The organism is Nostoc sp., assembly GCF_036918245.1.
GTDB lineage: Bacteria > Cyanobacteriota > Cyanobacteriia > Cyanobacteriales > Nostocaceae > Nostoc.
In genome coordinates this window covers 115344-284221 of record NZ_JBALEF010000080.1, presented here as the reverse complement: position 1 = coordinate 284221, position 168878 = coordinate 115344, and the positions used below count along the sequence as shown (strand labels likewise).

Genomic DNA, 168878 nt, shown 5'->3' with positions numbered 1-168878 from the left:
GTACTTCAACACGACTTTCAAGTACTTCAACACGACTTTCAAGTACTTCAACACGACTTTCAAGTACTTCAACACGACTTTCAAGTACTTCAACACGACTTTCAAGTACTTCAACATGACTTCGAGGTATCTGTTGCTTATATAGCAGTCCTAAATCATTCGTGAGAATTTGAGATCGTTTTAACCCCCCTGTAATTCCACGCCAGATGCTTCAAGTCGGCAAAGCCGCCCAACGCACTGGCTCCCCTTGGTAAGCTACGGTGTATACACAAGTCTGAAATAGCTTACTCAACTGGTTTTTCGCGTCAGTTTTACCCCACCCTAACCCTCCCCGTATGTATTGGGGAGGGAACAAGGCCCTTTGTGGAGAGGCGCGTATTTACCTAGTATGAGTCCGCATTTACTAGTCATAATTTTGACTTCCCATAGATATCTATTGTTGCCCCATGACTGCCGCTTTACAATTAGCGAAAAGGATAAAGCCTGTCGCAGGCATTGCCTCTCTCTTTTTGGCAGAGGTATTGTTTTTCACCGTAGACAAGTTTTTTAATATCCCGAATGGCTCAAGTAGGAGTAAACTACGACATAGTTTACTTGGTAATACTGAGCAATGTATAGAAAGACTAAAAGATTTACTGCTATTTTTCTATTGGTGTTTTCTCTGGTTGTTTCTATCAACTTTTCTGCGATCGCTCAAGATAGTTCAGGTATCCCATCTGTGAATTTTGCATCGTCTCGTGCTTGTTATGTTCCTGCGACTCTCAGAACTGAACGAGTCATTGCTGATAACGATCGCAGCCAAGTTAAGATGGGCGATCGCATCAGGGTAAAAGTTAAAGGATTGTCAGCAGCAACCACAAGTGCAACGCCTAAAGGCAATTTATTCGATCCTCGCCAATTAGTGTTGTACCTAAATGGCTATCAGCTAGAGAATGTCCACGGAGAACCAGTCAGCGTCATGGAGGAGGGTGAAGATCAAAAGAAAACTCTTAATAATGATTGGTTAGCTTTTGGGCTTGAACGTACTGATGTATCTGAAACTGCATGGAATTCACTGCTTGGTGGCAGGCCTAAACCCAATATTAATGCGATCGTTGGGGTAGGCTGTCCCGGCAAAGTTGCGATTCTAGTGAGCGATCCTCTGTCACCTCCTCAATTAAAAATAGTTCTGTTTTCGTGGCGATTTTGGCTGTGTCTGCTTCTAGTTCTAGCTATTGTCTTGATATTTATCAGATATGGTCGAGACAGTCTACGTAGCTCTGGAATAGAAGGAATTTACTCTAAAAAAGAAGTAATCAATGGTCAGGAAATGTCGATTACAAAAGAGTTTCTACCTGAAAAGGAAGCTCGTTCGGGAATTGCTAAGTTTTTTCTTGGTTCAAATGAAGAATATAGAAATCCCTTCAGCTTATCGATATCTCAACTTGCTTTCTGGACATTTCTGATTTTTTTTGCTTACCTGATTATCTACGGCATAACAGGAGATTACACTAATATTTTAACTGGACAATCACTAGTTTTATTAGGAATTAACTCTGTAACTGCATTTGCTACTTCGTTAATTGATGGGCAGGGTAATGAGAAAAATAGAAAAGGTAGTCAAGGCGTTTCGGAAGGGTTTTTCACCGATATATTATCAGATATTAATGGAGTCAATTTTCATCGCTTCCAAACATTTATTTGGACAGTTGCCATCGGACTATTTTTTATTTGGGAGGTGATTAAAAATCTAGCCATGCCAGAATTTGATGATACACTTCTGGCGCTACAAGGAATCAGTGCTGCAACATATCTTGGACTGAGAGGGCAAGAGCAGCATGGTATGACAAAAGATCCAGAATCTCCATCCACCTTACCAGACAATTCGCTGGAAAACGATGCTTCGATTCCTCCTAGCTAAATCTTAGAGAGTCATCTGGGCATTAGATGTTGAATCTTTGGCTAGTTTTGAAGGTTTGTAGTAAGCACTTTAGTGCTTAGAAGATAAGGACTTCAGTCCTTACTACAAACTTGTTAATATGGGGAATAATTTAAAATATTATGATCAGCTAGATTTGCAATCATACCTTGTATGGTACTTCTGCACGTACTTTCAGATTTCATCGACTGCGATTTTGCGATCAGCGACTCATCTTGTAGCTATTGGTACGAAGGGCGTTGTCCGCAAAGTAGCGTAGGCGTAGCCCGTCGTAGACATCGCCTAAAATTACCCCGCACCTCAATGTCCGAAGCGATCGCCCAGGGACTAATGCAACATCTTGCTAACAATGACTGTTATTCTCGTGAAGGCAAGATGTATGGAATACTATTGGTTGAACTGCCTAATGGCGAACAACGGGTACTAAAAGCTTTTTCTGGTCTTTTGAATGGTTGCAGTGTGGTTGAGGGCTGGGTGCCGCCAATTCCAGGAAGAGACGAAGTTGCTTTCGAGGAAGCCCGTACTTTGGCTGAGTTGGACGCGATTAAGCAAGAAATTATTACTTTGAAGCAACTGACCGAACGCCAGCAGTATGAAATCCTGTTTAATGACTTTGAGCAGCAGTTACAAGCAATGAGCGATCGCCATCGCTATTGCAAACATCAACGACAGGAAAAACGTCAGCAAATCTGCAATACACTCTCTCCTGAAGCACTTACGATTGCCCTTGAACAACTCGACGAAGAGAGTCGTCAGCAGGGAATTGAGCGACGACAACTTAAACGTCAGCAAAATGCCGTATTACAGCCCCTCCAACAGGTAATTGCAGCGACGGATGCGCGAATTAGCGAACTGAAACAACGGCGTAAAGCACTGTCTTGTCAATTGCAAGCTCAGATGCACGCTAGCTACAGCCTGACTAATTTTTCCGGGCGATCGCAATCATTGCAACAATTAATGCCAGGAGGTTCGCCCACTGGTACAGGAGACTGTTGTGCCCCAAAGCTGCTTCATTATGCGGCAACACATAATCTAAAACCCCTAGCAATGGCAGAATTTTGGTGGGGTACGTCTTCCGTAAATCAGGATAAAATTCCGGGAAAATTTTATGGAGCGTGTGCCGAGCGATGTCAGCCATTGATGGGGTTTTTGCTCTCAGGCTTGAAACCTCCCTTGCCAGTTAGGGAAAAGGCAGTAAGAAGCCCCTCCTACCCTGATAAGGGAAGGGTTTGGGGAGAGGTCACTTTACCCATTATTTATGAAGACGAATGGCTGATTGCTGTAAACAAACCTGCTGGATTACTTTCAGTACCCGGTCGTTATCGTGATCGCCAAGATAGTGTCTTGAGTCGCTTACGTCATTTGTTACCGGATGGCATGGCGCTTATATCTGTGCATCGCTTAGATCAAGAAACTTCCGGGATTTTGTTGTTGGCACGCGATCGCCAAACCCATCGGCAACTCAGCCAGCAGTTTCAGCAACGCCAGATTCACAAGGTTTATGAAGCCATACTTTCCGGTGCTGTGACAGTTGAGCAAGGTAAAATTGACTTGCCACTGTGGGGAGATCCTGAAAATCGCCCCTATCAAAAAGTTGATTGGCAGCATGGTAAACCTAGCTTGACACATTTCCAGGTAATAGCCAGAGAAGGAGACTACACCCGCGTAGAATTTACGCCGCTAACAGGACGCACTCATCAGTTAAGGGTTCATGCAGCCGATGTGCAAGGACTTGGGATAACTATTTTAGGCGATCGCCTTTATGGATGCCGTGCAGTTACTAGTTGGTTACATCTGCACGCCAGAGAACTTCGCTTCAAGCATCCACAGTTAGAAAAAACCCTGCATTTACAAGCAATTACGCCCTTTTGACGCATCATATTACAGCAGATTTCAAGTTGGTGAGGTACACAACGATTCGTTTGTTACCCGTTTTACTCCTGTTAGCGCAGCACATTCTCAATTCTGAATTCTGCTGTATGTCAGCTTGATTCATTGAAATCCCAACAACCCCAAAGAGCTAAAACTACGCTTTATCTCCCCTAACAGCTAGCCTATTGCTTTTTAAATTTGTATGTGATAATTTCTGCTTGTAGTTAATTCACCGGTTATCCGACCAACTTGTAGTATTTATAAAAATTAATATAACAGCAAAGAGGCTTCCCAATAAAAATATCCAACTACAAATAATTGTGAGACACCCCAGAAAATTGGATGATTTATTCCTTGGAAATACCCAAATGAGCGTAAAAAACAAGAGTGCAGGAGTTGACCTCTAGACTCTGATTCTTGTCTTTTATTTAATAAAAGGAGCAGAAAGGCAGGGGAAGCAGGGGAGAATAATTTTCTCGTTCCATAGCTCAGTAAGAGAATTCTCCCAGTCCCCAATCTGGCGATCGCAAATCTAAAATTCAAAATTACATGACTAAAGTATTCATTCTCGATGCCAACAAACAACCGTTATATCCAGTACGCATCAGCCATGCTAGGCTACTATTGTCACAAGGTAAAGCTACCGTATTTCAGCGATATCCTTTTACTATCATTCTGAAGGAGTCCCTTTCTCATCTAAAACTTGAGCAACTTGGCTTTAAAATTCATCCTGGTATTAAAATAAATCGTAATTGAATTCTTAACTACGAACTTGTACTGAGCGTAGCCGAAGTATTACGACTTAGTAATTAGTTAATCTTAGTCGCCTCCTAAACAGAGGAATATAGATGACGAACCACACTATTTTAGAACCGTTACCAGAAGACCAATGGTTTCTTGAGAGCCAGGAACTACGATCCTTTGTAGCAACAGTACGGGAAATTAGCGCTAGCACTGTTGACGATCGCACACAAACTCTCGCTAGACTAGAACCCTATTTTCAAGAACTCCTTGCCCAACAGCAATGGCTACCGGAAAAGTTTGCCCAAGTCAATCCCGAAAGCCGGATGGGTGGCGGTATTGGCCAGTGGCTACTTTATCGCGCTAAAGACCGTTCCCTGTCAGTATTCAGTTTGGTAATTCCCCCAGGTTCAACGACTCCTGTCCACGATCATTTAGCCTGGGGATTGATTGGTTTATACAACGGTAATCAAGAAGAAACAGTCTATCGCCGTGTAGATAGCGGTGATGCTGAAGGACACGCGCAATTACAAGTAACTGAAGTGCGATTGCTTCAACCAGGAGATATCTACCGCCTCTTACCCCCAGATGGTGATATCCACGCCGTCAAAACCACATCCCAGAGCGCATCTGTATCGATCCATGTCTTAGGTAATGATACTGGTTGTATTTTGCGTCACCAGTTCATCCCAGAATCTCACAGCGTCAAATCTTTTCGCTCTGGATATTCCAACGCTCCCTGTAAAGAAGAAGAAAAAGAATATGTCCAGTTACATTAGACCACAGCCCCCTGTATTCGAGCGAGTTGAAGACGAACGCCTCCACCGCAAGCAACGTCTCGCCGCTGCCTTTCGCCTGTTTGGTAAGTTTGGGTTCAGCGAGGGAATCGCAGGCCATATTACGGCTCGCGATCCGGAGTTTACAGACCATTTTTGGGTCAATCCATTCGGGGGATACTTCGGTCATATCCGAGTTTCTGACCTGATCTTGGTTAACAGAGAAGGTGAGGTGGTTAAAGGCGATGCTGAGGTAAATCAAGCTGCTTTCGCCATCCATTCTCAGATTCATGAAGTTAGACCTGATGTAATCGCAGCAGCTCACGCCCATTCACTTTATGGTAAAGCCTGGTCTAGTTTGGGGCGTCTTCTTGACCCCTTGACCCAAGATTCTTGTGCTTTTTACGAAGATCATGCCCTGTTTGACGATTTCACAGGTGTTGTTTTAGAAACTTCTGAAGGTCAGCGACTGGCGCAAGCCTTGGGACCAAAGAAAGCCATAATCCTACGTAATCACAGCATTTTAACTGTGGGACATACAGTCGATGAAGCTGCCTTCTGGTACATTAGCTTAGAGCGATCGTGTCAAGCCCAACTGCTAGCAGAAGCTGCGGGTAGACCCACTACTATCAAACATGAAACAGCCCGTTTAACACAAACTCAAGTGGGGTCACATGTAAGTGGGTGGTTCAGTTTCCAGCCCCTTTACGACCGGATTGTGCGCGAAGAACCTGATTTGCTAAATTAGTGCTGTGTTTTTTGGCACTGGGATATTAACAATTCAAAATTCAAAATTCAAAATTATTCGCGCCGCATCTCGTAGAGAAGAGAGTTAGATAAGGGGATTTAAACCCCGACTGTAGCTTGCTTGTCTAGTAGGGTAACTGAACTGAGCGGAGTAGCTCCGACTCCGCCTCCCAGCTATTTATTGTCAATTGAACCTAAATTTATTTATATACTCCGGTAAACCTATAAGTTTATAGTATTATTGTAGCTCAGAGAAATCATTTTGATGATTAACCAAATCTTTCGCCGTTTTATTGCCAAGTGGATATCGTTGATAAAATTCAGGAATATCCCCTTTAACAACCAACATAAATTATTCTTTTCTCCTTTGCCAACAGTGGGGGCTTTTGTTACGGGTCTTTGTCTGAGCCTGCTATTTGCTGCTTGTTCATCGACACCGACTGTTAATGCCCCTAATCCCAGTGCCACATCTGTTAGCAATTCTGCTTCTAGTAAAGCAACAGTAGTCAGATTTGGCTATCAAAAATCGACCATTTTGCTGAGAACTAAGGGTGTTTTAGAAAAGCGTTTAGCACCAGAAGGTATTACTGTACAGTGGACTGAATTTCAAGCGGGGCCACAACTACTAGAAGCGATGAATGTGGGTAGTATTGACATCGGCCCTGTGGGAGAATCACCGCCAATATTTGCTCAAGCAGCGGGGACATCACTAACTTATGTTGTTGGGACTGCGGCTACTCCAGCTAGTTCAGCAATTCTTGTTCCTCAAAATTCACGAATTCAAAAACTTACTGACCTTAAAGGTAAAAAAGTTGCCTTTCAGAAAGGATCTAGTGCCCATTTATTGTTAGTCCAAGCTTTAGAAAAAGCCGGATTAAAATATACAGACATTGAACCTAAATATTTGGCTCCAGCTGATGCCCGTGCTGCATTTGTGAAAGGGAGTGTAGATGCCTGGGTGATTTGGGACCCATTTTATGCAGCGGCTCAAGAGGCAACTAAAGCCAAAGTCCTGATTGATGGCACAGGAATTAATAAACAGGGAGGATATTATTTGATGACCCGCAAATTTGTCACTGAAAATCCCCAAACTGTCAAGGCAATACTGGAAGAAATTAAAAATCTAGAAGAATGGTCTAAACAGAATCGAGAAGAAGTAGCAAAAACTCTTGCACCTGTGTTAGGAATTGATTTAGAAACGATGAAAAAAGCAACTAACAGGCGGACTTTTGGGATTGTACCAATTGACGATAATCTAATAAATCTACAACAAGGTGTTGCGGATACATATTATAAATTGAAGTTAATTCCCAAAGAGGTAAATGTGAAGGATGCAGTGTTGACAAAAGAAGAATATGCTGCATTATCACCAAAAACTTAAATTGGTGCAATGAATCAGGTGTAGGGAGATACATCTGTACATCCCTACAAATGGGATTGATGTTAGGAATAAAACAACTGACAATTTTTGAATTTTGAATCCTGGAATTGATTATGACTAATCCTACAGAATTACTGCGATCGCGCTACGGTGAAATTCCCTTCAACCCCGAAATTGAATGGAATGATTCGCTAACAGCACTATTATCTCACCGTTCAATTCGGTCTTATCTATCCGATCCTTTACCACCGGGAACTCTGGAATTGCTAATTGCAGCCGCCCAATCTGCATCTACTTCCTCAAATTTGCAAACCTGGAGTGTGGTAGCAGTCGAAGATCAACAGCGCAAAGAGGAGTTATCCAAGCTAGCGGGAAACCAAGCACATATTAAGCAAGTGCCTTTATTCTTGGTTTGGTTAGCAGATTTGGCGCGTCTAAGTCACGTTGCTGACAGTCGCGGCATATCTCATGATGCACTGGAATATTTGGAAATGTTTGTGATGGCAACAATCGATGCAACATTGGCGGCACAAAACGCCGCAGTTGCAGCCGAGTCACTCGGTTTGGGAACAGTATATATTGGCGGAATCAGGAACCGCCCGCAAGAGGTAGCACAGATATTGAATTTGCCCTCCTCTGTGTATGCTGTATTTGGGCTGTGTGTGGGTTATCCGAATCCAGAAGTAGAAGCGGCGATTAAGCCAAGGTTGCCCCAGTCAGCGATACTGCACCGTGAAACCTATAAATTGGCAGAACAAGAAGAAGCGATCGCTCACTACAACGACATCATCAAAGAATTCTATACTGAACAAAAGATGAATGTTGATGGCGATTGGTCAGAACACTCAGCCCAGCGCATCGCAACTGTTGAGGCTTTGAGAGGACGCGATCGCTTGCGTGAAGCTCTCAATAATCTCGGCTTCAAGTTACTGTAAATTAAGAAGAATCAAGATTATGGATTTGCAACTCCGTGGCAAAGTCGCCTTAGTGACAGCTGCTAGTAAAGGTTTGGGCAAAGCTACAGCGAGGCAATTTGCCCGTGAGGGTGCAAAAGTTGCCATCTGCGCCCGCAGTGAATTAATTGACAAAACTGCTGCAGAGATTGCAAGCGAAACAGGTACAGAAGTGCTATCTCTGCGTGCGGATGTTACTAGTCAAGAAGATATTGAACGGGTAATTAACGCCACAGTCGAAAAATTCGGCGGGTTGGATATCCTCGTTACTAACGCCGGAGGCCCACCTGCTGGCACTTTTGACGATATTGATTTGGCAACTTGGGAAACTTCGATCGACTTGACTTTGCTGAGTGCGGTACGTCTAATAAAGTACGCCTTACCTCACTTACGCCAATCTACCGCACCAGCAATTCTGACCATTACCTCAACCTCAACTAAACAACCAGCCGAAAATCTGGTTTTATCTAATTCCATTCGATTAGCAGTGATTGGTTTAACGAAAACTCTCAGCCAAGAACTGGGTAGCGATAAAATTCGCGTCAACAGCATTCTACCAGGCTGGACATATACAGAACGGGTAGAAGAATTGCTCAATGCCCGCATTAGTAAAAGTGGTGAAACCAAAGAAGCAGAAATTGCTAGAATCAATGGGACTGTTCCTTTGGGTCGTATCGGGACACCAGAAGAGTTTGCCAATGTTGCGGTATTTCTGAGTTCACCAGCAGCCTCATTTGTGAATGGAGTCATGTTGCAAGTAGATGGCGGAATTATTCAAAGCACATTTTGAGCGGCTTGATTAATAAAAAACAATGAGCGGCGATACTGAGTTTAAACCACAGACTTTTCGCCTTTTCAAGCGTGCCATTCACCTGGGACACCTTGCTACGGCACCGATACTTCGCTGCCGTCTGGGTTGCTCTGGAATGTCCAGGTACCACCCGATCGGAAGGTCGAACCTGTGCCAAAGGTGTCCTCCATATACTGCATGTAGGTGACTAAGCCATTCTTCACCTTCGCCAAGACAGAGAAGGGAGAGATGAACGTTTTATCGAGTTTCACCGAATGGACGGTGAAGCTGCCAAAGACAGCGACGTTCTCACCTTCGCCAAATATCTGCTGAATATCGAACTCCTCGATCTTCCAAAAGGTATTGAGTTCCTGGAAAACTTTGAGGACGCTGGCCGGACCATCTTTATGCGTGCCTGCCCAAGGCATAAGCTTTTTTAGGTCGGGATTATCATAGGTGAGTGATACGTAGATGGCGTCAGGGGAGACGAGTCGGTTGACGACCTCAGGGTTGGTGGGGTCTTTGAGAAGGGCTTGAACGATTTCTACGTTGGTGTTTGACATGGGTGTGTTCGTTTTCAGTTACAGTTGGTTTCTAGTAGTGATTCTGCGGCAAGTCAGTGCCTCGGAAGAACTCTTCGGGCCCCGCGATTCGCGGGGAAGACGCATTCAATCTTTGATGAATTCAGCTAGAAGAGCAACCACCTCAGGGCCGGATTCTTCCATCAGCCAATGACCAGATTCCGGCAAGATAACGGCCCTGAATTTCTTTTTATCTTCCACGAAACGTGCCGCCATTTGCTTGGGCAATACGTCTCCTACGCCCTTGCCACCGCTAATCGACATGGATGGAATTCTAATCAGCTTATTAGCGGATAGCAGTGCTTCGTTCTGTTTGATGGATTCAGAGTGAAATCTGTAGTAGCCGCTAAAAGCAGCGTGCAAATTTTCGATCCTCGAGTAAGGCTCAATTAGTTCGTCGAGTAACGCATCAGTGAAAATATCCTTTTTCCCGGCATAGCTTTGTATAAAGTAAGCCATAAACAGTTTAGGGTCGTTCGATATCAATTTTTCGGCGATATCCCCGTAGCTAAAAAAGCCGAAATGCCAACCAAGGCCAGGACCTTTCGGGGTGTAGCCCGGATAGGTCCACATCGCCTTGTCCGGAATTGGCGAATCCATGAATACGACTTTTTTGATGTAATCCTGGTTGTTGGCGACCATTGGATAAGAGGCTGTATTGCTCAGATCATGGGAAACATATATGATGGGCTCTCTCGTCAATTTCTTGATGGCTGTCAACAGATAGCTGGAGAGAGCCTGTGCGCTATACCCAGTCTGGGAGGCTTCCGATTGCCCAAGTCCGGGCAAATCGATGGCAATGACCTGGTGCGTGCCAGCAAATGCTTTCAGGGCGGGTTCCCACATTTTCCAGGTCGAACCAAAACCGTGGACAAACACGATGGGACTGCCCGATCCGGCGCTGACGTAGTGCAGCTTGATGCCGTTACTCTCCACGTAGTCACTCTTAAACCCGGCTGGATAGGCATATTGCCCGCGACGCTGCTCTTTTACCCTGGCGAGGGCCAGCTTGGACATGGCAGCTGGTGTATCTATCGATGGTGGACTGACTTCTTGAGCTACTGCACTGAGTGGAGCAAGAGCAAGTAACACGGCAGACAAAGTCAAACTCAGGCGTTTATTAATTCCGTTCATAATTAGTCTTCACTTGGTTCCTATGGGTGTCTGCCCAAGGTATGAGCTTTTTCAAGTCGGGATCATCGTAGCTGAACGATACGTAGACAGCGTCAGGGGAGACGAGCCGGTTGACGACCTCAGGGTTGGTGGGGTCTTTGAGAAGGGCTTGAACGATTTCTACAGGTGTACTAGACATACGTGTTCCTATAAGGCTGCTTATGCGAACTTGATAGTCGGGTTTGATGGTTGTGAGGCTTATTTAAGAAGGACTCAAGATTTAGATCCAAGCTCAATTATTGGGCAGAAACGCCAACACCAGGGATCACTCCTGAGTTGAAAGCGATATGTTTGTACTCCAGGAATTCATCCATCGCCGTCAGACCATTCAGCCTGCCGTTGCCGCTGCGCTTGAATCCGCCTTCCTCAAACTCGTCCCAAACGATCGCCCAATCGTTGATCCAGATCGTGCCTGCATCTATCTCGCGGGCGACGCGCAATGGGCGGTCAACATCGCGAGTCCAAATGCTCGCAGCCAAGCCATACTCGCTATCGTTTGCCAGCTGCACCGCTTCTGCCTCAGTATCGAAGATTTGCATCGTCAGGACTGGATCGAAGACCTCTTCCTGAACGATCGTCATTTTCGGATCGGTCACTTCCAGCAGGGTCGGACAGTAAAATGCACCGCTGGCGAGTGAACCTTCAACAATTGGACCGCCGCGTACAAGCACCTTAGCGCCCGCGGCGATCGCGTCCTCCACCATCTTGTCAACACGAGCGACGTTCGGTTTATCAATCAGAGGTCCCATATCACTGGACGGATCAGACGCAGGTCCTGTTTTAACGTTCTCCAGTCGCTGGGTGATCAGCGTGCGAAACCGATCGGCAACAGCACGCTGCACCAACAGCCGGGAACCTGTCATGCAGAACTGACCTGCGAAGGTTGTGAGTGCCTTCTCAACTTTTGGTGCAGCCGCCTCCAGATCGGCATCCTCGAAGATAATCATTGGTGTTTTGCCACCAAGTTCGGTCTGAAACAGCTTGAGCGTCGCCGCCCCGGTTGCGGAAATTGCCTTCCCTGTCTTCGTGCTTCCAGTAAAGCTAATCACTCGAACATCCTTTGACTCCATCAGAAAAGATGATCCGCCTCTGCCTCTGCTTTCACTAAAGACATTAATCACGCCCTTCGGTAAATCGGCAGCTTCAGCGAGGGTTTTACTAAACAGATAGTTGATCTGTGCTGTATTACCCGGCAATTTAATAACAGTTGTAACACCAGCAGCAAGAGCAGGTGCGAGAGAACGCACAGTCAGGACAAGCGGCGAGTTAAACGGTGCGACGATTCCAGCAACTCCGATTGGAGATCGAGTCACAACCGAAAGGTGTCCGGGTTGGACTTCCATCGCCCGTCCGTAATCCGTCAGCACAACCGATGCCCAGTATCGAAATTTGCTGGGAATCATATCGACTTCAAACGCTGCTTCATCATGGACTTTGCCGTTTTCAAGCGAGAGAATCGCGATCAGTTCATCTCTGTGGGCTTCAAAGCGATCGGCAATTTGATTCAGCACTCGCGATCGCAATGCGCGATTGTCCTTCCAGTCTAATTCTCGAAAAGCCCGCACTGCGGCATTAGTCGCTTGAACCGCCTCTTCACGTCCGCCATCCGCGTAAGTACCAATAACCTCACCTGTAGCTGGGTTTATGCTATCGGTATGCTGCGCTGAATCAACCCACTCACCATTGATCCAGTTCAGCGCTGGCATTCGCAGATCAATGCTCATTGTTGAGCCTTTCTTGTCCATCGTTGCTGACATTGTTGTTACTCCTGACTTTTTTCTCAATGACCGAATCCCTTTTGGTGCTAAAGCCCAACGTTTCGCTTCAGGCACGGCTGTAAACCGTCACCTGCAAGCTTTTGTTAGACCCGATTGTTTCGTTTCGGTTAATACTTTACTTGAAGAAGTTGATCAGCAACCGCGATATGACATCAGGTTGCTCGATTAAGATGAAGTGGCCGCTATTTTCTATCTTGACCAGTCGAAAATTAGTCGCCTTGGGTTCGACTACTCGCAAGAACTGATAGCCTTGGAACTCGGCACCGAGCCCCAAGACTGGCATCTCGAGCTTCTTATACGTCTTAGCGTCGCTAATGTCGCGCGGAAAGGCTTTGTACCACGCATGACCAGCGCGGATTGCTTCTGGATTTGAATAGGCATTCCCGTAAACGGCTAAATCTCGTGAATCTATCTTTGTCGGGTCGTTTAGCAGATAGTTGAAGAGCCAGTTTATATAGAGTCTCATGCCATCTCCTGCGAGGAGTTTTTCAGGCAACCCTTCTACTTGATGAAAAGCAAACCACCATAGATAAACCGGATGCGCAGCATCGACCGTTTTTCCAAACTTCCCCTCCTCAGGCAGCATTTTGATGTCATAGAAGGAATCGTCAGGATGCGCGACGTCCAGCAAGGCAAGTTTCGCGGTCGCTTCCGGATGATTAGCTGCAAAACTGAACGCGACCATCGCGCCGATATCGTGTCCAGCAATATTGACTTTCTCGTATCCAAGTTGACGGATCAGCTCGTAGATATCTCGAGCCATTGTCTTCTTGTCGTAACCACCAGCTGACTTTTCGGAGCTGCCCATGCCGCGGATGTCCACGACGATCACACGAAAGCTTTTTGCCAAAGCCAGCATCACCTTGTGATACCCCCACCAGGTTTCCGGGTGACCTGGCAGCAGCACAAGCGGTGCGCCCTCACCGCCGCTGACGTAATGCAGTCTTACTCCATTAACCGTTGCATAACCGTTCTCAAATCCGGATAGGGACTTCACCAGTGTCGAGTCGGACGTATTGGCGGTAGGGTTTCTTACTTGCTCCTGCGCTTGTGCGATGTAGGGGAGCGAAACCGTGAACGCTATAGCAAGAAGGATCGTGACGCACAGACGCTGCCAGCGAGGTCTGTTGATCGTGTAAGTCTCTTGATCGCTTTTCATGATTCTCCAAAATTATTCCTACTCTGTTGACGATCCATCGACATACTGCTGACCACTGATCATAATGAATTCAACTGTGCTGGCTGGAGCAGCGAAATCCAATGAGGTAATTTCCTCTCTTTGAGCCTCGACTCGACCCAGTACAATGATCTCTTTTCCACTTGTGCCCGGTTTGAGACTCAGGGCGTGCGCGTCAAGCTGTACGACTACGCCACGCACCAAACTGTTACCCCTACCACCTTTTGTGATCACGTCCCCAAGCACGAGGATATTGCCAAATGGTTTACTGGTCTGTATCCCGATCGAGCCATTGCCATGAGTGGTAATGCTTTTGAATTCTGCATAAGCCAAGGTTCCGTCGTATAGATTGAACCCCCGCGCCCCTTCGCCATAGGTCGCCAGGTCGCCTTGCACAATCAGAGTCTGCAAATCTCCGAAATTCACGAATCCGATTCCACTGGTTCCATGAGATATGATGGACTGCCGAGCAAGCCAAAGACGGACATTGCCCCAGTTATCCAACACCATGTCATTTGTCCCGTAAGTTGTTACAGGACTGTTATTGATCACTTGTTGAGCCTTCACGCCTGAGCCAACGAACACCCCGCCTGAGATCAGATTGCCAGTACCAGCCGGGATATTGCCATTAGTATGGATTTCGCCTGTGGTCAATAATTTAAGGTCAATCATGCCACCAGGAGAACTGGGCGCTGATCCACCTTGAGGATCGGCGTTTGCGGGAACAGTCATGCCGCCAAAAATAAAGATGCCGCTACCCCTCAACGGCACATCTCGCGTTCCCCCTGAGAGGTTTTCGGCACGCAGTGTCCAGCGACTTTGGGGATCGGTACAGCGGTTGTAGATCGTTAGGGAACCCGGAACGACCTCTACGCCGTAACCGACTGGACGATGCAGCGCTGAGGTACTGTCGCCGTCATACACTTGAACGTCAGTGAGCACAAGGTCAGCGGTCATCACAATACTGGATTCCAAGTGCAGTCGACCGTAGACGACGAGATGCTGCAACTTGAGTTGTCCAAGGGTAGTCGTTGCCGATTCCAGACTGAGCGTTAATCGGCTCGGATCTGATCGGAGGGTTAGGTTCTGGAGGGTGTTATTTGCCGTGAGCGCTACCCCGTCTGAATCTGGCTTGAAGACCAATTCTGCGTCAGAAGTTGTACCCACCAAACTTGAGCCTTCAAGAAGTGTAAATTTCTCTAAGTCATGAAAGCGACCAGCCACCTCGATTACAACATGTGTACGTTGAACCGCTTCAGCCAGAGAAGCTGCGTCCTCAACGACTACATGAGTGCCAACTGTGCTATCTGCCATAAACGACTCCCATCAGTGGTTGGATTTACCTCACTCACAACACAACGGTTTACTTGGTGTTGAACCTTGAGTGGGTTGAGTTTTATGGTTCAACCCAACGCTTCCAAGGACGTTGGGTTTCGCGAAGCTCCACCTAACCTACAAAAGTCTGACTATCAGGACGCCTTGAAGGTGATGTCTGCGCGATCCAGGAAGGGCTGGAACAAGTCTACCGGCCAGTTAGGATCGCTCTTGGAGGTGCGCTCCAGACACTTCCAGACGCCATCGCGACGTTCAAAGATGTCGTCGTAGGTGCCAGTCGAAACGGTTCCGACGTGTTCAGCCTTCCAGGACACGAACCATCGCCAGTGCGCTTCGGCTCTGTCACCCGATCCGGAAATTTCAAACGCGCCCATAGAGTGGAACCACTTGTCCATCGGGAAGACGCTGTGCGCGTAGTCGAACATCTGCTTCATGCCCTCAAGACCCTCGAAGGTTGAAGTACGTAGATCGTTGACGTTGAATTTGGCCTTTGGCCAGTAAAGGCGGTTGTAGAGGTCGACCTGCTCGCGCCCCCAACCCTTGTCGATACATCGCTGATGCATGTTCAACTGCTCGAAGATGGTAAAGCGGTCGATCACCGTGAGTTCATTGTTCTGAGACATTGAAATTCTCCTCTACGTTGAAATTCTTGCGGGCAGTCGACGAGTTGATAGTGTTCTAGATTTGTTGTTAAGACTCCTGAAACGTCCAATGCATATAATTCTTCAGTCATCGCTATTTACTTGCCTAGCTAGTTGATGCTGCCGTCTTCATCAAATTACATTCATTTCTCATCGTTGTACAAGTATCATTTTGTTGATGCGATGTTTCTTCTTAGTAAACTTTAGAACTACGATGGACACCTTAACGAGCATGAAAGTATTGCTTCAGGTGGTGGAATCGGGAAGTTTTGTGGCAGCCGCCGAGCGGCTCAACTTATCCACAGCCATGACCAGCAAGCATGTGATGCACTTGGAACGAAACCTTGGCGCACGTTTGTTGAATCGAACCAGCCGACACTTAAGCCTAACCGAGGCAGGAAGGGTCTATTATGAGCAATGCCGGGAAATGCTTGATAAATTGGAAATGGTAGAGGCAGCGGTGAGGCAATCAGCCGTCGTCGCGCGTGGCATACTCAAGATCAGCGCCCCAGTTTGGTTTGCTAACCCGTTATTCACTAAAGCCTTGGCGAAGTACCGCTCTCGCTATCCAGACGTTTTGCTAGATATGAATTTGAATGATCGGTTGGTGGACTTGGTGAAAGAAGGATTTGACTTGGCGTTACGTGTCACGCCTGAGGAACCCGGTTCTTCACTGCTCACGCGACGCATTTGCCCAATTCAACTCATGTTGGTTGGCTCAACTGACTATTTGCAAAGAAATGGATACCCAAAAACTCCCACCGAACTGTCGAAGCATGTAAGCATCAGTTATTACTACTCGCAGTTTGCCGATGAGATACTCTTTGAGGATTCTAACGGGCGGGAGACAGTCAAACTGCCAGTCTCCATCCGCTCCAACAACACTACCATGCTGTATCAGGCAACCCTAGCCGGTATGGGGTTGGCGGTTTTGCCAAAGTGGTTGATTGAAGATGATCTTACCAGCCAACGATTGGAGGTGCTGAAGCTGGACTACACGTTGGCAACCTCATCTCTTTATGCTGTCTATACGAATCAGCGATACCTATCACCCAAAATAAGTACTTTCGTAGATTTTCTAGCTGAACATTTTTCTGGCATCACCGAGCTGGAAAACAACGTTTGAGAGCAGAGCATCCCGAATGTGAAAGAGGGTTTAGCGGCGAATGGCACGCTTGTTTTCGCTAAATACATAAGGTATATGGATGAGAAAGTGTAAGGAAAAGAATTAAGAACTAAATAATAATACTCATAAATCAACTACTTCCCTTACACCCCATCACCATGCAACCCCTACACAAGCGCCCTGACAGGGGTTTCACGTTTTGCTCCTGCCTCCTGCCTTCCTCGATAAAAACTAACTTTGATTACTTTCATCATTTTTTCAATTGTTCTAAAGAAACAGCAACCAATATCATAATGCTGTTACATCTTTGTTAAGAATAGTTACAAGTTCTTAACACAAGGAAATATTGATTATGGTAGTCTCATTTGAAAAGAATGCACCACATCGGGTTGTTGTCGTTGGTGGCGGCTTTGGTGGACTGTATACAGCAAAAGCTTTGAAGAAAGCAAATGTAAATGTTACTCTCATTGATAAACGTAACTTTCACCTATTTCAGCCGCTTTTATATCAAGTTGCCACAGGTGCGCTATCACCTGCTGATATTTCTGCACCATTGCGATCTGTATTCAGCAAAAGCAAGAATACAAAAGTGTTGTTGGGAGAAGTCAATGATATCGATCCAAAAGCACAAGAAGTTATTCTGGGTGATGAAGTAATACCTTATGACACATTAATTGTCGCCACAGGTGCTAACCATTCCTATTTTGGTAAGGATAACTGGAAAGAATTTGCTCCTGGTTTGAAAACTGTTGAAGATGCCATAGAAATGCGTCGTCAGATATTTTCGGCATTTGAAGCGGCAGAAAAAGAAACCGATCCCGAAAAACGCCGTGCTTTGTTGACTTTTGTGATTGTGGGGGGTGGGCCCACTGGTGTAGAATTATCCGGGGCGATCGCGGAATTGGCATACCAAACTCTCACAGAAGACTTCCGCAGCATCAACACCTCAGAAGCGAGAATTTTACTATTGCAAGGGGGCGATCGCATCCTCCCACACATTGCGCCAGAGTTATCGAAAGTAGGAGCAGAATCTTTGCAAAAGTTGGGTGTGGCTGTCTACACTAACACCAGAGTGACAAATATTGAAGGTAACATCGTTACTTTCAAGCAAGGCGATGAATTGACAGAAATTACCTCAAAAACTATCTTGTGGGCAGCCGGTGTTCAAGGTTCGCCTATGGGGAAAGCCCTAGCAAAAAGTACAGGTGTAGAGTGCGATCGCGACGGACGGGTGATTGTAGAACCGGACTTGTCTATTAAGGATTATAAAAACATTTTTGTAGTGGGAGATTTAGGTAACTTCTCCCATCAAAATGGTAAACCCTTACCTGGTGTTGCACCTGTAGCCAAACAACAAGGAGAGTATGTAGCTAAACTGATTAAACGCAGGCTTCAAGGTGAGACTTTGCCACAATTTCGTTACAATGACGTGGGTACTTTGGCGATGATTGGGCAAAATTTAGCTGTTGTAGATTTAGGCTTAATCAAACTCAAAGGTTTCATTGCTTGGCTCTTTTGGCTAGTAATTCACATCTACTTCTTAATCGAGTTTGACACTAAAGTAGTAGTAGCAATTCAATGGGGGTGGAATTATATCACTCGTAATCGTCGCTCTAGATTGATTACAGGTCGAGAAGCTTTTGTAGAAACAAAAACTGTTAACAATAGGGTGCAACAGCCTTCTGGGACACCTCTTTAGCTTCAGGGATCGCACCCGATAGAACTCACAAGCTATTACCGCAAGGCGGAAGTCAAAAGTCACGCATAATTATTGTATTCCAAGCTCTTGCGCCATTTGAAATAGTATGTTTATTTACGTAGTGCTGTACTAGGTAATTTCTATACTTGCAAATTGCTGTAATTTAGTGCGATCGCGATCACACTATACAAGAAGGGACTTGGTTGAAAATCCCTATTTTGTTGGTGTTTGGAGTTTAGACTAATTTTGCTTTTCAAACCGCCAAACCCATATCCAGAAGGGCTTTCCTAATTTATAAGCTTGTTTAGATTCCCAAGTCTAAAGTGCTTGCTACACAAGGGCTATAGCTTGAAAAATAGAATTTAGTCTAAACTCCAGTTACCATTGATCATAGGACTTACGCACTGTACAAATTAACCATAATATGAATGACGGTATTGGGTCGTTTCAGGCACTTCGTATAACCTTGATTTACTCGCACATTTGGGATCGCTCAGTGCTTAACATGGCTGAAACAACCAAATTTCGTGTAGTACTTCTGTACGATGCGTAAGTCCTAGATCATTGGTATCGTTTTTGCTAAAAGGCGGTTGCATTAGACTTTGGAGCGAAAACCTCCAAAATGTCGTTGTTGTCGAGAGGTCCTTCCTGCACAGACCAGCCATCTTCAAACAAATTATTAGATCCTATTTTGTTAGTTTTAAGCCAATTTTTCACAAAATGGAAATGGTAGTCAACTGCAATTTGGAAAAGATACAGATCGCTAGTAAGCTTAACGTAGTAAGTACCGTAGCGAGTTTTTCCAAGGGGATCGAGTGTCTGCTTAATATAGTCAATCTGACCGTCCAACACTGTAGCTGAATCAGGTTCTTGTTTGGTGTCAATTGTAACGGTGGGATCTTTAACGCCTATTTTCCTCATTTCCTCTAGCCATTTGTTAGCAGAGTGCTGACGCGGACATGTAGTTTTATCGGCAATGTCAACTGTTGAAGAAATTGCGTTACCTGCAGCAGTTATTTTCTTCGCATTCTCTGCTTTTTCGGGCTGAAACTTCTGTTTCTCGTCCTTTGCTTGAGAAAATAAGCTACACAGTTCAAGAAACGCATACTTGTATTCAGTGGGATTATCACGCACTAACGGTTCTGCGCTTGCTGGTTGCCAGCAGGGTCTATAGCGATATTTGATAAAGCTATAATCAGGAAGATGTCCCATCCATCCATGTCCTACATAAGCGGTTATATTTGGAGCTGCTTCCAAGTTTTGGTTCCCGTCAAAGTATTTAGACGATGTACTAGAAAGATGGACTTTTTTCCAGTCCTTGCCATTATTTTGATACTCAATCTGTTGATAAGCCTTATTGTTGAAAAAAGAATTATCAATATCCCAGTAGGTATTTATCACATTATCATCACCACACCAATCTTGATGTGCCCAAGTATCTGCAATCACATGCGCCCTAGCTCCTAATAGAACTAATCCAAAACGCTTCAGAACATCTTGCTTCTTCTGAGGATCTTTGTCATCCTCGTGTGTTAAGATCGCTCCGCCTTGAGCTTTTATAAGAATTGATTCCAAACGTTTTGGATCATTGAGACAGTCGATTGTATCTTTGATCAATGCTCGTGACAACGCGCTTAGTGGTCGATTGAGTAACTGCCCAATCTCTGGCGTAATTTTCGTCCAACTAGTCATTGAATCAGGTTTTATGTCCCGTACCTTATGTTCGGGTAATTTCTCTGCGACATCTTTTCCATGTATATCGGTAATTGATGGTGTACCGGAGGGAAGCTTCTAATTTCCAGGGAGAAAATGGAATGATGCCCATAAGCCACCAGAGCCAGTATTAAAACCAACGCTTATATTGCCTTGGAATGAGTAACGAGGGTAGTCTACCTCAGCAGCAACTTGATAATTCTGGTCTGAACGTTTTTCCGTATCCCTTACCATTTTCCAGTACCCAGCATAGTTTTCATTGTTCAAGAAATCAATGAAATTAGAGGCTTTAGCAATGAGGGTTGCATCCTCTTTGCTATAACCGCCGGTCATCGCCGCATAGTAAGTGCCGTAATAGTGAAAATCTTGATCCATGATCTTTACCTCCCTCTAACAATCTTTTTTCTACTGCAACATTTTGTTGTCTAATCTCTGCGCTGCTGCTATTCTGTCAGTAATGGCTGTGTTACAGCCAAAATTCATCTGGATTCACTAACACACTGAATTTTCTGATAATGGTGAATAGTAACTAGATTATTTAATTATCGTCTCAATAACAATACCTTAGCCAAAATAAGAGGATGAAAAGAGAGGGACGATGTAATAGAGTTATTGTCTTGGCATAAATTTCCAAGCTTGGGTGCGATCGCAAACTTTGAAGAGATAGGGCTGCCGTAGTAGAGTTATTGTCTCTCACAACGACAACTCAAAACCCACCCCCTTATTTGATTATCATTATCTCTGGGCTGAGACTAGATGGAGAATGATCAAGAAAAAAGGGGTGTCTGATTGAATACAGTCCCCATGAAGGTAGAAGGTGAGAAAAGAACTACCATTACTCACCTGCCAACATGAATAAGAATGATAATCGTGAGCGTGGAGAGAGGCAAGCTAAACTTGCCTCTCTCCCCACCCCTATTTATGATTATCATTATCAATAACTTTCTAGCCTACTGGAGTTTAGATTAAGCAGCAAAAAACGACCCAGGAACGCTGAGTTGAAAACAAGCAGGCTTCAGGCTTGATGTATAACTGCATCAATTTCTGTCGCTGTGGTCTGCTATCTTGTAACGCTGTGCGCTAAGAGCGCCCCGCTTCGCTAACGTAGACGCTTGGCCACTTACGTCTAAATACTGCTGATCGCGATAAATCTGCCAAACTGTAGACGTTACGAGTCAGTAATATTGCATCCGTCAGTTCAAAAGTTGCATCATGCGCTCTACCTAAATGTTTGTACGCGGCTTGACGAAATTCTTCTAGTAAGGCACTTTTCATATTGGCAGATGAGAGTTGGTCGTTCAACTCTGGTGCTTCTGCTAACAGGGGGGCTGTGTTCTAATCACACCTCCCATTTTTTTGCTTTCAATTGGCTATCTAGTCTAAACTCCAGTGGTGTAGCGAACGCCATAAACCCTTTAAATTATTTACTGTCGTAGCTGGCGATCGCCACAATCGTAGATAAAGGAACTTCCGCAAAATACTGTTGCTGAAATTGTTCTTCGCGGACAGCAGCTAAAAATCGTGCAACTGCTTCATCAGCAAGGTTTTCGGCACTATCGCTTGGATGCCAGGTAATTTGTAATGAACGGTCTTGTCGTTTAACTGTAAACCCTAAGTATTTTAAAGCTTTGATTCCGACAAGTAAGGTTTGGTCGCTGATGCCGATTTTCTCTAAAAGTTGTCCACGGGTAACTAGTTGATTTGTGCGACTGAGATATTTGGCAATTCCGACAAGAGTCAGCCAAATTTGATTGGGTGGTTGGTGGTTGGGTTTAGACCAAGCGATCGCTAATTGTTGCTGATTCTCAAGCCCAGATGTAGAGCGGCTTGTTGCCAAACATCGCCGCAACCATATACGTAAATCATCCCAGTTTGTGGGACAATCTTCAATAATCAGTGTTGAGTCCTGAGTGGTGGGTGCTGAGTGTTCCTGATTCCGTAAGTCTAGGATGAAGGGTGAATGCTGAGTGTTGAGTGCTGAGTTAACAGAAGAACGCACGGCAATTAATCTGATTTCATAACGTTTTTTGAAGGTGTTGTAGTCTAACTCTGCTATACAATCACACCTTCCTATGGGCAATTCATCTTTGTAGTGTCCCCACCATAAGCCAGGAAAAGCACTTCTGCTAGAATCATCCCGAATATCAAACTCAGCTTTAATGTACTGTACCTTTTTCCCTTGCCAATCCTGCTGATTACGATGCCAAGAATTTTCAAACCAGCAGTTTTGAATTAGCAATTTCGGAACAGGATTACCCATTCCACAAGGTTCTAATAGTTTCAGTTCCAAAAATAACTCTTTCCCCAAGTCTGCTACCGTTACCGTTAAGTCTGCTTGTACAGTTGGCGTTAGAGTTGTACTAGCTAAAGATTGCCGCAGCTGCTGATTAATCGCCGCTGTAAATAAAGGAATGTTCTCCACTAACAAACTCAAACCCGCTGCAAAGGGATGTCCCCCAAAGCGATGTAACAAATGTGCTTGGTCTTTCACCAGTTGATATAAATCGACAGAATTCACCGAACGGGCAGAACCACGGGCTAATGCGAGTGCTGAGTTTTGAGTACTGAGTTCTGAGTTAGAAGATAAAGAAGTAATTTCTCCCCCTGCGCCTCTGTGCCCCCGGTTACTGAGCGTAGTCGTTGGCGCAGCCTCTCGTAGAGAAGTATGCTCCCCTGCTCCTTCCGTACTCAACAAAATCGTCGGGCGACCAGTTTCTTGTGCTACCTGTCCGGCGACTAAGCCCAATACACCCGCAGGCCATTGGGCATCTTCTAGGACAATAACGCTGGTGGTTGATAAGTCTAATTGAGTAAGTTTTTGCGCCACTTGTGCTTGCACATCTTTTTGTAAAGATTTGCGGCGGGCGTTGGCGAGTTCTGTAACTTCGGCTAGTTCGTTACAACGTTTGACATCCCGACTAGTTAATAATTCCACGCAGAAACTGGCATCACCTTGGATGCGACTAACGGCGTTAATTCTTGGCCCCAAACCAAAAGAAATATCTGTGGGGCGATCGCCACTTTTCTGGCACAATTCTAATAATCTTCCTACCCCTGGCCGTCGGCGCGCTGCTGCTGGCTGTTTAAAATCTTCTTGCAATCGTTGAATTCCCATCTGTGCCAAGTAGCGGCAATCTCCACTTAACTGTACTAAGTCGGCAATTAATCCAACTGCAACTAAATCTAATAAATCCTCTAAAGGATATTTGGCAACATTGGGCAGGCTTTGATATAGTGCTTCCACCAACTTATAAGCTACCGCCACCCCAGAAAGATTAAATAACTGATGTTCTTTTGGAAAATAGCGGGGATTGATAATTGCTGCGACGGGTGGGCGTTCGGCTGGTAAGGTGTGATGGTCTGTAACTATTACATCTATACCTAGCTGTTTGGCATAAATAATTTCCTCAACATTTGTGCTACCTGTATCGCAAGTAACAATTAATTTGCAACCTTGTTTTGCTAAGTTATCAATTCCTTGATTATTAAGTCCGTGAGATTCTTTCAGGCGATTGGGAATGTAGTAAACTAACTGAATATTTTGAGCGAAAAACTGCCCCAATCCATCCCAAAGTACAGATGTGGCGGTAATCCCATCAGCATCGAAGTCTCCCCAAATGGCGATTTTTTCTTTAGTATTATATGCTTGTTGCAAGCGTGCGATCGCCAGATGCATTTCTTGCCCAAACTCAAAGGGACTTGCTGGTTGATAAGCTTTATGGTTGATAAAAGCTGTTAATTGTTGACGATCTTTAATACCTCGTTGCCACAACAACTGTGCTGCATACAGTCCACTTGATGCAGGTGTATACTGTTTCACTGCTTGGATAAACCACTCTGGTGGTTGTTCAGTTGCTGTTATAGTCCACTGCTGTTGTTCTGGCATACAAACAAAGTTAGGATTTAGAAGTTAAAACTCTTAAAATACAAGGATAATTTGTAACCCTGTGGAGTTGACCTTTAGAAGAGTGAAGAAAGTTCCAGGAATTGCTAAGATAATCTGGTCATCAAGCTGAAATTATAATTCTACCTCTTGAATAGAGAAAGCTTCATCTTTGTGACTATGAATCTGGGAAGGTGTAAAGGTAGTTATTAAATGAAGTTTTGATTGATATAAACGCCAGGTTTTTGCAATGATAATATTTATTACTTTTATTTTTACTTGCAACTTGTGAGCTAAATCACACTAGTAACCTAAGCACCTAAATAAAAGTCTATTTATGCATAAAATATTACATATAAAATGATGGAATTACTTCAACTAATGTTGGTGCTAGGTACAGTAGTTGGTGTTACAGACGGGAACACAATTTTGGTTAAAGATAATGCAGGACAAACAACTATAGTCAAGTTAGCGTGTATTAATGCACCAGAGGCAACTGACAAGCGCTATGGTTTAGCAGCAACACAAAGGCTAAAACAGCTATTACCACTTCAAACTCCTGTCGTAATTAGAAGCACAGAACAACTTAAAAGTGGTCGCCCAGCGGGTGAAGTGTTTGTAGATAATCGGTCAGTAAATCTCCTTTTGGTAGAGTCAGGTAATGCCGTTGTTGACCAAGAATCTTTACAAAATTGCTATGAGAGCAAAACCCAATTTTTAATTGCAGAAGCTAATGCTAAAAATAAGCATTTGGGTTTGTGGCAACAATCAAAATTGTAAATGAACAGCGTATTTTAAAAGCAGGGTTTCAACTTTTTATTACCAAGCCAATTGATCCAATGGAACTTGTGGATAAGGTGGTTGAAACGTTAAAAACCTAATTACTCCACGTTCTTCGGCTAGGATTTTTCCAGAGATGAGAAAGCATCGTCACTTTGAAACGCCTATTGAAAAACACAAGCCTAAAGAAATTGTCAAGCACAGGCAGGGTAAAAGACATTTCCGCACTAGATGATTGACATAGATATTAATCAATGCCCTCAGAGATTTTATGAGGGCTTTATTGATGGAAATCAGCACAAGTAATCAAAAAGTCAGAATGGAATTTTTATTCCTTAGCAGAAAATCAATATAGACAAGGGTGAGCAAGAAATGAGCAAGTTTTGGTCTGGAAAGTGAGTAGTAAGAGCAAATAAGCTGTGAAGCGCTTCGGTAATATCCGCAGTCTTTTTTGAAATCCAAATCAACTTGCTATTTCCACACCAACAGTAGAGGCTAAACACCTCAAGAAGGGCAACTATGAGAATAAATGCTCGGAGTATCACGTCTTTTATAGCAACTGAAAGCAGGTTACTCATAGATAAAGCAGTCCAAAATATGGTATTTCTTTCCATCAAGCGATCGCTATATTGGACTAAAGCTACTCGTTTTTTTCGTCCCATAGTGGCATTTGCCGCTATTTTGCTGGTAGTCCTAACCTATGCAACCCCTAAAGCTTTGGCTTCAGATCACCAGGACACAACTTTTCTTGCCACTAAGCTGACTGCTGCGGATCTCACAGATTTGTTTGTCTTTGAGAGTCCGACAAACCCCAAAAATGTTGTCTTAGTGATGGATTTCGACCCTCTGATCGTTTCTGGTGAAAAAAGACCATTCGATCCAAACGTTCTTTATCAATTCAAGATTGATAACACTGGCGACAGTATTGAAGATGTCGTACTCCAATTAAATGTAAATGGTAAAGGCTCACAGCAAACTGTTACAGTCCGCGGCCCATGTCGTCCAACCACAGTAGGAACAGAGTCAGCTTTGCTTCCAGTAAGTTGGACAGGGCAACTCAACCAAACATTCGCCGCATATAACGGTATGAAGTTCTTTGTTGGGACACGCAAAGACCCGTTCTTTTTCGATTTGGAACAGTTCTTCAAAATCATCCCGGATCGGAACTATAGCCTTCAGCCTAATCCCAGTCCTCCCTTCACAGTTCTTACCTTTAGACCACCGGGACAAGCAAAAGACACTTTAGCCCCATTCAATGTCCACTCAATTATTGTCGAGCTACCCAGGAAACTGCTTGGTAAAGGCAAGATTGGTGTTTGGATGACAACTAGTGTTAAAACTCCTAGACTCAGAAACGGTCATTTTGCTCAGATTGAGCGGTTAGCAGTTCCAGCCCTGAATGAACTTTTTATGGACTTTAAAGCTCATAATAATAGTAATCTTCAGACACCAACCAAAGACGCTAGCAATCAATCCCAATTCATTCAAGCCTTTGTGAAAGCGATCGGTAGACCTAAAGGCATAGCCGATGCAGTGATCTCAGTGGCGATTCCTGATGTTATCCAAGCTGACCTTTCTAAACCTAGCGGTAGTTATTTTGGTACTCAGTTAGGCAAAAATTTTGGTGGTAGAAGACCAAAAGATGACGTAATCGATGTAACAGCATCTGTTGTCTTTGGTGATGCAGTTACAGGCATTTCTACAGGTAAAATTCCGGGGCTGACTAGCGATAATGTTGGGCCTAATAATGCCAACTTTCTTCCTACCTTCCCTTATTTAGGCAATCCTTTGTAAGGTTTATGTATCTACGAATACTATGGGTGTTAGTGCTGACTAGCCTACTGGTTTTACTAAGACCCTGTGATACACAAGCGCTAAGTTTAGGCTACACCAATGGTAAGTTAGGTACATATTCCTCTCTTGTACAACTGCTGACTGTTAACTCTAAGCAGATATTACCAGTTCAGCAGTCAGATTTAGTCTTCCCCGATTATTTACAGCGATCGCATATTATCAGCGTCTATGAGGAGAAAGTTGCCCAATCTCCCGATTCCTCAATATTTTTACGTCTGTTAGCCGATCAATATTTGAGGCGCTTTCGAGAAATTGGAGATATAGACGATGTGTTACGAGCAGAACAAGCGGCACGTAGATCCCTGGCAATACAGCCGCGCCATAATGAGATTTCTTCCATGCTCCTAGCATCAGCTTTACTATCTCAACACCAGTTTCGATCAGCTTTAAATGTGTTAAATAATTCATCTGTTGATAATCCCAATATTGTCTCGCTGAGGGCATCGATTCAGATGGAGTTGGGCGACTATGAAGCAACTCATCAACTATTGCAGAATCTTGCTGAGGAAAAATCGAACTCTGGTCATAACGCGGTTTTAGCTCGTTACTTAGAATTAACTGGCAATTTAGCCTCAGCGCGACAACTGCTAGATGAGGCTATGCAAGAGATGGACTCTTTCTACACGACGAGCGCAGAAACTCGCGCTTGGTTTCATGTGCGGACAGGGGATCTTGCTTTTGCAGCCGGTGATTTTGCCCTGTCTGAGCAGCGATATCGGGAAGCTTTTGACCTTTTCCCACGGCATATAGCTGCGTTTACAGGACTGGCCCGCCTCTATGCGGCACAGCATCGATGGCAGGATGTTCTAAATATCGCAAACCAGGGTATAGAACTGATGCCGTTGGTAGAAACGCTGGGGTATAAAGCAGATGCTCAACTGGCTCTGGGAGACGAAAAAAGCGCAACTGAAACTGAAGATTTAATCGGGGTAGTTGCTTACCTGAGCAAGGTTAAAGGAATCTACGATCGCGCTTTGGCAGTCTACTACACCGAACACGGAATCCACTTACCAGAGGCGCTACAGATTGCCCGTAGTGAAGTAGCAGTACGAGACGATGTATATGCAGAGGATACCTTGGCTTGGGCAGCTGCGGCTAATGGGCAATGGCAAGAAGCACAAGGGGCAGCACAACGGGCAACTCGCTTCGGAACAGAAGATGCTTTGCTGCAATTTCATGCTGGCATGATTGCGTTTCACTTAGGTAAGCGTGAGGAAGCAATAAACCGATTAACTCAAGCTGTTAGCCTCAATCCTCAATTTCATCACAAGTATGCTGATGAAGCTCGTCAAGTTTTGGCTAACTTAGTACCCTCTGTCTCTTTTCCCACTCCTAACACTATAGGGAGTTCTTTATGAAAAAGCTGCTACATTACTTGGCTTGGAGTACTGCAATCATCGCAATATGTTTATTTTGGATGCCAAGGGCAGATGCCCATCCTTTAGGTAATTTTACCATCAATCACTACGCAGGAGTGCAGGTAGCGCCGGATGGTGTGGGGATTGATTATGTTCTAGACATGGCAGAGATACCTGCTTTTCAGGAAATTAATCACTTAGATACTAATCGCGATCGCAAAGCTGAACCTGTAGAAACGGTTCAATACCCTGACCAAAAATGCCAGGAAGTCAATTCACATCTGGAACTGTTGATCGATAAACAGCCTTTAGCACTGTCTTTGATCAAATCAACAGTCGAATTTCCTCCAGGTGTCGGAGGATTATCTACACTGCGGCTGAGTTGTAATTTTCAGGGAACAACGGAGTTAGTAAGCGCAAATCAGTTAATCGAGTTTGAAGATCAGTTTTATCCACAGCGCTTGGGCTGGCGTGAGATTACTGTGGCTGCAAATGGCATTCCCATTCAAGGTGATTTCAGCTCTTTGAGTATCACCAACCGCTTGAGAGATTACCCCACTGAGTTACTCAGCAGTCCTCTCGACCAACGTCGGATTGACTTTAAACTTAATTCGTCTCTGACATCGAGTCAACAAGCGCCTCCAGCGTCTGTTAAATTATCCAGCCGTTTAGATAATGCTTTGACAGGAAGAAGCAACGATGTTTTTACTAGCCTGATTACCCAGGAAAATCATAATTTCCTGACTATCCTAATAGCTCTAGCGATCGCCTTTTTATGGGGTGGTTTACACGCCCTGTCCCCTGGTCATGGAAAAACGATAGTCGGTGCTTATTTGGTGGGTTCCCGCAGTAATGCCCAACACGCCCTATTCCTGGGGCTGATTATAACGATTACCCATACTGCTGGCATATTTGCTCTCGGGCTGGTCACTCTTGGCACATCCAAGTTTATCTTGACAGAGCAATTGTACCCTTGGTTAAGCGTACTCTCTGGTGTGCTGGTAACTGTAATTGGTCTGAATTTGTTTATTAGTCGATTGCAAAGGACTCAAGTCTCTCATTCACACGACCATGTACATAGTCATCAACACAGCCACGACTTGCATCATCACCATCACCATGACCATGTACATCATGAGCATTCACATCTACCACCTGACGGTGCTTCCATGAAGTGGTCTAGCGTACTTGCGCTGGGAATATCGGGCGGCTTGTTACCTTGTCCTTCAGCCTTAGTAGTATTGCTGAGTGCGATCGCAATGGGACGAGTTGGCTTTGGACTAGCACTGGTGTCTGCCTTTAGCTTAGGTCTAGCAGCAGTACTAACTGGAATCGGCTTAATGCTAGTCTACGCCAAAAATCAGTTTGAGCATTTGCCACTCCAGATACCCAGGATCAAAATGTTACCCGTAGCAAGTGCCTTATGTATCACCTTAATTGGCTTAGGTATTACTTCACAGGCTTTGCTTGCTCATCCCTGGAACTAGATGAAAGTACAAAAGACAAAAGCACTTAGTTTTGTAAAACAACCTAGAACAACTATATGTCACAAGCAATTAAAGAATCCATCGTCTCAGAAAACAATCTATTTCATCACTGTACCAAGTTTTCACAAATAGCCAAGCTTAAGAGTTTGAGTGAGTGTTCATTTAATTTTTGGCAAAAATCGCTAAGACGTTCAATCCCTATTGCCTCTGCTGCGATGCCTGCGGCGGGCGTAGCCATCGCTCTATCTCTAAGTATTACCCTACCCTCTGAGGCATTCACTATTTCATATTCGGGTGACACAACAAACGCACCAACTTTTAACCGTCCTCAAACGGAAGGGTTTGAAGGTGGTACTAACCCACCCACATCACTTTCTAGTAATGGTACCGCCGTTCCTTATTACAGCCAGCCTTTCTTAGTTGATACTACTGGCTTTTATGATATTGCAGGTTCTCAAGCTTTCTTGGGCATCCAGTTCTTGTACGAGAACAGCTTCAATCCAACTACACCATTAGTTAATTTACTCAGTGGGAATGATCCTTTCCCAGATGAAGGCACATCTGGTTTTAGCGGCTTGAGCTTAACTGCCAATAATCAATACTTTTTAGTCACTACTGGATTTGATAATAGCAATAACAGTTTTGGTACTTTTACCAATACCATCACAGGCCCTGGCAATATTACAGTAGTACCCGAACCTTCTTCAATTGCCAGCATAGTCATCTTTGGTATTTTTGGTAGCAGCTTAATACTAAAACGCAACCTGAAAAAGCTAAAATCTGTAAACTAACCTCCTGATGAGTTTGTTAAAAAATATTATTTTGAGGAAAATATGAAACGATTTGCCTTTATCTTTTTAATAACTGCTTTGTGCATAATCGGCTACTTTGAAATTAGCTTGTCTCAAGCTGAAAAACTTTTTTGGCTCAATCTTAGTCTTTAAAATCCTCCCTCGCAAAATCATTTCCCACTCAGCACTCGTAATTTTCGCTGATTAGCTAATTTCTCTTTGCCATAAAATATCTGCTACTCTCGTCATTCCAGCTTTTAGATGGCGGCGATAGGTACTGAAAGGCAAATCTAGCAACTCAGCTGCTTGTTCTTGGGTGGGGGCAGGATTCAAATAAGTTCGATAAACAGCGCGGTAGAGTTTTTCATCACGCGGTGATGATTGTAAGGATTCAACTGCTTGTTTTACCAGATTTTGTAAAACGTTAACGCGTTCGCGTAGATACCCAGAGGACAGCTTATCGGAGAGTTGCGTGTCCTTTGGACTCGCGCTCATACTTGCTTTTGTGGTAACTTGTTCTTCCACGCTGCGCGAGAGTACTTTGTACACGCTGCGCGATCGCACTAATGGATTATTCTGTAATGCATCGGGACAACTAAAGTTACGTAACGCATTCTGCACCGCCTCCACAAATTCTGGCTGACTAAGAACTAACACAGGTTCACCGACTGGAGTATTATCTACAGATTCTCCGGCAGTTGTAACCTCTTTTCGTGCCAAAATTTCCTTCCACGCGGCAGGTGACACAATTCGCCAGTCATGCCCATAAACACCATAGTGTCTTCCCTCAACTGTAAAATCGGTTTCAGAAAGTCGTGTTAAGTCGAAGTAGTTCAACATTGCTGTCCAACTATCTGCTTGGGCACAAGGTAGGAAGGTGTATGCTAACCCCGGTGTTTTCTGAAAATACTGCACAAAATTAATGAAAATTAAACTTTGGGTGGGGGAAACAGCTTGATAGGTGTCCCGCGCCATCCAAAAGCGGAAAATAGTTGCGCCTTCGCTAGGGCGTAATGGTGCATGGGTTTGGAGATATTGCCAAGATGCAAGAGCGCCCGGATCTGCACTCAAATCTTCAACAGTTGCTGTCTGCAATGCTACCATCATTGCAAATCCCGCAGGTTCGGAGTGCAAGTCACGAAATACTACTACATTCTGCGGTTGGCGCTTCAACCAGTGATCTGCTATTTTTGCTGATTCTTCGCCTTCGTATTCTGCCACCATCCCCAGCAGTGCGGTTTTGTCAGTTTCCCGTAGTGAGTCCGTCAATAAACTACTTTGCTCACCCCAGGTGAAACAGGATCGAATCGCCGAGTTATCCCGATGCAAGAAAATATAATCAAGTAGCACTCGATGCTTTTCTTGCCCTTGGGTTTGTCCTAGTCGTTTAGTATAATATTGACGCGCTCGGTGGTGTAATTCCGTGTAGAATTCCGAATTACGCCAACGCAAGTCAGCAATTAAAACTTCGCGTGCTAAATCGTGGGGAAATAAACCCAATTGCCCTGATTCGATAAACGACAGTCCGCGCAACCACTCAAATAAATCGTGAACATCAAGTATTTCCCCTAAAGAGTGAGCCTCACCAGCCAAAGTATTTTGAGGCACAGCCAATATTTGATTTAGTGCGGCTTCGGTAGTCAGCCGGATCGTCGCACAAGCTTCTAAAGCTATCCGGTGTAAGGGCGTTGGTACTTCTTTTATGAATCTTGACAACAGTGTTTTAACAACATTGGGAGCAGATTCTGCTTGAAAAGAGATTTCTTTTCCCTGAGCAAACACCTCAGCAACCAAAGATAATGCTAGAGGATGTCCGTGGGTAAAATCTAGAATCGCCTGGTGTTGTGTGGTGGGAATATCTCGTGTGGTGAGATAAGTTTGACTTTCTTCTGGGGTAAGGTTGCGTAGGGGCAAGGTGTGCATCAAAGCTTGCCAACCTGGATCGCTACACCAACCAGATGAGGGGGGATTGCGTCCAGCAATCACAATTAAGGTATTAACAGACAAATGGGGTAAGAATACTTCTCGCAACCATTCATCTAGCTGGGTAATAGCTTCATAGGTATCAATTAAAATTACATTACGTTCTTGTCTTTGGGCTAGCAGATGCAAAGGGGAATCTGATTCATTCAATCCCATCAACGAATACAACGTGCTAATAAAAGATTCTGGCGCAGCTTCTATATTACGTCCTTCTACGTAGATAGTTGATATTTTTGACCGTTCACAAAACCGTAAAAACTGCTGCATAAGGGTTGTCTTGCCCACACCGCCGGGGCCAAAGACGTGTAAAATGTGAAAAGGTAATTCTGTTGATGCGATCGCATCAAGAAATAGCTCCACTTCCCGCCCACGTCCTACAAATCTGCGATTTCGTTCTGCACTTAGCCGCTGTAATAGAGATGTCATTAGCATCCCTTCCTTAAATTTTACGTAGGATTACTGTTTTAAAGTATGAAGGATATTTTTGATTTATAAAATTTACTTTGACAAAATTTATAAATTTTACATCCAAGCTTAAAGGCGTAATAAGTAGGTGGACGCTAAAAAAAATACGAATATATTAATAAATTTAAATCGCTTAAGAGCTTATATTCAAAGCGTTTCTGGTGCTTTATATAAGTTTATACAGTTCGGTTTAATTGTGCTTACCTACTTACTAGCGAACCAGTATTAGATAAGCTTCTTTGTAGCATTGGTTTGGCTCCCCCAATTGCGACTGGTAAAACCCCGCAAAAGTGTTGCAAGGTCGCACCTAAAAGAAACCCTTGTGCAACAATACTTTACACTTTATGCATTTCTTACCTTTTTCTTTCTCCTAGACCTGACTTTTCCCGTTAAGTCTCAAAAAGCTTGCTCATAAAGGATTCTGGACAAAGCACAGTATATACGTAAAGAAATTTAAATTAGGTGCTAAAAGTGACAAAAGATGTTGGACTGGTGGGAGAAAAATTTGTGCTTGTCCTGCGATTCGCAAACGCGGTTACGAATTGTTCTCTAATCCCAAAACAACATTAAATCTGACTTTTCCACATCCCGTGAAAAGTCAGGTTTAAGGGTGGGGTGCAATGACTAGGGGAATTATAACTAACTTATGCAGAAATGATATAAGTAGGCTAAGTTGCTTACTTTTTCGCGTTTTTAATATCACTAACTAATTGATCAATCCTTAATTGAGTAGTGTTCCAAGAACACATAAAACGTACTCCTCCCACACCAATAAATGTATAAAACTGCCAGTTCTTGGCTTTTAAGCTGTGAACGACTTCTTCAGGTAATTTTACAAATACGGCGTTGGCTTCTCTAGGAAACATCAAGTCAACACCTTCTATGTTTAATAGTTGATTTTCTAAGTATTCAGCACATTGATTAGCATGTCTGGCATTTTTTAGCCAAGCACCAGTTTCTAATAAACCCAACCAAGGAGCCGAAATAAACCGCATTTTTGAAGCTAGCTGACCTGCTTGCTTGCATCGATAATCAAAATCTTCTGCTAGCGCTTTATTGAAGAAAAGAATGGCTTCACCTAATGCCATTCCATTCTTGGTACCGCAAAAACATAATACATCGATTCCAGTTTTCCAAGTAATTTCAGCAGGGCTTTTATTCATAGCGGCAACTGCATTTGCAAAACGAGCGCCATCCATGTGAATCTTTAAGTTATATTTGTTTGCAACTTCTTTAATACTTAAAAGTTCTTCAATAGAATATAAAGTTCCTAATTCAGTTGATTGTGTAATGCTAATAACTTTAGGTTTGGGATAATGAATATCAGTGCGTTTGGTGACAATTGACTCTATAGACTCTGATATTAATTTGCCATTTTTACCGTGAGCAAGTAGCAGTTTAGAGCCATTAGATGCAAATTCCGGTGCGCCACATTCATCTGTTTCTATGTGAGATGTCTCATGGCAAATGACGCTGTGATATGACTGACAAAGAGCAGCTAAAGATAAAGAATTTGCAGCTGTCCCGTTAAAGGTAAAAAATACTTCACAATCAATTTCAAAGAGTTCCCGAAAATAATCTGTTGCTTTTTGAGTCCATTCATCATTTCCATAAGCTGGAACACTACCTTGGTTTGCCCTAATCATATATTCCAGTGCTTCAGGACAAATACCAGAGGAATTATCACTTGCAAACTGTTCTAATTGGCTACTCATCATTTCTACTTTGATTTTTAACAGTAATTGTTACAATACTAGTAAATAATTTTTTACTTTGCCAATTCTAAGATTGACGGATAATACTATTAACATCTCCAGTTATCTAATAATTATGCTAATTCCAATAACTTTGGATGTGATAAAAATTTTTTATAGCCATAGTTAATCGTTTATGAAAAACAGGTTTTTGAGTTATATAAAAAGCCGGAAGTTTGAACCTTTTGGTTTTCACAAATTAAATCTGATTTTTATATTTTGTATCAACTTATTAATTAGCTTTTTTGCTGTAGCTTTTCTCTGAAATAGTTAGAACCTTAAGTAGTATAGTAATACTATTAAATCACTTTGCTAATGTCTATAGAAAACTGGAATCTTATTTTAACATCACTGAGATGTTTAATTACTACGGTGTCTTCGTCAGCCTTGCATTGAGGGTATTTTGAGCCGATAAACATCGCCAATAACTAAAATTATACTAAAAAAATAAAGTTTGCTAATCAGAATGCTAATTATGTACTTATAATACACTATACAATATCCTACCAATAACTATGAAATCACTATTTGGCATATTTGTCCTTTGTTAGTTCTCAGTAGTCATTTGTTTATTTTCTACTGACTAATGACCAATGATCAATGACCAATACTTCGGCTGCGCTCAGTACAAGTGACTAATAACTAATGACTGAACCATTGATTGAACTGAAAGGTGTTTCTAAGTCCTTTGGTAGCCATAAAGTTCTAGATAATGTAGACTTGACCATTTACCGGGGAGAAGCACTGGGGATTATTGGCCCATCAGGGACTGGGAAATCAACTATCTTACGAGTAGTAGCGGGGTTACTTAGTCCTGATGAAGGAGAAATTTATGTGCAAGGAGTGCGGCGAGACGGTTTGATTGAGGATGGTGGCCAGCAGGTTGGCATTGGTATGGTGTTTCAGCAGGCGGCCCTATTTGATTCGCTGACAGTAGAGGAAAATGTCGGATTTTTACTTTATCAAAATTCAAAGCTGCCGCGATCGCGCATCCGAGATTTGGTAAAAGAAAAATTGGAGATGGTAGGTTTGCCAGAAGTAGGCGACCTCTACCCAGCCGAACTTTCCGGGGGAATGCGAAAACGGGTGAGTTTTGCCCGTGCGATTATGTCTAATCCCGACACTCCCAGTGAAGGCCCAGAAGTTCTACTATACGACGAACCAACAGCCGGACTCGATCCCATTGCCTCAACAGTAATCGAAGATTTAATCCGCCACTTGCAATGTTTAGATGGAGCTTGTAGTACTTATGCCGTTGTTACCCACCAGGACAGCACTATCCGCCGTACATCTGATAGACTTATATTTCTCTATGAAGGTAAAGTGCAGTGGCAAGGTACAGTTACTGAAATATACAACACAGAACATCCCTTGATCAGACAATTTATCAGTGGAAGTGTTCAAGGCCCGATTAAAGTCGCCGGCTAGAAACTTAAAAGTGAGGAGTAAAGAGTTACTAACTCCTAACTTTTAACTCCTAATTGGTTATTGGTTGTTGGTGGAGGCAAAACAATGCGAGGTCTTATGACAAGCCGCTTCGCCTCTGGGCGAACATTTAGAGAAGGTTCTGTGGGATTATTACTCCTGCTAGGACTAGGGGTATTTGGATTACTCTTTCTGTGGTTAAATAGATTCACTGCTGCTGGCCGTTCATACAAAATGATTGTAGAATTTGCTAATGCTGGCGGAATGCAAAAGGGAGCAGCAGTTCGCTATCGTGGCGTTAAGGTAGGAACTATTTCCCAGCTTCGACCAGGGGCAAATGCCATTGATGTAGAGATTGAAATTCCCCAAACTGACCTAATTATCCCTCGCGATGTAGTGGTGGAAGCTAATCAAAGCGGGTTAATTAGCGAAAGTATTATCGACATCACACCAAGAACAACCTTACCTGCTGGGGTTGTGCTTGCTAAACCCCTAGAAAAAAGTTGTGATACCAGTCTCATCGTTTGTAATGGCTCTCGGTTAAAAGGTCAGGTTGGCATCAGTGTTGATGCACTAATTCGCAGTTCAACTGAGCTAGCAGGTGCATACAATAATCCAAAATTTTATCGAAATGTCAATAGGGTTCTAGAAACTACCACAGGCGCAGCATCCAGTTTTACTGAGCTAAGTCAGGATTTACAAGGTTTGACCAAAAGCTTACGACTACAACTTAGTACCTTTTCTGCCACGGCTAATTCAGTGCAACGGGCGACAAACCAACTTAATGCATCCGCAAATCAAACAGTAAATAAATTTGGTGCAACTGCAACTCAAGCAAATCGATTGCTGAACAACCTGGATAATTTGTTGACAACAAATCGTTCGACGCTGGTTGGTGCGTTGAACAATATCACCGAAACCAGCAACCAATTGCGTGTTACAGTCAGTAGCTTATCACCATCTGTGAATCGATTGACTCAAGGAGAATTACTCAACAATTTAGAAACGCTTTCAGCAAATGCAGCCCAAGCCTCAGCTAATTTACGTGATGCTTCTAAAACCTTAAACGATCCCAAGAATGCGGTCTTGCTGCAACAAACTTTAGATTCAGCACGAGTAACCTTTGAAAATACCCAAAAAATTACATCTGATTTAGATGAATTGACAGGCGATCCTAATTTCCGTAAAAATTTGCGGCAATTGGTGAATGGTTTAAGTGGTTTAGTATCTTCTACACAACAGATGCAGCAACAAGTGCAGGTTGCTACTACTCTAGATTCGGTAAAAGCTGTTGTGAGCAAACCAAAGAATCTAATTCCTACCCCAGCACCAACCCAACAGGCGATGTTTAATGACAAGTCGCTACCAGTCTACGAAATTAATCCCTCAGCGGCTAATTTTGCAAGTACCGACACCGACCTTCAACCAAGTCCCAGTCTGTCTATCCCGAACTCATCCCAAGAAAACCTTTTGAAGCAGCTGCGGGAGTATAGTAAGCAACGGGAGCAACTGGAGACGGAGAAAAAGGCAATACAGGTTGACCCTTCGGCTTCGTTCACTGCTGACCCTGAGCGAAGCCGAACTGTTGAGAATTTTAAGTAAAATATTTTACTGTCAGGTAAATGTCTTGAAGCCCATCGACACCACTCCCCATAACCTTGAAAACCGCATAATTTTGTTGACTGGTGTCGATTCTTTGTACAGTAAGGTTTTCAGGCTGCAAAACCTATTGCTTATTGATACAGCAGATTTTAAGTTGGTGAGCTACACAAGCTAAGTCTGTTACCCAGATATAAAGCGTGTTTTACTCTTGAATTCTGAATTGTGAATTCTGAATTCTGCTGTATCTTTTAAAACTCAAATAAGTTTGCTCCCATTAATGACGGCACCCGCTTTTAAGAACGAATTAACATTGGGTCATAAATTTGACACTCTTGAACCCCATAATTACACAGAATAGAGCTAGCTATATCTTGCTCATTATCTGTGCCACTAACGATAAGTATGTAATTGCCTTGCTCTATTTGCTCATTGTAAAAGCGTGCCCACTCATCTGCTATTCCTAACCTCATAGCGTCAAAGCGTTCACTTAAATTAATGCCTGTTGACCCAACCAATTGAGAAAAGTCTTTGGAAATTAAGGAAATCTGGTTTAATGAAAAACCTGCGACACACATATCCTTAATTGCCGCTTCAGCATTATCTATGCTATTAAAGCAACTAACACCATACTTAGACATCATCCCACTTTTATTAGGAATGGCAATAGCAGAAGTCGTTGTGGTCAGATAATTTGTAGTTTCATATTCACTGTTGAGATGCTCGTAAATGCCAAACTCTTCAATACCCCAACGCTGTAGTATTTCTTCTACTTTAGCGATTTCAAAAGATGTGCAATCCACGATTATTAAATAGTGTCCGTCCTCTACTCGCTCGTTATATGCTCTAGCTTGCTCTGACGAGATTCCCCAACCAACTAATGCACCAGCAAAAGTCCCAGTAGCAGCACCAATACTTGCCCCAACAAGGGTTGTAACCAAAGCAGTTGCTGCTGCCCCAGCCAGCATTATTGGGCCAACGCCAGGGATTGCTAAAGTCCCAAGACCCACTAACAAACCAGTTAACCCACCAACAGCGCCCCCTGAAAGCCCTCCTACTGTTGCACCTTCATCAGCTTTATCACCAGTGCCCTCTTTAACTTCATTATCGGCAATCTCATGATTACGATCTGAATTTTGTACAACTACAGATACTTTCTCCATCGCCAAGCCAGAATCTCTCAACTCATGTATTGCCTGCTCTGCATCTATCCGATGAGTAAATACGCCTACAGCACGTTGATATTGAATTAAAGCCATTATTACTCCTTGGTCGCAGGGGAAAGATTAATCACTGACAAAGTTGATTCTTCAGTACATGTTATATTAAATACGAGTTGGTTCAACTCAAAACTATCCTTAGTAATAAAATACATTCTCTCCCTCATTAGGTAGGCAATAACACGCCCTCAACGGTACAAGTCATTTTGCTAAACAATAGCCATTCTTATACAGATATTAAATGTGGCGGGTGGCAGTATTCGTAACATTTCTTTGAATACCGCATTTCTTGTCGCCCAAGCAGAGCAAGCGGTACAGGTGTAATAATTATTATAAATAATTATAAGTAGCAAAAAGCGAATACACCAAGACGAAAAAACCTCTAATATCATGTCCGCTTGATTACTTATCAAACCCGAAGAACCCCACCCCGCCAAAGCTACGCTTTGTCTCCCCTCCCGAAGAGCGGGGAGGGGATTAAGGGGAGCCAGTGCGTTGGGCGGGCAATGCCCGACTTGTTCGCGTAGCGTCTCCCCTTGGGAGAAGCACCTGGCGTGTGGGGTGCAATGACTGTGGGAATCATAACTAATTTATGCGGACATGATATAACTGATGCAGAATTATTATTAGTGAGTGACACGGGACAGCCTCAACTACATGTGTATGTCCACCGCAGACATAATGACATTCCTCTGTGTTGATATGCTAAATTCTCACGGCTTGGTCATGGAATGTAAATTACGTCTTTGAAATTTCGCTTCTGTTCTTACTGTGGTTTTCCCTATAAGGAGTCCGGGAATTCTGTGTGATTTGATGGACAACCTGTTTAACAAAACCTTCCTAAAGGCTGACTGTCCTTTACTTATGCTTTGTCCGTAGGCAGACGAGATCGATATATAAAATAAGTAATATTTATTTGTATAGCTAAAAGGCTTGTGTAGATTTCATCCTATCCTAATTCAAGCCGTATTTTTTTATGAGTTTGGTAAGCAGTAATTATGCGTTGGCAAATAGGTCGTCGGAGTACAAATGTTGAAGATCGGCGTGGGATGAAGATTTCCGCTCCTGTCGTGGGTGGAGGTGTAGGAGCAGCACTCATATCGCTACTGGTTTTACTATTGGGTGGTGATCCCAGTGCCCTTTGGCAACAAGATTCCCCACCATAGTGATAGCCCGATAGCTGAGTCACCTCAAACAACAGGATCTCAAACTCAAGATCAAATGGCGGATTTTGTATCTGTTGTACTGGCTGATACAGAAGATACATGGAGTAAGTTGTTTCGGCAAGACGGAGAAACTTACGTAGAACCAAAGTTAGTTCTTTATTCAGGAGCGGTGGAGTCTGCTTGTGGATTTGCACGTTCAGCAGTCGGGCCGTTTTATTGTCCGCGCGATCAAAAGGTGTATATTGACTTGAGTTTTTACCGCGATTTGAAGACTCGATATCAGGCACCTGGAGATTTTGCTCAGGCATACGTGATTGCTCATGAAATTGGGCATCATGTCCAAAATTTACTCGGGATTTCGCAGCAAGTTAGAGGTTTGCAGAACCAAGTGAATCAGACGCAAGCAAATCAGCTTTCTGTGCGATTAGAATTACAAGCAGATTGTTTTGCAGGCGTTTGGGCAAATCATGCTCAACGCTCACGGCAAATTCTGGAAACAGGTGATATTGAAGAAGCATTGAACGCAGCTAGCAGTATTGGAGATGACCGCTTGCAAAAACAAGCTAGAGGCTATACTGTGCCAGAATCTTTTACACATGGTAGTTCAGCCCAAAGGGTTCGTTGGTTTAAACAAGGTATCCAAACGGGCGATCCTCAGAAATGTAATACTTTTGCTAAGACAAATTCCTAATATACAGCAGAATTCAGAATGGGTTACGCCCCGCTGTGCTAACAGGAGTAAAATACGCTTTATACTTGGGTAACAGACTTCGCTTGTATACCTCACAAACTTGAAATCTGCTGTATTTCAATTTTTATGATTCTCTGGCAGCCATCTAGTTTTATTGGCAAACCTTTCTTGAGCAGGGAGCAGAAATTGAGGAAGCGATCGCCACAATCGATTTAGACTATTTCCAAGAAGACTTGTCTAAACTCATCTCGTTCTGGAAACGAGATAGCGATCGCAAGGTTTATTTTAGTATTCCAAAAACTATTTGGTTATTTATTTATTACTAAATCAGTAAGTAAAGGTACTGTTTTAGGATTAGCCACTTCCCAGTAAATTATAGAAGAAAAACATGGTGGACAACTCACAGTGACATTTGGATTAGGCAAAAGCGCAGAATTAGCGATCGTCATTCCAGGGCTGAGTCAGAAGTTAGGAATGGAAAATAATAATTAATTCCAATCCTGTTCATCTTTCTTGCCACGGCTTTTGTAAATTCCCCCCAAATCGTGAATTTGACGAGTTTTCTCAAAAAGCTCGGCTTCGGTCAAACCCCACTGTTGCAAGGCTTTATCTAGGTCTTTTTGGATGTCTCTCGCCCCTGGAAACCCTTGATAGCGCATTCGCAGTCTAGCCAATTCTGCTAAGTTATAGTCTGTCGCCTCTTGAGCGAGTAAAATATCAATAAGGGGGCGATCGCGGTTATAAAGTGGATGTTGTTGATCTTTACCGGCCGTTGCTTCAGTCATTGTCAGTCCTGAGTTTAGAGTGCTAAGTCCTGAATTTTAAGTTTAGCTGACAGTGGAAAACAAAACAGACAAAAGAAAATTGTCAAATACCGAAAGCTTAACTGTCAACTTTGCAACTCTTGACTTTTCCGTACTCCACTCAGCACTCCTACTAGACGGCAAGTACACCTGATGTCTTACGGCTCTCACCACTGCCAGCTAACTTTAAATAAAGTTACATTAGTCCTTAAGAAAATACAAAAAACTTTAGATGAGGGTGAATTTTATCTCACCCAAAGTCGAAGCAGCGAGGGAGCAAGAACCCATTATGTTTGAACACTTCACTTCCGAAGCCATTAGAGTAATTATGTTAGCTCAGGAGGAAGCCCGTCGCCTGGGACACAACTTTGTAGGAACAGAACAAATTCTCCTGGGTTTGATGGGAGAAGGAACTGGGGTTGCTGCTAAAGTGCTGGCCGAATTAGGCGTTACCCTCAAAGACGCACGTCGCGAGGTAGAAAAAATTATTGGTAGGGGTTCTGGCTTTGTACCACCAGAAATTCCTTTTACTCCTAAGGTAAAAAGCCTCTTTGAGCAATCGTTTAAAGAAGCTCACAGTCTAGGACAAAATTACATAAACACTGAACACTTACTCTTAGGATTAACCGAGGCTGGTGAAGGTGTCGCCGCCAAAGTACTGCAAAATCTAGGGGTTGACTTCAAGAGTGTCCGCAGTGCCATAGTTCGCCGTTTGGGTGAAAATGCACCAGCTTTTGCTGGTAGTGGTAATCAAAAGCGCACCCAACCGCTAACAATGGAAGAGTATGGCAGAAATTTGACCAAATTAGCCCAAGAAGGCAGACTCGACCCCGTAGTTGGTCGTGAGAAGGAAATTGAGCGGGCGATCCAAATTCTCGGTCGCCGTACAAAGAATAACCCAGTGTTGATTGGAGAACCAGGAGTTGGCAAAACTGCGATCGCAGAAGGTCTAGCTCAACGTATTATCAACCAAGATGTTCCCGAAACCTTACAGGACAAGCAAGTTATCAGCCTCGATATGGGGTCATTGGTAGCTGGAACTCGCTTCCGTGGCGATTTTGAAGAACGCATCAAAAAAGTCGTGGAAGAAGTCCGCACTGTGGGCAATATCATCCTGGTAATTGACGAAATTCACACCTTGGTTGGCGCTGGTGGTACAGAAGGCGGCTTGGATGCAGCCAACATCCTCAAACCTGCCTTAGCACGGGGTGAACTCCAGTGCATCGGCGCAACTACCCTCGATGAGTATCGTAAGCATATTGAGCGTGATGCCGCCCTAGAGCGTCGTTTCCAACCAATTAAGGTCGGGGAACCATCGGTAGAGGAAACCGTACAAATTCTCTACGGCTTGCGCGGTGCTTATGAACAACACCACAAAGTGACAATTTTGGATGCAGCACTTGTCGCAGCAGCAGAATTATCAGACCGCTATATTAGCGATCGCTTCTTGCCAGATAAGGCAATAGACTTGATTGATGAAGCTGGTTCTCGCGTTCGTCTACGGAACTCCCAAAGTTCTCCCAATAAAGAACTGAAGCGTGAACTCGCTGGCGTTACCAAAGAAAAAGAAGCAGCAGTCAGAGTCCAAGATTTTGACAAAGCTACACAACTACGCGACCAAGAGTTAAAACTTGCAGAACAACTGCAAGCAACGTTTTCACAAAACGATCAACCTGTCAACTCTACCGTAGTTGACGAAGAAGACATCGCCCAAATCGTTGCCTCTTGGACTGGCGTACCAGTTAACAAGCTAACTGAATCTGAGTCAGAGTTGCTCCTACACCTAGAAGACACTCTGCATCAGCGGCTCATCGGACAAGAGCAAGCAGTCTCGGCTGTATCTCGCGGTATCCGTCGCGCCCGCGTTGGCTTGAAAAATCCCAATCGTCCCATTGCGAGCTTTATCTTCTCCGGCCCCACTGGAGTTGGTAAAACAGAATTGGCGAAGGCACTAGCTGCCTACTTCTTCGGCGCAGAAGACTCGATGATTCGGCTAGATATGTCCGAATACATGGAAAGTCATACCGTCGCCAAACTGATTGGTTCGCCTCCTGGTTATGTAGGATACGACGAAGGCGGACAACTTACAGAAGCCGTGCGCCGGAAACCATACTCAGTGCTGCTATTCGACGAAATCGAAAAAGCACACCCCGATGTATTCAATATGCTGCTGCAACTCTTGGATGACGGTCATCTTACCGATGCCAAAGGTCGGAAAGTGGACTTCAAGAACACGCTGATCATTTTGACTTCTAACATCGGTTCCAAGGTGATTGAAAAAGGTGGTAGTGGTTTAGGCTTTGACTTCGACACTCAAGCCGACGCTAGTTATAACCGCATCCGCACCTTGGTAAATGAGGAATTGAAAGCTTACTTCCGTCCTGAGTTCCTTAACCGTCTTGATGAGATTATCGTCTTCACCCAGCTTTCCAAGGATGAAGTTAAGCAAATCGCCGAAATTATGCTTCGCGATGTTGCTAGCCGCTTGACAGAAAAGGGAATTATCCTAGAAGTTAGCGATCGCTTCAAAGAGCTTGTGGTACAAGAAGGTTATAACCCCAGCTACGGCGCTAGGCCATTACGTCGGGCAATTATGCGCCTCCTAGAAGATTCTCTCGCCGAAGCAATGCTGTCTGGTGAAATTACAGATGGAGACACAGCCCTTATCGATGTTGATGATGACTCTCAAGTGAGAGTACAAAAATCAGAAAAACGAGAATTGCTCTTGGCAAATGTTGGCTAATTTATACCCGATCGCTTTTTACTGTAATATTTGAGAAACACTCCCGCCTCTTGCGTAGAGCAGAGGCATAAACAGGGTCATCTCAGACAAACATCAAGTGAAATGGTATTATTTCCCACTCCTAGTAGAAATGCTAGGGGTTTTTTTATGCGATTCCTATTTGAGTGGGCAATAGCCACCTATCCCCTGTTTATAATCAATTTAGGATATAGCAATAAGAGACTATTTATCCCAGATTCCGCAGGTGCAACTTATATTATCGGTAATTTTGAAAGTCAAACCCATGACAAACTCATAATTATACCCCTCCCCAACCCTCCCCGATGCTTTGGGGCTACAGTGTATACAGAAGTCGAATTACCCCCCTTAATCCCCCCGTTTATTGGAGGGAAACCGGAAAATCTAGTTCCCTCACGCCACGTGCTTCAAGTCGGGCATTGCCCGCCCAACGCAGTGGCTCCCCTTTCTAAGGCTACGGTGTATACACAAATAGAATTACCCCCCTTAATCCCCCCTTGTCAAGGCAGGGCTGTTTCATTCCCCAAAGAGCTTGAAAAATCAAGGGTTATAGCAATTAAAAATTGGTTATTTTGTTACCAGCGTGCCGAGAAAATAAACTATTTTACTGATATTTAAGTGCTTAAATGTTCATCTCATGGTCACGCTTACTTACAATTTTCTCGCTAACCATCTTGACAAATCCTGTTTGAAATGGAATGAAACAGCCCTGCCCTTGTCAAGGGGGGAAACTAGAAATACAGTTCCCTCCCCTTTCCAAGGGGAGGGTTAGGGTGGGGTAAAACTTACGCTTAAACTCAGATGAGTGAACTGTTTCAGACTTGTGTGTACACTCTAGCCTTTCTAAGGGGAGGGTACGCGTCAGCGCGGGCGGGGTTATCTGTCGTAAACATTTTTTGAATTGGTATTAGTTAACAAAAATTAGAATGCACAAATGCTCAAATTTGAAAAACTTTGCCAGAGTAGAAATAAGGGTTTTGACATTTACCTATGTGTAATTAAATGACTCAAATATTTGAAGATGCAACGAAAACAGACGACTATATCCGTGTTGCTCAACTTGCAGAAGTTCAGGCAGCAGGTAGTTTGTTAGTCCACAAGGAAAAGCATACGATTGCTTTGTTTTACTCAAATAATACAGTTTACGCAATTGATAACCGTTGTCCTCACATGGGCTTTCCCTTACAAGGAAGCACTTGCAAAGATGGTATTGTTACTTGTCCTTGGCATTATGCCCGCTTTGATCTTGCTAGTGGCGGAACGTTTGACTCGTGGGCAGATGATGTTCCTTGTTTCCCAGTAGAAATCCGTGATGGTGAAGTTTGGATAAATTTAGCACCACCACTTAACCCTTATGCTTACCACCGCCAACGTCTGCAAGACGGTTTAGAGCAGAATATTTCTTTAGTGATTGCAAAATCAACGCTGGCACTTTTAGATATAGGGGTAAACCCGACAGAACCATTTCTCATAGGGCTAGAATTTGGCACTCGTTATAACAAAGCGGGTTGGAGTTCAGGTTTGACTATCCACACCTGTATGATGAATCTACTACCTTATCTCGATGTAGAAGACAAACCTCGTGCTTTATTTCACGGACTGTCGGCAGTAGCTAATGATAGTGCGGGTGCGCCACCAGAGTTTGTCGTTCACCCATTACCCAACGCTAAAGTAGATTTTGCGACTCTCAAAAACTGGTTTCGCCAATTTATTCAGGTACGGGATGCTGAAGCAGCACAAAGATGTTTAGTATCTGCTGTTCGTTCGGGAGCTAATTCAAAGCAAATAGCAGATATGCTGTTCTGTGCTGCCACAGATCGTCGCTATCTTGATGTTGGGCATACGCTTGATTTTATCAATAAAGCATTAGAAGCACTTGATACTATAGCTTGGCAATCAGCAGAATCAATTCTGGCTAGCCTAGTTTCGGGTTTAGCCAATGCTTCCCGGATGGAAGAATCCAATTCCTGGCGTTACCCTGTAGATTTGGTGGCAATATTAGAGTCAGCTTTTGAGCAATTACCGACTGTATTAAGTGTAGGAAAATCTCGACAAGGAAATTGGTCACAAGCAGATGAACTAGTACCAATTTTATTGGGTGAAGACCCACAAGCGATCGCAGACTCGCTATTGAATGCACTGAAAACAGGTTGTACTGAAGAACAATTAGCTGGTGTAGTTACTTATACAGCAGCATTACGAGTAGCTCGTTTTCACACTAATAATGAGTTTGGAGATTGGAATTCAGCCCACCATCCATTTACGTTTGCAAATGCCGTACATCAAGCTTTACGAAGAGTACCAACGGTTGAACTACTCAGAGGTGTGTTTGATGCGGCGATGAGTGTGTATTTAAATCGTTTTTTGAATGTCCCACCAGCACGGCTGCCAGAACCCAAAGACATCGGGGAAAATCCCGAACAATTACTCCAGCAGCTACCAGATTTATTAAACCGTCAGCAGCAAGTAAACCAGACAGGGCAATTAGTTGCTAATTATTTATACAGTGGTGGTAGTGCTGAAAGACTGATGGCAAAACTGGGAAAATTGATGCTGCGAGAAAACCGTGATTTTCATGTCATTCAAGAAATAGAAGCCGCTTTTCGTCAGTATTCTTTCCTCGGTCAAACTTCGGCTGGAATTCATATACTAGTGGCTGCGTCTCGGTATTTAGCTGCTCATTCTCCGACAATGCGATCTCAAGGACAAACTTATCAAATTGCAGAACGTTTACATCAAGGCGATCGCTTATTTGAGGAATGATGACCGGAAAGTGGAGAATTTGAACTGTATTCTATTACATCCCAAGGTGTAATACCAATTCGTAATTCGTAAATTTAATTGGTACGAGCGCTCAAGATTCTGGTTGTAGTTTAACAGCAACTTTTGACAGAAAGCTGAGAAACGAAAAGGGATTTGATTTATTTGAGTAATGCTCATTTCTAAACTAAGCGATCGCCTGTCGATTTACACTTGAAAGTAGAGCGTAGACGCTTCATCGGCGAAACACTATCATTTAACATAAGATTAAACTGGTAGTACAACGCGAGATTTCATGGCGATAAGGTTTATTTTGAGCGACTATGTTGATCGAGCGATGTCTCAGGCAATTTATGACAAGTTAGAAGATGGTACATTTGCAGGTAGAATTCCTGTTTGCAAAGGAGTGATAGCTTTTGCATCAACTTTGTGCGAGTGTGAGGATGAATTACGCTCAACACTGGAAGACTGGATTTTGCTTGGGCTAAAGCTGGGACATTTTCTACCAGTAATTGATGTAGTTTAGTGAGGTTTAGGTGTACGATCGCTTGTCGATTTACACTTCTTTTCTAGAGCGATGTCTCCGATGGTCACTGAGCTTTGTCGAAGTGCGGGCTACGCCTACGCAAGCTTTCGGCTCAATGATATACCAAAATAAATGCGTGAATTACCCAAATGAGAAAGCAAACTGCGGTTTGAGAAAGTAAAAGCTCCTTTTGCTTGGGGAAAACACCAAAATGAGGAAGTAAAAGCTGCTTTTGTTTGTGGAAAACACTAAAATGCGAAATTAAAAGCTGCTTTTGAGGAAGTAAAAGCTGCTTTTGTTTGTGGAAAACACTAAAATGCGAAATTAAAAGCTGCTTTTGAGAAAGTAAAAGCTGCTTTTGCTTGTGGAAAACACTAAAATGCAAAATTAAAAGCTGCTTTTGAGAAAGTAAAAGCTCATATTGAATAAGTAATCAGGCATTTTTGCTTATTCAATATGAATTTTAGTGTAGGCGATCGCGCTTTTCAGTTTTATCACGGTACGCTTTGCCGAAAAGTCAAATTTTACTGTGCAGGAGGGAGGCGATCGCGAAGAATTGCCAAATTTTCACAACACTTGACAGTCCAGAAATGACTTACCCCTAATTGTTGCTCCAAAATCTCCAAAGCTTGCAAATACAACGGTTCAGCTTTAGTGTAATGTCCTTGTAAGTAGTAGAGTTTTGCCAGATTGTTGAGAGTAATGGCAAAATCTGGATGTTCCTCTCCCAGTAGTTTGCGCCTGAGTGCCAAAGCCTGGATGCAAAGGGGTTCGGCTTCGTTGTATCTACCTTGGGAGTAGTAGAATACCGCTAGGTTGTTGAGGCTAAGTGCGACAGATGGATGTTCTTCTGGCAGCAGCTTGCGCCAGAGTGCTAAAGCTAGGATGTAAAGTGGTTCGGCTTCGCTGTATCTGCCTTGGGAGTCGTAGAAACATGCTAGGTTATTGAGATTAAGTGCAACATTAGGATGTTCTTCACCCAGCAGTTGACGCCTAAGTGCCAAAGCTTGGATGTAAAGGGGTTCGGCTTCGCTGTATCTGCCTTGGAAGTCGTAGAGATACGCTAGGTTGTTGAGGCTTTGGGCGATATCTGGATGTTCTTCACCTAGCAGTTGACGCCTGAGTGCCAAAGCTTGGATGTAAAGGGGTTCGGCTTCGCTGTATTTGCCTTGGGAGTTGTAGACATACCCTAGGTTGTTGAGGCTAGTGGCAACATCTGGATGTTCTTCACCCAGCAGTTGACGCCTGAGTGCTAAAGCTTGGATGTAAAGGGGTTCGGCTTCGCTGTATCTGCCTTGGGAGTTGTAGAGCTTTGCTAGGTTGTTGAGGCTAGAGGCGACATGTGGATGTTCTTCACCCAGCAGTTGACGCAAGAGTGCCAATGCTTGGATGTAAAGGGGTTCGGCTTCGCTGTATCTGCCTTGGGATTCGTAGAGACACGCTAGGTTGTTGAGGCTAGCGGCGATATCTGGATGTTCTTCACCCAGCAGTTGACGCCTGAGTGCTAAAGCTTGGATGTTAAGGGGTTCGGCTTCGCTGTATTTGCCTTGGGAGTTGTAGAGCTCCGCTAGGTTGTTGAGGCTAGTGGCAACATCTGGATGTTCTTCACCCAGCAGTTGACGCCTGAGTGCTAAAGCTTGGATGTAAAGGGGTTCGGCTTCGCTGTATCTGCCTTGAAAGACGTAGAGCTCTGCTAGGTTGTTGAGGCTAACAGCGATATCTGGATGTTCTTCTGCAAAGCGTTTTTTGGTGACTTCTAGACATTGTTTCAACCAGGGTAAAGCTTGGTTATATAAACCTTGAGCATTATAAAATGTAGCATTGCCCTCAAAAGGCCAAAGTAAATCATCATCGCTGAGGTATTGAATGAGATGATTCGCTACTTTAGCTATATGAGGAATGGCAGGGGAAACAGCAGTAATTTGCTTAAGGGTAGCGTTTTCAGGAATATCTTTGGCAACTGCTACCATTACCCGACAAAGCGATCGCTTTAATTCTTCTGCCTGTTCTAAACCTGTAAGCTTATATTGGAAAAACTCCCTTAATAGTGGATGCAGTTGGTAAATTCCCTCACCTTTACGCTGTAGCAAATGTAGTTTCAGCAAGGTATCATCTCTAATTTCCTCTAACTCTTCCTCGTCTGACTCTGATAAACACTGTTCCACCAACTTCCAAGATATAGGTGCGGCGGCAAATAAACTCAGCAAACAACCAAGTTGCTTATCGCTGTCTTCTAATTCCTGCCAACTTAACTCAAAGGCTGCTAATACACCTCCTTGTGCTGTCATATCGGCTTCTGGTTTAATAAGGGCAGGTTGTTCTAGTCGCTTTTTCTCCAACCGCCGCAACATTTCTGTGAAAGAAAGGTCTTGTTTTCGCGCCAAATATCGCCCGACTAATTCCAAACCCAAAGGCAAATATCCCAACCACTCACACAACTGATTTGCAACAGCCAATTCTTGCTCAATTCGCTGTGGTGTTTCTTTAAAAAATGACTTTAATAACTCCAGCGCTGCTTCTGGTTGCAATACATCTAAAGATAATTCCTTTATAGATGCTCCTAAGTGTTGGCGCGTGGTAATCAACACTTTAAACCGGGAAGATGGCGAAGGTAGATAAGGCTTAACTTGTTGATATTCTCCAACATCGTCTAACACTAGCAGCACATCGCCCTCGCGCCAAAGCCGAAAGCAGTATTGCACTTGCGCGGGTAAATCCAAATCTTCTGGTGGGTTTAAGTCAAGCTGCGTTCTGGCAAACTGCACAATTTGAATGCCCACATCTCCAGCCTTTGCCAGTAACCAGCAAATTCCACCTTTGTAAATTTCACGGTGAGCCATTGCATATTGTAAGGCCAGTTCTGTTTTACCCAGTCCACCCATGCCAGCGATCGCCGCAATTACCACCTGATTATTTTCCTGCAACATCTGGTGAAGGTTTTGCAATTCATCTTCACGTCCAACAAACTTCACCACCCCACTCATGGGTAAATTTTGCGGTGTTTCAGTAGAGGGATTTAACTTTACCTGTTCCCGTTCGGGCGACTGTAGTCAAAAGTTACCACCAATGATGGTATTTCCCTGAAAGACGTTTTTAATAGAGTCAGCTAACTTTGTAGAATTGATAACGCCTGCTGTTTGCGAGTTTAGGTCATTTGCTAGCGCCTGGACTTTCGGCGCTACTTGGGGATCAGCATTTGCGGCTGCTTCCACTTCCCGCACAGATTGAGCAATTTCACTATCTGCGTCTGCTGCTGCTTTCAAGTCCAGCACTGCTTTGCCATAATCTAATGGCTGCTGTGTTGCATTCGCTAGCAAGGGCAACTTATTTTTATTATGTAGCTGTTCGATTAACTGACGACTTTTGTCTAATGCAGCTTCACCAAGCTTTTCGCCAGTTTTTTCTAAAGCTTTAGTTAAAACTATAGTAGCGATCGCTGTTGCAACTGCTGTTAATGTTACAGGTTCCATAATTTAGTAATAAAATACGACATCATACTGGGAAATACAAATGCAGTTCTGTCTATTTCGGAAATATATCACACACATTAAAGTCAACACACCAACTGATGCAATTTGATACCCAACTGCTACCACGCATTAATGCCACATCCAAGAGAGAAAATGGTAAACAATATTATGTAGATGCTAAGGGAAATCGCTTTCCCAGCGTGACTACAATACTTAATGCCACCAAATCACAAGCAGACCGAGACAGATTATTAAACTGGAAAGCGCGTGTTGGTACAGAAGAAGCTACCCGCATTACTACATCTGCTAGTCGTCGGGGAACGCAAACACACAAGCAAATTGAGCGCTACCTCCTTGGTCAAAACCCTGTTTGTCCCGAAGCGAGTCGCCCTTATTGGGAGAGTATCAAGCCAGTTTTAGAACAAATCGACACAGTTAGACTCGTGGAAGGCTCAGTTTTTCATCATGATTTGGGTTATTCTGGCAAAGTTGATTGTATTGCCAGCTATCAAGGTATTCCCTGTATTTGTGAGTGGAAAACAGCAGATAAACCCAAAGGCTCAATTGAGCATTTATATGAACATCCACTGCAACTTACGGCATACATAGGAGCAGCTAACGAGTATTATCGAGATTATGGTATTCAGCTAAAGCACGCTCTGTTGGTAGTAGCGATTCCAGAAATGCCAGCTGAGGTATTTTGGTTTGAATCAGCAGTCATCAAAGATTACTGGGAGGAGTGGCAAAAAAGAGTCGCCCAGTTTTGGGAACGTAGAAGTGTTTGGGGTTAATCAGCCTCTTCCGGGAAGTCAAAAGTCAAACATTTACAGCAGAATTCAAGTATTTGAACCACACCTGTCGTAGGGGCGCAAGGCCTTGCGCCCCTACCGCGTGGTCTATTTACCTGAAAATAGCTGTAATATCATGTCCGTATAATTAGTTATGATTTCCACAGTTATTGCACCCCACCCCCAGCCCCTCCCCGCAGGTGGGGAGGGGAGACAAAGCATAGCTTTGGCGGGGTGGGGTTCTTCAGGTTTAATAAGTAATCTAGCGGACATGATATAAAATACTCGTATCGATGAAGACAGAGTTATTAGTCGTTTGCATAAAGGTCTTCTCTGCGGAAAGTTAAACTTTCCGAGATTAATCCTACAGGATAGGCGGAAAATTTGAGAGGCGCTTTCTTTTCTTTCTTCTCGTGTTTTTGCGCCAAAGGTTTCTCATCAATTACTATTACCACCTGATGCTCACCGTCTGGAATATCCAATGGTAACTGCGCCGTAATCTTACCATCTTTGCTAACTGTGGCAATTGTTTCTATACTTTTCATCTTATTTCTCCTTAATCAATCCATTACAGCTAATACAGCTTTTGGCAATAACTTATCTTTAAACCAAACAATTCTGGCGGGGACATCATTTAATTTTACTCCTGCCTTTTCTAAATTAAGTCGTTCGGAAATTGCCAAAATCAAATCATCACGTCCAGCCCGTCGCACTTGAGAAAACTTCTTTTGTAAATATTCTGGTCGCCAGTAACCAACAATTTCTAATAAGAAGGTGCGGCCATCAGGATGAACTAAGCGAAAATCGGGAATCATCACACTACCAGGAATTGGGATCAAATCAACTTCTCGCTCTAACGCCCAACCACTTTTTAACGCATCCCACTTATCAGCAAAGGATGCTTCTAACATACTATCGTAGGGCTTTCCTGGTGGATAATGGGATACTAAACCACATTCAGAATTGAGAGTGAAACGTCCAGTTTTCCAAGCATTTGTATAAGCGTCGCGGGTTTGGAGAATGGAAGAAAGACTCCATTTGGTAACGTGAAGTAAAGCCGGAATAAGTTTAGCGATCGCTAACCCATATCGCGTACTAGGATTAAACAAACTCGTCGGCCCATCAATAGTAATTGTAAACCCGTGGTCAGCATCGCCCTCAATATAAGCCATCAATTGAAACAACTTTAAATAGCGAAATAACAGTTTATATTCACCTGGAACATTTCGGTGAGCATTTAACACCAGTTGACTGGCCTTATAAAACACACCCTGCACCTGAGATAAGTTATATCTATTTAATAAATCTGGCGCTGTTGGTGCATCAAACACTGTCAAAATCTTATTCTCTGATAAATCAGCATATAATCCATTACGAACCTGTTCTAATAAAACTTCCCGTTCAAGTTCTTGAGTTAACTCATCAGCAATTTTACTCAGAGTAACTTGGGTTGATTCTCGACTAGAAACAGACTTTGCAGCCAACGAAAACACCCGTTCTCTTAACATTTGTGGTTCCAGAGGACTTACCACCTCAAAAGTGCAAAAACTGCTTTTGAGAATATAAGCTAACCCTCGCTTCACCCGATAATCTGTAGAATCTCCTTCAAAATCAGTCAGTTGTCGCTCAAGCACACCTTGAGTTTTCCCTACTGCTGATTGAAAATAATTAATTAACTCAATCGCCAACTCCGAAGTTTTCTGATCAATCTTCAGTCTCTTCGGGATGATCTCCTCCCCGTTTTGGCGATGCATCAGTAAGTCTGTCGGTAACATCTGAATTTTGGATTTTAGATTTTGGACTTTCCTGCGGAACGCTACGCGAACGACTTCTCTCTGAGACGCTATGCGTAGCTTGCTTCTCGGTAGGGGTACGCTCAGTCGAACGATTTTGGACTGAATAATTAATTTCTAACTGTTCCGCAGCCTTCAAACTCCTTTCCTTCCCACTCCCATAGACAACCTGTAAATTCCCTTTCCTCTCTTTTTCTCCCCCTGCTCCCTCTACCTTCCTCTCCCCTCTTCGCCTAGCCGAAGTCCCCTCCTCACTCGTATCCTCCGCCACTACCTCATACAAAATCGCCTGTTTATTCTCAATATTCCCCTTCCGTAAAACCCTACCCAAGCGCTGAGTATACTCCCTAGCCGAACCAGTCCCCGATAAAATAATTGCCACAGAAGCCGCAGGTACATCGACACCTTCATTCAACACATGAGAAGCAACCAAAGTATTATATTTACCCTCTCGAAACTTTGTTAATATTTCATGCCGTTCTTTTACAGGAGTTTGATGAGTAATTGCCGGAATTAGCAACTCTTGAGAAATGCGGTAAACCGTCGCATTATCCGCAGTGAAAATCAAAATTCGTGCTGGATAATGTTCTGCCAATAAATTAATCAGAATTCGCAATTTACCATCAGTACCCAAAGCGATATCTTTTGCTTCCCGATGCGCTAACATCGCCCTACGTCCAGATTGCGATCTAGCACTCATTTGCACGAACATTTGCCAACCTTGCAAACTCCCCAAAGAAATCTTGGATTGCTTCAAAAAGTCATTGCGGGTTTGAATTAACTGGTTGTATCTTTCCCGCTCAAGTTGCGATAACTTAACCTTAATTTGGACAATTTCATGTTCTGCTAACGCCTTCCCCGCCAAATCTTCAGCGCGTTTGCGATATACTTCTTGACCAATAAGGATATTTAAGTCAGCGTGCTTACCATCGGTGCGTTCCGGTGTCGCGGAGAGTCCGAGGCGATAAGGTGCGATCGCATATTCAGCAATTACCCGATTAAAATCTGTCGGTAAATGATGACATTCATCAAAAACAATCAAACCATATTGATTTCCCAACGTCTCAGCGTGAATTGCCGCACTATCATAAGTTGCAACTAGAATAGCTGTTCTATCCCGCGAACCACCCCCCAACAATCCCACCTCAGCATCGGGGAAAGCCGCTACTAAATGTGCATACCACTGATGCATTAAATCCAAAGTTGGCACTACAATCAGCGTCGTGCGTGGCGTTGATTGCATCGCCATTTGCGCTAAATAAGTCTTTCCCGCCGCCGTGGGAAGTACAACCACCCCTTGTCTACCCGCCAGTTTCCAAGCCGCTAACGCCTCAGTCTGGTGGGGATAGGGTTCCATTTCCAGAGTAGGAACCAAATCTACAGGATAAAATTGCTTTGCCTCATCGATAAAATTCACATCTTCCGCTTGTAGTGCTTCCACTAGCGATCGGTATCTAATTGCTGGAATGCGGAATTTTTCAACTCTATCATCCCACGTAGCATAATCCATCCAACCTTTACCGCGTGGTGGTGGATGCAAAATTAATGTGCCACGATCAAAATTTAGTGTAGGGGTACGAGCCATGATTATTGGGTATTGGGCATTGGGCATTGGGGATTGGGCACTTGTACTGAGCGACTTGTGCCGAGCGACTTGTACTGAGCGTAGTCGAAGTAAGCCGAGGTAAGCCGAAGTATTGGGCATTGGGCATTGGTAATTATTTCCATTAGCCATGCCCCATTCCCTAGTCTATTGATTACTAATAACGCAAAAAGTGCATGATTCATCCAAGTAACTCCGACAAAACCCAACTAGATGGCAATTGCAGGCGCAGATTATATTGATAGCTGGCTTGACTTTAATTGCTTTTTTTCTTTGGGTAAATTCACAATTAGAAGGCAAGATATACGCTTTTAAAATTGGTATTGTAGTAGAAACTTTTTGACAGAGACTTAAAAATAAAACATATATAATTAGAGCGATAATTATCAGTTTATTGAAGATTGGCTAAATCTAAGCTTTACTATTTTAGATAAATTCGCAGCAAGTAACAGCTTACAGCAGTTTTCATGTATTTGAACCACATCTGTTGTAGGGGCGCAAGGCCTTGCGCCCCTACCGCGTGGTCTATTTACCTGAAAATAGCTGCAAGTGTGTATTTTTCCGATGCATAATAAATGTTGATGAGCCATGTCTACGATGGTCACTGAGCTTTGTCGTTCGCGCAGCGTCTCGTAGAGAAGTGCGGGCTACACCTACGCATTTTCTAGCTGATTTTGGGAATAATCCTTTAGCTAGCTGCATAAAAGGAGAAGCCACATTGAAAGGAATACGTTCCGTTCTAGCGCCCTATGCTGTGGCACTATTGGCTGTTGGTAGCGTATTGCTATTAACACTATTGCTACAGCCACTACTGAACCAAACTATTTTCCTGCTATTTTTTGCTGCCGTGGCGGTTAGTGCCTGGTATGGCGGCATGGAAGCAGGGTTACTGGCTACTACTTTGTCTACTTTAGCCGTCAGCTACTTTTTCTTAGAACCAGTGTTTTCGCTCTTGGTTACGAGTCTAGACAATATACTGCGCTTAGGCTTGTTTGTGCTGGTGACAACAATTATTAACTTGCTGAACTCAGAATTACGCACTGCCAAACAACATCTTCAAAAGAGTTTGCAGAAACTACAGGTGAGCGAAGCCAGGTTTATAAGGTTGGTAGAGTCCAACATCATTGGGGTAATTGTAGCCAATATGGACGGGGCGATCGCAGAAGCTAATGATGCTTTTTTAGAAATGGTAGGTTATTCCCAGGAGGATTTGCTAGCAGGGCGAGTCAGATGGCGCGACATGATCCCACCAGAATATATTGAAACTAACAACAGTGCGATTGCAGAACTCACAACTAAAGGTGTGTGTCAGCCTTTTGAGAACGAATACATCCGCAAAGATCATAGCCGCGTTCCTATCCTGTTAGGTTCTGCTTTGTTAGAAAACAATCCAGATGATATTATCTCTTTTGTAATTGATTTAAGCAAACCCAAACAAGCAGAGCTTGCCCTTTCCAAAAACGAAGAACGTTACCGCGCTTTTTTAGAACAGAGTTCAGAAGGTATTTGGTGCATCGAACTGGAAGTACCAATTTCGCTAGATTGTCCAGAAGACGAACAAATTCAACATTTTTACCAATATGTTTACTTAGCAGAATGCAACAATGTTATGGCGCAGATGTATGGTTGTTCTCGTGCCGAAGATATTATCGGTGTCAGACTAGGAGACTTTCTTGTTGCCTCCGATCCACATAATATTGCATACCTGCGTAACTTTATCCGTTCTAACTACCGACTAATCGATGCCGAGTCTCATGAAATAGATAAGCAAGGTAATTTCAAATATTTTTTAAATAATCTGGTGGGAATTGTTGAAAATGGGTTTCTAGTTAGAGCGTGGGGAACTCAACGCGACACTACAGAACGCAAACGAACGGAAGCAGCACTCCGTCAAAGAGAAGATGAACTGCGCCTAATTACCAATGCTGTGCCCGTCAAGATTTCTTATGTTGATAGTGAGCAGCGTTATCGCTTTAATAACAAAGAATATGAAGACTGGTTTGGGCTTCCTGCTTCCGAAATTTCTGGTAAACACATTAGAGAAATTTTGGGAGAGTCGGTTTATCAGTCAATTCTTCCTTATCTAGAAACGGTACTCTCAGGAGAGCAAGTAACTTACGAAACCCAATTACCCGATAAAGATGGCACAAACCATTACGTGAATGTCACTTATATTCCCCAGTTCAGCCAGGAGGGGAAAGTTGCAGGATTTGTTGCCCTAATCACAGATATTACCGATCGCAAGCAAGCAGAGCAAGAACGCGAAGAATTGCTTAAACGTGAACAAGCAGCACGCGCCGATGCCGAAACTGCCAACTGCATGAAGGATGAGTTTCTTGCCACACTCTCCCACGAACTCCGTACACCCCTCAACGCTATACTGGGCTGGACGCAGCTACTTAGAACTCGCAAGTTTGATCAGGCTACTACTGGCCGGGCACTAGAGACAATTGAACGTAATACTAAATCCCTGACACAACTGATTGAAGATGTTCTCGATGTATCACGGATTATTAGAGGCACACTCCATTTAAGTATGGAGCGGGTAGAACTTGTATCACTTGTAGAGGCGGCAATCGATACTGTGTACCCAGCAGCCCAGGCTAAAGAGATTAGCATCAAATGTAGATTCGACCCGAAAGTAGAGGTAGTTGTGGGCGATGCCAACCGCTTGCAACAGGTTGTGTGGAATTTGCTCTCCAACGCTGTCAAGTTTACACCCAAGGGTGGCAGAGTTGATCTGCAATTAGAGTGCATTGAATCATACGTGCAAATTCGGGTGAGTGATACGGGAGGGGGAATTGCTGCCGAATTTCTGCCCCATGTATTTGAACGCTTTCGTCAAGCTGACAGTTCCAACACGCGATCGCATGGTGGACTAGGATTAGGGTTAGCGATCGTCCGTCACTTGGTAGAATTACACGGTGGCACAGTCTTGGCTGAAAGTCCAGGAATTGGACAGGGAGCGACATTCGTTGTCAGTCTGCCAATGAAAGCTATTTAGGATGGAGGTAGGGGGTAGGATGATTTTGAGCTACTTAACTTCCGTACTCTGCGGGAAGCTGACACAACAGTAAGGGTCTTATATCATCTTCGGATTATTCGTCGGCGGTAACGATCGCGATCGCAAAGCCGTCGTATCCTTTACTACCCACGGTCTGGATTGCCGTAGCATTGACGCGCGGCTCAGAAGCAAGCAGTTCGTTGAAGCGGCGCACCCCCTGAACGCTAGGATCGTTGCTGGCAGAATCAATCACTGCTCCGTTACGCACAACATTATCAGCGATGATCAGGCTACCGCGACGGGAAAGTTTGAGTGCCCACGCGAAATATTCGGGATTGCTTGGCTTGTCAGCATCAATGAAGATCAGGTCAAATGGGCCATGACCCTCGGCGGCAATCTGTGGCAGCGTAGAGAGTGCCTGTCCAAGCCGGAGGTCAACAATATCGGACAGACCAGCGTGGGCGATATTGGCACGAGCAACTTCGGCGTGCTTTGGGTTAGCCTCCAGCGTGATTAGACGGCCGTCGCTGGGTAACGCCCGCGCTAGCCAGATTGTACTGTAGCCGCCCAGTGTACCAATCTCCAGGATGCTTCGCACTCCTTGGATTTGCGCCAACAGCAGCAGCAGCTTGCCCTGGTTTGGTGAAACATTGTGCGGCGGCAGTCCGGCAGCGGCGCTAGTCTGGAGCGCTTTATCCAGCGCGGGGTCTGGCGGCACAAGCAGATCGGTAAAGTAACGATCGACCGCAGTCCATTGCTCTTGAGTCATAGATTCTCGCTTTTTACCCCATCTATAAAAAATACTCAAGATTAGGTGTCGGAGCTTGCTTCATTGGAGAGGATTGTAATGATTTCATCCAAGGGGCGATCGCGATTAGACTCTTCTGGTGTTTCCTTACCCAAGGAGGTGTCTTTTACCAAACGGTAAACGTCAGCGGCTCCGTCAAAAATGCGCTCAGTTAAACCCAATTCTTTAAAGGTTTCTGCAATCTCTTCCATTTCTCCTACCCAACGATGCGCTTTCGGTGTCATCGATGGAATGGAACGGGTTAAGATGCTAGCAAGTTCTTTTTGGCTACTAGACACTTCATCCCATAGTTCTTTATCCAAGCCTAAACGATGGGCTGCAATTAGTAATTCTGTGCCGATTGCTGTAAGTCCTTTTGTCAAAGCTGCGTAAGACATTTTCAAACCGGAAGCCTGACCAATTTCATCACCAATCACCCGCACATCTAAGCCATGATCTCGCAGTTGTAAGAGTTGATTTGCTTGTTTTCCTGAAGTGTAAATGCGGGTGCGATTGGGAACTCGCGGCGGTGGGCCAATAATTGATGCATCTACGAATATTCCCCCAACTGATTCAATCAGTTGGGCGATATTTATAACTTTCTGGGGTGCGATCGCATTACAGTCAACGTAGAGAATGGATTTTCCAACATTGCCGATCACCTCAGCTACTTGCTTCGCTGCTTGGATAGCCGCTGCGGGGACTAGAACTGACAGCACTACATCAGATTCAATTACCAATTGTCTAAGGGAACCCACATCTTGGATGTTGGCTGCGGCTGCTAATTGCCGAGTTCGTTCGCTGCGATCATCTAGGGCGGCAAGAGTTTTCAATCCATTTTGATTGAGAACAGCTGCGATCGCTTGTCCCATATCACCCGGACTTAAAATACCAATAGTTTGGATAGGCATGGAAAGTTTTATATTTATTTCGTGGCTGACAAGTTAATTCAGGTATTGAGTCGTCAACAGACTACGATAAGTTAATAGAGATGCCGTATTTTAATCAAACCACGGATGAGCTTAACAAGCAAGTTATGAGGACTTAGGCACACTTTACAAATTCTTCTCTACGAGATAATTACTTTTAGTGGGAGTTTGACCAATTTGCAGTACACAAACTGCGGCAATCAAACAGAGAACACCTGATAAAATAAACGCTTGTAAATAACTACCCGTCCAAGTTCTCAATACTCCGGCTCCGAATGCTGCTGTCGCTGCACCAAGCTGGTGTCCTGCGACAATCCAACCGAACATCACGCCGACATTTTCTTTACCGAAGACATTGGCAACAAGACGTACTGTCGGTGGTACGGTAGCAATCCAATCAAGTCCATAGAAGACGGCGAAAATGGAAAGTCCATAGAAGGAAAAGTTAAAACTGAAGGGCAAGAAAATCAAAGATAAACCACGCAGTCCGTAGTACCAGCACAATAAGTAGCGATTGTTCCAACGGTCAGAAAGCCAGCCGGACATAGTAGTTCCAAAAAAATCGAATAGTCCCATGATTGCCAAAAGCCCAGCAGCCTTGACTTCAGGTATATTGTGATCAATACAAGCAGGAATTAGATGAGTTCCAATTAACCCATTTGTGCTTGCACCACAGATAAAAAAGCTACCAAATAACAGCCAGAAGTCTCGATTACGCATTCCCAGCCAGAGGGCGTTAAGAGTGGAGGCGATGGAATTGACTTTGGGCTGTAACACTTCCACAGTTTCGCTGTTGTCGCCAAAGGCTCGCAAACCGACATCCGCCGGACGATCGCGCATAAAGACTGCGATCGCTGGAATAATTAGAAGTGCTGCACCAGTCAGAGCTAGAGCCGCAGTTCGCCACCCAAAGCGATCGGCTATTGAGGCCAGCATGGGCAGAAACACTAGTTGCCCCGTGGCTGTACTGGCGGTTAAGATGCCCAGAACTAAACCCCGCTTTTCCAAAAACCAGCGATTGACGACAATAGCACCTAAAACCAGAGCGATAACGTTAAACTAAGCGATTTCCTCACGAGAACCGCTCGTCTTCAAAACCGGACGTGACGCTTTCGCGTCATCCGGCTCCTCAATGAGTTGGCGCTTGTCGTGCGTACCTCCAACCAAACCATCTTTGGTTGTTTTTAAGTCGTGGCAGTGTTTGTGTAAAATCTGGAGATTTTTGTATTCGTCTTTTCCCTTTTTGTATTTAGGGATTATGTGGTCTATCTCCATTACATCTAACTCTCGAAAGTACAATCCGCAGTGGGTACATTTCCCTTTTTGCTTTTTAAGGAGTATAGACATCCTTTTATTTGCTTCTGGGTGTGTACCCATTCTTGAACTCCAGTAAATTAGGTTGCCATCATAAGGACTGGCATCGCCTTTAACTTTCACATGACGGACAATCTTAATTTCCGTGTGTGATTGTAATCGCATTGGGTTTTTACCTTCTTGCTTGGTTGCGAATGCCCAATTATCCCCGCCAATGGTTTGCCAGTATTTCTTTGACACCCATTCCCCTGATTTATTAGGGTGGCGACGTTTTGCCCAAGCTTTTAGCTTTGGATACATTAAGTTATCTATTGTGGAAAAAGCTTTCTTACTTACCACGGTTGAGTAGTAGTTTGACCATCCTCTTATTACCGGATTTAATCGGCTGATTAACGCCAATTGTGGCGTTGCATTATGGTCGTTGATGATACCTGCTACTCTTTCGTAATGCATCTTTTGCTTTTCTCTACTTGGGGTGATGATTGTTTTGAAACCTTGTTTTGAGTGGTTTTTTCCCACTTGAAACTGCCTGACATTAAAACCAAGAAATTCAAATCCCGGTTTTTCATTTCCATACTTGTTTAAGGTGTGGGTTAGGCGAGTCTTACTTGGTTTCAGTTCAAGTCCCATGCTTTTTAACCATTCAGAGATAATACTCTGGCATCTTTGGACAACGTTTATGTCTTCGTGGAGAATTACGAAGTCATCGGCATAACGAATAAAACTTAGGGCTTTTCTGTTTTCCTTTTTACCTAACCCGCTTCTACGTGGAAGTGTGTCGGCGAATTGCTTTATTCGTTCTTCCATTCCGTGGAGGGCAATGTTTGCCAGCAATGAGGAGATGACCCCACCCTGTGGCGTTCCCCTAGATGTCTCTTGGTACTGCAAGTTATCCATCACCCCCGATTGCAACCAGGCTCGTATTTGACGGCGAATGGTAGGGGATGTATTTAATTTTTCTAGCAGTGCCTTATGGTTGATGCGGTCAAAGCATTTTTCTATGTCAGCGTCTAGTACGTATTTTGGCTTCTGACTAATTGCATTGAATATTGCTTCAATCGCGTCTTGGCATGAGCGTCCTGGTCTAAACCCATAACTATTAGGTTCAAATCGCGCTTCCCATTCTGGCTCTAGTGCCATTTTGACAAGTGCTTGCAAGGCTCGGTCGTACATTGTAGGGATACCCAGTGGTCGTTTCTCTTCCGTTCCAGGCTTGGGAATCCATACCCGCCTAGTTGGTCGACATTTTGATACTAATTTTAATTTGGCAACTAAGGCGAAACGTTGCTTTGGAGTCAGCATTTTAATGCCGTCTACACCCGCAGTTTTCTTACCTTGGTTGTCTTGTGTTACCCTTCTGACCGCTAAAACCTTTGCTGACCAAGACTTCATCAGTGTCTTCTGGAGTTTGCGTATTGCTTTAACATCACCACGAGTTGAGGCTTTGTAAATTCTTTTTTGCAACTTGTAAACACTTTTTTCCAGCTTTCGCCAGTTAATGTGTTTCCATTCCACCGTCGATTTATCATTCTCTGTCGTTAGAATTGGTTTGTCCGGTTGAACTACTACTTCCATTGACAAGAGTTTGATTTGTCGCGTTTTAGACATATTAATTGCTACTTGTGACTTTACATTCCAAATCATCGTGAGTCCGTCTGCATATCCTCACCATTACAGTGAGGCATTCGCTTCTGACTCAATCCTTCCTATTACCTCATGCGGTTAGCACCTACTCAGTTATCGACCTGACTGAGAGAAGGCAATAGGTTACTTCGTTCCAAATGACCATTGATTGAATCTTTAGAGTTGATACTGTCCACCGGGTTTTTTGGGAGTGCTACTGGTCAAAACGGAAGTTGCCAGTCCCTTTATCCTTTGCCTTTTGGCTCCAGCGCATATAGCCTTATTCCGCTGGTTTTGTGTGACGATGGTTCAGACGTATCTTCGCTTGCGCTACTCATGGATTCTTGCTTGGAGGGAACCAGCTTAGGCTGCTAGTTAGGACTCCTTTTCTTCCCGCTTTACGGATTGATGGCTAGTCGCTACCGTAGGGAAGATGCTGTCACCGCTGCACCTGCGGGGTAGGATTTACACCTACATGGTCATTCAGTTGTCATGGTTCTGTGAACCAAGCTAACCGTCTCTAAGTATTTATACTTATTTAGATTAAACGAATCGCACTCCACTACCACAACCGACAACTACACCCCATAGCAAGACTAGTTGCCAGGAAGCTGACATCAAAGTGGTTAAACCAACACCGAGCGCAATGACCGCAAGTGAGAATACCATCATCCGACGAATGCCGATTCGCTCCATAACTGTGGCAGCAAAAGGGCCAATTAATCCGTAGAGTACTAAGTTAATGGAGATTGCTAAAGATATAGTCGCTCTACTCCAGCCAAACTCGTGTTCGAGAGGCACAATAAAAACTCCGGGAGCAGAGCGGATTCCGGCTGCCACCAGCAAGGCTAGGAATGTTAAACCCGCGACGATCCAGCCATAGTGGAACGAACGACGCGCTAGGAAGGAGGGTAAGGACATGGTTTGGAAGGGGAGAGTGGGGGAGCAGGGGAGTGGAGTAAAGACTCATTAACGGAGTTCAAAGACTCGTCGGCGAGTATCAAAGACTCATTAACGGAGTTCAAAGACTTGTCGGCGAGTATCAAAGACTCGTCGGCGAGTATCAAAGACTCATTAACGGAGTTCAAAGACTTGTCGGCGAGTATCAAAGACTCATGCCCAATGCCCAATACTTCGGCTTACCTCGGCTTACTTCGACTACGCTCAGTACAAGTCGCTCGGCACAAGTCGCAGTTCGACCGCGCTCACCGTAAACTCAGTACAAGTGTCCAATGCCCCATTCCCAATTTAGAGAGAACTACCCTGCATAAGGATTACCAATTCTGTCTACAGAGACGTTGGAGGAGAATGGCAAACGACCTGGATTTAAGCGTGGTTCGGCTGCATAACCCACAGGAACTAAAACAGCGATCGCTAAATCTGGATTATCCCCTGCACCAATCACTTGTTTTACCTGATCCTCAATCCAACCGTTCATAAAACAAGTGGATAATCCTAAACTTTCTGCTGCTAACACCAAATGAGTAGCGGCAATGATGGCATCTTTGATCGCATATTCGCGTCGCTTCTCGCCCAGCGCTGCTTGAAATTGGGGGACGGCGGTTTTAAAGTAGTTTACCGTACCTTCATTCCATGCCCCAGTTTCCAGTCCCCGCTCTAGAATTGGGGCTAAGTTTTGTTCGCCTGCGTTAGAATCGGCGGCAAAGACAAAGGTTACAGGTGCTTGAACAATTTGCTGTTGATTAAAAGATGCTGCTGACAATGCTGCCTTTTGCGCTTCATCTTGCACAAGAATAATTTGCCAGTCCTGGATATTATAGCTGCTGGGTGCAGCCACGGTTAACTCTACTAGTTGCTTGAGCAGTTCTGGGGTGATGGGGTCTGTTTTAAAAGTTTTAATGGAACGACGTTGAGCGATCGCACTGGGTACATCTAAAGGTTGGGTTTGAGTGATGGAATTCATCAGATTCTCCTGATAGTTGAGTTATACGAGGGTTTCAGATTTTATACCTGAAGTGATTAAGAGCGTTAAACAGCAGGGCAATGTAATATGTTCCTCTTTAATTGCCAATGTTAACCGGGTTAGAGATATGCTCGTGGATAATGCGCCATTGTCCCTCTCGCTTTTGCCATACAAGCGTCGCATGAGCCGTAATTCCAACCGCCTCATTCCCTGTGGTGGTTACTGTACTATGAAAAATCAAAGCAGAGACGGTAATGTTATCACTTGTAAAAATCTGAATATCCCCAACTGATTTAACTTGCCACTGGGTTATTCCTGTCATGAAGGGCTTCCATATTTCCTCATAGGATTGCCATCCTTGAATTCGAGTGGTCTGCGGCGAGAGGGTATCGAAGGCGAGCAATTGTTCATCTTGCCAGTAAAGATTGTCTAGGACAGAAAAATCAAAGGGTTTGTCGCCTGCACTAAACGCAGCTAGCCAATCGTTAACGCGTTCTTTGATTTCCGCTTCTTCTAAAGTATCTTTCATAGTTCACAACCAATTTACACAACCATTTTGTTGTATCTTGGAAAAATCTCAAACTTCTCAGTTTAATTTGATACTTTAAAGTGCGGAAAGTGGGTTTTAATTATTCAGAGGAGAAGAATTACGCCTTAGCTACTGGCTCATTAGCAGCTGACCAAAATGGATAGTCTGTATATCCCTTTTCATCGCCACCATAAAAGCTTGCTTGATCTGCTTGATTTAGTGGTGCATTTAAAGCCAAGCGTCGCGGTAAATCCGGGTTTGATATAAATAATGTGCCAAAGGCAACTAAATCTGCTGCTTTGTTTGCCAGTACAGCATCGCCTTTTTCACGAGTATAACCACCATTGACGATCAGTGTACCTGTAAAGCGATCGCGTAGATGACTAGTGGGTACAATTATCCCGCCATGTCTAATGTCTGCCTCTATTGCCTCAAAAATATGCAGATATGCCAAATTAAACTGGTTCAACGCTTGAGCCGCATAACCGAATGTCTCCAGGGGATTGGAGTCACGCATATCGTTATAAGTCCCACTGGGAGAAAAACGTACCCCAACTCGGTTAGAATCCCACACACTAGTTACCGCCTCTGTCACCTCCAACAGGAATCGAGTCCGATTTTCAATGGCACCTCCATATTTATCTGTACGTTGATTCGCCCCATCCCGGAGAAACTGATCTATTAAATAACCATTAGCTGCGTGAATTTCCACCCCATCAAACCCAGCCGCTAGGGCATTTGCTGCTCCCTGACGGTACTGTTCGACTATCTGCGGTATTTCCGAAGTTTCTAAAGCACGGGGAGTAACAAAGGGTTTTGGCCCCTTATAAGTTGCAGCATCACCTTTAGGAGCAATGGCAGAAGGTGCCACAGGTAAAACTCCATTCGGTTGTAAATCAGGGTGAGAAATCCTGCCTACGTGCCATAGTTGCAGAAAAATTCTGCCTCCGTGCTGATGTACGGCATCGGTTACTAACTTCCAGCCCTCCACCTGTTCTGGTGAATGAATTCCTGGTGTTGCGGGATAGCCCTGTCCTTCAGGAGTTACCTGTGTTGCTTCAGAAATAATCAGTCCAGCGGAAGCACGTTGGACGTAGTAAGTAGCATTCAGTTGGTGTGGTACGTTTCCCTCACCTGCCCTGTTTCGGGTTAAGGGTGCCATCACTATCCGGTTAGGTAGTTCCAGATTTCCTAGTTGATAAGGAGAGAATAAGTTGATATCAGTAGTCATGTCGCTTTGCTCCAATTCAAAATTCAAAATTCAAAATAGCTATTTTCAGGTAAATAGATTATGCAGTTGTGGTTCAAATACTAAACAATCGACCGAATAACGCCACCATCTACCCGCAAAGCTGCACCATTAGTTGCCGATGCTACGGGACTAGAAAGATAAACTACGATCGCTGCTACTTCTTCATTAGTTGCAAAGCGTTTAATTAGGGAACTTGGACGCACATTTTGAAAAAATTCAGCCTCAACTTCAGCGCGAGTAATACCGCGTTCCTGCGCCAGGTTGGTGATAAAATCTTCAACTCCTTCTGAGCGGGTTGGCCCTGGTAGGACTGAGTTTACCGTGACTCCAGTCCCGACAGTCATTTCTGCTAGACCTCTGGCAATGGCAAGTTGTGCCGTCTTAGTTGTGCCGTAGTGAATCATTTCCACTGGGATCTGAATAGCAGATTCGCTGGAGATAAAAATTATCCGCCCCCAGTTTTGCTCTAGCTGCTTTTGCAGATATTGCCGACTCAAACGGACTCCACTGAGGACGTTAACCTCAAATATCTTTAACCAGTCTTCATCAGTAATATCAAAGAAGGTTTTTGGCTCATAAATACCCACATTGTTTATGAGTATATCAACGTCAGGAACCTCTTGAATGAGTTTCTCTACCCCTGATGCAGTGCCAGCGTCAGCAACAACACCAGAAATTTTCGCGTCGGGTGTAGAATACTTAATTTTGGCGATCGCTTGAGCTACTCGTTCTTCAGACCGACCGTTGACAATTACTGATGCACCCTCTTGAGCTAGCCCAAGAGCGATCGCCAAACCAATACCTGCGGTTGAGCCACTCACCAGGGCGGATTTACCATGCAATTTCAAGTCCATTTCGCTCTTTCCCCGTTAGTTGAAACATAATTCAGGAGTCAGGAGTCTTATATATTTTGACTCCTGCCTCCCTTGACTAGAGAAGGCTGCAAACTAAATGCATCTCACAATCGTACCTAGATTAAAGATGCTGTGCTAAGGTCTTATTCAAGGTAGTTTTTGGAACCGCCCCAACGACAGTATCGACCTGGCGACCTCCTTTAAAAACCATCAATGTCGGAATGCTGCGAATTCCATAGTGGCTAGCGACAGTAGGATTTTGATCTGTGTTCAACTTCACAAATTTCACCTGTCCTTCGTATTCAGCTGCAACTTCATCGACGACTGGGCCCACCATCCGGCAAGGGCCGCACCACGGTGCCCAAAAGTCCACTAATACCGGAATTTCACTTTCCAAGACTTCTTGCTTGAATGTGGCTTCTGTGACATTTGTAATGGATGACATAAAATTGCCCTCCTAATTAATTCTATAATTCGATAATATCGAATAATAAAAATATATGCCACCTGATGAGATAATGCAACTATGAGATTCCTTTATCATCCAGATCGAAAAAATATTTCTTTACCAGGCGTGTTGTATGCATTGGGCGATCCGGTGCGGCTAGAGATTGTGCGGCTGTTGGCGACTGAGGGGGAACAATGCTGTGCCAAATTTGATTTTGCGATCGCAAAGTCTACTATGTCCAACCACTTCAAGATTTTGCGGGAGTCGGGGATAGTCTTTACACGCAAAGAAGGCACACAGCATATTAACCTACTGCGGCGTGAAGATTTAGAGGTGCTGTTTCCAGGGTTGCTGGATGCGGTGTTGAAAGCCGCTCAACCATTGCCTGTTGAACCCGCCAGTACTAAACAAACAGCTTCAAGGATTTAGGGGTATTGGGCATGACCTGTTTAAGAATCTTCTCGTTTTTTAATTTGTGTTTCTAAATCAGCAAAGACATCATGTTGTTCTCGAAAAGTCCTTGGAGTGTAAGATAAACCTAAATCTGTAGAGAGTAAATCAATACCGTCGATAATTTTGGGTATCTGAGCTTGATCAACTTGCAGACCCAGAAAGCATTTCTCCCTGTAATCTGGTCTTTCCTGAAAGCGTGCGATCGCTCTTTTCAAAGGGCGCATAACCTGATATGCTTTTTCAGCTTTCTCAATTGATGCTTGAGGGATTGGAGATTGCAGCCGAAGAACTGCTAAATCGATTAAATCTCTTGCTTCAACGCTGTCATCTGCATAACGGTCAGAATTTGACAGCAGCTTAGAGGTAAAACAGTCATTGAAGCTTAAGCAGGGAACGAGTGACCACTTTGGATATCTTGGTGGCTCTAGTTGAAAACGAGTTTCGGCAATAATTTCTGTTTTAATCGGCACATTATCTACAAAAACGATCATCCGAATTCCATATTGGTCAGTTGTGCTACGTCCAACTTGGATTTTACTTAAATCCCGAAATAATGCTTCATGCCCACCCTCAAATACCACTGTCCGCAGGTATTTGTAGCCTTCTGTACCAACAGAGGCGATAAAATCAACGTCCTTACTCCAGCGATATTCATCAAAATCAAATGCCAGAAGGGTTCCGCCACCGAAGTACTTGTACTGAGCGAAGCCGAAGTAAGCAAAACCCTTCCTAAGTATGTCAGAATCTAAGCATTCAAGAACTGTGAGAATTTGATTATGGTGTTCTAACCTGAAGGTCATAAAGAAACTTGCAACCAGGATTTATAGCGTCTGGCGAGTTCCTGAAGGAAATTGAGTTCTTCACCCTCAAGATTATTAAATAGGTTGTGATATTGCCAACCACGCTCGTAGCGACTCAGCATTTCTTCTGAAGTGAACCGATAGACATCGGCAGTCTGCCAACAAATTGACTCCAGAAAAGGCAGTTTTTTGGGGACAGTAACAGGGTTAATTGTTGGTGTTGCGGTTGTCATAACTCTTTTAATCAACCACTTTAGGCTTATCTTTAATTTTAGATTAGCACTAGCGATTTTGAAATTCAATTTTATTCTAACTATAATTTATCCGGGCTGGAGTAAACTCTTCCTTTCCAAGCGCCGCCGCGCCCTTGCCAGTGACGGAGTGCTGAATCTAGAGTCATCAGGGTATAAAGAAAAGCGATCGCAGGTAAGCTCAATGCTAACCAGGGAGAACATTTATAAAAACGGATTGTTGGGTAGTAAGCGAAAGTCATTAACAGCCATCCTAATAAACCTGTAAATGCGATCGCCCAATTGCTCCAAACTGCACCCATAATCACACATACAGGTGGAGCTAAATAAATTAGAGGCATTCCCACCAAAGTTCCCAATAGTATTAATGGTGAATAATTCAGTTGGGTATAGGCAGTACGAGCAACCATATCCCAAATCGTCGCCAGCGAGTCATAGGGACGCAAGCTGTGAGTCAAGCTACTCAATCCCAGCCAGATACGCCCTTGACTGGGCATTGGGTATGGGGCATGGTTATTTTCCTTGTATCCCTTACTCCCCTGCTCCCCTGCTTCCCTGCTCCTCTGCTCCCCTGCTCCCCTGCTCCCCTGCTCCCCTGCTCCCCTGCTCTTCTTAACAGCCTTAGCAAGGGCACAATCATCAATTAAAGCTTGGCGAATCACTTGAATACCCCCGATTCGCTCTAAAGCTTCACGGGCGATCAGAATAGATCCCCCAGCGGCTCCTGCTGTGGGATTGTTGGGATTATTCACCCAACGGAAGGGATAGAGTTTTTGGAAGAAAAAGATGAAAGCTGGAATCAAAAATTTTTCCCAAAAGCTTTCACACCTGAGTCGCACCATTACCGAAACCAAGTCTAAATCTTCCTGCACAGCTTTAGCAACGAGTCGGCGGAGATTACCAGAATCGTGTTCGATATCTGCATCAGTCAGCAAAAAATAGTCAGGTGCGAATAAACTCGCGCTCTTTATACCTTGCTCAATTGCCCAAAGTTTTCCCGACCAACCAGCAGGCAGTGATTCACCTGAGATAATATGCAATTGCTGGGCTTTACCGACAGCATGGGCAACCCCTTCGGCAAAATTTGCTGTCCGGTCTGTACTGCGATCGTCTACCAAAAACACGTTGAAAGAACCAGGATAATCTTGAAGTAGGAGCGATCGCAGTGTAGTTGGTAGCAATTGGGCTTCGTTACGGGCTGGAACTACAGCACAAACCACAGGTAACGATTCTAGCTGAGTTTCTGTAAACTCTAATTGCTGGTCTGTCCGCCAAAACTGTCCCCAAAAACCCAGTAATCCCAACCAAATTGTCAAGGATAAGAGCATCAATCCTAATACAATTACATCCATGACCTATTGCAAATTATCAGTGACTCAGACAGAATACTATGTCTATTGATAGAGGAAAAAAATTTTTTTCGCTGTAGTACCGTGTTCATATCTAGTGTTGGGTGTTGAGGTTAAATAGTTTTTGATGCAAACACAAGACAGGGTAAAAGTCAATCAAGTCGTAGAAGCGATCGCAGCTAGTCAAGAATATCTGCTTTCGATTCAAAATCTGGCAGGTTATTGGTGGGCAGAGTTAGAATCTAATGTCACCATCACTGCTGAAGTTGTTCTCCTGCATAAAATTTGGGGAACAGACCAAACCAGACCTTTACACAAAATTGAAACCTACCTGCGTCAAGAGCAACGGCAGCATGGCGGCTGGGAACTTTACTACGGTGATGGTGGAGAACTTAGCACCTCGGTTGAAGCCTACATGGCGCTAAGACTGCTAGGTGTACCAGCAACCGATCCGGCGATGATTCGGGCGCAAGCTTTTATTCTCCAACAAGGTGGTATCAGCAAAACTCGGATTTTTACCAAGTTACACCTAGCCTTGATTGGCTGCTACAACTGGCGCGGTATTCCCTCACTACCAGCTTGGGTGATGCTGTTGCCAAATGCTTTCCCTGTCAATATCTACGAGATGTCTAGCTGGGCACGTTCCAGCACAGTACCATTACTGATTGTATGCGATCGCAAACCTGTTTTTATCACCGACTCAACTATCAACCTAGATGAACTATACGTTGAAGGTGTCGATCAAGTCCAGTGGGAATTACCCCAAAGTGGCGATTGGACAGATTTATTTCTTACCCTTGATCGGGGGTTCAAATTGGCAGAAAGCCTGAATTTAGTACCCTTTCGTCAAGAAGGTATCAAAGCTGCCGAAAAATGGATTTTAGAGCGCCAAGAAGCTACAGGCGACTGGGGCGGCATTATTCCGGCGATGCTGAATTCAATGCTGGCTTTGCGGTGTCTGGATTATGACCCAAATGACCCTATTGTAGAACGTGGTTTGCAAGCAATTGATAACTTTGCCATTGAAACAGAGAATAGTTATCGGGTACAGCCCTGTGTTTCACCCGTCTGGGATACAGCTTGGGCGATGCGTGCTTTAGTAGAATCTGGCTTTGCACCAGATCATCCAGCTGTAGTAAAGGCTGGAGAATGGTTGTTGCAAAAACAAATTTTAGATTACGGAGATTGGGCTGTCAAAAATCGCCAAGGAAAACCAGGGGCTTGGGCTTTTGAGTTTGAGAATCGCTTTTATCCCGATGTAGACGACTCGGCGGTGGTGGTGATGGCTCTACATTTGGCAAAACTTCCGAATGAAAAAATCAAGAAGGCTGCGATCGCTCGGGCCTTAAACTGGATTGCATCTATGCAATGTAAACCAGGCGGTTGGGCTGCTTTTGATTTGGATAATGACCAAGATTGGCTCAACTCGATTCCTTATGGCGATTTAAAAGCGATGATCGATCCAAATACCGCAGATGTTACGGCTAGAGTCGTAGAAATGCTGGGTGCTTGTGATTTGTCAATTGATAGTGATAATTTGGAGCGATCGCTCACTTATCTTTTGCACGAACAAGAAACCGAAGGCTGTTGGTTTGGTCGTTGGGGTGTAAATTATATCTACGGCACCAGTGGCGTTTTGTCAGCCTTAGCGTTAATCGATCCTCAAAGGTATAAACTCAATATAGAACGGGGAGCAGCTTGGTTAGTTGGATGTCAAAATCCAGATAGTGGTTGGGGTGAGACTTGCCGCAGCTACGACGATCCCAGTCTCAAAGGAAAAGGAAATAGTACTGCATCTCAAACTGCTTGGGCTTTAATTGGGTTAATAGCAGCAAGTGAAGCAACAGGTAAATTAGCTCTTGATGTGATTGAGCGAGGAATTGGCTACCTTGTAGCAACTCAACAGCCCGATGGTACTTGGTTTGAGGCGGACTTTACAGCTACTGGCTTCCCTTGCCATTTTTATCTCAAGTATCATCTGTATCAACAATACTTTCCTTTAATTGCGCTAGGTCGCTATCAAGCAGCGATTAAAGAAGGTTAATATTGGTTTTTAGTAAGGTAGCACACCTATGCTACCTTATCGTGTATTCCATTTATACGAAAACAGCTATTACATAAGCGATCACATCAACTATATACTCAAGTGAAGAAAGTTTATTCTCTTAATATCTTACGCCCAAAATCCACGTATTTCTATTCTCTAGCAATGACAATATCGTTAGATTTAATAACTGCATAAGCTTCTTTTCCCTCAGATAATTCCAACTCTTCTGCGGAAGCTCTGGTGATAATCGAAGTTAATTCTACTTTGTGAATAATCTCCAAAGTAACCTCACTATTAACTGCTCCATAAACAACTCGTTTAACCACACCTTTAAGAATATTGCGAGAGCTAACTTTTAGTGATTTCTTTTGAATACTACTTTCTATATTAGGCTTTTGAGTGTAGTCAATATCTTCCTGCTGTTCCTGCTGAGTTGCTGGTGATATTGATGTTGAGGAGTGCTGAGTGAGACTACGCACAAGTTCCCGCAGAATCTCAGTCTTGGTGCGTTGAGACTGTTCGCAAAACTCCTCTAAAATCTTCCGCTCGTCCTCTGAGGTTTGAAATGTAACCCATCCTTGTTCTTTTCTTGGCATAATAATATTATCAATTTTAGTTATCTTGGTAAAATTCTACCAATTATCAATTTGTTACGTCGTTTTAGTAATAACATTTTTTTCTCAGGATTTTCGGCATTTTTATCGCAAATTAATCAATTAATCTCATATAGTAAACTACATATATATTTATTTTTTTCTAGATGCGAAATATTTTGTTACTTGAAATTGTCTAAATTATCACTAAATTATTACCAACTAAGATGGTATAAAGTAAAGTCTATGGTATTTGTTGGGATAGTGATGCCTATGCAAAGGTAATCTAACAGAAAATTTTACTGGCGATCGCGTGAGTGCCGTAGGATTATTTAACGTGAGTTCACAGCCGGGGGATGAAACACCTAAAATCACGTTCTCAAGACCTGCGGAGTTTATTTGAGAACAATATCACCATTGAATACGTGGCAGAACCCCTGAAAGCTATGCCAGCTGATGCGGAGGCGAAAGAAGTGCTGCATTGGATGCAAGCACAAAATTTTGATGTTATCGGCGTTGAGACGGAAGATATTATTAGTGGTTATGTAGAACGCTCTAGTTTGAGCCCAGGCAAAAAAGGTAAATGTAGCGACTATCAACGGGTGTTTCATCCCAAAGAACTAATTGCCATTTCTACTCCACTGATAAAGTTGCTACCCATTTTGCAACAAACTCCGCGATTGTTTGTCTTAGATTGCAATCAGGTAAGTGGTATTGTTACCTGTGGTGATTTGCAAAAAGCACCCGTGCGAATGCTACTGTTTGGCTTAGTAACGCTGCTAGAAATGAATTTGCTGCGGCTGGTGCGGATTTACTATCCCCAAGATTCTTGGCAAAAAGTCCTTAAACCTGAGCGCTTAGAAGTTGCTCAACGACTATGGCGAGAGAGTCAGGAAAGAAACGAAGCCACCGATTTGTTAGATTATCTGCAATTCTGTGATAAGCGAGAGTTGATTTTAAATCAACCAGAACTTCTCCAGCAACTAGGACTAAAATCAAAACGGTTTGGCGAACGTTTCCTCAAGTCTGCTGAACAGTTGCGAAACCGATTAGCTCACGCCCAAAATTTAGTTAGTGGTTCCTCTTGGATAGAATTGATTTCTCTAGCAGAAGCGATGGAGAAACTGTTAATTCATTGTGAGGAAGTTGAGTAAAGTGGTCAGCTTTCTTTAACACTATTGAACCAGCCGATCAAATCCGCTGCTGTCGATAAATCTAATAGCGACTCACTTAGCTTGACTTTATCCATTTTTTTCGCAACCCGATACTCCTGTGGAGTCGTTGCACGAACGCTAATGCTAAAACCTATATGGGGTCTTAGTTTTATTTTTTCGATTTCACCGTGAATCAGTGACATAGAAAAAGTTTTTGCTAAAAAGCTCTTAGAGGATGTTTGAAAAGTTCTCTTGTAGATATCAAAAGTTTTAGCTCCCTCTAAATCCCCTTTAAAAAGGGGGACTTTGATTCCGGTTCGTCCCTTTTTAAGGTGGGTTAGTGGGGATCTAAAAGTGCCTAAAGTCACAGCGAAAAACTTTTCAAACAACCTCTTAAATCCTCTAATTGAGTCAGAGACAATACTTGAATCTGCGATGTCTACGACGGGCAACTCTTGGAGACGCACTCGCGTTCGCTTACACAATTCAATTTTGGAGCAACTGTTGCAAGCTTATTTTTGAGTGAACTTATAACTTTTTTTCTATTAACTGTACGTTAGCAAGCACCGCTCTTATTTGACACAACTTTTAAAGTTTTCAAGATTAGACTAATATCATAAACGATAGACCACTTACGTTGGTAGTCTAAGTCCATGTGAACAATATCTTCAAAGTCTTTAATACTGGAGCGACCATGAGCCTGCCATTCACCAGTCATACCCGGCTTGACATTCAACCGTTCCCAGTGGTGCTTTGAGTAGTGTATCACTTCATTAGGAGTGGGAGGGCGGGTACCTACTAGACTCATTTCCCCCAGCAGCACGTTCCAAAACTGAGGAAGTTCATCTATGCTAGTGCGGCGAAGAAACCTTCCTACACAGGTAATGCGGGGGTCATTCTCATTTTTGAATATCCGATCGCTTTGAGCTTCATTCTTAACTAGATGCTTAAGTTGGTCAGCTCCGACTGACATCGAACGGAATTTCCAAATTCGGAAGTGATGCCCATTCAAACCACAGCGAATTTGACTGTAAAATATAGAACCTGGGCTATTTAACTTAATGGCGATCGCAACAGGAATTGCTACGAATACTGTAATCGATAGCCCGATAACAGCACCCAAGACGTCAATCATTCGCTTGGCTTTACTGATTACAGAGGGATGAACTGGAAGTATAACTTTAGGAACAGTATGGGTATCATCTAGAACTTGCATATCAAAACGATGGGAAGTAAAGGTATTAGACATGGTATTTGCAGTTTCAGTAGATAAGTTTATGAACTCGATCGTCTGTACATTTACTTATTTCAGTAACCTGTAAAAGCGGGAATGAGATTTTCTAATAGGTTAAGCAAGTAAATATGTCACCAGTCAATTTGTTCTTTAAGATATTTGCAATGACGGTAACGATCAATACTTCATGTTTAAGCATTCAACATCTTTACGGCGGCATCCTAATTCTCATAAATTTCAAACACTAAATCCATCTGAGTCAGTTCAAAGATCATCCGAACAGGTGCTTGCAAATTGCAAATTACCGAACAACAGGCACTTGAACATATAGACGAAACCCCCTTAAGTAAAGCGGTTAAGCCTAAACTATCCATAAAATCTACTTTGACTAGATGAATCACCCAAAGAGTGGTGTTACAAGCAACTTTTAATCAGTCTTGGTGATGAATTAAAAGTTCAAATCGTTTTCAAATCCAGATTTATTTCGTACAGCTAATGTGATTTGGCTACTTTGTTCTTCACTTTGGCGTCGAGCAAACGCGTAGGTTAGTACTAAACGTAAAAATATAAAGTTGCCTAGAATATAGCGCTGCCAAAGTCGAGTCGGTTCCATTGCCAGTCGCCACAGCCACTCCATGCCAACAGAGCGAATTGGATAGGGGGCACGGGTCACACGTTCAGCCATAAAATCGAACAGACCCCCCACACCCATACAAGTGATACTAGGCAATTGGCTAGCGTATTGGTTAATCCAAATTTCCTGTAGGGGTACGCCCATCGCCACTAACAGCAGGTGGGGGCGGGCTATCCGAATAGCCTCTAATACTTGCTGCGTTTGTGCTTCAGCAAAATAGCCGTGCTGAGTTCCGGCAATTATCAACCCAGAATATGCTTTCTTGAGGTTAGCTGCCGCTTCTTCAGCTACACCCGGCTTACCACCTAGAAAATAGACTGATAAACCTTTTGCTGCGCCTTCTTTGCACAAAGCCGGAACTAAATCAGTGCCATTTAGATTATGTACCAATGGTGTACCCAAGAAAGCGCTACCCCAACGAACTCCGCTCCCATCTGCCAACAACAAATCACTCTGCTCTAACGCCTTTGCCAATGCTGGGTTTTTGGCAGCAGTTACCATAGTATGGGCGTTGGCATAATACACGCGACCACCCTGCCGCTTCAGCAACTGCACCATTAATAGTTCAATTGCTTCGTATAAAGGCATACGATCAAAATCAGTATCGAGAAAAGTAACTCGGTCTGCCATATAATTTAATGCTCGCCATCTGGAGTTGCAAAATAGTAGAATTCAGAGCATTGCCCATATTTTCTGCTCACCGGAAATTTCCTGACAGTGTTATAAATTAATCGACACAAAGAATTATGGCTGCTGGTAAGTGAGGATTACCTGCAACAAAATTGAAATCTTTGATCTGTCAGGGCTTTTGAGATACTTAACTTTTTAATCTGTAAGTACCATAAAAGATTTGATAATAATTGAGAGTTTATTCACAAGGTTGGGTAAAGACCTAGTGAAGTCTACGTATACTTTCGTGCGCAAATACCGATATAAAATACTATCTGATGGCTACTTAAATTATTTTTTATACAGTATCCTAATGAGGAATAAAATTATCCAGCTAACTATCCGTTTGGCTGTAGCGTACAGATAGTCTAAATTTCATAATAAGATAAGTAAGCACGATAAAATAAACGGATGTTTTATTTTTTCAAAACTGTAAAATAACCAATTTCTAAGCTATTAGTTGAATTTACATTTTTTCACATAGGTTGTTTTTTTAACGCCGATTGACTGACTACACCACATAAAAAACCACAAAAATCAGAGATTTGACAACTACAGAAATAAGATAACAAACAATTATTGCCACGCAGAATTGATGTTGAACAGATGATATGTTGAGTAAAAATATTTTAAGTAGCGAGTGAGAAGTTTTGTTTATCTCGTCATTGCTATAGTCAGGTAATAATGGCATTCTGTGGACTTGTCAGATTGTAATTTTATTGATTATGCTTTTTATCTGTTAATGACTTGAGCCTCTCTGGGAAAAAATAAATCTTTCTTCTTTCTATCTTTTTGCTCTTAACTGATGATTTAGCTCAACTTATTCGCCCAAAGCCTTATTGTTACGTTCATTCAACGCTGATGATCAGCTACGCTGGGCGGTTACGCCATCGCACTTCCTTTACGATCGCTAAAACCATTGTATAGTAGGAATTTCCCATTTGCAGATAAGTCTAAATATATGAAAAGACACCGAATTATGGTTATTGGTAGCAATGTCATGACCGTGCAGCGCGTCAGCAGTCATTGCCTAAAACAAAATGCAGAAGTTTTTCCATATTATTGTATTCCCACGCCTGAAGAGATAACTTTGTTTGAACCTCATGTATTGGTGCTATGTCTGCCCATACCTGAGCAATTCCAGCATCAACTACTTCAGCCTTACATTTTGTGGTCAGAACAACTCGTGAATGACATCTCACCACTAGCTACCACTTTTACAGAATTATCTGCCTGTTTACATAAATTCCTTTAAGCTTAAATCAACCCTTGGCGTACGGCTAAAGCTGCTGCTTGAACGCGATCGTCAACGCTAAGTTTGTTGAGAACCATACGTACATAAGACTTGACGGTTCCAAGTGAGAGGTAGAGTTGGTTTGCAATCTGCTGGTTTGAGCGCCCTTGTGCAATAAGTTTAAGAATCTCGCGTTCACGATTACTGAGAATAGGTTGCGCTATTACCTGAGATACAGGAACATCGGGAGCGACAGCGGTTGACCTAAGCATCCGAGCAACTTTTTGAGCTATTAAAGGATCTAAATAAGCACCACCTTGAAGTATCAATTGAATGACGGCGATCAGCTGTTCCCATTCAATGGTTTTAAGACAGTAACCATCAGCACCAGCTGCAAGCATCCCCATGACCTGGATATCATCGTCGAATGCACTTAAGGCTAGAACACAAGTAGTCAAGCAATTACTTTTTATCTGCTGGGTGGCTGTAATCCCATCCATAACTGGTAGATCAATATCCATTAAAACTACATCTGGTTGGAGTTGGCTAGCTAATTCAACAGCCTCTCCACCGTCCAATGCCTCTCCAACTATACTAAAACCACGTTCTAGGCTAAATTGCCCTTTCATCCCTCGGCGGATTAAAGGGTGATCATCAACTAATAGAACCCGCACAGTTTTATCTTCGTCAATATTAGGCATCATTCTTGCTACATTTGGTTATATTCTATTCATCGTTGCAATCAACTTTATTTATGGCACTTGGGAGAGTAAACCAGAAAGTACTTCCCTCTCCAAGAGAACTTTCAACACCAATGTTTCCTCCGTGAGCCTCAATAATTTGACGACACAAGTACAGACCAAGCCCACTTCTTCCACGATGCCCTCGTCCTTGAATAAAGCGGTGGAACAGCTTTTCCTGAGCTTGCGGTGCAATTCCTGAACCGTAATCACGCACCGAAATCCGCACTTGCTCTTCTCCATAAGGCGTTATCTCAATCAGAATTTCCCTGTTAAGCTTACTTACCCGCACAGCGTTATCAAGTAAATTTTGTAAAACCCTTTGAATTTCTAATTCATCACCATAGACAGTTGGCAGCAATTGAGAAGTTTTACAAACGAAGGCTAACTCATGTGTAGATGTTGCTTTTATCTGCCCAATTACTTTAATTAAAATCTTTTCCCAATTCAGGCGATCGCACATTAAACAAGCGCTGCGTGCTTCATAACGGGAGATATCTAAGAGGAGTTCCACAAGCTTAAGTAGATCCTCATTAGCTTCATGGTACTCTTCAAAAACTTCCTTCCAAGTATCATTTACTGAACCAAAAGCTCCTCGGAGCATACAGTCTAAAGTGTTACGAGTGGCAAGTAAAGGAATACGTAGGTCGTGAGAAAGTGCAGATATCATGTCTTCAAGCTGTTGGTTACGCACCTCAATACTATGTTGACTGTGACGAGTCTTATCAGCCATCGCGTTAAGAACTCCAGCTAGTTGCCCGATCTCATCTATAGAAGAATGGGAGAGTTGCACTTCCATTTGTCCCGCTTGCCAAAGTTTACAAACTTGTGTCAATTTGTTTAATGGAAGTTTGACTCGCCAATGCAACAACTGGATATTTAAAATTGCAACTAACAAAATGATTAATGTGCTGAAAATGTTTATCGCAGTGTTAATATTATTCAAGTGCTGTACACGATTGTTGCGAACCCTCAAAAGCATCTCCTCGTGCTGAATGAGTTTCCCAATCTCGTTGTGCAAGGAATCAAATAAAGTGCTTTTTGTCAGAGCAGAGTTGCTGACAGAACCAGAAAGCGCTTTTTGCTTCAACTCCCTTTGCCACTGGTTATAGATATATCTAATTTTATCAAGTTGCTTTATTTGAGCAGGGTTGTCTTGTACGAGATTGTACAGATGGTTGAAGCTTTTGTGGAAGCTGGGCTTCTTCTGACGATAATCTATAGGATTAGTTCGTCCCTGACTGGAATTTTCCAGAAAACCTTTTTCTTGATTATCTATTACAGCATTGAGTAGACGTTCTCCTTCTCGCCCTACGAATAGAGCATGAGTTACCTGGTCAGATGCCTCATGATTTAGGTGTGCTATCAAGAGGTTGAAAACTTGCTGTCCAGATAAAAACAACACTAGCAGTAAAATACTAGTATGCAGAGGGTTTAAAAAATTACCTTTCCTAGATGAGTGAATTAAGAAAGGTATCAAGCTAATAGCTATCACTACCTAATATCTCTACCACCTTAATTAAAGTTACCTAGAATATTACTTAAAACCCGTATACACCAGTACTGTAAAAGCTTTGCTGGTGTTCATCTGTCATTCAAAAGCGTTAACTGTACATATATTACATATCAATATCCCTCATACTAACAACCCAATTGTATTAAATAATGTCGCAAAAACATACTACTATCTTTTTTACAAAAATTAACATAATACGCAAAAATTAATAATCTTTTAGCTTCGTGGTTTTCTTCCAACTGATATCAGTTGCATGAAACAAATAAATAATGGTAACTTTTTTTATGGAGTTCCATAGTATATTCCTCTACCGTTAGTGCCAATAAAGACTAGTCCAAATTTCTGCCAGCTAGCCTCCATCACATTAGGCTCATTGCCGATAGGTTGGTGTAAAAAGGCGATATTTATCCATGTTTTTCCTTTGTCGAGAGAGCGAAAAACTCCTTCGCCCATACCAACAATTTCCCCATACAAATACAGTGCAGGAATTTTGCTTCCCTTCTGTGCCTTACCAAGGGCGAATAAATAAGCTTTTTTCACTTTAGGAATCTGGGCAAATTTCACACCGCCATTTGTTGAGCGATAAAGTCCGTGAGAGTTAAGACTGAGCCAGACTTCGCCATTAATCCCCGGAACTGTTTTGAGCATAGACCAACTTTCTGAAGGCAATAATGAGTTTACAATCCTAAAGGATGCGCCTCCATTCTTACTACGGTATAACTTGCCACCACTGTAGTAGTAAAAAGTGTTGCCATCTAATTTGTCAGCTACTAATGGTTGACCCCAGTACCACGGGCCTTTGGGACCTTTGGGTAATCCTGATACTTTGCTCCAAGAAAATCCGCCATTGGTTGTGCGAATAGCCTTTCCTTGATTAATAATTGCGACAAATAGATTTGAATTTGTTGCTGACATGGCTACACGCAACGGCATTGTGTTTTTTGGAAACGAGGAAAATTTTTTCCATGTCAGTCCCCCATCTTCCGAAGTTGCTCCCGTATAAGCATTGTTCCATCGATTACCACCAACACGTACCATTTGTGAAGGATTGCTTTCGCTATAAGCAAGGCCATAGGTATCCTGGAACCGAGGACTATTTTTGCCGCCAAACTGCGTACATGGGTAGACATCTAGCCCATTGCTGTGGTTAAATCCATCCGTATCAGCAACACCGCTCAACAATTTAGAGCCACTTCGAGGTGAGACTAGGGCGAAGCTAACTACCTGTTCATGTCCTTTTTCATAGTTCGACCAAACAGATGACTCTGCGTTGATGTTATCTGTGCGCCATGTTCCATACCAGTCTGTTAACCATAACCGTCCAGGAGTTTTTGGGTCAAACTCAATAGCTGAGGTTGCGGAGGCAAAATACCACTTAGGCCACCAGGGCACTTGAGGTTTCAAGGTATGCTTTTTCTGTTGCCATGTAGCTCCACCATTAGTAGATTGAAATATTACACGATCGTTGGTTGTAGAAACATACTGGTCATAAACAATTAAAAGGTGATTGGGATTCTCTGGATCTACAGAAATGGCATTAAATGTAGTTTTGGCGTTACTTGGTGTGATATTGCTCCAAATACTGTTTGCATATTTGCTGACACCTGACGTATGCGTTACATACAGAACTTTGTCCTTTGCGAGAGCCATTCGATTCACTTTTAATGGGCTTCCTGGTATTTTGCTCCAGGTAACACCCGCATCAGTGGATTTATATATGCCATTTCCATAAGCATTGGCATAGACTAGTCCAGACACATTTTTGTTAAATAAAATACCTGCAATTCCAATATTTGCTTCCAAATTTTCGGGAAAGGAGCTAACCTTACCCCATGTTGTGCCACCATCTGAAGACTTCCATAGCCCATTCAACCGCGAGCCAAATAAAATAACATTGGAATTAAAGGGATTAACAGCTAGCCTCTCTCCTAGCCAACGTTTAGTTTCATTGCCGCCCATTCGCAAGTCTATTTTCAGCTTATTCCAGGTTTGACCGCGATCGCTCGATTTAAAAATTGTTCCTAATCTACCCCGGTTAGTAGTGTATTTACCTGCTGCTATGTATACAATATCTGGGTTATGTGGGTCAAGTGCTAAGGCTTCTCCCCCGTAGTAATTGCTGTGTTGCAACCTAAATCTATCTGTTAGCGGAATCCATTTGTAGTCTTTTGAATTCCAACGATAAAAGCCACCCATATCAGTTCTGATGTAGGCTAAATTTCGCTCTCGTGGATGCAAATAAATGCCTGTAACATAACCACCTCCTCCAATAGATACATTAGTCCAGTGATAGCCTGATGTAGTACTCCAACTAGATTTAAGAGGTGTAAATTTGACGACAATAGCCAGCGCAAGTATAGCAATACAAGTTGTTTTTCCTAGCAGCCTCCAGAAACGGCGATCGCTCATTGCTATTTTCATGAGATTTGCAAGTATTTACTTTAATTTACTTTACAAGAAGTAAATTAAAGTAAAGTAAATTAAATTAGGTACAGCTAGGTGGATATCTGGGTGGATAATTTTATTGAACTCTAGAGGATGCTGTCTGCATTGATACAATATTGACCATCAGGCAGTTTTCTGATTGCTGTTTAAGAAGGAAACTTTACTAAGAAATATTAATAAATTTTTAAGCAGTGATGTAGTACGATCCTGTAAGTTTACTTAGGCGAATCGCAAAACCCCACCTAGACTTTGTAATTCCGCAGCCAGTTCCCGACTTTAGAGGATTTTTAATGGCCAATCATACAGAAATCTCTGCGGGTTACCCTAGCAGTTTGAGAAAATTAGTAACGAAACAAGGATGTTGGCAGCGTTACTTACTTCTAGGTTTAGCGACCAACATAGCATTTTGGACTTCAACTTTTCTGTATCTAAAGCTTACACCACCGACCTACACTAGTTCTTCAGCTGTTAATCTGCCAGGAGCATGGTCAAATGCCAATATTAATTTACCAGACATTGGCTATGCTAATTATGAAAATGTGTCTCCATACGCTGCTCTTTCTACTCAAGATCCAAGAGAAATTTATAAATTTATTGCTGAAAGCGAACCTATATTAAGATCGGCGGCAGATCAACTTAATATGTCTTTAGAAGAGTTCGGCAAACCTCGGCTCAAGCTAATAATTAATACTTCCATGATGAGCGTTGACTTCGAAGGCGCGAGTCCCGATGAAGCTCAAAAGAAATCTTTAGCTTTTTACAAAGCCTTGCAAGCAAGACTCAACAAGCTACGAAATCAAGAAGCTACTCAAAGAGATATAGGTTATCAAACGTCCCTAATTTCTTCGCAAAAAAAATTAGCAGATGCTCATCAGCGCCTTGCCGATTACAAAGCACGTTCGGGTTTGAACTCTGAAGATCAAATTAAGGATCTAACAACCAATATTGAACAGCTACGTAGACAACGAGCCGAAATAATCGGTCAACAGCAACAGGCTACTACTCGCCTAGCACAATTATCGAATAATTTAAAACTATCTGCTGGACAAGCTACAGATGCTTTTACCCTTCAAACAGACCAGATATTTCAACAGAACTTAAAAAATTATACTGATGCTACCGCTTCTGTGGTTGTTTTAGAATCCAAATTTTTGCCTAACCATCCGACATTAATTGCAGAGCAAGCGAAAAGAGACGCTGCTCAACAGGCCCTGCTAGATCGAGGTCAGTCTCTTTTAGGGCGAAAAGTTACTTTGGCAGTTCTAAAGCAGTTAAGCCTTAGTAGCAATAACTCTGGTAACAGCGCTCCTCGAGACGCTCTTTCCCAAGAACTAGTTATAGTTCAGGTAGACCAAAAGGGATTCACCGCTCAAGCTCAAGCAATAGAACAACAGATTACCCAGCTTGAGAGTAGGCTGAAGAATTTAACACAGTTGGAAAGCACCTTAGATTCACTCAAGCGAAATACGCAAATTGCTGGAGCGGTCTTTTCCTCCAATTTGACCAGACTGGATATTGGCAAGTCGAATACCTTTGGCTCTTATCCACTGATTCAACTTGTTATACAGCCTACATTACCTGAGAACCCGACTTCACCAAAAGAGAAATTGGTTTTACTAGGTTCAACTTTAGGCTCCCTTTTCGTATCCCTTGGACTGGTGTTACTTTGGTGGCGCGAACGTAAAAATTTAATGTCTGATAAGACTGTGAGTACAGAGAGGAAGAGAATGGAACAATGAAACCTCTAAACTTGGAAGAAAGTCTTGTCTGGTATTGGATAATTAGTACGTATGGATTTTATTTTATTGGTATTTTATATCCTGTAAATTTCGTATTAGCCTGGATACTATTTTTTTACCTATGTAAGCGGCTTTGGAACCAAACAACGCATACTAGTATTGACAAAATAATTAAAGTTTATTGGCTACATTGGGTTTGGATTGTCTCTATTCTGGTTATAGCGATCGCTACAATTGTAGGCTGTATAAATTATGATGTAGGTACAAATCAAACTCTCAGGTCATTAATTAATTGGTTTACAGATTGGGCTTTGCTAGCACTATTTCCATTAAGCGGCTGTCTCAATATTCGACCACAAGTAATCTATAGAGCCGTCTGTATCTTATGCCTTCAAAGTTTGATTTTAATTCCCTTTTTTTATTTAGCTTGGATATTACATTTGCCTGCACAACTATATTCTTCTCCAATTGAAAGATTAATACAGAATGGCGAGCTTTTTTACAATGTAAATCTCTATGGTAGTGATTACGGTACGAATGATGTCCGTCTATTTCTATTTGCACCTTGGGCACCTGCGCTAGGTCTTATTGGAAACATCTACTTCTTCCTTGCTCTTGCAGAACGTAACAATAAGTGGCGCTGGATTGGTATAGTCGGCTCTTTAGCTATGAGTGTAGTATCTGTTTCTCGCTTATCTTTTATAGCTTTACCAATAGTTTTCATATTAGTTTTGTTGTTTACAAAAATTTCTAAACCTACTACGCAAATTGCGATCGGGTTTGTTAGCTTTTTAGTAGGTATTTTTAGCACGTCACTTCTTGGTACTATTAGGGATGCTAAAGAAGCATTTTATAATGCTAGACCGGACTCTTCACGAGTGCATGAAGCCTTAGGTATGATTGCCTTGGATAAATGGAAAGAAGCTCCAATATGGGGTCATGGTTTTCGAGAAGCACCAGGACCTAAAGCATTAGCAGAAATGCCTATTGGCTCTCACCATACTTGGTTTGGTCTCTTGTTTGTTAAAGGGATAGTTGGCTTCGTCGCTTTTTTAGTACCAATTTTATTGAGTTTTATAGTTTTGCTGATTAAAGCACAGAAAAGCACAACTGCCAGAGTAGCATTGTATTTTCTTGTAACTCTATTACTTTTTACATTTAATGATAGCCAAGAGGCTTTAGCTTACCTATACTATCCCGGTTTAATCATCATGGGAATTGCATTCAAAGAAGAAGTGCAGCTTCCTAAATCTTCTCTTCATCAGAAGCCTGAAGCTGCTTATACTTAAATTTTAAATTGATAAAAAATATATAATTGTCTCTTAAGGATACCCTCATGTTAATCAAAAAGCTAAGGCAAAAAGTATCTAGTCAATATGTGCGTAATATTGGTTGGATGGGGGGAGCAGAGTTAGTGAATCGTGTGTTCCGATTGGGAACAACAGTTACTTTATCTCACCTGTTAAATCCTTACGATTATGGATTAATAGCAATCGTTTTGACTACCAATGAATTTGCAACTGTTTTTACCTTAAGATCTGGAATTGGATCTAAGATTATTCAGGCAGCAGAGAAGGATCTGAAAATTATTTGTCAGACATCTTACTGCCTTAATTGGATACTATGTGGAGTAATGTTTATTATTCAGTGTACTGCCGCTTTACCAGTTGCTTGGTTTTATAGTAATAACCAAATTATCTTACCTATCTGCATTATGGCATTAGTCTACTTAATGCTGCCAATCTTTGCAGTTCAGTCTGCCTTAATCCAGCGAGAGAACCGCCTAAAAATTACAGCATTATGCAATGCCACGCAGTCGATCCTAATCAATATTCTCACTATAGGTTTAGCTCTATTAGGGATGGGAATGTGGGCTGTTGTTGTACCTATTGTTATTACGACTCCAGTGTGGATTGTTATCAATCTGATGAATCATCCTTGGCGTCCTACCATGTCGTTTAGTTTTAACAAGTGGCAAGAAGTTGTTAGTTATGCGAGAAATATTCTTGGCGTTGAGTTACTAAATAAGCTAAGAGCTAATCTTGATTACCTGATCATTGGACGTTTTTTAGGAGTCCAGGCGCTAGGAATTTACTATTTCGCTTTCAATGCTGGGTTAGGAATCAGCATGAATGTCATAAATACAATGACTTGGTCTTTATATCCCCATCTTTGTGCCGCTAGGGGGAACGTTAAGCAGTTTCAAGAACGTTATTTTAGTAGCCTAAAAACATTTGCCTTAATTGTATTTCCATTAGTTTTGCTACAGTCAAGTCTAGCTCCATTTTATGTCCCAATTGTTTTTGGGCAAAAGTGGGTAACAGCAATTCCAATATTGATAGTTATCTGTTTGTCAGCGCTACCACGCCCATTTGCTGATGGCGCTTCTATGTTACTTAACTCTGTAGATAAAAGTCATATTAATCTTTACTGGAACCTAATTTTTACTGTTATTTTTACAATTTCATTAATAGTAGCTGTGAAATGGGGAATTTTTTGGGTAGCTGTTGCGGTGCTCATGACTCATCTATTAGCATTACCTCTTTACAGCATTTGGGCTAGTAAATATGTTTTAGATAAAACTCAATCTTTATCAATTGCAAAATAAAAATTAAATAGCTCTCAGTATTTAATTAAAGCTAAGTAAAAATTTGGCTTCTTATAGAAATAGCTTCTTCTAACTACACTCATTCATTTGAGAAATAACGAATAACAACGAGGAACTAAAATTAATGACTACTACCCAACCGCAACATCTGAAAGAACTTCTGCATAAATCACTAGGGAAATTAGAGACATTTCAAGAGTGTGCATTACTGGACTATCCTGACTATCCTAATATTGGCGATCATCTTATCGGGTTAGGTACTGTACTTTATTTAATCAATGTGCAAAAAACAAAAATTAAATATACTGCCAGTCCTAATAACTTTTCTAGCAAAGTAATGGAAGAAAGAATTGGAAAATCTCCTATTTTCCTGCAAGGAGGAGGGAATTTAGGCGATCTTTGGACTGCTCATCAAAAATTTCGCGAACAGATTATTTCCAAATATCAGAACCAACCAATAATCATCCTACCACAAAGTATTTATTTTGTTGAACCAACCAATTTAATGGAAGCAGCAGATGTATTCAACTCACATCCTAATTTGACTTTGTTTGTCCGTGATGACTACAGCTATGAACTGGCTCTAAAATATTTCTACAACTCTCAGGTAATTAAAGCACCTGATATGGCTTTTGAAATGGTCAACTTACCTGGTTTATTATCGAGATATAACCGCAGCAACTCTATTTTGTATCATTATAGAAATGACAAAGAGTTGAATCCAAGTAATTCTCAGACTTTTATTGATTTCCCTAATTTAGTTGTAGAAGATTGGACTTCTTTCAAATATGACACAACTGAACGCATGGAGCGAATTCGGGAAGGTTTGCAAAAAGGTACAGTGATTCCTGGTGAGTGGATATACCGACATCTCTGGAAATACTTCCATAATTATTCCTTTGGATTCAATAGCTTATATAACTCCTCAATGCATCTTAAATCCTTAAGTTATATGCATCATGGGATGTATCAATTCAAACAGCATCGTCTAATTATTACAAACCGCTTGCATGGCCATATTCTCTGCATTCTTATGGGTATTCCTCATGTCTTTCTACCTAATGCTTACCATAAAAATGAGGCATTTTATCAAGCTTGGACTTACTCAATTCCCTTTTGCAGATTTGTAAAAGAACCTTCACAAATTCAAGTGGCTGCACAAGAACTCTTGGAACTATTCCCAAACTAACTGGTTTCTGTACCTACACTAGGAATTACAAAAATCCTTTTACTTTCCATCTGGTTAAACTCTATGACAACTATATCCGTTATTATTCCCGCTTACAATGCTGAACGCACTATATTAGAAACGATAAAATCCGTTCTTCAACAAACATTTTCTGATTTTGAACTAATTATTATTAATGATGGCTCAACCGATCAGACTTTAGAACTAGTGAAGACTGTTGAAGACTCTCGTCTCAAGATTTTTTCATACAGCAATGCTGCTCTATCAGTAGCTCGTAATCGTGGTATTTCTCATGCCACTGGAGAGTTTATTGCATTTCTTGATGCCGATGACTTATGGACACCTGATAAATTAGAGCTACAACTAGCAGCATTGCAAAAACATCCAGAGGCAGGACTTACTTATAGCTGGACTCTGAACATGAGTGAAACAGCAGAGATTTTTCACCCTGGTCATAATGTAGTCTATGAAGGTAATGTGTATGACAAATTATTACTCAGTAACTTTATTTCCAATGGTTCCAATCCTTTAATTCGTAAACAAGCAATTGAATCTGCTGGAGAATTCGACCCAACACTTTCTTCTGTGGAAGATTGGGATTATTGGTTTCGTGTAGCAGAACACTGGGATTTTGCAGTAGTTCCCAAACCTCAAATTCTCTATCGTCACTCTTCAAAATCTATGTCAACTAAAATTGAGAAGATGGAGAAATATTTGCTTATTGTCTTGGAGAGAGGCTTTCAAGCAGCACCACCAGAGTTACAAAATCTTAAAAATAGAAGCCTAGCAAATATCTATCAATATTTAACGGGCATGGAACTGGCTCATGTAACTAATAGAGAACAGGTCAACCAAGCTGGTCGTAAATTGTGGAAGACGGTTTCTTTATATCCTCAGATTTTGCTAGAAAGACTAACTCAGCGTTATTTAATGAAATGGCTGGTAATGCAAGTCCTTTCTCCTCGAATTGCTAAGTACTTGACTCGACCTTTTTCTTTGGCTAGGTCTGTTGCAGTTCCAAGGCTGCAATAGAGGCTGTTGTTATAAAGCAACCTTTTAATACTAATTCGCTAGTAGAATTTAGCAACTTATTGAAATCATATGCCAACTATATCTGTAATTATTCCCGCTTATAATTCTGAGCGCACAATTGTCGATACAATTGTCTCAGTACAACAACAAACTTTTTCTGATTTTGAGATAATTGTGATCAATGATGGTTCAACAGACGGAACTCTTAAGCTACTGGATGAGCTAAAAGATAGTCGTATAAAAGTCTTTTCCTATAATAATGGAGGTTTATCAGTAGCTCGTAATCGTGGTATCTCTCATGCCAAAGGAGATTTTATAGCCTTTCTTGATGCTGACGATTTATGGACAGCCGATAAGCTAGAACTTCAGCTAGAAGCTTTGCAGAAAAATCCAGAGGCAGGTGTTGCTTATAGCTGGACTTATTTTATGGATGAACAAAGTGGAAATTGCCATATGGATCAGCCTATCTTTTTCCAAGGTAATGTTTTGGCTAGTTTATTAACCTGGAACTTCATTGCTAGTGGTTCAAATCCCTTAATCTGTAAGCAAGCGATTGAATCTGTAGGAGAGTTTGAACCTTCAGTATCAGGAGCAGCAGATTGGGACTATTGGCTGCGTTTAGCTGCAAAATGGTCGTTTGTTGTAGTTACCAAACCGCAGATTTTTTATCGTCAATCTTCAAATTCAATGTCATCTAAAGTTGAATTTATGGAAGACTGTCAGTTCAAAGTATTGGAGCGAGCTTTTCAATCAGGATCGCCAGAAATTCAAATCTTGAAAAATCATAGTTTAGCTTATGTCTACCGATATTCTTGTAGGCTCTGCCTAACAAGAATTCCAGGTGATGAAGGAGTTGAAAAAGCAAGTAAAAAATTGGGGAAGGCAATTCAGCTATATCCAAAAATTCTCCTGCAAAAGGAAACTCAAAAGCTACTGATTAAATTGTTTTTGAAAAAAATACTTATAGATAATATTTCTGGATACTTGCTCCAGATTATTAGTAAAATTCGCGTTACTCATATTCAAAAATTAAATATTCATGAATAAAGAATCGGTTGAGGTAAGTTGTAGTACTTGCCACTTGGTAACTCAAATGCATAGTTACTCAGTCTTATTCTGGATAATGGTGGATAGATCGGTTGCTAAGAATTTTAATCAGACTATCCACACACAAAAATTAATGTAGTTTTTAATACAATAGTTTTTAAGTAATGAATACCAGACGGAAATATTTTACATTATCCGGTGAAAAGTTAGGATGTGGGGTTCGTCCTCTGGCTAGACGGATAGCCAGGTGGATAAATATCTCACTTTTTTAGATGCTATCACTAGAAGGTGCGATCATAGCCATCAGGTAGTATTTCCATTGCCATATCAAAGATTACTGTACTATCAGTAAAACCTGATATCAAAACTGAGACTAAAGTCGGTCTGGAAAATGAAAAAAGTTTCTGTAATTATTCCGGTTTATGGAGTCGAGAAATATATAGCTGCTACTGTACAATCCGTTCTTGAGCAAACCTATACAAATTTCGAGCTTCTAATTATCGATGATGCTTCTTTGGACAGGAGTATAAATATTTGTCAGCAATTTACTGACCCCAGAATTAAAATTATTCACCAGGCAAATCGAGGGGTATCTGGAGCTAGAAATACTGGTATTCGCCATGCTCAAGGAGAATATTTAGCTTTTTTAGATGGAGATGACCTTTGGTTGCCAGAAAAATTAGAAAAACAGATTGCTCACTTAGAAAATTCACCAGCAGTCGGTGTTAGCTTCAGTCGTTCTGCTTTTATTGATGAAGCTGGACAAGCTTTAGGTACGTATCAGATGCCCAAGCTTAAAGAAATCACGTCATCTTATTTACTCAGTTGCAATCCGGTTGGTAATGGCTCGGCTGCGGTAATTCGCAGAGAAGTTCTTAAAGCGATTAAATTCCAAGATAATCTTTACGGTGCTAATGAAGATTGTTATTTTGATGAACGCTTACTCCAATCAGAAGATAACGAATTTTGGATTCGTATTTCCATTAAAAGCAATTGGCAAATAGAAGGCATTCCAGAACCCTTGACCTTGTATCGGGTTAATTCAAAAGGGCTTTCAGCAAATATGCTCAAGCAGTTAGATTTTTGGGAAAAGCTAATTGAAAAGACACGCTCCTACGCTCCAGAAATATTTACTCAAGGGGAAACACTAGCTAGAGCTTACCAGTTGCAGTATTTAGCTCGTAATGCCGTACGACTACGAGAAGGTTCAATGGCTGTAAAATTAATTAATCGAGCGTTAATAGCTGACTGGCATATTCTTCTTGAAAATCCAAAAAGTACACTTTTGACACTGGTAGCAGCCTATTTACTTTTACTCTTACCTCAAAATGTTTACAATAAATTTGAAGCTCTAGTTTCAAATAATATAGTAGGGGCTAACCAAAAACGTCGTATTCTTCAAGAATATATCTAGAAATAATTAAGAACTTTTTTATAAATAATTAAAAACTTTCTATGCCTAAAGCATAATTAGATTTCTTGCATAGTGCATAGTAAATTTAATTAAATATTAACTATTAAATAAAATCAAGAGGAATAGTCAAAAATGAAGAAAGTTACTATCATTATTCCGGTTTACAAAGCAGAAAAATATATAGCTGCTACACTGCAATCGGCTCTTGAACAAACTTACAAAAACTTCGAGATTTTAATTATTGATGATGGTACTCCTGATAGGAGTATAGAAATTTGTCAGCAATTTACAGACTCTAGAATTAAAATTATTCGTCAAAAGAATCGGGGTCTACCTGGGGCAAGAAACACTGGTATTCGCCATGCACAGGGAGAATATTTAACTCTTTTAGATGCTGATGACTTATGGTTGCCAGAAAAATTAGAAAAACATGTTAAGCATTTAGATAATTCGCCTAATGTCGGGGTAAGCTTTAGCCGCTCTGCTTTTATTGATGATAATGGGAACCCTTTAGGTATTTATCAAATGCCTCAGATGCAGGGAATAACGCCAGCGATTATCCTTTGCCGCAATCCAGTTAGCAATGGTTCGGTAGCAGTAATTAAAAGAGAAGTTTTTGAAGCTATTGAATTCCAAGACAATCTTTACGGTACAGTTGAAAATTTTTATTTCGATGAGCGATCGCGTCATACTAATGGTGACTCAACAGATGTTGAATGTTGGTTTCGGATGTCTGTTAAGAGCGATCTACAAATAGAGGGTATTCCTGAAGCTTTGACCTTATATAGGGTAAATTCAGGGGGACTATCAGCAAACTTGCTCAAGCAGTTAGATTCTTGGGAATTGGCAATCTCTAGGGCACGTTTATACGCCCCAGAAATAGTTAATCAATGGGAAACACTGGCTAGAGCTTACCAGTTGCGGTACTTAGCCCGTAGAGCAGTCAGCCTGCAAGATGGTGCAATGGCTGTGAAGTTGGTGAATCGAGCATTAGCAACCAACTGGCATATTCTCTCTAAAGAACCACGCCGTACACTTTTGACCCTGGGAGCTGCCTATTTCCTTCGGCTTTTGCCCCAGTTCCTTTACAGTCGAATTGAGACTGTTGCTTTAAAGACTACAGGATATACTCAAAGACAGCGCATTTCACAAGGATTAGGGGGGAGCAACGCGATTTCGTGAGGTCGCCCAAAGGACGTGCATAAATGAGCTTTAACGCAGCTTTCAGATCGAATCACTCACTTGAGTCCCTGTATAATTGGGAACCCAACCTTCGGCATTGGCGCAACCCGCCGCAGGCATCGCAAAATAGCGTACTCCTTTGAAATTCAACGATGCAGTTGGGCTGCACCAATGCTCAACGCCAGCAGGGATGTAGAGATAGTCTTGTGCCTGAACTAAAAGCTGTACCTGACTGCCATCAAGTCGCACGAAGCCATAAATCATTTCTCCTGACAACACATAGAGGGGTTCAGCCGCAGGATGAGTATGGTAACGACCGTAGGTTGCGATCAGGTGGTGAAGATTGAACGAACCTGGATGCACATTTAGTAAGTCACACCAGAGAGCGCCATTTTCTTGCTGAAGAAATTCAAAGACGCTGTTATGGAGTTCTACGCAATAACGTTTCTCAGCCTCAGTTAAAACGTCCTGGCCTAGCAGATTAGGGAAGAGTAGCGATGTTCCTGGGTCGTAGTGTTTGAGTTGAATGCCAAGAGGCTCAAGTTCACGAGCTATTTCGCCTAAATCGCTCTCAATCGTACCGTCGTCAAGTAGTAGGTTAGCCATGACAAAAAGACTAATTAACTGTTAAGAAGAGTATACTCAATTTTGATCTAAAAAACCACCATTCCCGATTGACAAACCGGGGAATAGGGCATGGCGAGAATTATTGAACAAGTTCCTTCCTTGTCTTTTCCCAATGCCCAATGCCCAATACTTCGGCTTCGCTCAGTACAAGTGCCCAATACCCATTAAAAGAATAAATTGATCGCCAGAATGATGCTTATTGGTACCACTAGCATCTAAGCTAGTACGGGTGAACTATATCCAGCATGGAATGTCTGACTTAATTCTGTTTTGGCATCGGCGCGATTTACGCATTTCTGACAATACGGGACTGGCTGCTGCAAAACGGCAGAGTCCGAAGGTAGTGGGCGTGTTTTGCCTCGATCCGCATATTCTAGAACGGGATGATGTTGCTCCTGTGAGAGTAACTTATATGATTGGCTGTTTGCAGAAACTCCAAGAGCGATATGCTCAAGTTGGTAGCCAGTTGTTAATCCTCCACGCTGATCCTGTACAAGCAATACCAGCTTTAGCCGAAGCAATAAATACCAAAGCTGTTTTTTGGAATTGGGATGTAGAGCCTTATTCACAAAAACGCGATCGCACCATTATAAATGCCCTCAAAGAAAAAGGTATTGAGTTTCTTAACCAAAACTGGGATCAAATCCTCAACTCCCCAGATGAGTTACGCACGGGTAGTAACAATCCTTACACGGTTTACACCCCCTTCTGGAAAAATTGGATTACCAAACCAAAGAGTCAACCAGTAGAAACATTGCAAAATGTTGAGGGATTAACAGAAGCTGAACAGGAAATTGCCAAAGTTGCAGGAGCGATCGCATTACCTTCAGCGAAAGATTTAGGATTTATTTGGGATGGAGAATTAATTATTTCACCGGGAGAGGCGGCGGCACAAGAACGATTAGAAGAATTTATTAATAAAGCCATTACTGAATATCAAGAACAGCGCAATTTTCCGGCAGTTGACGGAACATCACAACTGAGTGCAGCTTTAAAATTTGGCGTAATTGGCATTCGCACCGTTTGGCAAGCCACGATAGAAGCACTAGAAAACAGCCGCAGTGACGAAACAGCAGTTAATATCCGCACATGGCAACAGGAATTAGCTTGGCGGGAGTTTTATCAACACGCAATGTACAACTTCCCGGAATTAGCTGATGGTGCTTTCCGCGAAGCCTTTAAGAATTTTCCTTGGCAAACAAACGAAGAACACTTCCAAGCTTGGTGTGAGGGGAGAACTGGCTATCCCATTGTGGATGCAGCAATGCGTCAGTTAAACGAAAGCGGCTGGATGCATAACCGTTGTCGAATGATTGTCGCTAGTTTCCTCACTAAAGATTTGCTAATTAATCCCCAATTGGGAGAAAAATATTTTATGCAGCACCTGATTGATGGTGATTTATCTGCTAATAATGGCGGTTGGCAATGGAGTGCTTCTAGTGGCATGGACCCCAAACCTGTGCGGATTTTCAACCCAGCCAGCCAAACACAAAAATTCGATCCAGAGGGTGAATATATTCGGCAATGGGTATCAGAATTGCAGTCTGTAGATACAGAATATTTAGTTACTGGTAAAATTCCATCTTTAGAACGTCATGCTGTTGGCTATCCTGACCAAATTGTGGATCATAAAATACAGCAACAACAGTTTAAACAGCGTTATCAACAGCAAAAAAATATTAGTGGTGGTGAGTAAAATTGTGAATTTTTTAATGTTATCTCTCTTACGCATTGACAAATAAGATAATAAATGTGGTAGTAAAACAACTGGAATCAAACAGATAAGGAACACCAATTTATGACCTCAACCACAACTTACACTTACGATGCCGATGGCAAAGTGATATCTGAGAGGACAGACAACAACAGTGATGGGATAATAGACTCAGTTATTACCTACCGCTATAACCTGACATCCCTTAGCTTTGACGACAACGGCGACGGCAAAGTTGATTCTGTCCAAACCTCTACTTATGATGCTAAGGGCAACCGGACATCCACCAGCCGTGACGACAACGGCGACGGCAAAGTTGATTTTGTCGAAACCTATACTTATGATGCCAACGGCAACCAGACATCCTTTAGCGCTGACAACGACGGCGACGGCAAAGTTGATTTTGTCCGAACCTCTACTTATGATGCCAACGGCAACCGGACATCCTCTAGCGAAGACAACGACGGCGACGGCAAAGTTGATTATGTCGAAACCTTTACTTATGATGCCAACGGCAAGGAGACATCCTTTCGCGCTGATATCAACGGCGACAGAAAAGTTGATTTTGTCCGAACCTCTACTTATGATGCCAAGGGCAAGTTGACATCCCTTAGCGAAGACAACAACGGCGACGGCAAAGTTGATGATGTCCAAACCTTTACTTATGATGCCAAGGGCAACCAGACATCCTTTAGCACTGACAACAACGGCGACGGCAAAGTTGATGATGTCCAAACCTCTACTTATGATGCTAAGGGCAAGTTGACATCCTTTAGCACTGACAACAACGGCGACGGCAAAGTTGATTATGTCCAAACCTTTACTTATGATGCCAAGGGCAACCGGACATCCCTTAGCACTGACAACAACGGCGACGGCAAAGTTGATTCTGTCGAAACCTCTACTTATGATGCCAAGGGCAAGTTGACATCCACCAGCCGTGACGACAACGGCGACGGCAAAGTTGATGTTGTCGTAACCTCTACTTATGATGCCAAGGGCAACCGGACATCCCTTAGCAATGACAACAACGGCGACGGCAAAGTTGATAGAGTCGAAACCTATACTTATGATGCCAAGGGCAAGTTGACATCCACCAGCCGTGACAACAACGGCGACGGCAAAGTTGATTTTGTCGTAACCTCTACTTATGATGCCAAGGGCAACGAGATATCCATCAGCGTTGACAACAACGGCGACGGCAAAGTTGATTATTTCCAAACCTTGCGTGATTATGGACGCGCATCCGCTAGCTATGACTTCAACAATGATGGTGTAATTGATGCAGTTGGCATCTACAGCTACGATTTTAACAGCAACCTGAAATCACAAAAAATTGACAATAATAATGATGGCATCTTTGATGAAGTCACCGCTTATAGTTACGACGCTAACGGCAAACTTTCTGCACAGGTAGTTGACAAAAATAATGATGGCATCCCTGATGAGATTACCACTTTCAACTACGATCGCAATGGCAAACTAATTTCCGCAGATATTGACAACAACAGTGATGGCATTACTGATGCAGTTGCCACTTATCTGTATGATACCAATGGTCAATTAATTAGCAAAACCACCACAGACGGAAATGTGCCAAAGATTACTTTAAACGGTGGTAACGGTGCAGATCAACTCAGTGGTGGGGCTGGTAACAATCAAATTTCTGGCAAAAACGGCAACGATCAACTCTTTGGATTAGCCGGAAATGACAAACTATTTGGTGGTAATGGTAATGACATCCTCAATGGTGGCGCTGGGCGTGATACCCTCACAGGCGGTTGTAGCGCTGATAAATTTGTGTTCAATAGTCTGAGTGATTCGCTGCTGTCTAGCTTTGATAAAATAACTGACTTGAACATTTCTCAAGATAAAATTGATGGGCTATATGCAGTTAGCGCTGATAATTTAGTTCAACTTGGCACTGTTGCGAGTCTAAATCTTTTCGATGTACAACAGATATTGACTGCAACTGCTTTTGTAGCTAAAGGTGCGGCAACTTTTACCCTTGGTACAGGCAATAAGGGGCAGACTTTTCTGGCACTTAACGATAACACTAATGGATTCTCTGCCCTCACGGATGCTGTGATTGAGATTAGTGGCTACAAAGGCAGCTTGAATAATTTAGCAGTTGTCTAACTTCATGCTGCTGACCAAAACTAGGTTCGTTGGTTCAGAACACAAGTCCATAGCGATCGCCTGAGTAAAGCGGGAGCATCCCAAATCTGCAAGTTTATTGAAATACGGGATTGTAACTTACCCAAGAGATTAAATAAATGAACCACAAAGGAGAGGCAGTGCGGTGAGGCAGGTGCTAACAGCGGGTTCCCCTACTTGTTCGCGTAGCGTCTCCGACAGGAGAAGCAACTGCCGTCACAAAGAAAGAAGTTAAAAGGGTTTGGCGCAGCCTCAAAAAGAAATGGTCTAATCATATTACTTACGTCTTCACAGCTAAACGAGAAATTGTCCATAAGATGAATAGGAAGATTAAGTAAATTGCGCCAACTAGCCCAAACTCAATTAAAGGGATATAAGTTACTTCGTAAATTCTGCCCAAGCCGCGTTCAGTCAGTGCATAAACAGCCAGTACACTCACTAAAAAGGCTGCGTAGATAGTACGTTTAGTCAAGATACCCACAGGTAAACCGTGAAGTTGAGTAAGCACAAAAATACCAAGAAAACCAAAGAGAAATGTGGGCCACTTGCTTTGTCCTAGCATCAACGACACAACGACACTATGTAAAAGCACCGTAATTTCTAAAGTAAATGTCCACCAACGGTTTACATGAGTGCGGTTAAATATCAACGATGATTGCAGCAGCAGCAAGAACATATAAAGAAAACCAATTAAGTGCCCCAAAGTCGCTTCCATTGGGTGATACCAAAAGGTGTAGATAGCCGCGAAGGAGAAAAAATAGCCGTGGTACAGCTTGATAATTTGCAAGAACTGTTGATGGAATGGAACAGAATTGCCAAAAAACAAACCGCGTCGAGGTGTTTCTAAAATCAGTACGAAGACTAGCAGGAATACAACCGCACCTTGAGAAGCCCAAATTGAAGTATCTTGAGCTAGAGCATCATACCAAATATATGTCTGGAGAAAGTGTAAAGCAATGAATGCACCATTAATGGCAAGCATGAGGTAATTTATCGGGTGCAACGCTGATTTGTATTTCAACTGCGATCGCTGCGCCCACAAGATACACGCCCAGATGCTAAACTGATGCCCAAGGTACATACCCCAAGCCGTCGCTCGACTCCAAAAGGTTGGTTGGGGAAGCTTCCAATAGTACCAGTTTAATCCTTGGTCAGGAAGTTTGATGATGCTTGCAGGAATGCTCCCACCAATCCAAATTGCGTAGGTGAGGAGGATGCTTACAAAGATGCCTAAAAATAATACTCGGCGACCTGTCATATTAATTCGTAATTCTTAATTCAGACCTAGATTTTCAAACGACACGTTCTGTGTTTGATTCAGATGCACTTTTCGTTACTCGCAAACTAAGAGTCAAAGCTACTATCATTACCAAAGTTCCACTCAAAAAAGGAGCAGAACTCCCAAATTTTATAAAACTAACTCCTGCCCACGTTGGCCCAGCGATGCGTGCCAATGCAGAGCAAGAACTGGCGATTCCTAATATTTGTCCTTGTTCTTCTGGGGCTCTCATCTGGGAAATCAAGCTATTCAATATTGGTTGGCTGACACTAATTCCCCATGCCACAAGTGTGGTGGCGACTAATAATAAAATTAAGCTCTGTGAGAATCCAATTAACAGTAATCCTAAGCCTAATCCTAATATTCCCAAGATAAGTAACTTGATTTCACCCAATTGTTTCTTGAGGAATCCGATTAGTCCTCCTTGAATGATTGTGCTGACAATCCCCATAAAAGCAAAAAGATAACTAGCTTGTTGAGGTCCCCAATTTAATTGCTGCTTAGACCATAAAGCCAATGTCGAGTCCATAGCTGCAACAGCAAAGGTGACTAAAAAGTAGATGCCAACAATTAGACAAAACTGTGAACGCTGTGACAGATGTAGCAAGTTTAGCGATGCCTGCAGCGGGCTGCGCCAACGCTGACGGTGGCGATGAACTTGAATTTTGGCTTTAGTCTCAGAATTTAGAGATTCTGGAAGTAATATCAAAGCACAAAGAAATGCTAATAAAGATAATCCGGCTGCAAACAACGACGGTAGATGAAAGTTAGCGTTGTTCGGATATGACCCGATTAGAAGACCTCCAATCGCTGGACCGAGAATAAACCCAAGACCAAAAGCTGCCCCGATTACACCCATGCCACGAGCTCGATTAGCTGGTGTGGTAATATCTGCTATGTACGCCTGAGCAGTGGCAATATTCCCTGACATAATCCCGGCAAGACTACGAGCAATAAACAAAATCCATAAGGAGTTGGCAAAACCTAAGCCTGCGTATGCAATTACCGAACCGAATAAAGTCAGTAATAAAATCGGACGGCGACCGTAGCGATCGCTAAATCTGCCCCATAATGGTGCAAATAAGAACTGCATTAAAGAATAAATAGCTACAAGTAGAGTCGCTTCATTAGGTTTTGCACCAAATTGTTCAGCATACAAAGGCAGTATCGGCAGAATAATTCCAAAGCCGAGCAAGTCTATAAATACAGTCAAAAATAAGACGAATATAGCCCTGCTATTATTTTTACTCTCCATCTGTGCAATTCCATTTTATAAAAAAGATGTGTAACTTAGATTAGTTTTATGGACAATCAGGGAACGCTCGATCGTGAAGAGAAATTGAATGCAACCAGTAATCAGTACAAGCAAAGTCTTTGAATTTCAGTGTGGTTGAGCAAAATAGCATGGAACAAACCTATGATAAAAATCAAGCCAATAATACTACTAATGAAAGCAACTATAATTTCGTGCTTGCGTATGGCTTTTTGTATCTTAGCGTCGATGATGTTTTCTAATTGTTTGTATAACATTGAGTTGAATTTGTTTGGTTAAAGACAAGAATTATCTGGAACTTACGTTACGTGCTTACATAAGTTTGAGTATGTCCGAAATCTCTAACTTATTAAATGAAAGCTATTTCGACCCTGTGGGAATGTCAAGTGTATTGGCGTCGTTTCAAAACAGCACCTGAAACACCAAAAGCTAATATCGCTAAGGTATAAGTTGATTCGGGAACAGCAAGAATGCTTACCTGATTAATAGCCAAGCCGTATTGTGGAGCAGAACTGCTAAAAACAAGTCGTGAAATGTTTGGAGTGTCACTACGAATCCCCAAGAATACTGCCGAATTATCTAATGCTAAGGACGAAATATTTGGAACTGAGAAAGTACCCAATAGGTTATTGGTGTTATCAAAAGCGGCGATTGAATTTTCAATTTTTAATTTATTAGTGTCTACAGCTATCTGAGTTCCAGCGCCAAAAACTGGCTGGGCAAAACTAATCGTAAAAGGTCCGCCGTTCCCCTGAGTTCCAGGATCGGGAGTACCAGGAGGAAGAGGGATAAAACCTGTCGGGTCTATACCTCCAAAGAGAATAAAATCACCTAGACCGAAGTTACTCTGAATGCCAGGTGAGGGTAAAGTTTGAAAGACAAATGGTGGAGTAATTTGAGGATTCTTAGTTGGAGTTATATTTATATCTAACCCTAAACCACGTTGCGATGTTGCTAGAAAAGAGTTAGGTAAAAAAGTAGAGAAGGCAGGATCTGAGGGATTAAATACTTTACCTAAAGTATCCCAATTAACTTCATCGTTGCCTCCTAAAGCTGCGCGCTCAGTTACTAAAAATGTAGCTGCTTTAACTGGTAATGGGAGAACCGTTATTATGGCTGTGATTGCTGAAAAATATTTTACAGATAACTTAAACAATTGATTGCTCGTAACTTCCACAATGTTTACTCCTTATTTTTTTAAACTAATCTCATCAAAATGTAACAATTAAATACTCAGGATGAGGCAATGCATTGCTCTGATCAAGAGGGTTAAAGCAACTGCTGTCATCACGCCGACTGACTTTAAATGTGTCGTTACCACCATTACCAGCCAACTTGTTATTGTCTTTGTTATTATCTTCTCCACTATCAATTAGGTTATTTCCAGATTAGCGGAGATATTGTTATTGCCTTCATAAGCCAAAATCCAATATTCATGACTAGTACACACTAATAAATCATCATTAAAAATGCTAATGATAATAGATTTAAAATATTCCTTGATAGTTTTGTATATCAAATAATTTTGATATTTGTAATACTTGCATATTACAAATATCAAAATTATAAATTTCTGATGAAATCTGCCTCAAAACAGTTAATCCTATTTTATATCTCTGGCGAGAGAAAAACACAACAATTTATTTACTAAAATTATTTAATTTCTTCAAGGCTTTCAAAAAGGCGATCGCTATTGTGTTGGAAATATGGGGAAGCAATAAAATATAGGACTGATAGAGCAGATTTCAACTTCTCTACGAACGTGAACAGCGTGTCAAAGACAGAGGCTACGTCAACGTCAGGTATAGAAATACCCCACCCGCGCGATCGCACGCACCCGAACTCAACTCTTAGCGCACTGTATTAGGCAGGCCCCGACTTGTTCGCTCTTAGCGTTCCCACTATGAAAGCAAGTGGGGTGAGGGTTGAGTTTGGGTATACTTCTAACAAATAGATTATGCAATATTGTGGGGTATTTTTTTTATTTGTCAGTCCCCTACGGCAATTTATAGCTACCAATACGCAGAGTTAACTGACCTTGGCGCGGGTTATGGCTGAATATAAATGCACCTTCTTCGCTTTCCCTACTAGATAAAAAGTCGATCTGTTGCTCTCCTGTTTCTGTAATGCCGTTAATCAGTAACTCAGCCATAATCTGAACTGACTCAGCTGTATCTCCTCCACTATTGACAACTTCAAAAGGAACATAAAACTGGCCATTAATTTCTCGAATTGTTTGTTTTTTAGTGACAGAAAGGATCGGAGGTTGATTTTTTTCGTTCAGCCAAGTGTAGCCTACTAGACTCACAATGATTGCTAGGATGAATGAGGCGATGCTGAATGTTATCCACTCAGCTATTGAGCGCTTTGGTTGTTCTGTTTTAGTCATATTGCTAACCTTCCGGCTGCACCACCAATAGTTGCAGGTAAACCCAGTATCAATGTGTGATCTAACCACATTGTCCAGGGGTCGCTAAAAGTTAATTTTTGAAAGAACCAGAGCAGAAAAGCGCCTGCTAGCAATGATACTAGGTAGGACATAATGGTTTCGCTCGATGGCCGTTGAAAAATTCCCTTTTGGTCTTTACGTTTTTGCTGGTTAGAAAAACCTGCCTGAAATACAATGCCATAAGAAATCAGCAAAGATGCGGCGATCATTGCCAACTCCCAAGGTGGAGAGGTTGCGGCTGCTAGCATGGGAATTTCATCAGTGGGAGCGATGTTAAATGCAATTATGGTTGCACCAATCAGGGTTCCACCCACATCAGTAAAGGTGGCGTGTAAATCCCCTTTGTTCTTGGTTGTGCTATTTTCTGGATCGCTCTCTTGTCCTTTTCCATTACTGTTTTCACTATCTCCCAAAAACTGGTTGGCTAATGCAACACCGAGAGCGAAGGGCACACTTTCAAAGATGATTTTACCTAAAGACTCCCTTAAGGAGGTTTCTGGTGTCAATTCTCGCAATAGTAACAGCACAAAGGTAGAACAAGCTAGTCCGATCGCGATCGCTTCTACCGTATCCATTGCGGTTTGAGCAGCTAGCCAGCTATATCTGCGTTTACGAAAGCCTTCTATCTGATTGAGTAAGTAAACCACAATAAACATTAATGCGATCGCCATCATGATTAGTTGTGGTTTTGCCAGCGATCCAATCCACCAAACCTCCATTGTGTACAGCAAGGGTATGCCAAACAAAAAACCTCCACAAGCACCTCGAATGATGTCATTAATCTCATTCTTCCAGACATTTTTTTGACTTTTTGTTGACACTCCTTTATTTTCCTTTGATTTAAATTTTGCTTTAACTTATAGTTCATTTATTGGGGAAAAAGTTATTTTTTTAATATATATAAATTTTATTTATCAAATTGTCATATTTTGCATTATATGTTACAATTTAGATCGGCATCTATCTTAAGTTAATATAATTCACCAAAATCTTCTCTCGGTTGATGGAAGTAAAAAACAATACACAACTGTTAAATTATTTAATAGCTTAGGGATTTCCAAGTAATAAAATAACTCAAATATTTTATTACTTCTAGGATGAGCGTCTTACCCGTCCTGTGAAATAAGCGGGCTTTTCGACCCACTTTGCAAGTAGTAGTAACTTATTTTTGGAGTTCCCTGAATCAACTACAAGCTGGAGATAAAAACCATGAGTGCCGAAAAGAGAATAGAAGCGACTGCAAAAAATATTGAAGGAAAAATTCAAGAGATTGTGGGTGAAGTCACAGGTAATCCACAAGATAAAACTGAAGGACAAGCAAAGCAAGCTGAAGCCCAAGTTGATCACACCGTAGAAAATATTAAAGACGAACTCAAGAAAGCTTTAGAATAATTTCGCTTGTCTAGTGCAAAATAGCGATTTTATTGATGATTGACTCCTAAATTTGTAACTTTAATTACTCCACTTTCTATAAGTTAGTGGGGTTTTTTATGGCGTAAAATCTAAAAGTGTTAGTTAATAAAAACTTGCCTCTTCAATTAACCACGGATACTAGCATCTACAAAGCAATTATGTTTATCCATTTTAATAAGGATACAGTGTCCAAAAAATAGGTTTCCATCGTTATAGTAAAACTCTGCTTCACCATCTGGAAAAAAGACCAATCCTTCAAGCGTCATTCGGTTTTTGAACTCCTCAGATGTTAATGTCTCACCTTCATCAAGCCATGTCTCATTCTTAAGCTTTAGCAATTGTTCAACAGCATATTTTTTTGCCGTTTTATCATAATGTTTCAACTCTCGTATAACACTATTAGCTCTATCCAAGGCTGACTTGACCTTATCATTATCGTTTGTTGAAATACTATATTTATAATTTTTTTAGTTTAATAAAATTATTTCACATATTTTTTTGAAGAATATCAATTATCTGTTTAAATTTAGGAGCGCGGTGATAACCAGACAATAAAGTAAAAGAATGAGAAGAACCATTTTCTAGAGCTACATAATAAAAATCATTATAGTTAGTCATGATTCCATGTTCTGCATCCATTTTAAACTCCATGATATTTAGTGAAATTAAATTTTGAAGCATTATATCAAAATCCTTCGGGTTAATTTCTCTATATGTAATAATTTTTGGGATTGCAGTTTTCTCTATCGTTTCACCTGTAATGCTCTGAAGGAAGTAACATTTACCTGTTGGCATTTTCCACCATCTGACTATATCACTTCCTCCACCTAACCATTGTCTAAGACAATAAATATGTGCTACGGCATCTACTACCTGCCCCATGTTGTATTCCATTTATATCTCCAATTTTGTGGTTGTTCTCCTAGTACAATTTTGAATAAAATCATGGCGAATTGAGGGTTTACAGCTATTTTCAGGTAAATAGACCACGCGGTAGGGGCGCAAGGTCTTGCGCCCCTACAACAGATGTACTTCAAATACATGAAAACTGCTGTAAATTTCAAAATATAGGCGTTTCACCTTCCCACAAGATAGGGGCACAGAGGTACGCAGAGAATTGACTACGAACTAATAAAATGTTGTATTGAGTGCTATATTTCAGTTGTCGTTTCCATTTTTGTATATTAACTAATTATTTGTCAATTTAACAGAATATTGTCACAAATATCTCAAATACTTAAAAACCTGTCATGGAAAGGATTATGGCAGGTTTTTTGCTATTTACGTCAGTCACACCCCTTAAGCTTGTATTCACAAATTAGATGTCAAATGCCAGATATTTCACAATTTAATTGTCAATCTCCAGAAAACTGAAAAATCATGATTTTCATAAATTAACAAATTATTTGTCAAATTGATAGTATAATACAACTATGTTTTGATAAAACATAGTATGCAGAACACAGAATCTTCTACAACCTCTATAACTTGGGCAAGCTCCGCAGATATTAATAACGATCTTGCTGAAGCAAACGTTATTGTTTCTAAACTTTCGGATGAAGCTTTGTTGAAAATGGAGGTGATTCAAAGTCTTTTAGAAAATAGCGATCGCATTACATATACTCAAAAGCTCAAGGAAGCGGCAGAAAAACTTGGTAAGTCAGTACGTACAGTGCGACGGCTAGTAGACAAATGGGAACAGGAGGGTTTAGCTGGACTAGCGCAAAATCAACGGGTGGATAAAGGGAAGCATCGAGTTGATGAAAACTGGCAAGAGTTTGTATTGAATACCTATAAGGAGGGTAATAAGGGAAGTAAAAGGATGACTCGCCAACAGGTATTTATCAAAGCTAAGGCAAAGGCTGATGAACTGGGAGTTAAGCCTCCTTCCCACATGACGGTTTACCGAATTTTACAACCGTTAATAGATAAAATTGAACAAGCTAAAAGTATTCGCAGTCCGGGTTGGCGTGGTTCGCGCTTATCAGTTAAAACCCGTGATGGAAAAGATTTACAAATAGAACATAGTAACCAAGTTTGGCAATGCGACCATACCCGTGTTGATGTTTTATTAGTAGATCAGCATGGCAAAATTCTTAGTCGTCCTTGGTTAACAACAGTTATTGATAGTTATTCGCGCTGCATCATGGGAATTAACTTAGGCTATGATGCACCAAGTTCTCAGGTTGTAGCTTTGGCGCTACGTCATGCAATTTTGCCCAAGCAATATGGTTCAGAATATGGACTTCACGAAGAATGGGGTACTTCTGGTTTGCCACAACACTTTTATACGGATGGGGGTAAAGATTTTCGTTCCAACCATTTACAGCAAATAGGGGTGCAGTTAGGGTTTGTTTGTCATTTGCGCGATCGGCCATCTGAAGGTGGTAGTGTCGAACGTCCGTTTAAAACTCTAAACACAGAATTATTCTCGACTTTACAAGGATATACAGGTTCAAACGTTCAAGAACGACCAGAGGAAGCGGAGAAAGAAGCTTGCTTAACGTTGCGGCAGTTAGAGCAAATGTTGGTGCGTTACATCGTTGATAACTATAACCAGCGACTTGATGCTCGAATGGGCGACCAGACAAGATTTCAACGATGGGAATCTGGTTTAATTGCTTCCCCTGATTTACTTTCCGAGAGAGATTTGGATATTTGCCTAATGAAGCAAACACGGCGACAAATTCAACGCGGGGGATATCTGCAATTTGAAAACTTGATGTATCGAGGTGAACTCTTAGCGGGTTATGCAGGGGAAAGTGTTGTGTTGCGATATGACCCTAGAGACATCACAACGATTTTGGTTTATTGCATAGAAGGGGATAAAGAAGTATTTATTGCTCGTGCTTATGCTCAAGATTTGGAGACAGAGGAACTATCTCTAGATGAGGCAAAAGCTATCAGTCGTAAGGTCAGAGAAGCAGGTAAGGCTGTAAGCAATCGCTCAATTTTGGCTGAAGTTAGAGAACGCGAAACATTCCAAACTCAAAAGAAAACTAAAAAAGAGCGTCAGAAAGTAGAACAGGCTAAGGTCAAAAAAGCTAAACAACTTATACCTGTTGAGCCAGAAGAATCAGTAGAGGCAGTATCTATTGACAACGAACTTGAGCAAGAGATGCCGGAAGTTTTTGATTACGAACAAATGCGTGAAGATTACGGGTGGTAAAAATGACTTTACAAGAAGCTCAAGCAGTCGCTCAACAATTGGGTGATATTCCCGTTAATAGTGAAAAATTACAGGCGGAGATTCAACGATTAAATCGTAAAGATTATATCCCACTCGAACAAGTACAAATTCTCCATAATTGGTTGGAAGGAAAGCGCCAATCAAGGCAATCGGGGCGTGTGGTAGGTGAATCGAGAACAGGTAAAACTATGGGTTGTGATGCCTATAGACTTAGGAATAAACCTCTTCAAGAAGCAGGAAAGCCCCCAACTGTACCTGTGGCTTATATCCAAATTCCCCAGGAGTGCGGTGCTAAGGAATTCTTTGGGGTAATTATGGAGCATTTAAAATATCAAGTAACTAAAGGAACAGTGGCAGAAATTCGAGATAGAACACTGCGGGTTCTTAAAGGTTGTGGGGTGGAGATGTTGATTATTGATGAAGCTGACCGCTTTAAGCCGAAAACTTTTGCGGAAGTACGTGATATTTTTGACAGGTTGGAAATAGCAGTGATTCTGGTAGGAACTGACCGCTTAGATGCAGTGATTAAGCGCGATGAGCAGGTTTACAACCGTTTTCGGTCTTGTCACCGTTTTGGGAAGATGTCAGGGGAAGACTTTAAGCGAACTGTGAATATTTGGGAGAAGCAAATACTCAGATTGCCAGTTGCTTCCAACCTTTCGAGTAAGACGATGTTGAAGACGTTGGGAGACGCAACTGGAGGTTATATCGGTTTGATGGATATGATTTTGCGAGAGACTGCAATCCGGGCTTTAAAAAAGGGATTGCAAAAAATTGACTTGAAAATTTTGAAGGAAGTAGCTGCTGAATACAAGTGATGGAAGCGGAAAATATTAAGCCTTGGCTGTTTAGAGTTCAACCATATCAAGGAGAAAGCCTGAGTCATTTTTTGGGACGTTTTCGACGGGCAAATGATTTAACCCCTACTGGATTAGGTAAAGCAGCAGGACTTGGTGGTGCGATCGCCCGATGGGAAAAGTTTCGGTTTAATCCCCCACCGTCTCGTCAGCAATTAGAGGCATTGGCTAAAGTTGTGGAGGTTGATGCTGATAGGCTAGCGCAGATGTTATCGCCTGCTGGGATGGGGATGAAGCTTGAACCGATACGGTTATGTGCTGCTTGTTATGTTGAGTCACCTTGTCACAAGATTGAATGGCAGTTGAAGATAACGCAAGGGTGCGATCGCCACCGATTAATTTTGTTGTCAGAATGTCCAAACTGTGGGGCAAGATTTAACATTCCAGCAGTGTGGGTGGATGGTTGGTGTCAGCGCTGTTTTCTGAGTTTTGCCGATATGGTAAAGTATCAAAAGTCTTATCGATGACGCAGTTTGTGCAAACATAGTAGTACTTTTCAAATCTTAGCTACAAATCATCCCCCCTTGCTTTCATGGAAAAAAAGGAGCAAGGGGGGATATCGTATGTTTCAACAAACAAGAGAATTCGCTACAAGTTAAGTTGACTTCCAGAACGACAGAATCATGGGGTAATTTGCTCTGGTTGTTCGACTGCTGGATTGAAAATGATTGTAAAAGTTGCACTTGGTATCAGTCGGTGTAGAGCTTGTGAATGAGCTTCTGCGTCACTGCGGTGACGAAAACGAGCAACTATTTGATGTTGCATACTAGGAAAATGGTGGACTATACACCAAGGATTTAGCTTTTCAATGTAGGTCATAAAAACCTCCTGATCATACTTATGATTTAGCTGGTAAATTGCAGTCGAATAATAGACAAAAGTGACTTAAACATTCTCAAAACTAAAGCCACCCTACTGTGAGAGTGGCTGGTAAAAAAATGTCATCCTGACATTGCAATTGGTTGACAGTTCGACTTCGCTCACCGTCAACTTTTCGATTCCTACTTATGCTCTGTGAGAGAACAGAGTATATTCAGACATTCTTCGGGAATTTCCTCGAAGTGTTCTAGCAGGAAGTCCATCAGGGCAAGATGGCGTAAATCACTTGGCATGGGACTGCGGTAATTGCGACCCTTGGAAAACCAACGCCGAACAGTTGAAAGTGAACGAGAGCAAATCCGAGCGATCGCTTCATGATTGACATCCCACTTGGCATAAAAATTCTTGGGTGTCATTCCTAGTTGACAATGGCTGTATAGATTAATCAAATTTTGCTCTCTTACCTGTAAAGGACGCGGATTAGTCATAGCAGCGACCCTTCCACTGGTTCTAAATCTTGTTCCCAAGCAATATCGGCAGATGTCCAAGCGGCACTGGGGCTATCTTTGCTCAACCAAATCAGGTAGCACCAAGTCCAGCAGCAAAGATGGGGAGCAAAACTATAAAATCTGCCGATCGCAGTTCCCCAATCAGTATCAGAACCAATCCAACGCAATTTGTCGCCATACAAAAAGCGGGGTGTCTTTGCTGTATTAGGAAAGTCGTCGGGTAAATCAACAGAACTCGCAGAAAATTTCTGGTTAATTAATCTTGGGAGTAAATTCTGGCGATTGAGCGCCATCCCACTCAAATAATTAGCAATTAGTTCAGCATCAAGACTCTGGGTTAGTTGGGAAATCAACAACGCTGCTAAAGTTTCTTGTTCTTGCTGTTGACAATTATCGCTGAGTTTCGCCAATAGTTCAGCAATACCGAAGTCATCTAAAGCTTGTAGATAACTTCTATGTTCATCTGTTTTGTGGCAAACAGGTCTTAACATGGAATATGTCTCCTGTGAGAGGGAGCCAGAAGCCAGTGCGTCAGCCCTGAGAAAGTTGCGTGCTGGCTTTTGACTTATCAGTAATTATACATATTTTTTATTTATTTCTATTTAAATTTATTTGTTTCTAGTGATTTAATAGAAAAATACATAGAAAAGCTGATGATAGTCACATGGGAAAAGTAACACTAAGTATTTACATGGAAGAAGAAGACAAAGAAGCTCTGCAACAACTGGCGGATGCAGAGGAGCGTTCTTTGTCGCAAATGGCAGTGTTAATTCTGAAACGAGCAATTAAAAAAGCGCAGGCAGAAGGAACGATTTCACCGCCTGGGAAGGGGAAGTGAGGCGATCGCCCGATGGGAAAAGTTTCGGTTTAATCCCCCACCTTCTCGGCAGCAGTTGGAAGCATTGGCTGTCGTAGTGGAGTTGATGTCGATAGGTTAGTGCAGATCAAGCACCTGCTGGGGTGGGAATGAAAATGGAGCCGATTCGGTTATGTGCTGCTTGTTATACCGAGTCACCATGTCACAAAATTGAATGGCAGTTGAAATTGACACTGGGATGCGTAGGCGAAGCCCGTCGCAGACATCGCCACAAATTAAGTTTGCTTTCAGAATGTCCAAACTGTGGAGCAAGGTTTAAGATTCCGGCTTTATGGGTCGATGGTTGGTGCCAAAGGTGTTTTATGAGGTTTATGAAGATGGTGAAATATCAGAAGCAGATTTAGAGTACTAGAGCAATATTATGCAGGTATGACTTTTGCTCTTTCTTTAAAACTGTAAAAGTCTATCACTTTTGAGTTTTGAGCAATTTCCCAAATTTCATTAACAATATCTATTAATGCTGGGATTACCAACAATACATACTGTCCTATGCCTTTATTGTTTTTGCTGGCCACTTTTAAAGCTGCGGGCATATTGTGTCCAAAATCAGACCAGTCTTGCTCAATCCAAAATACCTCATCTCCTACTATAACTAGCTGTTTATTTCTTAAACTGTTATCGTATCCACTTTGGTCTAAAAATTTGATAATTTTTGTGACTGTCTGTAAACTGACATCTTCTTGTCTCAAATTTCGGATAGCACGAATTTCTAAAAGTTGTTCCCAACTAAAAATTACAGTTTGTCTTCCAGCGTTTGTTCCGTATCTGTAAGGAATAATAAGACCTACTTTTTCTAGATAAGCAAGTCGGCTAGATGTACAGCCTGTCAACTGCATTGTTTCTTTTCTGGTAAAACCTGTCAACTGGCTCATGACTACTTCTTCCCTCGTTGCTGTCTATGTTTACTTTTAACCTCCACAGGTTATAGTTAGCGCTACATCATAACAAATTCTGTAAGCTTTTTATAACTTAATATTTATTAACTATTTTTTATACACTTGTATTGTACAAAAGTGGCATTTTTGTAGAACATAGTGCTATTATATGGGCGTAAACATTCAAAGGAGTATTCCTTATGTCTGATAAATTGCATAAACCTGGTGAAAGCACGCCTATTAGTGGTCAATATGAAGTGACTGGGCTTCGTGGAGGTAGTAAGGGGTACGAGATTACTTCCACTAAAGGTAATCCACTACCCCCTACACCCGAACCTAATCTAAGATACAGACTGGTTGATCCTACTAAACATAAGAATCAGTAAGCTATATCAGCTTTCCTAATTCAAACTTAGAGACTTATCAGTTGGCCGCTGATCAGTCTCTTTTCTACTTTACCTTAGACAAGAGCGACTCTACATTAACAACTTTGTCAAGGATAAATAGCAAAATCCATCAATTGCGTGTAATTCCTTTACTGTTTTAATAAAAGATTCTGTAATTGTGGAGATATTAGTTATGGTTTAGTGGGACACAAACCATTAATATCCTAAATCTTCTAAAGATGGGTCACTGCCACATACAGGGCAAATATACATCCACTTACCATAAAACTCAGGGTGATCAGAATTTCTGTGAAAGCAGTCTATTAGCTTTAGAAGTGGGTGATTCTCTCCATAACAAATCTGTATTACCCAAAAATCTCCACACAGAGAACAAGAGCAGTAAACTCCTGTACCATTTCCAGCATTACTTCTACCATTTATAACTCTATCAGTTAGTTCTGATTCACTAATCATAGTTGGTTTCCAACTAGGTACGACTTCTTCGCCTACTTTCAACTTATGTCCACAACTGAGACAAGAAGTTTTTAAAGAATTATTATGATATTTGAATAATAGCTGAACTATCTTTCTGAATTTTCTGTCTGCATTTACACCAGGTAATAATGAAATAGCTCCATATTTATGTCCTATATATCCAGGATTTTGGATGCTGACATTAAATTTCTCTTTTAATACTCTACTAACAGGGACTTCTCCCCAATAATCAAATTTATCATCAGTATGTAATATAAAACTTGCTTTTAAGTTTAGAGGATTTAAATATGTATCACTTGCTACTCCAATAACATCATTAATAAATTGATGATGTCCTTGTTCTGCGTAATCACTATCTTTAACATTAAAACAATATTGCGCTACTGATTTGGAAAATATCTGGTTTTTACTAATAAAAATTGATATTTGAATATCTGGTATTCTCAATTCACCATAACTAGTTCTTAATTCAGGCTCATAACAAAAACTAATACTAAATTCGTCTCCATTATCAAGTCTACCCTGAAGAGTAAAGTTTTTATTTTTGGGTAACTCCAGAGTTCCTCGTTTAACTTGGAGACACTCAAACATTGTTGGTTTACCACTGGGTGGTTGCATATTTGCATATAATATAAAGGTGCTGTAGAGTCGAGCCACACACCAAATTTTGTATATTTCCCAGCTTGAGCGTACTTGACCTTGGTAAGTACATTCGTATAAATATAAAATTTTTTCGATATCAGCCAAATTTCCTGTACAGCAATTTGAGTATTGCTGAAAAATAATCCCATAGGTAGGCGATCCTGTTAGACGTAAAGAAGGAGATGGTGGTTTATCAGGAGTGACTAAATTTTCCAAAAACTTTGCTTTACGTGCTTGAGTTGCCCATTGTACACAAGCTCTAAGTTGTGTAACTGTTTCAGCAATTAGTAATTTCTCTTTATCTACCCAATTATTTCGTTGACTGAGGCGTTTTCTAACTGCTTTCATAAAATTAGAACGCTCTTTTTCAAATTTATGAGAAATGTAAGGTATAATAAGTTTTTCGATAGTTAAAGAATCTAAAATATTAGCTATTCCGTTGGTTAAATCTGTAAGGTATACATCTAAGATATAACAGATAAACTCATTCTCTATACATTTATAAGATTCAGTACGAGCAGCACCTAATGTCTGTTTTTTAGTAGGGTTTAACTTTGCTTGTATTAGTAAAAGCGGAGAATAACTAGCTCGTTTTATGTCTATTGGAGCTATTTCAGTTGTTAATGTTTTTAAAGGACGCTGTTGGATAGCGTCCCAATTATCTTGAAATACTTTTGCTAACTCTAGTAGAGCTTTTGCCGTACTCAAAACTTTTGCGCTGGGAAACCATTTAAATTCTGAGGTTTCACTAGGTTCTGGTTCGTATATTTTTATTTCCTTCGTGACACAGCTAGATGTTGAAAGGGCTAAAAGTCCTATTTCAGCTATGCACTGTTTTAGCTGCTGCTCTGTAATCATGTTCTAACCCCAATATCTAACATTGCGTCGTCTTTCATCATCTAGTTGCTCTCGCAACTGATTAAGAATTTCACTCACACCGAAATTTTGATAAGTATCTAGTTCTTTAAACCAATCTCGGCATAATTTATCTCGATTATCTTGGTTATAAGCACTATCCTTAAAAAAGGAGATTCTGGGAAGTAATTTAGTAGTTATGAAATAGCCAAGACACTCATTATTTGTCAATCCTAAACAGTTTGCAGCAGCATTAAAGACTGAATAATCTCTTTTAGCTCTATGCCCTAGAGGTATTCCAAGTTGAGATAGGTATTGTGCGTTCCATCTGACAATCGTTTCCCAACCTTCTGGTTTTCTGCCGATGCTCTCATTAATTGCGGCGAGTAAATTTGAGACAGAAATATCTTTGCAAATTGAGTAAGGATTTAATGGTTCAGAAACTATTTCAAGTTTGAGGTCTGCAAGAGGGTAAGTAATTACAAATGAACGATCAATTACTTTAGGACTCAAATCATACGTAGTCTCGTCAGAATTGAGAGTGCCTAGTAATACTAAATTATTAGCAATAGGAAAGTTTGAAGGGTAATCTTTCAAAAGATTCTGTATCCGTTTCAGACGTTGTGCTTGCTTGGTATCTCGTGTTCGCTCCTCCTGAAGTAGCCTAGCTTCTTCTATGAGTTCTGTTTCTATGCTCTCTGAATAAAGCAGTAGGTTTTGTTTTACTTGTTCAGAGCGAGAGTATTCTAAGGAAGAAAGCAAATCAGCACCATAATTTTCAATTTTTGCTAAGTTAAGTTCGTCTAAACAAACTAAATAAAGTCTGTCAGGCTGTTTTTTGGCATCTTTTAAGGCTGTTAAAAATGGGGATGGGCGAAAAGTTTCACTTAATGGGTCAAAAAAGCCCAATAAATCAGCAGAATCAAGCCAAGCAGGGCGAACGGGGAAAACGTTACTTTTCCCACCTATTAAATCTGCGGATTGTCTAATTAGGCTTGTTTTACCAACACCAACAGAGCCGTTTAGAAGTACCAAACTACCTGAATAGAATGCGCTTATTAAAGATAATAAATAGCTAACTGCAACATGATTTGGTAGGGTTAATCCACTAGAATGTAGCATCTGATTCCACTGTTGCCCTAAGCTTTCAGGTAAGGGACATGGTTCAGTTATAATTGAGCTTTCATCTTCACTTACAAGCGGAATTGCAAGACGATAGGGTTTTAAAGCAACCCAGAGATATTCCGCTTTTTCGGCTTCGGCTGCACGCAACTCTATGTGTTTTTGTTGCTCATCTAAGCGTTGGCATTCTTTATTAATAAAAATTTCTTTTTGCAATAAATCCTGTGCTTTGTGGTTTAGCTCATCTCTCAAATCTTGTGTGCGCTGTTGTGCTATTTCTTGTACTTGTTGCGTTAATATTTCTCGTTCTTGCTGTAGTTGATATTGCTGTTGCTCTAATTGAAGTTGCAGTTCTGTTGCAAATATTTTCCGAATATCATCAACAATTTGCTTTGATTCATCTTCCTCTACTACTTGGACATTTACTGCCAGAGGATCACGATATTTCTGCTGTGTTTGGTCATAAACCCGTTCACCTGGGTTTTTCCAACAGAATGTCACGTAATCATTAACATTAGCATTTCCAGTATGAGCAAAAAATCGCTGTACTGATGTACCGTCTGATAAAGGAAGACCTGCAATTAGGGAACGAATTATAAGTTGCCCCCCAAACTTCTTATCTGATACATACCCAGGAAGCCTTTCAGGAAGAAGCGCAAGAATCCACATACCATTGTCAACAGGCTCTTTTGGCTTCAAGTCCATATAATTGCTCCAAATTTAGATGCATCTGTTTTGCTCTAGTTGAATTAAAATTTTTACTGCAAAGCAAACTATCTGTTGCTATGACACTCAACTTTCAGGTTTGCTGATACAGGAATTTTCCTCTTTGTCTATTCTTCCCCCTACAAAGAGTTAACTAACTTGTCATAAAATAATCACTGGTTGACTTCAAGTAAAACTATGCTTGCCTATTTACATTTCATCATCTCTAAAACCGCGATCGCGTCGCCTTACGTCTGCCTTATGCTGCACCTTGGTCGTAATCATTATCGAACAGGGTATTAGCTAACCAGGCTTTAAACTCAGGTTCATCAGTAAATTTACGGTATGCTTCTGTATGGTCGAAGATGAACTCTTGAAACTTCTCGACTAGCTTTTTCTCAAAGGTGATTCTGGCGTTTTGCCGATCTGAGTATTTCTTGGCGTTCTGATATTCTTCGTCTTTACTGACTTCGGCAGGTAATTCTTCAAATAGGAAGCGACGCACTTTATCTTTTTCTGTCCACTCAATATTGCCGAAGCGATCGTTAAAATCTTGAATAATATTACTGAGTATGTCTAATTGTGCCTCATATTTGCTACCAGGAGCATCTGGGGGTGTGGGTGCTATTTCTGCCCCACCTTCAAGCTGTATGGCTAGGGTTGTTTGTCTTTCTATGCGGTAGCTGTCGATGTCAACGCTTTCTAAAATACCTTTGGATAAATCGGTGTCATTAAGGTTGGGAAGTTTGGCCAGTAGGAATTTGAGAAAAGTTTTTAGGCTTTCCCAGTAGGGATTACGGAAAGGATTAATTTGGACAAGGAATTGATAATTGCGGACGAAAGATTTGCCTTTTTTCTTAAAGTCTATTTGTTGTTCTTCGTCTAATTCGTTGATAAAATTTTGCTTGCATTCATCGAGAATGGGGTCTAATTGGTCACGTTCTGCACCATTGATGAAGCGGGTAATTAAGTCGTTGACCTGTTCTTCAGAATAAACTTGGAACCCGTCAAGCGCATCTTGCAAGTCGTTGAGACGATCTATATCGGTTTCTTCACTGAGGATTGTTGTTTTATAAAATGGGTCAAAAGCTTCTTTAATTGTATCGGCTGAGTTGACAAAATCTAGAATGAATGAATCTTTTTTATCTGGCTTGTAAGCACGGTTGAGGCGAGATAAGGTTTGAACCGCTTTGATATCAGCTAGGGTTTTATCTACATACATCGTGTGCAATAGCGGCTCATCAAATCCGGTTTGGTATTTATCAGCTACTATCAGGAATCGATACTCAGTTTTTTTGAAATTTTTGGGTATGTCATTTCCCGAAAAGCCATTCATTGAGGACTCATCCTCTTTTTTCCCGTCAACTTCTTTACTGCCTGTAAATGCAACAATAGTTTTGTAAGGTGCGTTAATTTCCTGTAAATAGGCATCGAAGGCAAGTTTATAGCGAATGGCGCTGACAATACCATTGGTGACTACCATTGCTTTTGCTTGCCCATTAATTTTGAGTTGACCAATTACATCTTGCATGAAATGGTCAATCATTATTTCTGCTTTCTTGCGGATAGCGCGGGAGTCCCCCTCTACGTACTGCTTTAGCTTTTTCTTTGCCCGTTTAGTATCATATTGTGGGTCATTTACAATCTTTTTTTGAAGTTTATAGTAACTTCTAAAGGTGGTATAGTTTTCCAGTACATCTAGGATAAATTCTTCCTCTATTGCCTGTTTCATGGAATAGTTATGGAAGGGATAATACTTACCATCAGCTGGATTATGAACACCAAAAGCTTCTAATGTCTTATTTTTGGGTGTGGCTGTAAAGGCGAAATAGCTGGCGTTGGGAGAGAGTTTTTGTTCTTCAATAATGCGGAGAATTTTATCTTCAGTGGTTTCTTCTTCTTCGCCTGCTTCTTTATTCAGGGCTGCGCTCATTTTGGCGGCGCTGCTACCACTTTGGCTGGAGTGGGCTTCGTCAATGACAATGGCAAATTTTTTATTGCTTAATGACTGGATTTCCCGAACAACATAGGCGAATTTAAAAACGGTAGTTATAATAATTTTTTTGCCTTCTTCTAGCGCCTCTTTTAGTTGCTTACTACCTTCAGTGATGGCTTCAACTACGCCTTTGACTTGGGCAAACTGTTTGATGTTATCGCGGATTTGTTTATCTAAAACTTGGCGGTCTGTAACTACAACAATGGAGTCAAATATGGGGTTGGTGTCATTGGTGTCGGTAAGTTCTACGAGTTGGTGACTCAGCCAGCTAATGGAGTTACTTTTACCTGAACCTGCGGAATGTTGAACTAGATAATGCTGTCCTACACCATTGGTTTTGGCATCGGCTAGGAGTTTTCGCACTAAGTCGAGTTGGTGGTAACGGGGGAAAATCAGCTTGCGTTTCTTCTGTTTTGCTTCGTCTTTCTCTTCTACCAGTTGGGCATACTTTTCAATGATGTTGCTGAGGCTGGTTTTGGTGAGAATTTCTTTCCACAGGTAATCGGTTTTTAGTCCGTTGGGGTTGATGGAGTTCCCCGTACTGTCGGGGAAAAGTAAGTGTGGTTCAGATTTTTGACCTTTGTTGAAGGGAAGAAAAACTGTTTGCTGTCCCTTGAGTTCGGTAGTCATGTAGACTAACTCATCATCAACGGCGAAATGAACTAAACAACGTGCAAAGTTAAACAGGGGTTCTTTGGGGTCACGGTCAGTTTTATACTGCTTTATGGCATCTTGGACATTTTGTGTAGTGAGGTTGTTTTTTAGTTCAAAGGTGATGAGGGGTAAGCCGTTGATGAAAATCCCCATATCCAGCGATCGCCTCTTCTGATCGTTGCTAAAGTATAGTTGGCGAGTGACGGAGAAGATATTTTCGTTGTAGCGTTGGATGGCTTGGGGGTTCAGTTGGGATGTGGGTAGGTTGTAGTAGAGAGTAAGGCTGACTTCTCCGGCTTTGATGTCGTTGCGGATAACATCAACAATACCTCTGGTTTTGATTTGGTCGAAGATGCGTTGAAACAGCCTTTCTTCAAACCGTTTACCGTAGCTGGTTTCTAGTTTGCTAACTTGGGTGGGTTGGGTTTTGCGGAGAAATTGCAGCAGTTGAGTTTTATCTATGCAGTAGTTGCGGTCATAGTCCCCAGATTGACTTTTGATGTAACCTGCTTCTGTGAGTAGGCTTTTTTCTATGAGGGCTTCTAAGCCTTTTTCTGAGGTGTCAGTTGTGGTCATGGCTAAATTGCTGCGGCTGTAAGGGTGGATTCAACTACGGATGTTTCGCGTACATCTATTTTTCCCGTTACAGCGTCGGAAATTAAGGTGGTGCGGTATTCTTGGATGAGTTCGATCTCTTTTTCTATTTTGGCGATCGCTCGGTCGATTGGACGTAACTTCTTATCAATTAATTCAGTAATATAATTTTGCTCAAATAATGAAGGTATTAAGATAGGTAGTTCTTTAACAGTAGCAATAGAAACCTCACTAAAAGTTGTACCTTGCTTTGAAAATTTCCAATACTCACTAACAAAGGCACTTCGTAAATAATTAACAAGAAAATTTGCCGAAATTTCTTGACTTGGAACTATTCTTGCAACACCGCGAGATAGATTAGCCCCAGATAAGTGTGAAGGAACTATATGAGCATCACCAATTGTTGCCCGGATTCCGAGCATAATATCTCCTGGTTGCAAAGTTGAGCGAGGATACATTGCAGCAATCGAAGGATCTGTTCTTTGAAGTTTTGAGATTTCAAAATTCCCTTGGGTCATGTTTGTAGTTTGAATAAAAGGAACTCCATCATCAACCTGATTACCTGGCTGGAGAATCCCGTAAGAGATTGAGGTTCCATATTTAATGCACTTCTTCAATTTTTTAATTTCCCAATGTTCAGGAATAGACCCTAAAAACTTAGTACCAGATGGCTTCATAGGTGCGTTAGGGTTAAATCCTTTGGTAAAGGCATGGTTAACGATCGCAGTTTTCTGCTCTTTGAGCAATTCAATCAGCCGTTGCTTGTTGCTGATGAAGTGGCTTATCTGTTCTAATTTGCGATCAAGGAAGCGAGTGATCGTTTTTTGTTCTTCAAGTAGAGGACAAATAATAGGAATTTGAAAAAAATCATCAGAATACATACGCAGTCTTGAGGAGCGAATACCTTTTGAAGTTCGGGTATATTCAGCAATGTATTCTGGTATTCTTACGAGATATTCAAGGTAGTCAGAATAAAATTTATTTGTATTTTTTTGCCTATAAACACCGTATGCAGAGCTAATAATTCCTTGATATTTAGATACTCCTAACGCTCCCATCCAAGCCCACATGATGTTTATAACTAAGTCATTAGGAATACAAGTTTTATAGCCTTCATAGGATTCAGCCATAAACATAGTGATATTTTTTTCGCTTCGAGGAGTTACTCCGGTGATGTGAGAAACAGAAAGTAACTCTTCATCCCCTGTCTCCGAACGCTCGTCTACTTCATAAAAACAATACTTTGCTCGTTTTGCTTCCCAATGCTGAGGAATTTTTTCGACAAAAGCCAAACCTGAATCTCTATAAACTGGATAACGTTTCATCCTGCGACCTCCTCAGAAATATAAGATTCAACCACCCTGTTCAAGCGTTCTGGGTTCCAAATTTCCTCTGCAATCTTTTGATAAAGCTTTTGTCGTGCATCCAAATTTGATTTTTTAAACTCCTCATGGGACTGAAACGTTAGCCCAGAGTGTTCCTTATACGCCAAGAAACCGGGATTATGGTCGTAACATTGAGGATTAAGTGATTTAGCTAAAAGATTGTGACCGTAGTAATGAGGTAATTTTTCAGCGTAAGGCAAGTCACCATAACTTGCGTTAAACGACTTCGGCAGCAGCAACAGTCCCCCAATACGATTACGATACTCGTAAAAATCTGCATTACTAGAAAACTCATCTGAGTGACGCTGAGGTTTATTAGCCCAAATATGCTCTACCTCATATCGATTTTTTCCTATGGCAATATATTCTCTATAATGTGACGATATTCCCGATTGCGTTTCTATGTGGTCTGTTATCCGAGCAAGAAATTGATAAATAGCATTGTAGTTTTGCTGATGCAGTAGCAGTCGTTCATTAGAAGCGAAAACTTCTGGTTCTGCATCTAACTTCTGACGCAGAATTTTTACAAGTTCAGTAGGTGCTTTCCCCCGAATATCCCGCATAACCACAAACATGGCATACTGCATCGTGTTGTAAGTAATGGTTCGGAAGTTCCATAACCTCCGAGCCAGCAGAATATCGAGAAAACTTGCCACTAAACGAATCTTTTGGTTAATCATACCTGGGTCATCATCAGCATTTAGAGGCGCAAGCAGCAAGGGATATTGAAGGGTAAAACCGTGCTGGGCATTGTAAAAAACTTCCTCTAACCCTGGTTTCAAGGAAATCGATGCTTCCCGCAACTGTAAGTATTGGCGGCTATAAAATGCAAAATCTCGCTCTATGAAGCGCACAAAATCAGCACTTTTGTTGAGTCCGATGTCTGGTTTATGATCGCGTACCCAACGGTGAAACTCTGTACTGATGCGGTCAAAATCACCAGGAACAGCACCTTTTTTACGTTCTCGAATCGTCTGGGCGTACTGACTGCGAAGCCAAGTTTTAATCGCATCGGCTTCTTCATCTTTACCCAACTCTATCAATTCACTTACACGCTTTTTCCAGAGCTGATTCGCCTGAACCTTTTTAGCTTCGTCACTGATATTCGCCAGCAAAAAGCCTTTAAGCATATCCGTAGGTGAAAGAGATAGCCCCCGGTCATTCATCGTTTCAAAAATGATATAAGCATCCTCATCTGAGTAAGCTGTAATCTCAACGATGTGGACGTTCTCGATTAGCCAGTCAATGAAGTATGGTAAAGCATCTCCAGTTAAATCTTCTGGGAAGTATTCTTGAATATCAGCATAACGGGCAACAATATTCTTTACTGACTCTGGTTGCTCTGTGTCATCAAAAGGAATGTTGTTGAAGAGAGATTCCATGCAAGCGTTACGCTCCTCAACATCCAAATTAAAAGATTTTTGAGAAAACCTTTCTGAGAAAATTAAGTCATTAAGTTTTACTTGATATAGACGAGTCTTTTGCAGATTATGCAAGAAAATTAGCAGCAGAGATAAGGTAGTGAGCCGTTGCTGTCCATCAATAATAAATTTCTTGCTTTCCTTCTGACTAATAATAATTGACCCCAGGAAGTAATGCCCGTAATTTTTAACGGCTTGGCGTTCATGACTTGGCTCAAAATCATTAAAAAACTTCCCTGCTAAGTCTTCCAGAAGTTCTTGAAGCTGTTTGGTTTGCCACTTGTATTCTCGTTGATAATAGTCAATGGCATATTTATTGCCACTGAGAAGTTCACGAATAGTTTTAGCGTCACCCCGAATCTCTTTCATTCTCCAATGTTCTCCCCGCTAACAATCTGACGTAAAACGCCTTCTGTCTCAGCTTCTAAAGCAAAGATATCTGCTGCTATTGCTTCCAAACTCCGCAATGGTTTGAACTTATAAAAATATTTAGTGAAAGAAATTTCATAACCCCTTACCGTTTTATCATGGTCTATCCAAGCATCTGGTACATGGGGTAGCACTTCACGAGCAAAATACTCTTCAATATCTTCTTTCAATGGCACATTCTCTGTATCTCGCAACTCAGAATCCGGCTCATAAACTACCGCATCTTTCGTTTTTTTCTTAATTACAGGTTCCGCCGTTTCGTCTTTGTATGTGAATGTGTCATAAACCAGCTTTAAATCTTTAGCTGTAAATTTAATTTCTTCTGCCTTCAGTGCTTTTTCAAATTCCTGCTTAACTCTATTAAAATCTTTGTGAGGTTCACTACTAAACAAGTCCTTTAATATTCCCAAAATTACCCCATGTTTTGTATTAGAGGTGAGATTTAGCTGTATTTCCTGTTGTACTACACTACCTTTTTTAGAAGATGAATTAGTAAGGCTTGCTGCTAAAAACTGCTCTACTCTTTCTGGTGTAACTTGAAATGTCAGCCTTAAAGGACGCTCAACAGTAATTTTGTGATAGCCAAAATCCTCGTCATCAAAAATTTTAGATTGTTCTGTTTCCTGAAACTCCAAAAATGTTTCTGTAATTCTTTGAATATCTGCTTGGGTTAATACACAATTTTTCTTACCCAAATTCTTTCTTAATTTTCCATACCATTCCGTAGCATCGATTAACTGTACTTTCCCTAGACGGTGTTGAGGTTTGCGGTTAGATAGCACCCAAACATAAGTAGCAATACCTGTGTTATAAAACATATTTAAAGGTAAGCCGATGATGCACTCTAACCAATCATTTTCAATAATCCAGCGACGAATATTACTTTCTCCGCTACCTGCATCACCAGTAAACAAAGCAGAACCATTATGAACAATTGTTATCCGGCTACCCAAAGCAGTTGACTGCTTCATTTTGGAGAGCATATTTACCAAAAATAACAATTGACCGTCACTGCTACGGGGTAACAGAGTCAGCTTTTCTCCTGGTTTTAAATCAGGATGTTCTACAGCAAAACGTGAGTCTTTAACTTCCTTCTTTTTACCATCAAACACAGCATCCTGATCTACAGTCCAAGACTTGCCATAGGGAGGATTAGCAAGCATAAAGTCGAACTGTAAATCTGCAAACTTGTCATGAGAAATCGTTGAGCCAAACCAAATTTTTTCCGGGTCACGACCCTTGATCAACATATCCGATTTACAAATGGCGTATGTTTCTGGGTTGACTTCCTGACCGTATAGCTCGATTTTCACCTTCTTGGCTCTTTTTTCAGCAAGCTGTTGAATAAATGCTTCTGATTCTGTCAACATTCCCCCAGAACCGCAAGCGTCGTCATATACCAAGTAAGTACCACCTTGAATCTCATTTTCAATCGGGAGAAATATTAGATTCACCATCAGTTGAATAATGTCACGGGGAGTGAAGTGTTCCCCCGCTTCTTCATTATTTTCTTCATTAAACCTGCGGATTAACTCTTCAAACACATAACCCATTTCAAGGTTAGTTAATCCCTCAAGAATGATTTTGCCTTCAGAGTTTTTAACAGGTTCAGAACTGAGGTTAATATGATTGGAAACAAATTTATTAATCAGTGCATAAAGCCTATTACTTTCTGTTAAAGTTTCAATTTGATTCCGCAGCTTAAACTTACCGATAATTTCTTGGACATTTTCGCTAAAGCCATCTAAATAGTTTTCAAAGTTTGCCCGAATTTGACTAGGAAAATCGAGTAAGGTTTTAAAAGTAAATTTAGAAGTATTATAAAATACATAGCCAGATATTCTGGGAAGCTGTTGTGCTACAGCATTCTGCCCAAAGTTGCCTTCTTCCAGCACCTTGTAACGCTCAAGAACCTTTTCCTTAGTTGGTTCTAGTAAGCAATCTAAACGCCGCAGTACCGTCATTGGCAGAATTACATCTCGGTACTTGCCGCGTACATAGACATCCCTTAATACATCATCAGCAATATTCCAGATAAAATTAACAATAGTGTTGTGTGTCGTGTGATTCATGTTGCCAGTACAGAAGGCGATCGCATCCCAATAGTTGTAACAGTTTAAAGTACTGTGGTGTCTGCTTTGTAATAAGAGCCTTAATTTTTATCCAACTTTTGACGCAACTGCTGATAAATCACGTCCAACCACACTGGAATTACAGGCTTGCCTTCATCCAAAGATGCGATCGCCTTTTTTCTGTCAAACTCCACAAGCTCAAGCGAACGCTCCTGTGCTTGGGACAACAACATAAACCGCTTACCTTTACCTGAAGTAAATAACTCCGGTTCTTGGTCTTTCAGCTTTTTCAGCGTGGTGCTGGCTATGTCAAAACTTAACCCCACAGATAGCCAATATGACATTGCAGCCAGTTCCAGCAAATTAGACTTGGAGTAATAAATACTACGTCCTGTCCCAGTATCACTGATTACAGGAACAATCACCCCCCTCTCTCGCCAATACTGTAGCTGACGAAGGGTGCAGCCTGTAATTTCAGCAGCTTCCTTGCTTGTAAAAAATGTCTCCTGCATACAATTTATTTTACAGAAGACTTGTTTAATACAAACATGTTAGTATTAGACAATATTGTTTTAAACCGATGAGTCAAATCACTATTCAGTGTCGCCTTGTAGCCTCAGAGTCATCACGCCAGCAACTATGGAAGTTGATGGCGGAGTTAAATACGCCACTGATTAATGAACTACTACGTCAGGTAAGTCAACACCCAGAGTTTGAGACTTGGCGACAAAAGGGCAAACACCCCACTAGTATTGTCAAAGAACTCTGCGAACCTTTGAAAACTGACCCTCCCTTTATTGGTCAGCCAGCACGTTTTTACACGAGTGCGATCACCACAGTCAATTACATCTACAAATCTTGGTTGGCATTGATGAAGCGATCGCAGTACCAACTAGAAGGCAAAATTCGCTGGTTGGAAATGCTCAAAAGTGATGTTGAATTGGTAGAAAGTAGTGGTGTCAGCTTAGATAGTCTTCGTACTAAAGCTGCTGAAATTTTGGTTCAATTTACTCCTCTTAATACTGCTGAAACTCAATCAACGAATGGGAAAAAAGCTAAAAAGCGTAAAAAATCTCAAAATTCAGATAGTGATCGTAGTTTATCAAAGAATTTATTTGATACTTACCGCAACACAGAAGATAACTTGACTCGTTGTGCTATCAGCTATTTACTCAAAAATGGTTGCAAAATCAACGATGAAGAGGAAAACGCTAAAAAATTTGCTCAACGCCATCGTAAACTTGAAATTCAGATTGAACGCCTCAGAGAACAGCTAGAAACACGAATTCCCAAAGGCCGAGATTTAACATCAGCCAAATGGTTAGAAACTATTGTTGTTGCCACTCACAACGTTCCAACAAATGAAGCCGAGGCAAAATTTTGGCAAGACAGGCTTTTAAGACAATCTAGCAAAGTACCTTTCCCGGTAGCTTACGAAACCAGCGAAGACATGACTTGGTTTAAAAACCAGTTTGGGCGCATCTGTGTAAAATTCAAATGTTTGAGTAAGCATAGTTTTCAAGTGTATTGTGATTCTCGCCATTTTCACTGGTTTCAACGCTTCCTAGAAGATCAACAAATTAAGAAAAATAGCAAAAATCAACACTCAAGTAGCCTATTCACCCTGCGTAGTGGGCGTATTGCTTGGCAAGAAGAGGAAGGCAAAGGCGATCCTTGGAATGTCAATCGCTTAACCCTCTACTGTTCTGTAGATACCCGCCTATGGACGACTGAAGGAACCAATCAAGTAAGGGAAGAAAAAGCCGAAAAAATCGCTAAAATTATCACTAATACAAAAGCCAAAGGCAATCTTAATGAAAAACAGCAAGCCCATATAAAACGGAAAAACTCCACTCTAGACAAAATTAATAACCCTTTTCCTCGCCCCACGAAACCTTTGTATAAAGGACAATCTCATATTCTTGTTGGTGTTAGCCTTGGCTTAGACAAGCCTGCAACGCTAGTGGTAGTAGATGGCACAACAGGTCAAGTAATTACTTATCGCAGCATCAGACAACTACTGGGTGATAATTACAAACTGCTAAATCGCCAGCGACAGCAAAAGCATTTTTTATCCCACCAACGCCAAATAGCTCAAACGCTTACTGCACCAAATCAGTTTGGAGAATCGGAGTTAGGGGAATATATAGACAGATTACTAGCGAAAGAGATTATTGCGATCGCCCAAACATACTCTGCTGGAAGTATTGTTCTACCCAAATTAGACAATATGCGAGAGCAAGTTCAAAGTGAGGTTCAAGCCAAAGCTGAACAAAAATCAGACTTAATAGAAGTTCAAAAACAGTATGCCAAACAGTACCGAGTTAGCGTTCATCAATGGAGTTACGGCAGGTTGATGGCAAATATTCACTCGTCAGCTGCTAAAGCTGGAATTGTTATAGAGGAGTCAAAACAGCCAATTCGAGGTAGTCCACAAGAGAAAGCGAAAGAATTAGCGATCGCAGCTTACCATTCTCGCAAAATAAACTGATTGACAAAACACCGAACCTTGATAATAAAATAAGAAAATTCAACAGCGCCGCAGTTCATGCTTGTTATAAGCCTCTGTGCTGTGTAAATTTGGGTTAGTTTGACTGCTGTTAAACAGTCTTGCTTTCTGACCCTGGTAGCTGCCCACCTTGATGCTGCTGTTCCTTGCGGACAGGAATAAGGTGCGCCCCCAGTAATAGAGGTGCGGGTTTACCGCAGTGGTGGCTACTGAATCACCTCCGACCAAGGAGGAACCCACCTTAATTATTTTTTGGCATGGTAAAGCGGGGGCGATTTCCCTGGGACTCCTGCCAAAACTTTAAATCGTTTGTTTAATAAGGTTTATAGCCTTTAATGTGTCAGTTGATTTACTTTTTTAAGTATTGACTGACGGGCGATTTTGGGAGACGTGACAAAAATGCCTTCATAACTATTGGTAAATCAAGGGTTTGAAGCGCAGAGTTTCAACACCCCTCCCAGCTAGAGGCGGGTTGAAAGATACCTATTGGTTTACACGCGCAGTTCCAATTAAAGTTTCAACACCCCTCCCAGCTAGAGGCGGGTTGAAAGAAGAGAGTAAAAGGCAGTTCTTGCAGGGGAGCTTTCTAGTTTCAACACCCCTCCCAGCTAGAGGCGGGTTGAAAGTCTACCTCGTTTTGAGCTTGCTGCCAGGTGTCGTCCGGGTTTCAACACCCCTCCCAGCTAGAGGCGGGTTGAAAGAACTGTTGCGTCAGCTGCCTCAATTTTGGCTAGGGAACGTTTCAACACCCCTCCCAGCTAGAGGCGGGTTGAAAGGTGTGTTCCTTGCAAGATTTGCGAGAAAGAAAAAGGTTTCAACACCCCTCCCAGCTAGAGGCGGGTTGAAAGTGTACGCAGAGGGGCTATCAGATGGACGAGCGGCAGTTTCAACACCCCTCCCAGCTAGAGGCAAGTTGAAAAATTTGAGCGTTACTGAAATCTTTAGAAAACTGCCAAGTTTCAACACCCCTTCCAGCTAGAGGCGATTTGAAAGGAGTGGACACACAAAAAACAAAAGCAATCAGAAGTATTTCAACACCCTTCTCAGTTAAAGATGGTTTAAAATCAGGAAAAATGAGACTTTGCACGATAATACTTTTTTACATTTCAAAAGCATTCCTAGCTAGAGATGGGCTGAAAGAAAACTCTGAAAAATGATAATTTTTTTGGGGAGAGTTTTACAAACTTCTCTTAAAAATAGGTGGGTTGAAAGATCGGTAAAAGTCATGGAATTCTTGGACTAATGGGGCAAAAACTTGTCAACTTACAGCAATTTTCATTTCTTTGAACCACAAATCCTCGTAGGGAGGTAAGGTCTTGCGCCCCTACTACGTGGTCTATTTACCTGAAAATACCTGTAACAAAATATTGTCAATTTTCTTCCGCCTATAGGATACAGAAGATTGCAGGTAAATTAGGTAACTATATTACGAAACGTAAATATCCTCCAAACCCTCACCATTGAGAAATGACGACCCTCTCTGGTCAGAGACGCACTTTCGTTCACCAGTACAGTTTATTTGCGCTGACATCCTTAGTTAATAAGCCATGCATTGTTAAACTGGTATTGTGACCACAGCAGTTCATCTTTGATATTGCTGATCCAGAATGCCTAATGGACATTAATTTGTTAAAAATGACATTAATCTGTTAACATTGACAAATAATTAGTTAATGTACACCATTTTTACAGTTATTGTAATGTCTTGCCAAAAACATCAAATTCCATGACTTTTACCAATTACCCAATTACGCCGGAAAAACCGAGCTAAAGCTGATTCTTCTAAAGATAGATAAATTGGGCGTCCGTGGGGACAGGTGCGGGGGTTGCGAGTGCGTTGCCAATTATCTAAAAGTGTCTGCATTTCTTGTTGATTCATCGGTGTACCGTTACGAATGGCACTGCGACAGGCGACGGCTACTTGGGCTGTTTGTAAATCGCCTCCCCAACTAAGTTCTAAAATTGCTTCTGCACAGTCGTCTCGCTGCTGCAAAGGTGCGGGGATATTACGGACTACCCAAAGTTGTTCGCCAAAGGGTTCTATTTCTAAACCGATGCGTTGCAGTTGCGATACTTGCGCTGGCGATAATTGATAAAGAATTATTGGCGGTTCGACGGGTAGAAGTTGCCAATCATCGCATAATTGCTCATATAAAACTCGCTCATGGGCAATGTGCTGTTCTACTAACCACATCCCACCTGAATGTTCCACCACAATATAAGTGTTGCTAACTTGAGCGACAGCTTTTAAGGAGTTAGGAGTTGAGAGTGAGGGGTTAGAATTTTTGTGATTTTCGTTGGAATTTTGAGGATTAAAATTGTAACCGCCTTTGGCTTCTGCGGCTTTGAGTAATTTACTAACTCGTGTTGTGTGAACAGCTTCTTTGAGATTGTTAGAAGAGATGCTGAGTGCTTGGTTAATTGCTTGGGTAATTTGTTCTTGCCAATAAATGATTTCGTTGAGGTAAATTTCTGTTTTTGCTGGATTGCGATTCCAGTTAATTTGCTCCGGGGAAATGGCAAGATGTAAGAAACAAATTGGATAGCGATCGCGTGGTAATGTTCTATGAAATGCTGATAATATTGTTTGCTCTAGTTCCGGCGTCTTAACCATCCTACCGTTAATGGCTACACGTACCCAATCTGGACGATGACGATGACAGCGATCGGGTAATCCTACCACTAAATTTAGTGCAGAGTGCAGAGTGCTGAGTCGGGAATTAAGAGTGCTGAATTCTGAATTCTGAGTTCTGTCTTCTGAGTTTAGTGGGTTGGGTATTTCCAGTTTCACTTCTTGCAAGTCACCTTGTCGCACTTGCGGTAAAATTTGCGGTAGTAGTTGTCCAGTTGTGGCAGCTGGACAAATGGTGAACCATTGACGGTCATTTTGCCAAATCTGCCAGGTGACGTGGGGATGACAGAGGGCGATTTGGTAAATTGTGGCTTGCACAGCTTTCATTTGCTGTGCTGTTGTGGGTAATCCCTGACGACGAGATGAGCAGTTACCAAAAAGATGGGAAACTGTAACCACTGTACCAGGTGCGATCGCAGTTACTTCAACTTGTATAACTTTCCCGCAATCGCCATAAATTATCCGCCATCCTAATTTTCCGTCCAGAGGACGACTCAAAATTTCCAAATCTGCCAGAGTTGTTAAACTGTGCAACGCCTCACCACGAAACCCCAAACTATTAATTTTCCACAAATCGGCACTAGAGCGAATTTTACTAGTGCTGTGGGCTGTGGCTGCTTGTTGCAAATCATCTAGGTTCATTCCACAACCATTATCTGCCACACGAATTCGCCATTGCTGCGGCCACAGAGAAACCACAATTCGCGTTGCACCTGCGTCTAGGGAATTTTCTACCAATTCCCGCACCACAGAAGCTAAAGAGTCGATTACCTCTCCAGCTGTAATGAGATATACAACTTCTGTTGGTAGAGCTTGAATAGTAGATGCCATAAATTATAGTTTATAGCTTCTGGGCGCAGAGGAAGTGAGGGGGGGATGAGATGTACAATAAATTGCTGACGTGGTAGCATTCATAGCGAGCTACCAATTCCGAATTAGTATTATACGCTTACTTACTAGAAAATTGATTCTCTAACTCATAGCAAAAGATTCTGCTCGTTGTCAAAGCCAATATTCTTTTATAGTAGAGGTCTTAACAATGACACTGCGATCGCACAGTATATATCTTGTTGGGCTAGTTTTCTCTTTAGTTAGTGTACGGTGCGAGTCCGGCAAAAGCGATCGCCAAGACTATTTATCCAGTATAATTGGGATTGGTTTGATGTTACGTCGACCTTACCTTTAAGCTAGTGGGTGAATTATGGCATTCACAAACAATATTAACAAAATATTATTAGTGCGATAGGTTTAGCAAAAATCCGAATCAGCGAAAAGAAAACCACAGCTAAACGCCGATAAATTATCTGCGTGCATCTGTAGTTTAATCTCTAAAATATTGACTTTTGCAAGATATGTCTGGTGCATTACAGCTTTCTCTACAGCATCATAAAAAAGCACAGATTGCAACATTAATTAACATTAAATCACCTTACTTTCTGCTTACTTCTAGCTGGTCGTTAATTACTATCCCTTGCTGCCAAAATTTTAGGTGATTCAGGTTTAAGCAAACCGTTCAACAGTGATGCCGGACGTTGACTGTAAGGCCAAGCAAAAGCATGACGAAAAGCTGCATCTTGACAAGCTTGTAGTTGTTCAAAACTAATAATGTTGTAAGTCAAGAGATTCTCATACTCAAACGGTAGACGCACATTGTGCAATCCAGCATTATCAGTACAGATAGCGATATCAACTCCAGCATCAAGACAACGGTCAAAAACTAATTTGAGTTGACGTATATCCTGCAAAGTTCCAGTTTTTAGATAAGTTGTCGGACAAACCTCCAAACATTGTCCGCCTTTAGCCACATCATTAAGTAGCTCTGGATATAGTAGGGGAATTTGAATGCCGTGACCAATCCGCATCAAATATGGTAATAGTTCTGGGTAACAACCAGCAGTGGTTTCATATAGATGTCCCGTGGTGTTAACGCCCAGCGATCGCGCATAATCATATAAGCTAATCCATTCTTCTAAGCGATCGGCGTAATAACTATCACCTCCGGCTACATCTACTGCACAGACATACTGTTGATTTTGCGCCGCCAAATCAACAATCGCCTTGTTCACCTCATAAGGTAGGCGCGTGTGCATACAGAGAATTTGGCTAGTAACAATCGGATATTCTGGCTGGTGGCTGGCAAGTCCTACGACTCGCACAATTTCTGCCATCTTGTCAATTCTTTCGGATTGACTCAGATGCTCAGGTGTCCGCAAATAAGGGGTGTAGCGCAGTTCCAGATAAGCCAAATTTTCAAATATGTAAGCACCCCGCACCAAGCGATAGACAAAGTAAGGCAAAGTCTCCACAGTTTGCACGCTTTCTACCAAGGTGTGTAATTCTAGATACTCATCTAGGGTGTTACGTGGGCGGGTATAAAAATCTTCAAAATCTGAATAGTCAGCAAAGCGGGAAATTAACTCCGAAGAATGTCGCTCGAAATATCGCCATAAAACTCGTGGTACGACCGAGCCGCCTAGATGTCTATGTAATTCAGCATATAAAGCCATAGTGGTATTTTTAGGTAAAAATTTCAATGATTGTAACAAAAACATCGAGAGAAAAATCTTCCATCAAAAAAATTTAGCTCCAACTTCTTTGGAGTAGAGATTTCCCACCATCTGGATTTCAACAAATACTCTGACCAATAAACGGCGCAAACGATTTGGTGGCTTGGAATTAGATAGGGTTGAGAGCAACAGATAAATTTTTGCCTCTTACCTCCTGCACTAGTATTTGCAGCATGAATAAACTTGACATTACCAAGATTAAATTGATAGCATTGATATCCTTAATTTTTGTGCTACACTAAAATAACATTGCTATTGTTAAGCGAGTGAGATATAGCAATATATTTTTCCTTTAACAAAGCAAATTCCTGGTAAGGTTGGTATTAATTGAAAATTCAAGCGTTGGAAGTCAAGGCTGGCGATCGGATTATTGCTTACTGCAACAATAAAATGCAAACCTGCAAGGTAAAACGCATTTTAGATCCAGGTCAAGCTAATATCACACTATCAGTATTCACCTCTGAGAATTATCGCGGTTGCTCAGTTTCATCTATAGTCCGCTTCCAAAGCAACGCCTTAGTTGATTTGGTAAGTTAAAAACCAAGTAAATATTCAAGCTCAAAAATATTTCTAGCTATTGTCCAGCCTCAAACTGGACACAATTTTTGTTAAAGGTGCGATGCCTGCGGTAAATGCTCGCCTACGCACAGACAAATTCGTTAATTGTGGCTAGATGATTTTTGTGAAAATGCAAAGCGCCATTTAGTTATTGGTAAACTGTTCCAGATATAATTTGCATATCTAAATTCCATTAAAATATTGTGGGGTGGACACCATTCGGCTGACTTGTACTGAGCGTTATTGAAGTAGCGCGAATGCTAAAGTCTTGCCCTCCCTAATTATGCAAGTTAAAGGTGGAACAGCTTATTGCTAAACTTAATCTTTCACTTGATGGCTTTTTTCAGTTCTTTTTCACATCACGAGCCATGTTGAGGTAGTAGTCGTCAAGTTTGGCATTAGAACGACGGCGGTTAGTGGCAGGAATTTTAGCAGTGTTATCCCGATTCGTTTCAATTGGCTGTTTAGCTGAAGCTTGCTTTATGTTTTGCACCTGATCAGATTCCAAGAAATAACCAGACTCACTGAATCCGAAAAGCTTGCCAAAAAAACCAAATAAATTTCCGAAAAAATTAGAAATACTTTGGAATAAAACACCAAACAAGCCTTCAAAACGAAGGAACAAGTTCCGAATAAATTGAGTTAGACGAAGCATAACAGCACCTTCAATGATTGCCTATTATCATTGTGACTCAATTCGGATTCGGGAATTGGTGATATGGTAAAAATCTACCAGTAGGTAGGTATAGCTCAATTAGTACTTACGTTTGATATGGCAATTGTTGATCGCTCTGTCCACAGCCCTTACTTTTCCTGAACCAGCAAAACCGACTTCACAGGACGCTTGATAGAATTTCCCTCCAAATCAACCTTCCCGTAAAAAGTTTTCCCATTGTAATAAAGCGAAGACGAACTCCCCCCATCCAGATTCATCGCTTGATCGGCACCAAGAGTTTTCATCAAATCAGCTAATGCTGGCAACGACACCCCAGAGTTAGCAGGAGACGAGGGTTTTTGAGACACCATAACTAAAATAACGCTGCCATCACGGATGATACCTACAGCAGTTCTGGCATTGGGTTGATTGCTGCCAAGCGCATCTCGTTTATTGGCATTGTCCACAAAGCCCTCTTTTTCTAAGGTGAGTTCTGGTAATAGGCGTGGGCCAGCACCTATAGCATCAACTAACTGACAACCTGCTGGTGGTGACTGGCTGTGTAGGGCAATGGAATAGCGGATAGTTTGCCCACATAAGTAGCGCCGGAATTCTGTGCGATTGAATATTTGACCCAAATAAGATTTTAAGTTGGGATTATTCACCAGCCGCTCGTTTTCCTTGGGATCGGCTATCAACTTTCCTTGTCGGACAACATAAGATGTAGTTTTTTGGTTGGCTGGGTCAAAAAAGCCTGCATTCAAAATAGCCACGGCTTGATGCTTTTGGGCAAATTCCTCTACAGTGGCTACCTTCTGTGATAGTGCAGGAGTTACCAAAAATTTGCTATTAGCTGGAATCAACAGAATGTGAGCGATGCCTTGGGGCAAATTGCGATCAAAGTAGCGGATAGTTTTTGGTGGTGAAGCCGCAATAGTGGGTATTGACAGTGTTGAAAAACACAAATTAAACCACAACACTATTGCCAAACTAATTAATATCAAAGCCAGTAGTTTGATTTTTCTCACTTTTAAACTCACTTGCAGTTAGATCAAAAAAGTTGATTTAGTTGATTTAATTAAAATACTTTAAGCTGAAAAATAAGCAATTAACTTTAATTACTCCAGGTTCGCCCATTTTTTAGGAAGTTAGGAAAAGTAAATAGTCAAAAGTATACCGAAGGGCATATTCCCAAAAAGACTCGATTAGGTATATGTTCGCAACTATGGCTACTGAACCCATAAATACAAACGAAGGAGTCGATGATATACCTATATTTCTAACTCAAATAGAGCGTATGGGCGTACAACCACTAATCGATAAACATTTCCGACAGACGGAAATTTGCAAGGTAGTTTTCAAAAAGTTAAGAGACAATATCTTGCTAAACCTTCTCAACCAGTGTTTACTTGATTTATGCCGCATTTATGCAACGCCTAAAATCGCTTTTTACGCCAATTTAACTTTCAAATAACTAAATTATCTAGATTCAACAGAATATGAGTAGAGTTATCTTCAAAAAATCTCAAGGAATAAAATATGTGCGCTATTGAATTGCAAATTAGAAAACCAGTATCTTGCAATTGTCCATAGAGGTCTCTGCGGCTTTGATAGTTGCTTAAGTTCGGATCAATTGAAATTTTTATTTTAACTGCTTATGCGTTCTCGTCAAAAAATTATCGAGATGTTCTCAACCTTCGTTGAGTTGGAAGGAGACAGATTCAGCAAATGGTTGATTGATATCAAACTGCATCGAAATATTCAAAATTGTTTGGAGTCTTCACCATTCGTTCCTAACTCAGAAAATTTTTGGGCCTTACATTGGCACAACTGCTGGCGAAAGGAATCTAATAGACTTGCTAGAATGCATTTATCTGCCTATTTACAGGAACCAAATTATTGGGCTGCTAAAAAAACAATTGCCAAATTTACAAATAGTCAACATAGCCTAGCAGATTATTTTCAAATGGCGAATGCTGAAATTGAAACAATTCTCAAAAATTTTAATCTAGAAAAATGCTCTAGCTTAAAAGCCTATGCTACTATAGCAGTTCCCAGTCGGCTAAAAGATATTTTACGCCAACGCAAAGAAGCTGATATCTGCACAAATTGGGCATTGTTACGCAAAGTAAGCAAAAAGCAGTTATTAGAAGCTCTTGCTCAAGCTGGATTATCAACGATTCTAATTGCCCAATATCGACTCGCCTGGACTTGTTTCAAAGAACTGTATGTTCAAAACCAACCAGGTGGCACAAAGTCACTACCAGAACCAGAACCCCAACTTTGGGAAGCTATTGTCAACCTCTACAACCACGAACGCCAAAATCAGTTAACTCAACCTACTCCACAATGCACGAGAGAGAAAATGGAACAGTGGTTAACCCAGACAGCTGTGTACGTGCGTGGTTATCTGTATCCACCTGTTAGTTCTCTAAATTTAGCGATATCAGAAGATGACTCCACAACAACTTTTGATTTGCCAAATCCATTCTCTGACTCATTAATCGCTCAGATGATAGCCCAAGAGGATGCCCAAAACCAACAAAATCAACAATCTCAGATTGAAGCTATTTTGTTAAAAACTTTACAAACTTTTGAGGCAAAAACCCAGGAAATACTTAAATTTTACTACCAACAGGGGTTGACTCAGCCACAGATTGTAGAACGCCTACAAATGAGTCAGCCTACTGTTTCTCGCCGACTGCTTAAAGCTAGAGAATTAATGCTAGCAGCGTTGATCCAATGGAGTCAAGATACGCTTAATATTTCTGTGACTTCCAACCTAGTTAATGATATGAGTAGTGCTTTAGAAGAATGGTTGAAAGTTAAGTATGGGGAATCTCGCTGACGTTATGAAAGATGAGGTAGTAAAATGACTTCCGCTTTTACAGAACCGCAGGAACTATTGTTAGAAATATCACCATCATTACAGACAAGTTCTTGGCAAGAAAGCCAACTGTACGCTACACCTAGCAGTCGCTGGCGTGCTTATATGAATCAAATTTGCCTTCATGGGTTTCTGAATTGGGTAAAAGCTGAATATGTTCCAGAAGCAAGTATCTGGCATAGTTCCCCTGGTATTCCTGCTTTTTGGGAATTTGTCAATGGTACAGCAATTTTGTTAAAGGAAAAGCGAGTCGTTTTAATTCCCAGCGAGGCAATTGATGATAGCGAGTTAGAAGTTCCTCAAGAATGGGTAGATATACCCAGTTGGGCAGCAGACTATTATTTAGCAGTGCAAATCACACCAGATGGCGAGTGGGTAACAATTTGGGGCTACATAACCCATACTGAACTTAAATTACTAGCAGACTATGACCAAGTAGATAGGACTTATTGTATAGATGCACGGCACTTAATTAAAGACCTTAATGCTTTTTGGATGACCTACCAATTTTGTGGAACAGAGGAGATGAAAGCTGCGATCGCTCCACTACCAGAATTATCGACTGTTCAAGCAGAAAATCTTGTGCAACGGTTAGGTAATTCCTCTGTAACATTTCCTAGACTCGCAGTGCCATTTAAAACCTGGGGAGTGCTACTAGAGAATGAGCAGTGGCGGCAGCGTTTGTACCAAGAAAGGCTGCGATATCTACGACAGGCTGCACCTACGCAATTTTCACAGGTACAAGTGAGTCTCAGTCGTTGGCTGGAGCAGATTTACGATGCTTCTTGGCAAGCTATAGAGACTTTTTTTGAGCCAAACTCCAGTAGCCTAGCTTTTAATTTCCGCACTTCTTCCGGGTTAAATGCTGCCGTTATCAAACGCGCCAAGCTGATTGACTTGGGAATGGAAATAGAGGCTCAAAAAGTTATTTTATTAGTTGCCTTAATACCAGAAGCTAACCAACAAGTTAGGATTCGCGTGCAACTACATCCAGCTTGTAATCAACCTTACCTACCTGCTAATATCAAGCTAGTTTTACTTTCAGATCGAGGGGAAATACTTCAACAAGTACAAGCAAGAATTCAAGATATCTATGTGCAGTTTAAACTCTTTGATGGGGAAGTGGGAGAATGTTTTAGCATCCAGGTTGCTCTTGATAGTTGCCAGATTACAGAAAGTTTTGTGATTTAGTTATTAAGAGCCAGACTGAACAGGTTTTCTAACAGCCGCGCCCAGCCGAGTCGAATTAACGTTCATTAGTAAGCAAGTTAATCACGAATGGCAAAGTCCACTTAACTTATGAGTAAGCTAGTTGTCTTCAGCTTCTTGGGAGGAGATTTAAATCAAGGATTTCCTGTTGTCACGGCTCAACTTTGGCATCATAACCAATTTGTACCCGTGAAATTAACAGGGAGTCTGCCAGCAGTACCAGAACTAAGCGAACTCTACCGCAGATGGCAGTTACTCTACGCAGCTGTCCATCAACGTTTGGGTAGCAACCAACGTATAAAAGTACATTCGCAAGACATAACCAATATTTCTGTGAATGACTTCGATGAAGTGTGTCAACAGCTACAAGCAAATATCAATGCTTGGTTGAAATTTGACTCATTTCAGAATATTGAGCGGCAGTTGCGGACTCTACTCAGTCAGGATGATGAAATTAGAGTCATTATTGAAACGGATGTAGTTTTACTGCATCGGTTGCCTTGGCGTCTGTGGAATTTTTTTGAAGATTACCCTAAAGCAGAATTAGCTTTGAGCAATCATGAGTATGCATCTCCTCAGGTATTACAAAAATCTCCCACAGGTAAAGTCAAAATTTTGGCAATTCTAGGCAACAGAGTTGGTATTGATATTGATAAAGACGGCTATTTGTTACAAGGTTTAACAAATGCACAAACCACGTTTCTTATCGAACCAACACGGCAAAAACTTGACGAGTATCTATGGAATCATGATTGGGATATTCTATTTTTTGCCGGACATAGCGCTAGTCTTGCTGGCGGAGAGATAGGGAAAATTTGCATCAATAAAACAGAAAGTTTAGCAATTTTGCAGTTAAAAAATGCACTTAAGGCAGCAGTTACACGCGGGTTAAAATTGGCAATTTTCAATTCTTGTGACGGAATTGGTTTAGCACGAAATTTAGCCGATTTAAACATTTCCCAAATAATTGTAATGCGGGAAGGTGTACCAGATTTAATAGCACAAGAGTTTTTAAAAAACTTTCTTATCGCCTTTGCAGGTGGCAAACCATTTTACTTGGCTGTGCGAGAAGCACGAGAAAGACTTCAAGGATTAGAAAATGAATTTCCTTGTGCCAGTTGGTTACCAGTCATCTATCAAAATCCGACAACTCTTCCTACTACGTGGCAAGAACTATGTGGCAATTTTGGTGATACTAAATTTGTAGGTGAAGTTTCGACAAAGGGTAAAATTGCGGCACCAAAATCTAAACTTTGGACTGTACTACTTAGTACTTTTATTGTGGCTGTTTCAACAGTAGGTTTGAGATACTTGGGAGCCTTTGAGAAAATCGAACTGCAAACTTTTGATCAAATGCTACGGCTACGACCCAAGGAAGACCCAGATCCAAGGTTGATAATTGTAGAAATAACTGAAAAAGATATTCAATCTCGACAAGAAAAAACGCTAGGGTTGAAATCAATTTCGGATAGTACCTTAGCAAGATTACTTAAGCAATTACAAAAGTATAAACCGCGAATTATTGGATTAGATATTTATAAAGACTTTGCTGATCCCCCAAATAAATTAAATCCAATACAGGTTACTACTGAACTTAGTAAAAAGAATGTTGTTGCTGTCTGCAAAAGCCGCGATAGGAAATATGACCCCCAAGGTGTTAAACCTCCGAAAGAAGTACCTGTAATACGTCAGGGTTTTACAGATGCAATTCAAGACCCAGATGGTATCGTCCGTCGCCAAATTTTAATGATGGCACAAGAACCTTCTTCGACTTGTACAACACCTTATTCGCTCTCGTTGCAATTAGCTGCTCGTTACTTATTTGACGAAAATATTCAACCCAATTTTAATGAAGATGATGTACTGTTTGGCTCTAAAGTATTTAAACGTTTAAAACCTGGTCGCAGTGGTGGCTATCAACAAGAAGTTGATTTAGGCGGAAATCAAATACTTGTCAATTACCGTAATACCAATTATTTAAGAGTTTCCCTTGAAGATATATTGAGCGATAAAGTTAATCCTGAGCTACTGAAAGATAAGGTAGTTATCATTGGAGTGACAGCTAATACAGTCAGCGATACTTGGTCAACTCCCTACAGTACTGCACAGCAAGATTACCAAGAAATACCAGGCGTATTTATACAAGCGCAAATGGTTAGCCAAATTTTGAGTGCTGTTTTAGACCAACGTCCAATTCTTTGGGTTTTGCCTTACTGGGGCGATATTCTCTGGATATGCGGCTGGTCTGTAGTTGGGAGTCTGATTATTTGGCGTGTTCGTTCGCTTTCACATAAGAAATGCGCCATCTTTGTGACAGTTGTCATATTATATGGAGTTTGTGCGATCGCTCTTTTAAAACAAGGGTTATGGTTGCCATTTATTCCTTCTGCCTTTGCCGTGGTTGCAAGCGGTGTTGTTGTAGTGTTGATTCAACGCCGTCAGGAATTTTTCACGATTTCACAACCCTTAGTTGAATAAAATTTTTCTTTATAACTGAAAAATAACGTCAATTTGGCGATTGACGATCTCAAAAATCCGTCATTAATCTTGCTTTGCGGAGCACAAATTGCAGTACAGTTTCTTCGCGGGTAATAATATCAACTCTGCCATCCATACCCAATTGAATTTGACATTTCTTTGTAGTGCGACCTAAAGCAAGTTTCTCTGGTTCAATTGTGACTTCGTAAAAAGCACCTACAGCAGTTGCTTTTGGGATAGAGTTCGTATCAGTATCTGCATCGTTTTTTTGCGAACTAATAGCATCAGGGGAAATCACTTTGACAACGCCATTGAGAGTACCGTAATCAGGATAAGCACAAGCACTAACTCGCATTTGCACCTTTTGACCGACTTTTATCTTACCCTTTTCCTCAGAACCGACAGCTGCTTTAATAACTAAAGGTGCATGACTAGGAACAATTTGGACAACTTCCTCCCCAGCCCGGAGAGTTTGACCGGGGTTTCTCAAATTCAGCTTGGAAATAATCCCGTCTGCTGTAGCGGTAATAGTAGTTTGCTTCAGGTCAGTTTCGACTTGCTTGAATTCGCTAGTATCACGCTCTAATTGTTTTTCCGTTTCAATTTTCTGTTTGAGAAGTGCTTGAAGTTCTCTTTCTAACGATGCTTTATTTACTTCCCCAGAAGCTTTTTCTTGAGCAATGCGTTCAGTCGCCATTGCTACCTCTGCATTGCTTGGGTTGAGGGCTACTTGAGTGCGATCGCGTTTAGCAATAGCCCCATTAACAGCTTGTTTTAGCCGTTCATTTGTTTTTTCTTGGGCCTTATAAGTTGCTTTTTGCGCCTGTACCGCTTGTTCCTGTTGTTTCACAGCCAACTGTACTTCTTCAAGTTGATCGCGGGATAATGCCCCTTGTTTAGCGGCACTGTCATATCGGCTCTGCTTTGATGTCGCTGCTCCTAAAGCAGCCTCAGTCGCGTGGAGATTAGCTAGTGCTGATTGTAACTGTGCTTGCCCTGCGTATAATTCCTCTTGAGCCATTTTGACATTGGCTTCTGCTTCTTGGAGTTCAGTGAGACTAGTAATCTTTTTGTCTTGATGATCGCGATCGCGTCCCTGCAATTCAGCTTTAGCAGAAGCGATAGTCCGATTAGTGCGATCGCTTTCAGCTCGAATTTGACTATCGATTGCATTAATTTGCGGAACGGTTTGAATTAGTTGTAACCTAGCTTGTTGAATATTGGTTTGCAGCTGGTTTTTTTTGGTTTGCAATCGAGAGTCATCAATAGTAGCAATTCTATCTCCTTTTTGCAGCGTTTGATTTTCTTTGACGTAAATCTGCATTACTTGTCCTTCTGTTGCCGCCTGTACAATTGGCAATTCACCCGCAGGACGGACAACCGCTTGCCCTTTGACCGTAACTTTATATTTAACAACCGCAGCCACAGGAACAGCTAACGACAAGGCAAACACGATAAATAATCCGCCAAATGTAGTCCAACGACTAATTGGTGGGAGAAACTCGTTATCTTGAATTAAGGGTAAAAAATTTTTTTGAGAGTTACTAATCATCAGTGTTGAGTAGATAAAAAATTATCAATAACCATTAACTAATTATGAATAGCCAAAGAAGATTTCAAACCATTCTTCTCAGGATAAATATCATCAATAAAGCTTAAATGCTCTCCATAAATATGACGTAATTCTTCTAGAGTTCCTTCCCCAACCCCTCCCCGCAAGCGGGGAGGGGAGCTAAAGCGCAGCTTTTGCGGGGTGGGGTTCCGGGTATTATGGTTAATTACCCGGACATTATATTAAATCTATGCTACACGATAGAGGGAACTTATACTGTCGTTTGGAATACCGGAATTAGGAACAAAAGAGTATAGTCCTGGTCCGAGAGTGGTCTGATAAACCCCAAATCCAGCGTCTCGATAGAAGTTCCATCTACCCCGAATAATGGCAATAGATGAGGTTAGATCGTTGAAATTATCACCAACGTAGGCAACACCATCATTTACTGATGCATTAACATTCAGAGGATTACTGCCGCCGAAGTTTATATCTCTATACAAAATTACATCTGGGTCGTTGCTCCCAGTATAGGCTACACCACCACTACAGGTAGCAGCAACCTCATCGTTAAGTTCCTTGATGCTAGAAATTGCTTCAAAGCAGTTCTTTTTCATTTTTTTCTCCTAATTAAGTGTGAATACTTCTTTTTTTGGCATCGCATAACTCCAGCAGTAGACTGAAAAGTTTTTTAAAAGACTTACCAGCCGATTATTTGAGCTAAAAAACACCATCTGTTGAAATCCTCCCAGAATTTGCTTTTTGAGCAATCGGGTTGTGGATGGGCTTTTTTGCTATTAGCGATCGCTCTGGTCAGCCCCAGAAACATCGGTTAAAACTCGCATTATTTCATCAACTTAAAACACTTTTCGTTCTACTGTCATAAGCTATGTTTCCATATTACTAAATAAGCACAAAAAAAATTCAATATTTACAAAAATTAAAAACCTCTAATACTCTACAATTGCGTCACTTTAGTTCACTCAGCTTGCAAGATAATATAGTCTTTTTACTGAAGATTGAGTCCTGTAAAAAGATTATATAATGAGTAGATATAAAATATCTAACAACTATTAACTAATTTCGAATAACTAACGAAGATTTGAAACCATTTTTATCAGGATAAATTTCATCAATAAAGCTTAAATGCTCTCCAGGAATATGACGTAATTCATCTGGAGTCCCTTGAATTTTTAAGCGTCCATCTTCAAGCAACACAATCCAATCAGCCCGTTTGATAACTTGAGGACGGTGGCTAATCATAATTGTAGTTTTGCCTTGACGGTGAGCAAGTAATATATCCAAAACTTTAGTTTCACTTACTGGGTCAAGAGCGCCTGTAGATTCATCTAAAATTAATATAGGTGGGTCAGTCACAATTGCTCTAGCTATAGCTAATCTCTGCCTTTGTCCACCAGAAAGATTTGCACCAAATTCGCCTAAAACAGTTTGATATTTATCGGGTAATTTGCTAATAAATTCATCTGCACCAGCAATTTGGCAAGCTTTGACTATCTGCTCAAAATTAATGTTGGGATAACTAAAGTGAAAATTTTCCACAATTGAACGACTCCAAAAATGAGGTTCTTGGGGAACTAACACGACTTGCTGTCGCAAACATTCTAAAGATAAGTCTTCCTGGTTGTATAAACCATAACGGATATTACCAGATTGGACATCATATAAACCAGTAATTAATTTGCCGAGGGAGCTTTTACCACAGCCGGATTGACCGATTAAGGCTATTACTTTACCACCAGGGATAGTTAAAGAAAAATTTTCTAACAGGTCAGTTCTACCAGCATGGTGAAAGTTAACTTGAGAACAAGTAATATCTGCATTGCCAGAAATTTCTGCCCAAGGTTTTTTAAAGTCATTTTCATCTTCTGGGGTAGCATCTATCACTTCTGTCAAGCGTTGAACGACAATTTGAGCAGTGATAAATTCATCGATTAGCCCGACTACTGACGTTAAAAACCCAAGAAAGCTGCCACTCATACCACTGTACGCCAGCAGTTGACCGATGGATAATGTCTGATTAATCACCAAGCTAGAACCTAACCAGAGTATGCCAATACTCGTCAATTTGGAAAGAATACTCGTGACTGTGCTGCTGTAAAGCCCCAACTTCATCGTAGTCCAGCCTAAGTTTGCAATGCGACCAAAATTTGTCTGATACTCTTGCCAAGCTTGAGGAGTTGCTTGGGTAGTTTTGAGGACTTGAACACCGCGAAAGGTTTCGACTAAAAAGCCTTGATTTTCAGTACCTTTAACGATGAGGCTGCGGGTTTTCTGGCGTAAGGCGGGAAGAAAAAGCAGGTTGACTCCTGTGACAATGATAAAAGCAGCGAGGGAAGCTAGAGTCAGTTCCCAACTATAGAAAAGCATGAAACCCAAGGAAACCATAGCCACAAAAAATTGACTGGGTAAACCAAGGACAATTTGAGAAACGAGATTATTGATGGTATGAACATCAGCAATCCGGCTAACGACTTCCCCACTGCGACGTGCTTCAAAATATGACAAGGGTAAACGCAACAGTTTTCGGCCGTATTCTAGAATTAGCCCGTATTGCAACCGTTGACCAAAATGACCAATCAGGTGAGCTTGTACTAAACCTATGGCACTTTGAATTAGGTTCATAGCAATGACGCCAATTGCTACTGTTGTTAGCAGTTGGGTATCTCCCCGCACTAGCACGTCATCGGTGAGGAGTTGCATCATTAAAGGGGAGGCGAGGGACAATAGCCCGATCGCAAAGTTGATGGCGATCGCCTGAATCAAAAGGTTACGATAGGGTAATATCCGGGCAATAAAGCGCCCAAAACCGCCAATTTGATCTTCTGATTGCTGATAGAAGCGGCTGTCATCTGGCATCAGCAGCAGCATTACACCATCACTCCAACCCGCCATTAACTCTTTTAGGGTAAGATAACGGATACCAACTCCGGGGTCAGAAATAATACATTTTTTCCCTTTTAGCCCGTAAAATACTACCCAGTGGTAGCCTTTCCAGTGAATGATTGCGGGCAAGGGAACTTCATTTAATTTCTCTAGTAGTTGTGCGGTGGCTTGGACTTGACGAGCATGGAATCCCAGAGTTTCTGCTCCCCGTCTCAAACCTAACAAGGTGGTTCCCCGCGAACCTGTGCCGACTGCTTCTCGCACGCGGTTGAGGGCAAAGGTGCGTCCGTAAAATTTGCAAACTGTGGCTAGGCTTGCAGCACCGCAATCTTCTTCGCTGTGTTGGAGAACAACCTGGTATTTCATAGTTAAATTACTGAAGTTTTTGATGCCGTAGGGGCAACACAGATCAATACACTTATTCAACTGCCTCAGGAATCTATATTCTGAGGCAGCTTTTAACTCTAGACAAAAATCACTAGATAAGGTTATAGGGAAGTCAAAACCTTCTGATTCTTAATTGGTAGCAGTGACATGATTTTATTCATTTGATTCAGTAACGCTAATTTTTTAATATCCTCACTTGTGCATAAGTTCATTGTCCTGACACTTACACGACAATGCCTTTGACGCAATATAGACGATTAAGTAATATAAAGTTCGGATGATGGGTGCAAAAACTTATACTCCACCTGCGGCATCTCTGTTGCAAGTTAGAGAGGGGATGAGGGAAGTTTTAACAGAGGACTGAGATAGTAAAATGCCTCAGAAATGGATGACTAGTCTGAGGCTATTTTACTATCTAAGCAAAGTTCCTAAAACGGATGCACAGAAGTCAAATCTATGCTAGGTGTCTGAGAGAACTATAGGCGTCTGAGAGAACTAATCCAGTCGTTTGGAATACCAACATTAGCAACAAACGAGTATCGTCCTGGTCCCAAAGTTACAGACGGACCGCTATAGTTTATGTCTCTATAAAACCTCCATCTTTCATTCCCTGTAATAATAATAGATGAGGTTTCGTCGTTGAAATTGTTATCAACGAGGTTGGAATCACCGTTAAAATACTTTATGCCTCCTCCCTTATAGTTAACATCCCGGTATATACTTGCACTGCCTCCACTACAAGTAGTAGCAACCTCATCGCTAAGTTCCTTCACTGCGCTGAAGCTCAATTCTGCTAAAGATTTACTGCTCATATCTACTCCGTAGTTGTTGATGTTAGACATTGTTTTCTCGTGAGTTTTAGATTGGGCTTTGAACTGAGAGGTTGTTTGAAAAGTGTTTTGCTGTGACTTTAGACACTTTTAGATCCTCCCTAACCCACGCCAATCGCTCCACTTGGGGAGACTTTGAGACTGCGCCCTTGCGGTTTCCCGACTTGTACCCCTGCGGGGAAGCAAGCTACGCGCAGCGTCTCCCCTTGGGAGAAGCACGTGGCGTGGGTTAGGGGGGATCTAGAACTTTTGATCCCGATAAGAAGACTTTTCAAACATCCTCTAAAGGTAAAGTTGTTTTCTTTCTTCTGATTGTTAATTGGTAGCAATGACATAAGTTTATGCACTGTTATGAATCAGAGTTTTTTTAGCTTTGCCTTCTGATTTTTAATTGGTAGCAGTGACAAGCAAGCAATTTCCAGAATGAATACTGCTATAACTGCTTCAAAAATTCATACTTTGAGGCAGTTTTGCTATCTATAGGAATCCGAAATCATTCGTGAGAAAATACTGGGATAAAAATCCTTATTCTACAAGCATTAGAGCCTTTTTTCATTCTCACGTATCATTTAGGATTGCTATAGACAAAATGCCTATAAAAGTTGCAGTCAATCTCACTCTACGCTATACGCGAGAAAGATGAGATTGTGTCGTTACCAATATTAAGGGTTCTAGCATCAGAATATGTTCCACGACCGAGAGTAATTGTCGTGCCCTGGAAGTTGGCATCTGCATAGAATGTCCAAATTCCCTCGTTAACTACAATTGAGGATACTTGGTCATTATTCAGGTTACCTACATAAGGAGAACTACTATCTGTAAAGATGATTGGCCCCTGAAAATCGATATCCTGATAAAGTTCTAATGCGGAACCACCCTGAATGGTAGCAGCCTTTTCACAGCTGAGTTCTTGAAAAAGCAGATCATTCTTCATATCTACTCCATGCTTGTTGATATTAGACATTTTTCTCTCCTGAATTTTAAATTGAGGTTTCAACTGAAGGTAATTGCTGATTTCTTAACCCAACCTGATTTTTAATCGATTCTTTTTTTGCCACATCTACCAATAGTATGAAATTCGCTCGCTGATGGATTTAAATTTAGTGCAAAAAATTCTCCCTATAACGCTCTTTTATTACTCTAGGCAAAGAAAAATAAGACTTAATTTTTCAACTGTATATAGGGCAGGAATTTAGGCTTCCAAGCTAAATTTCCTTTTCTATAGGAGAGTGCAATGTCTTTTAGAACTGCGCGTTTGGATTGGTTGCACGGTGTAGGAATTGCGATTGGCAGTGCGATCGCTTTGAGCTAGAATTCTAACCCGTAAAATACCACCCAGTGGTAGCCTTTCCAGTGAATGATCGCAGGCAAGGGAACTTCATTTAATTTCTCTAGTAGTTGTGCGGTGGCTTGGACTTGACGAGCATGGAATCCCAGAGTTTCTTCCCCGTCTCAAACCTAGAAGCATGGTTCCCCGCGAACCTGTGCCAACTGCTTCTCGCACGCGGTTGAGGGCAAAGGTGCGTCCGTAGTGTTTGGCTACTGTGACAAGGCTTGCTGCACCACAGTCTTCTTCACTGTGTTGCAATATGCTGTGGTATTTCATTGTTCAATGATTAAAGTAAGTAAACAGTGAACAGTTATCAGTCAAAAGTGAACAATTACTAACTGAGTTATTGATATTAAGTAACTGATAGCTGAACACTGTTAATACTGCCTCAGAAATGTATACTCTAAGGCAGCTTTACCATTGGGCAAAAATGCCTATAACGGCGGCAGGGTAATTAAATCTATGATATACGAAAGAGGGAACTTAGACTGTCGTTTTCAATACCCCCTGGGAGAATAGAGTATTGTCCTGGTCCGAGAGTGGCCTGATACAGCCTAAACCCGGAGTCTTTATAGAACTCCCATGTACCCCGAGTAATGACAATAGATGAGGTTAGATCGTTGAAATCATCACCAACGTAGCCAAGACCATCACCTATTGATGCATTAACACTCAGAGGATCACTGCCGCCGAATCCTCCATCTCTATACAAAATTACATCTGGGTCGTTGCTCCCAGTATAGGCGACACCACCACTACAGGTAGCAGCAACTTCATCGTTAAGTTCCTTCACTGCGCTCAAGTTCAATTGGGCTAATGTTTTCTTGTTCATATCTACTCCGTAGTTGTTGATGTTAGACATTGTTTCTCTCCTGAATAAATTTCAAATTTGAGTTTGAACTGAAGGTTAAGCTGGTTTGGCTTGACTCTGATTCTTAATTGGTAGCAGTGACATGATTTTATTCACTGTCAGAAATCAGAGGTTTTTAGCTTTGCTAACCTGACTAATTCTTAATTGGTAGCAGTGACATGATTCTATTCACTGTTGGGAATCAGGCGTTTTTGGCTTTACCTTCTAATTTTTAATTGGTAGCAGTGATCTAAGTTTATTCACTTGATTCAGCAGTGCAAATTTGGTAATATCCTCTTTTGTGCATAAGTTGTATTGTCCTGATACTTACAAAACTAGTCCTTTCAAGGTGAGCGTATGTACTATCAAAGTTTTTACGGCATTTCAGGCATCACCTGGAATTGAACGAAGAGATTATGCATTAAACTCCAAATTTTTGGACTGTAAATTAAGCGATCGCCTGAGCCAAAATACCAAAATTGAGTTAAAACATCATTTATTTAATAGTACAAACGTTCACCTTTAAAGGGCTAGTTCCTGGAACTCGGCAATTCCAAAATACATTTGTAGCAACAGGACGCGGCGGACTACCCATGAATCCTACTGAACTATTACAAGATTCAAGTACTGTGTCTGCGTGAGTGAAATTAAGACCAAAATCAGAAAACTTGGCAAATACAACGCCTGTGCCAAAATCAACAGCAGTTTCAACTACTTCCATTGCTGCTACAATTCCAATTGTGGAAGCTTCTAGCTGGGTAATTGATCGCAAGGGAAACATAAAATTAGTAGCACAAGTTCCTCAACTCAACCCCCACAGCCCTTGGCAAACACCTGCTGACTGTCCTGTATCTCAGGGAGGTGTGAAATATGGCAAAACTTCAGCTGTCAAAGCGAGTAGTTAGATTTGCGGTAACTCCCGTAGTCCTATTTACCCTTGCTGTTTTCCTGACTATTATCCCTAGCACATTTGCTAAACAACAAAAGACAAATTCACTAGACAGGTTTCACATTCAAATCAATAAACCCCCAGCCACAACACCACAGCAACTTCTTGAGCAAGGAGAAGCACTTTATCAAACTGGGCGCTTTACTGAAGCCGTAATTATTTTACAACAAGCTGTCCGTACCTATCAACGAGAAAGCAATAACCTCGCACAAGCCGCAGCGCTGACTAACCTCTCTCTTGTATACCAGAAACTCGGCTCGTGGAAAGAAGCTCATGCAACTATTGACAATAGCTTAAATTTACTTGGCTGGGATGAGATAAATCAAAAGTTAAATGTCAAGAATCCAAAATCTGAATTGTTAGAAATTCTTGCACAAACTCTAAATATTCAGGGCGAATTGCAACTAGCACTGGGACAAACTGATGCATCTATAAAAACATCACAACAAGTAGAGCAAATCTGGAAGAAATTAGGTGATACTGCTGGAGTAACGCACAGCCGGATTAACCAAGCACAAGCCCTACGAGTTGGTGGTTTTTACCACCGTAGCTTGAATATATTAGAGGAAGTATCCAAACAGTTACAAGCTCAACCTGACTCACCTGTAAAAGTAATAGCTTTGCGATCGCTTGGTAATGTCTTACAACAATTAGGCGAACTAGAGTCATCCCAGACAAACTTACAACAAAGCTTAGAAATCGCTCAACGTCTGCAACTGCCTCTAGAAATTAGTTTGACGGAATTTAGTCTCGGTAATACTGCTAGGTCGTTAAGTAATATTAAAGGTGCGATCGCTCATTATGAAAATGCTGCCAAAATTGCACCAAACTCTCTAGCCAAAGTTCAAGCCCTGATTAATCAGCTGAGTTTGCTGGTTGAAAACGAACTTATCACTGAAGCAAAGTCATTAATACCCACAATCCAATCTCAATTGCCCAATCTGCCTACCAATCAAGCCGGTATTTATGCACGGATCAATTTTGCTCAGAATTTAACCACAATTGGTAATAAAAAAGACATTGCAGAGATTCTGACAACTAGCGTTCACCAAGCCAAAATAATCGGTGATGAACGTGCCGAATCCCATGCACTGGGCAGCTTGGGAGAAGTTTACGAGCAGAACCAACAATTGCAAGAAGCACAGGATTTGACGCAGCAAGCGTTGTTTCTGGCTGAAAAAATTGATGCCTCAGATATAGCTTATCGCCTTGAGTGGCAGTTAGGACGTTTGCTCAAAGCACAGGGAAATATCCCAGCCGCCATATCTGCTTATGATGCTGCTGTAACAACTCTTCAGTCTCTTCGCAGCGATTTAGTTGCAGTTAATCGAGAGGTACAGTTCAATTTTCGCGATCGCATAGAACCGCTTTATCGACAGTCTGTAGAGTTGCTTTTACAAGAAAAAGGACAAGGAAAACCAGATTTAGATAAAGCACGTCAACGAATGGAAGCCTTGCAAGTCGCAGAACTCGACAATTTTTTCCGAGAAGCTTGCTTAAGTAACCAATTTGTGGCGTTGGATAAAGTAGTAGACCGCGACAACCCGAATACTGCTATTTTATACCCGATTATTCTAGATAATTATTTAGAAATTATTATCAAACTTCCCAATCAAACATTGATCCATAAAACTTCTCAAGTCAAACGTCAGCAAGTAGAGCAAGTTATTACAAAAATACGAGAGGCAATAGTTGAACCTGATGCTAATCTGCAATTTCAAGCAGTTTCTCAACAGCTTTATAACTGGTTAATTAAACCAGTTGAAACAGACCTTAAAAATAGTAAAGTTAATACTCTGGTCTTTATTCCAGACGGGTTATTGCGAAATATCCCGATGTCTGCATTATATGATGGCAGAGAGTATTTAGTCCAAAAATACTCTGTAGTTATTAGCCCAGGACTGCAACTATTTACTCCCAAACCTCTAGAACAGAAAAAATTAAATGCCCTGGCTGGAGGACTATCGCAACCACCTAAAAATGAAAATTTTGCAGCGCTTCCCTACGTTAAGGTTGAACTGAAATTAATTCAGGAATCAGGGGTATCGACAACTACATTATTGGATAAAAATTTTACCAGTACGACTTTAGGAAAAACCATCAACGCTCAACCTTTTAGAGTTGTTCACTTGGCAACTCACGGGCAATTTAGCTCTAAAGCAAAAGACACTTTTATCCTAGCAGCTGATGGACGCATCAATGTGAGCGAATTAGATAGCTTGCTCAAAAGTAGAGAGCAAAAACGAACAGAACCAGTTGAATTACTTGTTTTGAGTGCTTGCGAAACAGCAGCAGGAGATAATCGAGCTGCATTGGGATTAGCAGGAGTTGCTTTGCGTGCTGGTGCGCGGAGTACTTTAGCCTCCCTATGGCAAATTGGCGATAACTCTACAGCTTTATTTATTGATGAATTTTACCGCCAGTTAGTGACTGGTAAAACTACGGCAGAAGCTTTACGCTTTGCTCAATTAAAATTACTTGAAGTTCCTGAATATAACCGTCCCATGTACTGGGCACCCTACGTTATAGTTGGTAATTGGTTGTAGAAATCTAGGCTTATAGATACTTTACTGGATATGAAATTATTAGCGGGTTGGTAATTTTATTAGAGGCATCGTAGCAATATTATCCAAATTGATTGATTGCAATAAACTTTGCCAATCTTTTTCAATAGATGCATCATTAGAATTAGAAATGCGTATTTGTGCTAGTATATTTAAAGCGTCAAACCAAATCCCTTTTTCAGCATAGATTATAATCTTTTGTCGAGGCTCATTTGCGGCTTCTAATTGTTGCATAACACGCTCATCTAAATTGATTCTTTTAATGTCCCCTTCTACATATACAGGAATGCTTGCTGTCTCTTGGCTACAACGTACTTTTAAATACCAGCGATATGTCTTATCTACTTCTAATGAAGCAGTACTAGGGAGAGAAATACCAATGATACTTGGCTTTGAAGGTAGGGCGATCGCATTTCTATAAACATCATTTTCGGCGCTATCCTGTAAGCTAAATTCAGCGCTTGAGTTAGACAAATCCTTAGTATAGGGGATGTAAAACCAAAACGTAGGCCGTTCTAAAGTGGTTAGTCCCTCTACAGTCCCGATAATTGAATTGTTTGTCTGTTTGCCAACCTTTTGTTCCTCTTGAAATGGTACTAAGGCAGTGAGCGGGGTTGAAACCGCAGGGCAATTATCTCGACTACCCATTCCTGCTCTCCGCCCAGATACAGGACTTAATGGAGCAGGTGATTTTGGCAAAATAAAAACTGGTCGAGAAGTCGATTGTTGAGGTGAAGCCGGTGTTTTAACTGGTTGTGCAGGCTGTTTATTAGTAATTGGTTGTTTAATTTGCTCTGTTACTTGTGCTGAATATTGGGTAGTGCTGCTCAAAATCAAAGCAGTTGTTAAGATCCATTTCATTGACTTAACAGGTACGATTTTTGCTTATTGCTATCGTCATCATAAAGGTTAACGTAGCATTTGGTTAAATTGATCTTCACCATTTTTGAGGGAATTTCCAGATTTTGACTTAATTACTTCTGGTTCACCCATTTTTTAGGGAGTTAGGAAAAGTAGATAGTCAAAGTATACCGAAGGGCATATTCCCAAAAAGACTCGATTAGGTATATATTGGCAATAATAGCTAATAAACCCATAGTTACAAACAAACGAGTCAATAATATATTTATACTTCTAACTCAAATAGAGCGTTAATCCAACTGTGATCTCACCTTAAATTAAACCTCTGCATCAAAACTTGTATACAAGTTTTATTGTAGATATATTTAGCCATCTTTTATAACTGATTCCAATTGTTGAGACAGCGAATGTGTGTCTCTGAATGTTGAGGCAGGCAAGTACACTGTAAATTGAGTACCTCTGCCTACTTGACTGTAAACATTGACAAAACCACCGTGATTCTTAATAATCCCCAACGCTGTAGAAAGTCCTAAACCTGTACCTTTGCCTGCGTCTTTGGTAGTGAAAAATGGTTCAAAAATCCTTTGCTGGACTTCTGACGACATCCCCATACCAGTATCCGTCACCACGATCGCAATATAAGAACCGACTTTAGCATCAATATTTATCTGGGCAGAATGTTCACTAATCACCAGATTTTCCGCCGCAATCCTCAATATACCGCCATTGGGCATAGCATCGCGGGCATTAACTACTAAATTTATCAGCACCTGATGTAGTTGAGTTGCGTCTCCACGGACATACCACAGATTTTTAGGGATATCTATCTGGCAAATGATAGATTTGGGAAATGTTTGAGTGATAATTTGCTCAATTTCTGCCATCAAAGGCTGAATTTGGACAATTGTCTGTTTACCTTCGATGCCCCGTGCAAAAGATAACACTTGCTTGAGCAAATTAGCGCCGCGTTTAACATTATTTTCTAAAGTTTGCAGTATTTGCTGACTCTGGGAATCGGGCAATTTTTTCTGCAACAGTTGAACTGACATTAAAATTGGCGATAGTATATTGTTCAGGTCATGGACGATACCGCCAGCTAGGGTGCCGATACTCTCCAAACGTTGCGATCGCAGAAGTTGAGCTTCCAGTTGTTTCTGCTGCGTAATCTCGGTGTTCACACTCAAAATGGATTTGGGTTGTCCATTATCATCTCGGATCAGTGTCCACCGACTTTCAACAATAATTACTTTGCCTTCCCTTGTCAGTTGATGCAACTCACCCCGCCACTCACCCGTATTCATCACCCTTAAGTAAGCATCTTCTAGCTGTGGTGAAATCTCTTTATATAAAAGTTGTAAAACATTCTTACCCACAACTTCCTCAGCCTTCCAGCCGTATAGACGTTCAGCACCTTGATTCCAAAATAAGATTTGGTTGTGGATATTTCGCACCAGAATCGCATCAGTTGATACATCTAACAGCAACCCTTGTTCACGAATTTTCTGTTCTGCCTGTTTTTGCTGGGTTATATCTCGCGTCAGTGCCAAATGGATGAACGTGTCATCAGATTCGTTACACAGTGGTACGGCATGAGTTTCTATGTAGCGGCGAGTACCTTTAAATCCCACGATTTCAAACTCCAAAGTCCCCTTATTACCTTGACAGACATTTTTATGCAAGTCGGCAAAGGCGGCTTTATACTCTGGCACAATTACGGCATCAACTGGTTTACCAATCAAGATATCAGCACTTTCCACTTCCATCATTGCCAGCCCTTCTGCATTAATTTCTAAAAGGGTGCCATCTCTGGCAATTAGCTGGATGCATTCTGGTTCTGCATCTATCATGGCTCGTAAACGATTTTCGCTTTGGCGTAGGGCCAGTTCTGTCTGCTGAAGTTGCCTGATATAACGCCACAACAAATCATATAGCAACGCCACCAGCACCAAATCCACAATCGCAGCGATAAAAAATGTCACTATCGCCTTTTGGGAATTTGCTTGTGACTGCTGCATTCCCTGCTGTAATAAATTTTTCTCTGCCTTCAAAGAGTCGTTAATCAGTTGTTGAATCTCTTTGCCGATTTGCTTGTCATTATCAGATAATATTTGCTGCCGAACTGCTTCTAATCCCTGGTTTTTTCTGAGGTAAATTTCTTGTTGTAAAATTTTGAGTCTGTTGGTAATTTTCGGTTCCAGCAAAGCAATCCACTGCTGCTTTTGACGGTTCTTGGCAGTTAAATTTTTGAGAATCTGAATATTGCTATTAGTTTGTTGATAAGCTGCAAGATAAGTTTGTAAATTATCTGCATCTGCTGTAATTAAATAACTACGTTGTGCAATTTCAGTATCTTTGAGTGTAGATTGGATACTTTCAATTTGGGTAATAACTTTATAGGAGTCTGTTAGCCATTGCTGGTTGTGAATTAGCTTCACAGTGTTGCTATATGAAACTAGAGCATTAGTAAATACAACTGCCAATGCTAGGACAAATATTGCTTTCAGCTTTTGGACTCGATACCATTTTTTGCTCATGCGATCGCCCCTTCTGCCGCAGATGCCCTCCATCAGTTAAGATTAAAGATTAAAAACAAATACTGAGAATATTTTAAGGATTTTGATAACACGGGTAGCAAAATACAATCTGTTATGGTTGTAAATATCTGGATTTTTAGGGATGATGATTTATACATGATACTCACAAAGAAATCCGCTAATTTTTAATATAAATTCATTTTTAGCTGTAGTGTCGCCAATACAGTTCGGATCAGATAATTTGCCTATCCATAATATTTGCAGAGACGTTGCAATGCAACATATTTTGTTGAGAATTTTAATTAACCGCAAAATCACAGGGATTTCCTGATTGGTACTAATTCCCCAGTCAAGCAGGCAAAGGTGGGTCAATTATCGGCTACCCAGTTATCTCCCGGTTTTGCAGCCGAGTTATTCACAATAGCCACGATAGTACAGATTAGCATTTTCCCTGTTCATGCAACAAGGCTATTTATTGTAAAAAAATATTGTATCACTGTTAACAATAGATGCTTTTTGAAAAATCAATGTTTATTATTTAAAATTATTTTAATAAATATCCCTGGTAGGGGGATTGTTATACATTAAATATTATGTTTTTAATTACTTATTACCTGATTTAGGACAATTTAGATGTTTACCAAAATTTGGAAACAATTTCTATTAGCGGTGGCAGTTTTACCTTTAATTATTCAGCCCGCCTCAGCACACGTTATCTGGTTTGACTACAAAAGCGGAGAATATAATCTCTTATTTGGTCATCCAGAAGATGGCCCAGAACCTTACCAAACATCTAAATTTAAGCAAGCTACTGCTTATAATGCTATCAGGGAGGAAGTTCCATTTAATATTAACCAGAAAGAAGATGGATTATCTCTCACTCCTAATAGTGAAATTGCAGCCTTAACTGGATTTTTTGATAATGGCTATTATGCTAGAATATCCGACAATGAATCTCGCAGTATTTCCGAGCAGGAAATTGGGCAATATCAAGACGTAGGCCATTACCTGAAATATACAAAAGCTCTTTATGATTGGTCTGAGACTCTGGCTGAACCATTCAATTTACCATTAGAAATCCTATCCTTGCAGAATCCTCTTGCAGTCAAAGCAGGAGATAACTTAAAAGTTAAAGTTCTTTACGAAGGAAAACAAATTCCAGATGTTACAGTAGAATACTTGGGTAAAAAAATAACCGGAGATCAAGACGGTATCTTCTCCATTCCCATCGGTGAGGGAGGATTACAACAAGTTGAAGCTAGTTATACGGTTGAGTCGGCTACAAACCCTAAACTTTCTTACGAAACTAGTTTGACAGCACAAAAAATTTCTGTTCCCGAACCATCAGCATTAATTGCTTTTGGCGTACTGGGATTACTAACATTACGCAAAAAAAAGTTTTTAATTTGAACTTAGTGGAAAAAGTCAGATTTTGGATGGGCTGCTCCATCACTTACATCTCACTCAAATACAGGTAAGCAAGAGTATGCTACCCAATTCATCCTAACCCTCTTGTGTTCAATCTTACTGCTAGTGAACCACCACAAGGCAATAATGAAAAAATTCAGTTTTATTGAGGCGTTAATTTGTGTTGGTTATCACAATCGTTCTTTAGAGGACATTCAAACTTTTGGAAGATTATTGTCAGCGAGGTGAACGCTAGTATTGCAAATAATAGGTTTAATATTATTTTCTGACTTTTTAGCCCCCGACCAATCGGGGGATTTTTGTTAGTAGGTAATCAGGTGTTACCCTAGCAAATGAACCTCAAGGTTAATGCAACACCATCAGTTGGATGCGTGTTAAGCATTGGTTATCATTAGTGACCAAAGTGCAATTGTAATGGTGAGTGCATGGGTAACTGCGAATTCAAGAGAAATTTACTTTTTTTTATATACCCAATCAATGATTTGTTTTAGTTTGGATAAAGAGTTATATATTTTAAGAAAACCTAATTCATATTCTAAGAAAATCTCCGATTTATTTTGTTTATAACATCATCAATTTTTACAGTTATTTAGATAATTTGGGAATCCTTTTTAGTTTTTATTAGTAAATAACATACGTTTGCCCTGCTCATCCCCCAATGTACAGATGTGCGCCCCTACTACAATTAGCTTGACATGATTCAAGCAATATGTTAATAATAATAGTTTGTGGAAACTTTACTTCTTAATATAAGCTCTTGGCTAACGTCATTGTCATAGGTGCCCAATGGGGCGATGAAGGAAAAGGTAAAATAACTGACTTACTCAGCCGTTCCGCAGATGTTGTGGTGCGTTACCAAGGGGGTGTCAATGCTGGACATACGATTGTAGTTAAAGGTCAGACCTTTAAACTACACTTGATTCCCTCTGGGATTTTGTATCCAAATACCGATTGCATTATCGGCTGTGGAACAGTCATCGATCCACAGATTTTGATCGCAGAACTCGACCAACTAAAAGAGTTAAATATTTCCACTGACCACCTGCTGATATCTGAGACAGCCCACGTAACGATGCCTTATCATCGATTGATTGACCAGGCATCGGAAGAACGACGGGGAAGCTATAAGATCGGCACAACAGGTCGGGGCATTGGGCCGACTTATGCTGACAAATCTGAACGTACAGGCATTCGAGTTTTAGATTTGATGAACCCGGATGGGCTACGTGAGCAGTTGGAGTGGACGATTAATTATAAAAACGTCATTTTAGAAAAGCTTTACAACTTGCCGCCTCTAGATGCACAAGAGGTGATTGAAGAGTATTTGGGATATGCAGAACGCTTGCGCCCTTACGTTATTGATACATCGTTAAAAATATCCGATGCGATTGGGCGACGGCGGAATATTTTATTTGAAGGCGCACAAGGTACGCTCCTTGACTTAGATCATGGGACTTATCCTTATGTCACTTCCTCTAATCCTGTGGCGGGGGGGGCTTGCGTTGGTACAGGGGTAGGGCCGACAATGATTGACCGGGTAATTGGAGTGTCAAAAGCCTATACGACACGAGTGGGAGAGGGGCCATTTCCCACGGAATTGGATGGAGAGTTGGGAGAATTGTTGTGCGATCGCGGTGCTGAATTTGGCACAACCACCGGACGCAAACGGCGCTGTGGCTGGTTTGATGCCGTCATCGGTCGCTATGCTGTGCGGATTAACGGCATGGATTGTATGGCGCTCACCAAACTGGATGTCCTCGATGAATTAGAGTCAATCCAAGTTTGTGTCGCATACAACATAGATGGCGATCGCAGCGAACACTTCCCCACCAGTTCTCGTCAATTTGCTAGATGTCGCCCCATCTACAAAACCTTACCAGGATGGAAAGTGTCAACAACCCACTGCCGTACCCTGGAAGACTTGCCACCGCAAGCACTGGACTATCTAAAATTCCTCGCTGAATTAATGGAAGTCCCGATCGCGATCGTCTCACTAGGAGCAAGCCGCGATCAAACCATAATCGTAGAAGACCCCATCCACGGGCCCAAACGTGCTTTATTGCAGGCCGACGGCACACCTGCTACCCTGCTCAGTGCGTAAATTGACCATTAGTCCTTTGCTAATGACTAATGACCCTCACGGGTAACGCTCCTAACGTGGCTAACGCCAGTCACTCATGGGGGAAACCCCCAAGACCGCGCTGGCTCACTAATGACTAATGACTAATGACTAATGACAAAGGACAACTTCTATGGCTATTACAGTCGAATCTCAAAAACGTCCAGAAGGTAGCAAGCCAAGAGCTTTGCGCCGTGCTGGACTGATACCTGCCAATTTGTATGGTCATAAGGGTACAGAATCCATTTCTTTGACCATTGAGGCCAAAACTGTTGAGCGTTTGCTCAAAAGAGCTTCCGTCAACAACACCTTGATTGAGTTGAATATTGCTGATGCACCTTGGCGCGGTAAAACCTTGTTGCGGGAACTTCAGATCCATCCAGCAAAAGGTACGCCTTACCACCTCAGCTTTTTTGCGGTTGCGGGCCACGGTGACACAACTGTAGAAGTGCGGTTTCGTTTTGTGGGAACTGCTGTTGGTGTTAAACAAGATGGTGGTGTGTTAGACACCGTAGTCACCGAATTGCAAGTGAGTTGTGCGCCAGAAAACATCCCAGATGTAATTGAAATCGATGTCTCTAACATGCAAATAGGAGACAGCTTGAGTATCAGTGATATAGTCTTTCCTGAAGGTGTTACACCTCTAGCTGAATCAGAGCGACTTGTTGTGAGCGTTTTGCCACCACAAATCACCCCTGATGATGATGAGGCAGTAACTGAAACTGAAGCAGTTTCTTAAGCTAGGTAAACTGTGTAATAATTTTTGATGACACCAGGGGGGAACTCCTGGTTTTTTTGTTTTTGAACCGCAGAGGCGCAGAGAGCGCAGAGGACAGAGATGACAGAAGCGACTCTTCCAGCTTTTATTGAGCAAATGTTGCAACCTGGATTTTATCCCCATGCAGTAACAGAACCTATTCAACTAATTCAAACCCACATTTCTTATGTGCTGCTGACTGGAGATTACGCCTATAAACTAAAAAAACCGATGAATTTTGGTTTTTTAGACTTTTCCACCTTAGAGAAGCGGCAACATTTTTCTCAGGAAGAGTTACGGTTAAATCAACGGGGAGCAGGTGAACTGTATTTAGAAGTTTTGCCCATAACTCTGGTAGGGGAGCAATATCAGTTAGGGGGAACAGCCGAGGCTGTAGAATATGTGCTGAAGATGCGCCAGTTTCCTCAAGAGTCGCTATTAAGTACACTTTTTGAACAGGGTAAGTTAAATGAAACACGCCTAGATGAGTTGGGACGGGTGGTGGCTCAATATCATGCCGAAGCACAGACGAATGATTACATTCGCACTTTTGGCGAAGTGCCAAATGTCCGGGCTGCCTTTGATGAGAATTATCAGCAAACTGAGAAGTATATTGGTGGCCCCCAGACTCAGACGCAATTTACAGAAACAAAGCAATATACAGATAACTTTTTTGCCGAACGTCCAGAATTATTTGCTAGCAGAATTCACAACGATTATATTCGTGAATGTCACGGAGACTTACACCTGAGAAATATTGCCCTGTGGCACGATAAAATCTTGTTGTTTGATTGCATTGAGTTTAATGAGCCGTTTCGCTTTGTCGATGTGATGTACGATGTGGCGTTTACGGTGATGGATTTGGAAGCTCGTCAGCGTAAAGACTTGGGTAATGCGTTTTTGAATGCCTATATAGAGCAAACTGGAGACTGGGAAGGCTTACAGGTGTTGCCCTTGTATTTAAGTCGTCAGGCTTATGTCCGGGCGAAGGTAACTTCATTTTTGCTAGACGATCCGAGTGTACCCGCGACGGTGAAGGAAGAAGCGACAAAAACCGCTGCTGACTATTACAAACAGGCTTGGGAATACACTAAACCCAACCTGGGACAACTAATTTTGATGTCGGGTTTGTCGGGTTCTGGTAAAAGTACCACAGCAAGGTCTTTAGCTCGTCAACAGGGAGCGATTCACTTGCGTTCTGATGCGGTGCGGAAGCATTTAGGGGGAATTCCTTTGTGGGAAAAGGGTGGTGATGATTTGTATACACCTGAGATGACGGAGAAAACTTACACACGGCTGTTGGAATTGGGAATTATCCTGGCTAAACAAGGTTTTTCGGTAATTTTAGATGCCAAGTATGATAAACAACAATTACGGCAAGAAGCGATCGCTCAAGCTACAAAGCATCAACTTCCCCTTCAGATTATCCAATGCACAGCACCGCTGGAAGTTCTAAAAGAGCGTTTGAACAATCGCACTGGTGATATTGCTGATGCCAGCGCCGATTTATTAGCCTCACAAATCAAACAAGCTGAACCTTTCACTGAAAAGGAACAACCTTATGTAAAGATTTGGGATACAACTCAGCCACAACAGGCACAATTAAAATAATTCGTAATTCGTAATTTTCGATTCAATTACGAATTACGAATTAGTAATTAGTTAAATAAGTTTTTTATTTTATGGCAGACAAAAAGAACGACTTTTTCAGTATTTCTCCCAGCTTCTTTTCTCAACTATTATTTGGGGCATTTTTAACATTTATATTAATAATGACTGGCTCCGCACCAGCCCTGAGCATCTTCTTAGGAATCATGGGCGGTTTCATCTTAAGCTGGATCACAAGTTTAACCGATAATAACCCCCAGGCTCCAGCTGTCGCCTCATCTGATGGTGTCGATACAGGATTGAAATACTGGTTATTTTTCATGCTGGGTTTTGTCTATTTAGGCTATCCAGCACCCATGAGTATCTTGCTAGGTGGATTAGGCGCTTTAGCTGGAGGCTGGATTACTGCTTGGTGGGGAAGTAAGGAAGAAACTAGAACTCAGCTGCAAGTTGAAGAGTCAGAAGAGGTTGAAGTTGAACCAACGAATGAAAGGATCAACAAACGGCAAATCAGAAGAACTGGTCGCCGTTACCGTCGCGCTCCTGGAAGTAGTTTCAATTTCAAGTTTTGGGAAAAGTAATAATTTGGCAATTGGGCATTGGGCATTGGGCATTGGGCAAAACAGTTCCAAGTTTCGAGTTCCGAGTGCTGAGTAAAGAAGTGAGATTCCCCACTCAGCACTCCTGAAGGGCATTGGGTATTGGGCATTGGTCAATAATCAATAATCAATAGTTTTTTTTCCCCACTTCCTTATCTCTTATTTTCCATGCCCAATGCTCTATTCCCCATGCCCTAATAATATGTTTTTATATCTCTCCAATGTTTATCGCTTACGCGGTTAGCTTTAATCAAGTTAGGAGTTATATCATGTCCGCTTGATTACTTATTAAACCCGAATCACCCCACCCCGCCAAAGCTACGCTTCGTCTCCCCTCCCCGCTTGCGGGGAGGGGATTAAGGGGAGCCAGTGCGTTGGGCGGGCAAAGCCCGACTTGAAGCACCTGGCGTGTGGGGTGTAATGACTAGGGGAATCATAACTAATTATGCGGACATGATATTATGAGAGACGCGATTAATCGCGTCTGTACAGGAGTTATGAGTTATTAATTAGGAAGTGCGGTAATTAGCTGAATTCAAAACTTTCCAATCCTGACTCTTAATTTTATGTCAAAAAATTTACCTTATATTATTCCAGTTGCTCAACCCCAAGTTGAGGAAGCTTTTGCCTCTTACCAAACAACCCATCAGTTTTACCACGAAGTTCGGTCACGGTCAGAGTTTCAGCGTTATTGTGATTGGTATTATACAACAGCAGAACAAAACCGCAAAGACCTTAAAAGAATGCGCGGCGAACTGAATATTTTTCAGTGGTTTCGCCGCCGATAAGTGCTTTAGATGACTTCTAACTCATTTTCACGTAAATGGGCTTTAAACTTTTTACTAAACTTGACTACAATCGGCAGATTAGCGCTTACTGGTCTGTCTCGCCATTGGGTGGCAATAGCTACTACATCGCCTTCTGTGCCTTTGATGTCAAAAGGCTGATTTCGATGTTCAGGATGATGATACACCACTACCGAATCTTTAACGCGGACGCGATCGCCAACTTTCATAACAACATTTACACCTAGCATTTTCTTTTCCACAAGTATCTGCTACAAAATATATGATGAAATCGCTTAGAATTTGATTTAATCAGCTATTTCTTGACGCTTCATCGGGGGTGCAACGGCTTAACCCTCTGCGTCCAGGCACGTCTTAGCAATCCGTGCGTACTTTTTTAAGTTTTTTGCCGCGTTAATAAGTATCGCCCATAGCCTTTCTCTTTAACCCAAAAGCAAGGAAATCAAAGAAAATCAGGCGATATCAGATGTGCTTAGTACTTTGACAAGATATCCAACCCTTTTATCTTGACTCTAGGATGTTCCCCAGGTCAACTCTGTCACAAATTTTCGTGTAGGGCAGATGCTTTGTTATTGCGATCGCTCGTTTGTATGCAATATAATTTGACCTCTCTTCTTTTAGGCTGTCCATTACTTACATCTTTCTTAACATTGCTGTAATTTAGACGGTGGGGGGATAAGAGTTGTTAAATTTAAGACTTACGCACTGTACAAATTCATCATGGTATGTATTCACGAAAATAGGCCGTTTTAGTCCTTTATTAATTGTTCTTTGATGATCGGTAAACCCGCGCTGTGCCCCTACGACAGATGTGGTTTTTCAAGCTATGCATACTTTGTGTTTTGCGTCAATGCATAAGTCATAAAATTGTATATTGCGATCTTGAATCATTTGCCAACTCAGGTTAGCTGATTAATTTTGTATTTCTTATTCCCAGCGATCACTTCATCTGTTTAATGCGTATTTTTATACTCGAACTGGGTATTACAAATAAGTACTTTAGATCAAATAGGTTTTCAAAAATGATTTTAAGCTTTAGAAATACTAGTGCTGTGTGTGCCGTATTTTTATTAGTCAGTGTCAGCAGCTTTCACAAGTCAGCCATAGCCAATATAAACAACCAGTCCCAACTGATAGCACAGCAGAGTAAAACTCAGCCACACCCAGTTTTTAAATCTATTCTGCCCAAATTAAAGCAAAAGACTCAAATTCGGATTCTTTTACCGAAGTTTATTCCTGAGTCAGATGGGGAAAATCCAATTTACGCAACTATAGAAGCTGCTACGCAAAAAAAGTATGATATTTTACTGGGTTTCACTCCCGACTGTAATGGTGCTTCTGCCTGTCGTTTAGGCGTTGTTTCTGCTGAAGCCATAACCCGCAAAACACCCAGCCTGACTGGGAAACGTGTATCCTTAGCTAAGGGCATTACTGGTTATTTTGTAGATTTTACTTGTGGTGCTGGTTGCTCAGATGCTACCTTGACTTGGAAACAACAGGGTGTGCAATATGTTTTTGGGTTGAAAGCAGGCGATCGCACTTCTTTAGTAAAAATGGCTAATTCTGCGATTAATCCCTAGCTAATGTCATTTGATTTTACTTCCCAACGAAACAGCTGTGGCAATTGAGATACATCTATGGCGTAGTTAACAATCCACAGCACCAATTCAAAAATCAATAAATATCGTACCCACTGCAACTCGCTTGTAGAATTCAAAAGTGTCAAACCCTCATACAACTGCCAGAAGCGGTAAGGGAGATATATATAAGGAACCATCACCCAGACAACATTTTGCAACTGCCTAAGCGTCACTCTTTCAGAGATGATTTGCAACCCTAATACGATAAAATACCAACCAAGCACAGTTAAGACCGTGCGATCGCCCCACCATACACCCCACAATAGCATGACCACTAATGGCGGCACAACTGCTAGCAGTTGCACCGAGCCAAACCAGATTTTATACCAACCGGGAAATGGTAAAGGTAGAGTATAAGGCTTGGTGTTTTTCCACCCCCAGTTCACAACCACAATAAAAAGTGTGGCAATAAGGAAAAAGAGGAGATTTTCTAAGAACAGATAGAGGTTGATGTTTAAGGAAGTCATGAGGGTATTATCAAATTCTGATGTTTGTGTGTCATTCTCCTCAAGTAGTATTTTTGCTATTTCCCAACATAGCCAAGTCTTGATAATGTCAAGAAGACTCGAACCACCCCAAACCAATAGACAGTCGAGCCATACACCACCAATTTTTATCAAAGTTTAGTAAATAAATATACTTAATCTCTACACAAAATCCAAAAAATATTTCAACTTTTGTTTGCTCTATTTTCTTGTATCAAATGAATAATCGATGGTACTAAAGAAATAACTATAATTAATCCAATAATCGGTAATAAATACTTATCTACTTGTTCAGGTGGCAGAGATTTTCCTAAGAAAAATCCTAACATGGTAATGCCGAATGTCCAAAGAAAGCCACCAATTAAGTTGTAAGACATAAATGTGCGATAATGCATTGCACCAATCCCAGCCACAATGGGTGCGAAAGTCCGTACAATGGGTAAAAAGCGTGCTAAAACAATCGTTTTTTTACCGTGCTGGTGATAAAAGTTTTGAGTTTTCACAAGATGTTTTTTATGAAACAGCCATGAATCTTCCTTATTAAATAGTCTTCTACCAAATTTATGTCCAGTAAAATAGCCAACATTGTCACCTAAGACTGCACAAATAAAAGCACCAAAAATCAAAACCCAAATGTTCAATAAATTCTGAGATGCAACAAATCCAGCGGTGAACAATAAGCTATCCCCAGGCAGAAAAAAACCAATTAACAAGCCAGATTCAGCAAAGACAATCGCCCAGACCCCAAAATAGCCGAGTGATTTAATCAGTTGTGGTAAATCCAGATGCATAGAATTTTTACTTTTCAACAATAGATCCACAACATCTTAACGTTCAGCAATTTTATTGAATAAAAAGTAATATTAAATTTATGTAAAGTTATTATGTAATCTGGGAAAATGTAATGACAGATGACAGGTTTTAGGTTATAGGTGCAAGAGACAAAGATATTTGAAAGTACTAAGAATATTTTGGGGTGCTGCGATCGCAGCAGAGTTGAAATATCGTGTTAACTTTTTCATAGCTACCCTTAGAGAGATGAAAAGTCATCAAATTCCTGCTGGAAGCTTTGGTATACCTATATTAGGTGAAACACTCTTCTTTGTTTTCGACCGCGATTTTGCTAAAAAGCGCTATCGCCAGTATGGGTTCATCTTCAAAACTCATCTTCTTGACAGACCGACTGTAGTGATGGTCGGGCCGGAGGCGTTAGAGTTCGTTTTGTTAAGCCAAATGAAGAATTTTTCTTGGCGCGAGGGATGGCCTGATAATTTTAAGACATTACTGGGTGAATCACTTTTTCTGCAAGATGGAGAGGAACACCGCAGAAACCGTCGCTTGATGATGCCGGCATTGCATGGCCCAGCATTGGCAAATTATGTCTCCACAATGGAAGATATTACACGTAGTTATCTCCAAAAATGGCAGAGGCAGCAGGAATTTACTTGGTTCCCAGAATTTAAACAGCTGACGTTTGATATATTATATAGTGTGCTTAATAGTACATCTGCTCACTTCCATAAAGAATCTGAAAATATGCAGAAAGATTCAGCCTAATCATTTTCAGCGAGCCTATTATGCGGAAAGAGTCGGCATAAACACCATATTAAGCTGTTATGGTGTTATACAGAATCATTCGGCCTATCTACCCGCTGCGGGATCTTATGCGGAAGCGTTCTGCATAAGAATTGTTAAGCCCTGCTGCATGTCCTTCACCACACCTCTTATGCCAGATAAATCTGCACCAGAAATTGAACTGATACGCGCGGCGTACGCTGCCTTCAACGCGCGAGATATTGACGCCGCCCTCGCCACAACGACTCCTGAGGTGGCTTGGCCGAAAGCGTTTGAAGGCGGTTATGTCCATGGACATCAAGCAGTCCGCGCTTACTGGACGAGGCAATGGTCCGGCATCAATCCGCACGTTGAGCCGATTTCCTTTCACCAGGAGGATTCCGGGCGTATTTTAGTCGATGTGCATCAGGTTGTGCGCGACCTAGCTGGAACAGTTTTTTCCGATCAGCACGTTGGTCATCGTTATACCATTGAGCATGGCTTGATTCAAACCATGGAAATCTGTCCACCTCCATTGTCGGGCCACTGAGCCTAACAAGGCGCTACAATGAACGGCGGGGTAGTGTCTGACGCAGAGAGGTTGCTTTTCCTCCCGCCGTCGCTGAGCTTCCAGCCGTTAGGTTCTGCTGCATGTCCTTCACTACACCCTGACTACCTGACAGAAGTGGTTGAAATCGAGATTAGACAAAGCTTTGCAAGAATTGAGGCAGAGTGACATGAGAAGCTAGAGTTACCACACGAATGCTCCGTTTAAACATTAGGCGATACGGCTTAAGCCGTTGCCTTTGGGATCGCAGGAGCGAAAATTATGTTTTCAAACCGTATTTTTGGTTTCATTTTAAGCACTATTACTTATTTAGAAACTGTGTTTTTTCCCAGCAATCGTCCTACAGATGGGTTACAGGTTCGATTTCAACCTCGGTGAAATGTTTTATGGCATCCCAAATAGACGTACATTTACCTAATGGAATTTTACAACGCTGGCAAAATGTGAAAGATTTTGTGGGCGGAAACGTTAACTCTCTAAGTAACTCAGCACAACAAGCTGGTGAGTCTTTGAAGACAACAGCCACTACCACAACTGATAAAGCAATTGATACAGTTACAACAAGTTTAGAGCAAACTTGGCAAACAGCAGAGCAATTTAAAAATACAACATCGGGAGCAGTTAAAGATGCAATGGCATCTTCTGCAAGTGATTGGTTGACACAACACCCCATATTCTTTCGGTTAGTTCAAATACTAGGTTGGGGAGCTAATCACCCAATTATTAGTATAGTGATTTTGCTGTTTGCACTTGCTCTAATTTGGAGCATCATCAAAGCAATTGTCCGCTTAATTGAGACTGCTAGTTGGTCAATACTCAAAGTTCCGTTAAAATTTCTTCAGGCTTTGATTAAAGTTAGTTTTCTATCTTTAACTAAAGTTGGGAGTTTTGCTGTTCAAAGAATCACAGGTGCTAAAACAACTGATAACCTGCCTACTTTGCTACCTGAAAATTTTCAACCAAATAAACAACAACGATTAGCAGAAATTTCTCATCGTTTAGCAGCAATTCAAAAGGAACAACATGAGCTTTTACAAGAAGCAGCAGATTTAATTGCTACGGATACAATTGATATAGAAAGCTCAAAAATTAAACAGCTAAAAAGCGCTGAATCACATCTTGGCTGAGTTCGACTGTGGAACCGGAGGCGACAATACCACCTTTTTGCATGGCGTAATAATAATCAGCCTGACGGACAAAGTGTAAATGTTGCTCTACTAATAACACCGAAATGCCTGTGGTTTCGACGATGCGACGGACTGCGGCTTCAATTTCGAGGATGATGGAGGGTTGAATACCTTCGGTGGGTTCATCTAAGACGAGTAATTGAGGTTCTCCCATTAAAGCACGTGCGATCGCTAATTGTTGCTGCTGTCCTCCACTTAAATCACCACCCATCCGCGAAAGCATGGTTTTTAACACCGGAAATAAACTAAAAACTTCCTCTGAAATTTCTGCTTTTTTTACTGGTTTGCGTCTAGCTTCCAACCCCAGCAGTAGATTTTCTTTAACTGTTAAGCGAGGGATAATCTCTCGTCCTTGGGGGACATAACCAATTCCCAACTTTGCCCTTTGGTCTGGAGATTTGGAGTTGATTAATTCTTCAGCTAAATTAATAGTACCGCTGCGGGGTTTGAGTAAACCCATGATAGTTTTGAGTAGGGTAGTTTTTCCGACACCATTGCGTCCAATTAGGCAAACCATTTGCCCAGATGGTACGCTCAAATCTACATTGCGGAGAATATGGCTTTCGCCGTAATAAACGTTAAGATTAGAAATTTTTAGCATAAAAGAGTTTTTAACTGTTTAGTTTTGATATCAAGTCTCTAACTGGCGATCGCTCTGTTCATAAATAATTAACCACAGTTTATTAAGAGTCTGGTTAATCCCATATGATACCTGATTGCGAATGCAACTAAGTAGGGGTAATATGACAGGCTGATAGCCGTTTCCATAATCTGAAAATAATGTATGCACGTTTCAAGGAAAGAATATCTTACTTATCTCTGCAAGAATCGCTATCGCTTAACAAAATGGCTTGTATTACAGCTATTTTCAGGTAAATAGACCACGCAGTAGGGGCGCAAGGCCTTGCGCCCTTACAACAGATGTGGTTCAAATACATGAAAACTGCTGTAAGTAATCGAATGCAAGATGCTAAAAATAGCACCTCACAAACTGTACCGCTTGGCGATCAAAGAGCGCTAATTCCGATTAAACAACCCCAAAATTGTTTACGCTGACTGACAATCCAGTAGATAGTTGTGCAAATTTTACCTGAGTAAACCCAGACGCACTGCCATCAAGATCAAAGAACAGTCCACCTGTAGCACTGTTATAGATAAATCGTTGATTGCTTGTCGTTGCAGATGTTCCGAGGGTAAACTGACTTGTCTTAAGTGAACCTGGTGATAACCCGCCGCCAAAGCTAGCAGCCGATACCTGAATCAGTTCATTAGTCGCGTTGAAGTCATAAATACTGTCAACACCTTGATTGTAACTATTGAAAACAAAGGTATCAGTACCAGTTCCTCCATAGAGGGTGTCATTACCAAAACCACCTATAAGGATATCATTCCCACTCCCACCATAGATTGTGTTCTTACCAAAGGCGCTAGAAGCGGAGATATAATCATTGCCAGCGCCACCATCCAGTAAGTTATCACCTTTTGAATTACTAGCATTCAAGTTATCGTCCCCAGTGCCACCGTTAAGGGTGTTATTACCTATGGAACGAGACTCGTATGTGATGGAAACGTCGCGGGGTGAGTACGGGTCGCTAGGAGTGTATTCGTAGTAGCCAGAGATGGAGAGATAATCATTGCCATCACCCCCAGAGAGCAAATTATCGCCTGTTGAACCGCCAGCACTTAAGGTATCCTTACCTACACCGCCGTTGAGGGTGTTC

135 protein-coding genes, 3 pseudogenes and 1 CRISPR repeat array (1 of these 139 only partly in view) are annotated in these 168878 nt (G+C 41.7%); of the genes and pseudogenes, 61 read left to right on the top strand and 77 right to left on the bottom strand.

Features of this window, described 5'->3' with window-relative positions; genetic code table 11:
- Positions 1-610: 610 nt before the first annotated feature.
- From V7L12_RS23115 to V7L12_RS23080, 8 genes are all read left to right on the top strand, one after another.
- The gene (locus V7L12_RS23115; RefSeq protein WP_335087853.1) at positions 611-1900 is read left to right on the top strand and encodes a hypothetical protein; all 1290 of its coding nucleotides are present in this window, start codon (positions 611-613) and stop codon (positions 1898-1900) included.
- 171 nt (positions 1901-2071) lie between these two features.
- Complete coding sequence (locus V7L12_RS23110; protein ID WP_335087851.1) at positions 2072-3790, top strand: RluA family pseudouridine synthase; 1719 nt, start codon at positions 2072-2074, stop codon at positions 3788-3790.
- A 549-nt stretch (positions 3791-4339) separates the two neighbouring features.
- Positions 4340-4546, top strand: coding sequence for an RRXRR domain-containing protein (locus V7L12_RS23105; protein WP_322666382.1), 207 nt, complete (start codon positions 4340-4342; stop codon positions 4544-4546).
- 92 nt (positions 4547-4638) lie between these two features.
- On the top strand, positions 4639-5310 hold the full coding sequence (locus tag V7L12_RS23100; RefSeq protein ID WP_335087849.1) for a hypothetical protein: 672 nt from the start codon (positions 4639-4641) through the stop codon (positions 5308-5310).
- Positions 5294-6055, top strand: coding sequence for a class II aldolase/adducin family protein (locus V7L12_RS23095; RefSeq protein WP_335087847.1), 762 nt, complete (start codon positions 5294-5296; stop codon positions 6053-6055). The genes V7L12_RS23100 and V7L12_RS23095 overlap by 17 nt, the downstream gene beginning before the upstream one ends.
- 264 nt (positions 6056-6319) lie before the next feature.
- Positions 6320-7435, top strand: a complete 1116-nt coding sequence (locus tag V7L12_RS23090) for a sulfonate ABC transporter substrate-binding protein (protein ID WP_335087846.1) — start codon at positions 6320-6322, stop codon at positions 7433-7435.
- A 113-nt stretch (positions 7436-7548) separates the two neighbouring features.
- Complete coding sequence (locus tag V7L12_RS23085) at positions 7549-8370, top strand: NADPH-dependent oxidoreductase (protein ID WP_335087844.1); 822 nt, start codon at positions 7549-7551, stop codon at positions 8368-8370.
- Positions 8371-8389: 19 nt separating this feature from the next.
- Complete coding sequence (locus V7L12_RS23080; RefSeq protein WP_335087842.1) at positions 8390-9178, top strand: SDR family oxidoreductase; 789 nt, start codon at positions 8390-8392, stop codon at positions 9176-9178.
- A gap of 95 nt (positions 9179-9273) precedes the next feature.
- Here the strand turns inward: V7L12_RS23080 and V7L12_RS23075 are convergent, their stop codons facing one another.
- The 6 genes from V7L12_RS23075 to V7L12_RS23050 form a co-directional block, all read right to left on the bottom strand.
- Entirely contained in the window at positions 9274-9741 is a 468-nt protein-coding gene (locus V7L12_RS23075) for a nuclear transport factor 2 family protein (RefSeq protein ID WP_335087840.1), read from the bottom strand.
- Positions 9742-9846: 105 nt separating this feature from the next.
- Positions 9847-10893, bottom strand: coding sequence for an alpha/beta fold hydrolase (locus V7L12_RS23070; protein WP_335087838.1), 1047 nt, complete (start codon positions 10891-10893; stop codon positions 9847-9849).
- Positions 10894-11168: 275 nt separating this feature from the next.
- Positions 11169-12689 (bottom strand): aldehyde dehydrogenase family protein, encoded by a 1521-nt coding sequence (locus tag V7L12_RS23065; protein ID WP_335087836.1) that lies wholly within the window; start codon positions 12687-12689, stop codon positions 11169-11171.
- A gap of 136 nt (positions 12690-12825) precedes the next feature.
- Positions 12826-13869 carry an alpha/beta fold hydrolase gene (locus V7L12_RS23060; RefSeq protein WP_273769160.1) on the bottom strand — a complete coding sequence of 348 codons (1044 nt, stop codon included), beginning with the start codon at positions 13867-13869 and terminating at the stop codon, positions 12826-12828.
- 18 nt (positions 13870-13887) lie between these two features.
- The gene (locus V7L12_RS23055) at positions 13888-15201 is read right to left on the bottom strand and encodes a hypothetical protein (RefSeq protein WP_335087833.1); all 1314 of its coding nucleotides are present in this window, start codon (positions 15199-15201) and stop codon (positions 13888-13890) included.
- A 155-nt stretch (positions 15202-15356) separates the two neighbouring features.
- Entirely contained in the window at positions 15357-15845 is a 489-nt protein-coding gene (locus V7L12_RS23050; RefSeq protein WP_335087831.1) for a nuclear transport factor 2 family protein, read from the bottom strand.
- Positions 15846-16077: 232 nt separating this feature from the next.
- Here V7L12_RS23050 and V7L12_RS23045 point away from each other — a divergent pair, with 232 nt between their 5' ends.
- Entirely contained in the window at positions 16078-16989 is a 912-nt protein-coding gene (locus V7L12_RS23045; protein WP_335087829.1) for a LysR family transcriptional regulator, read from the top strand.
- Between the two features lie 352 nt (positions 16990-17341).
- The gene (locus V7L12_RS23040; RefSeq protein ID WP_335087827.1) at positions 17342-18688 is read left to right on the top strand and encodes an NAD(P)/FAD-dependent oxidoreductase; all 1347 of its coding nucleotides are present in this window, start codon (positions 17342-17344) and stop codon (positions 18686-18688) included.
- A gap of 579 nt (positions 18689-19267) precedes the next feature.
- On the opposite strand, the gene V7L12_RS23035 is transcribed toward V7L12_RS23040, so the two are convergent.
- The 4 genes from V7L12_RS23035 to V7L12_RS23020 all read right to left on the bottom strand — a co-directional run bounded on the left by V7L12_RS23035 (position 19268) and on the right by V7L12_RS23020 (position 24287).
- Positions 19268-20380 carry a DUF6765 family protein gene (locus V7L12_RS23035; RefSeq protein WP_335087826.1) on the bottom strand — a complete coding sequence of 371 codons (1113 nt, stop codon included), beginning with the start codon at positions 20378-20380 and terminating at the stop codon, positions 19268-19270.
- Between the two features lie 99 nt (positions 20381-20479).
- Positions 20480-20776 (bottom strand): DUF6765 family protein, encoded by a 297-nt coding sequence (locus V7L12_RS23030; RefSeq protein WP_335087824.1) that lies wholly within the window; start codon positions 20774-20776, stop codon positions 20480-20482.
- 705 nt (positions 20777-21481) lie between these two features.
- Positions 21482-21703: a hypothetical protein gene (locus V7L12_RS23025; protein WP_335087823.1), complete on the bottom strand. Its 222-nt coding sequence runs from the start codon at positions 21701-21703 to the stop codon at positions 21482-21484.
- 118 nt (positions 21704-21821) lie between these two features.
- Positions 21822-24287: a single-stranded-DNA-specific exonuclease RecJ gene (locus V7L12_RS23020; protein ID WP_335087821.1), complete on the bottom strand. Its 2466-nt coding sequence runs from the start codon at positions 24285-24287 to the stop codon at positions 21822-21824.
- A gap of 357 nt (positions 24288-24644) precedes the next feature.
- On the opposite strand from V7L12_RS23020, the gene V7L12_RS23015 reads away from it, so the two are divergent.
- The 6 genes and pseudogenes from V7L12_RS23015 to V7L12_RS22990 all read left to right on the top strand — a co-directional run bounded on the left by V7L12_RS23015 (position 24645) and on the right by V7L12_RS22990 (position 30554).
- Positions 24645-25064 (top strand): thermonuclease family protein, encoded by a 420-nt coding sequence (locus V7L12_RS23015; RefSeq protein WP_335087819.1) that lies wholly within the window; start codon positions 24645-24647, stop codon positions 25062-25064.
- Positions 25065-25176: 112 nt separating this feature from the next.
- A pseudogene (locus V7L12_RS23010) lies at positions 25177-25299 on the top strand (30S ribosomal protein S21); the annotation flags it as partial.
- A 284-nt stretch (positions 25300-25583) separates the two neighbouring features.
- Positions 25584-26858, top strand: coding sequence for a DUF4331 domain-containing protein (locus tag V7L12_RS23005; protein ID WP_335087817.1), 1275 nt, complete (start codon positions 25584-25586; stop codon positions 26856-26858).
- A gap of 5 nt (positions 26859-26863) precedes the next feature.
- Entirely contained in the window at positions 26864-28276 is a 1413-nt protein-coding gene (locus V7L12_RS23000; protein ID WP_335087815.1) for a tetratricopeptide repeat protein, read from the top strand.
- Positions 28273-29763 carry a nickel/cobalt transporter gene (locus V7L12_RS22995; protein ID WP_335087813.1) on the top strand — a complete coding sequence of 497 codons (1491 nt, stop codon included), beginning with the start codon at positions 28273-28275 and terminating at the stop codon, positions 29761-29763. The genes V7L12_RS23000 and V7L12_RS22995 overlap by 4 nt, the downstream gene beginning before the upstream one ends.
- 56 nt (positions 29764-29819) lie before the next feature.
- Positions 29820-30554 (top strand): hypothetical protein, encoded by a 735-nt coding sequence (locus V7L12_RS22990; protein ID WP_335087811.1) that lies wholly within the window; start codon positions 29820-29822, stop codon positions 30552-30554.
- A gap of 204 nt (positions 30555-30758) precedes the next feature.
- On the opposite strand, the gene V7L12_RS22985 is transcribed toward V7L12_RS22990, so the two are convergent.
- Both V7L12_RS22985 and V7L12_RS22980 read right to left on the bottom strand, forming a co-directional pair.
- Positions 30759-32963: an ATP-binding protein gene (locus V7L12_RS22985; RefSeq protein ID WP_335087809.1), complete on the bottom strand. Its 2205-nt coding sequence runs from the start codon at positions 32961-32963 to the stop codon at positions 30759-30761.
- 716 nt (positions 32964-33679) lie between these two features.
- Positions 33680-34717 (bottom strand): threonine aldolase family protein, encoded by a 1038-nt coding sequence (locus V7L12_RS22980; protein ID WP_335087875.1) that lies wholly within the window; start codon positions 34715-34717, stop codon positions 33680-33682.
- Between the two features lie 684 nt (positions 34718-35401).
- Between V7L12_RS22980 and V7L12_RS22975 the strand changes: the two genes are divergently transcribed.
- Positions 35402-36184: an ABC transporter ATP-binding protein gene (locus tag V7L12_RS22975; RefSeq protein ID WP_335087807.1), complete on the top strand. Its 783-nt coding sequence runs from the start codon at positions 35402-35404 to the stop codon at positions 36182-36184.
- An 84-nt stretch (positions 36185-36268) separates the two neighbouring features.
- Positions 36269-37783: an MlaD family protein gene (locus tag V7L12_RS22970; protein WP_335087805.1), complete on the top strand. Its 1515-nt coding sequence runs from the start codon at positions 36269-36271 to the stop codon at positions 37781-37783.
- A gap of 293 nt (positions 37784-38076) precedes the next feature.
- On the opposite strand, the gene V7L12_RS22965 is transcribed toward V7L12_RS22970, so the two are convergent.
- Positions 38077-39039 (bottom strand): general stress protein, encoded by a 963-nt coding sequence (locus tag V7L12_RS22965; protein WP_335087803.1) that lies wholly within the window; start codon positions 39037-39039, stop codon positions 38077-38079.
- Positions 39040-39998: 959 nt separating this feature from the next.
- Here V7L12_RS22965 and V7L12_RS22960 point away from each other — a divergent pair.
- Together V7L12_RS22960 and ypfJ are read left to right on the top strand one after the other, a co-directional pair.
- Complete coding sequence (locus V7L12_RS22960) at positions 39999-40166, top strand: neutral zinc metallopeptidase (protein ID WP_335087801.1); 168 nt, start codon at positions 39999-40001, stop codon at positions 40164-40166.
- A complete protein-coding gene (gene ypfJ, locus V7L12_RS22955) occupies positions 40135-40857 on the top strand; it encodes a KPN_02809 family neutral zinc metallopeptidase (protein ID WP_335087799.1) in 723 nt (240 codons plus the stop codon). Before V7L12_RS22960 ends, ypfJ begins: the two co-directional genes overlap by 32 nt.
- A 488-nt stretch (positions 40858-41345) precedes the next feature.
- Here ypfJ and V7L12_RS22950 read toward each other — a convergent pair whose 3' ends face one another.
- A complete protein-coding gene (locus tag V7L12_RS22950; RefSeq protein WP_335087797.1) occupies positions 41346-41642 on the bottom strand; it encodes a DUF3288 family protein in 297 nt (98 codons plus the stop codon).
- A 307-nt stretch (positions 41643-41949) separates the two neighbouring features.
- Here V7L12_RS22950 and V7L12_RS22945 point away from each other — a divergent pair, with 307 nt between their 5' ends.
- The 3 genes from V7L12_RS22945 to V7L12_RS22935 all read left to right on the top strand — a co-directional run bounded on the left by V7L12_RS22945 (position 41950) and on the right by V7L12_RS22935 (position 47707).
- Positions 41950-44403 (top strand): ATP-dependent Clp protease ATP-binding subunit, encoded by a 2454-nt coding sequence (locus V7L12_RS22945; protein ID WP_335087796.1) that lies wholly within the window; start codon positions 41950-41952, stop codon positions 44401-44403.
- 1020 nt (positions 44404-45423) lie between these two features.
- Positions 45424-47184, top strand: a complete 1761-nt coding sequence (locus V7L12_RS22940; RefSeq protein WP_335087794.1) for a Rieske (2Fe-2S) protein — start codon at positions 45424-45426, stop codon at positions 47182-47184.
- Between the two features lie 292 nt (positions 47185-47476).
- Complete coding sequence (locus V7L12_RS22935; protein WP_335087792.1) at positions 47477-47707, top strand: type II toxin-antitoxin system HicB family antitoxin; 231 nt, start codon at positions 47477-47479, stop codon at positions 47705-47707.
- Positions 47708-48231: 524 nt separating this feature from the next.
- Here the strand turns inward: V7L12_RS22935 and V7L12_RS22930 are convergent.
- Positions 48232-50691 (bottom strand): tetratricopeptide repeat protein, encoded by a 2460-nt coding sequence (locus V7L12_RS22930; RefSeq protein WP_335087790.1) that lies wholly within the window; start codon positions 50689-50691, stop codon positions 48232-48234.
- Between the two features lie 66 nt (positions 50692-50757).
- Complete coding sequence (locus V7L12_RS22925) at positions 50758-51177, bottom strand: hypothetical protein (protein WP_335087788.1); 420 nt, start codon at positions 51175-51177, stop codon at positions 50758-50760.
- A 98-nt stretch (positions 51178-51275) separates the two neighbouring features.
- On the opposite strand from V7L12_RS22925, the gene V7L12_RS22920 reads away from it, so the two are divergent.
- Positions 51276-51968 carry a PD-(D/E)XK nuclease family protein gene (locus V7L12_RS22920; protein WP_335087786.1) on the top strand — a complete coding sequence of 231 codons (693 nt, stop codon included), beginning with the start codon at positions 51276-51278 and terminating at the stop codon, positions 51966-51968.
- 305 nt (positions 51969-52273) lie between these two features.
- On the opposite strand, the gene V7L12_RS22915 is transcribed toward V7L12_RS22920, so the two are convergent.
- The 3 genes from V7L12_RS22915 to V7L12_RS22905 are packed head-to-tail and all read right to left on the bottom strand — an operon-like array spanning position 52274 to position 55343.
- Positions 52274-52510 carry a hypothetical protein gene (locus tag V7L12_RS22915; RefSeq protein ID WP_335087784.1) on the bottom strand — a complete coding sequence of 79 codons (237 nt, stop codon included), beginning with the start codon at positions 52508-52510 and terminating at the stop codon, positions 52274-52276.
- A gap of 15 nt (positions 52511-52525) precedes the next feature.
- Positions 52526-53740 (bottom strand): DUF790 family protein, encoded by a 1215-nt coding sequence (locus V7L12_RS22910; RefSeq protein ID WP_335087782.1) that lies wholly within the window; start codon positions 53738-53740, stop codon positions 52526-52528.
- Positions 53670-55343: a DEAD/DEAH box helicase gene (locus V7L12_RS22905; protein WP_335087873.1), complete on the bottom strand. Its 1674-nt coding sequence runs from the start codon at positions 55341-55343 to the stop codon at positions 53670-53672. The genes V7L12_RS22910 and V7L12_RS22905 overlap by 71 nt, the downstream gene beginning before the upstream one ends.
- A gap of 736 nt (positions 55344-56079) precedes the next feature.
- Between V7L12_RS22905 and V7L12_RS22900 the strand changes: the two genes are divergently transcribed.
- Positions 56080-58365 carry a PAS domain S-box protein gene (locus tag V7L12_RS22900; RefSeq protein ID WP_335087780.1) on the top strand — a complete coding sequence of 762 codons (2286 nt, stop codon included), beginning with the start codon at positions 56080-56082 and terminating at the stop codon, positions 58363-58365.
- 94 nt (positions 58366-58459) lie between these two features.
- Here V7L12_RS22900 and V7L12_RS22895 read toward each other — a convergent pair whose 3' ends face one another.
- The 10 genes from V7L12_RS22895 to trxA all read right to left on the bottom strand — a co-directional run bounded on the left by V7L12_RS22895 (position 58460) and on the right by trxA (position 68022).
- Entirely contained in the window at positions 58460-59134 is a 675-nt protein-coding gene (locus tag V7L12_RS22895; RefSeq protein WP_335087778.1) for an O-methyltransferase, read from the bottom strand.
- Between the two features lie 41 nt (positions 59135-59175).
- Positions 59176-60063: an NAD(P)-dependent oxidoreductase gene (locus V7L12_RS22890; RefSeq protein ID WP_335087776.1), complete on the bottom strand. Its 888-nt coding sequence runs from the start codon at positions 60061-60063 to the stop codon at positions 59176-59178.
- A gap of 144 nt (positions 60064-60207) precedes the next feature.
- Entirely contained in the window at positions 60208-61125 is a 918-nt protein-coding gene (locus tag V7L12_RS22885; RefSeq protein ID WP_335087871.1) for an MFS transporter, read from the bottom strand.
- A gap of 15 nt (positions 61126-61140) precedes the next feature.
- The gene (gene ltrA / locus V7L12_RS22880; protein WP_335087774.1) at positions 61141-63003 is read right to left on the bottom strand and encodes a group II intron reverse transcriptase/maturase; all 1863 of its coding nucleotides are present in this window, start codon (positions 63001-63003) and stop codon (positions 61141-61143) included.
- A gap of 558 nt (positions 63004-63561) precedes the next feature.
- Positions 63562-63939: an MFS transporter gene (locus V7L12_RS22875; RefSeq protein WP_335087772.1), complete on the bottom strand. Its 378-nt coding sequence runs from the start codon at positions 63937-63939 to the stop codon at positions 63562-63564.
- Between the two features lie 337 nt (positions 63940-64276).
- On the bottom strand, positions 64277-64942 hold the full coding sequence (locus tag V7L12_RS22870) for a nitroreductase family protein (RefSeq protein ID WP_335087771.1): 666 nt from the start codon (positions 64940-64942) through the stop codon (positions 64277-64279).
- Positions 64943-65039: 97 nt separating this feature from the next.
- The gene (locus V7L12_RS22865; protein WP_335087769.1) at positions 65040-65471 is read right to left on the bottom strand and encodes a YybH family protein; all 432 of its coding nucleotides are present in this window, start codon (positions 65469-65471) and stop codon (positions 65040-65042) included.
- Between the two features lie 118 nt (positions 65472-65589).
- Complete coding sequence (locus V7L12_RS22860; RefSeq protein WP_335087767.1) at positions 65590-66702, bottom strand: alkene reductase; 1113 nt, start codon at positions 66700-66702, stop codon at positions 65590-65592.
- An 80-nt stretch (positions 66703-66782) separates the two neighbouring features.
- Positions 66783-67577: an SDR family NAD(P)-dependent oxidoreductase gene (locus V7L12_RS22855; protein ID WP_335087765.1), complete on the bottom strand. Its 795-nt coding sequence runs from the start codon at positions 67575-67577 to the stop codon at positions 66783-66785.
- Positions 67578-67698: 121 nt separating this feature from the next.
- Positions 67699-68022, bottom strand: coding sequence for a thioredoxin (gene trxA, locus V7L12_RS22850; RefSeq protein ID WP_012412473.1), 324 nt, complete (start codon positions 68020-68022; stop codon positions 67699-67701).
- 81 nt (positions 68023-68103) lie between these two features.
- Here trxA and V7L12_RS22845 point away from each other — a divergent pair, with 81 nt between their 5' ends.
- Positions 68104-68454, top strand: coding sequence for an ArsR/SmtB family transcription factor (locus tag V7L12_RS22845; protein WP_335087763.1), 351 nt, complete (start codon positions 68104-68106; stop codon positions 68452-68454).
- 20 nt (positions 68455-68474) lie between these two features.
- Here the strand turns inward: V7L12_RS22845 and V7L12_RS22840 are convergent, their stop codons facing one another.
- The 3 genes from V7L12_RS22840 to V7L12_RS22830 all read right to left on the bottom strand — a co-directional run bounded on the left by V7L12_RS22840 (position 68475) and on the right by V7L12_RS22830 (position 70881).
- Positions 68475-69278 carry a nucleotidyl transferase AbiEii/AbiGii toxin family protein gene (locus V7L12_RS22840; RefSeq protein ID WP_335087761.1) on the bottom strand — a complete coding sequence of 268 codons (804 nt, stop codon included), beginning with the start codon at positions 69276-69278 and terminating at the stop codon, positions 68475-68477.
- A complete protein-coding gene (locus V7L12_RS22835; RefSeq protein ID WP_335072878.1) occupies positions 69275-69511 on the bottom strand; it encodes a hypothetical protein in 237 nt (78 codons plus the stop codon). Before V7L12_RS22835 ends, V7L12_RS22840 begins: the two co-directional genes overlap by 4 nt.
- Positions 69512-69591: 80 nt before the next feature.
- On the bottom strand, positions 69592-70881 hold the full coding sequence (locus V7L12_RS22830) for a glycosyltransferase (RefSeq protein WP_335087759.1): 1290 nt from the start codon (positions 70879-70881) through the stop codon (positions 69592-69594).
- Positions 70882-71005: 124 nt separating this feature from the next.
- Here V7L12_RS22830 and shc point away from each other — a divergent pair, with 124 nt between their 5' ends.
- Positions 71006-72922 (top strand): squalene--hopene cyclase, encoded by a 1917-nt coding sequence (shc, locus tag V7L12_RS22825; RefSeq protein WP_335087757.1) that lies wholly within the window; start codon positions 71006-71008, stop codon positions 72920-72922.
- A 152-nt stretch (positions 72923-73074) separates the two neighbouring features.
- Here the strand turns inward: shc and V7L12_RS22820 are convergent, their stop codons facing one another.
- Positions 73075-73521 (bottom strand): TOBE domain-containing protein, encoded by a 447-nt coding sequence (locus V7L12_RS22820; protein WP_334928146.1) that lies wholly within the window; start codon positions 73519-73521, stop codon positions 73075-73077.
- A 353-nt stretch (positions 73522-73874) separates the two neighbouring features.
- Here V7L12_RS22820 and V7L12_RS22815 point away from each other — a divergent pair, with 353 nt between their 5' ends.
- On the top strand, positions 73875-74672 hold the full coding sequence (locus tag V7L12_RS22815; protein ID WP_335087755.1) for a hypothetical protein: 798 nt from the start codon (positions 73875-73877) through the stop codon (positions 74670-74672).
- Positions 74673-74677: 5 nt separating this feature from the next.
- On the opposite strand, the gene V7L12_RS22810 is transcribed toward V7L12_RS22815, so the two are convergent.
- The 4 genes from V7L12_RS22810 to V7L12_RS22795 form a co-directional block, all read right to left on the bottom strand.
- Entirely contained in the window at positions 74678-75139 is a 462-nt protein-coding gene (locus V7L12_RS22810; protein WP_335087753.1) for a hypothetical protein, read from the bottom strand.
- Between the two features lie 89 nt (positions 75140-75228).
- The gene (locus tag V7L12_RS22805; protein ID WP_335087869.1) at positions 75229-75888 is read right to left on the bottom strand and encodes a sugar transferase; all 660 of its coding nucleotides are present in this window, start codon (positions 75886-75888) and stop codon (positions 75229-75231) included.
- Between the two features lie 239 nt (positions 75889-76127).
- A complete protein-coding gene (locus V7L12_RS22800; RefSeq protein WP_335087751.1) occupies positions 76128-76307 on the bottom strand; it encodes an STAS domain-containing protein in 180 nt (59 codons plus the stop codon).
- 47 nt (positions 76308-76354) lie between these two features.
- Positions 76355-77170, bottom strand: a complete 816-nt coding sequence (locus tag V7L12_RS22795) for a WecB/TagA/CpsF family glycosyltransferase (protein ID WP_335087749.1) — start codon at positions 77168-77170, stop codon at positions 76355-76357.
- 1000 nt (positions 77171-78170) lie between these two features.
- Here V7L12_RS22795 and V7L12_RS22790 point away from each other — a divergent pair.
- Positions 78171-78464 (top strand): hypothetical protein, encoded by a 294-nt coding sequence (locus V7L12_RS22790; RefSeq protein ID WP_292778151.1) that lies wholly within the window; start codon positions 78171-78173, stop codon positions 78462-78464.
- A gap of 2 nt (positions 78465-78466) precedes the next feature.
- On the opposite strand, the gene V7L12_RS22785 is transcribed toward V7L12_RS22790, so the two are convergent.
- The 3 genes from V7L12_RS22785 to V7L12_RS22775 all read right to left on the bottom strand — a co-directional run bounded on the left by V7L12_RS22785 (position 78467) and on the right by V7L12_RS22775 (position 83120).
- Entirely contained in the window at positions 78467-79147 is a 681-nt protein-coding gene (locus V7L12_RS22785) for a response regulator transcription factor (RefSeq protein ID WP_335087747.1), read from the bottom strand.
- A gap of 22 nt (positions 79148-79169) precedes the next feature.
- A complete protein-coding gene (locus V7L12_RS22780; protein ID WP_335087744.1) occupies positions 79170-80588 on the bottom strand; it encodes an ATP-binding protein in 1419 nt (472 codons plus the stop codon).
- Positions 80589-80981: 393 nt separating this feature from the next.
- Positions 80982-83120: a hypothetical protein gene (locus V7L12_RS22775; protein WP_335087742.1), complete on the bottom strand. Its 2139-nt coding sequence runs from the start codon at positions 83118-83120 to the stop codon at positions 80982-80984.
- A 314-nt stretch (positions 83121-83434) separates the two neighbouring features.
- Here V7L12_RS22775 and V7L12_RS22770 point away from each other — a divergent pair, with 314 nt between their 5' ends.
- From V7L12_RS22770 to V7L12_RS22735, 8 genes are all read left to right on the top strand, one after another.
- Complete coding sequence (locus V7L12_RS22770; RefSeq protein ID WP_335087740.1) at positions 83435-84883, top strand: GumC family protein; 1449 nt, start codon at positions 83435-83437, stop codon at positions 84881-84883.
- Positions 84880-86172, top strand: coding sequence for an O-antigen ligase family protein (locus tag V7L12_RS22765; RefSeq protein ID WP_335087738.1), 1293 nt, complete (start codon positions 84880-84882; stop codon positions 86170-86172). The genes V7L12_RS22770 and V7L12_RS22765 overlap by 4 nt, the downstream gene beginning before the upstream one ends.
- Positions 86173-86219: 47 nt before the next feature.
- Positions 86220-87491, top strand: coding sequence for a lipopolysaccharide biosynthesis protein (locus V7L12_RS22760; RefSeq protein ID WP_335087736.1), 1272 nt, complete (start codon positions 86220-86222; stop codon positions 87489-87491).
- A gap of 124 nt (positions 87492-87615) precedes the next feature.
- Positions 87616-88680, top strand: a complete 1065-nt coding sequence (locus V7L12_RS22755) for a polysaccharide pyruvyl transferase family protein (protein ID WP_335087734.1) — start codon at positions 87616-87618, stop codon at positions 88678-88680.
- Positions 88681-88743: 63 nt separating this feature from the next.
- On the top strand, positions 88744-89712 hold the full coding sequence (locus V7L12_RS22750; RefSeq protein WP_335087733.1) for a glycosyltransferase family 2 protein: 969 nt from the start codon (positions 88744-88746) through the stop codon (positions 89710-89712).
- A 69-nt stretch (positions 89713-89781) separates the two neighbouring features.
- Entirely contained in the window at positions 89782-90759 is a 978-nt protein-coding gene (locus V7L12_RS22745; RefSeq protein ID WP_335087731.1) for a glycosyltransferase family 2 protein, read from the top strand.
- Between the two features lie 391 nt (positions 90760-91150).
- Positions 91151-92173, top strand: a complete 1023-nt coding sequence (locus V7L12_RS22740) for a glycosyltransferase family 2 protein (RefSeq protein ID WP_335087729.1) — start codon at positions 91151-91153, stop codon at positions 92171-92173.
- A 132-nt stretch (positions 92174-92305) separates the two neighbouring features.
- Positions 92306-93355 carry a glycosyltransferase family 2 protein gene (locus V7L12_RS22735; protein ID WP_335087727.1) on the top strand — a complete coding sequence of 350 codons (1050 nt, stop codon included), beginning with the start codon at positions 92306-92308 and terminating at the stop codon, positions 93353-93355.
- A gap of 42 nt (positions 93356-93397) precedes the next feature.
- Here V7L12_RS22735 and V7L12_RS22730 read toward each other — a convergent pair whose 3' ends face one another.
- Positions 93398-93961 carry a cupin domain-containing protein gene (locus tag V7L12_RS22730; protein WP_335087725.1) on the bottom strand — a complete coding sequence of 188 codons (564 nt, stop codon included), beginning with the start codon at positions 93959-93961 and terminating at the stop codon, positions 93398-93400.
- A gap of 271 nt (positions 93962-94232) precedes the next feature.
- Here V7L12_RS22730 and V7L12_RS22725 point away from each other — a divergent pair, with 271 nt between their 5' ends.
- Both V7L12_RS22725 and V7L12_RS22720 read left to right on the top strand, forming a co-directional pair.
- Entirely contained in the window at positions 94233-95678 is a 1446-nt protein-coding gene (locus tag V7L12_RS22725; RefSeq protein ID WP_335087723.1) for a deoxyribodipyrimidine photo-lyase, 8-HDF type, read from the top strand.
- Positions 95679-95780: 102 nt separating this feature from the next.
- The gene (locus V7L12_RS22720) at positions 95781-97835 is read left to right on the top strand and encodes a bluetail domain-containing putative surface protein (protein ID WP_335087721.1); all 2055 of its coding nucleotides are present in this window, start codon (positions 95781-95783) and stop codon (positions 97833-97835) included.
- A 298-nt stretch (positions 97836-98133) separates the two neighbouring features.
- Here V7L12_RS22720 and V7L12_RS22715 read toward each other — a convergent pair whose 3' ends face one another.
- The 5 genes from V7L12_RS22715 to V7L12_RS22695 form a co-directional block, all read right to left on the bottom strand.
- A complete protein-coding gene (locus V7L12_RS22715; RefSeq protein WP_335087719.1) occupies positions 98134-99111 on the bottom strand; it encodes a hypothetical protein in 978 nt (325 codons plus the stop codon).
- 34 nt (positions 99112-99145) lie between these two features.
- Positions 99146-100387, bottom strand: a complete 1242-nt coding sequence (locus tag V7L12_RS22710) for an MFS transporter (protein ID WP_335087717.1) — start codon at positions 100385-100387, stop codon at positions 99146-99148.
- Between the two features lie 400 nt (positions 100388-100787).
- Complete coding sequence (locus V7L12_RS22705; protein ID WP_335087715.1) at positions 100788-101582, bottom strand: hypothetical protein; 795 nt, start codon at positions 101580-101582, stop codon at positions 100788-100790.
- Between the two features lie 819 nt (positions 101583-102401).
- Positions 102402-102794: a TIGR02588 family protein gene (locus V7L12_RS22700; RefSeq protein ID WP_335087713.1), complete on the bottom strand. Its 393-nt coding sequence runs from the start codon at positions 102792-102794 to the stop codon at positions 102402-102404.
- Complete coding sequence (locus V7L12_RS22695) at positions 102791-103675, bottom strand: TIGR02587 family membrane protein (protein ID WP_335087711.1); 885 nt, start codon at positions 103673-103675, stop codon at positions 102791-102793. Before V7L12_RS22695 ends, V7L12_RS22700 begins: the two co-directional genes overlap by 4 nt.
- A gap of 388 nt (positions 103676-104063) precedes the next feature.
- Here V7L12_RS22695 and V7L12_RS22690 point away from each other — a divergent pair, with 388 nt between their 5' ends.
- On the top strand, positions 104064-104246 hold the full coding sequence (locus tag V7L12_RS22690) for a CsbD family protein (protein WP_335087710.1): 183 nt from the start codon (positions 104064-104066) through the stop codon (positions 104244-104246).
- Positions 104247-104392: 146 nt separating this feature from the next.
- Here the strand turns inward: V7L12_RS22690 and V7L12_RS22685 are convergent, their stop codons facing one another.
- Positions 104393-104716, bottom strand: coding sequence for a DUF2262 domain-containing protein (locus V7L12_RS22685; protein ID WP_335087867.1), 324 nt, complete (start codon positions 104714-104716; stop codon positions 104393-104395).
- 37 nt (positions 104717-104753) lie between these two features.
- Positions 104754-105161, bottom strand: coding sequence for a hypothetical protein (locus V7L12_RS22680; protein ID WP_335087708.1), 408 nt, complete (start codon positions 105159-105161; stop codon positions 104754-104756).
- 559 nt (positions 105162-105720) lie between these two features.
- On the opposite strand from V7L12_RS22680, the gene V7L12_RS22675 reads away from it, so the two are divergent.
- The 3 genes from V7L12_RS22675 to V7L12_RS22665 are packed head-to-tail and all read left to right on the top strand — an operon-like array spanning position 105721 to position 108781.
- Positions 105721-107436, top strand: a complete 1716-nt coding sequence (locus V7L12_RS22675; protein ID WP_335087706.1) for a Mu transposase C-terminal domain-containing protein — start codon at positions 105721-105723, stop codon at positions 107434-107436.
- Positions 107437-107438: 2 nt separating this feature from the next.
- Positions 107439-108275: a TniB family NTP-binding protein gene (locus tag V7L12_RS22670; protein WP_335087704.1), complete on the top strand. Its 837-nt coding sequence runs from the start codon at positions 107439-107441 to the stop codon at positions 108273-108275.
- Complete coding sequence (locus tag V7L12_RS22665; protein WP_335087702.1) at positions 108275-108781, top strand: TniQ family protein; 507 nt, start codon at positions 108275-108277, stop codon at positions 108779-108781. The genes V7L12_RS22670 and V7L12_RS22665 overlap by 1 nt, the downstream gene beginning before the upstream one ends.
- Positions 108782-108935: 154 nt before the next feature.
- On the opposite strand, the gene V7L12_RS22660 is transcribed toward V7L12_RS22665, so the two are convergent.
- The 3 genes from V7L12_RS22660 to V7L12_RS22650 all read right to left on the bottom strand — a co-directional run bounded on the left by V7L12_RS22660 (position 108936) and on the right by V7L12_RS22650 (position 110133).
- Positions 108936-109133 carry a hypothetical protein gene (locus V7L12_RS22660; protein ID WP_335087700.1) on the bottom strand — a complete coding sequence of 66 codons (198 nt, stop codon included), beginning with the start codon at positions 109131-109133 and terminating at the stop codon, positions 108936-108938.
- Positions 109134-109315: 182 nt separating this feature from the next.
- Positions 109316-109621, bottom strand: a complete 306-nt coding sequence (locus V7L12_RS22655; RefSeq protein ID WP_335087698.1) for a helix-turn-helix domain-containing protein — start codon at positions 109619-109621, stop codon at positions 109316-109318.
- Positions 109618-110133, bottom strand: coding sequence for a hypothetical protein (locus tag V7L12_RS22650; protein ID WP_335087696.1), 516 nt, complete (start codon positions 110131-110133; stop codon positions 109618-109620). Before V7L12_RS22650 ends, V7L12_RS22655 begins: the two co-directional genes overlap by 4 nt.
- 173 nt (positions 110134-110306) lie before the next feature.
- Here V7L12_RS22650 and V7L12_RS22645 point away from each other — a divergent pair, with 173 nt between their 5' ends.
- Positions 110307-110480 (top strand): ribbon-helix-helix domain-containing protein, encoded by a 174-nt coding sequence (locus V7L12_RS22645; protein ID WP_334914579.1) that lies wholly within the window; start codon positions 110307-110309, stop codon positions 110478-110480.
- 398 nt (positions 110481-110878) lie between these two features.
- Here V7L12_RS22645 and V7L12_RS22640 read toward each other — a convergent pair whose 3' ends face one another.
- The 8 genes from V7L12_RS22640 to V7L12_RS22605 all read right to left on the bottom strand — a co-directional run bounded on the left by V7L12_RS22640 (position 110879) and on the right by V7L12_RS22605 (position 124662).
- Positions 110879-111391 (bottom strand): MerR family transcriptional regulator, encoded by a 513-nt coding sequence (locus tag V7L12_RS22640; RefSeq protein WP_335087695.1) that lies wholly within the window; start codon positions 111389-111391, stop codon positions 110879-110881.
- 605 nt (positions 111392-111996) lie between these two features.
- Entirely contained in the window at positions 111997-113775 is a 1779-nt protein-coding gene (locus V7L12_RS22635; RefSeq protein WP_335087694.1) for a hypothetical protein, read from the bottom strand.
- Between the two features lie 3 nt (positions 113776-113778).
- On the bottom strand, positions 113779-115599 hold the full coding sequence (locus V7L12_RS22630; RefSeq protein ID WP_335087692.1) for an AAA family ATPase: 1821 nt from the start codon (positions 115597-115599) through the stop codon (positions 113779-113781).
- A gap of 259 nt (positions 115600-115858) precedes the next feature.
- The gene (locus tag V7L12_RS22625; RefSeq protein WP_335087690.1) at positions 115859-118825 is read right to left on the bottom strand and encodes a type I restriction endonuclease subunit R; all 2967 of its coding nucleotides are present in this window, start codon (positions 118823-118825) and stop codon (positions 115859-115861) included.
- 2 nt (positions 118826-118827) lie between these two features.
- Complete coding sequence (locus V7L12_RS22620) at positions 118828-120168, bottom strand: restriction endonuclease subunit S (protein ID WP_335087688.1); 1341 nt, start codon at positions 120166-120168, stop codon at positions 118828-118830.
- Entirely contained in the window at positions 120165-122018 is a 1854-nt protein-coding gene (locus V7L12_RS22615) for a DUF262 domain-containing protein (protein ID WP_335087686.1), read from the bottom strand. The genes V7L12_RS22620 and V7L12_RS22615 overlap by 4 nt, the downstream gene beginning before the upstream one ends.
- Complete coding sequence (locus V7L12_RS22610; RefSeq protein WP_335087684.1) at positions 122015-124150, bottom strand: type I restriction-modification system subunit M; 2136 nt, start codon at positions 124148-124150, stop codon at positions 122015-122017. The genes V7L12_RS22615 and V7L12_RS22610 overlap by 4 nt, the downstream gene beginning before the upstream one ends.
- Positions 124151-124230: 80 nt before the next feature.
- Positions 124231-124662, bottom strand: coding sequence for a MerR family transcriptional regulator (locus V7L12_RS22605; RefSeq protein WP_335087682.1), 432 nt, complete (start codon positions 124660-124662; stop codon positions 124231-124233).
- A 68-nt stretch (positions 124663-124730) separates the two neighbouring features.
- On the opposite strand from V7L12_RS22605, the gene cas12k reads away from it, so the two are divergent.
- Positions 124731-126641 (top strand): type V CRISPR-associated protein Cas12k, encoded by a 1911-nt coding sequence (cas12k, locus tag V7L12_RS22600; protein ID WP_335087680.1) that lies wholly within the window; start codon positions 124731-124733, stop codon positions 126639-126641.
- Positions 126642-127101: 460 nt separating this feature from the next.
- Positions 127102-127652: a CRISPR direct-repeat array (repeat unit 37 nt; unit sequence GTTTCAACACCCCTCCCAGCTAGAGGCGGGTTGAAAG).
- Between the two features lie 724 nt (positions 127653-128376).
- On the opposite strand, the gene mutL is transcribed toward cas12k, so the two are convergent.
- Both mutL and V7L12_RS22590 read right to left on the bottom strand, forming a co-directional pair.
- A complete protein-coding gene (mutL, locus tag V7L12_RS22595) occupies positions 128377-130122 on the bottom strand; it encodes a DNA mismatch repair endonuclease MutL (RefSeq protein WP_335087679.1) in 1746 nt (581 codons plus the stop codon).
- Positions 130123-130748: 626 nt separating this feature from the next.
- Positions 130749-131798, bottom strand: coding sequence for an adenosine deaminase (locus V7L12_RS22590; RefSeq protein ID WP_335087677.1), 1050 nt, complete (start codon positions 131796-131798; stop codon positions 130749-130751).
- A gap of 387 nt (positions 131799-132185) precedes the next feature.
- Here V7L12_RS22590 and V7L12_RS22585 point away from each other — a divergent pair, with 387 nt between their 5' ends.
- Positions 132186-132395, top strand: a complete 210-nt coding sequence (locus tag V7L12_RS22585; RefSeq protein WP_094352741.1) for a hypothetical protein — start codon at positions 132186-132188, stop codon at positions 132393-132395.
- Between the two features lie 364 nt (positions 132396-132759).
- On the opposite strand, the gene V7L12_RS22580 is transcribed toward V7L12_RS22585, so the two are convergent.
- Together V7L12_RS22580 and V7L12_RS22575 are read right to left on the bottom strand one after the other, a co-directional pair.
- The gene (locus tag V7L12_RS22580; protein WP_335087675.1) at positions 132760-133071 is read right to left on the bottom strand and encodes a threonine dehydratase; all 312 of its coding nucleotides are present in this window, start codon (positions 133069-133071) and stop codon (positions 132760-132762) included.
- A 149-nt stretch (positions 133072-133220) separates the two neighbouring features.
- The gene (locus tag V7L12_RS22575) at positions 133221-134099 is read right to left on the bottom strand and encodes a phosphodiester glycosidase family protein (protein WP_335087673.1); all 879 of its coding nucleotides are present in this window, start codon (positions 134097-134099) and stop codon (positions 133221-133223) included.
- 629 nt (positions 134100-134728) lie between these two features.
- On the opposite strand from V7L12_RS22575, the gene V7L12_RS22570 reads away from it, so the two are divergent.
- From V7L12_RS22570 to V7L12_RS22560, 3 genes are all read left to right on the top strand, one after another.
- Positions 134729-135919 carry a sigma-70 family RNA polymerase sigma factor gene (locus V7L12_RS22570; protein WP_335087672.1) on the top strand — a complete coding sequence of 397 codons (1191 nt, stop codon included), beginning with the start codon at positions 134729-134731 and terminating at the stop codon, positions 135917-135919.
- Positions 135920-135943: 24 nt separating this feature from the next.
- Entirely contained in the window at positions 135944-137149 is a 1206-nt protein-coding gene (locus V7L12_RS22565) for a DUF1822 family protein (protein ID WP_335087671.1), read from the top strand.
- Positions 137150-137257: 108 nt separating this feature from the next.
- On the top strand, positions 137258-139645 hold the full coding sequence (locus V7L12_RS22560) for a CHASE2 domain-containing protein (protein ID WP_335087669.1): 2388 nt from the start codon (positions 137258-137260) through the stop codon (positions 139643-139645).
- Positions 139646-139694: 49 nt separating this feature from the next.
- On the opposite strand, the gene V7L12_RS22555 is transcribed toward V7L12_RS22560, so the two are convergent.
- The 7 genes and pseudogenes from V7L12_RS22555 to V7L12_RS22525 all read right to left on the bottom strand — a co-directional run bounded on the left by V7L12_RS22555 (position 139695) and on the right by V7L12_RS22525 (position 147510).
- Positions 139695-141197 (bottom strand): HlyD family efflux transporter periplasmic adaptor subunit, encoded by a 1503-nt coding sequence (locus V7L12_RS22555; RefSeq protein WP_335087668.1) that lies wholly within the window; start codon positions 141195-141197, stop codon positions 139695-139697.
- A 248-nt stretch (positions 141198-141445) separates the two neighbouring features.
- On the bottom strand, positions 141446-141814 hold the full coding sequence (locus V7L12_RS22550; protein ID WP_335087666.1) for a beta/gamma crystallin-related protein: 369 nt from the start codon (positions 141812-141814) through the stop codon (positions 141446-141448).
- 460 nt (positions 141815-142274) lie between these two features.
- Positions 142275-144467 carry a peptidase domain-containing ABC transporter gene (locus tag V7L12_RS22545; RefSeq protein ID WP_335087664.1) on the bottom strand — a complete coding sequence of 731 codons (2193 nt, stop codon included), beginning with the start codon at positions 144465-144467 and terminating at the stop codon, positions 142275-142277.
- 497 nt (positions 144468-144964) lie between these two features.
- Positions 144965-145330, bottom strand: coding sequence for a beta/gamma crystallin-related protein (locus V7L12_RS22540; protein ID WP_335087662.1), 366 nt, complete (start codon positions 145328-145330; stop codon positions 144965-144967).
- Between the two features lie 607 nt (positions 145331-145937).
- The gene (locus tag V7L12_RS22535) at positions 145938-146282 is read right to left on the bottom strand and encodes a beta/gamma crystallin-related protein (protein ID WP_335087660.1); all 345 of its coding nucleotides are present in this window, start codon (positions 146280-146282) and stop codon (positions 145938-145940) included.
- Positions 146283-146638: 356 nt separating this feature from the next.
- A pseudogene (locus tag V7L12_RS22530) lies at positions 146639-146924 on the bottom strand (cysteine peptidase family C39 domain-containing protein); the annotation flags it as partial.
- Positions 146925-147108: 184 nt separating this feature from the next.
- A complete protein-coding gene (locus V7L12_RS22525) occupies positions 147109-147510 on the bottom strand; it encodes a beta/gamma crystallin-related protein (protein WP_335087658.1) in 402 nt (133 codons plus the stop codon).
- 629 nt (positions 147511-148139) lie between these two features.
- Between V7L12_RS22525 and V7L12_RS22520 the strand changes: the two genes are divergently transcribed.
- Together V7L12_RS22520 and V7L12_RS22515 are read left to right on the top strand one after the other, a co-directional pair.
- Positions 148140-148403, top strand: a complete 264-nt coding sequence (locus V7L12_RS22520; RefSeq protein ID WP_335087656.1) for a hypothetical protein — start codon at positions 148140-148142, stop codon at positions 148401-148403.
- The gene (locus V7L12_RS22515) at positions 148369-150993 is read left to right on the top strand and encodes a CHAT domain-containing protein (RefSeq protein WP_335087654.1); all 2625 of its coding nucleotides are present in this window, start codon (positions 148369-148371) and stop codon (positions 150991-150993) included. Before V7L12_RS22520 ends, V7L12_RS22515 begins: the two co-directional genes overlap by 35 nt.
- 39 nt (positions 150994-151032) lie before the next feature.
- Here the strand turns inward: V7L12_RS22515 and V7L12_RS22510 are convergent, their stop codons facing one another.
- On the bottom strand, positions 151033-151872 hold the full coding sequence (locus V7L12_RS22510) for a DUF928 domain-containing protein (RefSeq protein WP_335087652.1): 840 nt from the start codon (positions 151870-151872) through the stop codon (positions 151033-151035).
- Positions 151873-152237: 365 nt separating this feature from the next.
- Positions 152238-154406, bottom strand: a complete 2169-nt coding sequence (locus V7L12_RS22505; RefSeq protein ID WP_335087650.1) for a PAS domain S-box protein — start codon at positions 154404-154406, stop codon at positions 152238-152240.
- Positions 154407-155039: 633 nt separating this feature from the next.
- On the opposite strand from V7L12_RS22505, the gene V7L12_RS22500 reads away from it, so the two are divergent.
- From V7L12_RS22500 to V7L12_RS22475, 6 genes are all read left to right on the top strand, one after another.
- A complete protein-coding gene (locus tag V7L12_RS22500; protein WP_335087649.1) occupies positions 155040-155816 on the top strand; it encodes a DUF4198 domain-containing protein in 777 nt (258 codons plus the stop codon).
- Positions 155817-156591: 775 nt separating this feature from the next.
- The gene (locus V7L12_RS22495) at positions 156592-157935 is read left to right on the top strand and encodes an adenylosuccinate synthase (protein ID WP_335087647.1); all 1344 of its coding nucleotides are present in this window, start codon (positions 156592-156594) and stop codon (positions 157933-157935) included.
- A 151-nt stretch (positions 157936-158086) separates the two neighbouring features.
- Entirely contained in the window at positions 158087-158692 is a 606-nt protein-coding gene (locus tag V7L12_RS22490; protein ID WP_335087645.1) for a 50S ribosomal protein L25/general stress protein Ctc, read from the top strand.
- 99 nt (positions 158693-158791) lie between these two features.
- Positions 158792-160321, top strand: a complete 1530-nt coding sequence (locus tag V7L12_RS22485) for a bifunctional aminoglycoside phosphotransferase/ATP-binding protein (protein WP_335087643.1) — start codon at positions 158792-158794, stop codon at positions 160319-160321.
- Between the two features lie 71 nt (positions 160322-160392).
- Positions 160393-160899 carry a hypothetical protein gene (locus V7L12_RS22480; protein ID WP_335087641.1) on the top strand — a complete coding sequence of 169 codons (507 nt, stop codon included), beginning with the start codon at positions 160393-160395 and terminating at the stop codon, positions 160897-160899.
- A 584-nt stretch (positions 160900-161483) separates the two neighbouring features.
- A complete protein-coding gene (locus V7L12_RS22475) occupies positions 161484-161705 on the top strand; it encodes a hypothetical protein (RefSeq protein ID WP_334821689.1) in 222 nt (73 codons plus the stop codon).
- Between the two features lie 5 nt (positions 161706-161710).
- Here the strand turns inward: V7L12_RS22475 and V7L12_RS22470 are convergent, their stop codons facing one another.
- Positions 161711-161932 carry a ferredoxin-thioredoxin reductase variable chain gene (locus V7L12_RS22470; protein ID WP_442947913.1) on the bottom strand — a complete coding sequence of 74 codons (222 nt, stop codon included), beginning with the start codon at positions 161930-161932 and terminating at the stop codon, positions 161711-161713.
- 813 nt (positions 161933-162745) lie between these two features.
- Here V7L12_RS22470 and V7L12_RS22465 point away from each other — a divergent pair.
- Complete coding sequence (locus V7L12_RS22465; RefSeq protein ID WP_335087637.1) at positions 162746-163303, top strand: hypothetical protein; 558 nt, start codon at positions 162746-162748, stop codon at positions 163301-163303.
- Here V7L12_RS22465 and V7L12_RS22460 read toward each other — a convergent pair.
- Complete coding sequence (locus V7L12_RS22460) at positions 163300-163830, bottom strand: hypothetical protein (protein ID WP_335087635.1); 531 nt, start codon at positions 163828-163830, stop codon at positions 163300-163302. The two genes, V7L12_RS22465 and V7L12_RS22460, sit on opposite strands and share 4 nt — an antisense overlap.
- 203 nt (positions 163831-164033) lie before the next feature.
- The gene (locus tag V7L12_RS22455) at positions 164034-164639 is read right to left on the bottom strand and encodes a DedA family protein (RefSeq protein ID WP_335087866.1); all 606 of its coding nucleotides are present in this window, start codon (positions 164637-164639) and stop codon (positions 164034-164036) included.
- A gap of 160 nt (positions 164640-164799) precedes the next feature.
- Between V7L12_RS22455 and V7L12_RS22450 the strand changes: the two genes are divergently transcribed.
- The 3 genes from V7L12_RS22450 (at position 164800) to V7L12_RS22440 (ending at position 167097) form a co-directional block, all read left to right on the top strand.
- Positions 164800-165405, top strand: a complete 606-nt coding sequence (locus tag V7L12_RS22450) for a cytochrome P450 (RefSeq protein ID WP_335087633.1) — start codon at positions 164800-164802, stop codon at positions 165403-165405.
- A 148-nt stretch (positions 165406-165553) separates the two neighbouring features.
- Complete coding sequence (locus tag V7L12_RS22445; RefSeq protein ID WP_335087631.1) at positions 165554-165952, top strand: nuclear transport factor 2 family protein; 399 nt, start codon at positions 165554-165556, stop codon at positions 165950-165952.
- A 404-nt stretch (positions 165953-166356) separates the two neighbouring features.
- Positions 166357-167097 (top strand): hypothetical protein, encoded by a 741-nt coding sequence (locus V7L12_RS22440; protein WP_335087629.1) that lies wholly within the window; start codon positions 166357-166359, stop codon positions 167095-167097.
- Here V7L12_RS22440 and urtE read toward each other — a convergent pair.
- Together urtE and V7L12_RS22430 are read right to left on the bottom strand one after the other, a co-directional pair.
- Positions 167060-167758: an urea ABC transporter ATP-binding subunit UrtE gene (gene urtE, locus V7L12_RS22435; RefSeq protein ID WP_335087627.1), complete on the bottom strand. Its 699-nt coding sequence runs from the start codon at positions 167756-167758 to the stop codon at positions 167060-167062. The genes V7L12_RS22440 and urtE overlap by 38 nt on opposite strands.
- A gap of 426 nt (positions 167759-168184) precedes the next feature.
- A pseudogene (locus V7L12_RS22430) lies at positions 168185-168878 on the bottom strand (calcium-binding protein) (its annotated part continues 950 nt past the right edge of the window); the annotation flags it as partial.

Excerpts from the sequence above, each read along its gene's own strand:
- V7L12_RS23115 (WP_335087853.1), top strand. The coding sequence starts at position 611 with ATGTATAGAAAGACTAAAAGATTTACTGCTATTTTTCTATTGGTGTTT.
- V7L12_RS23110 (WP_335087851.1), top strand. The coding sequence starts at position 2,072 with ATGGTACTTCTGCACGTACTTTCAGATTTCATCGACTGCGATTTTGCG.
- V7L12_RS23105 (WP_322666382.1), top strand. The coding sequence starts at position 4,340 with ATGACTAAAGTATTCATTCTCGATGCCAACAAACAACCGTTATATCCA.
- V7L12_RS23100 (WP_335087849.1), top strand. The coding sequence starts at position 4,639 with ATGACGAACCACACTATTTTAGAACCGTTACCAGAAGACCAATGGTTT.
- V7L12_RS23095 (WP_335087847.1), top strand. The coding sequence starts at position 5,294 with ATGTCCAGTTACATTAGACCACAGCCCCCTGTATTCGAGCGAGTTGAA.
- V7L12_RS23090 (WP_335087846.1), top strand. The coding sequence starts at position 6,320 with ATGATTAACCAAATCTTTCGCCGTTTTATTGCCAAGTGGATATCGTTG.
- V7L12_RS23085 (WP_335087844.1), top strand. The coding sequence starts at position 7,549 with ATGACTAATCCTACAGAATTACTGCGATCGCGCTACGGTGAAATTCCC.
- V7L12_RS23080 (WP_335087842.1), top strand. The coding sequence starts at position 8,390 with ATGGATTTGCAACTCCGTGGCAAAGTCGCCTTAGTGACAGCTGCTAGT.
- V7L12_RS23075 (WP_335087840.1), bottom strand. The coding sequence starts at position 9,741 with ATGTCAAACACCAACGTAGAAATCGTTCAAGCCCTTCTCAAAGACCCC.
- V7L12_RS23070 (WP_335087838.1), bottom strand. The coding sequence starts at position 10,893 with ATGAACGGAATTAATAAACGCCTGAGTTTGACTTTGTCTGCCGTGTTA.
- V7L12_RS23065 (WP_335087836.1), bottom strand. The coding sequence starts at position 12,689 with ATGTCAGCAACGATGGACAAGAAAGGCTCAACAATGAGCATTGATCTG.
- V7L12_RS23060 (WP_273769160.1), bottom strand. The coding sequence starts at position 13,869 with ATGAAAAGCGATCAAGAGACTTACACGATCAACAGACCTCGCTGGCAG.
- V7L12_RS23055 (WP_335087833.1), bottom strand. The coding sequence starts at position 15,201 with ATGGCAGATAGCACAGTTGGCACTCATGTAGTCGTTGAGGACGCAGCT.
- V7L12_RS23050 (WP_335087831.1), bottom strand. The coding sequence starts at position 15,845 with ATGTCTCAGAACAATGAACTCACGGTGATCGACCGCTTTACCATCTTC.
- V7L12_RS23045 (WP_335087829.1), top strand. The coding sequence starts at position 16,078 with ATGGACACCTTAACGAGCATGAAAGTATTGCTTCAGGTGGTGGAATCG.
- V7L12_RS23040 (WP_335087827.1), top strand. The coding sequence starts at position 17,342 with ATGGTAGTCTCATTTGAAAAGAATGCACCACATCGGGTTGTTGTCGTT.
- V7L12_RS23035 (WP_335087826.1), bottom strand. The coding sequence starts at position 20,380 with ATGACTAGTTGGACGAAAATTACGCCAGAGATTGGGCAGTTACTCAAT.
- V7L12_RS23030 (WP_335087824.1), bottom strand. The coding sequence starts at position 20,776 with ATGGATCAAGATTTTCACTATTACGGCACTTACTATGCGGCGATGACC.
- V7L12_RS23020 (WP_335087821.1), bottom strand. The coding sequence starts at position 24,287 with ATGCCAGAACAACAGCAGTGGACTATAACAGCAACTGAACAACCACCA.
- V7L12_RS23015 (WP_335087819.1), top strand. The coding sequence starts at position 24,645 with ATGATGGAATTACTTCAACTAATGTTGGTGCTAGGTACAGTAGTTGGT.
- V7L12_RS23005 (WP_335087817.1), top strand. The coding sequence starts at position 25,584 with ATGAGAATAAATGCTCGGAGTATCACGTCTTTTATAGCAACTGAAAGC.
- V7L12_RS23000 (WP_335087815.1), top strand. The coding sequence starts at position 26,864 with ATGTATCTACGAATACTATGGGTGTTAGTGCTGACTAGCCTACTGGTT.
- V7L12_RS22995 (WP_335087813.1), top strand. The coding sequence starts at position 28,273 with ATGAAAAAGCTGCTACATTACTTGGCTTGGAGTACTGCAATCATCGCA.
- V7L12_RS22990 (WP_335087811.1), top strand. The coding sequence starts at position 29,820 with ATGTCACAAGCAATTAAAGAATCCATCGTCTCAGAAAACAATCTATTT.
- V7L12_RS22985 (WP_335087809.1), bottom strand. The coding sequence starts at position 32,963 with ATGACATCTCTATTACAGCGGCTAAGTGCAGAACGAAATCGCAGATTT.
- V7L12_RS22980 (WP_335087875.1), bottom strand. The coding sequence starts at position 34,717 with ATGAGTAGCCAATTAGAACAGTTTGCAAGTGATAATTCCTCTGGTATT.
- V7L12_RS22975 (WP_335087807.1), top strand. The coding sequence starts at position 35,402 with ATGACTGAACCATTGATTGAACTGAAAGGTGTTTCTAAGTCCTTTGGT.
- V7L12_RS22970 (WP_335087805.1), top strand. The coding sequence starts at position 36,269 with ATGCGAGGTCTTATGACAAGCCGCTTCGCCTCTGGGCGAACATTTAGA.
- V7L12_RS22965 (WP_335087803.1), bottom strand. The coding sequence starts at position 39,039 with ATGGCTTTAATTCAATATCAACGTGCTGTAGGCGTATTTACTCATCGG.
- V7L12_RS22960 (WP_335087801.1), top strand. The coding sequence starts at position 39,999 with ATGCGTTGGCAAATAGGTCGTCGGAGTACAAATGTTGAAGATCGGCGT.
- V7L12_RS22950 (WP_335087797.1), bottom strand. The coding sequence starts at position 41,642 with ATGACTGAAGCAACGGCCGGTAAAGATCAACAACATCCACTTTATAAC.
- V7L12_RS22945 (WP_335087796.1), top strand. The coding sequence starts at position 41,950 with ATGTTTGAACACTTCACTTCCGAAGCCATTAGAGTAATTATGTTAGCT.
- V7L12_RS22940 (WP_335087794.1), top strand. The coding sequence starts at position 45,424 with ATGACTCAAATATTTGAAGATGCAACGAAAACAGACGACTATATCCGT.
- V7L12_RS22935 (WP_335087792.1), top strand. The coding sequence starts at position 47,477 with ATGGCGATAAGGTTTATTTTGAGCGACTATGTTGATCGAGCGATGTCT.
- V7L12_RS22930 (WP_335087790.1), bottom strand. The coding sequence starts at position 50,691 with ATGAGTGGGGTGGTGAAGTTTGTTGGACGTGAAGATGAATTGCAAAAC.
- V7L12_RS22925 (WP_335087788.1), bottom strand. The coding sequence starts at position 51,177 with ATGGAACCTGTAACATTAACAGCAGTTGCAACAGCGATCGCTACTATA.
- V7L12_RS22920 (WP_335087786.1), top strand. The coding sequence starts at position 51,276 with ATGCAATTTGATACCCAACTGCTACCACGCATTAATGCCACATCCAAG.
- V7L12_RS22915 (WP_335087784.1), bottom strand. The coding sequence starts at position 52,510 with ATGAAAAGTATAGAAACAATTGCCACAGTTAGCAAAGATGGTAAGATT.
- V7L12_RS22910 (WP_335087782.1), bottom strand. The coding sequence starts at position 53,740 with ATGTTACCGACAGACTTACTGATGCATCGCCAAAACGGGGAGGAGATC.
- V7L12_RS22905 (WP_335087873.1), bottom strand. The coding sequence starts at position 55,343 with ATGGCTCGTACCCCTACACTAAATTTTGATCGTGGCACATTAATTTTG.
- V7L12_RS22895 (WP_335087778.1), bottom strand. The coding sequence starts at position 59,134 with ATGACTCAAGAGCAATGGACTGCGGTCGATCGTTACTTTACCGATCTG.
- V7L12_RS22890 (WP_335087776.1), bottom strand. The coding sequence starts at position 60,063 with ATGCCTATCCAAACTATTGGTATTTTAAGTCCGGGTGATATGGGACAA.
- ltrA (WP_335087774.1), bottom strand. The coding sequence starts at position 63,003 with ATGTCTAAAACGCGACAAATCAAACTCTTGTCAATGGAAGTAGTAGTT.
- V7L12_RS22875 (WP_335087772.1), bottom strand. The coding sequence starts at position 63,939 with ATGTCCTTACCCTCCTTCCTAGCGCGTCGTTCGTTCCACTATGGCTGG.
- V7L12_RS22870 (WP_335087771.1), bottom strand. The coding sequence starts at position 64,942 with ATGAATTCCATCACTCAAACCCAACCTTTAGATGTACCCAGTGCGATC.
- V7L12_RS22865 (WP_335087769.1), bottom strand. The coding sequence starts at position 65,471 with ATGAAAGATACTTTAGAAGAAGCGGAAATCAAAGAACGCGTTAACGAT.
- V7L12_RS22860 (WP_335087767.1), bottom strand. The coding sequence starts at position 66,702 with ATGACTACTGATATCAACTTATTCTCTCCTTATCAACTAGGAAATCTG.
- V7L12_RS22855 (WP_335087765.1), bottom strand. The coding sequence starts at position 67,577 with ATGGACTTGAAATTGCATGGTAAATCCGCCCTGGTGAGTGGCTCAACC.
- trxA (WP_012412473.1), bottom strand. The coding sequence starts at position 68,022 with ATGTCATCCATTACAAATGTCACAGAAGCCACATTCAAGCAAGAAGTC.
- V7L12_RS22845 (WP_335087763.1), top strand. The coding sequence starts at position 68,104 with ATGAGATTCCTTTATCATCCAGATCGAAAAAATATTTCTTTACCAGGC.
- V7L12_RS22840 (WP_335087761.1), bottom strand. The coding sequence starts at position 69,278 with ATGACCTTCAGGTTAGAACACCATAATCAAATTCTCACAGTTCTTGAA.
- V7L12_RS22835 (WP_335072878.1), bottom strand. The coding sequence starts at position 69,511 with ATGACAACCGCAACACCAACAATTAACCCTGTTACTGTCCCCAAAAAA.
- V7L12_RS22830 (WP_335087759.1), bottom strand. The coding sequence starts at position 70,881 with ATGGATGTAATTGTATTAGGATTGATGCTCTTATCCTTGACAATTTGG.
- shc (WP_335087757.1), top strand. The coding sequence starts at position 71,006 with ATGCAAACACAAGACAGGGTAAAAGTCAATCAAGTCGTAGAAGCGATC.
- V7L12_RS22820 (WP_334928146.1), bottom strand. The coding sequence starts at position 73,521 with ATGCCAAGAAAAGAACAAGGATGGGTTACATTTCAAACCTCAGAGGAC.
- V7L12_RS22815 (WP_335087755.1), top strand. The coding sequence starts at position 73,875 with ATGAAACACCTAAAATCACGTTCTCAAGACCTGCGGAGTTTATTTGAG.
- V7L12_RS22805 (WP_335087869.1), bottom strand. The coding sequence starts at position 75,888 with ATGCAAGTTCTAGATGATACCCATACTGTTCCTAAAGTTATACTTCCA.
- V7L12_RS22795 (WP_335087749.1), bottom strand. The coding sequence starts at position 77,170 with ATGGCAGACCGAGTTACTTTTCTCGATACTGATTTTGATCGTATGCCT.
- V7L12_RS22790 (WP_292778151.1), top strand. The coding sequence starts at position 78,171 with ATGAAAAGACACCGAATTATGGTTATTGGTAGCAATGTCATGACCGTG.
- V7L12_RS22785 (WP_335087747.1), bottom strand. The coding sequence starts at position 79,147 with ATGATGCCTAATATTGACGAAGATAAAACTGTGCGGGTTCTATTAGTT.
- V7L12_RS22775 (WP_335087742.1), bottom strand. The coding sequence starts at position 83,120 with ATGAAAATAGCAATGAGCGATCGCCGTTTCTGGAGGCTGCTAGGAAAA.
- V7L12_RS22770 (WP_335087740.1), top strand. The coding sequence starts at position 83,435 with ATGGCCAATCATACAGAAATCTCTGCGGGTTACCCTAGCAGTTTGAGA.
- V7L12_RS22765 (WP_335087738.1), top strand. The coding sequence starts at position 84,880 with ATGAAACCTCTAAACTTGGAAGAAAGTCTTGTCTGGTATTGGATAATT.
- V7L12_RS22760 (WP_335087736.1), top strand. The coding sequence starts at position 86,220 with ATGTTAATCAAAAAGCTAAGGCAAAAAGTATCTAGTCAATATGTGCGT.
- V7L12_RS22755 (WP_335087734.1), top strand. The coding sequence starts at position 87,616 with ATGACTACTACCCAACCGCAACATCTGAAAGAACTTCTGCATAAATCA.
- V7L12_RS22750 (WP_335087733.1), top strand. The coding sequence starts at position 88,744 with ATGACAACTATATCCGTTATTATTCCCGCTTACAATGCTGAACGCACT.
- V7L12_RS22745 (WP_335087731.1), top strand. The coding sequence starts at position 89,782 with ATGCCAACTATATCTGTAATTATTCCCGCTTATAATTCTGAGCGCACA.
- V7L12_RS22740 (WP_335087729.1), top strand. The coding sequence starts at position 91,151 with ATGAAAAAAGTTTCTGTAATTATTCCGGTTTATGGAGTCGAGAAATAT.
- V7L12_RS22735 (WP_335087727.1), top strand. The coding sequence starts at position 92,306 with ATGAAGAAAGTTACTATCATTATTCCGGTTTACAAAGCAGAAAAATAT.
- V7L12_RS22730 (WP_335087725.1), bottom strand. The coding sequence starts at position 93,961 with ATGGCTAACCTACTACTTGACGACGGTACGATTGAGAGCGATTTAGGC.
- V7L12_RS22725 (WP_335087723.1), top strand. The coding sequence starts at position 94,233 with ATGTCTGACTTAATTCTGTTTTGGCATCGGCGCGATTTACGCATTTCT.
- V7L12_RS22720 (WP_335087721.1), top strand. The coding sequence starts at position 95,781 with ATGACCTCAACCACAACTTACACTTACGATGCCGATGGCAAAGTGATA.
- V7L12_RS22715 (WP_335087719.1), bottom strand. The coding sequence starts at position 99,111 with ATGACAGGTCGCCGAGTATTATTTTTAGGCATCTTTGTAAGCATCCTC.
- V7L12_RS22710 (WP_335087717.1), bottom strand. The coding sequence starts at position 100,387 with ATGGAGAGTAAAAATAATAGCAGGGCTATATTCGTCTTATTTTTGACT.
- V7L12_RS22700 (WP_335087713.1), bottom strand. The coding sequence starts at position 102,794 with ATGACTAAAACAGAACAACCAAAGCGCTCAATAGCTGAGTGGATAACA.
- V7L12_RS22690 (WP_335087710.1), top strand. The coding sequence starts at position 104,064 with ATGAGTGCCGAAAAGAGAATAGAAGCGACTGCAAAAAATATTGAAGGA.
- V7L12_RS22680 (WP_335087708.1), bottom strand. The coding sequence starts at position 105,161 with ATGGAATACAACATGGGGCAGGTAGTAGATGCCGTAGCACATATTTAT.
- V7L12_RS22675 (WP_335087706.1), top strand. The coding sequence starts at position 105,721 with ATGCAGAACACAGAATCTTCTACAACCTCTATAACTTGGGCAAGCTCC.
- V7L12_RS22670 (WP_335087704.1), top strand. The coding sequence starts at position 107,439 with ATGACTTTACAAGAAGCTCAAGCAGTCGCTCAACAATTGGGTGATATT.
- V7L12_RS22665 (WP_335087702.1), top strand. The coding sequence starts at position 108,275 with ATGGAAGCGGAAAATATTAAGCCTTGGCTGTTTAGAGTTCAACCATAT.
- V7L12_RS22660 (WP_335087700.1), bottom strand. The coding sequence starts at position 109,133 with ATGACCTACATTGAAAAGCTAAATCCTTGGTGTATAGTCCACCATTTT.
- V7L12_RS22655 (WP_335087698.1), bottom strand. The coding sequence starts at position 109,621 with ATGACTAATCCGCGTCCTTTACAGGTAAGAGAGCAAAATTTGATTAAT.
- V7L12_RS22650 (WP_335087696.1), bottom strand. The coding sequence starts at position 110,133 with ATGTTAAGACCTGTTTGCCACAAAACAGATGAACATAGAAGTTATCTA.
- V7L12_RS22645 (WP_334914579.1), top strand. The coding sequence starts at position 110,307 with ATGGGAAAAGTAACACTAAGTATTTACATGGAAGAAGAAGACAAAGAA.
- V7L12_RS22640 (WP_335087695.1), bottom strand. The coding sequence starts at position 111,391 with ATGAGCCAGTTGACAGGTTTTACCAGAAAAGAAACAATGCAGTTGACA.
- V7L12_RS22635 (WP_335087694.1), bottom strand. The coding sequence starts at position 113,775 with ATGATTACAGAGCAGCAGCTAAAACAGTGCATAGCTGAAATAGGACTT.
- V7L12_RS22630 (WP_335087692.1), bottom strand. The coding sequence starts at position 115,599 with ATGGACTTGAAGCCAAAAGAGCCTGTTGACAATGGTATGTGGATTCTT.
- V7L12_RS22625 (WP_335087690.1), bottom strand. The coding sequence starts at position 118,825 with ATGACCACAACTGACACCTCAGAAAAAGGCTTAGAAGCCCTCATAGAA.
- V7L12_RS22620 (WP_335087688.1), bottom strand. The coding sequence starts at position 120,168 with ATGAAACGTTATCCAGTTTATAGAGATTCAGGTTTGGCTTTTGTCGAA.
- V7L12_RS22615 (WP_335087686.1), bottom strand. The coding sequence starts at position 122,018 with ATGAAAGAGATTCGGGGTGACGCTAAAACTATTCGTGAACTTCTCAGT.
- V7L12_RS22610 (WP_335087684.1), bottom strand. The coding sequence starts at position 124,150 with ATGAATCACACGACACACAACACTATTGTTAATTTTATCTGGAATATT.
- V7L12_RS22605 (WP_335087682.1), bottom strand. The coding sequence starts at position 124,662 with ATGCAGGAGACATTTTTTACAAGCAAGGAAGCTGCTGAAATTACAGGC.
- cas12k (WP_335087680.1), top strand. The coding sequence starts at position 124,731 with ATGAGTCAAATCACTATTCAGTGTCGCCTTGTAGCCTCAGAGTCATCA.
- mutL (WP_335087679.1), bottom strand. The coding sequence starts at position 130,122 with ATGGCATCTACTATTCAAGCTCTACCAACAGAAGTTGTATATCTCATT.
- V7L12_RS22590 (WP_335087677.1), bottom strand. The coding sequence starts at position 131,798 with ATGGCTTTATATGCTGAATTACATAGACATCTAGGCGGCTCGGTCGTA.
- V7L12_RS22580 (WP_335087675.1), bottom strand. The coding sequence starts at position 133,071 with ATGCTTCGTCTAACTCAATTTATTCGGAACTTGTTCCTTCGTTTTGAA.
- V7L12_RS22570 (WP_335087672.1), top strand. The coding sequence starts at position 134,729 with ATGCGTTCTCGTCAAAAAATTATCGAGATGTTCTCAACCTTCGTTGAG.
- V7L12_RS22565 (WP_335087671.1), top strand. The coding sequence starts at position 135,944 with ATGACTTCCGCTTTTACAGAACCGCAGGAACTATTGTTAGAAATATCA.
- V7L12_RS22560 (WP_335087669.1), top strand. The coding sequence starts at position 137,258 with ATGAGTAAGCTAGTTGTCTTCAGCTTCTTGGGAGGAGATTTAAATCAA.
- V7L12_RS22555 (WP_335087668.1), bottom strand. The coding sequence starts at position 141,197 with ATGATTAGTAACTCTCAAAAAAATTTTTTACCCTTAATTCAAGATAAC.
- V7L12_RS22550 (WP_335087666.1), bottom strand. The coding sequence starts at position 141,814 with ATGAAAAAGAACTGCTTTGAAGCAATTTCTAGCATCAAGGAACTTAAC.
- V7L12_RS22545 (WP_335087664.1), bottom strand. The coding sequence starts at position 144,467 with ATGAAATACCAGGTTGTTCTCCAACACAGCGAAGAAGATTGCGGTGCT.
- V7L12_RS22540 (WP_335087662.1), bottom strand. The coding sequence starts at position 145,330 with ATGTCTAACATCAACAACTACGGAGTAGATATGAGCAGTAAATCTTTA.
- V7L12_RS22535 (WP_335087660.1), bottom strand. The coding sequence starts at position 146,282 with ATGTCTAATATCAACAAGCATGGAGTAGATATGAAGAATGATCTGCTT.
- V7L12_RS22525 (WP_335087658.1), bottom strand. The coding sequence starts at position 147,510 with ATGTCTAACATCAACAACTACGGAGTAGATATGAACAAGAAAACATTA.
- V7L12_RS22515 (WP_335087654.1), top strand. The coding sequence starts at position 148,369 with ATGGCAAAACTTCAGCTGTCAAAGCGAGTAGTTAGATTTGCGGTAACT.
- V7L12_RS22510 (WP_335087652.1), bottom strand. The coding sequence starts at position 151,872 with ATGAAATGGATCTTAACAACTGCTTTGATTTTGAGCAGCACTACCCAA.
- V7L12_RS22505 (WP_335087650.1), bottom strand. The coding sequence starts at position 154,406 with ATGAGCAAAAAATGGTATCGAGTCCAAAAGCTGAAAGCAATATTTGTC.
- V7L12_RS22500 (WP_335087649.1), top strand. The coding sequence starts at position 155,040 with ATGTTTACCAAAATTTGGAAACAATTTCTATTAGCGGTGGCAGTTTTA.
- V7L12_RS22490 (WP_335087645.1), top strand. The coding sequence starts at position 158,087 with ATGGCTATTACAGTCGAATCTCAAAAACGTCCAGAAGGTAGCAAGCCA.
- V7L12_RS22485 (WP_335087643.1), top strand. The coding sequence starts at position 158,792 with ATGACAGAAGCGACTCTTCCAGCTTTTATTGAGCAAATGTTGCAACCT.
- V7L12_RS22480 (WP_335087641.1), top strand. The coding sequence starts at position 160,393 with ATGGCAGACAAAAAGAACGACTTTTTCAGTATTTCTCCCAGCTTCTTT.
- V7L12_RS22475 (WP_334821689.1), top strand. The coding sequence starts at position 161,484 with ATGTCAAAAAATTTACCTTATATTATTCCAGTTGCTCAACCCCAAGTT.
- V7L12_RS22470 (WP_442947913.1), bottom strand. The coding sequence starts at position 161,932 with ATGAAAGTTGGCGATCGCGTCCGCGTTAAAGATTCGGTAGTGGTGTAT.
- V7L12_RS22465 (WP_335087637.1), top strand. The coding sequence starts at position 162,746 with ATGATTTTAAGCTTTAGAAATACTAGTGCTGTGTGTGCCGTATTTTTA.
- V7L12_RS22460 (WP_335087635.1), bottom strand. The coding sequence starts at position 163,830 with ATGACTTCCTTAAACATCAACCTCTATCTGTTCTTAGAAAATCTCCTC.
- V7L12_RS22455 (WP_335087866.1), bottom strand. The coding sequence starts at position 164,639 with ATGCATCTGGATTTACCACAACTGATTAAATCACTCGGCTATTTTGGG.
- V7L12_RS22445 (WP_335087631.1), top strand. The coding sequence starts at position 165,554 with ATGTCCTTCACCACACCTCTTATGCCAGATAAATCTGCACCAGAAATT.
- V7L12_RS22440 (WP_335087629.1), top strand. The coding sequence starts at position 166,357 with ATGGCATCCCAAATAGACGTACATTTACCTAATGGAATTTTACAACGC.
- urtE (WP_335087627.1), bottom strand. The coding sequence starts at position 167,758 with ATGCTAAAAATTTCTAATCTTAACGTTTATTACGGCGAAAGCCATATT.